This window comes from Treponema sp. OMZ 855 (genome assembly GCF_024181145.1).
Lineage (GTDB): Bacteria > Spirochaetota > Spirochaetia > Treponematales > Treponemataceae > Treponema.
In genome coordinates this window covers 343,707-574,392 of the sequence record NZ_CP051194.1, presented here as the reverse complement: position 1 = coordinate 574,392, position 230,686 = coordinate 343,707, and the positions used below count along the sequence as shown (strand labels likewise).

Annotated in this window: 193 protein-coding genes, 3 tRNA genes and 2 pseudogenes (1 of these 198 running past the window's edge); 106 read left to right on the top strand and 92 right to left on the bottom strand. The window is 43.4% G+C overall.

All coding sequences use genetic code 11. The features are described from left to right. The first annotated feature begins 300 nt into the window (after positions 1-300). The 4 genes from E4N65_RS02705 to E4N65_RS02690 are packed head-to-tail and all read left to right on the top strand — an operon-like array spanning position 301 to position 3,233. Positions 301-1,326 carry a M23 family metallopeptidase gene (locus tag E4N65_RS02705; protein WP_253673960.1) on the top strand — a complete coding sequence of 342 codons (1,026 nt, stop codon included), beginning with the start codon at positions 301-303 and terminating at the stop codon, positions 1,324-1,326. A 2-nt stretch (positions 1,327-1,328) separates the two neighbouring features. Then, positions 1,329-1,754, top strand: coding sequence for a bactofilin family protein (locus E4N65_RS02700; protein WP_044013527.1), 426 nt, complete (start codon positions 1,329-1,331; stop codon positions 1,752-1,754). Positions 1,755-1,763: 9 nt separating this feature from the next. Then, positions 1,764-2,291, top strand: coding sequence for a YaaR family protein (locus tag E4N65_RS02695; RefSeq protein WP_253673959.1), 528 nt, complete (start codon positions 1,764-1,766; stop codon positions 2,289-2,291). Between the two features lie 12 nt (positions 2,292-2,303). Beyond that, entirely contained in the window at positions 2,304-3,233 is a 930-nt protein-coding gene (locus tag E4N65_RS02690) for a PSP1 domain-containing protein (protein WP_253673958.1), read from the top strand. A 203-nt stretch (positions 3,234-3,436) separates the two neighbouring features. Here E4N65_RS02690 and E4N65_RS02685 read toward each other — a convergent pair whose 3' ends face one another. Both E4N65_RS02685 and E4N65_RS02680 read right to left on the bottom strand, forming a co-directional pair. Continuing rightward, the gene (locus tag E4N65_RS02685) at positions 3,437-9,244 is read right to left on the bottom strand and encodes a leucine-rich repeat protein (RefSeq protein ID WP_253673957.1); all 5,808 of its coding nucleotides are present in this window, start codon (positions 9,242-9,244) and stop codon (positions 3,437-3,439) included. A gap of 103 nt (positions 9,245-9,347) precedes the next feature. Further along, positions 9,348-9,797, bottom strand: coding sequence for a metal-dependent transcriptional regulator (locus tag E4N65_RS02680; protein ID WP_044013531.1), 450 nt, complete (start codon positions 9,795-9,797; stop codon positions 9,348-9,350). Positions 9,798-10,091: 294 nt separating this feature from the next. Here E4N65_RS02680 and E4N65_RS02675 point away from each other — a divergent pair, with 294 nt between their 5' ends. The 4 genes from E4N65_RS02675 (at position 10,092) to E4N65_RS02660 (ending at position 14,466) form a co-directional block, all read left to right on the top strand. Then, positions 10,092-11,567, top strand: a complete 1,476-nt coding sequence (locus E4N65_RS02675; protein ID WP_044013533.1) for a type I 3-dehydroquinate dehydratase — start codon at positions 10,092-10,094, stop codon at positions 11,565-11,567. Next, the gene (rpiA, locus tag E4N65_RS02670) at positions 11,560-12,291 is read left to right on the top strand and encodes a ribose-5-phosphate isomerase RpiA (protein WP_044013536.1); all 732 of its coding nucleotides are present in this window, start codon (positions 11,560-11,562) and stop codon (positions 12,289-12,291) included. Before E4N65_RS02675 ends, rpiA begins: the two co-directional genes overlap by 8 nt. Before the next feature lie 344 nt (positions 12,292-12,635). Further along, the gene (locus tag E4N65_RS02665; RefSeq protein ID WP_253673956.1) at positions 12,636-13,352 is read left to right on the top strand and encodes a 5'-methylthioadenosine/adenosylhomocysteine nucleosidase; all 717 of its coding nucleotides are present in this window, start codon (positions 12,636-12,638) and stop codon (positions 13,350-13,352) included. 535 nt (positions 13,353-13,887) lie between these two features. Next, on the top strand, positions 13,888-14,466 hold the full coding sequence (locus E4N65_RS02660; protein ID WP_044013540.1) for a hypothetical protein: 579 nt from the start codon (positions 13,888-13,890) through the stop codon (positions 14,464-14,466). A 110-nt stretch (positions 14,467-14,576) separates the two neighbouring features. Here the strand turns inward: E4N65_RS02660 and E4N65_RS02655 are convergent, their stop codons facing one another. The 6 genes from E4N65_RS02655 to E4N65_RS02630 form a co-directional block, all read right to left on the bottom strand. Continuing rightward, complete coding sequence (locus tag E4N65_RS02655) at positions 14,577-16,334, bottom strand: ATP-binding protein (protein WP_044013542.1); 1,758 nt, start codon at positions 16,332-16,334, stop codon at positions 14,577-14,579. Between the two features lie 85 nt (positions 16,335-16,419). Continuing rightward, positions 16,420-17,010, bottom strand: coding sequence for a YggT family protein (locus E4N65_RS02650; protein ID WP_044013544.1), 591 nt, complete (start codon positions 17,008-17,010; stop codon positions 16,420-16,422). Positions 17,011-17,169: 159 nt separating this feature from the next. Beyond that, positions 17,170-17,994 (bottom strand): EFR1 family ferrodoxin, encoded by an 825-nt coding sequence (locus tag E4N65_RS02645; protein WP_044013546.1) that lies wholly within the window; start codon positions 17,992-17,994, stop codon positions 17,170-17,172. A gap of 111 nt (positions 17,995-18,105) precedes the next feature. Continuing rightward, a complete protein-coding gene (locus E4N65_RS02640) occupies positions 18,106-19,449 on the bottom strand; it encodes a butyryl-CoA:acetate CoA-transferase (protein WP_253673954.1) in 1,344 nt (447 codons plus the stop codon). Between the two features lie 8 nt (positions 19,450-19,457). Then, positions 19,458-20,237, bottom strand: a complete 780-nt coding sequence (locus E4N65_RS02635; protein WP_044013551.1) for a short-chain-enoyl-CoA hydratase — start codon at positions 20,235-20,237, stop codon at positions 19,458-19,460. A gap of 20 nt (positions 20,238-20,257) precedes the next feature. Next, positions 20,258-21,103, bottom strand: coding sequence for a 3-hydroxyacyl-CoA dehydrogenase family protein (locus E4N65_RS02630; RefSeq protein WP_369792418.1), 846 nt, complete (start codon positions 21,101-21,103; stop codon positions 20,258-20,260). A 586-nt stretch (positions 21,104-21,689) separates the two neighbouring features. On the opposite strand from E4N65_RS02630, the gene E4N65_RS02625 reads away from it, so the two are divergent. From E4N65_RS02625 to E4N65_RS02615, 3 genes are all read left to right on the top strand, one after another. After that, positions 21,690-22,286, top strand: a complete 597-nt coding sequence (locus E4N65_RS02625) for a TetR/AcrR family transcriptional regulator (protein ID WP_044013555.1) — start codon at positions 21,690-21,692, stop codon at positions 22,284-22,286. A gap of 34 nt (positions 22,287-22,320) precedes the next feature. After that, on the top strand, positions 22,321-24,822 hold the full coding sequence (locus E4N65_RS02620) for a PEP/pyruvate-binding domain-containing protein (RefSeq protein WP_044013557.1): 2,502 nt from the start codon (positions 22,321-22,323) through the stop codon (positions 24,820-24,822). 224 nt (positions 24,823-25,046) lie between these two features. Next, on the top strand, positions 25,047-26,423 hold the full coding sequence (locus E4N65_RS02615) for an MATE family efflux transporter (protein WP_253673952.1): 1,377 nt from the start codon (positions 25,047-25,049) through the stop codon (positions 26,421-26,423). A gap of 166 nt (positions 26,424-26,589) precedes the next feature. Here E4N65_RS02615 and E4N65_RS02610 read toward each other — a convergent pair whose 3' ends face one another. The 3 genes from E4N65_RS02610 to E4N65_RS02600 all read right to left on the bottom strand — a co-directional run bounded on the left by E4N65_RS02610 (position 26,590) and on the right by E4N65_RS02600 (position 30,653). Then, positions 26,590-29,313: a DEAD/DEAH box helicase gene (locus E4N65_RS02610; RefSeq protein WP_081984379.1), complete on the bottom strand. Its 2,724-nt coding sequence runs from the start codon at positions 29,311-29,313 to the stop codon at positions 26,590-26,592. A gap of 171 nt (positions 29,314-29,484) precedes the next feature. Beyond that, positions 29,485-30,318, bottom strand: coding sequence for an IS3 family transposase (locus E4N65_RS02605; protein WP_253673950.1), 834 nt, complete (start codon positions 30,316-30,318; stop codon positions 29,485-29,487). Between the two features lie 62 nt (positions 30,319-30,380). Beyond that, positions 30,381-30,653 carry a transposase gene (locus E4N65_RS02600; RefSeq protein WP_044013562.1) on the bottom strand — a complete coding sequence of 91 codons (273 nt, stop codon included), beginning with the start codon at positions 30,651-30,653 and terminating at the stop codon, positions 30,381-30,383. A 304-nt stretch (positions 30,654-30,957) separates the two neighbouring features. On the opposite strand from E4N65_RS02600, the gene E4N65_RS02595 reads away from it, so the two are divergent. The 3 genes from E4N65_RS02595 (at position 30,958) to E4N65_RS02585 (ending at position 34,944) form a co-directional block, all read left to right on the top strand. Further along, entirely contained in the window at positions 30,958-31,989 is a 1,032-nt protein-coding gene (locus E4N65_RS02595; RefSeq protein ID WP_253673948.1) for an ABC transporter substrate-binding protein, read from the top strand. Positions 31,990-32,129: 140 nt separating this feature from the next. After that, positions 32,130-33,830, top strand: a complete 1,701-nt coding sequence (locus E4N65_RS02590) for an ABC transporter permease (protein ID WP_253673946.1) — start codon at positions 32,130-32,132, stop codon at positions 33,828-33,830. 22 nt (positions 33,831-33,852) lie between these two features. Further along, the gene (locus E4N65_RS02585) at positions 33,853-34,944 is read left to right on the top strand and encodes an ABC transporter ATP-binding protein (RefSeq protein ID WP_253673944.1); all 1,092 of its coding nucleotides are present in this window, start codon (positions 33,853-33,855) and stop codon (positions 34,942-34,944) included. 55 nt (positions 34,945-34,999) lie between these two features. On the opposite strand, the gene pyrE is transcribed toward E4N65_RS02585, so the two are convergent. The 7 genes from pyrE to pyrB all read right to left on the bottom strand — a co-directional run bounded on the left by pyrE (position 35,000) and on the right by pyrB (position 41,071). Next, positions 35,000-35,659, bottom strand: coding sequence for an orotate phosphoribosyltransferase (gene pyrE / locus E4N65_RS02580; protein ID WP_253673942.1), 660 nt, complete (start codon positions 35,657-35,659; stop codon positions 35,000-35,002). Positions 35,660-35,678: 19 nt separating this feature from the next. After that, positions 35,679-36,974, bottom strand: coding sequence for a dihydroorotase (locus E4N65_RS02575; protein ID WP_253673940.1), 1,296 nt, complete (start codon positions 36,972-36,974; stop codon positions 35,679-35,681). 3 nt (positions 36,975-36,977) lie between these two features. Beyond that, a complete protein-coding gene (gene pyrF / locus E4N65_RS02570) occupies positions 36,978-37,745 on the bottom strand; it encodes an orotidine-5'-phosphate decarboxylase (protein ID WP_253673939.1) in 768 nt (255 codons plus the stop codon). Positions 37,746-37,813: 68 nt separating this feature from the next. Continuing rightward, complete coding sequence (locus tag E4N65_RS02565) at positions 37,814-38,788, bottom strand: dihydroorotate dehydrogenase (protein ID WP_253673938.1); 975 nt, start codon at positions 38,786-38,788, stop codon at positions 37,814-37,816. A 15-nt stretch (positions 38,789-38,803) separates the two neighbouring features. Beyond that, positions 38,804-39,643: a dihydroorotate dehydrogenase electron transfer subunit gene (locus E4N65_RS02560; RefSeq protein WP_253673937.1), complete on the bottom strand. Its 840-nt coding sequence runs from the start codon at positions 39,641-39,643 to the stop codon at positions 38,804-38,806. Between the two features lie 12 nt (positions 39,644-39,655). Beyond that, a complete protein-coding gene (locus E4N65_RS02555) occupies positions 39,656-40,114 on the bottom strand; it encodes an aspartate carbamoyltransferase regulatory subunit (RefSeq protein WP_253673936.1) in 459 nt (152 codons plus the stop codon). Between the two features lie 36 nt (positions 40,115-40,150). Further along, complete coding sequence (gene pyrB, locus E4N65_RS02550; RefSeq protein ID WP_253673935.1) at positions 40,151-41,071, bottom strand: aspartate carbamoyltransferase; 921 nt, start codon at positions 41,069-41,071, stop codon at positions 40,151-40,153. A 329-nt stretch (positions 41,072-41,400) separates the two neighbouring features. Between pyrB and E4N65_RS02545 the strand changes: the two genes are divergently transcribed. Genes E4N65_RS02545 through E4N65_RS02535 form a run of 3 tightly spaced genes read left to right on the top strand, consistent with a single transcriptional unit; the run spans position 41,401 to position 43,206 of the window. Beyond that, complete coding sequence (locus tag E4N65_RS02545) at positions 41,401-42,315, top strand: mechanosensitive ion channel family protein (protein WP_253673934.1); 915 nt, start codon at positions 41,401-41,403, stop codon at positions 42,313-42,315. 33 nt (positions 42,316-42,348) lie between these two features. Next, on the top strand, positions 42,349-42,711 hold the full coding sequence (locus tag E4N65_RS02540; protein WP_253673933.1) for a nitrous oxide-stimulated promoter family protein: 363 nt from the start codon (positions 42,349-42,351) through the stop codon (positions 42,709-42,711). Next, positions 42,712-43,206, top strand: a complete 495-nt coding sequence (locus E4N65_RS02535; protein WP_253673931.1) for a methyltransferase family protein — start codon at positions 42,712-42,714, stop codon at positions 43,204-43,206. A gap of 115 nt (positions 43,207-43,321) precedes the next feature. Here the strand turns inward: E4N65_RS02535 and E4N65_RS02530 are convergent, their stop codons facing one another. Continuing rightward, on the bottom strand, positions 43,322-44,629 hold the full coding sequence (locus E4N65_RS02530; RefSeq protein ID WP_253673929.1) for a right-handed parallel beta-helix repeat-containing protein: 1,308 nt from the start codon (positions 44,627-44,629) through the stop codon (positions 43,322-43,324). Between the two features lie 377 nt (positions 44,630-45,006). Here E4N65_RS02530 and E4N65_RS02525 point away from each other — a divergent pair, with 377 nt between their 5' ends. From E4N65_RS02525 to E4N65_RS02440, 18 genes are all read left to right on the top strand, one after another. Next, entirely contained in the window at positions 45,007-47,046 is a 2,040-nt protein-coding gene (locus E4N65_RS02525; protein ID WP_253673927.1) for an ABC transporter ATP-binding protein, read from the top strand. A 378-nt stretch (positions 47,047-47,424) separates the two neighbouring features. Further along, a complete protein-coding gene (locus tag E4N65_RS02520; RefSeq protein ID WP_371921822.1) occupies positions 47,425-48,252 on the top strand; it encodes an EFR1 family ferrodoxin in 828 nt (275 codons plus the stop codon). Positions 48,253-48,382: 130 nt separating this feature from the next. Continuing rightward, the gene (locus E4N65_RS02515; RefSeq protein ID WP_253673923.1) at positions 48,383-48,994 is read left to right on the top strand and encodes a class I SAM-dependent methyltransferase; all 612 of its coding nucleotides are present in this window, start codon (positions 48,383-48,385) and stop codon (positions 48,992-48,994) included. Positions 48,995-49,099: 105 nt separating this feature from the next. Then, the gene (locus tag E4N65_RS02510) at positions 49,100-49,294 is read left to right on the top strand and encodes a type II toxin-antitoxin system VapB family antitoxin (RefSeq protein ID WP_253673921.1); all 195 of its coding nucleotides are present in this window, start codon (positions 49,100-49,102) and stop codon (positions 49,292-49,294) included. 1 nt (position 49,295) lies between these two features. Continuing rightward, positions 49,296-49,691 (top strand): PIN domain-containing protein, encoded by a 396-nt coding sequence (locus E4N65_RS02505; RefSeq protein ID WP_253673919.1) that lies wholly within the window; start codon positions 49,296-49,298, stop codon positions 49,689-49,691. Positions 49,692-49,755: 64 nt separating this feature from the next. Continuing rightward, positions 49,756-51,570: an ABC transporter ATP-binding protein gene (locus tag E4N65_RS02500; protein WP_253673918.1), complete on the top strand. Its 1,815-nt coding sequence runs from the start codon at positions 49,756-49,758 to the stop codon at positions 51,568-51,570. A 366-nt stretch (positions 51,571-51,936) separates the two neighbouring features. Beyond that, positions 51,937-53,697 carry an aspartate--tRNA ligase gene (gene aspS / locus E4N65_RS02495; protein WP_253673916.1) on the top strand — a complete coding sequence of 587 codons (1,761 nt, stop codon included), beginning with the start codon at positions 51,937-51,939 and terminating at the stop codon, positions 53,695-53,697. Between the two features lie 3 nt (positions 53,698-53,700). Next, positions 53,701-54,738 (top strand): amino acid--tRNA ligase-related protein, encoded by a 1,038-nt coding sequence (locus E4N65_RS02490; protein WP_044013587.1) that lies wholly within the window; start codon positions 53,701-53,703, stop codon positions 54,736-54,738. A gap of 364 nt (positions 54,739-55,102) precedes the next feature. Further along, positions 55,103-55,735: a GyrI-like domain-containing protein gene (locus E4N65_RS02485; protein ID WP_371921848.1), complete on the top strand. Its 633-nt coding sequence runs from the start codon at positions 55,103-55,105 to the stop codon at positions 55,733-55,735. Between the two features lie 51 nt (positions 55,736-55,786). Continuing rightward, positions 55,787-55,984, top strand: coding sequence for a hypothetical protein (locus E4N65_RS02480; RefSeq protein WP_016522332.1), 198 nt, complete (start codon positions 55,787-55,789; stop codon positions 55,982-55,984). Then, a complete protein-coding gene (locus E4N65_RS02475) occupies positions 55,971-56,312 on the top strand; it encodes a type II toxin-antitoxin system PemK/MazF family toxin (protein ID WP_044013590.1) in 342 nt (113 codons plus the stop codon). The genes E4N65_RS02480 and E4N65_RS02475 overlap by 14 nt, the downstream gene beginning before the upstream one ends. A gap of 115 nt (positions 56,313-56,427) precedes the next feature. Next, positions 56,428-57,366: a hypothetical protein gene (locus E4N65_RS02470; RefSeq protein WP_044013592.1), complete on the top strand. Its 939-nt coding sequence runs from the start codon at positions 56,428-56,430 to the stop codon at positions 57,364-57,366. Between the two features lie 157 nt (positions 57,367-57,523). After that, the gene (locus E4N65_RS02465; protein WP_253673914.1) at positions 57,524-58,156 is read left to right on the top strand and encodes a hypothetical protein; all 633 of its coding nucleotides are present in this window, start codon (positions 57,524-57,526) and stop codon (positions 58,154-58,156) included. Positions 58,157-59,053: 897 nt separating this feature from the next. After that, the gene (locus tag E4N65_RS02460; RefSeq protein ID WP_044013597.1) at positions 59,054-59,473 is read left to right on the top strand and encodes a hypothetical protein; all 420 of its coding nucleotides are present in this window, start codon (positions 59,054-59,056) and stop codon (positions 59,471-59,473) included. A 4-nt stretch (positions 59,474-59,477) separates the two neighbouring features. Beyond that, positions 59,478-60,653 (top strand): NADase-type glycan-binding domain-containing protein, encoded by a 1,176-nt coding sequence (locus E4N65_RS02455; protein ID WP_253673913.1) that lies wholly within the window; start codon positions 59,478-59,480, stop codon positions 60,651-60,653. A gap of 85 nt (positions 60,654-60,738) precedes the next feature. Further along, a complete protein-coding gene (locus E4N65_RS02450) occupies positions 60,739-61,368 on the top strand; it encodes an Hcp family type VI secretion system effector (protein WP_144389696.1) in 630 nt (209 codons plus the stop codon). 134 nt (positions 61,369-61,502) lie between these two features. Further along, positions 61,503-62,852, top strand: a complete 1,350-nt coding sequence (locus E4N65_RS02445; RefSeq protein WP_044013605.1) for an acetate kinase — start codon at positions 61,503-61,505, stop codon at positions 62,850-62,852. A gap of 381 nt (positions 62,853-63,233) precedes the next feature. Then, a complete protein-coding gene (locus E4N65_RS02440; RefSeq protein WP_044013607.1) occupies positions 63,234-63,782 on the top strand; it encodes a GNAT family N-acetyltransferase in 549 nt (182 codons plus the stop codon). Between the two features lie 71 nt (positions 63,783-63,853). Here the strand turns inward: E4N65_RS02440 and pflA are convergent, their stop codons facing one another. Together pflA and pflB are read right to left on the bottom strand one after the other, a co-directional pair. Continuing rightward, positions 63,854-64,594, bottom strand: coding sequence for a pyruvate formate-lyase-activating protein (gene pflA, locus E4N65_RS02435; RefSeq protein ID WP_044013609.1), 741 nt, complete (start codon positions 64,592-64,594; stop codon positions 63,854-63,856). Positions 64,595-65,112: 518 nt separating this feature from the next. Continuing rightward, complete coding sequence (gene pflB, locus E4N65_RS02430) at positions 65,113-67,353, bottom strand: formate C-acetyltransferase (RefSeq protein ID WP_044013611.1); 2,241 nt, start codon at positions 67,351-67,353, stop codon at positions 65,113-65,115. A 311-nt stretch (positions 67,354-67,664) separates the two neighbouring features. On the opposite strand from pflB, the gene serS reads away from it, so the two are divergent. The 4 genes from serS to fusA all read left to right on the top strand — a co-directional run bounded on the left by serS (position 67,665) and on the right by fusA (position 74,682). Next, the gene (gene serS, locus E4N65_RS02425; RefSeq protein ID WP_044013613.1) at positions 67,665-68,939 is read left to right on the top strand and encodes a serine--tRNA ligase; all 1,275 of its coding nucleotides are present in this window, start codon (positions 67,665-67,667) and stop codon (positions 68,937-68,939) included. Positions 68,940-69,018: 79 nt separating this feature from the next. Then, entirely contained in the window at positions 69,019-69,417 is a 399-nt protein-coding gene (gene secG / locus E4N65_RS02420; RefSeq protein ID WP_044013615.1) for a preprotein translocase subunit SecG, read from the top strand. 122 nt (positions 69,418-69,539) lie between these two features. After that, positions 69,540-72,557, top strand: coding sequence for a ligand-binding sensor domain-containing protein (locus tag E4N65_RS02415; protein ID WP_044013618.1), 3,018 nt, complete (start codon positions 69,540-69,542; stop codon positions 72,555-72,557). Between the two features lie 61 nt (positions 72,558-72,618). Further along, complete coding sequence (gene fusA, locus E4N65_RS02410; RefSeq protein ID WP_253673912.1) at positions 72,619-74,682, top strand: elongation factor G; 2,064 nt, start codon at positions 72,619-72,621, stop codon at positions 74,680-74,682. Between the two features lie 16 nt (positions 74,683-74,698). Here the strand turns inward: fusA and E4N65_RS02405 are convergent, their stop codons facing one another. Then, entirely contained in the window at positions 74,699-75,778 is a 1,080-nt protein-coding gene (locus E4N65_RS02405; RefSeq protein WP_253673911.1) for a 6-phosphofructokinase, read from the bottom strand. A gap of 174 nt (positions 75,779-75,952) precedes the next feature. Here E4N65_RS02405 and hisS point away from each other — a divergent pair, with 174 nt between their 5' ends. The 6 genes from hisS (at position 75,953) to E4N65_RS02375 (ending at position 84,963) form a co-directional block, all read left to right on the top strand. Continuing rightward, positions 75,953-77,326, top strand: coding sequence for a histidine--tRNA ligase (gene hisS / locus E4N65_RS02400; RefSeq protein ID WP_253673910.1), 1,374 nt, complete (start codon positions 75,953-75,955; stop codon positions 77,324-77,326). After that, positions 77,323-79,728: a 30S ribosomal protein S1 gene (gene rpsA, locus E4N65_RS02395; RefSeq protein WP_253673909.1), complete on the top strand. Its 2,406-nt coding sequence runs from the start codon at positions 77,323-77,325 to the stop codon at positions 79,726-79,728. Before hisS ends, rpsA begins: the two co-directional genes overlap by 4 nt. A gap of 20 nt (positions 79,729-79,748) precedes the next feature. Next, a complete protein-coding gene (locus E4N65_RS02390) occupies positions 79,749-81,233 on the top strand; it encodes a sigma 54-interacting transcriptional regulator (RefSeq protein ID WP_253673908.1) in 1,485 nt (494 codons plus the stop codon). Positions 81,234-81,404: 171 nt separating this feature from the next. Then, positions 81,405-82,076, top strand: a complete 672-nt coding sequence (locus E4N65_RS02385; protein ID WP_253673906.1) for a tetratricopeptide repeat protein — start codon at positions 81,405-81,407, stop codon at positions 82,074-82,076. 88 nt (positions 82,077-82,164) lie between these two features. Next, complete coding sequence (locus E4N65_RS02380) at positions 82,165-82,800, top strand: hypothetical protein (RefSeq protein ID WP_235619756.1); 636 nt, start codon at positions 82,165-82,167, stop codon at positions 82,798-82,800. Positions 82,801-82,869: 69 nt separating this feature from the next. Then, the gene (locus tag E4N65_RS02375; protein ID WP_253673904.1) at positions 82,870-84,963 is read left to right on the top strand and encodes a methyl-accepting chemotaxis protein; all 2,094 of its coding nucleotides are present in this window, start codon (positions 82,870-82,872) and stop codon (positions 84,961-84,963) included. A gap of 97 nt (positions 84,964-85,060) precedes the next feature. Here the strand turns inward: E4N65_RS02375 and E4N65_RS02370 are convergent, their stop codons facing one another. Both E4N65_RS02370 and E4N65_RS02365 read right to left on the bottom strand, forming a co-directional pair. Further along, the gene (locus E4N65_RS02370) at positions 85,061-85,918 is read right to left on the bottom strand and encodes a methyl-accepting chemotaxis protein (protein ID WP_253673902.1); all 858 of its coding nucleotides are present in this window, start codon (positions 85,916-85,918) and stop codon (positions 85,061-85,063) included. Positions 85,919-85,928: 10 nt separating this feature from the next. Beyond that, positions 85,929-86,702: an oxygen-binding di-iron domain-containing protein gene (locus tag E4N65_RS02365; RefSeq protein WP_253673901.1), complete on the bottom strand. Its 774-nt coding sequence runs from the start codon at positions 86,700-86,702 to the stop codon at positions 85,929-85,931. A gap of 245 nt (positions 86,703-86,947) precedes the next feature. Between E4N65_RS02365 and E4N65_RS02360 the strand changes: the two genes are divergently transcribed. The 6 genes from E4N65_RS02360 to csrA all read left to right on the top strand — a co-directional run bounded on the left by E4N65_RS02360 (position 86,948) and on the right by csrA (position 93,310). Next, positions 86,948-88,480, top strand: a complete 1,533-nt coding sequence (locus E4N65_RS02360) for a hypothetical protein (protein ID WP_253673899.1) — start codon at positions 86,948-86,950, stop codon at positions 88,478-88,480. A 477-nt stretch (positions 88,481-88,957) separates the two neighbouring features. After that, entirely contained in the window at positions 88,958-89,452 is a 495-nt protein-coding gene (locus E4N65_RS02355; RefSeq protein ID WP_253673897.1) for a hypothetical protein, read from the top strand. Positions 89,453-89,483: 31 nt separating this feature from the next. Further along, a complete protein-coding gene (gene flgK / locus E4N65_RS02350) occupies positions 89,484-91,361 on the top strand; it encodes a flagellar hook-associated protein FlgK (protein ID WP_253673895.1) in 1,878 nt (625 codons plus the stop codon). 15 nt (positions 91,362-91,376) lie between these two features. Continuing rightward, positions 91,377-92,621, top strand: a complete 1,245-nt coding sequence (locus E4N65_RS02345) for a flagellar hook-associated protein 3 (protein WP_253673893.1) — start codon at positions 91,377-91,379, stop codon at positions 92,619-92,621. Between the two features lie 27 nt (positions 92,622-92,648). After that, positions 92,649-93,095 carry a flagellar assembly protein FliW gene (gene fliW, locus E4N65_RS02340; protein ID WP_253673892.1) on the top strand — a complete coding sequence of 149 codons (447 nt, stop codon included), beginning with the start codon at positions 92,649-92,651 and terminating at the stop codon, positions 93,093-93,095. After that, on the top strand, positions 93,089-93,310 hold the full coding sequence (gene csrA, locus E4N65_RS02335) for a carbon storage regulator CsrA (RefSeq protein WP_006188992.1): 222 nt from the start codon (positions 93,089-93,091) through the stop codon (positions 93,308-93,310). The genes fliW and csrA overlap by 7 nt, the downstream gene beginning before the upstream one ends. A gap of 70 nt (positions 93,311-93,380) precedes the next feature. Here csrA and E4N65_RS02330 read toward each other — a convergent pair whose 3' ends face one another. From E4N65_RS02330 to tsaE, 3 genes are read right to left on the bottom strand one after another with little or no spacing between them, the layout of a single operon-like run. Beyond that, entirely contained in the window at positions 93,381-94,466 is a 1,086-nt protein-coding gene (locus tag E4N65_RS02330; RefSeq protein WP_253673890.1) for an HD-GYP domain-containing protein, read from the bottom strand. Positions 94,467-94,469: 3 nt separating this feature from the next. Then, complete coding sequence (tsaB, locus tag E4N65_RS02325) at positions 94,470-95,135, bottom strand: tRNA (adenosine(37)-N6)-threonylcarbamoyltransferase complex dimerization subunit type 1 TsaB (RefSeq protein ID WP_253673888.1); 666 nt, start codon at positions 95,133-95,135, stop codon at positions 94,470-94,472. After that, positions 95,132-95,587 carry a tRNA (adenosine(37)-N6)-threonylcarbamoyltransferase complex ATPase subunit type 1 TsaE gene (tsaE, locus tag E4N65_RS02320; protein WP_253673887.1) on the bottom strand — a complete coding sequence of 152 codons (456 nt, stop codon included), beginning with the start codon at positions 95,585-95,587 and terminating at the stop codon, positions 95,132-95,134. Before tsaE ends, tsaB begins: the two co-directional genes overlap by 4 nt. 320 nt (positions 95,588-95,907) lie before the next feature. Between tsaE and E4N65_RS02315 the strand changes: the two genes are divergently transcribed. The 9 genes from E4N65_RS02315 (at position 95,908) to E4N65_RS02275 (ending at position 102,625) form a co-directional block, all read left to right on the top strand. Next, positions 95,908-96,735 (top strand): RluA family pseudouridine synthase, encoded by an 828-nt coding sequence (locus E4N65_RS02315; protein WP_253673886.1) that lies wholly within the window; start codon positions 95,908-95,910, stop codon positions 96,733-96,735. Next, the gene (locus E4N65_RS02310; RefSeq protein WP_253673885.1) at positions 96,732-97,574 is read left to right on the top strand and encodes an RsmB/NOP family class I SAM-dependent RNA methyltransferase; all 843 of its coding nucleotides are present in this window, start codon (positions 96,732-96,734) and stop codon (positions 97,572-97,574) included. The genes E4N65_RS02315 and E4N65_RS02310 overlap by 4 nt, the downstream gene beginning before the upstream one ends. A gap of 61 nt (positions 97,575-97,635) precedes the next feature. After that, positions 97,636-98,364, top strand: coding sequence for a tRNA (guanosine(46)-N7)-methyltransferase TrmB (trmB, locus tag E4N65_RS02305; protein WP_081984459.1), 729 nt, complete (start codon positions 97,636-97,638; stop codon positions 98,362-98,364). Between the two features lie 243 nt (positions 98,365-98,607). Next, positions 98,608-98,946, top strand: a complete 339-nt coding sequence (locus E4N65_RS02300; RefSeq protein ID WP_253673884.1) for a hypothetical protein — start codon at positions 98,608-98,610, stop codon at positions 98,944-98,946. A gap of 9 nt (positions 98,947-98,955) precedes the next feature. After that, positions 98,956-99,330 (top strand): chorismate mutase, encoded by a 375-nt coding sequence (locus E4N65_RS02295; protein ID WP_044013662.1) that lies wholly within the window; start codon positions 98,956-98,958, stop codon positions 99,328-99,330. 66 nt (positions 99,331-99,396) lie between these two features. Further along, entirely contained in the window at positions 99,397-101,028 is a 1,632-nt protein-coding gene (locus E4N65_RS02290; protein WP_253673883.1) for a glycogen synthase, read from the top strand. Between the two features lie 76 nt (positions 101,029-101,104). Beyond that, positions 101,105-101,461: a hypothetical protein gene (locus tag E4N65_RS02285; protein WP_253673882.1), complete on the top strand. Its 357-nt coding sequence runs from the start codon at positions 101,105-101,107 to the stop codon at positions 101,459-101,461. Between the two features lie 71 nt (positions 101,462-101,532). Continuing rightward, entirely contained in the window at positions 101,533-102,462 is a 930-nt protein-coding gene (locus tag E4N65_RS02280) for a 2-oxo acid dehydrogenase subunit E2 (RefSeq protein WP_253673880.1), read from the top strand. Between the two features lie 90 nt (positions 102,463-102,552). Next, positions 102,553-102,625 (top strand) — tRNA-Phe (locus E4N65_RS02275). A 273-nt stretch (positions 102,626-102,898) separates the two neighbouring features. On the opposite strand, the gene E4N65_RS02270 is transcribed toward E4N65_RS02275, so the two are convergent. The 5 genes from E4N65_RS02270 to E4N65_RS02250 form a co-directional block, all read right to left on the bottom strand. Beyond that, positions 102,899-102,980: transfer RNA gene (locus tag E4N65_RS02270), tRNA-Tyr, on the bottom strand. 9 nt (positions 102,981-102,989) lie between these two features. Continuing rightward, a tRNA-Thr gene (locus E4N65_RS02265) sits at positions 102,990-103,063 on the bottom strand. 77 nt (positions 103,064-103,140) lie between these two features. Then, positions 103,141-103,683, bottom strand: coding sequence for a hypothetical protein (locus tag E4N65_RS02260; RefSeq protein ID WP_253673878.1), 543 nt, complete (start codon positions 103,681-103,683; stop codon positions 103,141-103,143). A 116-nt stretch (positions 103,684-103,799) separates the two neighbouring features. Beyond that, positions 103,800-105,200, bottom strand: coding sequence for an aspartate ammonia-lyase (gene aspA, locus E4N65_RS02255; protein WP_253673876.1), 1,401 nt, complete (start codon positions 105,198-105,200; stop codon positions 103,800-103,802). A 35-nt stretch (positions 105,201-105,235) separates the two neighbouring features. Next, entirely contained in the window at positions 105,236-105,649 is a 414-nt protein-coding gene (locus E4N65_RS02250) for a cytidine deaminase (RefSeq protein WP_044013675.1), read from the bottom strand. A 23-nt stretch (positions 105,650-105,672) separates the two neighbouring features. On the opposite strand from E4N65_RS02250, the gene E4N65_RS02245 reads away from it, so the two are divergent. The 8 genes from E4N65_RS02245 to E4N65_RS02210 all read left to right on the top strand — a co-directional run bounded on the left by E4N65_RS02245 (position 105,673) and on the right by E4N65_RS02210 (position 114,831). Then, positions 105,673-106,791: a PQQ-like beta-propeller repeat protein gene (locus E4N65_RS02245; protein ID WP_253673874.1), complete on the top strand. Its 1,119-nt coding sequence runs from the start codon at positions 105,673-105,675 to the stop codon at positions 106,789-106,791. 21 nt (positions 106,792-106,812) lie between these two features. Next, positions 106,813-107,676 carry a peptidoglycan DD-metalloendopeptidase family protein gene (locus tag E4N65_RS02240; protein ID WP_044013678.1) on the top strand — a complete coding sequence of 288 codons (864 nt, stop codon included), beginning with the start codon at positions 106,813-106,815 and terminating at the stop codon, positions 107,674-107,676. A 455-nt stretch (positions 107,677-108,131) separates the two neighbouring features. Then, entirely contained in the window at positions 108,132-108,773 is a 642-nt protein-coding gene (locus tag E4N65_RS02235; RefSeq protein ID WP_253673872.1) for a bifunctional 2-keto-4-hydroxyglutarate aldolase/2-keto-3-deoxy-6-phosphogluconate aldolase, read from the top strand. A gap of 22 nt (positions 108,774-108,795) precedes the next feature. Continuing rightward, the gene (locus E4N65_RS02230) at positions 108,796-110,382 is read left to right on the top strand and encodes a ClC family H(+)/Cl(-) exchange transporter (RefSeq protein WP_253673870.1); all 1,587 of its coding nucleotides are present in this window, start codon (positions 108,796-108,798) and stop codon (positions 110,380-110,382) included. Between the two features lie 150 nt (positions 110,383-110,532). Further along, on the top strand, positions 110,533-111,891 hold the full coding sequence (locus tag E4N65_RS02225) for a uracil-xanthine permease family protein (protein ID WP_253673868.1): 1,359 nt from the start codon (positions 110,533-110,535) through the stop codon (positions 111,889-111,891). 134 nt (positions 111,892-112,025) lie between these two features. Next, positions 112,026-113,381 (top strand): uracil-xanthine permease family protein, encoded by a 1,356-nt coding sequence (locus E4N65_RS02220; RefSeq protein ID WP_044013684.1) that lies wholly within the window; start codon positions 112,026-112,028, stop codon positions 113,379-113,381. A gap of 4 nt (positions 113,382-113,385) precedes the next feature. Further along, positions 113,386-114,003 carry a nucleoside-triphosphatase gene (locus E4N65_RS02215; protein ID WP_253673866.1) on the top strand — a complete coding sequence of 206 codons (618 nt, stop codon included), beginning with the start codon at positions 113,386-113,388 and terminating at the stop codon, positions 114,001-114,003. An 18-nt stretch (positions 114,004-114,021) separates the two neighbouring features. Beyond that, a complete protein-coding gene (locus E4N65_RS02210) occupies positions 114,022-114,831 on the top strand; it encodes a nucleotidyltransferase family protein (RefSeq protein WP_253673864.1) in 810 nt (269 codons plus the stop codon). Between the two features lie 22 nt (positions 114,832-114,853). On the opposite strand, the gene E4N65_RS02205 is transcribed toward E4N65_RS02210, so the two are convergent. From E4N65_RS02205 to uvrB, 4 genes are all read right to left on the bottom strand, one after another. Further along, positions 114,854-116,095: a hypothetical protein gene (locus tag E4N65_RS02205; RefSeq protein WP_253673862.1), complete on the bottom strand. Its 1,242-nt coding sequence runs from the start codon at positions 116,093-116,095 to the stop codon at positions 114,854-114,856. A gap of 85 nt (positions 116,096-116,180) precedes the next feature. Continuing rightward, positions 116,181-117,665, bottom strand: a complete 1,485-nt coding sequence (locus E4N65_RS02200) for a hypothetical protein (RefSeq protein WP_253673860.1) — start codon at positions 117,663-117,665, stop codon at positions 116,181-116,183. A gap of 171 nt (positions 117,666-117,836) precedes the next feature. Further along, positions 117,837-118,460, bottom strand: a complete 624-nt coding sequence (locus E4N65_RS02195; RefSeq protein WP_253673858.1) for a hypothetical protein — start codon at positions 118,458-118,460, stop codon at positions 117,837-117,839. Continuing rightward, complete coding sequence (gene uvrB, locus E4N65_RS02190; RefSeq protein WP_253673856.1) at positions 118,457-120,448, bottom strand: excinuclease ABC subunit UvrB; 1,992 nt, start codon at positions 120,446-120,448, stop codon at positions 118,457-118,459. The genes E4N65_RS02195 and uvrB overlap by 4 nt, the downstream gene beginning before the upstream one ends. Before the next feature lie 177 nt (positions 120,449-120,625). Here uvrB and selD point away from each other — a divergent pair, with 177 nt between their 5' ends. The 4 genes from selD to E4N65_RS02170 all read left to right on the top strand — a co-directional run bounded on the left by selD (position 120,626) and on the right by E4N65_RS02170 (position 124,015). Continuing rightward, positions 120,626-121,684 (top strand): selenide, water dikinase SelD, encoded by a 1,059-nt coding sequence (gene selD / locus E4N65_RS02185; RefSeq protein WP_253673854.1) that lies wholly within the window; start codon positions 120,626-120,628, stop codon positions 121,682-121,684. Positions 121,685-121,976: 292 nt separating this feature from the next. Further along, positions 121,977-122,579, top strand: a complete 603-nt coding sequence (gene yedF, locus E4N65_RS02180; protein WP_044013699.1) for a sulfurtransferase-like selenium metabolism protein YedF — start codon at positions 121,977-121,979, stop codon at positions 122,577-122,579. A 3-nt stretch (positions 122,580-122,582) separates the two neighbouring features. Further along, positions 122,583-122,852 (top strand): putative Se/S carrier protein, encoded by a 270-nt coding sequence (locus tag E4N65_RS02175; protein WP_253673852.1) that lies wholly within the window; start codon positions 122,583-122,585, stop codon positions 122,850-122,852. 17 nt (positions 122,853-122,869) lie between these two features. After that, positions 122,870-124,015, top strand: coding sequence for an aminotransferase class V-fold PLP-dependent enzyme (locus E4N65_RS02170; RefSeq protein WP_253673850.1), 1,146 nt, complete (start codon positions 122,870-122,872; stop codon positions 124,013-124,015). A 705-nt stretch (positions 124,016-124,720) separates the two neighbouring features. Here the strand turns inward: E4N65_RS02170 and E4N65_RS02165 are convergent. After that, positions 124,721-126,343 carry an ATP-binding protein gene (locus E4N65_RS02165; protein WP_044013706.1) on the bottom strand — a complete coding sequence of 541 codons (1,623 nt, stop codon included), beginning with the start codon at positions 126,341-126,343 and terminating at the stop codon, positions 124,721-124,723. A gap of 234 nt (positions 126,344-126,577) precedes the next feature. Between E4N65_RS02165 and E4N65_RS02160 the strand changes: the two genes are divergently transcribed. From E4N65_RS02160 to E4N65_RS02100, 13 genes and pseudogenes are all read left to right on the top strand, one after another. Beyond that, a complete protein-coding gene (locus tag E4N65_RS02160) occupies positions 126,578-127,669 on the top strand; it encodes a BMP family lipoprotein (protein ID WP_253673848.1) in 1,092 nt (363 codons plus the stop codon). Positions 127,670-127,845: 176 nt separating this feature from the next. Continuing rightward, positions 127,846-129,351, top strand: a complete 1,506-nt coding sequence (locus E4N65_RS02155; protein WP_253673846.1) for an ABC transporter ATP-binding protein — start codon at positions 127,846-127,848, stop codon at positions 129,349-129,351. Then, on the top strand, positions 129,351-130,451 hold the full coding sequence (locus tag E4N65_RS02150; RefSeq protein WP_253673844.1) for an ABC transporter permease: 1,101 nt from the start codon (positions 129,351-129,353) through the stop codon (positions 130,449-130,451). The genes E4N65_RS02155 and E4N65_RS02150 overlap by 1 nt, the downstream gene beginning before the upstream one ends. A 3-nt stretch (positions 130,452-130,454) precedes the next feature. Next, the gene (locus E4N65_RS02145; protein ID WP_253673842.1) at positions 130,455-131,387 is read left to right on the top strand and encodes an ABC transporter permease; all 933 of its coding nucleotides are present in this window, start codon (positions 130,455-130,457) and stop codon (positions 131,385-131,387) included. A gap of 100 nt (positions 131,388-131,487) precedes the next feature. Beyond that, the gene (locus E4N65_RS02140) at positions 131,488-131,877 is read left to right on the top strand and encodes a hypothetical protein (protein ID WP_253673840.1); all 390 of its coding nucleotides are present in this window, start codon (positions 131,488-131,490) and stop codon (positions 131,875-131,877) included. Between the two features lie 11 nt (positions 131,878-131,888). Continuing rightward, positions 131,889-132,022: pseudogene (locus E4N65_RS02135) on the top strand (integron integrase); the annotation flags it as partial. A gap of 208 nt (positions 132,023-132,230) precedes the next feature. Beyond that, positions 132,231-132,977 (top strand): NYN domain-containing protein, encoded by a 747-nt coding sequence (locus E4N65_RS02130; protein ID WP_253673838.1) that lies wholly within the window; start codon positions 132,231-132,233, stop codon positions 132,975-132,977. A 363-nt stretch (positions 132,978-133,340) separates the two neighbouring features. Further along, positions 133,341-133,997, top strand: a complete 657-nt coding sequence (locus E4N65_RS02125; RefSeq protein WP_253673837.1) for a CPBP family intramembrane glutamic endopeptidase — start codon at positions 133,341-133,343, stop codon at positions 133,995-133,997. Between the two features lie 753 nt (positions 133,998-134,750). Continuing rightward, a complete protein-coding gene (locus E4N65_RS02120) occupies positions 134,751-135,776 on the top strand; it encodes a hypothetical protein (RefSeq protein WP_253673836.1) in 1,026 nt (341 codons plus the stop codon). A gap of 303 nt (positions 135,777-136,079) precedes the next feature. Beyond that, positions 136,080-137,024 carry an SNARE-associated domain-containing protein gene (locus tag E4N65_RS02115; RefSeq protein ID WP_253673835.1) on the top strand — a complete coding sequence of 315 codons (945 nt, stop codon included), beginning with the start codon at positions 136,080-136,082 and terminating at the stop codon, positions 137,022-137,024. Positions 137,025-137,261: 237 nt separating this feature from the next. Then, a complete protein-coding gene (locus tag E4N65_RS02110) occupies positions 137,262-137,867 on the top strand; it encodes a hypothetical protein (RefSeq protein WP_253673834.1) in 606 nt (201 codons plus the stop codon). Positions 137,868-137,953: 86 nt separating this feature from the next. Further along, positions 137,954-138,517 (top strand): hypothetical protein, encoded by a 564-nt coding sequence (locus E4N65_RS02105; RefSeq protein WP_253673833.1) that lies wholly within the window; start codon positions 137,954-137,956, stop codon positions 138,515-138,517. A 182-nt stretch (positions 138,518-138,699) separates the two neighbouring features. Beyond that, positions 138,700-139,323 (top strand): hypothetical protein, encoded by a 624-nt coding sequence (locus E4N65_RS02100; RefSeq protein ID WP_253673832.1) that lies wholly within the window; start codon positions 138,700-138,702, stop codon positions 139,321-139,323. An 85-nt stretch (positions 139,324-139,408) separates the two neighbouring features. Here the strand turns inward: E4N65_RS02100 and rny are convergent, their stop codons facing one another. Continuing rightward, positions 139,409-140,950, bottom strand: a complete 1,542-nt coding sequence (rny, locus tag E4N65_RS02095; protein ID WP_253673831.1) for a ribonuclease Y — start codon at positions 140,948-140,950, stop codon at positions 139,409-139,411. A gap of 200 nt (positions 140,951-141,150) precedes the next feature. Between rny and E4N65_RS02090 the strand changes: the two genes are divergently transcribed. Continuing rightward, positions 141,151-142,587 carry a sodium:solute symporter family protein gene (locus E4N65_RS02090; RefSeq protein WP_253673829.1) on the top strand — a complete coding sequence of 479 codons (1,437 nt, stop codon included), beginning with the start codon at positions 141,151-141,153 and terminating at the stop codon, positions 142,585-142,587. A 187-nt stretch (positions 142,588-142,774) separates the two neighbouring features. Here E4N65_RS02090 and E4N65_RS02085 read toward each other — a convergent pair whose 3' ends face one another. From E4N65_RS02085 to E4N65_RS02075, 3 genes are read right to left on the bottom strand one after another with little or no spacing between them, the layout of a single operon-like run. Continuing rightward, positions 142,775-143,890, bottom strand: coding sequence for an Mbeg1-like protein (locus tag E4N65_RS02085; protein WP_253673827.1), 1,116 nt, complete (start codon positions 143,888-143,890; stop codon positions 142,775-142,777). A gap of 22 nt (positions 143,891-143,912) precedes the next feature. Next, on the bottom strand, positions 143,913-144,920 hold the full coding sequence (locus tag E4N65_RS02080) for a ParB/RepB/Spo0J family partition protein (protein WP_253673826.1): 1,008 nt from the start codon (positions 144,918-144,920) through the stop codon (positions 143,913-143,915). Then, a complete protein-coding gene (locus tag E4N65_RS02075) occupies positions 144,913-145,668 on the bottom strand; it encodes a ParA family protein (RefSeq protein ID WP_162662597.1) in 756 nt (251 codons plus the stop codon). The genes E4N65_RS02080 and E4N65_RS02075 overlap by 8 nt, the downstream gene beginning before the upstream one ends. Before the next feature lie 63 nt (positions 145,669-145,731). On the opposite strand from E4N65_RS02075, the gene lon reads away from it, so the two are divergent. The 4 genes from lon (at position 145,732) to E4N65_RS02055 (ending at position 152,490) form a co-directional block, all read left to right on the top strand. Beyond that, positions 145,732-148,167, top strand: a complete 2,436-nt coding sequence (gene lon, locus E4N65_RS02070; RefSeq protein ID WP_253673824.1) for an endopeptidase La — start codon at positions 145,732-145,734, stop codon at positions 148,165-148,167. A gap of 719 nt (positions 148,168-148,886) precedes the next feature. Beyond that, entirely contained in the window at positions 148,887-149,447 is a 561-nt protein-coding gene (locus tag E4N65_RS02065; RefSeq protein WP_253673823.1) for a hypothetical protein, read from the top strand. Positions 149,448-149,727: 280 nt separating this feature from the next. Continuing rightward, positions 149,728-151,881: an AAA family ATPase gene (locus E4N65_RS02060; protein ID WP_253673822.1), complete on the top strand. Its 2,154-nt coding sequence runs from the start codon at positions 149,728-149,730 to the stop codon at positions 151,879-151,881. A 204-nt stretch (positions 151,882-152,085) separates the two neighbouring features. Beyond that, positions 152,086-152,490 (top strand): DMP19 family protein, encoded by a 405-nt coding sequence (locus tag E4N65_RS02055; RefSeq protein ID WP_253673821.1) that lies wholly within the window; start codon positions 152,086-152,088, stop codon positions 152,488-152,490. A 135-nt stretch (positions 152,491-152,625) separates the two neighbouring features. Here the strand turns inward: E4N65_RS02055 and E4N65_RS02050 are convergent, their stop codons facing one another. The 24 genes from E4N65_RS02050 to E4N65_RS01935 form a co-directional block, all read right to left on the bottom strand. Continuing rightward, positions 152,626-152,976, bottom strand: coding sequence for an arsenate reductase family protein (locus tag E4N65_RS02050; RefSeq protein ID WP_253673820.1), 351 nt, complete (start codon positions 152,974-152,976; stop codon positions 152,626-152,628). 86 nt (positions 152,977-153,062) lie between these two features. After that, positions 153,063-153,281, bottom strand: coding sequence for a hypothetical protein (locus E4N65_RS02045; protein WP_044013740.1), 219 nt, complete (start codon positions 153,279-153,281; stop codon positions 153,063-153,065). A 10-nt stretch (positions 153,282-153,291) separates the two neighbouring features. Further along, entirely contained in the window at positions 153,292-153,909 is a 618-nt protein-coding gene (locus E4N65_RS02040) for a hypothetical protein (RefSeq protein WP_044013743.1), read from the bottom strand. Between the two features lie 130 nt (positions 153,910-154,039). Beyond that, positions 154,040-155,590 carry an SLBB domain-containing protein gene (locus E4N65_RS02035; protein ID WP_044013745.1) on the bottom strand — a complete coding sequence of 517 codons (1,551 nt, stop codon included), beginning with the start codon at positions 155,588-155,590 and terminating at the stop codon, positions 154,040-154,042. Next, positions 155,580-156,596 carry a GNVR domain-containing protein gene (locus E4N65_RS02030; RefSeq protein ID WP_044013747.1) on the bottom strand — a complete coding sequence of 339 codons (1,017 nt, stop codon included), beginning with the start codon at positions 156,594-156,596 and terminating at the stop codon, positions 155,580-155,582. The genes E4N65_RS02035 and E4N65_RS02030 overlap by 11 nt, the downstream gene beginning before the upstream one ends. Before the next feature lie 52 nt (positions 156,597-156,648). After that, positions 156,649-157,638 carry an NAD-dependent epimerase/dehydratase family protein gene (locus E4N65_RS02025; protein WP_044013750.1) on the bottom strand — a complete coding sequence of 330 codons (990 nt, stop codon included), beginning with the start codon at positions 157,636-157,638 and terminating at the stop codon, positions 156,649-156,651. A 37-nt stretch (positions 157,639-157,675) separates the two neighbouring features. Continuing rightward, complete coding sequence (locus E4N65_RS02020) at positions 157,676-158,419, bottom strand: glycosyltransferase (RefSeq protein ID WP_253673819.1); 744 nt, start codon at positions 158,417-158,419, stop codon at positions 157,676-157,678. Positions 158,420-158,505: 86 nt separating this feature from the next. Next, positions 158,506-159,477 (bottom strand): glycosyltransferase family 2 protein, encoded by a 972-nt coding sequence (locus tag E4N65_RS02015; protein ID WP_044016963.1) that lies wholly within the window; start codon positions 159,475-159,477, stop codon positions 158,506-158,508. Between the two features lie 13 nt (positions 159,478-159,490). After that, on the bottom strand, positions 159,491-160,519 hold the full coding sequence (locus E4N65_RS02010) for an EpsG family protein (protein WP_081984385.1): 1,029 nt from the start codon (positions 160,517-160,519) through the stop codon (positions 159,491-159,493). 55 nt (positions 160,520-160,574) lie between these two features. Then, the gene (locus tag E4N65_RS02005) at positions 160,575-161,702 is read right to left on the bottom strand and encodes a glycosyltransferase family protein (RefSeq protein WP_044013754.1); all 1,128 of its coding nucleotides are present in this window, start codon (positions 161,700-161,702) and stop codon (positions 160,575-160,577) included. Next, entirely contained in the window at positions 161,702-163,024 is a 1,323-nt protein-coding gene (locus E4N65_RS02000; protein ID WP_044013756.1) for a nucleotide sugar dehydrogenase, read from the bottom strand. The genes E4N65_RS02005 and E4N65_RS02000 overlap by 1 nt, the downstream gene beginning before the upstream one ends. A gap of 48 nt (positions 163,025-163,072) precedes the next feature. Next, entirely contained in the window at positions 163,073-164,143 is a 1,071-nt protein-coding gene (gene wecB, locus E4N65_RS01995) for a non-hydrolyzing UDP-N-acetylglucosamine 2-epimerase (RefSeq protein WP_044013758.1), read from the bottom strand. A 9-nt stretch (positions 164,144-164,152) separates the two neighbouring features. Continuing rightward, the gene (locus tag E4N65_RS01990; RefSeq protein ID WP_052185461.1) at positions 164,153-165,325 is read right to left on the bottom strand and encodes an N-acetyl sugar amidotransferase; all 1,173 of its coding nucleotides are present in this window, start codon (positions 165,323-165,325) and stop codon (positions 164,153-164,155) included. 53 nt (positions 165,326-165,378) lie between these two features. Continuing rightward, positions 165,379-166,788, bottom strand: coding sequence for a lipopolysaccharide biosynthesis protein (locus E4N65_RS01985; protein ID WP_044013760.1), 1,410 nt, complete (start codon positions 166,786-166,788; stop codon positions 165,379-165,381). A 7-nt stretch (positions 166,789-166,795) separates the two neighbouring features. After that, complete coding sequence (locus E4N65_RS01980; RefSeq protein ID WP_044013762.1) at positions 166,796-168,043, bottom strand: CDP-glycerol glycerophosphotransferase family protein; 1,248 nt, start codon at positions 168,041-168,043, stop codon at positions 166,796-166,798. A gap of 261 nt (positions 168,044-168,304) precedes the next feature. Next, the gene (locus E4N65_RS01975) at positions 168,305-168,799 is read right to left on the bottom strand and encodes an acyltransferase (protein ID WP_044013764.1); all 495 of its coding nucleotides are present in this window, start codon (positions 168,797-168,799) and stop codon (positions 168,305-168,307) included. Next, positions 168,799-170,037: an ATP-binding protein gene (locus tag E4N65_RS01970; protein WP_044013767.1), complete on the bottom strand. Its 1,239-nt coding sequence runs from the start codon at positions 170,035-170,037 to the stop codon at positions 168,799-168,801. Before E4N65_RS01970 ends, E4N65_RS01975 begins: the two co-directional genes overlap by 1 nt. 127 nt (positions 170,038-170,164) lie before the next feature. Further along, a complete protein-coding gene (locus E4N65_RS01965) occupies positions 170,165-171,283 on the bottom strand; it encodes a DegT/DnrJ/EryC1/StrS family aminotransferase (protein ID WP_044013768.1) in 1,119 nt (372 codons plus the stop codon). 33 nt (positions 171,284-171,316) lie between these two features. Further along, positions 171,317-172,414 carry a Gfo/Idh/MocA family protein gene (locus E4N65_RS01960; protein WP_044013771.1) on the bottom strand — a complete coding sequence of 366 codons (1,098 nt, stop codon included), beginning with the start codon at positions 172,412-172,414 and terminating at the stop codon, positions 171,317-171,319. 26 nt (positions 172,415-172,440) lie between these two features. After that, the gene (locus E4N65_RS01955) at positions 172,441-172,869 is read right to left on the bottom strand and encodes a type VII toxin-antitoxin system MntA family adenylyltransferase antitoxin (RefSeq protein WP_052185462.1); all 429 of its coding nucleotides are present in this window, start codon (positions 172,867-172,869) and stop codon (positions 172,441-172,443) included. A gap of 24 nt (positions 172,870-172,893) precedes the next feature. After that, positions 172,894-173,286, bottom strand: a complete 393-nt coding sequence (locus tag E4N65_RS01950) for a VanZ family protein (protein ID WP_044013773.1) — start codon at positions 173,284-173,286, stop codon at positions 172,894-172,896. Positions 173,287-173,589: 303 nt separating this feature from the next. Further along, complete coding sequence (locus E4N65_RS01945; RefSeq protein ID WP_044013776.1) at positions 173,590-173,976, bottom strand: PUR family DNA/RNA-binding protein; 387 nt, start codon at positions 173,974-173,976, stop codon at positions 173,590-173,592. 176 nt (positions 173,977-174,152) lie between these two features. Beyond that, a complete protein-coding gene (locus E4N65_RS01940) occupies positions 174,153-176,102 on the bottom strand; it encodes a phosphoglucomutase (RefSeq protein ID WP_044013779.1) in 1,950 nt (649 codons plus the stop codon). A gap of 74 nt (positions 176,103-176,176) precedes the next feature. Further along, positions 176,177-177,619, bottom strand: a complete 1,443-nt coding sequence (locus E4N65_RS01935; protein ID WP_253673818.1) for an aminopeptidase — start codon at positions 177,617-177,619, stop codon at positions 176,177-176,179. A gap of 206 nt (positions 177,620-177,825) precedes the next feature. On the opposite strand from E4N65_RS01935, the gene E4N65_RS01930 reads away from it, so the two are divergent. Next, positions 177,826-179,013, top strand: coding sequence for a dicarboxylate/amino acid:cation symporter (locus E4N65_RS01930; RefSeq protein ID WP_253673816.1), 1,188 nt, complete (start codon positions 177,826-177,828; stop codon positions 179,011-179,013). Positions 179,014-179,042: 29 nt separating this feature from the next. Beyond that, positions 179,043-180,803 carry a pyruvate kinase gene (gene pyk, locus E4N65_RS01925; RefSeq protein WP_044013785.1) on the top strand — a complete coding sequence of 587 codons (1,761 nt, stop codon included), beginning with the start codon at positions 179,043-179,045 and terminating at the stop codon, positions 180,801-180,803. A gap of 201 nt (positions 180,804-181,004) precedes the next feature. Here the strand turns inward: pyk and E4N65_RS01920 are convergent, their stop codons facing one another. Further along, complete coding sequence (locus E4N65_RS01920; protein ID WP_044013787.1) at positions 181,005-181,910, bottom strand: Rpn family recombination-promoting nuclease/putative transposase; 906 nt, start codon at positions 181,908-181,910, stop codon at positions 181,005-181,007. 204 nt (positions 181,911-182,114) lie between these two features. Between E4N65_RS01920 and E4N65_RS01915 the strand changes: the two genes are divergently transcribed. Next, a complete protein-coding gene (locus E4N65_RS01915) occupies positions 182,115-183,878 on the top strand; it encodes a thiol-activated cytolysin family protein (protein WP_044013789.1) in 1,764 nt (587 codons plus the stop codon). An 88-nt stretch (positions 183,879-183,966) separates the two neighbouring features. Here E4N65_RS01915 and nudC read toward each other — a convergent pair whose 3' ends face one another. Continuing rightward, positions 183,967-184,758 (bottom strand): NAD(+) diphosphatase, encoded by a 792-nt coding sequence (gene nudC / locus E4N65_RS01910; protein WP_253673814.1) that lies wholly within the window; start codon positions 184,756-184,758, stop codon positions 183,967-183,969. 216 nt (positions 184,759-184,974) lie between these two features. On the opposite strand from nudC, the gene grdC reads away from it, so the two are divergent. The 5 genes from grdC to E4N65_RS01885 all read left to right on the top strand — a co-directional run bounded on the left by grdC (position 184,975) and on the right by E4N65_RS01885 (position 191,181). Then, positions 184,975-186,525, top strand: coding sequence for a glycine/sarcosine/betaine reductase complex component C subunit beta (grdC, locus tag E4N65_RS01905; protein WP_253673812.1), 1,551 nt, complete (start codon positions 184,975-184,977; stop codon positions 186,523-186,525). Beyond that, positions 186,522-187,670, top strand: coding sequence for a glycine/sarcosine/betaine reductase complex component C subunit alpha (grdD, locus tag E4N65_RS01900; RefSeq protein ID WP_253673811.1), 1,149 nt, complete (start codon positions 186,522-186,524; stop codon positions 187,668-187,670). Before grdC ends, grdD begins: the two co-directional genes overlap by 4 nt. Positions 187,671-188,044: 374 nt before the next feature. Beyond that, positions 188,045-188,863, top strand: a complete 819-nt coding sequence (locus E4N65_RS01895; protein WP_044013796.1) for a PilZ domain-containing protein — start codon at positions 188,045-188,047, stop codon at positions 188,861-188,863. Positions 188,864-188,912: 49 nt separating this feature from the next. Further along, complete coding sequence (locus E4N65_RS01890) at positions 188,913-190,055, top strand: tetratricopeptide repeat protein (protein ID WP_253673810.1); 1,143 nt, start codon at positions 188,913-188,915, stop codon at positions 190,053-190,055. Positions 190,056-190,077: 22 nt separating this feature from the next. Further along, positions 190,078-191,181, top strand: coding sequence for a D-alanine--D-alanine ligase family protein (locus E4N65_RS01885; RefSeq protein ID WP_253673809.1), 1,104 nt, complete (start codon positions 190,078-190,080; stop codon positions 191,179-191,181). 137 nt (positions 191,182-191,318) lie between these two features. Here E4N65_RS01885 and E4N65_RS01880 read toward each other — a convergent pair. From E4N65_RS01880 to E4N65_RS01830, 11 genes and pseudogenes are all read right to left on the bottom strand, one after another. After that, a pseudogene (locus tag E4N65_RS01880) lies at positions 191,319-192,827 on the bottom strand (carbon starvation protein A). Between the two features lie 233 nt (positions 192,828-193,060). Then, positions 193,061-194,950, bottom strand: coding sequence for a PfkB family carbohydrate kinase (locus tag E4N65_RS01875; RefSeq protein WP_044013804.1), 1,890 nt, complete (start codon positions 194,948-194,950; stop codon positions 193,061-193,063). Beyond that, positions 194,937-195,845: a ribokinase gene (rbsK, locus tag E4N65_RS01870; RefSeq protein ID WP_044013806.1), complete on the bottom strand. Its 909-nt coding sequence runs from the start codon at positions 195,843-195,845 to the stop codon at positions 194,937-194,939. The genes E4N65_RS01875 and rbsK overlap by 14 nt, the downstream gene beginning before the upstream one ends. Positions 195,846-195,864: 19 nt before the next feature. Beyond that, on the bottom strand, positions 195,865-196,800 hold the full coding sequence (locus tag E4N65_RS01865; RefSeq protein ID WP_044013808.1) for a nucleoside hydrolase: 936 nt from the start codon (positions 196,798-196,800) through the stop codon (positions 195,865-195,867). Positions 196,801-196,811: 11 nt separating this feature from the next. Next, entirely contained in the window at positions 196,812-197,735 is a 924-nt protein-coding gene (locus tag E4N65_RS01860) for an ABC transporter permease (RefSeq protein WP_016523145.1), read from the bottom strand. Continuing rightward, positions 197,728-198,804 carry an ABC transporter permease gene (locus E4N65_RS01855; protein WP_044013811.1) on the bottom strand — a complete coding sequence of 359 codons (1,077 nt, stop codon included), beginning with the start codon at positions 198,802-198,804 and terminating at the stop codon, positions 197,728-197,730. Before E4N65_RS01855 ends, E4N65_RS01860 begins: the two co-directional genes overlap by 8 nt. Beyond that, entirely contained in the window at positions 198,801-200,366 is a 1,566-nt protein-coding gene (locus tag E4N65_RS01850) for an ABC transporter ATP-binding protein (RefSeq protein ID WP_044013814.1), read from the bottom strand. Before E4N65_RS01850 ends, E4N65_RS01855 begins: the two co-directional genes overlap by 4 nt. 99 nt (positions 200,367-200,465) lie before the next feature. Continuing rightward, entirely contained in the window at positions 200,466-201,545 is a 1,080-nt protein-coding gene (locus tag E4N65_RS01845; RefSeq protein WP_044013816.1) for a BMP family ABC transporter substrate-binding protein, read from the bottom strand. Next, complete coding sequence (locus E4N65_RS01840; protein WP_253673807.1) at positions 201,542-202,933, bottom strand: ADP-ribosylglycohydrolase family protein; 1,392 nt, start codon at positions 202,931-202,933, stop codon at positions 201,542-201,544. Before E4N65_RS01840 ends, E4N65_RS01845 begins: the two co-directional genes overlap by 4 nt. A gap of 377 nt (positions 202,934-203,310) precedes the next feature. After that, positions 203,311-204,360: a type I glyceraldehyde-3-phosphate dehydrogenase gene (gap, locus tag E4N65_RS01835; protein WP_253673805.1), complete on the bottom strand. Its 1,050-nt coding sequence runs from the start codon at positions 204,358-204,360 to the stop codon at positions 203,311-203,313. A gap of 158 nt (positions 204,361-204,518) precedes the next feature. Continuing rightward, positions 204,519-205,712, bottom strand: a complete 1,194-nt coding sequence (locus E4N65_RS01830) for an exo-beta-N-acetylmuramidase NamZ family protein (RefSeq protein WP_371921847.1) — start codon at positions 205,710-205,712, stop codon at positions 204,519-204,521. Between the two features lie 180 nt (positions 205,713-205,892). On the opposite strand from E4N65_RS01830, the gene E4N65_RS01825 reads away from it, so the two are divergent. From E4N65_RS01825 to E4N65_RS01815, 3 genes are all read left to right on the top strand, one after another. Beyond that, complete coding sequence (locus E4N65_RS01825; protein WP_253673801.1) at positions 205,893-206,663, top strand: leucine-rich repeat protein; 771 nt, start codon at positions 205,893-205,895, stop codon at positions 206,661-206,663. A gap of 159 nt (positions 206,664-206,822) precedes the next feature. Continuing rightward, positions 206,823-208,172 carry a magnesium transporter gene (gene mgtE, locus E4N65_RS01820; RefSeq protein ID WP_253673799.1) on the top strand — a complete coding sequence of 450 codons (1,350 nt, stop codon included), beginning with the start codon at positions 206,823-206,825 and terminating at the stop codon, positions 208,170-208,172. Between the two features lie 22 nt (positions 208,173-208,194). Next, on the top strand, positions 208,195-208,821 hold the full coding sequence (locus E4N65_RS01815) for a diacylglycerol/polyprenol kinase family protein (protein ID WP_253673797.1): 627 nt from the start codon (positions 208,195-208,197) through the stop codon (positions 208,819-208,821). 1 nt (position 208,822) lies between these two features. Here E4N65_RS01815 and E4N65_RS01810 read toward each other — a convergent pair whose 3' ends face one another. Continuing rightward, the gene (locus tag E4N65_RS01810) at positions 208,823-209,650 is read right to left on the bottom strand and encodes a hypothetical protein (protein WP_044013827.1); all 828 of its coding nucleotides are present in this window, start codon (positions 209,648-209,650) and stop codon (positions 208,823-208,825) included. 180 nt (positions 209,651-209,830) lie between these two features. On the opposite strand from E4N65_RS01810, the gene E4N65_RS01805 reads away from it, so the two are divergent. From E4N65_RS01805 to E4N65_RS01795, 3 genes are all read left to right on the top strand, one after another. Continuing rightward, positions 209,831-211,129: an NCS2 family permease gene (locus tag E4N65_RS01805; RefSeq protein WP_253673795.1), complete on the top strand. Its 1,299-nt coding sequence runs from the start codon at positions 209,831-209,833 to the stop codon at positions 211,127-211,129. Positions 211,130-211,227: 98 nt separating this feature from the next. Then, a complete protein-coding gene (locus E4N65_RS01800) occupies positions 211,228-212,163 on the top strand; it encodes an NYN domain-containing protein (protein WP_044016973.1) in 936 nt (311 codons plus the stop codon). A gap of 54 nt (positions 212,164-212,217) precedes the next feature. Continuing rightward, on the top strand, positions 212,218-212,823 hold the full coding sequence (locus E4N65_RS01795; RefSeq protein WP_044013832.1) for an MptD family putative ECF transporter S component: 606 nt from the start codon (positions 212,218-212,220) through the stop codon (positions 212,821-212,823). Positions 212,824-213,139: 316 nt separating this feature from the next. Here E4N65_RS01795 and E4N65_RS01790 read toward each other — a convergent pair whose 3' ends face one another. From E4N65_RS01790 to E4N65_RS01730, 13 genes are all read right to left on the bottom strand, one after another. Further along, the gene (locus E4N65_RS01790) at positions 213,140-213,946 is read right to left on the bottom strand and encodes a hypothetical protein (RefSeq protein WP_044013834.1); all 807 of its coding nucleotides are present in this window, start codon (positions 213,944-213,946) and stop codon (positions 213,140-213,142) included. Positions 213,947-214,013: 67 nt separating this feature from the next. Beyond that, complete coding sequence (locus E4N65_RS01785) at positions 214,014-214,805, bottom strand: hypothetical protein (RefSeq protein WP_253673793.1); 792 nt, start codon at positions 214,803-214,805, stop codon at positions 214,014-214,016. A gap of 78 nt (positions 214,806-214,883) precedes the next feature. Continuing rightward, positions 214,884-215,702 carry a hypothetical protein gene (locus E4N65_RS01780; protein ID WP_253673791.1) on the bottom strand — a complete coding sequence of 273 codons (819 nt, stop codon included), beginning with the start codon at positions 215,700-215,702 and terminating at the stop codon, positions 214,884-214,886. 103 nt (positions 215,703-215,805) lie between these two features. Then, positions 215,806-217,071, bottom strand: coding sequence for a hypothetical protein (locus E4N65_RS01775; RefSeq protein WP_044013842.1), 1,266 nt, complete (start codon positions 217,069-217,071; stop codon positions 215,806-215,808). A 73-nt stretch (positions 217,072-217,144) separates the two neighbouring features. Continuing rightward, positions 217,145-217,486 carry a hypothetical protein gene (locus E4N65_RS01770; RefSeq protein WP_044013844.1) on the bottom strand — a complete coding sequence of 114 codons (342 nt, stop codon included), beginning with the start codon at positions 217,484-217,486 and terminating at the stop codon, positions 217,145-217,147. A 290-nt stretch (positions 217,487-217,776) separates the two neighbouring features. Beyond that, positions 217,777-219,126, bottom strand: coding sequence for a sodium-dependent transporter (locus E4N65_RS01765; RefSeq protein WP_044013846.1), 1,350 nt, complete (start codon positions 219,124-219,126; stop codon positions 217,777-217,779). Then, positions 219,110-219,949, bottom strand: a complete 840-nt coding sequence (locus tag E4N65_RS01760; protein ID WP_081984387.1) for a tetratricopeptide repeat protein — start codon at positions 219,947-219,949, stop codon at positions 219,110-219,112. The genes E4N65_RS01765 and E4N65_RS01760 overlap by 17 nt, the downstream gene beginning before the upstream one ends. Continuing rightward, positions 219,927-221,009 carry a uracil phosphoribosyltransferase gene (locus tag E4N65_RS01755; RefSeq protein WP_369792420.1) on the bottom strand — a complete coding sequence of 361 codons (1,083 nt, stop codon included), beginning with the start codon at positions 221,007-221,009 and terminating at the stop codon, positions 219,927-219,929. The genes E4N65_RS01760 and E4N65_RS01755 overlap by 23 nt, the downstream gene beginning before the upstream one ends. Before the next feature lie 360 nt (positions 221,010-221,369). Further along, positions 221,370-222,971 (bottom strand): lysine--tRNA ligase, encoded by a 1,602-nt coding sequence (lysS, locus tag E4N65_RS01750; protein ID WP_253673790.1) that lies wholly within the window; start codon positions 222,969-222,971, stop codon positions 221,370-221,372. A 124-nt stretch (positions 222,972-223,095) separates the two neighbouring features. After that, positions 223,096-224,100, bottom strand: a complete 1,005-nt coding sequence (gene holA, locus E4N65_RS01745; RefSeq protein ID WP_253673789.1) for a DNA polymerase III subunit delta — start codon at positions 224,098-224,100, stop codon at positions 223,096-223,098. Between the two features lie 9 nt (positions 224,101-224,109). Next, the gene (locus E4N65_RS01740; RefSeq protein WP_253673788.1) at positions 224,110-224,376 is read right to left on the bottom strand and encodes an HPr family phosphocarrier protein; all 267 of its coding nucleotides are present in this window, start codon (positions 224,374-224,376) and stop codon (positions 224,110-224,112) included. A gap of 11 nt (positions 224,377-224,387) precedes the next feature. Continuing rightward, positions 224,388-225,377 carry an HPr(Ser) kinase/phosphatase gene (gene hprK / locus E4N65_RS01735; RefSeq protein WP_253673787.1) on the bottom strand — a complete coding sequence of 330 codons (990 nt, stop codon included), beginning with the start codon at positions 225,375-225,377 and terminating at the stop codon, positions 224,388-224,390. Between the two features lie 36 nt (positions 225,378-225,413). Then, entirely contained in the window at positions 225,414-226,712 is a 1,299-nt protein-coding gene (locus E4N65_RS01730) for a cyclic nucleotide-binding domain-containing protein (RefSeq protein WP_253673786.1), read from the bottom strand. Positions 226,713-227,050: 338 nt separating this feature from the next. Between E4N65_RS01730 and glgX the strand changes: the two genes are divergently transcribed. Continuing rightward, complete coding sequence (gene glgX, locus E4N65_RS01725) at positions 227,051-229,195, top strand: glycogen debranching protein GlgX (protein WP_253673785.1); 2,145 nt, start codon at positions 227,051-227,053, stop codon at positions 229,193-229,195. A gap of 10 nt (positions 229,196-229,205) precedes the next feature. Beyond that, positions 229,206-230,686, top strand: the 5' portion of a protein-coding gene (locus E4N65_RS01720; RefSeq protein WP_253673784.1) for a glycogen/starch/alpha-glucan phosphorylase. 970 nt of this gene lie beyond the right edge of the window; 1,481 of the gene's 2,451 nt are visible here — the first part of the coding sequence; it begins with the start codon at positions 229,206-229,208; its stop codon lies off the right edge, out of view.

Genomic DNA, 230,686 nt, shown 5'->3' with positions numbered 1-230,686 from the left:
TCCTTTTGAAAATAGCGGGGCATCTACTGCGTCAATACCGCCAAGGAGGGCGGGGCATTCACACAACAGCGATGTTTTGCGTGAGCAAAACTCGCCATCAACAAATGTCCACGGATGTACATTTGTTGATGAGGTATCTACCACCGCTATTTTCAAAAGGCTAACGAAAAGATCGGTTTCAAAAATTACGGTCTCCATTATTCTGCTACGTTTTCCATGAATGCGAATGCTGGACAGGTGGGGCGTTAATTGATATACTAAACTATTAGTATTATATAAAGAAGAAAGAGGGTTAAGAAAGTGTCTCGAACACGAGGATATAAGAAAACTGAAAACAATATTGTACGATATATCTCAAAAAAGATAAGGAAAGCAGCTGAAGCGGTTTTGCATTTTTTTCAGCGTATCATTGCCGGCGGTCAGAAAAAACTGACCATTATGATCGTACCCCATTCGCAGAAAAAAGTATTAAACTTTCAAACCAGTATTTTTAGCTTACTTTTTACACTGATTATTGCTATCGGCTTTTTCTCTTCATTCTTTTGGTTTGCACACAAAACAGCGGCATCGGTACAAGATCTTTCCGCTACCAAAGAGGAAGCCCGTAAAGCACAGGCAAGCCTGGATGTATTACGGGATGAAACAAATGAGCTTTTAAAAACGGCGCGGAATTTTCAAACAGCGCTTACCTCAACGTTTTCTTCCCTCGGTTTAAAGACCGCTGCACCGGCAGGACAAACGGCAAACGGCGACTTATCCTTTCTATTTAATATGCATGAGGTTGCGGAAGGCTCTCTAAAAGAAGCGGCGGAGTTGCAGCAACTGACTTCATACCTTAACGATGCCGTTTTACCGGTACAGGAAATGGGAAAACTCCTTAATATGCAGACGACTCTCTTTTCCGATATTCCGAGTCTCTGGCCGATTAAAGGCGGCATCGGGCATATTTCGATGGCGTTCGGTCAAAACCGGCATCCTTTTACCGGTCAGTGGTATATTCATAAAGGTATCGACCTTTCAACTTATCGTTCGGGAGACCCGATCGTGGCGACTGCCGACGGACAGGTTGTTACCGTAGAGTTCGACCCCGGTTGGGGAAATTATATCATTATTAAGCATAAACACGGTTTCTACACCCGCTATGCACATATGCAGTCTTACCGCGTTACCAGAGGCGAGTATGTACAGCAGGGACAAACCATCGGATATATCGGAACAACCGGTATTTCGACCGGGCCGCACTTACATTATGAAGTACATATCGGTTCCGATGTTGTAGACCCGATTAAATATCTTAATATCAAAGCTTCCAATACAAAGCAATAGCTATGGCAAAAAAAAACTTTATCGATGACATTTCGGTCAATACCATTATAGGACCGGGAGCACTGATATCGGGAAACGTAACGGTTTCCGGATTTTTACGGATAGACGGTGATATCGATGGTAATGTGCAGACTCAAGGACGTGTCATTATTGGAGAAGACGCCCGGATACGGGGAAATATTAGGGCAGCTTCGGTTAGCGTCGGAGGAATTGTACAAGGCGATATTATTGCGCCGGATTATGTTGTCATTCTTTCATCGGGTATGGTTATCGGATCGGTTCTAACAAAAAAGTTGCGGGTTGATGATGATGTCATTCTACACGGATTCTGCTCTGCTACCGGCGATCAAACCGGTTTTGAGGAAGCGGAAAAGAAATATTCGAACCGGCAAGCACTCCACTCCTCCACTTTTTCTTACTCAAAATAGAGGAGAAAAATGGGAAATCAAATAGAAAGTTCAAATTATGCAGTGGGAGTAACCGTTCAACCGTCCTTACACCCCCCAACGGCACAATCCGAAAAAGACAAAAAAAAACTGAATAAATTTAAAGAGATGCTGAGAAGCGTCTTACCCCAAACTCAGCCGGGAAATGAAGCCGATATAATCGAGCAGCTGAGCAAATTACCGCCGGAAGAAGCGGTCGCTCTATTGCAAGATGAAGTACGGTCTGCAGGGGATACATTACGGACACGCCAAAATCCTGAAACGATTTTGCAGTACAAGCAGGCTGTTAAAAACTTTATCAGCTATGTCGCACGTGAAGCATATACGGTTACAACACGGACTCATTTACGGCGTGATAAGACCAATCATTTAAGACCGCGTTCTTTTACCCAAATTGTTATTATCAATGAAAAGCTTGACAAATTTGCAGGTGAGTTACTCTGCGACCAAAAAAGCCAACTTTTTATTCTTGAACGGTTAGAGGAAATATACGGCCTAATTATAGATTTGATTACATAATAGGAGTCAGAAATGGATATTGAATTTGTAGAAACATATACCGAATACGAAGAAATAGATGATTTAAGCGCTTTGGAAGATAATGATGAACCACAAGCGGAAGAACCTATACAAGAAGGTGCTTTCCCTCAACCGCTCTATCAGTTAAAGCTCGAATATTCACAAGAGACTTTTTATGCAACAACGACGGAATTAAATCTGCAAAGCGGAGATTATGTCATTAGTCCCACACGTTACGGAGACGACATGGCTCGTGTAATGGGTTTGGTACAGCATCCGATCAGAGTAGCAATTAAGGATATCGTTACCGTCAGTCGGAAAGCAACGGAGGAAGACTTTCGCCGTGCGGAAGAAAATATCGAAAAAGAGAAAACGGCAAGCGCTCTTTTTAAAGAAAAGGTTATCGCCCACAAGCTGGATATGAAGCTGATTAACTGTCACTACTTACTCGAAGATCCTAAAGTTATCTTCTTTTTTACGGCAGACACCCGTATCGATTTTCGTAAGCTGGTTAAAGACTTAGTTGCCATTCTGCGTCTCCGTATTGAGCTTCGGCAAATCGGTGTCCGCGATGAATCGAGAATAGCAGGCGGTATCGGTTGCTGCGGCCGGCCGTTTTGCTGCCATGCCGTAACCGACAAGCTGAGACCGGTATCTATCAAGATGGCAAAGGAACAAAACCTGTCGTTAAATTCACTCAAAATTTCGGGGCAATGCGGACGTCTGCTCTGTTGCCTGTCGTATGAGTATGATTGGTATGTGGAAACTCGAAAAAAGCTGCCCTCAATCGGTACCAGCCTCTACTACGATAATACGCTCTTCCGCATCAGCGAAATAAATCTGATTACCGGTATTATTGCGCTTGCGGGCGAAGACGGACGAGTTATTTCCATGCCTGCTCAGCGTTTTTCTCAGCAGCACGGAAAATGGAAAATTAATTAGCAAAGAGCTTCTACTTCCGCCTGTTCCGAAGCAGTACTGTTGATAATTATTTTTGTAAGAGACGCCTTTTTAGTTGATGATGTTAATAGGGAATTTCACCGCCAAGGCGTAGGGGACGCTGTTGGGCAGTTGTACATCCCTGTACAACTGCCCAACCTTCGGTTGCGTTAATTACCGATTATCCATCGCTTTTACCCGTTTAATTAAGGTGTTATAGCCGAAAACTTCTCCTTCGTTGTTCCCATAGTGCCCGCATTATTCTTATAGATTGCAAGCTGGAGCAAAGGCACCTTTATTCCCCCGTTCGGCAAGGCGTCGCAGCCGCTAAAAGCGCCGTTAAAATTGACGCCGTAAGGGCAATTCATTTTTATGCTTTGTAATTTTTCACAGTATTGAAAACATCTTGTCATATCATAAACCCCTGAAGGAATATTGGGAACTGTAGTTAAACTTCTACAGTAACGAAAACATTCCATCATACTCGTAACGGTTGCAGGAATAGCGGGAACCGTAGTTAAATTTTCACACCCGTAAAAACAAGCTCGCATATCCGTAACGCCGGAAGGAAAGTTTTCCAAAGAGACAAGGTTTTCACACTGAGAAAAACAAGCGCTCATATCGGTAAGACCTGAAATACTGTTAGGCAGTTTAAGCGCAACTTTTTTAGAGGAGTTATTGTTTAGCAGAGCTCCGAGTGGTCCTGGATTCGGGGGTGATGCGTATGTACCCTTTAAGTCCGATGCGGTTATACCGGTTACTTCGATATAATTTACTTCGGTTGACGAAGCATTGGCAAGGAAGGCTGCCAACTTACCGTATGGTACTTCCGTATATCTGCCCTGTTTGAGACAGCCGTTTCCGCCGACCGTCCACGGCTGCGGGGTGCCGCTTACGATTTTCGGCGTTACGGCAAACTTATATGTCTCGTTCGCAAGGGTTACGCCCGTGCCGGCTGTAAGCACTTGTGTGGTCGTATTGTAGGCGGCAGGCGTAATGCGGGCAGCGATGCCGCCCGGCGGGGTTAAGGAGCCTGCAACGGTTATCTTTGCATCGGAGTTTAAATACACATCGTTGAATCTCTTCATGCCCGAGGGTACTTCTGAGGACGGTGTGATAACGGCGCTGTCTTTCATTGTAAATGTTGCGGTCGAGCCGGCTGCATACACGCCGCCGCCATAAAAGGACGGGGATCCGCTAATATCAGAATCGGAACTTTCCGCAGTACAGCCGGTAATGCTGCTGCTGCCGCTCATATTAAACGTTGAGTTCTCCATGTACACGCCGCCGCCTCGAGACTCTGGGGTGCCTGCATTGTGGTTAATTTCCGCTTTACAGCCGGTAATGCTGCCGCCTGTCATATCAAATGTTGCTCGGTTTTTTACGCATACACCACCGCCGAATGGAGAACCGGTGAATCCCCCCGATTCTACTTTACAGCCGGTAATGCTGCCGCCTTTCATTATAAAGTTTGCCGTGCCGGTGCTGCCATGCGCCACTTCAACGCACACACCGCCGCCGTCGACAAAGTAGGCAGAGCTTACCTTACAACCGGAAATGGTTCCGCCTTCCATTGTAAATGAAGCGGTGCCTCCGTCACGGGCACTGATATAAACTCCTCCGCCGGAGACACTTGCTTCGCTGCCTGAAATTTCGGCTCCGGTTTTCATTGTGAGCGTGCCGTTTTCAAGGTAGATACTGCCGCCGAAAGAGGAAGCAATCTCCGTTGTTTTATTGTTTTTAAGCGAACCGTTTAACGTGCAGTTTCCGCCTTCCATGTATACGCCGCCGCCGTTCTTTGCTTTGTTGCCCTCAAGGGTGCAGCCGTTTATGTTGACGGTTGAACCTTTTATAAATACTGCACCGCCGAAGCCGTTGTCGCTGTCGGTACCGGTTGCTTTGTTTGCGTCAGCTCCCGTGCCGCCGATGGTACCCCCGCTGATGGTTACGTTGGACGGGGTGCTGCCGTCCTTTTCTGCACAGATTGCACCGCCTGACTTTGCCTCGTTGCCCTTGAGGGTGCAGCCGTTTATATTGACGGTTGCACCCTTTGCGTAGATGGCACCGCCTGTGCCTGCTTCTCCCGTACCGTCAGCTATTCCGCCGGTAAGCGTCAGGTTTTGGATGGTGAGCGTTTTGCCGATTTCTACCTTAAAGATGCGGTGCTTCGGTTTGCCGCCGGTGTTTTTGTTTGCATCCAGTATGCCTATAGAAGTCTCGCTTTCGCCTTTTATCGTGAGGTTTTTGTTGATGGTGATGTCGCCCGAGTTGCCGGTAACGGTTGAGGTATCGGCTGTCGCTTGCACGGTTCCCCTTATGAAGATAGTTTCGCCTGCTGTCGCATTGTCAACCGCATCTTTCAGCGCCTTCCATGCCGAATTCGGGTATTTTGTGCCGTCTACAATGCCCATCAGCTTACCGGCGGCATCTACTTCCCAATACAGTATCTTACCGTCGCTCAATGTTTGCGGCGTTACCGTAAACTTGGTGTAATTTTGATTAGGTGATGTACCCGCTGTTATGCTGCCAGTCAGCACTTGCGTGGTCGGCAGGTATTTGTCGTTCGGCACCGTAATGCGCGCTACGGGGGGTGTGCCGGTCAAAGCCCCGTTAAGTTTTATCTTTGCAGTGGCGGTTGTATCTGCGGCCAAATAAACGTCGTTTTTATGAGCTTCTGCAGAAGGGGTAACGGTTGCAGAACCTTCCATCTCAAATGTTCCCTTGGCTACATACACGCCGCCGCCTTCGGCCGTTGCCGTATTGGAAGTAAAATCGGTGTTTTTCATAACCAGATTCGACCAGTTTACATAAACACCTCCCCCGTTTTGCGCTTTGTTTTCGGTTACACTGCTGTTTTCCAGTATGAGTTTTCCACAAACATTGCCACTACTCGAAGTGCGAAGTAATATACCGCCGCCGATAGTTGTAGATTCGTTTTTGGTAACAGTACAGTTTTTTAAAGTAATTGCATTGTTTGGGCCGTATGTTGCAAACACCATACCTGCTCCGCCTGCTGCACTGGTGCCGGTCAGTTTGTTTTTATGTAGAGTAACACGCGTTAAAACAACGGAATCGGCGGTTGTTGTTGCATTATGGTTTCCATACAAACAAAGCCCTGCTGCAGAAGATCCTGCGTCATTGTTTTTGATCATGACATCGGTTATCTTCACATTCATAAGGCAGTCCGATCCTTGAATAGACACTCCTCCGCCAAGCCCATAAGTAGTATCTAAGGCTTTACAGCTCGCAACCTCCGTATTTGCTATTACCAGTTTACGCTCATCGGTAGAAGTTGTACCAAACATGTTGCAATAAATGCCTCCGCCGCTATATTTTGCTTCACAGTTCGTAATAAGTACATTGCGTATTTCAAGCTCACCTTTCGAATAAATAGCGCCGCCTTTTCCGTTGGGATTAGAAGAGCCGCCGGGATCTGTTTCGTTATTTTTGCCGTTTTTCAGCGTCAGGTTTTCCAGCGTGAGCGTTTTGCCGTTTGCAACATTAAAGATGCGGTGTTTCGCTGTGGGGGCATTGGGATCGGTCGTAGTACTGTTTGCGTTCAGAATGTCCGAACCCGCTCCGGTTTTGCCCTTTATCGTAAGGTTTTTGTCGATGACGATTTCGCCCCAATTGGCATCTACACCTGCGGTGCCTTCGTTTGTCGCTTTAATTTCGCCGTTGATGGTGATAATACTACCGTTGGGGAAATTCTGCACGGCATTTTTCAGCTTTTGCCATGCAAGTGTATCCGAGCCGTTTATAACGGCGGATATCTTTTGCAATCTTCCGTCGCTCTTTATTGTCCATATATCCGTTGAACCGGCAGGCTGTGTTACGCTGAACCTTTTGTAGTTTTTCAGTGTACCTGATGTTATATCGCCCGTAAGTACTTGCGTACCTTCGCTGTAGGTTTCAGGCGTAATGCGGGCAACAATAGGATCTGTACTTGTCAAAGTACCGTCTACTTTAATCGAAGCACCGTTTGAAAGATACACGTCGTTTTTGCCCGGCGTGTTTGCGTTAGGTGCGATTGACGGGGTAATGACGGTTTTGCCTGTCAGTTTAAGTATTCCTCCGGCTTCGACATAAACCGCCCCGCCTTTTCCGTCGGCGGCATAGCCTCCTTCAAGCTTTATATCTCCAAGCGCAAGCTCCGTGTTGTTGCCGCTTACTTTGAAGATGCGCGCGTTGCCGCCTGCGTTTAAGGTGCGGACGGTAGTGGTCGACGATAGTAGTTCCAGTTTTTTGCCGCCCGTCACGGCTATTTCGGTATCAGCAGCGGAAGCAGCCAGGTCGGAACCGATGAAAATGTACAGGGAGGAGCTATAATCATACTGCTCCGGTCCCGTACCATTCTCGGGAGCGTTTTTTACAACGTTTTTAAGCTCGCTATAGGTGTTTAGGGTGCCAAACCCCTTAATATATACGGTAGTGTGCAGCCCTGGTATTCCGCCTCTTTCAGTCCATACTTCAAGTGGGTATACTGTACCGCCGATTACCGTTATTTCCGCCGGCGCCGATGGCGACTGTTCGGCGCCGCTGCCCAGTTTATACTTTACCGCAGTTCCTGCGGACGCACTCAGTTCAAGCTTGAAGTTTGAGAAGGGGGCGGTGTAAATAAGCAGTGGGTTTTCGGCGGTATACTGTCCGGCATCGGGAATGATGTCTTCCGTAACATAGGCTTTAGTACCTGCACTGATGCAGTGCAAAGAGGGATCGCTGTCGTTAAAATTCTGCTTCAGTTTAAGGACGGGAACTTCCTGCCATAACAATTTAACAAAAAAATCTTTTGAATCGCTGTCATCATAGCCGCTTAACTGCGCTTTCAGACTGATTTTGTAGAGCGCTTCGGTTCCGCTTGCGGCGAGTGCCGGTAAGTTTACTGCAGCGGTTGTTGTGCCGCTTACCGTTCCGCCGCTTCCGCTTAGCTGTTCCCAAGTACCATCGGCCTTTTTCTTATAGACTGTTCCCGTTATGGCGGTTCCGGTGAATGCAGCTTTTGCCGTCAATGTTTTGCCCTTTATGCCGGGGATTCCTTTTGGATTGCTGTCCGATGTTCCCGTTATTTCGGTCGAACCGTCAAACAATTGCACATTAGCAAGCTTATTTTTTTGGGTGCTTGCCCGTATCACTTCGGAACTTAAGCCTTGTTCGTCTTTTATGCACACCTCGTATGCTTTTTCAGGGCCGCCGACTTTTACATCGGTCTTTAAGCGGAGAAGCCCGTTCCCTGTAGGAAGTTCGGGATCGGTCGGTTTAAGTTTTTGTACCGCATCTGCCGCTAAAAGGTTTCCGTCCGGTGTAAAATCAGAACCTGTTACGTTCAAAGTAATAGGAGGACGTGATACGCCGCCTGCCGTAATGTTCATTGTGTTGATGTCTTTATGGACACTCTGACTGTCTATCATTTTATCCATGTCTTTTACGCGGAATATAAGCACATAAAAATGATTGCCGTCCGAATCAGCCGTTGCCGTTTTTCCGATTCCGGCGTACTCCAACGCAGGGGCGGTGTCAACTTTTAAATTTAAGCTAAACTTGCTACGGAATACTCGAGGATCATCAGTGATGAAGGTAATTTCAGGACTAATGTTACCGTTACCCCACTCGTGCGCTTTCAAAAAGGTCGATTTGTATTTAAGTTCCAGTTTATCGTTTGCGGTTTGTGTTAAAGTGTAGTCCGTACCATAGCCCGGCTGTTCATCCGGCTTAAACCCCGGAAAGCGGATAACCTTTCCTGCATAGGAAGAAGAGGAGTCAGGCATAACGAGCTGAAAGTTTTTCGGATTACGCAGGTTAATCGTAACCGTTACATCGCTTGTTGATGGTATACACAGAACACCGTCTTTATTTGTTGGGTACGGCTTTTGAAGCTGATCAATGCTATAGCCTGTTGCAGAAACCTCCGCCGCCCAATAACTCAAATATGTATCTATATTCGAGGTAAACTGCTCACAAGAGGTACATAAAAAAGTGAAAAAAATTCCGGTTAAAAGGGTAAAAACTTTGCGCATACGTTCCTCCGTTTTGAGGATAAGGGATTATTAAAACTGATAATAACCATTAACGAGATTATCTTTAGGGAAATAGCACAAAGTTCTAATATCTCTCTCTCCTCTATTTAATAAGACGGTCGTAAGAGTTTTGAACCCTTTGGGTTTTAGAGACCTTATCTTCCGGAGTCGGAGCCTTATCCAACTTATTCAGATACGCATAAAGCTTATCTGCCGTATCCTGACTGATTGCATGTTCCATTTCGCACGCTTCATGGTCAGCGATTTCTGCGTCCACACCCAATATATCGGTTAAGAACTTATACAGCGTGTTATGCCGTTCGCGAACATTTTTTGCAACGGCACAGCCTTTTTCGGTGAGGCGCACCAACCCATAAGGTTCATGTTCAACAAAGCCGGCCTCTTTTAACAGACCAAGGCGTTTATTTACACTTGCCCTCGAAACCATCAATAAATTAGCGATATCAATTGAACGGACAGCCTCGGTACCGTGTGATAAATCATAAATAACTTCCAAATAATCTTCTTGCGAAGCAGAAACTCTTGCTATCATACACTCATTATATACCCCTTTCACCTCGTTTGCAAGTTTTAATTTTCCCGATACCGACTTTCAGTAGCGGCACGGATGAAAAGATACTCTCCGTAAGCCTTTTGAAATAGACGCAGTAGATGCACCGTATATCTTTGAACCAACGCTTTTGAAAATAGTGATACCGGATACAAGGCGCGAACAAAAATAAAGCGGAGGCGTACTTGTTGTACGTCGAGCATTTATTTTTGTGCAGCAACGCCGTAGACGGTATGCATATTTTCAAAAGAAATCGCTTTGTGCTATACTGTTAACATGGTACCTAAAATATGTCTCGTATTGACGGAAAATACTATCGACAAAAATATTCAGTTAATTGAACGGTACCGTTCATGGATCGACATCGTTGAACTACGGGCAGACTTTCTTGACCCGCAGGAGTTGCTGTATATCCGCAGGTTTCCGAAGCTTGCCCGTATACCGGCTATTTTAACCATCCGCAGGTTTTTGGATGGCGGAGCATTCAAAGGCGGAGAAGGATCCCGTATTACCCTGTTTGCACGCGGGCTCTCCTTTGCGGATACCGAACCGCTGAATAATTTTGCATTTCTCGACCTGGAATCCGATGTGCAGGCATCGAGTTTGGAAGAAGCGGCACAAGCTTTTAATATCGGCATCATACGCAGCGTCCACAGCATCAAAGCACCGATCAAGGATATTGCCGCTAAAATACGGGATATTCGGCGGACGGATGAAGAGATTGTAAAAATTGCATATAAGGCCGATAACCTTGCGGATGTAACGGCGCTTTTCAAACATGCCCCGCAGTTTAACGGACAGAATATACTGATTGCGATGGGCAAATACGGTATCCCATCCCGTATTTTAGCGTCGAAGCTGCATTCTTCAATTGTATATACTATGCCGCGGGAATATATTGCACAGCATCATTTGGAACGGGAATTCATCGATCCTATTACGCTCAACGAGCTATATCACTTCCGCACAATAAACAGCGCAACGAGCATATACGGGGTTGTCGGTACAGATACGACAAGGAGCCTCAGCCCGGCTATTCACAATAAAGGCTTTGAACGAAAAGGAATCAACGCCGTCTATATCCCGATTTCCGCTGTAGACAGCAAGGAAGTTATTGCATTTGCCGATTACACCGGAATAGCAGGACTCTCGGTTACCCATCCATTTAAATTCGATATTATTCCTTTTTTGGATTCGATCGGGCCTGCTTCAACGGCATGCGGCGCAGTGAATACGGTACTATTTGACGGCGGTAAACGGCGGGGCTTTAATACCGATATCGATGGGTTTTCGCGGGCTTTGCAAGCATTTTTACACGTTCGGAGTCTTAGGTTTAAACATATCGCGATTATCGGTACCGGCGGAGCGGCTCATGCAGTTGCCAATGCCGTACATCTGCTGCATGGAAAAGCCTGTATCTTCGGCCGTTCTGCAGAAAAGGCGAAACAGCTGGCAGGGCGGTATAACTTCCGGTGGGCGGTGTCGGACTTGGCTTCCGTCCGTACACTTAAAAAATATTCCGACGTTATCATACAAGCAACCTCCGTCGGTATGCATGAAAATGAAGATCCGCTTGAATTTTACAGTTTCTCAGGCTCCGAAAAGGTATTTGACGTTATCTATACTCCCGAAAAAACCGCACTTTTAAAACGAGCCGAAGCTGCCGGCTGTGATATTTGCAACGGATACGATATGCTTCGGTATCAAGCTTATAAACAATTTGAACTATTTACAGGAGGTTCCTATGAGTAATACTATCAGTGTTGAAGATCAGAAGGTATTGGTAGCCCATACCGCTATCGATAAATTGGTTTCCGAAGGGCTCATCCATTCCGGTATGAAGATCGGTCTTGGAACCGGCTCTACCGCAATGCCTGCCGTAAAGCGTTTGGCCGAATATATTGCAAAAGGGAAGCTAAAAAATATCGCCGCCGTTCCCACCAGTTTTCAGACATCGATAGCGTGTGAAGAATTCAACATTCCGATTTTTTCCCTCAGTTCGGGACGAATCAACGGTTCGCTGGACTTAACAATTGACGGTGCAGATGAAATCGATTCCAAAAAAAATCTTATCAAAGGCGGCGGAGCGGCATTGCTGCGTGAAAAAATTATCGCGTATAACAGCGAACTGTTCGTTGTTATCGGCGATGAAACAAAGAGCGTCAAAACATTGGGCGTCAATTTTCCGCTCCCCATTGAGATTGTACCGGAAGCACGGCTCAGCATTATGAAAAAACTTGAATCTTACGGAGTCTCAATGATTATCCGCGATGGAATCCGGAAAAAAGGGCCGGTTATCACCGACAACGGAAACTTCATCATGGATATAAAATGGCCGGCCAATACAAAAATCAATCCTGCTAAATTGGAAAGTGAACTGAATGCCATACCGGGCATTATCGAAAACGGATTTTTTACCCAAAAACCTCCGCGCGTCTTTTTAAGCCGCTCAAACGGAACCGTCGAAGAATTCTAACGAGTGAGAGGATAAAAATCAGAGCAACCGTCCCGAAAGTTAAGCGGTTGCTTTCCTTTTGCACAAAATTTTGAAAAAATTTTGTGCAGGTTATATTATGAAGAAGGGGAAGCGCATCAGACCGATAGATAAAAATCGCGGAATAATGAGGCTGTGAGACCATTTGAACCTTCTTCAACTGTTGTACATCCGTGTACAACAGTTGAAGGCGAGTTTTGTGCATGCACAAAACATCGCTGCTGTAGGGAACCACTGCCATCCTTGGCAACTCTGGTTGAACAGCCTCATTATTCCGCGGGGATATTCGTAAAAATGTCTGATGCGCTTCCCCAGAAGGAAGAGAGATGAGAATAGGGATTTTTGCGGCGGAACAGCAAGAGATAGAAAATATCCAGCACAGTCTGCAAGGACGGAAAATCGAAAGAGCCAGACTCGCGTTTTATGAAGCGGGCTATGGTAAGCATACGGTTATCAGCGTATGCGGCGGCATCGGTAAAGTGAATGCAGCAATTTGTACGCAAGTGTTGATTTCGGAATTTCACGCGGAAGTGATTATCAACACCGGTACTGCCGGAGGCTTAAACGATTCGCTGCATGTATTCGATTTGGTGGTCTCGATCGATGCAGTACAGCATGATGTGGATGTGTCGGTTTTCGGCTATGCAAAAGGACAGATCGCCGGAACCCCCTCTCCGTTTTGGAAGGCTGACGACGGTCTGCGCGCCGCTTTCATGAAAACCTTTACACAGCTGAAAAATGACCATACGGAAGATTTTGCAAATACCGACAGCATGATTGCCGGACGCATCGCTTCGGGAGACCATTTTATTGTAAACCCCGCGGTAAAGCAAGAAATTATCTCGACGTTTCATGCCGACTGTGTCGAAATGGAAGGCGCTGCGGTTGCTCAAACCTGCGTAATGAACGCTGTCCCCTTTGTGATATTGCGCTGTATTTCCGACAATGCGGGGGAGCCTGCCGCAATCTCATATCAGCAATTTTCAAAAGAGGCCTCACGTATTTCGGCGATGTTGGTGTTGCATACGATTGCCCTCCTATAACTTTTGAAAATATACGGCACATCTACTGCGTCACTCGTTCAGCGAAGCACATCCATGTACTTCGCTGAACACAAGTTTGACCGGTGTCAAACTTGCTTCTGCTTAATACGAGCGGCATCCATGCCGCCGCTCAACGTATCAAAACTGCCAAGGAGGGCAGTGGTTTCAAGCAGAAGCAAGTTTGCTCTTGCAAACTTGTAGCCCAAAAATGAACAGGGATGTTCATTTTTGGGCGTGCCTGCGGTACTTTTTTACCGTATTCCTTGTATCTACATCGTCTATTTTCAAAAGCGCTGGCTATGCAGAACCGCCCACGGATGGCGGTGGTTCTAATCAGCAGCGTGTTTGCCTTGCAAACACGTAGGTAAAAAATGTACAGGGAAGTACATTTTTTACCGTGCCTCCGCTTTATTTTTGTTCGCGCCTTGTATCTGCACCGTATATTTCAAAAGGAAGCGTTGCAGTTTATCAAAAAATGGAATATACTTTTGTAGTATGCTGCATCTACAAGGGCATATAATTTGGAGGAACAGGTATGGCAACAGTTAAAGCGATGGATCTTTTTGAAGCGTATGCAAAACAGAAACTACCGATGGATCAAGGATATATTGTTTCATCGTTCTTTAAAGAAGATTCTGCATACAGTATTTACGAGATCGTTTCCTATGCGACCCTAAAGGATATTTACCTAACCAGCAACGGATTAACTTTTCAAACAAACGGAAAAAAGCTTTTTCTGTTTGTTGAGCCCGAAAACTATCCGCATAAATCTATGGAACCCTATTGCCGTGAACGTGACTTTCAGGTACCGTTGCGATTTAAAGATTCAAATATCATCACTGCAAAGAATCAATCAAAGATTATTTTCAGCAAGGATCCGCAAGAAGCGCTGTCGGCATTTACTGTCGTAAAGCCAACTGGTATAAACTTTGCTTTCCTGTTTTACCCGCTTCCGGATGTATTCCAGTCCATCGAACTGTTCTTTGAACAGACATTGAATAAGGAAGCCGGAATTCCGGTTCGTGATGCAAAAAATGCTGCAAAAGAATTTGCGCTTTTAGGCTCCAAGGTTCTGACATGGCCGAATTTGGAAGAGCAAAACGCAGGTAAATAATCGGTTGTCTCTGAATAATTAGGTATAGAGCCGGAAACGGCTGCGTAATTGAAACCGCATCCCAAACCGCTCTGAGCACGCTATTCGCTATTTGAATAGACCGGAGCGGTTTATTTTTCTCCAAGTAGTTGTTTTAATTCCTGTATCTCTGCAACCAGTTCCGAACGCTGAATTTTCTGATACTTCTTAGGCAACATTTCTTTACTGGTACATTCGAGTACGGCGACCAAATTCTGTAATTCAATATCATAGGGATATGAAGGCGGAATAAAATCGTCGATAGTTTGTTCAATGTCTTCCGTCGTCAGCATCGTGCGGTTGTCGGCGGTTGCGTTCATTTTTGATCTAACCAAAATAGCCTCAATGTCCGCACCCGATACGGGAAATTTCAGTTTTTTATTGACGACATTCGAAAACGAAATATCTTTTGTTTTAATCTTCAACTTCCGTTGCAGCGTTTCAAAAATTTCAACCTTTTCCTCTAACGTTTCGGGATAAAAAAGCGCCAAATGCTCCTCCGCTCTTCCCTGCCGTTTTAAGTCTATCGGCAACAAATCGGGACGGCTCGTAATCAAAAACCAGATGATTTTTCCGCGGTAGTCGGTATTGCCCATAAAATTTGCAATTTGCGCAAAGACGCGGGAGGAACCGGCACCATCCTGCATTTTACGGTTTCCTAAAACAGCGTCGGCTTCGTCGATCATTACGGCAACGGGCGCCATTGCCCGCAGAATATTCAGCACTTTTTCTAAATTAGATTCTGTTGTTCCTTGCCATTGCGTATGAAAATTTTTAAGTCGTACCATCGGAATACCGATCTCTCCGGCAAATGCCGAAACAAGGAAGGACTTACCCGTACCGATCGGCCCGGAAATTAAATACCCCATCGGGAGTACATCGGTTCTTCCCTGTTTAAGCGCCTTGGCCATCGACTTAAAGCGCTTTTTTACAAATTCATGTCCTGCAATAAAGGAGAGGTCATGCTCCGTTTCCAAAAATTCCAGCAAACCTCCCGCTTCGTTTTCGATAATCTCTTGCTTTTTTTTGCGGAGATATTCAAACGTAATCGGTACGTCTTCGTTATACGACTCTTTTGCCAGCTGATTAAGGTTTAATAAATTTAATCCCGACGTCAGTTTTCCCACCCGTTCCGCGTTGAGGAGCCGCTCCAACAACAGTTCTTCCTTATTCTGCAAATACGTTAAAAAATGGATACGAATTGCTTCCGATGGGAGCGGGATGGCAACTTTTACTGTTGAGGGAGAGGCGACAAGCCGTGAGTTCACATCGGCAAGGTTCTCGGTCAGCATGACGATCGAAATATCTTCATTGGTAAACTGAGGATCGTGCGACCAGCGGTTCAGGGTAACCAAGCAGTAACGGTCAACCGCATCGAGGTTTCCAATCTCCTCCGCAGGAATAACCGTTTCAGCATAATCGATAATAAGCACCATTCTGCGGCCGCTGCCCATATTGAGTGTAAAATAGCGTTCAAGATACGCAAAGGCTTTGACGGGATCGCGGGAATAAAAATCTTCGACGGGAACTTCGGGGTACCGGCTGTGCATCGTCGCAATATAGGCTTGCTCCATCTCTTGCATACAAAAAGACACGCCGCTTGATTTATCGTAAAACACGATAATATCTTTATTGCCGAAAATAACTTCCGAAATATAGTCCCATATCTTTACAAAAACAAAATGAGCGCTTGCCCGATGGTTGTGCGGTAAAAAGTCGCGGATATTGCCGTGCACAAAATAAAGGTTGACCGTTTCGGTACAATATTTGGTTGCGAGCTCCTGTGCCCACGGCGGTAAATCGTGGATAAGCTCGCTATTGTATTTTATCAGTTTTTTTCCCGAAGACAATTTCCCATCCCCCCTCTTCTATAATACCATATACAAAAACCGGTAAAAATACAATAGAAAAGGGAGGCTATGCGTATAGGAGTTCTTAGATGATTCTTATCACTTTAAATTGAAATAACAGAGAACCGACAAAAAGGCCAAGTACAATACGGAGTAACAGGATAATAAGAATCGTCAATATGAGCCGAGTACGATACTGCAGCGGTTTTTGCGGGAGAAAACCGGTAACCTTTGCAATAACGGGACTTAAAAATCTATCTAAATTATACCAAAACGGAGAACTGCTTGACGAACCGAAGAGATCGTACATCAACCGGACAGTCAAAAAGATGATCAGCAAGTTCAGCATAAAACCGATAAACGACCATACCAGTTCTATGATACTGACACAGAGCCCCCAAAGCGAAATGGTACCGGTGGTTAGAAGGGATGTGATAAGCTGCGCCGCAATGGACAAGATACCGAGCGACAAAACAGGAGAAAAATCAACCATACCGATGCGGGTAAATCCGAACCGTCTGAACCAATTCAAATAAGGATCACAAATGGATGACAACATCCGCCCGAAAGACGAATAGGCTGCAGAGGGAACCCACGACAGCAAAATCTTAATAAAACATAAAAAGAGATAGACATTGATCAGCTGCCTAACAGTTAATAATAACGAACGCACCATAGCAGGCTCCTCATATTAATCGGCAAATTTTACCGATTGCATTTCCGTATAACATACTGATTAAAATGCAAACCGTAAAGCCCCTCATCATTTTGGTGTTCTTGCTTCTGACCGTTAGACCGATGGATAGTATGATAGCCTTTCAACGGCAGTATGATATTACGCAAAGCATTGCGAAATAGCTGTGCGTGCGTAGTTTTGTTCCAGCATTGCTTTATGCGATAGGAACAGCGGGTCGTCGAATGATTTTGCTTCTGTGTGGCAATGCACAATACAGGCTTGGCATTTTATGCAAATGCCGGGAACTAACGAAACGTCGTTTTTGTCGATGGAGCCCATCGGGCATACGGCCGCGCAAACGCCGCAGTTGTCGCATTTTGCTTTATCGGTAATCGGTTTTGCCTTTAAAAAATTAACCGGCTTTCCATCGGTGCCGAGCGGAACATAATAGGCAGTGAGCGACTCGTTTCTTTTTATCTTGGAATTGGCGAGGGGCTTTCCGGAATTTTGCAGCTTTTTAACCACCTCTTCGGCAAAAACAGTTAGCAGTGCCTCATCGGCATCATCCGGCCGCCCAATGCCTATTTCTGCAAACGCATGTTTGCAGACTATCGCACCGGCTCCGATTACCGAAAAATTATTCTTTTCCAACTCCATGTGAAGCTCGCTCAAAGAATTGTCAAAACTGCGGTTTCCAAAAGTAACCACCGCTATTGCACGTGTTTGATTCCCCTTGAACAGGTTTTGCACAAAGGGCAATACCTTATTCGGAATGCGTCCTGCGTAGGTCGGCACACCGAAGACAACCAAATCCTCAGGTGAATATGTCCTGGTTTCGATATGGGCAGCCGGCAGCGTAAAGTCATCAACTTCAACCGGAATATTCAGCTTTTGTGAAAACTGCGAAGCCAGCTGTTCAACTACCCGCTTGGTATTGCCGGTGGGGCTAAAAAAGACCGCTTTTATATTTTTAATTGATTGCATACTCTTTTCCCTTATAGAGGATATATCGAGAACAAACGCATTGGAGACAAGAGCCTCATGCGTTTGTTCTTCAGTTGAAAAAGCTGTGCGGAATTCCGCGCAGGAGAAAAGCTATCGTTTATTGGAGCGCTTCCAGATATGGAGCTTTTCCGCTTCGGCAATAAGCGAATCTCTAAAATCGGGGTGCGCGACCGAAATCAAGGCTTCTGCCCGCTGCCATGTCGATAAGCCCTTTAAGTTGACCTTTCCGTATTCGGTAACGAACCAATGGACATTAGTTCTTGTGTCCGTAACGACGGACCCCGGCGCAAGCGTCGGGCGGATACGGGAGGTAAGTGCCCCGTTTTTATCCTTAAAGGTGGATGAACAGCAGATAAAGCTTTTTCCACCCTTGGATAAATACGCGCCCAATACGAAGTCGAGCTGTCCGCCCGCGCCTGAAATATGCTTGGTTCCCGACGTTTCGGCATTCACTTGACCGAACAGGTCGATATCTACTGCATTGTTGATGGACATAAAGTTATCGATTTGAGCAATCACCCGCGCGTCGTTTGTGTAAGAGACCGGTGCGCCCATACATACGGGGTTGTTATGCACATAGTCATAGAGCTTTTTTGTCCCTGCGGCAAAGGCGAATACCTGTCGCCCCGTATCGATTGCTTTCTTTGCGCCGGTGATTTTTCCCGCTTTGGCAATATCGACAAAGGCATCGACATACATTTCCGTGTGTACGCCGAGGTCTTTTAAATCGGACTTTGCAATCATCGCGCCGAGCGTATTAGGCATACCGCCGATACCGAGCTGCAAACATGCTCCATTCGGAATTTCTTCGATGATGAGCTTTGCGACAGCCTTATCGACTTCGGTCGGTTCACCTTTATCGACAAGTTCATCTATCGGCGGATTACTGCCTTCGATAATCATATCGACATCGGAAATGTGAATCTTATCATCGACGCCGTTTATGCAGTTCGGCATATTGGTATTGACTTCTACAATGACGATGTCCGCACAATCCGTAACTGCTTTGAGGTGCGAGGCATTCAATCCGAAATTGAAAAAGCCGTCTTTATCCATTGGCGCCGTTTGAAAAACCGATACGTTAAGGTGCTTAATATTTTCGTAATACCAGCGCGGCAATTCCGAATAGCGGAGCGGTATATAAAAACCGAATCCAGCAGCGATGGTTTTACGTTCATACCCCGACATGTGCCAAGAATTCCACGTAAGGTGAGCCGCAGGAGCTTTTATTTTAAAGATTTCCGGTTCCCGCAGTACCACACCACCTCGAATATTGACGTCTTCAAGCTCAGGCAGCCGCGCGGCAAATGCCTTATCGAATGCAACAGGGGTGTTATTGCCCCATCCGTAATCGAGCCAATCGCCCGACTTGACTACCTGTGCAGCTTTTTCTGCTGTAGTCAGCTTTTGTTTGTATAACGAACTGTAATCCATGACCATTCCTAGCGGTTATTGAACTTTTCGATTTTTTCTTTTTTGACAAAAGCGTTCATAGCCATTTTTTGGTCTTCCGTTGTAAAGCATTGAGCAAATTCTTCCGTTTCAACGGCAACTGCTTTGTCGATGCTTACCTGCAAGCCTTTATTGATGGCTGCTTTTGCCTGTTTTATTGCAAAGGGAGCTTTTTGGCAAATAGTTTGCGCCATGGCGAGCGTTTCCTGCATTAAGGCTTCCGGTTTTGTTACTTTATTAACAAGACCGATTGCGAGCGCTTCCTCTGCTTTTATCGTGCGGCAGGTGTAGATCAGCTCTTTTGCGCGTCCGGCGCCAACAAGCCGGGCCAACCGTTGCGTCCCGCCGAATCCCGGTGTAATACCCAAACCTGTTTCAGGTTGGGCAAAACGGGCGGTTTCCGAAGCAATACGGATATCGCATGCCATCGCAAGCTCGCAGCCGCCGCCCAAAGCAAAGCCGTTTACGGCAGCGATGACGGGACAATGGAAGTTTTCTATACGGAAAAACACCTTGTTCCCAAAGGCGCCGTATTCTGCTGCCTGTGCCTTATTTTTATCTTTCATTTCCGAAATATCGGCACCCGCTACAAAGCTTTTTTCGCCCGCTCCGGTAAGAATCACCGCGTAAATATTTTCAGCTTTTTCAACCTCATCCAATGCATGATTAAGGTCGGTCAACACCTCGGTGCTGAGCGCATTTAAAACCTGCGGTTTATTAATGGTAATAGTTGCAATATGTCCATCTATATGAAACAATACCGTATTCATCTGTCACACCTCCTCCGCTTTTACTTTGAATAGTCGTAAAAACCTTTTCCGGTTTTGCGTCCGAGTAATCCGCCGCGTACCATTTTACGGATAAGCGTACAGCAGCGATATTTGCTGTCTCCCGTTTCACGGTACAATACGTCCATAATAGCCAATACAACATCAAGACCGACTAAATCACCGAGCGCAAGCGGCCCCATCGGATGATTTGCACCGAGCTGCATTGCCGTATCGATATGTTCGGCAGTCGCAATACCTTCCTGCAGAATAAAAGCAGCTTCGTTAATCATGGGGATAAGAATCCGGTTGACAACAAAGCCGGGGCCTTCGTGTACCTCAACCGGTGTTTTTCCTAAACTCTTAGCGGTTTCTATAATAGTATTTTTTACTTCATCAGGCGTATTGATTCCTGAAATCACTTCTACCAACTTCATTCTATCGGCAGGGTTAAAGAAGTGCATCCCGATAACGGGGTGTTTAATGCCCTTTGCAATTTCGGTAACGGACAGAGACGAGGTATTTGTTGCAAAAATGGTAGCTTCTTTGCAAATACCGTCCAGTTCGGTAAAAAGCGTTTTTTTCGCTTCGCTGGTTTCCAGTATGGCTTCGATAATTAAATCGCAGTCGGCCAAATCTTTGTATGAACCGGTCTTTAAATTTCCCTTTATGGCAGCGACCGCTTCCGCCGTTATTTTGCCTTTTGCTGCCAATTTATCGTAATTTGCTACGATTTTATCTATTCCCGATTGCGCCCATTCGATTTTTATGTCGCATACCGTAACCTGATACCCATTTGAAGCAAATGATGTGGCAATCCCCTGCCCCATCGTGCCTGCGCCTACAACACCGATTTTCTTCATAACTATGGCTCCTATATAGACCATTTTGTAAAACCTACTGCCCGAAAAGGGATTGACGGACAGTACCCGCCGGCAACGCCGGTGAAAAATGTCTCATAGACATCTCGAAAAACTCAGTCGTTTTTTCAGGAATGCCTGACTTTAAAAACAAAGATAGCATATCACAAAAAACGCCTAGGATAAAGCCCTGAAATGAGATTGTATATTTATCAGATGGGGTATATCAAAAAGGCAAGTCGCTTTTAAGGCAGCACGTTTTCAATACAGGCTTTACCGCTATTGCGGCTGACGCAGCCTTGCGGTTAAATAGATAGGTTCAGTGGGAATCTTTAATTCGGTGCATGAACCTTTGAGCATTACGTAAACATCCATGGATTTTGAACCTTTTTGTCAATCAGAACGTTTTTAGTCAAAATCCCTCCATTGTACTTTTTAGGTGCAATGTTTAAAAATATTCTGTTATTGCATATTTTCCCCACCGTATTACTATCAGTGAATATAAAACAAGATATTCATTGACACAAAGCCTTCATTTTGCTATATTGGCAATGAATATTATACAAGATATTCACACATACAAAAAAGGATTACTATGCCGAAAGCTTTTACCGAAGAAGAACGCATAAAAATAAAAGAAACGCTTATGGAAACCGCGCTCAATTTATTTCACGATAAAGGAACAAAATCCTTGAGCATAGCGGAATTGACCAAACGGGTCGGTATTGCGCAAGGGAGTTTTTATAATTTTTGGAAGGATAAAGACGCTCTCATTATAGAACTCATTGTGTACCGCGCAAATCAAAAACTACGCACTATTGAAAAAAAGTTTTCAACTTCGCTTACCAATCCGGCAGCATTTCTTACGGATATGATATACAAATCTTCGATTGATCTTATGACAAAAATTCAAAGCCAGCCTATTTATCAGGATGCGTTTAAGCTATTTGAAGCAAAGGGGCAAAATGAGGCACATAAAATTGAAATACTGTATCAAGATTTTTTAGCAAAGCTGATACGATATTGGGAACAGCACGGAGCAATTACGCGGGTAGATCAAAAAGGGCTGATGAGCGCATTTATCGGAAGTGCGGTTTTGTGTTCTCAATGCTATCAGTTTGATGCAGCCTATTTTAACGAAATCTTACGAATATTTATATCTGTAATCGTAAATAAATATATAGAAGTATGAATGTAAGCGTTTTCCCTTAAAGGAGTTGAATACAATGCGGATAGCTGATTTTACACAGATACATAAAGATGATGTACTCATTGCAGGCGGCAAAGGATCCAACCTTGGTGAGATGACTGCTGCGGGAATACCGGTTCCTAAGGGATTTGTGATTACCGCAGATGCGTATCGGGAATTCCTTAAAGAAAATAACATAGATGAAATTATCTTGCGTGTTCTTACAGCGGCGCAAACGGATGAACAAGCCTTGTTATCCGCAGTCGGCACATTTCGGAAAAAAATCATAACAGGACATTTTCCTGCTCAATTGGAAAAAGAGATAAGAGCGAAATATGCGGAACTCGGGGAAGCTGCGAGGGTTGCGGTCCGCTCATCGGCAACGGCGGAAGATTTACCCGATGCGAGTTTTGCAGGTCAGCAGGAAACCTATTTGAATGTGCAAGGGATAGAAGATGTCTTAATTCAAATACGCCATTGTTATGCTTCGCTATGGGGGGAGAGAGCGGTACGCTATCGATTTAATCAGGGATATGATCAGAGCGCTGTTGCGATTGCCGTTGTTATTCAAGAAATGGTAGAAAGCGAAAAAGCGGGCGTTCTGTTTACCGTCAATCCGGTAACACAAAACAAAGATGAAATGCAAATCAACGCAAGTTACGGATTGGGAGAAAGTGTAGTAAGCGGCAGGGTAACGGCAGATAGTTATATCGTAAATAAATCAGGCGATATACTGGAAGTTACTATCGGAACCAAAGAAACGCAAATTGTCTACGCGGATAAAAACACCAAAGAAGAATCGGTAAGCGAGGAAAAAAGAACCGCGCGGGCGTTGAATGATAGTGAGATTGCAGCTCTGGTGCGCGCTGCATTAAAAATAGAAAAACACTACGGTATGCCGATGGATATTGAATGGGCAATACAAAAGAACCAAGTATATATTTTGCAGGCACGCGCAATAACAACCTTAAAAAATAATGATGATGAGAAGCTGGTTCAGGAATATATCAAAGGTACTACATTAACACGCATGATGAAACAAAATATGGCTTTTCAGTTTGAAAAAATGCCGTTTGCTTACCGTGCGCTGGACTTTGATTATATGCTAGCAATTAATGACCAAAAAGCCCGGATATTCGCAGAAGGCGGTATTGTTTTTAATTCAAATCCTGTAATTGATGACGATGGTATTCAGACACTTCCTGAAAATAAAAAAGGTCTTACTCTGCGTATTTTTCATATCTTTACAATCATTCGGATGCTCAAAAATTTTGACTATTGCGCGGAAGTATGTAAAGATTTTATGGCGCAATATGAGCAAGAGCTAGCGCATATTAAAACCTTAGATTTTGAGAATATGACATTAGCCGAATGTACTGCATTTATGGAACACAGTTATGCGCTGACAGAAAAACTTGCATACGATAGATTTAAATATGCCTTATTTCCGTCTTTTCTAATGAGCAAAAAATTCTCCAAAATAATAAAACGTGTAGATACAAACTACTCTGCCTTTGATTTCTATTGGGAACTCAATAATAAAACAGCTGTTGTTACAAACGATATTTCTCGCATGGCGGATACGATACGGAAAAACACAACTCTAACGGAAGCAATACTATCCGGCGAAAGATTCAACACACTGTGTGCCGATTTCCCTGTATTTAAGCAGCTTGCGGATGATTTTATTAAATGCAACGGTTTTAAGTCTGATTACAATTGCTATTGCATCGAAGCAAAAACATTTATCGAAGATCCCGATAGACTTGTCAATATTATACGCCCGTTATTAAATACCTCTGATGTATCGGATCAAAATTCTCATAATAACAACAATAAAAATTATACGGATTTAATGCAGCAATTAAAGCATATTTATGGAAATAAATATCCGCGTCTAGAACAAGACATACAGCACTTCCGGTATTTTCATGTTGTTCGAGAAGAATCGCAGTATTTATGGGAAACACTCTTTTATTATGTTAGGCAGTGTGTAAAGCGGATAAATATTCTGCTCTTAAACAGCGGAAATTATAAACACGGAATTACAAATCTTTTTCACTGTGAATTATTGGAAGTGTTGAAAGCCGGATATATCAGTGATGTTTATAAAGAAAAGATCGCAAGGCGGAATGAAAAATTCCCGCTTGCGGAAAAGGTTTGGGAAGCTTCAAAATTACTGGTGTTCGATTCAACTGGTGATGTACTGAAGGGCGTAAGCGGAAGCCCGGGAACTGTTGTAGGAACGGTGCGCATTATTCGTAGTCCTGAAGAGTTTTATAAGATGCAAAAAGGAGATGTGCTGGTGTGTCATCTCACTGATCCCGAATGGACACCGCTTTTTAAACTTGCAAGCGCTGTCGTTGCAGACACCGGCTCTGCGCTCAGCCATGCAGCAATTGTTGCACGGGAATTTACTATCCCAGCAGTATTGGGTGTCGGTTTTGCCACCGTCAAATTCAAGGACGGTGACCTCATCACCGTTGACGGAAACAAAGGAGAAGTGCGGAGCAGTGCAGACGCATCAGCTACTTTTTAGCTACGCCCGCAGAATATGTGAGTCCGTTCAACCAGAATTTCGCCGCTTTGCGACTCAAATGGTTGCCCTGCCTCACATATTCTGCGTTACTTTATATACTCGCCTGATGCGTCTGCACTGGTTTTGAAAAATAGTGGGAAATTTTATTTAAAATTTCCCACAAAAAGAAGGCAACCGCTCAAAAGATTTTCGATACGTTTGCCTTAAATTACGGAGCTGTTGAGATGGATTCAAAAGAGCAAAGACGGTTTAACATTTTAACAAAACCGATTTTTCCGTTGCTCATTAAAACGGCAATTCCGACAATCATCGGTATGTTGATCAGCGTTATATACAATGTAACCGATACCTTTTTTGTCGGACAATTACACAACAGATCAATGATTGCGGCAATCGGTGTGGTATTCAGTTTTGTCAGTGTTATTCAAGCAATCGGTTTTTGGTACGGCTACGGCAGCGGTAATGCAATGTCTAAAAAAATCGGAGCAAAAGACTATGCAGAAGCGGAAATCATTTCTTCGATAGGTATTGTCATTGCAATCGTAACCGGCATCGTAATCGCAATCGCAGCATATATTTTTGTTGTACCGCTTGCAAAACTCATCGGCGGTAGCGCATCGCAGGACGTACTCACCTTTACCGTGCAGTATTTAAAGATCATTATCATCAGCATTCCGTTCAGTTTATATGCAGTAACGGTGTATAATCAGCTGCGTTTGTGCGGAAATGTACGCGATGGAATGATCGGATTACTTTCCGGAATGCTGAGCAATATGGTGCTGGATCCGCTGCTGATGTTTCCGCTTAACATGGGATTTATCGGCGCCGGATATGCAACACTGATCGGTCAAATAATCGGGTGTATTGTGCTGACGCTCTTAGCAAAACGACACGAGAGTATTTCGTCCAATCTAAAAAAAGTACAATGCAGCAAAGCGCGTGTGTATCATATTCTTGCAGGGGGGCTTCCTAATTTTTCGCGGCAGGCAATTACCGGCGCTGCATTGGTGCTGCTCAATGTTACGGCAGCACGCTACGGCGAAAGTATGATCGCTGCTTTAACAATAAGTTCAAAAATTGTTGCAGTGGCTTTTATGATTATGATCGGTTGGGGGCAAGGCTTTCAGCCGATTTGTGCAATGAATTACGGCGCTCAACAATATGCGCGAGTAAAAAAAGCCTTTATTACTACCGTCGCCGTGGGAACACTTTTTTTAACAGCTGCCTCAATAATTTTATATATCTTTGCCGACCACTGGATGCAGCTGATGTCAACCGATGAGGAAGTAGTGTCTACCGGAGTTTCGATACTCAGGATGCAATGTTTTTCGCTTCCGCTGTTAGGCGTTTTTGCCGTCAGCAGTATGTTCATGCAGAATATCGGCAATTATTTTTCAGCGCTCCTGATATCAATTTCACGGCAGGGTTTCTTTTATGTACCGCTCCTATACCTTCTGCCTGCCGTATACGGGAAAACCGGTATCTACCTGCTGCAGCCGGTCTCCGATGTTTTATCGTTCCTGTTTGCCGTTGCGGTGGTGTGTAGGTGGTATGGGAAAAATGCGAACGATTTACAAGTAAAAAAAGGCAGCAAAAGATGAGAATATAATTAAGCGTTTTTTATGACTAATCTGTAAGTAGCTAATGAAAACCTATACTTCAATTATTTGCATAAGTGTATTTATACATAATGAAGGTAAAAGTCCAATTGGGTTTATAGGAAGTATAATAGATCAATCTTAAAAACAATGACAAGAGTTGAAGGTTTTATCTTTCCGCAGCAATCTGTGTACCATGTCCGGGCTCGGGTTTGTAGATATCGGTAGATTCCGTTTCGATAGTATAGGTTTTTGCCAGCCGGGTAAAAGAGGAAGAAGGGCTTATCTGCATTGAGGGAATAAAAAGATGTTTCCATGGTTTGCCTTTATGTGCCGCGATCCATTCGGAAACGGTTTTGCAGTAGCGGACTGCCCTGTTTTTCTTTGCAATGACATCGGGTGTGTCCTGTTTGTCTTCTCCTTTTACTTCAATCAAATAAATGCAAGAAGATGTTTCTGCTACAAAATCGGGTTCGTAATGCTTGCCTCCGTTGTATTGCAGGTTGAATTCTTTTTTTGCAGGACGAAGCCATTTTTGAACCGTCTGATCTTGTTCCATGATACGGGCGAGAATGAGTTCCGGTTTGCTGTCAAACTTTGCTTCCTCGAATACTCCTTTTTTTATACCGGTAAATACAACCGATTGTATGTCTTTGTCATAAGAATCAAAGAAACGGGAAGCGGTCGAGTAGTTGTAGGCTTGTTCAAGATTATAGGGCTGCACTAACGAAACTTTTTCTTCAAGGAAAGCTTCTTCACAATAAAAATGCTTCATAAGCTGTGAGTGAATTTTATCGGCAATATCTTTTTTATTCATCATTGCGATATTTCTCATACCGTTTTCGGAATATTTATTTCTGTAATGAGAACAAACTTGAATAACCAGCTTTTGTAACAGTGCTGCAGAACGCCGATAATCAATTTCAGATTTTTCGCATAGGCAGTTCATAATCTCTGCAAGCGGGTTGTAAGCCTCAAAGTCAATGGCGGAACCTTTGATATGAAGCCTGTCCCCCTGATCTTCCAAATTTTGTATAAGGATATCTTCACCCGTTACCGTATGATTAAAGGGTTCAAGGTCAAGATCAAAATCCGCAAAATGGTATTCCGGTAAGCCCGAATCGGTAATGGTAATATGCGGAATAGGTATGTATTTTGAAGAAAGTGTTTCGCAATAGTCGGAAACGGTTTCGCTAATCCACGAAGCAAGCGGATCGGCATTCTCTGTATAGATTGCACTTAAATCTTTATCCGATGAAAGTTCCTTTTTAATGGTCTGTGTAATTTCCGTTTTTTGGCCACTTGAGAAACTCAACTTTATGTCCGTACCGGTTTGCCGGCGAATATATGTCCCTACCGTTTTTTGTATGAGTGTTCGGGTATCTTTGAACAATGCAGCATGTGCTTCGTTTTTCTGCATTCCGGTTATCCGATAGGCTTTTTCCAATTCCGCATCTTCATCGAATTGAAGGGATACTTGAGTGTACCTAAGATTTTCCTGAGTAATGTCTTCCGCCTTTATGATATTTTCGGCTTTAAATATGGAATCGCCTTTTTGCGCTTCTTCTAAAAGTTCGGCAAATTTATCGTGAGCGGTAAGCATTACCATGTCAATTTCTTTATTGCCTGTCCGCTCGCCGTAGGGAAGGCGTAAACCGCGGCCGACCATTTGTTCCCTTAAGATTTTTGAAGCTGCTTGCCGCAAAGGAACTATTGTATAGAGGTTATTAACGTCCCAGCCTTCTTTGAGCATATTTACATGAATAACAATTTCAATCGGATTTTCGTATTTTTCGACCTCAAGCAAAAGCTTCATGTTCTCTTCGCTTTCGCTGCCTCTTTGATTTGAATGTACTGTAATGATTTTTCCCTTGTAAGCTCCGTCCTTAAAAGAATCCGAACTGAGGTAGTTTTGCACCTTTTCGGCATGGGCTGTATCTTTACAGACAATAAGCATGAAAGGTTTTACTTTCCGCTTACCGGTGTTTTGGGCATACTGTTCAAGTTTCAGTTTTGCCCGTTCATGACAGAGAATACCGTCATTGAGCATAACCTTGTCAATTTCTTCTTCTCCGAAATTGAAAAATTGAATATCCTGACGGGTTACTGCAAAGGGGGTACGAGTGTAGCCGTCTGCAATCGCTTTTGAAAGCGGATATTCATACACAACATTTTTAAAGTTGATCTGCTTTGTTCCCGATTTTGTGTAAGGTGTCACCGTAAGCTCCAAGCCTAAAATCGGCTTAAGTTCATTCAGCGATTGTACACCTCTTTCTGCCCGATAGTGGTGAGACTCGTCCATTATCAATACAAGGTCGTTCATAGAAGCAAGACTTCCAAAAAAAGAGGTACCAAGATATTCGGAAAGGCTCCGCATTTTTGCCCGCTCTTTGTTGAATTTATCTATGTTAAAAATAAAGATGCGGATATCGGAGTCGAAGAGTTCAAGATTTTTATAGCGGTAGTCTTCATCGGCAATGATGACCGGAGTAGAAGAAAAACAGCCGAGTCCTTTTAAAACATATTTTTCGCTATGAGGCATTCCAAGGTCTTGTTTTAATTTTGAGTAGATGGTGGTATTGGGAGCCGTTACAAAAAGGTTTTTGATACCGTAGTTTGTATAAAGATAGGCAATGAAGGCTCCCATCAAACGGGTTTTACCGACTCCCGTTGCAAGAGCAAAGGTAAGCGAAATAAAATCACGCTCAAAATCGCTGCAGGTAGGATAGCTGTTATGTACCGCTTTGAGGGCAGCTTGTTTATTGCTTTGTTTATCGGGTTTTACCGAATCGACTATTTTTGCAAGTATTTCAAGAGATTCTTTTTGAGGTTTTCTGAGGCTCATTATTCCTGCAATGTAGTCAGTCGTGTATTCGGGAAAACGCTTAAGCATAGGTCTGTTCCTTTTCTTCCTCGTTTTCAGTATGTAACGAAATCCATTTTTTGATTTTCTCACGAGTGATATTGCCTGATGCAATTCCTAAGCCTAAATCTACTAATTTGTTTTGAGTATATCTTATGGAATAGTCAATATTAGTGCAGTGCCTAAATACCCCAAATGTATTTAAGCAGCACTTTTTTTAGCTGCTGTTTTCCTGTATACCAGTGGAGGTAAGCCATCGGGATTTACTGTCGTGATACGTTTCGTGTTGTAATAAGCAAACGTGTATCTCCAGACGATCGTCTTGACTTCCTCCACAGTCAGTTTTGTTGTATCAAGCTGATAGATCTTTTCCTTTTTCAGCGTTGCAAACCAGCTTTCCATCCGGGCATTATCCCAGCATTTCCCAACTCCACTCATACTCTGCACCGCATGCAGCTGTCCGAGCGTCTTTTTGTACTCGCCGCTTGTATACTGGCTTCCGCAATCGCTGTGAATTATCGCTCCACTTGGTATATCAAAATTCTTGTATGCCTCCGTTATCGTTTTTATACATAGTTCCTTTTTCATGTTTGTGTCCATTGCAAGAGAAATGATCTCCCCATTATAGCAGTCAAAAAGCGGCGACACATACAGTTTTCCGTCTTTGCACAGTATCTGCGTTATATCCGTCAGCAATTTTCTCAACGGCTCTTGTGCACTAAAGTCTTGCTTGATGATATTCTGCGGCCTCATCGCCTTTTTGTCGGCTTTTGTAAGACCGTCAGGGCTTCTTCTGTCTTCATGCAGCAGATTTCCTCGTGCCATCGCGCGTCTTACCGTTGACAATGAACGCTTAATGCCCCGTTGTTCAAGTGCTATCTGCATACGCCTGTCCCCATAGTTCTTGTTTTCTTCATCCTCATCAAGAATCTGATGCATTTGAGCAAGCAGTTTCTGCCATGCTTTCACCTTTTTCCTGTTTCGCTTCCATTTATAAAAACCGCTTTCACTGACCGGAAGAGTCGCGCACAGCATCCGTGCTGAAAACAGCTTCTCAGCAGTACGGTGGTGGATGTAAGCGAAAAGACCATCCTTTTCTATTTCTTCCGGTCTTGAACGAAAAAACCGAGTGCATCCTTGAGTATCTCATTCGCATTTTTAAGCTCGGCTATTTCTTTTTTGAGCCTGCTGTTCTCTTTGTGAATGTCAGCTTCTGTATTTTTTCCTTCTTTGTTTTTCTTTACCCGCTGCTTTCTCCATCCTGCCAATGTTCCATAGTTCACGTTAAGCTGTTCACACGCTTTCTTCACTCCGATATAGTCCGACAGCTTCAATGCCTCGATTTTAAAGTTCTCATCGTACCGTTTCATTGCCTCTCCTCCTCTCTTTTTCGGCAATTTTGGCACTGTACTTTTATTGTATCACTCCACATACGACTTTTCCGATAAAGTAAAGGAAAAATTGAGGCTTAGCGATGCGGAGTATAACGAGTTGAAAGAAGCCGAATCCAATCCTCAACTGAGGTAAGACTCAATTTTAATGAGCTGGAAAAATATCAGGCGGAAACGACACTCGTTTTTGCATAATTATTAATAGAAAACTTTAAAAAACTTTGCAAACTTGACAACCGGACAAAAATAGCTCACACTGGAACTACTTTTTAGGAGGTTTATTTTGAATAAATCATTATTACAAAAAGCGGCAATGGTATTGTTCTGTGTATGTATTGCATCTACAATCTTTGCCGGAGGTTCTTCAGAGACTGCAAATGCGGAAAACGAACTCAATGTGTATTCTATTATGCCGGAAAAGTATGCGACGCAGATTTTTTCGGAATTTACAAAGGATACCGGTATCAAAGTTAATTTTGTTCGTCTCTCTTCCGGTGAAGCGCTGTCGCGTATCATCGCAGAAAAGGCAAATCCGCAAGTAGATTGTTTATGGGGCGGTCCGTCGGATACGTATGACGCAGGTGTTAAGGAAAATGTTTTCGAACAATATAAACCTGCAGAAGCCGATAAAATTCCCGCAAATTACCGTTCTCCGGATAATTACTGGACGGGTATCGGGATTATTCCGCTATGCTTTCTCACCAATACGAATTTTCTCAAAAAAAATAATCTTTCGGAGCCGACAAGCTGGTACGATTTATTAAATCCTGCATATAAAAACGGCTTACAAATGGCGGATGCCCGAACATCGGGAACCGCAACGGAGCGTATTTATTCGCTCGTAAAAGCTTTCGGTGAAAAAGAAGCATTCGACTATCAAAAAAAGCTTAATGCAAATGTACAACTTTATACAAAAAGCGGTGCAGGCGGCGCTCTGCCGATCGCAAACGGACAAACTGCTAGCGGCGTATTCTATCTTGTCGATGCGCTTGATATTACCCATCAAGGCTATCCGCTCGTCATCTCTTTCCCGAAAGAAGGTGTTACCTACGGCGTCGAGGGATCGGGAATTCTTAAAGGATGCAAACACCCGAATGCTGCGCGCAAACTCATGGATTGGGCGTCAACAAAAAAGCTCGGCGACTTTATGATGGCTCATAAAATTTGCTATATCCCGACACGTTCCGATATAAAAGTTGATGATCCTGCCCTCGATATGTCAAAAATGAATTTAATCGATGCACCATCCGTGTGGAAAGGCGAAAAACGGAAAGCGTATGTCGAAAAATGGATTCAGGAAGTTATCCAGCAGTAGAATAAAAAATCACATCGGATTGAATGCCGGAGTTTTGAACTCGGCATTCCGGTGATACACGAAAACTTCGGCAAACGGTGAATTATCCGGAAAAGTTTTGCGTATTTTTCCCTTCACCGTTGCCGAGTTGAGGATTAGCAATGTATATTAATAAGTCTTCACAAAATGAATGCCGTATACTTTTAATCAAAAAAGATCCGGCTCTTTTTTGTACGCTCGCTGTCATTTGGTTTTGTTTTGCGATATTTATTTTTTATCCTGTCATCACGCTTTTGTATACGGCATTTTTTTCAAATGGCCGTATTTCAGCCGAGTTACTCAGAAAAAATTTTCTTAATGCATATACGCTGAAAGCATTGTGGAATAGCCTCAAACTTGCGGCTGCGGTCAGTATATGCGGTACATTTTTAGGATATGTCTTTGCTCTTGTCGTAAATAGGACGAACCTTCCGAAATTTCTTAAAATAGCTATCAGTGCAATAACGATTCTGCCGCTTATTTCACCGCCGTTTACGAGCAGCATTTCGCTGACACTTGCACTCGGTCCGAACGGGACATTATTAAAATTGCTCGGTATTCCCGATGCAAATATTTACGGATTTACGGGTACGTGGATTTCCGAAACACTTACCTATTTTCCCGTAGCCTATATGGTCATCTCTGCAATTTTAAATACAATGAGCTCAAACCTTGATGACGCCGCATCAAGTTTAGGTGCAAAAAGCGGACGGATATTTCGAACGATTACGGCACCTCTTTCGGTTCCTGCTGTTGCGAACTCCATTCTTTTGCTCTTCGGGTCGAGCCTTGCGGATTTTGCGACGCCGCTCATTTTAGGCGGCCATAAATTTCCCATTTTGCCGACACAGGCATATCTGCAAATCACCGGTATGTTTGATTTGAATGGCGGATCATCCCTTTCGTTTTTATTAATAATCCCTGCGCTGTTCGTATTCTTTTTCCAGCAGATGCTTGTTGGACGAAAAAGCTATGTAACCGTTTCGGGTAAGAGTGCAGCGCAATCGAAATTCATTCCGTTGCCGAAGTGGATGAAAATACTTTGCTATTGTATTGCCTTTATCGTAATTATTTTTGTTATCTACTTGTATTTTATTATCCTTGCCGGATCGTTTGTTAAAGTATGGGGCATCGACAATACGCTGACACTGCAAAATTACCGATACGTTTTCGCAAATGGAAAAAAGGCGCTGTCTGATACGCTGACGATCGCAATTATCTCGACGCTGCTCGGTGCTTTGCTTTCGGTTGTCATCGGCTACATCATTCAGCGGAAGGAATTTCCGGCAAAACGCCTGCTTGATTTTTCTTCGCTGCTCAACTATGCGCTGCCCGGTACGGTCGTCGGTATTGCGTATATTGCAGCGTTCAACAAACGTCCGATTTTATTAACCGGTACAATGACAATCCTCGTTGCCGCGTATATTTTCCGTTACTATGCAACAGGTATTCGATCTGTTATCGCATCGCTGCAGCAGATTGATCCTAGCCTCGAAGAAGCATCTGCAAGTCTCGGTGCGGGCACCGTGCGGACATTTACGCACGTAACGGTTCCGCTTATCATTCCGGCGATACTTACAGGTATGCGCTACCTCTTTATCCATTGTATGACGGCAATCAGTGCAACGATATTCCTTGTTTCGGCGCGGTGGACACTTTTGACGACGCGCATCCTTGAAAGCATGACAGAACTGCAATTTCCACAAGCCTCTGCATTTTCGATCGTGCTCATTATCATCGTCTTTGCTGCCGATGCACTTATAGCACTGTGCATGAAATTATACTCGATGCAGTTTACAAAAGAAGCGAAGCAAAAATTATAAACGGATTTACACGGAGAACACTATGGCAGATATATCACTTGTTTTAAAAGATGTTACAAAAACATTTCCCGAACGGAACGGCGGCATTTTCAATGCAGTTGATAAAGTCAATATCGAAGTCGCGAAAGGAGAGATGGTTACGTTTTTGGGGCCGTCAGGTTGCGGTAAAACGACGACATTGCGCATGATAGCGGGGTTTGTCAGCCCGACAAGCGGCAGCATCACTATTGCAGGCAAAGACATGACGAGTGTACCGGTAAATGAACGCGCGATCGGATTCGTGTTTCAAAACTACGCGCTTTTCCCGCATATGACGATTTACAAAAATGTCGGATACGGATTGAAAGCTCGCGGCGAAAAAGACGCGGACATCCATGATAAAATCATCAATGCATTGAAACTTGTCGGGTTAAGCGGAGACGAAAACCGTTACCCCAATCAACTGTCCGGCGGTGAACAGCAGCGCGTTGCTCTTGCCCGTGTCATCGTTATGGAACCGTCACTCTTGTTGATGGACGAACCGCTTTCGAACCTCGACGCAAAGCTGAGGATTCACATGCGCACGGAAATTCGCAGAATTCAAAAAGCGCTTGGAACAACATGCTTATACGTTACGCACGACCAATCGGAAGCGCTCACCGTTTCCGACAGAATCGTTGTTATGAGCCGTGGTAAAGTCGAACAGATCGGAACACCGCTTGAAATATACGGCAGCCCCGCGTCTACTTTTGTCGCCGATTTTATCGGTCAAGCGAATATCGTTCCTGCAAAAGTGCAAAAAATCGAAGGAGATATGATTACCGCGTCGATTTCTTCCGTCAATGAAGTAACTGCAAGACGGGGCTGTGCAGACTCTCCAGCGGTAAATGCAGACGTATTTTTTGTTGTCCGTCCCGAAAATATTTCCGTACAGGATAAAGATGCCGGTTCCGTCAAAGCCGTTGTGCAGACTTCCGTTTTCGTCGGCAGTCACGTCGAATACGATCTGTTGTTCAATGAAAAAACAGCTATCAAAGCAAGTGTCGATTTTAAGCCGGATATGAAACTCTACCAAAGCGGAGACATCGTATCACTCGGCTTCGACGAAAAAACAACGCTGTTTTTGGATAGGTAAAAGAAAGCTGCTAAAAGTCATTTTTCTGTCACTCGTAAAATGCTTATAGTTCCCCTTACCCGCGCCGTACACGGTCAAACCAAGTTTCGGGTTCCTTGTTCCATTCAAGCGCGATAGCGGCTTCTTCGGGACTTAAATACTTTTCTTTTTGCAAGAGCTCAATTAAAACCGAAAAACGGGAAAGCGATTCAAAGGGACAGTTTTCGTTTTCAAAATTGGCATCAGCTTGCGCAAATTGATAAGAAAAAATCGCTTTTAAACTCACCTCGGCGGCTCCGGCTGCGCGTAAGGACTTCACCGCGCCGATGCTGCTCTTCCCCGTCGAGATTAAATCTTCGATAAGCGCTATCTTCTTACCTGCAACAGCCGCCCCTTCTATTGTGCTGCCCGTTCCGTGATCTTTCGGCGCGGAACGCACATAGGCAAGCGGTTTGTTCAAGGCATTTGCAATGAAGGCCGCCCACGGAACCCCCGCCGTAGCAACACCCGCAATCACATCGGTATCGGCAGGAATTAATTGTTTAAAGGCCTCCGTAATGAGAGTGCGCTGCTGAGGCCAACCTAAAAGAGAGCGGTTATCGCAATAGATAGGGCTGCGTATCCCCGAAGCAAAGGTGAAGGGATCCGCAACGTTAATCTTGACGGCTTTTACCTCAAAGAGCGTGCGAGCGACCGCAATTTCTATTTCTTTTTTGTCACAGTGAACAGCATTCATAATTATTCCTCCTCATTTCCTATGCCTGAAATACGAAACGTCCGGCGGGGCGTTCCTGTAAGTCGGCGGCAAAACGGCCGTCACGGTAGACTATCTTGCCGTTGACAATAGTCATATAATTTTTACCGATAAAGTTCCAGCCCTCAAAAGGAGACCACCCGCATTTCGATACTATGTCCTTTCGGCCGAGCTGCCAGTGTACCGCGGTGTCGGCAACGGTAATATCGGCATCGGCGCCTTTTGCAAGTACGCCCTTGCGCGTTAACCCGAGGATTGCAGCAGGATTTTCACTCATCAGCTTTTGAAGCAGCGGCAGCGTGATATTTCCTTCCGCCGCCGCAGTGAGCATCAGCGCCAGCGAGGTTTCGACGCCGGGGATGCCGAAAGTCAGCTGTGCCAGTTTCTCATCCAGCGTATGAGGCGCGTGATCGGTGCCGATGGTATCGACGTAGCCGTCCCGAATGGCCTGCATCAAAAATGCAGTATCGGATTGCGCTTTCAGTTCGGGCTTCATCCGCAACAGCATATCGGCTTCGGCGCTCACTTCCCACATACCGGTATGTAAAAAAAGATGATGAGGCGTTACTTCCGCATAAATGGGATGCTGCCGGTTATGTAATTCAGGATTTTGCTTCGCCTTGATGACCGTCCGCATCTCTTCTTCGGAAGAAATATGGCAAATATACAAACCGTTCCCATAGCGGGCATTCAGCTCAATCGCCTTGTCGATCATCTCCGCTTCGGCATGTACAAAGACCAAGCCGCCGACCTTAAAAATTTCAGTCAGCAGAGCGGTATCTTCAATCAGCATAAGACCGGTGCTCACATTCATAAACACCTTCGTGCTGCGCGCCCGACCGCTGCCGATAACGCGCCGGATTTCATCAATATTATTGTGTTTTGAAGCGCCGAAGTGGAAGCCGAAATTAACGGCTGAAACCCGCGCCGCCTGTGCAATTTTTTCCGTAAGCGCCTGAGCCGTTACCGTCGGCGGCTGCGTATTCGGCATATCAAAAAAAGTCGTTATGCCGCCTTTTGCACAGGCGCGCGAGCCGGTATAAAAATCTTCTTTATGGGTAAGCCCCGGATCTCTCATGTGGGTGTGCAGGTCGATAATGCCCGGCATAACGAGGCGGCCATCCAAGTCAATCTCTTGTGAGTCCATTCCTTGTGCATCCTGTACGGGGCGAACCTCTTTCGGGCAGTCTTGACCTGACATACCCTGTTTGATAATGATGTCTTCAATTATATCGCCGTTGATGACAAGATCGATAATTTCGTTGCGGACGGTTTTCCCGTTTTTGAGTATGAGCACCGTTTAGCCCTCCGTTGCCTGCCTAATTTCCTCCAAAACCGCGTGCACCGCCTGAACGGGATCGGGATGTTGGGTAATCGGGCGGCCGACCACCAAATAATCGGCTCCGTTTTTTAGCGCTTCGTAGGCAGTCATCACCCGTGCCTGATCTTCTTTGCGGTTTTGGGCGTACGAGCCGCTTTGGGTAAAGGCAGGGCGGACTCCCGGACATACGGTAATAAAATCCTTACCGAAACGCTGTTTAATAGCGGCAGCCTCCTGAGCGGAACAGACAATACCCTGTAAACCGGCATTGCTGACAGCAGCCGCCATCGCTTCGACGGTTGTTTCAACATCGACGGCAGCTCCGTAGAATTGCTGTAAGTCCTGTGCATTTAAATTGGTTAAGACCGTTACGCCGATGCAAATGCTCTGAGAGCCTTTTTCTTTGAGCATCTCGGCGACTGCCCGCATGGTTTTTTCGCTGTTGGAGCAATGCACATTGAACATGAACACGTTTTGCTCCGCCGCAAAAAGGCAGGCCTGTACAACAGTGTTGGTAATATCGTGGAACTTTAAATCCAAAAATACTTTTTTATTTTTTCCGTGCAAGTAATCGACAATGGCTCCCTTCGTCCGTAAGAAAATTTCGAGCCCTGCCTTATACACCGTAACGCTATCGCCGAGCTGCTCCACGAGGGCGGCTGCTTGGTCGAGTGTGTTATAGTCCAACGCAACAATCAATTTTTCGCGGACAGCGCTGCTGATGGTTCCGCATTGTGTTTTTTCCATATTGTAAAACTCCTCCGGGATGAGGGTATCTCAAAGCTGTTTGCTTTCGAGACTCCCCTACTCTCCTCTTATTGAACGGTATTGCGAACAGTACTGCGATGTTTGAGTTTGCTGCGGTATGCAGCGCCTCCGTCGGGATGGCTGCGGCCGACCAAATCCGTAACGGCAGTTTGATGCCTTTCACAATACCGTTCAAGACCGTCAAGTATTTCTACCGCAGCGCAAGGATTGTTAAAAAGACCGCAGCCGACCGCAACTGCCGAAGCGCCTGCAAGTATAAATTCGATTGCGTCTTCCGCAGTCCGTATACCGCCCATCCCGACGATTGGCAGCGACGTAACCTGCGACACCTGATAGACCATCCTGACCGCGATGGGTTTTACCGCCGGGCCGGACAGTCCACCGAAAATATTACCGAGCAGCGGCTTTTGCGTATTGATGTCGATTGCCATACCGGAAACCGTGTTAATCAGCGACAAGGCATCCGCGCCTTGAGCCTCCGCGATGCGGGCAAAAACCGTAATGTCGGTAACGTTCGGCGACAGCTTCACGATGAGCGGTTTCCGGCTTGCCGCCCGTACCAGCGAGACTACCCGCTCCGTTTGCGCCGGATCGGTACCGAAAGCCATCCCCCCGTGCTTTACATTCGGGCAGGAAATATTGAGTTCTACGGCCGCAACTTCCGCGATGCCGTTCAGCCGTGCGGCAAGTTCCGCATATTCTTCTGCAGTTTTGCCGTTAATATTAATAATCAGCGGAATGTGCAGCTGCGGAAGGATTTCCGGTAATACCCGCTGCACAAACTCATCATAGCCGACATTTTCCAAACCGACGCAGTTGAGCATACCGGACGGCGTTTCTGCAATCCGCACTCCTGCATTACCATCCCGCGGCTCAAGCGTTAACCCTTTCAGTACCGCCGCACCGAGGATATTCGGATCAAAGAAATCCGCATAGTCGGTACCGTAGCCGAAGCAGCCGCTCGCCGTCATCAACGGGTTCGCTAAATGTAAACCTAAAAAATCCAATGTAAGTTTGCTCATATCATTCTCTCATTTTTACGGCAATTCGTGCGGGAATAAAAGCGAATCAAAAACAGGGCCGTCGGCGCATACTTTCTTCACCCCCGCAGCCGTTTGAATGGAACATCCCATACAGGCGCGCACACCGCACGCCATCCGGCGTTCAAGGGAAAGCTGACAGGGTAACTGCGCCGACTGCGAAAACGCACGTATTTTATTCAGCATCGCAGTGGGGCCGCAGGAATAGATCATCGCGATGTCCGCAGAGGAAGCCCCGCTGCCGCGGCATTTTTCAATATACGCTGAAAGCACATCCGGTACAAACCCGTGAATACCGAGGCTGCCGTCATCGGTACAAAGGATGAGTTCAATATCCGCAGGCAGGGCAAAAAAATCGATAAGTTCTTGAATATGCCGGTCGCGTCCTCCTGCAAAAAAAATAATGCGCGCTTCCGGCTGTCTGCTCCGAATAGCCCGTATCAGTTCAGGCAGCGGTGCAAGCCCTATACCGCCTCCCGCGATAATATGACAGGAGCCGGCGGAAGGAATCATAAAGCCGTTCCCCAAGGGGCCTTGAATAGCAAGGCTTTCACCGGCACGGTATTGTGTTAATTCTTGTGTGCCGGCGCCTATGGGGCGGTATACAAAGCTCAAGGTACCCTGCTTCTCATCAAATGAATGAAGACTGATGGGGCGGGGTAAAATATGGGATTTATCGTGCAAACTGATCATGTAAAACTGTCCCGCACGGGGAAGCTCGGAGTCTTCCAGCCTCCGCGGCAATCGGACAGTGAGACAGTAACAATCGGCTCCCGCATATTCATGGGAAACAATTTCGGTTTTTTCAAAATGCTTTTTTCCGCACCGGTGTTCCATACCGCTTCTCCGCTAATTTAAATTAAGCTTAATGTCGGCGATCGGAATAACCCGTTCACAGTAAAAACACTTGTAGCAGTCCTGCCCATGAGAATGTACTTTTATAAACCGAGACGGTACCGCTTCATTATTTGAAATACATTTAAAATTTTCGCAGTGCATAAACGCTTCAATTTCATCAGGCAGTTCGAGTGGTATTTTCTGTACAACCTTACTGTCTTTAATGATATTGACCGTCGCATGGGGCGCCAACAGCGAAATTTTTTCCAGCTCAGATTTGGTCAATGTTTTATCGGCAATCTTAATCAGACCTTTTTTACTGTGCGCCTTGCTATGCAAATTAAAACCGACGGTTACCATATCGGTATACTCTTTTAATTTCAGCATTTTGACGATCGCAAAGGTACGCTCCGGCGGTATATGGTCAATCACTATTCCGTTTTCTAATGCAGTTATCTGTAATTCCATCATTCAACTCCTTCTGACTTTAATACACTTCATTCTCTACTACCGTTCTAGGGAGAGCATCATCATTGCTTGTCTAATCGGGATGCCGTTCCGCGCTTGTTCAAAATAACGCGCATATTTTGTCGTGTCCAAATCCACATCGATTTCATTCACACGCGGCAGCGGATGCATGATAATCATATCGTCTTTGCACTTCCCTTCTATGTTGCCTCTATTGATGATATAAATGCCTTTCACCTTTTCGTATTCTTCCGGATCGGGGAAGCGTTCGCGCTGAATGCGGGTCATATAAAATACATCGAGTTTATCCAAGCAGCCGGTAAAGTTTTCTTCTATATAGTAAGTAACTCCTGCATCATTCAAATCGTCAAGAAGATATTGCGGCATGGCGAGGTTTGACGGAGAAACAAAGTAGATAACCGGATGAAAATGCTTGAGGGCTTTAACCAACGAATGAACGGTACGGCCGTATTTTAAATCGCCGGTAAAAGCAATGTGGAGATTTTCCAAAGTGCCTTTTTCTTTCATAATGGTATACAAATCGAGCAGCGTTTGACTTGGGTGCTGGTTTGAACCGTCGCCGCCGTTTAACACCGGCTTATGAGAAACGGAAGCCGCAAGACGCGCCGCTCCGTCCAGCGGATGACGAATCACAATGATGTCGGAATAGGATTCCACCATGCGTATGGTGTCCGAAAAGGATTCTCCTTTTTTAACGGATGAATGTTCCGTATCGAAATAGAGGATATTTGCACCGAGCCGCATTGCAGCCGACTCAAATGATAGTTTGGTTCGCGTGCTCGGTTCATAAAACATGGTTGCAACAATCTTGCCGTGCATCAGCGAAAGTTTTTCCTCATCGGACATTTTTTCTATTGCTTCCGCCTTTTTCAAAATGAGCAGAATTTCTTCTGCGGTAAAATCATTCATTGAAATGATATCCTTCTTCCCGTTTATCATAGAACCTCCTCAAGCAAAAAAAAAGGATACTGTCTTCATTTAGAAAACAGTATCCTTATCGGTTACGGTAATAATGCTTACCGGCAGTTGAAAGGGTAAACCCCTGCGGATTATACCCCCGAATGGTACACAAGGATTATACTGGTGTTGCCGTAAGCGCTTTATCATCATTGCCTCTTTTAATTTAAATCGTGGGTTTATAACATAAAAAAGAAGGATATGTCAAGTATTGCTAATTTGTGTGATTTTAGTCAGATATGTTTTAAGCTGCTGCGCGCTGATGTACCCATGCCTTTATTGTTTTTTATAACTATGGTAAAATCCCTGCCATGAACAGCATAAGCACTTCTATCAAAAATTTCACCGGCTTTTTTACTACAGAAACAAATGAAATACTCACTGCAAAAATATGGAGTATTATACAATTTGTTTTTATTCTTTCTGTTATCTCTCTCTTTTTTAAAATACTGAATTCTATCGTAAAAAAAATCACGGTAAAAAAATGTTCATTGCAAATACAGCATATAATTGATAAAGGTATCAGATACGCAGGTTTTGCCGTTATGGTGCTGACGGTTTTTCATCGGTTGGGGATAGACATCAGGGCCATCCTTGGTGCTGCGGGAATTGCCGGTGTCGCAATAGGCTTTGCAGCTCAAACTTCAATATCGAATATTATTTCCGGATTATTTGTTATAACCGAACGAGCATTTAGAATAAACGACGTCATTGAAGTTGAAGGAACTATCGGCACGGTGCAATCGATTAATTTATTGTCGGTTATCCTAAAAACATTTGACAGTCAATACGTCAGAATTCCAAATGAGACGATAATAAAAGCAAACCTGATAAATTATTCTCAGTTTCCGTATAGACGGGTTAAGACGGAATTGGGTGTCGCTTACGGTACTGATTTAAGAAAGCTGGAGCAAATACTTTTATCCGTTGCAAAAAATAATGCATTTATTATTGATGATCCTGCGCCATCAATTCTTTGGACAAGTTTTTCAACTTCAAGTATTGATTTGACTCTTATGGCATGGACAAAAATCGAAGACTTTGTAAATTTACGTAATTCACTGTTTGTCGAAATAGATGAAAGGCTTAAGCAAGAAAATATTGAGATACCTTTCCAACAGCTCGACATTCATATAAAAGGGAACCAAACGATAACAGTACCCGAATGTGAGCAATCGAATTCCCAAAGGCAGAGCATCGAAGTCGTAAACGCTTCGTGCGAATAAATTGTTCCGATTACGCAACAATGAGGTACCGATATGCATAAGATGACGGTAGAAGATGAAGTGCGCTTAGTTGATTCGATGATCGATCTCTATGCAACGGCGCATCGGTATGATTCTTCAAAGTCTGATATGGAAGTTATTGAGGCAGCGGTACCGGACATAGAGTCATTAAAGGCATATACACATAAACAAATTGAACAATGCCGATACCGTGGCAAGCATGAAAAACCGTTTTGTAACGTTTGTCCGGTACATTGCTACAAGCCGGAGATGCGTCGGCAAATCCGCGCAGTTATGCGTTACAGCGGCCCGCGTATGTTATTCCGACATCCGATTTTGAGCTTACAACATCTGATCGGCACTATTCGTAGTAAAAAGGAGACAAAGGATACTTAAATGAAAACAACTGAACAAGAACATCTCCCTGTAATGGGTATCGGTCCTGTATGTATTGCAATTATGATTGCCTTCACTGCCGCAGGTATTACCGTGGTAAAATTCGATCTACTGACAAACGGAAACGTACGTAGTGCAATCATTACAATCGTTTTTGTCATTGCCGGGATATTGTGTATTGGCGGCGGCATCGCATTGTGGTGCGCTGCAGTATTCGGTTCCCGTATCGATATTAAGATAAAATCAAATCAGCTTGCAACGGATGGTGTTTACGCCCTCGTGCGTAACCCGATTTATTCCGCTTTTTTATTTATCTGCACCGGTGCGTTATTAGTCTGCCGAAATTGGTATATATTGATATTACCGCTGCTCTTTTGGGTATACCTTACCGTGTTTATGAAATTGACGGAAGAGCAATGGCTTACCGAACGTTTCGGCGATGAATACGCAGCGTATTGCAAACGGGTTAACCGCTTTATTCCGTGGAAGAAATAGTAACTATTCACCCGTCGGTTGTCGGCGGACATACGGTTATTCCGAATAGTGCAACAAGCAATTGAATTATCAATTACTTGTTGCACATTGAGCCGAATTACCAATTAAAGTGAACTTACTTAATCGCCTGTGCACCGAAACCTTTGACTGCGCCGAACAGTTTTACCGCATCATCTTGCGGATATTTGTTTGCAAACATCGACACATCGGTTTGAACTTTCATCGTCTGGTTTATTCCCATAGCGCGTCTGAACTCGTTAGCGGCGGAATTCGGGTCATAGTCGGTTTTTTCTTTATAGGTTGCGTTTAAGAAACCTGCCAAATATGCTTGGTTTAAAACTTTTTTAAGCGGAGCTACGTCTTTCAGCTCTTCGTTGCCTTCGGCGCTGTTAAAGCGTTCAACGTCTTCAAAGTCTTTTACCCATACATATTCGAAGGTACCTAAGCCCGGCAGGGTTGCATCCGCTTGTTTATTCATAAAGAACCGGTTGTTGTCTACAAGTACCTTTCGTCCGTTTTCCATGGAAGCAGGGCTGTCGATACGGCAGCGATCGATTGCGGAAAGCGCAGAAAGCCCGATAATATTATGGTGTACGTTTACTTCAACCTTTGTCATAACGCGGAATCCGTATCCCATATCCTCAAAAGAATGAGTGCGCGGCCACGTAAACAAAACCGTATTATATGCGAACTCGAGCGTTATGGCGGTCGGTTTATTTTCCTTTCCCCAAATTTCGCAAGCAGACATCGCATTCGATGTAAAGACATTGTTTAAAATTTTTACATCACCGGTACCGCCGAACTGGATAGCAAAATTGGAAGCATTATTGAATACACAGTTTTGAATAAGCACATCACATTTCATAATACTGCCGCCGAATATTGCCTTTTCTGTTGTAATGGATTTTTCACCGCCATTAACGCCTTCACCCGGCGGCAGGATGAGCATACCGGTTTCTACACCGGCAGGTTTGCCTTTTGTCGGATGGTAACCGTTGGAAGCTCCTTTATCGAAGATGATACCGTCAATAACAAGTTTTTTACCCTGCCCGTCTTTAATATCAAACTCCATAGCCTTATTTGCACGGCCTGTACCGTTTGAAGAGGCAGGCGGCATAACGAGCGTACGGTATTTTAAAACATCCCGCTTGGAAAAATCTTTTGAATAGCCGCCGTAGATCTCGACCGCTTTTTGGATCATGATAAAACCCTTATCCCGAACGCCATAGTAATTACCTTCGGCAACATAGATTTTATCCCCGGCCGCTACTTTCTCAGCAGCCTTTTCAATGTTCTTAAACGGTGCATCTTTCGTACCTGCGTTTCCGTTCTTACCCGTTTCTTTTGAAACGTAATAATCTGCTGCAGTACCCTGCATTAAGACACAGCACACCAGTAAACAAGTTATGAGTGTTTTCTTCATCGTCTAACCTCCTTTCAGTTGCGCCCCTATTGTTTAAAAGTGTAACATGGGGTGAAAACAAGGTCAAGGAATATAAGCAATAGGTCAAACAATGCCCTCCTATTAACTGTGTTTTAATAGGATAACATCGCAAATACGTCTGAAAGGAACCTCTAAAAAACTGATTTGCAATCCGCACTAGCGGAGTCGATAGGCTTGCTATTTTTAGAAGCTTCCTATAGCGTAATCTCATTCGTATACAGGTTTTACCCTTTGCACTCTGTGCCGGTGTCACCAATTGTTAGACATCATTGACAATCTGTTTCTGTTTGGATATATTTTTTCATATCAAACAACTGACGATGTCGTCGATTATTTGATATGGAGGACTATTCTCTATGAATGATACAAAAAAGCCGCAGGAGAAAAGCGCTGCAAAGGAGCGGCAATCCCCGGCAAATGCTACAGAGGAAAATCCGGCACAGGAGAGTGCTGCACCGCAGCAGCAGGAACGAAATCCGGCGAAGCAGCAAGCCGTTAAGCGGCTGTTAAGCTATGCGGGCAACAGCAAAGGGCTTTTGCCACTGTCGCTGGTGCTTTCCGCTTTAAGCGCACTCGTCAGTTTTGTGCCGTACATTATGGTGTTCTTTGTAATGCGCGATGTGATTTCCGCAGTTGCGGCAAAAGAAGCGGTGAATGCAGCAGCTCTTACACGCTACGGGCTGTGGGCGGTCGGTGCTGCTGCGGCGGGCTTTGTGCTGTATTACGCAGCGCTCATGCTTTCGCACGCGACGGCATTTACCATTCAACAAAACCTTTCGATACGAATGGCGGAAGCGCTGGCGGACCTACCCATCGGCTGGCATATTACGCATGTCAGCGGCAAGGTGCGCAAGGTGTTTGAAAAAAATGTTAATCAGCTTGAAACGCTCATTGCTCATAATATGCCCGACACCGCACAGAACATGGTCTCTCCTTTTGCAATACTTGCGCTTACATTGGTATTCGACTGGCGGCTCGGGCTGATTTCCCTTTTACCGCTTGTGCTTGCGTTTGTTCTGCAAGCTGTGTTAATGCGGATTAGTACAAACTCCGGTTTTATGCAAAAGTATGAAGATGCACTTGAGCAGATGAACAACGCGGGTACCGAATATGTACGCGGTATTTCGGTTATCAAAACTTTTAATCAGTCTGTTTACTATTTCAAAAACTTTTACACCTCGATTATGAACTATAAAGAGTTCGTTCTCCAATATTCGATGTCGTGGGAAAACGGCTATTCGATTTTTTTATCGCTTATTAAACTAGGCTTTGTATTCTTGCTGCCTACCGCTTTACTGATGGCTGGGACGGCAACGCTTGATCCGCACTTTTTTTACAGCTTTGTATTTTACCTCGCCTTTGCACCGGTTACCTACACGATGCTGATGAAAGTTATGTATGCAAATACGTTTTATCAGCGTTCAAACGATGCACTCAACCGTATCGAAGATATTTTGCAAGCGCCGCTGACCAAGGAACCGGAAACATCCATACTGCCTAAAAAATATGATATTGCATTTAACAACGTGATATTTTCATATAAGACGGAGACAGCACCGGAAGCAGCGAAAACGACAAAGACCGCCGCAGCGCACAATAATAGCGAGGGAGAAGCTGCGGCATCCGAAGCAGCAGAAAAAGACTGTACCACGGCTACAGAAACAGGAACTACTGACAGTACCAGCCTGCAAACCCAGAGCCGCACTGCGGTAAACGGTATCAGTTTGCACATCCCCGAACATTCGCTCACCGCACTGGTCGGTCCTTCAGGCGGCGGCAAAACCACACTGGTCAATTTGCTCGGCCGTTTTTGGGAAATCGATTCCGGAAGTATCAGTATCGGCGATGTTGACATCCGCGATATAAAAACAAGCGACCTGCTGCACACTGTCGGTTTTGTGTTCCAAGAGAATAAGCTTTTTAAGGAAAGCATTTTAGAAAATATCCGCTACGGCAAAAAAGATGCAAGCCGCGAAGAGGTAATGGAAGCACTCCGCAAAGCCGAGTGTATGGATATTATCGAAAAACTCCCCGCCGGTATCGACACAGTGTACGGCACCAAGGGCACATACGTCTCAGGAGGAGAAGCCCAGCGGTTTGCTATCGCCCGCGCCCTGTTGCAGGATGCCCCCATCATCGTGCTTGATGAAGCAACCGCCTTTGCCGATGCCGAAAACGAATACAAAATCAAAAAGACCTTCGACGTACTGCTCAAAGACAAAACCGTCATCATGATTGCACACCGCCTTTCCTCAGTCGTAAACGCAGATAAAATCTGTGTTATAGACGAAGGCAAAATCGCAGAAGAAGGAACACATAAGGAACTGCTTGCACGGAAGGGCTTGTACGCAAGTATGTGGGACAATTTCCAAAAAGGTATCGAATGGAAAGTGTAAAAATCGGACATCCTGAGTCCAATTTTTAACTCGAGTTTGCTCCGCAAACTCGGGTACGTATGGCGTTTCCGGCGTCCATGCCGGAACGGATAAAAGGCTTATTTTCGGGAGAGAGTACGGGCAGGATACCCGTGCAGGGAAAAGTACGGCGAGTTTTCGGCAGAAAACTCGGGATAAAAAGCATACACGGATGTATGCTTTTTATCGGGTTCTTAAGGAATTGCAAGCAAGGCGTAGCAATTCTGAGCCCTTAAGCATTATTTTGAAGATGGAAGAGGAATGAAACAACGGAAAATGGTTCAAAAGCCTCTGGCGCAAAAAGCGCACATTCCCTGCAATGACTGAAAGTTTTATGCCGATGTGTTATAATCGCCTGCAATGAATATGTCTGCGGATAAAATTAAACTTGCTACCGTTTACTTTTCACCTACGGGAACAACGAAAAAAGTCATTGATTATATTGTTAAAGGAATTGACGGGGACATAATATGTTCTACGGATTTGACTAAACGGGACAATAGAGAAAAAACACAAGATGTAAGTTTTGCAGATGCGGATTTGATAATCGTGGGCGCTCCGACATACGGAGGCTTTTTATATAAGGAATTCAGAAACTGCATAAAGCATTCGGATTTTCAAGGAAAATGTATAATTGCAATCACTCTATACGGTAATGCATCACCGATGTTTGCTACCGGAGAAATGATATCTATAATACAAAAGGGTAACGGAAAGCTGCTCGGGTACGGTGAATTTGTCGGGGAGCATTCATATTCCGGTAAAGATATTCCGGTTGCGAAAGGCAGACCCGATAATGATGATTTACAAAAAGCGGTACTATTCGGAAAGACTGTAAAAAACAGATTATTACATACGGAGACACGACATCTTTATAATAGGGCACCTGTGTTTGATAAAATTATAAGTTTTATCGCAGATAATAAACCGATACATACCGGGAAAAGAATATTTACTGTTCCGTATACGAATAACGAAAAATGTATTCACTGTTCCGAATGTGTAAAAGTATGTCCTAAAAGTTGTATACGTGCGGATATGACAACCGATAAAAATGAATGTATTGTGTGCATGGCATGTGTTAAAATATGCCCGACGGAGGCAAGAGAAGCTTATCCTAAAAATATACTAGTCAAATTAGGTTTACATATTATAAATAAAAGAAAGCATAAATCCCGGTTTTTCTGATCGGAGAGCGGTCGCGACCGTTATTGTCATCGAACTCGATTATCAAAAACAGCGACTACGTGATCGATATTGAAAAGGCCTGCTCTAGCGCAAATTCCCTATAATTATGTAAAGTTCTTCAGGAGTAACTATGAGTTTAGGAGATAATTTTAGAAAACCTGCAGGCTTTATCGGTAAGCTGATTGTCGCGGGAATGAATTCAGGACATACGCGCATGGCGGAATGGGGCTTTTCGCATTTGGATGGAAAAATTTTAGGTAGCGGTCTTGATATCGGATGCGGCGGAGGTGCAAATGTCAAACGATTGCTTGAGCGCGGCTGCGAAGAGGTAACCGGCATTGATTATTCCGATGTCTGTGTTGCGCAATCGACGAAATGCAATAAGGCGTATATCGAACGGGGAACCTGCCGTATACTGCAAGCAAGCGTTTCTTCCATGCCGTTTGAAAACGATTCATTCGATATTGCGACGGCATTCGAAACGGTTTATTTTTGGCCGGAAATAGAAACAGCGTTTAAAGAAGTGTTCCGCGTACTCAAAAAAGGAGCGCACTTTTTTATCTGCAACGAAGTAGACGGGCTTCATAAAGGCGATGAAAAATGGACGAAAAGAATCAGCGGTATGAAAATCTATACCGCTGAACAGTTGAGTGCACTGCTGACTTCGGCAGGTTTTACCGGTATACAAACCGACTCGCTTTTTGCAAAAAGGTATCTGTGTGTAACGGCGCGGAAAGGGTAAATAATTGATAATGGATAATTTCTGAAAAGGCTCCGGAAGCGCATATATAAATTCTTGATCATGCATATAATTCAATGCTATAATATGCTCGTATGGAGGATTTTTATGAGAACGACGCTTGATCTGTCCGCTCCTTTGCTCGAAGAGGCAATGGCGTTGACAAAAACTCGGACAAAAACAGAGGTTATCACACGTGCGCTTGAAAATTTGATCCAAAAAGAGAAAGTGCAGCAGCTGAAAAACTATTACGGAAAAATTGATTTGGATATCGATTTAGATGCGCTGAGAAAAAGGACATAAGATGGTACTGGTGGATACCTCCGTTTGGATAGAATATTTTAAGGGAACCGGACGGGCAGCTGTGCTTAATGAGCTGATCAATAACAACGCGCTTTGTATCAATAACCTTGTGCTAGCAGAACTGATTCCTTCAATTAATCTGAAAAAAGAATCTAAATTGAAGCGGCTCCTGCTTACGGTTAATCAAATAGATATCGAAATAGACTGGGACGAGATTATCGATATGCAAACTAAAAATCTATTAAACGGTATAAATAAAGTCGGTATTCCCGATTTGATAATCGCTCAAAATGCGATTAATAATGATCTTTTTTTGTTTTCATTTGATAAACATTTCAGCCTGATGAGTGATTTGTTTGGGCTTAAAATGTTTACGGACAGGAAGAACTCAACATAATTGGTAATGTTTGAAACTTCACCAATTAACCATTACACATTACCAATTAAATGAAGGAGAAATTATGTTACAAAGATTTTTTGCGTTATCCGATGCGGGGACGCGGAATTTACGTTTGTCGATTACGCTCGCGGTTATTATCAACTTATTTATAATGGTTCCGCTGGGACTTTCGCTGTATGTGCTGCAGTATTTTTTGGCGCGCATTATGCAGCAAGGTTTTCAAGCCCCGAATGTATGGGCGGTAGTAGCAGCCGGAGCGGCGTTTATAGCCGTGCTGTTTATCCTCGAAAAATTAAAGTACGGCAGGACGTATAACGGCGCGTATGAAGAAGCGGCGAACGTGCGTATTTCGCTTGCAGAGTCGCTTCGGAAGCTTCCGCTGTCGTATTTCGGCAGGCAGGATTTATCGTATTTAACCTCAACACTTTTAAACGATGTTACAACGATTGAACAAGCGTTTTCTAATGTCGTACCGGAAATGTTCGGCGGTATTATTTCGATTTTAATTGCGGCGGCTCTTTTAGCGTTTTTGGATTGGCGAATGACTATTGCATTGTTTGTTTGCGCCTTTGCAGGATTTTTTATTGTTGTCGGCTGCCGGAAGCTGTCGGAAAAAAAGATGAAAAGCGTCATCGTACGGAAGGATGCGATATACGATTCGCTACAGCAGATGATAGACAATATCAAGGTGCTAAAATCTTCCGATAAAAAATATTTGTATGTGCAAAAGCTCAAAGACGATATTACCGAAACAACGCACGCTGCGCTCAAATCGGAAGCTGCGATCGGAGCACTTATGTTCGGTGTGGCCGCGTTGATCCGGTTCGGCTTTCCGCTCGTCATTTCGTATGGAGCGTACTTGCTGTCGCAGGGGCAAATCGAACTGTTGACCTATATCGTTTTTTTGTTGGTCTCATGCCGTATCTTCGATCCGTTGACGACAGTGTTTATGCTGCTTGCCGAATTCTTTTATACACTGATTGCCGTCGAGCGGAAGCAGGCGATTGTCAATTATCCCAAGCAAACGGGAAGCGAAGCTTTTAAGCCGAATGGATATGATATCTGTTACGATAATGTGTCGTTTTCGTATAATGAACCGAGCGGCAAAGGTCTGAGTAACATCGGTGGAAACGCTGCCGATAATTCAAATAATGCAGGTAGCACCGCAAACGATACCGGAGAAAACACGGTAAGCGGAATCAGCTTTACTGCAAAGCAGGGCGAAATTACCGCACTCGTGGGGCACTCCGGCTGCGGGAAATCCACCATTGCGCGATTGGCGGCGCACTTTTGGGATACGTCATCGGGTACGGTTAGCATCGGCGGCGTCGATGTTTCCACGGTAGAACCGGAAACCCTGCTCAGCGCATTTTCGATTGTGTTTCAGGATGTTGTGCTCTTTAACGACACGGTGTACAACAATATTTTAATCGGCAACCGGAATGCAACAAAAGAACAGGTGCTCGCCGCCGCAAAAGCCGCGCAGTGCGAATCGTTTATCGAAAAACTGCCGCAGGGCTACGATACGGAAATCGGCGAAAACGGTTATACCCTTTCCGGCGGAGAACGCCAGCGACTTTCCATCGCCCGCGCTCTCCTCAAAGATGCACCGATCATCCTTTTGGATGAAGCGACCGCCGCCCTTGATCCGGAAAACGAAACGCTCATTCAGCACGCCATCGGTACACTTATAAAAGGTAAAACCGTTATCGTCATTGCGCACCGTCTCCGCACCGTAAAAAACGCCGATAAGATTATCGTGCTCAACAAAGGCATCATTGCCGAAACCGGTACCCACACAGAGCTAATGGAAAAAGACGGTATTTACCGTGAGATGTATAGGTTGCAGAGAGAAAGCGACCAGTGGTCGGCGTAAATAGAAGGGCATCTACTTCGTTGCTTAGTAAAAATTAATCCTCAACGTATCAAAGATACGCCTCCGGTTAATTTTTACACGCGCCTCGTATCTGCTCCCTCTATTTACGCCGACGGATATTTCAGAACCGCCACGGACGGCGGTGGTTCTAGTCTGTAGCGTGTTTGCTTTGCAAACACGTAGGTACGAAATGTACATGGATGTATATTTCGTACCGTGCCTGCGGGTGTTTTTTGCACGCTCCTAGCATCTGCTCCACCTATTTGCAAGTTGAGGGGATTGCTCGTTCTTCTCTGTCCAGCATGAATCAGAACACGAATTGCATAAACGCCCCGTTTCAACTATACTTATTTTATTATGATAGAAATGAAACGGACAGTTACCTGCGGAGAGCTGCAAAAAAGCGACGCCGGTAAAACAGTAGTATTAAACGGATGGGTACACCGCAAGCGCGACCACGGCGGTATCTCTTTTATAAACTTACGCGACCGCTACGGGCTGACACAGGTGGTTGTCGATGACGATGCAAGCCCTGAGCTGAAGGAAACCGCAGCCGGTTTGAAGATGGAATATTGTATTGCCGTTGAAGGCTCGGTGCGGGAGCGTCCCGATTCCATGGTCAATACCGAAATGACAACCGGACATATCGAGGTGAAGGCGCAGCGCATTGTCGTGCTGTCGAAGAGTGCTGTGCTGCCCTTCCAGATTGACGAAAAAACCAACGCCAACGAAGACCTCCGGCTCAAGTACCGCTACCTCGACCTGCGTTCTCAGACCATGCAGGATCACCTGATATTGCGCTCAAAGGTTACGTTTGCCGTGCGGGAGTACCTCACAGCGCGGAACTTCTTGGAAATTGAAACGCCGACCTTTATTAAATCGACGCCGGAGGGCGCGCGCGACTATTTGGTGCCGTCCCGCCTCTATCCGGGCAAGTTCTATGCGCTGCCGCAGTCCCCGCAGCTGTACAAGCAGATACTGATGGTCTCCGGCTTTGACCGCTATTTTCAGATTGCCCGCTGCTACCGTGATGAAGACGCACGCGGCGACCGCCAGCCTGAGTTCACCCAGATCGATATTGAAATGAGCTTTGTTTCCCGCGATGACGTGCTCGACGTTACCGAAAATATGTTCCGCACGGTGTTCAAAAAGACGATCGATGCAGATTTGGCGCAATCCTTCCCGCGGATCAGCTACGATGATGCCATCGACCTGTACGGCACCGACAAACCCGATATCCGCTTTGAGATGAAGATGCAGGATGCCGCATGGATGGCTGAATGCACCGAGTTTGCCGTGTTCAAGGATGCGGTCGCCGCCGGAGGAGCCGTCAAGGCGCTTGTAGTGAAAGGACAGGCAGCAAACTACAGCCGCAAAAAGATCGAAGAGCTTGAAGCTGCGGCAAAAATCTACAAAGCAAAGGGGCTTGCATGGGCAAAAGTTGCAGGCGGCGCATTCGAAGGCGGTATTGCCAAATACTGTGCCGGTGCCGAGGCTGAAATATGCAAAAAGCTGAACGCCCAAGACGGCGACCTGCTCCTCTTTGTTGCCGATGCAAAATATAAAACCGCCTGCACCGCGCTCGGCGCTGTCAGAAGCAAGCTCGGTAAGGATTTAAACCTGCTTGATCCAAAAGTGTTCGCCTTTTTGTGGGTTATCGACTTCCCGCTCTTTGAATGGAATGAAGATGAACAAAAATGGGATCCCGCACACCACATGTTCTCCGCGCCGCAGGAACGCTACCTTGATACATTGGAGCAAAACCCCGGCGAGGTAAAGGGAGACCTGTACGACCTTGTACTCAATGGCTACGAAGTCGCTTCCGGCTCAATCAGAATCCACAATCCGGAGCTGCAAAAACGGATATTCAACATTGTCGGCTTTAACCCCGCCGATGCGGAAAAGAAGTTCGGCTTTTTAACGGAAGCGTTCAAATACGGAGCGCCGCCCCACGGAGGTATTGCACCCGGTCTTGACCGCATCGTAATGCTGATGGCAGGCGAAACCTCAATTAAAGAAGTGATCGCCTTCCCCAAAAACACCTTTGCCGTCAGCCCCATGGACGAAAGCCCCAGCGAGGTTGACGAAAAGCAGCTTGCCGAACTGCACTTGAGCATTCGGGAATAAGCAGTGGACATCGAAGCGCTTGAATTCCGTGCGGCTTGTTTGCAGGCCGCGCGGAATTTTTTTATTACACATGGATATCTGGAGCTGGACACTCCGGCGCTTGCTCCGGCGCTCATCCCCGAAAGCTGTCTCGAAGTGTTCCGCACAGAATACCTCAAACCCTTTAAGACCGGCGAAGAAGCGGCAGTCCCGCTCTTTCTTGTCCCCTCCCCGGAAGTATTCATCAAGCCGGTTATTGCCGCGCACGGCCGCTCGGTGTTTCAGCTTTCCAAATGTTACCGCAACTGCGAATCAGTCGGGCATATTCACAACCCCGAATTTACCATGCTGGAATACTACACCATGCAGGCGAATTACCGCGATTCCGTCACGCTTACCGAAGCTTTTCTACAGACTATGGCGCAGGCAGTTGCGGGACTGCCGCTTGCCGCCCCCGAATTGGGTGCGGTGCTTTCCAAACCGTTTTTGCAGCTGACTATGGACGAAGCCTTTAAACGATTCGCCGGTTTTTCCCTTGCCGAAGCGGAAACACCGGAGCTTGCCTTTCATGCGGAACAGCTCGGCCTCGGCGACAGGGCGCAATATGAAGACTGGGCGTGGGATGATTTATACGAGCTGCTCTTGGTGCACTGCATCGAACCGCAGCTTCCGCCCGATGTGCCGGTTGCGCTGCTGGACTATCCCGCCCGGGTACCCTGCCTTGCACAGGAACGGTCGGAACAGCGTACAGCCGCGGACGGACGGACATATATATGGAAGACAAAAGAGCGGTGGGAAGTGTATGTACGCGGAGTAGAGCTCGCAAACTGCTATACCGAAGCGCGGGATGCGGGAGAAATCAACCGCTCTTTTACGGACGAGACTGCGATCAAAAATGCAACGGCGCGGGTTCCGCATCCCGTACCGGAGAACTTCGGCGGGATCTGCGCCCGTATGCCCCCATGTTCGGGCGTCGCGATGGGTTTTGACCGCTTAATCATGCTGCTCGGCGGCAAAAAAACGCTCGAACCGTTTTTATACGATGGATTTTCTCGTCTATGATACACCTACAATACATGGGGCAGCTCTAAAAACTCACTTAGAACTTGTTTAGAGGGATTCCATACTGCTTTTGCAGTTTGTACATACCGATTCCGGATTTGGAACGACATCCACGCCCTCAACCGCGGCGGTCTCGGCGTTCAAAAGCCCTATAAACAGGATGTGATTTTCTTAGGCCTATTTAGTGAAGATAGGCCTAATCTGTCTGCTGATGATGTGTTCAGGCGAGTATTATGGTAGAAAGATACAGTTGTTTGGAGAGGTACAGCTTAGATTGAAAGCGCATAGTTTCTATGATATTATGAGGAAAGATCGAAAAGGTGTTATGTGGACTGCCCAGTGGGCAGCTATTATGGAGAAAAGAATGGCATTTGATTTCAAGAAAGAATATCGGGAATTTTATCTTCCCAAAAATCAACCGGAAATTGTAACAGTTCCAAAAATGAATTATATTGCAGTTAGGGGAAAAGGAAATCCAAATGAAGCAGGCGGCGCTTATCAGCGGGCAGTTGGAGTATTATATGCGGTAGCGTATACTCTAAAAATGAGTTACAAGACTGATTATAAAATTAACGAATTTTTTGAATATGTTGTTCCTCCGTTGGAAGGTTTTTGGTGGCAGGCCGGGATTGACGGCGTAGACTATTCAGACAAATCAAGCTTCAATTGGATTTCGGTAATTCGTATTCCAGATTTTGTTACAAAAAAAGATTTTGATTGGGCTGTAAAGACTGCTGCTGAAAAGAAAAAAATCGATTGCTCCTCTGCGGAATTTCTATCGATTGAAGAAGGCTTGTGCGTTCAGATAATGCATAACGGTTCTTATGACGATGAACCGGCAAGCGTAAAAATTATGGATGATTTCATTCGATCAAATGGATATGAAAACGATATGACGGAAAAACGTTTGCACCATGAAATTTATCTTTCAGACCCCAGAAAAAGTTCTCCGGAAAAATGGAAAACGGTCATCAGACATCCGATAAAAAAAGCATAATTTTGTGAAAAATTGTTTGAAATATGGTATAATGAAAGTTGGAGGTGCGATATGTCAGATACCGCCTACGCAGATTTTACGGAACAAGTGCTTTCTCTTTCCTATGAACAGACAATTATTTTAATGGGGAAAATGCTCGAGTCTTTGAAAACAAAACGGAATGAAGAAAATTATACCGAAATGGAAAATGATATTGCCCGAAGTTCAATGAACACTATGTGGGAGGAATTAAAAAATGACACATGGTGAGATATGGACAATTGATTTTGGGCAACCGGTAGGCAGCTTGCCGTCAAAAATACGTCCTGCCGTCATAATGCAAAATGATTTGCTTGGAATAAAAGATCTGAATACAGTTGTGGTAATTCCTTTTACTTCGAATCTAAACCGAGCAGATTTTGAGCCTAATATTCTTATTGAAAAAGAGGAAACTGGGCTTTCGAAAGATTCGGTCGCAGTAATTCATCTTATTGGTGCGGTAAATAAATTTTGCCTTGAAAAGAAGGTGTCAAGACTTTCCGAAGAAAATTATCAGAAGCTTGTGGAAGCTGTGGTAAAATTGGTTGCAAATGAGTAAAAAATCACATAACAAGTAGCTCAAAGCCGACAAACGGGACAAGCCCGTTTGCGGTTTAGCTACATAGTTAGGTTGATGCCTTCGGCGCAATAAGAAGAAAAGGCAAGGAGTATGTATGCCAAAAGGAAGTAAAAAGGAAATATTGCTGTGTATTGTATTTTGGGCTTCTTTTATATTAGCTTTTATTGTAATGATTGTCATGGGACTACGTGGATCAAAATCATCGAATTATGAAATAATTATAAGTAATGTTTTATTATTTCTTTTTACTACAGTTGGTTCTGTTATTTCTGGTTATTTATTTAATAAAAGTTTATCTACAGAAAAAATAGACACAATTGCTGAAAGATCTTGTGAAAAAATGGTTAATCTTTCTCTAGAACTGCAAAATTTACGAACTTATTTGTTAAGTACAGAAGAGGCACTTGAGGATGAATTGAAGGATTCTGATGTTATTCAAGCTGTTTATCGACAAAGAATATTAGCAGCGGCAGATAGAGTGAATTCATTAAGTTCTTCAAATGACACTTTTAGAAGTGATTGGCTTGGTGTTGTTTCTGATAGTTGTAAACAAAATCTTGAGATTAAATTTAATACTATAAAAGAAGTTGTTTTTGAAACCAATGATAGCCGTCAAACACCTAATACAAAGTATGATATTCATAATGAAAAAAATAATCTGCTTAAGCAACAGATGTTAATGCAAATATTACCTTCAAGTAGAATGTCTGTGATAAGGTCTGTAATAACAAATTATACTATTGACGAAAGAAGTGAAAATTATCAGAAAGGAACTATGGAAATAAGAGTTTTAAGAGAAACAAAAATTGCAACTGGAACATGTAAGTTAATACCTCCGTTTGATGATATACCTCAGACAACTGTAAAACTAATTTCAAGCCCCCATGAATATATTTCCGAGAAAATGCCATATCATATTGGAAATGGAACAACTTATGATTTTCATATAAATTTCACATCGAAAGATAAATCTCTGTCAATTCCAATTGGTCGTTATATCTTTGAATATGAAGTAACCCCAAGAGACTCCTAACACCCGCTTCAACCTGACATTTGTTTTGTCATAAAAATTGCTTTTCGTGCCTTTGCCACACTGCAACTTTTCACGCCAATTTTTGCCGTTGGCAAAAACCACAAATGCGGTTTAAAACAAAGTTATGCTAATACTCAACTTTTGTGTTTTATAAAAAATGAAGAAGACTAGTAATAATGATAAAAATAGCGGTTGGGAAATACTTTGTTATTTACTAATTGTATTTTTTTTATTTTTAGCATGTAAGAATTATTATAATCTTTCACACTTGGAAAAATTTGGAATCATTGAAACCGCAATTATAAAATCATATTCAATAAAAAGCCATATAGAGGGAAGTGGAACATATTATCATGTAAAAATTGAATATAGTTTGCTTGGTGAAAATTTAAAACAAATTTGTTCTTTTGATTTCAAGCCAAGTGAAGAATACTATGAAAATAAAAGAATACAAATTATTCACGATTCTAAAAATGATTTCAAACTTCCAATAGCTGAAAAAGAAGCGTATAAAAGAAATGAAATAAATGGAAATTTTATCCGTGCAATGGGAGGTTTATTTATTATATTATTAGCAAGATGTGTTAATTACATATTCGAAAAAAACCGTAATCGAAACAAAAGAATAAAAAAACTTATAAAAAAGAAACCTGAATTAAAAGAGAAGTATAGAAAAGAAGAATGTATAAAAAATATAATCATTTTAATCTTGTTAGTACCTTTTCTGTTAATTCACTGTCTAATTGAATGGATAAGAGAAAGGTTTGATAGCAAAAAAAGAAATAAATAATGGCAGTCTGCTATACACCGATACGTTTTACAACTTAACTGTATGTTAGATGAACGTACTATCGTACGAATTATCAATTCAGGAGTTATAAAGCATGAATGAAAAAAATGAACTAAAGAAAAAATCGGATATTGATTTATGGATCATTTTTATATCAACAATGCTTGTTATTATTTTATACAATAGTTTTTCATCAATAATTAGAACTATAACAAAGAATGCATGGGGATGTGTATTTATTTTCATTATATTTTGGAATGCTTATTAAACAATTTATTTGATATAACACCCGCTGGGGCGCTGTAATGGGATAATAGATGAGAAAAATCTTTTTTAGCAAGTTTTAGTTGCTGAACATAAGCCGAACTTTAAGATTCAGTTTAAAAAGCTTTTTCACATCACATACTCACCGATTTTTATAAAATATTTTGTGTTGACAAATCGATAAAATAGTATGTATAGTATAGATGTATATAATATGTAAATGGGATGAAAATAAAACTCTGAAACTATAAGGTTAGGTCGACAAGCCAATCACTTGCGGAAAATTTATAGGAGTTCTTAAATGAAAAGGAATACATTTGTTGTGCTACTAGTCTGTCTATTGACAATATCAGTAGCAGTTGGATTTGCAAGTTGTGAAGTAAAAGAAGAACCCTGTCTGCAATGCCGTGGAACTGGAAAATGCTCACACTGCGATGGGACTGGACAAGATTACGATACGCATTATTATAATCATAATTGTGTTGCGTGTAAAGGTTCTGGAAAGTGTCATAGATGTAAAGGAACCGGAATATATAAATATTAGAGATATTTATTTTGACACGAATTTTTTTAACGCTGCTATTTTAGGCAATGTATTATTTATGTCTTTATTACACAATATAGGAACTGATAATGAAGTTAACAGAAAGTTTAAGAAACGATTTTATAGCTTCTCTGAATAGATTATCCAATTCAATAAATAAGATTATTGATGAAGAATATTATGATTACTTTCAAATATCTGAAATCCATAGAACGTATATAGAATATTGTAAAGCCTTAAAATCAGTTGAGCTTTTTTCAGATATTCCCGTGAATTTTGATATAAAATTACCAAAGTTATTTATAAAATTAAATTGGGTAGGAAAAGCCACTATAACAGATTATTTTTTATTTGGAAAATATACACAAAGGAATTATCGATTCGAAAAAAAAGCAAAGGCAATGCTTGAAGATATAAAAATAAATCTGCAATTAATATATGTCTATCTGAAAAATAACAATGTAATTCAAAACCAAAATAACAGTTATATCAATGAATTAAGGGGATAAAATAATGAGAAAAAATATTATTATTTCTATTATATATCTTTGTTTCTTTTCATTTGCATATGCTTCCGAATCTTATGAAAAAGAATATATAAATAAGCCTGTAAATAATAATACCCAGTATACCGGGCGGGTAAAAATAACTCAGGGAAATAAACAATATCATAATATCTGGGAAATAAAATCAAATTCCGTAAAATGTAAAAATCAAACAACCATTATTAAATGTACCGAAAAAACGAAAGTATATACCGATTTTAAAAACACTCAGAAAGATGATTATACACAATACCTTATACATCCTAATTGCGAATTTCTTGCAAGCGGAAAAGTTGATGGTCAATGGGTCTATATAAAACTTTTAGAAGGAGACTGGCGGTGGATTTCGGTAAATAACATACAGTTTATCACAGGTTCACTAAAAGAATTACCTGAGTTGAAATTTCAAAAATCTTATAGCGATGAATTTACGACTATCGTATTTTATGAAAATGCTATTCATATATGTGCGACAGATGATTTTGATACGGATGTATTAAATAATAACATAAGCGGACTTTTTCCTTTAAAGAAAGATGTAGAATATCAATTAGATTATATCAACTTTAATAATAAAAAATATCTAATGCTTGCAAATGATAATCTTATATCATTAATAAATGATTATAACAAAGAAATTTACTATGGCGTTGATGGAATCAGCGTACTAAGAAAGGAATTATTTGGATTTTCTATGCCACATATTTTTTCCGCCTCCAGTGAGTTAAAAGAAAAGAACACTTTATATTCTGCAAAAAATCTTGATAATCAAGATGGCAATGCGCCTTGGGTTGAAGCTGTAAAGGGAGACGGAATCGGTGAGTATATACATATACAGTACGATCAGATCCAGGCGCTTATTATTTCAAATGGATATGTACATTTTAATAAACCGGATCTTTATGAAAATAATAATCGTGTTAAACTTTTTGATGTCTATAATCAGGATGGCAAAAAAATTCAAGAAATTGAACTTAAAGATACGCCGAATCCTCAGATTTTTAAAATTGCAGAAAAATGTCAGTCTATAAAACTGGTAATTAAAGAAGTTTATAAAGGAACCAAATGGGAGGACACCTGTATAAATTACATTAAGATTATTCCTGATTTTTGTTCTTTAGATGGATTTATTTTAAATAATTAAAATACCGGATTCATTTATGATTAACAGAAAGTCTTGGCAAAAAATGAAAAAGATTTTACGAATATGCATAATAGGGGTATCGATCATGAGTTTATTTTCTTGCTTTAACAGTAGAAATAAAGAAGAAGTATTTTGGACTTGGTTTAAGAAAAATTCATCGCGGTTGTTTCATTTTGAAAATGAACAAGAAGAAATATTTAATGAGCTTGCTTTTCAGCTTGGAAAAATAAATCAAGACTTAACTTTTGAATTTGGTCCTATACAAAACGGTAAAAGAGAATTTATAATAAGTGCCGGCGGAATAAAAGCTTCATTTCCGGCGGTTGAAAAACTATACTCGGCAAAACCGGAGATCGCTGAATGGGAGTTTATTAAATTCCGACCCCGACGTGATACAATACATACAGTTCAATTCCATGAAAAGAAGATTGAGCCGAAAGAAATCAGATTCCTTTTATTTAATGATGATGAAAAAGATAAAATTGGAATATTACTTTTTCTGAATGGATATAATGAATCCGAAAGCACAATTTATTATCAAATTGCATATCTATTTCTAGATCACATAATCGGTGAGTATGATGTTGAAACTTATATAGGTTCAATAGAGATACAAGGTTTTGACAGTAAATATTTCAATCAATCTATTCAAATCGATAATCTTGCTATGATGTTTGATGGGGAGAAGATAAAATTACAGCCCACCTCACCATAAGATAGAATAGCTCTTACTTTTTGACATTTCTCCGATTTCGCTATATACTGAAAGCTCATGAATGATAGAGGCTCTTTAAAGAAAGAAAGTCTATCGATATTCTATACTTATTATCAATAAACAGGAGTTTTTTCATGGTTATTTTGACATTGAACTGCGGCAGTTCTTCGGTAAAGTATCAGGTGTATGATTGGGACAACAAAAGTGTCCTTGCATCGGGTGTTGTAGAACGGGTAACTCAGCCCGGCAGCGTTATTACCCACGAGGCAAAGGGAAAAGACAAGTATGTGCTGGAAAGCCCCTGTCCCACCCATACCCATGCGGTTGAACTCATTATCAAGACCCTAACGGATTCGTCCGTAGGTGTTATCACCGACATGAATGTGATTAAGGCTGTCGGCCACCGCGTAACCCACGGCGGAGATAAATTTATCAAGTCGGTTATCGTAACCCCCGAAATCATCAACACATTCCGCGAAGTGCAGGATTTAGGACCGCTGCACAATCCCGCCAATATTATGGGTATCGAAGCTGCTCAGAAAGTACTGCCGAATGTTCCGCACTGTGCGGTTATCGACACGGCGTGGCATCAGACGATGCCCGAAACAAGCTTTATGTACGCCATTCCCCACGAATGGTACGAAAAATATTCCGCCCGCCGTTACGGCTTCCACGGCACCAGCTTTCTCTACACGGCAAAGCGAGCTGCCGTCATCCTCGGGAAAAAGCCGGAGGATACCAATATCGTCATCGCGCATATCGGGAACGGCGCTTCGATGTGCTGCGTCAAGCAGGGCAAGTGCTTCGATACCTCGATGGGACTGACCCCATTGGAAGGCTTGGTCATGGGTACCCGATCCGGCGACTGCGATCCCGCCCTTCCCTTCTATATTATGCGGAAAACCGGCATGACACCGGCGGAAATGGATACTGCCTTGAACAAAAAATCAGGACTTTTCGGCGTTACCGGACAATATGTTGACCGCCGCGATGTTTCTAAGGCGATGGAAGAAGGCGATAAACGGGCACGGCTTGCCTTTAATATGGAAGTATATCGCTTGCAAAAATACTTCGGCGCCTATATCGCCGCGCTTGGTCAAAAACCGGATGCAATTGTCTTCACCGCCGGCGTTGGAGAATTCGGCTTCGACACCCGGCTCGCCGTCTGCGAAGGCTTAACTCACCTCGGTATCAAGATTGACCCCAAGAAGAATGCACTTGCCCGTACCCGCAACGCGGAAACCTGCATCAGCGCTGATGACTCGCCGGTAAAGATATTCGTTATCCCCACCGACGAAGAACTCGTTATGACGGAAGACGCATATGCATTGATGAAGGGAACCTACGACGTGCATACCAAGTTCACCTATTCATTCCAGTCGCCCGACTATGTCAACAAAGCTCGCGCGGAAGGCCTAAAAAAAGACCTCGAAAAGAAACCGGAACTTGCAAACATCGTCGTAAAGATTCCCGGCGCACGGTAAAAATAGACATCCTTGTCCATGTTTAACTACAAGTTCATTGGGCAAACACGCTATTGATTAGAACTACCGGCTGCCATCGTGATTTTGCATAGCCAGCGCTTTTGCAAATAATCTCTCCGTCAGCCTTTTGAAATAGACGGTGTAGATACAAGGCGCGAGCAATTTTTATTCGTGCGGAGGGTTTAATGCCCCGATGCTTTGCGTCGGGGTTATTGATTTCAGAAAAAGCCAACCGCATCAGACAAGTAAATAAACAGCGCAAAATAAGTGAGGCTAGGCGACCATTTGAGCCGCAATGCGGCGAAATTCTGGTTGAATAGCCTCACTTATTTTGCGGGGATACACACAGCAGCCTGATACGGTTGGCTTTTGGAGATTTGTATGTACATAAAAAAATTGATAGGCACTCAATGCTATCTTTCGCCACTCAATATCGAAGATGCCGAACAATATACCGTTTGGCTGAACGATATGGAAGTGACCGAAAATCTGCAATTAGTTTCATCGATTATTCCTGTCGATGGAGAAAGGGAGCTTCTAAAAAAACTCGCTCAAGATCACAATTACGGTATCATCGACAAAAAGACTAATGAGCTGATCGGCAATGTCGGCTTTATCGACATCAATCACCTTCACCGGACGGCGGAAATCGGTATCTTCATCGGCAATAAGAGCTATTGGGGTAAGGGATACGGGCGAGAAGCACTGTCGCTGCTGCTGGATTACGCTTTTAAAAAGCTTAACCTGCATAATATTCTGTTACGAGTATATGACTTTAATCGGCGTGCCGTTGCCTGCTACGAAAAGGTCGGCTTTAAAAAAATCGGAGAAATCCGCGACGGTTTAATCCGAAATATGGAATACCACAATATCATCCTGATGGATATTCTACCCGCAGATTTTTACGAAACAAATCCTCAGTATAAGTAAGCGGTTTTCAGTATGTGCTTCCGTTTTCATGCAAAGACGAGCCGTTTCATTTGTATAAGCAGAGCGCCGCGCTATTTCTCTGCCGCACCCGATGTAAGCGGTAAACCGCGGTCAAGAAAAATCTGCTTTGCAACTGCATACTCTTCAGCCGAAAGCGGCGGCACGCCTTCCAGCGGATAGACCTTGCCGAGTTCTTTCCATTTAAATACACCGAGTGTGTGGTAGGCAAGAAGATCAACTTTTTCCACATTCGGCAGCGGCTTAATAAAGTCGGCTAGCTTTTCTAATAGCGCTGTATTATATGTAATGCCCGGTACAATCACATGCCGCAGCCACACCGGTTTATTAATAGAAGTAAGATAATCCAAAAAGGCTAAAACACGGGAAAGCGGCGCTCCGGTCAGCTCCTGATGCTGCTCTTCATCAATCGATTTTATATCGAGCAGAACAAGATCGGTGTACTCCAAAGCCGCCTTTACTTTATCGTTTAGAAAATAGCCGGATGTATCCACCGCCGTATGCAGTGAATCTTTTTTGCACAGTTCAAAGAGATTTTTTACATATTCAGGCTGTCCGAGCGGCTCCCCGCCGGTTACCGTAACACCGCCTGCAAAAAGGTAGTAGTGCTTGTACCGTCTGATCCGCTCAAACGTCTCCTCAGCAGTATCCAGAATACGAGCATCCTTTCGCTCCCACGTATCGCAATTATGACAATACTTGCAGCGCATCGGACACCCTTGCAGAAATACCACAAACCGCAATCCCGGCCCATCTACCGTCCCAAATGTTTCATACGAATGAATATATGCCATAGAAACTGTTGTATAAAATCCTTTTGCCGTAAGCCTGTTGAACAGTGTACTTCCGTGTACACTGTTCAACGACAAGTTTTTCTAGCGAAAAACTTGCTGCTATTTAGAACCACGCCCATCCTTGGGCGTTCTGATACGTTGCGCATTTATTGCAGAAGCGGCACGGATGCCGCTCGTATTAACCAGCAGCGATGTTTCGGCTTTGCCGAAATTCGCCATTAAAAGTGTACACGGATGTACACTTTTAATGATACGACGCAGTAGATGCTCCCCTATCCGTAAGCCTTTTGAAATAGACGATGCAGATGCTAGGAGCGTACAAAAAACACCCGCAGGCCTACTTGTTGTACGTCGAGGACTGTTTTTTGTTAAGCGACAACGCAGATGCCCCCTATCCGTAAGCCTTTTGAAATAGACGATGCAGATACAAGGAATACGGTAAAAAAGTACCGCAGGCGTATCTTTGATACGTTGAGGACACTTTTTTACCGTATGACGCCGTAGATGCGTCGTATATTTCAAAAGGACTGGTTGATGGTACGCGAAAGCACATCCAACTGCTGCTCTCGCGTCAGCTTCACGAAGTTTACCGCATAACCGGAAACGCGGATGGTCAACTGCGGATATTTTTCGGGATTTTCCATTGCATCTTCCAACAGCGCCCTGTCGAACACGTTGACATTCAGGTGCTGTCCGCCTTCCGGAGTAAAGTAACCCCTCAGCAGATAGGTCAAATTATCTACACGGTTATTTGTTTCTTTACCCAACGCATTCGGCGCGATTGCAAAGGTGTACGAAATACCGTCACCGATATCTTCAAACGGCAGCTTGGCAACTGAAGCAAGCGAAGCAATCGCTCCGTTGGTGTCGCGCCCGTTCATCGGGTTTGCGCCCGGAGAGAACGGTTCATACGCACAGCGTCCGCACGGTGTTGCACCGGTTTTCTTTCCATATACGACGTTCGAGGTAATCGTCAATACCGACTGCGTTGCTTTTGCATGGCGGTAGGTTTCGTGGCGGCGCAGGTAGTTCATAAACTTACGTGCAACCATAACCGCAAGCTGATCCGTCGCATCATTGTCGTTACCGTAGGGAACATATTCGCCTTCACGTTTAAAATCAACCGCGAGCCCGTCCTCATTGCGGATAACCTTTACCTTGGTGTCGCGGATTGCTGCAAGCGAATCTGCAACAATTGCAAGGCCTGCAATACCGGTAGCCTGAATGCGTTCAACATCCGCATCGTGCAAGGCAAGCTCAAACGCTTCGTATGAATATTTGTCGTGCATATAGTGAATGATTTTCAGCGCATTCATATACACACCGGCAAGCCATTTCATCATCTGCTCGAACCGTTCCATCACCTCGTCATAGTCGAGATATTCCGATGTGATCGGGCTGAACATCGGTGCTACTTGTACGCCGGACTTTTCATCACGTCCACCGTTGATGGCATACAGCAAACACTTGGGCAGGTTTGCTCGTGCACCGAACAGCTGCATTTGCTTACCGATCTTCATCGGAGAAACACAACACGCGATACCGTAATCATCACCGAAGTCGGGGCGCATCAGATCATCATTTTCATATTGAATGGAAGAAGTCTGAATTGAAACCTTTGCACAGAATTTATTCCAATTTTCCGGCGCATGGTTAGACCACAGCACGGTCATGTTCGGTTCCGGAGCCGGGCCCAGGTTGTACAGTGTGTGCAGATAGCGGAACGAAGTTTTGGTAACAAGCGGACGTCCGTCAACGCCCATACCGCCGAGCGCTTCGGTAACCCACGTGGGGTCTCCGGAGAACAGCTCATTGTATTCCGGCGTGCGGAGGAAGCGGATAATGCGCAGCTTAATAATAAACTGATCGATAAGCTCTTGTGCTTCCATTTCGGTGAGCTTTCCTTCTGCGATATCCCGTTCGATAAAGATATCCAAGAACGTGGAGGTACGCCCAATCGACATGGCCGCTCCGTCTTGATCTTTTGTAGCGGCAAGGAATGCAAAGTATACCCACTGTACCGCCTCCCGCGCATTTTCAGCAGGACGCTTTACATCAAAGCCGTAGCTTTCGCACATCCGGACAAAGGCCTCCAGCGCTTTTATTTGGTCGCTGATTTCTTCGCGGTAGCGGATATCCGATTCGCTTAATTCATTTACATCAAGCTGCTGCATCGCTTCTTTGCGTTCCTGTATCAAGTTGTCAACGCCGTACAGTGCGACACGGCGGTAGTCTCCGATAATACGTCCCCGTCCGTAGGCATCGGGCAAACCGGTGATAATGCCCGACTTGCGCACTGCACGCATCTCATCGGTATAGACGGAAAAAACGCCGTCGTTATGCGTCTTCCGGTACTTGGTAAAGATTTCTTTGGTGAGCGGGTCAAGTTCATATCCGTAGGCTTTCAGCGCATTCTCGACAACGTGCCAACCACCCTTAACGTAGATACCGCGTTTGAGCGGAACATCCGTCTGCAAACCGACAATAACTTCATCATCTTTTAAGATGTACCCTGCACCGTAAGCATCGATCCCTTGAGGCTTTTTGGTTTCAGCGTCATATACGCCCCGTTTTGTCTCTTCTTTAAACATTTCCGTGAGTTTATTCCACACACGCAATGTTTTCTCCGTAGCAGGAGTCAAAAAGCCGTCATCTCCCGTATAGGGAGTATAGTTATTTTGGATGAAGTCGCGTACATCGATACCGGTGCGCCAACAATCACCCTTAAATGAAGAAAAATAGTCAGACCACTTATTCATGGTGTAACTCCTTATGTTGTGATATCCCTTACTTCAAACTATGAGTTTTGTTGCAAGGAGCTTACATATTAGAGAAAAAAATATATTAAAGCAAGCACTTTATAGCAAAAAATAATAAAACGCTTGCAAAAAGTACCGGAACTGCATAGAATACCGGAGTAACTTCAGCAGCCACAATAAGGCTGCCTCGTTATCCGTCGAGTTTCGGCAAAGCTGAAACATCGCTTATTAAACATGTGCGCTTTCCGCGCACTAATTCAACAGTTTCCAAAATGCACATTTTATTCAACTGTTGAATTTTAAGGAATGCTATGCTTGACTATCGATTTATCAAAAATAATTTGGAAGCGGTTAAACAAAATATTATTAACCGCGCTATGCATGCCGATGCAGAGGCTGCCGTCCGCCTCTTTGACGAACGGACTGAGATGGTAACTGCGCTGCAAGGGTTACAGGCAAAACGGAATGAAAACTCTCTTGCAATGAAAAAAGCAAAGGATGCTGCAGAGCGTAACGCGCTTATCGAAACCGGTAAGGCGATTAAAGCTGAAATTGCGGCTGCAGAAACAGCATTAAAAGAAAAAGAAGCGGCACTTGATGCTGCAATGATGCAGATTCCGAACATGGCGCACCCTGATGCTCCTGTCGGCAAAGAAGATACGGAAAACTGCGAAGTAAAACAGGTTGGTACCGTTCCTCAGTTTGATTTTGAGCCGAAAGACCATGTCCAGCTTGCGGAAGCACTCGATTTAATCGACTTTGATGCCGCAACAAAGGTTTCCGGCGTAAAATTCTACTATCTTAAAAATGAAGCGGTATTCCTGGAGCAAGCGCTGGTATTGTACGGTCTGAATATCCTTCGCAAACACGGCTTTACTCCGTTTATTACCCCGGATGTCGCAAAAGAAGAAATTCTCCGTGGTATCGGCTTTAATCCGCGCGGAAGCGAATCAAATGTCTATACTATAGAAGATGAAGGCACCTGCCTTGTCGCCACGGCGGAAATTACCCTCGGCGGATATCACTCGGACGAAATACTTGAAAAAGCAAAGCTCCCGTTGATGTATTGCGGCCTTTCGCACTGCTTCCGGCGCGAAGCGGGAGCGGCAGGTCAGTTCTCTAAGGGACTGTACCGTGTGCATCAGTTCACCAAGTTGGAGATGTTCGTATACTGCACCCCCGAAGAATCCGATGCAATCCACGAAAAACTCCGCCTTATCGAAGAGGAAATCTTCACCGGTTTAGGCATTGCGTTCCGCGTTGTCGATACCTGCACCGGCGACCTCGGTGCTCCCGCCTACCGTAAATGGGACCTGGAAGCATGGATGCCCGGACGCAACGGCGGGGAATGGGGAGAAGTTACCTCTACCTCGAACTGTACCGACTATCAGGCACGCCGCCTCAATGTACGGTTTAAAGACGATGACGGAAAAAATAAATACGTGCACATGCTGAACGGTACGGCAATTGCCGTATCCCGCGCGCTTGTCGCTATTATCGAAAACTACCAGCAGAAGGACGGCAGTATCAAAATCCCTGAAGCGCTGGTTCCCTATTGCGGTTTTGATGTCATCAAAAAGAGATAAGGCTGTCAAAAATAATGCTTGCATAACCCTGTAAATATTTATATAATAGAGGGCAATTTACTAAATTTCTGGAGTATTTATGAGCGGAGTAAGTATCGCGTTATTGGTATTTTTCATTATAGTTGCATTTTTGATTGTCGGACTGGTATTATTACAGAATGAAGAAGGCGACAGCTTAGGTGGCCTTTTTTCAGGCGGATCGAATTCGGCGTTTGGTTCGCGTTCCGGTAACGTACTGACAAGAGCAACCTATACACTGATAACGCTCTTTTTTGTTGTTACGTTTTTCCTTGCATGGCTGAATAAAAGCCCCGGTGACTCCGGTTTGCAGCAGGATGCTCAAATTCAGCAAGCGGAAACGGCAACCGAATGGTGGAAAGAGACATCATCCGATGCTAATGGAGCCGGCAATACGGAGAATACCGAAACGGCGCCTCAATCTTCCGAGGAAACTGCTGCCGAAAATACATCTCATTAAGCAGTACCCTCGTATTTAATAACTGTTGCTTGAAATATGCATTCAAATAAGTTGCAGCGAGATGAATATATCGCTATTTCATTCTAGGATTATTCCTCTATAGAAGGGGTGTACGAGCAGGCATGAAATATTTTATTACATTCGTTAGCATACTTTTTTTAATGGCCGGTCTGGTATTTTGTACGGATTTAACACCGCTCTCATTTTATACCGAACCGGCTTTATTCCCCTTTAATGCAGTAGTAGGTATTGTAGAAGACAGTCATGAGTGTCTGTACTTTGCTACCCATTCGGGACTCATTAAATATAACGGAATTACCACCCAAAAATATGAGCATCTCCCTTTTGATAATACGACCATGCGTTCAAGTCAGATTCAAACCATGTATATGGACACTGATGATGTGCTGTGGCTCGGTACCTATAACGGATTAGAGCGTTTCGATATCAAAAGCGGCACGATCAATCATTTTCCTGTCAGCGATGATGTGATTACAGCGATTTTCCGCGATTCAAAACGGCACCTATGGGTAGGAACGATCAATGGATTATACTTTTGCCGTGACGGAAGCTGTAAAAACTTTATTCCTTTTAATAACCATCAATATAATTCTTTTATCGGGAACAATACCATCAGATCAATCAGCGAAGATTCCCGCGGCATCATCTACGCCTCAACGTATGACGGGGTATGGCAATACAATGAATCGGAAGGGTCTTTTGAACCGTGCAGTCTTATACCTGAAGGATGCCCCGGAAAAAACGGTGTTGTATACCACTTTATAGAAGATACCAACGGCGTATACTGGCTTTCCGTCTGGGGTGTAGGGCTTGTCCGTATTACGCCCGGCAAAAACAGTTATGAAGTATATTCGCTGCCGGATGCACGGATATATACGCTCTATAATAATTTTATCACCAATGAGTACATTGCCGCAGGAACGTGGGGCGGCGGTATATACATCATCAATAAAAGAACAAAGGAAGTCATTCCATATAAAGCCAATCCGAATATGGTGGGGTCTTTAACCAATAATGTCATATATTCATTCTTTATCAATAAATATAATATGTTGTTTGTCGGAACGGCGGATGCGCTAAACATAGCAGATTTAAGCCGCCAGTCGGGCGACATCGCAGTACCGCTCTATACCGAAACTGCCGGAAACAACAAGAAATTATCGCATCTTGATGACACTATTGCCTGTTTAGCCTCCAGTGATAACTGCATTTGGGCGGCTTCAAATAATATCCTTGTACGCTATAACTTTAATGAGCGTGAGCCGGAAGAGTTTCCGGTCACAATGGGGAAAAATGAGGTGAACGGCGCGATCATTTATTCCATCAGCGTTGTAAACGATACGAAAGCCTGGATCGGTACCAACAAAGGTTTATTTTTCTTTGATTCAACTACTGCTTCATTTACGCCTATTTCATTATATAACAACAGAATATCCGATACCTCAAGTTTTTTAGTACACTCTCTCTATCAAGATTCAGATGATACTCTCTGGATAGGCACGTATGGTGCAGGTCTTATCCATTTTTCCCCAGAAAACGGTATTCTAGAGCAGTATCGTCATTCCGATGCCCCGCGCTCGTTAAGTAACGACATTGTCTTTTTTATCAATCGGGACAGCCGCGGTACACTGTGGATTGGAACAAATAAAGGCTTATGCCGGTACATTCCCGAAACAGAGGATTTTACTTCATATTTATATAATGTAAATAAACCGACGGGAATTTCCTCCAACCGTGTCGATTCTTTTTGCGAAGATTTGGAGGGGACACTATGGTTTGGTACAAACGATGGCGGTATCTGCCGCTTTGACCCCAAAACAGAACTCTTCCATACCTATACAAAGGATGTCGGCCTCTCCTCCAATCAGATCATCGGCATAACCGATGCGGATGACGGCTTTTTATGGATAGCGGGACTCAAATATTTAAATTTATTCGATATAGCACACGAAACAGCCCAAGCATATAATATCGCCAACATACGCCAATATGGTTATTTTTCCTGCCCCCCTATCGCTTTAAAAAATAAAGGATTATTTTTCTTTGGTACCGATAAGGGAATATTAAAGATATCTCAAGAAAAGCTCTATGCCTTCCGGCTTCAATTTGTACCTATTAAAATACGGGCACTTACCGCAGACGGACAACCGGTTAATCTTTATACAAAAAAACAGCCGCTCACATTCGACTACAAAACCAATGATATTAAAATTTCATTTGCAGCGCCCTACTCTTCCCGGCACAAAAAGCCGGTTTACGCATATAAATTAACCGGTATTGATAAAGACTGGATCGTTTCATCAGACCGAAACTATGTACGATATACACACTTACCACCCGGATCGTATACGTTCTCAGTAAAAAATGCAGCCGAGGGGAAGAATATCGTACACGACAGTATCTCGTTCACGATACGGCAAAGTTTCCTTATCTCCCCCGTTATGATTTGGTTTTATATCGTAGTAGTCTCGATTATGGTTTTCTTAGCCTACAAAATCCATAAGCTCTATTGGTTGCAGCGGTATGCAGATCTGCTTGAAGAAAAACAGCTGGTATTGATACAAGACAACTTTACTCTTAAAGAGCTTTCCCTGCTCGATCACTTAACCGGAATAGGCAACCGTCGGTATATCGATATGCTCGGCTTAAAAATATGGCAAATGGCGATGGAGCATAAGACATCGATAGCAGTCATGATGTTCGATATCGACTTCTTTAAAAATTATAACGACCGCTTCGGTCATCAGGCAGGTGATGAACTGCTGCATTTAATCGGCGCTGATTTAAAAAAGCGCATTAGAACGGAAACAGACTTAATAGGTCGATACGGCGGTGAAGAATTTTTGATTGTAATGTATAATTTGCTTCCCGAAAAAGCGATGCATATTGCGGAAGGAATCCGAAAAACGATAGCAACAATGCATGAGCGGCACGCTAAAGAGATGGTAGGAGAAGCAACTATCAGTATCGGAGTTTTTGCAGGAGAACCTACCGAAAAAGACACCTTTGAACACATGATCCATAAAGCGGACTGTGCGCTCTACCGTGCAAAACAGACCGGAAGAAATAAAGTGGTATTTTACGACACAACAATGGAACAGCTAATCAGCTGTAACTAATGTACCGGTTAATTTTAAAATAGATTTATCGGCACTTCTCAATAGTAACAAGGAGCAGCGCGTGCTTAACACTATGCGAAATATCGGCATTATGGCGCATATCGATGCCGGAAAAACAACAACAACCGAACGTATTCTTTTTTATACCGGAAAAATTCACCGTATCGGAGAAATTGATGACGGAGCGGCGGCAATGGACTGGATGCAGCAGGAACAAGATCGGGGTATCACCATTCAAAGTGCTGCAACGACAACCTATTGGCGTGATCATCAAATCAATATTATCGACACACCCGGACACGTTGACTTTACCGCCGAGGTAGAACGCTCACTGCGCGTACTCGACGGCGCGGTTGCCGTACTCTGTGCGGTAGGCTGGGTGCAACCGCAGACGGAAACGGTGTGGCGGCAGGCGGATCACTACCACGTACCGCGCATCTGTTTTGTAAACAAGATGGATAGAATCGGCGCCGATTTTTTTGCGGCGATGGAGGATGTCAAAGAGAAATTCGGCTGCACGGTAATGCCGCTTGAAATTCCCATCGGCAGTGCAGAAAGTTTTGAAGGCGTTATCGACCTTATAACAATGGAAGAAATCCGCTGGGATGCGGAAACCGAAGGGGAAAAATTCACCCGCAGCCCGCTTTCCGACCAATACCGTGCGGAGGCGGAAAAATACCGCGAAAAAATGCTGGATGTTGTTTCCGCCTACTCCGATACGGTAACGGAGTTGATGCTTGAAGGAGAACCCATTCCGGCAGACTTGATTAAAAAAGAAATCCGTACCGCGGTACTCAAACGGCAGTATATTCCGTTTTTGTGCGGATCTTCACGGCGCAATACCGGTATTCAGCCGCTCATCGATGCTATCGTAGACTATCTCCCTGCTCCCGATGAAGTTGCACCTGCCGAAGGAATTCAGCTGAAAAAAGAAACGCCTGTTTCCGTTCCCTGCAAAAGCGACGGCGTGCCGCTCGGCTTGGTCTTTAAGATTCAATATGACCGAGAAGCGGGCGCGCTCTGTTATGTCCGCATGTATTCGGGAAAAATAAAGGCAGGCGATCAGGTATATAATGTTGGCAAGAAAAAACGTGAGCGGATCGGCCGTATCCTGCGGATGCACTCCAATAAGTCCGAACCGATGGACAGCGTGGAAGCGGGCGATATTGCCGTATTTGTCGGGCTCAAATTGGCGCAAACGGGCGACACACTCGGCAGCGAGGGAATGCCGATACTCCTTGAATCAATGCAGTTCCCCGAACCCGTTATCTCCGTAGCCATCGAGCCGAAAAGTCTTTCGGAAAGCGATAAACTAAAAGAAACCCTCGCGATTCTATCACGGGAAGATCCTACCTTTATAAGCCGTGAAGATGCGGAAACAGGGCAGCTGATTATCTCAGGTATGGGTGAGCTGCACTTAGATGTTCTTACAACCCGTATGCTGCAGGACTTTAAGGTGGAAGCCCGTATCGGCAAGCCTCAGGTAACCTACCGTGAATCCGTCACTCAAACGGTAGAACACACCGAACGGTTCAGCAAGGTGCTCGCCGGCAAAGAACAGACAGCACAGCTCACACTCCGTGTAGAGCCGCTTGAACGAGGTTCGGGGAATAGCTTTAAGAACACGGTTAAGGTTTCTACGGGAGGCACTCCGCAGGCGCATGCCCTCCCTGAAGATATTATCGAGGCGGTGGAACACGCGATTCGCGGCGCCTTTAATTCCGGTATTCAATACGGCTATCCGTGCGTAGACATCGGCGTAACCCTCATCGATGCCGAATACGACGAGCTGACTGCAACAACCTTTGCGTTTGAAGCCGCCGCTGCGATGGGCTTTGACGAGGCGTGCCGAAAAGCCGCCCCCGAACTGCTTGAGCCGGTAATGAATGTCGATATCCTCTGTCCTAAGGAATTTGTCGGAGATGCGATGAGTCAGATGACACAGCGGGGCGGCATGGTACTCGGCATGGATTCAAAACCGAATATCGATGTTGTACATGCACAGGCGCCGATGGCAAAACTCTTCGGCTTTTCCACCGATTTACGCTCCGTTACGCAGGGCCGCGCCTCTTTTACGATGAGCTTTAGCCATTTTGAAATTAAAAAAGGCGGTCTCGGCGGTTAATCGCATAGCCGGTCAGTTAACCGGCAAAACAGGTGCCGACATCCCACGCAGCACGGATCATCGGGTGGTCTTCCGGTACTTTTTTAACCTTATCGGCGACCTTACTGAGCGGTACGGCAGTGATAACACCCTGTTGCAGAGCTGTCATAACACCGTACCGTTCCTCCGCGGCGAACTCCGCCGCAACGGCGCCGAAGCGCGTTGCCAATATACGGTCATAACCTGAAGGAGTACCGCCGCGCTGTAAATAGCCGAGCACCGTCACCCGTGCATCGGCGCCGGTCGCCGCTTCTATCTCCCCTGCAACCCGATAGCCGATTGAACCGACCATAGCTTTACGTGATTCTTTTAACGCTTTTTTGTTCATATCCTTTTCGCTAAACGATACGGCGCCTTCGGCAACTGCAACAACTGAAAAGTTTTTTCCTTTTCTACGGCGTTCCTGTAAGTGCTCGGCTATTGCTTCAATCCGGTAGGGGATTTCCGGGATGATAATGACATCACTGCCTCCGGCAATACCCGCGTAGAGCGCAAGCCACCCCGCCTTATGCCCCATAATTTCTATCACCATAATACGGTTATGGCTTGCCGCCGTTGTATGCAGCCGGTCGATCGCATCCGTTGCAATATCAAGCGCGGTGTGGAAGCCGAAGCTCATATCATTATGCACAATATCGTTGTCGATGGTTTTCGGAATACCGATGATGTTCAGCCCTTCATCTACGAGCATATCGGCAGTAGTCTGCGACCCATTACCGCCAAGAACGGCAAGACAGTCTAAATGTAAGTCTTTGTAATTTTTTTTAATACAATCAACCGCCCCGCTGCCGTCCGCATTACGCCAACCGCGGTCTTTAAACGGTTTTTCACGGGAAGCCCCCAAAATAGTCCCGCCGCGCGCGAGAATGCCGGAAAGATCTTGCTCCGTCAATATATGGTATTTATTTTCGATGAGGCCGCGGTATCCTTGCTCAATACCGACCACTTCCATTCCGTAACGGTTCATCGCTGTCCGAGCTAAAGCTCTGATCGCGGCGTTTAAGCCGGGAGCATCGCCCCCCGATGTTAAAATGCCGAGGCGTTTATGTGTAGTCATGTTAAAAGAATACCCTGCTTTCTCCGCTTATGCAAGCGAAAAAATCCGGGCAAACGCATCAGATTGTTTTTTAATAGCCCGCAGAATAATTGGGGCTGCTCAACCTTTCCTTTTGAAAACAGGCGGTGTGGAATTACACTGGTAACAAACGGAAAGTTTGAGTATACTGAAAAAATGAGTGAATTGATACAACCGAAAGTTCTTAAAGGATTTAGAGATTTTTTGCCGCATGACGAAATACGGCGGGCTCTTTTAATCGAAACCGTTACCAATGTATTTAGAAATGCAGGGTTTGTGCCCATCGACACCCCCGCTTTGGAATATTCCGAAGTGCTGTTGCGCAAAAGCAATGGGGAAACCGAAAAGCAAGTGTTCCGTTTTAACGATAACGGCGGACGCGACATTGCGCTCCGTTTTGACCTGACAGTCCCCTTTGCCCGCTTTATTGCGGAGCACTACAGTGAATTATATTTTCCATTTAAGCGATATCATATTGCAAAAGTCTGGCGCGGCGAAAAACCGCAGGCGGGACGTTACCGCGAATTTATTCAATGTGATTTTGACAGCGTCGGTTCGGACTGCGCCTATACCGATTTTGAAATCCTGAAAGTTATGTATAGCGCTCTCAGAGCGCTCGACGTTACAAACTTCCGTATTCATATTTCGCACCGCGGCATATTCAACCGGTTTTTGGACAGGCTGGAGCTAAAGGATAAAAGCGAAGACATCCTCCGCATTGTCGATAAATTAGCAAAAATCGGCAAAGAAGCAGTAATCGAACAACTCGCAGAAATTGCCGGAGCTGAAAAAGCTGAAAAAATCGTGCAATACAGCAGCGGCCTTGCGGCAGGCAGCGATTTTGAAACAATCCTTGCGCACATAGAAGCGCTTGCAGGAGGGGCAGCCCCCGATACCGGCCGCTTACGGGACGTATATCAGCTCCTATGCGACGCAGGTATCGCGGACAGCTTTGTGCTTGACCCCTCCATTACTCGCGGCCTTGACTACTACACCGGCATTGTGTACGAAACCTTTTTAACCGACCTTCCGCAGCTCGGCTCAGTTTGTTCCGGCGGCCGCTACGACAATTTAACGGGACTCTACATGAAGGATACGGTGAGCGGGGTCGGCGCTTCGATCGGACTTGACCGTCTCCTCGCAGGATTGGAGCAGCTCGGTATCGGATCCAAAGAGGCCGGTTTTATCGACGCAATCGTATTTTACGAGAAAGGTAACGCCATCCGCCTGAACAGTGCAGCGGCGACTTATCTGGAACAATGCGGCTGCCGTGTAGAAGTATTCCCCGAACCTAAAAAGATACAGCAGCAGTACGGCTATGCCGAAAAGAAAGGCATCGACTGGGGGCTTTTTATCGAGCCGCTGCCGGAAGGTTCCGATAGCAACAGCGAAGCTGACAGCGTCTCCGTTTCTTCGGCATCGCAGAACTGCGCCGAAATGCCGGTGCGCCTTAAACACCTGCCGACCCGGACGGAAACCACCCTATTATTAAAAGATGTTCCGGCAGCTCTGAAAGGCGGTAAAAAATGATTATTGCGATAGACGGCCCTGCAGGTTCGGGCAAAAGTACCGTTGCTAAGATGATTGCGGCGGATTTGGGCTTCACCTTTATGAACACCGGCAGCTTTTACCGTGCGCTTACCCTCGCGGTGCTCCGCTCATTAGGCGGGGATGAAAGCGGCGCCGGCGCAGAAAAACCGGATTTGGAAAACGAAGTAAAGTGGACGGATTTTGCAAAAACCGTATCGCTTGAATACAAGCAGGACGGAATGTATTTAGACGGATCCTGTGTGGAAGCATATCTCCGCAGCGATGCCGTGGAATCGGTTGTTGCAGCTCTCTCCGCGATTGTGCCTATTCGGCACCTCATCAACAACAAGATTCGCGCCGCTGCAGCAAAACTGAACATCGTCTGCGAAGGCCGGGATATGACCACCGTGGTATTTCCTGATGCCAAATGCAAGGTCTACCTCGATGCTTCCGCCGAGGCACGGGCACGGCGACGATTCGGACAAGGTACCAGCAATCTCTCGGAAGCCGAAATACTCAAGAGCATTGAAGAGCGGGATACTATCGACCGGAATAAAAAAGAAGGCAGTCTAAAAATTGCTGAAGATGCCTTCTATTTAGATACATCGGACTTGACCATAATGCAGGTTTGTGAGAAAATAAAAGACAAAATACACGATAAAGGGTTATTTATGGAACAAAAGGAAGTGGCAATGGATGCAGTTACAAATTCCGATCAGAGCATCCAAACACAATTACCAGAGGAGTATTTGAATTTTGAATCTCCTGAAGTCGGAACATTAAAAGAAGGCCGTATTATCGCGATAACCGATGATTCGGTTTTTATTGACGTTGGCGGTAAATCGGAAGGACGTGTCGCACGCGAAGAATTTACTGAAGAACCTCAGATCGGCGATACCGTACAGGTATACATCGAAAAGACCGAGGCAACTGACGGTAAGCTGATTATTTCCAAAGAAAAAGCAGACCGTAATATTTTACGCAAAGATTTGCAAAATGCATATCGGAATAAAACTCCGGTAACAGGCGTCATCAAAAAGCTTGTAAACAAAAGCGGATATGATGTCGATCTCGGTGCAAACATGATTGCATTTCTGCCGATCAGTCAGGCTGCTGCACAGAAAGTAGACAAGCCGGAATCCCTGTTAGGCGAAAAGGGATCTTTCTATATTGAAAAGATGGTCTTTGACCGCAAGGGAAACAGAGACAATATTGTAGTTAATAGAAGAAAATATCTTGAAGATACGTTGGAAAAAAATCGCGAGGCATTTTTTGAAAATACCAATATCGGTGACGTTGTAAAAGGTAGCGTAAAAAGCTTTACCAGCTTTGGAGCATTTATCGATCTCGGCGGCTTTGACGGTTTGCTCCATATCAACGATATGAGCTGGGGCCATGTTACCCGGCCGAAAGATTTCGTTAAAAAAGGTCAAGAAATCGATCTAAAAGTTATCAGACTTGATCCGGCTGAAAAGCGCATCAATCTTTCATTAAAGCATTTTACACCTGATCCGTGGCTTGAATTTGAAGATAAATTCCAAGTAAACGATATCGTAAAAGGTCATGTTACAAAGATTACCGATTTCGGCGCTTTTGTAGAATTATCGGAAGGTATCGAAGGCCTTGTACACATCAGCGAATTCAGCTGGGTAAAAAAGGTAAGCAAGCCGAGCGATATGGTTAAAATCGGCGATGAAGTTGAATGTATGATCCTCGGCTATGATATTCAAGCTGGACGGGTCTCGCTCGGCTTAAAGCAGGTAACGGCAAATCCGTGGGACAATATCGGCGAGCGGTATCCTGTGGGCACCCGCTTAACCCGTAAAGTAGTTAAACTGACCAACGCCGGTGCGTTTATTGAGCTTGAAGAAGGAATCGACGGATTCTTGCATGTCGATGATCTTTCGTGGACAAAACGGGTACGCCATCCGAACAGCGAGCTTGAAGCAGGTCAAGACCTTGAAGTAATCGTTATCGAATGCAATCCGGCAGAACACCGCGTCCGCCTCGGCGTAAAGCAGTTAAGCGATGATCCGTGGAAGACCTTTGCAGAGGCATATAAACCCGGTTCGACCGTCGAAGGCGAAGTTACCTCGGTAACGGACTTTGGTATATTCGTAAAAGTACCCGGTGATATCGAAGGCCTTATTCACAAGCAAAATCTTGTAGAAAACCGCGAAGATAATCCCGACGAAGTATTAAAGAAATACGCTGTCGGCGATAAAGTAAAAGCAGCTGTTCTTGACGTTAACGTTAAGGATAAGAAAACGGCTTTTTCAATTCGCGACTATAAGAAGCGCCTTCAACAAGAAGAACTCTCACGCTATATGTCCACCAAACAAGAAGACGGCGAGGGAGCCTTTACGTTGGGCGATCTTATGAAGAATAAAGCATCGGAATAGTTTTGCTGTGAGAGCAGCGTATGTATATCTCAGGCCGTATTTTACCCGAAAGATTAGCTGCTCTCATCAACACCCCCTTATTCACCCGCGGAGCTTCGGCTTCGGGTGATACCTTGCTCGAAATAATTCTCCGTTCGAGTATGCAAGCAGTGGATAGTACCGCTGCTTCTCTTTTTTTAGCGGACAAAACGCTGGAAAAGACTCAAACGGTTGCGTATATATGCGATGATACCTTTTATTGCTTGCACGCAAAAAAAGAGTTACCGGCAGCAGCGGCGTGGGTGTTACGGCAAAATGAACCGTTAAGAATGAATGCTCCCGATGCGGAAAGCCGTTTTACCTCCAACGGTATGGACGGAACACCTTATTCGGCATCGGGGTTTATCGCAGTACCGCTGTGTGTAGAGGATTCACGTATCGGTGTCCTTCAAGCAGTGGGAAAAAAAGACGGAGGGAATTTTTCAGAGTCCGATCTTTCGTTATTGAACCTTGTAGCCGGATACGCTGCACCGGTTTACCGTACTTCATGCGCATATCAGGTTTACGAGGATGCTGTAAAGCAGAGGGAGCAAAGAGCAGAATATATAACGAAAGAAACACCTTTTATAGCGTCCAGTCCGGTAATGCGGGAGAAATTTGAGCTCTGCAAACAGCTTGCATTCTCCGACATACCGGTACTCATTATAGGTGAAAACGGGGTAGGAAAAGCATCGGTTGCAAAGCAGCTGCATATTCACAGCCGCCGTGCGGATCATCCCTTTATTCGTGTGAACTGTACCGAACCGGCAGAACAGCTGCTTGCGCACCGCTTATTCGGCGGTGCTGCGGACGGTACGTCCGTTACCGATGCCTCCGATAAAAGCTGTTTTCAACAAGCCGAAGGCGGTACCTTGTTCCTTGATGAGGCGGCGGCCATTCCGCTTTCACTGCAAAAGAGGCTTTTAGACAGGATTTTACAGCTTGAACAAAGCGGCGGGAACATACGGTTGATAGCCTCAACCTCCCGCGACCTTGAACGCTTAACCCGCGAAGGAGATTTTCTGTCGGAACTGTACGGTAAATTAAACGTACTGCCCCTGTATATACCGCCATTACGGCAGCGCAAAGAAGACATCGAAGCGCTTGCGCAGTTTTTTTTGCGTCAGGCAGCACAGGAAATGCGCAAACCCTTTACCGGTTTTTCGGCGGATGCTCAAGAGGCGTTACAGCAAGCGGAATGGAAGGAAAATATACGGGAACTAAAAAACAGCGTAGAATACGGATGCTTAAACGGATGTCCGCCGCTCGTTACCGCTGAATATTTATTTCCCCCTTCTGCGGCTGCGGTACTAACCGGAGAGACCGGTGGACTTAAAACCGCGACAGATGTATTTAAACGGACATATATCCGAACAGTACTGGAGAAAACCGGCGGCAATCAAACGGCAGCAGCTTCGATACTGAAAATTCAAAGGACATATCTTTCACGGTTGATGAAAGAGCTAAACATAAAGGAGAACCTCTAAAAACTTCAGTTTTTTAGAGGTTTACCTTAGATTTATTTTGCGATGTTTCAATTTAAGTCATTACAGTAAAAAGACTTAAATTGAAACTCATTATCAGCTTTGCTGATGAGGCATCTTCTAAAAATCTAACCAAGTTTTTAGAGATGCCCAAAGGATTAATGGGAGACCTATATGGCAGAACAAAACGACCAGACGCTTTCTTTTTCGGAACGCTGCGGACAATTTTTAACTCAGAATCGGAAACTGATTGTCATTATACTGGGAGCAATCTGTGCGGTTGCCGCAATCGCTTTGATTGCATCATCACTCACTACACGCGCGGCGAAAAAGGCATCCGTAGAAACGGAGACAATAATCTCCGAATGGACGGATTTACGGGATAAAAACGCCGAAGATATGACGGCTAAAGAAGATGCACTTGCCGAAAAACTTGAAAAGCAAGCCGCAGCAAACGGCCACTCATACTCCGCATTTAGAGCCTACACAACCCTCGGCGAAATCTACGTACTGCGCAAGGATTGGGAAAAAGCACTCGCCTCTTACCAAAAGGCAGGAGAGGCTCTTCCGAAAGCGTATACTGCCGGTATCGCCTATTTTAATGCAGCAGTCTGCGCCGATGAATTGCAGCAGCATGATAAAGCTTTGGAACTGTATACCTTGTCGGCAGCCTCAGACGACTTTCCGCTGAAGCCGCGAGCATTGTTTAACATCGGACGGCTTGAAGAAACCCTCGCTCATCCGGACAAAGCGATTGAAGCATATACCAAACTTACGGAATCATATCCCGATAATGATTGGACACTGCTTGCAAAATCGCGGATTATTGCACTTTCCATCAATTAGCGGGAAAACACTATAAGGGGCTATGCAGCTGTTGCGGCTTTTATACCAACGATATACTTTTCTTTTTTGTTGTCTCTGCAGTCTGTTTATGACAACCTGCGGTATTCCGAACTTGACCTATCTTGAAAAGCCGCATTCAGTACGTGAGAACAGTAATAGTGAAGATTTAAGTCAGCGGTACTGTCAATTCAAGACCGCTGATACGGCAAATAGTGCTGTGACAGGCTTTCAAGGAACCGAAATTTACTATCGAATCTATGCACGGAAGGATGACTGCGAAAACGACCGCAGTCAAATCGACAAGTATAATGATGATAACCCGTTCGAAGCGGCAAGGTATTTGGAAGAAACAAAGAAATACTATCGCTTAGAGACAAATCTGATATCAACACGTCCATTGATTGATAAACATTCTGCAGATGTTACTGTCCGCTTCCGCTTACAAGACTACGGTTCATCTCCTAGCGATCCAGCAAAGCTTATTGTAAACTCAGTTCAAAAAGGAATCCCACAGAGAAATACTAGAATCTCTCCTACCAGACGTGCATTTAATAAAGACAATATCGCCGTAGGCGATAACGATGTACAGGCCGCCAGCTCGAGCGGAACGGAAATATACTGGTGCGTGAACTTTTATGCTGTCAGCTATGGATACACACCAGCACTTACTCCGCTCTACAGTGAATTAAAATCCCTCGGATATATTTTAATAGAAAAAAATTAGTAAAACACTCAATAAGCGGCTCTATTTTAACGATATATAAAATATACGATTAAAGTAGAAGGGATAGTTATGCTCAAAAGATTTCCGCTCAAAGCACGTTTATCAATTACTTTCGGTTTATTATTTGCCGTTTCAATGACAGTCATTAATGTTATTTCTATCAGCAGCTCCCGTATCGCACTTATGCAGCAAGCGGCATCGCATCTAGTAACAGTAGCACAAAATCAAGCGGCAATATTTGAGCAAACATATATTGAAAAATTTAGAACACAAATGGAAACATTAGCACGAGGCTCCGTAATTTCAAATACGGATATTCCTCTGTCTGAAAAAATAGAAATTTTAAAAAATGAGGCGGAAATAGCGAAGAAAGACGGATGCTTACGTATGCTCGTAACCGACACCCAAGGAAATGCGTATAGGACAGATGGTACAATGGCAAACGTTAAAAGCCTTGAATGGTTCCAAAAGAGCATACAAGGGGAATTTTTCATTAGTACGCCGTACTCTTCCTTTAAAGACGGCTCGTTGGTCTGTACGGTAGCAGCGCCCATCTACGGAAAACACAAAACGATCATAGGCACAATCGCAACCGTATATGACGGCTTAAAAATATATGAAACAATACGGAATGTAAAAATCGGAGAAACCGGCGAGGTTTATATCCTTGATAAAGACGGCACTACTGTTGCCGACCATGACCTCGAGCTCATTTATTCGCAAGAAAATTCCTACGTAAAATCTCAATCGGATAAAAGCCTTGAAAGTGTCGGAAATTTTGAACATACCGCCGTTCAATCGACAACTTCCGGTTCCGGCTCTTATGAATATAAAGGCGCGGTAAAAGATGCTGCATACGCAAAGATCCCGACAACGGGCTGGACACTTATTGCAACGGATTATCGTCAAAAATACATGGGCGCCATTAGACTTATCATTATTATCGATACGATATTGGTCATCTTGGTGGTTTGTATTATTTATGCAGTCTCACTCGGACTTTCACGATCGCTGCAGAAGACAGCGGATGCGCTCAAAGAAATAGCACAGGGAACGGGAGACTTAACGGTCTCGCTGCCTGTTAAGGGAAAAGACGAGCTTACCGATATAGCACAGTACTTTAACGAAACAATCGGAAAGATAGCCGGAGCTATCCGTTCCATAGAAGCAAATACAGCTGATATGGAGGTCACGGGTACCAATCTTGCAGATAATATGCTTGAAACCGCAAGTGCAATACGGCAAATTACGGCAACAACAGAAACGGTAAAAGAGAAGATGATCAACCAAGCGGCAAGTGTTACCGAAACGGCGGCAACCGTTGAAGAGATTATCAGAACAATCAAGCAATTGAATAGCAGCATCGAAACGCAAGCAGGCAGCGTCGCACAATCTTCGTCTTCAATAGAGCAGATGGTTGCAAATATTGCTTCGATCGGGCAAACACTCGGAAAAACCGATCAAATTATTAAAAACTTTGTTTCCGCCACGGGTGACGGAAAGGCAGCCTTGGTAACTTCCAATACGGTAACACAGAAGATTTCCGAAGAATCCGGTTCTTTAATGGAAGCCTCTAACGTTATTCAGCATATTGCCTCACAAACCAACCTGCTTGCAATGAACGCAGCTATCGAGGCGGCTCATGCGGGAGAAGCAGGAAAAGGCTTTGCCGTTGTCGCCGATGAAATCCGTAAACTTTCCGAAGACTCTGCAATACAAGGAAAGACAATTACGGTAACGCTTAAATCTTTAACTGCGGAAATTGAAACACTGTCAGCTTCATCTAAAATCGTAGAAGAAAAATTCAACTTAATTTTTGGATTGGCGGAACAAGTAAAATCGATGAGTGATCTTTTAACCGCTGCAATAAGAGAACAGGAACACGGCAGCAAAGAGATATTATCGGCTATTAAAAACATCAATACCGTAACAATGGAAGTGCAATCCGGCTCTGAAGAAATGTTGAAAGGCGGAGAAGGTGCAGCACACGAAATGCATACACTTGACGAATTAACGCGCACTATCACCGACAGCATGAACGAGATGGCATCGGGCGCCATACAGATCAATAATGCCGTACAAGAAGTCAATATGATGACGCAGAAGAACCGAGAAAGTATCGAAAAACTGGCAAATGAAGTGGGAAAATTTAAGATCAATTAGGGGTTTAACCTAAGAATCCGCCGTGGCTCAAAAGTGTAGTTCTGAAAACATTTTTGGACGAGGACGGCAATGGTTTAGAACCGCAACAACGTTTCCTCTATTCTTTTTTCTGCAATAAGGTACCCAAATGCCGGTGGCTGGTCTGTACTACTTCCAATACGGCGCTTGTCTCTTTTAAGAATGCTTCAATATCTTTAAGCGAGCTAAAACCGCCGTGGATAGTAGTATCCTGCTCTTTAATCGAAGAGGATATTTCTGCCAACGCAAGACCGGCTGCATCCAAAGTCTCTGAATTTTTATCATAGGTGGAAAGAATACCGGTGAATGATTCTTGAAACTTTGAAAAGAGTGAAATAAAAAGGGTCATACTTTCACTGATGCTTTTTACCGATGACTGTAACTCAGCCATTTTTGTCTCAATCATTTTAGCAAAGGTGCCGGTTTTGGTAGAAAGGTTTCGTACCTCATTTGCAATAATTCTAAAACCGTCGCCCGCCTTGCCTGCATGAGCGGCTTCAATTGAAGCATTAATAGCCAAAATACCGGTTTTTATCGAAATGTTTTGGATATCTGAGACCATCGCTTTAACTTCACCGGTGTGTTCTTTGAGCGTTTCAAATGAGGCTGCTGTGGTTCGTGCAGTGGCTGCCGCTTCATCGATTTCACCAAGCCGATTATGGATTTCTTTTTGCAGTGTTTTTCGTCCGCTAAGCACCGCATCTAATAAATCATCTACATGGTTCGCATTCGCAGCAGAAGAGCTACTCTCTTTTTGGATTTCTTCAAATACTGAAAGGATTGTTTCAAACCGTTGCTCCAGCTGCTCCATGGAGCTATTGATAATTTGAAACGAATGTCGCGTTACATAGTCTAATACAACACCTTTATTGTACTTAACAACAATTTTATCTACTAAATCGGCAAAATTCTGCAGAGCTGCTTGTTCATCTACCATATATTATTCCCTAAAATAACCTATCAAGATAATCGACTCCGCATTGCAAATGAGAAAGCCAATTTAAGAAGAGCTCTACCTTGTCGTCTGTATAAATAGCCCCGTGCTGCGGCGCAATAATGATAGGATTTAATAGCCGTACAGCTTCAACCCAGCGCTTGACAATCTTATTGGCTGCCATATATCGGACATGGAACGGTTCGATCAACGGGATATGCTTTTGGAAATCATCGATAAAGAGCGTTTCATCTTCCTCTTTCTCAAACACCGCAGCACCGATATCGCCGCTGAACAAAATACGGGAACATTCATCAAAGAGTGAAAACTGCCCCGGAGAATGCATAAAGTGGGAGGGAATATAACGTATTTTGTTGCCGGAAGGTAAAGAAACGCTCATCCCTTTATCGGGGATACCGGTCATACGTGAAACGTCAACAATACCGAAGTGAGGCATAAAACGGAGCCAAAGAGAAGAAATATAAATCTGTGCCTGTGTAACACCAAGCCACAGAGCGATGCCCGAAGATACATCGGGATCTTGATGAGAGAAAAAGATGATGTCTATTTTATCTACTGATATAAATCTACTGACGGCGGTTACTACCTGTGAAAAAAGATGTACCCCACCCGGATCCAGCAGAATACCGCGGCCGTTATCAATGATGAGATACTGCATGGTCTGTACGGCACCCTTTCGGTATTTTGTTTCGCCGCCCAGCCAGATAAATTTATGATTTTCATCTTCGTAAAGGATCTTACCTTGTATATTTGTATCGCGTGTCATTATTTTTCTATCACCTCGTATTCAAAGACTGTATTTAGGGCATCTCTAAAAAACCGGGTTTTTTAGAGGTTTCCCTTAACAATATACAAACGCAGTATACCGATAAATTAGGCGATAGACAAGCACACGATATGCATAGTGTACGTCCATTCAGCTTTTAAGAGATGCTGACAAATATCAAAAAAAAGTATATAGTACGGCTGGATTTCGAGCAAAAAGCCCGTTTCTGCAAAGGAGTATATAATATGAAATACGTCAAATTATGTGTCTTTACCCTTATGATGCTTATTTTTACGGTATCATGCGGTAATAAAGATACAAAGAATATCATAAGCATTAAAAAGGCATCGACCGAAAAGCTTATCAGTGCATTCGAAAAATTTGAAAATAATTTTATGCTGCGCAGTGATGTTTTTGATAACGGCTCTGCAAAAGCAGAATTTTTCCTTACCGACTATGATCTGCAAGGGCCTAAAGCGCAAGACATATTACAAACAAAAACGATTGCCGATACGATGATCGCAAATAAAATCGGTATAACAGGGCTTTGGATCAACGATAAAAAGGCTCAAGCATTTAAGTATTCGTATGCATTGAATAATATTTTAATAAACGAAGAAAAAACCGACCTGATAAATATTGTTATGGGGCAAAAAAATATTGAAGCGGCGAGTCCTTCGATATTCAATAAAACATTTTCCATTCCTGCACAAGACCTCGGAAAAGCCCTTTCGCTTATCGACTCTAAGGAATTTCCCGCAAATCTCAATATCGATTTAACCTACAATACATTGAAAACACTGAGTTCCATCCGGCCGAATAAAGCCTCGCAAAAACGCTATGATAAAGCGCAAGATATTCTCTATAAGAACGCAGTTATCACACGGAACGGCGATACGTATTCCATCGTATTCAATAATGATGATGTCATTAAATTTATCCCTGCGCTGATAGATGCGGTAAAAAACGATAACCGTTTAACATTCCTCTGGAAGTTTTATGAAAAACTCTTAGAAAAAGAATTTAAAGAGATTGAAGAAAAATTCAATACGGAAATAAAAGATAACATAAAAGACTGTACTTTTACGGAAGAGCTGACCGTTAAAGATAACCTTGTCGAAAAAGCTCAGTATACGGTTGCTGTCAGCGGAAAAGAGATAGTCACATTCGGCTGCGGCATCAAAAATTATGAAAACCCGATCGACGGCATGACATACACGCTCAATATTACAGGGTCTAATACCGCAGATAAAGACTCGAAGGCGAGTATAGTATCCTGTGTGTTTGCTTCTAAGGGCTCTGTAACCGACACGGCAGCCGATATCGATTGTTCCGTCTCCGTATCTTTTACGGATAATCCCGATACTCCGCTGCTTCCGGTTTTTGATATGCATGGTTCATTTTATGCCGATACCGCAAAACAGAACGAAAACTTTAAAATCGGTATGGACATGGATATAACACCCTCGCGTAATGACAACATGAACGAAAGCATAGCGGCCTCAATGCAGGCATCAGGGAGTGTTATAAAAGCGCCGGATATGATTACGTATAACATCGATACCATCAACATTGAGATGGAGGAACTCGAGAAGGAAAAGTATACTCTTAAGCTCGGAACCGATGCATCGGTTATATTCAGCAAAAACATCCTTGAGGATATCAGTATGCCTAAAGAAACGGTCAATGTTCTCGAAACAAAAGTCAATGAGTGGCAAGCTATTAAAGACGAAATCACGGCAAACTTGAAAGCACTTTCAACTTTGCTAAATCTATAAAACAAAACACACCGCATACCGCATGCACGAAATTTTCCTCAAAATTTCGTGCATTTTTTTTCTTCTATAAAGAAAGCGGGGAATATTCATAAAACGTCTGATGCGTTTCCTTCCTTCTGCGTGAAATTTTATCCAAAATTCCACGCACTTTATTCTAAAAGAGGGAAACGCATCAGATGAATAAATTAAATTCCGCAAAATAGAAGTTACAGCTTTGGCAAAAACCTTTCCGTTAGCCTTTTGAAAATAGGGGTGCCGGATACAAGGCGCAGAGTGAATAACACCCGCAGGCGTGCTTTTTGCATGTCGAGGACTGTTATTCACTCTGCAACGCTGTAGACGGTATGCATATTTTCAAAAGGAAAGGTTGAATAGCCCTTTTATTCTGCGGGCAATGCACCAAGAAATCTGATGCGTTTCCCGATTGTCCTCAAGGTTTTCCGCTAAATTCCGACACTGTAGCAGAAGGGGTATAAAATGGACAAAATATCGGCTGCAGAGAAAATCGAACAGGTCTTGCAGCAGCAAATTACCGTGATGAAAGAAGTATATGCATATCAAAAAGAGCTTTCGGACTCCGTGCGCAACCGTTCATGGGAGGGGATTGAACGCTGCGTACTGAAAAGTACGGAGGCTTCCAATGAATTTTTACGGCTCGATAAGCAGTGTTTTTTGCTTCTCAATCAGCTTGATCCGTATAACGAAGATGGACGTGATTTTTACGGCTACATTGCATTGCTGCCTGCGGAAAATCAAAAAAAGCTCAGTTATTTATATCGTAGTCTGCAACAGCAAGCACAGCTTGCAAAAACGGCAAACGATACGCTTGATGCCTACGTTACACACGTACAGACATTGGTACAAGATATGATGGATGCCGCAGAAATCGGTACAAGAACTTCATTTTATACCCGCACTGGTGCGCCGAGCCAATCGAATTACAGCAGTTTGGTTATCGATACGGTATTTTAACGGATAGTATTCAAGGAGGAAGGTGATAAAAATGTCTACATTTGCTTCGATTGAATTAGGAAAACGCAGTTTATTTGCACACCAGCAGTCCATTCAAACTGCCGGTCATAACATATCGAACTCATCCACGGAAGGATATACCCGTCAGCGTGTTCAGCTCGATTCTTACGAGCCGCTGTATCGTCCCGATCTTTCACGGGCGGAAACTCCCGGACAAATCGGACAGGGTGTTGCCGTCAGCTCCATTACCCGCCTGCGCGACGAGCTGTTGGATCAGCGGATTGTCGCCCAAACCGATAAGCAGGGGTACTGGGAAACACGCGATTCCTACATCTATATGCTGGAACAGCTGTATAACGAACCGGAGGATACTTCCGTTCGGACACGGCTCGATCAGTTTTGGGATTCATGGCAGGAGCTGTCAGTCTATCCCGAATCGACGGCAGCGCGCAGTGCGGTTGCTACCCGCGCAAAAACGCTGACCGATGCCGTGCACCATCAGTATCGGGACTTGCAGGGCATCCGCGATATGATCAACGGCGACATTGAAGCGCGGGTTAAGCAGGTAAACTCCTTTACCCGGCAGATTGCGGCGCTCAATGAAGAAATCGTAAAAGTTAAAGCGATGGGCGACAATCCCAACGACTTGATGGATAAGCGCGATGTATTAACCGAAAAACTAGCCGACCTTATCTCCATCTCTGTAGAGAAGGTGGATGCCGACGAATCCTACATCATTTATTCGGACGGTATGGAGTTGGTACAAGGGCGGACATTCCGCACCTTCGGACTTAAAAGCGGTACTGGAAACGAAGGGTATGCCAATGTCGTATGGGAAGATTCCGGCAATCTTGCGCACTTCGGCGGCGGCAGGCTGGCTGCCCTTATCGAACTGCGCGACGGAGATGTCCGCGACGAAATCAATAAACTCGATACGATGGCAATGAACTTTGTCGACCTTGTTAACGACATTCACCGCAATGCGATGGGCTTAAACGGAAAAACCGGTATCGATTTTTTCAAAGAACAATATTTTATCAACAATACGGTCGGTAATTTCGACCGGAACGGCGACGGTGAATACGATTCTTCATATATCTTCCGTTTGACCGGCGCATATAGCCTTGATCCGCGCGAACAAATCGGATTGGAAGGGACGATCACCCTTTCCGCAGGAACGGGAACAGTTCAAGTACCCTACGCTTCCACTGATATGGTCGCCGACCTTGTAGACCGCATCAACCGTTCCGGTGCGGAAGTCGTCGCATATCTCGACCAAAACAATAAGCTCGTGCTCAAGGGGACAGCGGCGCAGGATACCGAAAATCCCGACTTTGTTATCAGACACGTCGAAGATTCAGGGCGCTTTTTAGCGGGATACGCCGGCGTGCTTACCGGAAGCGGTGCGGAAAACGCCTACGACTGGCAGCAACCCGATGCGGTGAACGTACTGTCGCAGGAAGGTGCACAGTATGCAGTTTCCCCCATTGCGCACCCCTCCGGTTGGATGGAAATCAATCCGGTTGTCGTAAGCGATTTACAGAATATCGCCGCCGGTTACCCCAGTCTTGAAGGTATCCCCTACCCCGGAGACAACCGTGCCGCCGTCGCTATCGCAAAGATACGGAATACGCCGGTTATGGTCGGCAACACCCGCACCTTTGACGAATTCTTCGCCGAGGCTGTTACCAATATGGGCTTAAAGGGCGAACAATCCGAGCTTGCGTTGAATACACAAACCGCTATCGGCAAGGAACTCCGCGATATGCGCGACTCGATTTCCGGTGTCAATATCGACGAAGAATTGGCGGATATTATTAAATTCCAGCACGGCTACAATGCGACTGCTCGTTTTGTCGCTACCGTCAACGAGATGCTCGATACTATCATCAACCGCCTTGGTGTCTAGTTTTGAGGAGTAAGTATGCAACGGATTAGTTCAAATATGCAGCATTCGGACAGCAGCTATTCGGTGCGGAGGCAGGAAAGCAGGCTGCACAAGGTAAACAGTCAACTCAGTACTCAGCGGCGCATCCAGCAGCTCCGCGATGATCCTATCGCTGCAGGACATTCGGTACGCTATAAATCGCTTTTGGCACGGCTTGACCGCTTTGAAAAAAATGCCAAGACGCTCAACGACCAATATAAGGTTGCAGAGGCGCCGATGCAGAGTGCGCTCAACATTATGCAGCGGCTCCGCGAACTTTCCGTAGCGGGTGCAACCGGTACCTATACCGCTTCTGATCTTAAAAAGATGGCGCCCGAAGTAGACGAACTGTTGTACGAGCTTGTTCAAACGGCAAACAGTTTTAGCGCAGACGGCACCCGCCTCTTTGCCGGTACGAAAAGTTTTACCGAACCTTTTGAGATTGTGATGGGCGATATCGACGGCGCAGGTTCCGCCGTTATTACCAATGTACGGTACAACGGTTCCATCGACACTAAACAGGTGGAAAGCGATGAGCTTTCGTTTATGGAGGCAAATCAGGCAGGGAACCGTATCTTCTGGGCGGAACGGCAAACGCTCTTTTCCGCAACCGATGCACGGAACTTTATCGTACAGCAGGACAGTGTCATCGAGATAGACGGCGTTACTATCCCGCTCATCGCAGGCGATAACGTCTATGCAATTATGTCTAAGATCAACAGCTCAGGCGCAGCGGTTAAGGCTTCGCTCGACCCCGTTACCAACGGTATGAATATCGAAACGACCGATGCACGGCAGCTCTGGCTACGCGATGCCGGAGAGGGAAACGTACTCGCCTCTCTCGGTATTGTCAAACCTCAGCAGCGGCCGCCGTACAACCTTGCCGATTCGGTGCGCGTATCGGGAGGTTCGCTTTTTGATGCGGTCATCGCGATGCGCAACGCGATGTATGCAGGCGACCATGAATCGCTCGGCGGCAAAGTACTCGGTAGTGTGGACGGAGCTATCGACAACCTCGCAGCGCGGCTTGCAGAAAACGGCTCCCGCTATGAACGCGCGGAAGCGGCGCTCGCCCGTTTGAATATGCAGATACCGAATGTAACGGGAGCAGAATCCCGCGAAGCCGATTTGGATTTGACACAAGCTATTTCCGATCTTAAAATGTATGAGTATACGCATCAAGCATCGTTAAGCACGGTCGGCAATTTATATAAAAACACGCTGCTCAATTATTTAAGATAACGATGACAAAAGAAAGGGAGTTTTAGTATGGAAATAAAAACGAAGGCGCTGGGTACGGTTACGATTGAAGAAGATCAAATCATCACCCTGTCTGAAGGTTTTTACGGATTTAAAAAGTATCACCGCTTTGCCTTGCTCGATGCAAAGCAAAAGCCGTTTATATGGATTCAGTCGCTTGACGATGCAGAGCTTGCGTTTATCGCCATCGATCCTTTTATCTTCCGGCCTGACTATGAACTGGACATCGATGATAGTTTGCTCGAACCGCTCGGCATTGAATCTCCGTCGGACGTACTGGTGTTTGCATTGGTTACCGTTCCGTCGGACGGCTCGGCAATTACGGCAAATCTGCAAGGCCCGCTCATCATCAATAAAAAGAATAAAAAGGCAATGCAGCTGGTCATCGGCGGGGAAAAATGGAAGACTAAGCATGATATCGTCGCTGAAATGAAACGCGGAGGTTCGTCATGTTAATCCTTTCCCGAAAAACAAACCAAAAAATCCGCGTCGGCGATTCAATTGAAATTACCGTTATCGAAGTACGGGGAGATCAGGTTAAAATCGGCGTTGAAGCCCCCCGCTCCGTCAAAGTATTCCGCGAAGAAATTTACGACGAAATTCAGCGTGAAAATAAAGCGGCGCTCGCGACCGGCAATATCGATTCGCTTGCTCAACTGGGATTAAAGTAAAAAACGGTAATACAATACGGGAGCATTGCATTACTGCGATGCCTTCCCGATCACGTGCCGCAGTCGCCGATTATACTACAGCCCGATCCTCGGGTACGCGTGACTGTTCCGTCTCATCATCTTTGAGAGTGTGCCATACTTTATCAAATGCGTGGTGAATCTCTTTAAAATATGCTACGAGCTGCGGATCAAAATGCTTCCCTGCGTTCTCAAAAATATATTGGACAGCTTCATCATGTGAAAGCTCGCTTTTATACGATCGTTTCATACGCAGTGCATCATATACATCAGCTATTGCGACAATCCTTGCCGAAAGCGGTATCATCTCACCTTCAAGCTTAAACGGATATCCGCTGCCGTCCCACCGTTCATGATGGCTTAATGTTATTTCCTTTGCCATTGCAATAGGATAAGATGACACAATAAGAGCGCCATTGATTGTATGTTCTTTCATCACTTCCCATTCAATGCCGGTTAATTTGCTCTGTTTTTGCAAAATATAATCCGGTGTACCGATTTTCCCTACATCATGGATAGCGGCCAAAACGGAAATATTATCAACAAAGTCTTGATTAATTTGGGGATACCGGTTAAGTCCAAACAAGTATTCGGAAAACTCTCGGCAATAAAAATTGAGCCGTTGTGCATGATTTCCCGTATCATTGTCTTTCAGCATTGACGCTTCTAACAACCCATTGAGCATCATTTTGTACATTCCGGTCTGCTCTGCTGTTACATCTTCAATAATTACCCAATATCCAAGCAGATAACGATTATCCCTATCAAAAATAGGATGAACCCGCACTCTCGTATACAGGGTTTTTAATGTGTGCGATTTATGCACCATATTACCGATCCATGACCAGCCTTTTTCCGGTGACCGTATACTTTCAAAAAAGTCTTTTATCTCCGCTTGAGTAAAAACTCTGCCGAAAACATTAAAAAGAGGCTTCTTCTCCAATGCGTAATAACCCGCAAGTAATGTATACACGCTCTTGGTCATGTAGCGTATAACTAAATTACTGTCAATAATCATAGTAGGAATGCTTCTCGCATTTGTCAATTCAGCAAGTTCGTCAAAATACGCCTCTTGTTCTTCCGATGACATCGCTCCCGTAATCGGCTGTTCCTGTTTCGAGGATATACTTTTTTCCATAATTTAGTCCTTCTCTGCATCGCTCTTTCGAATATACTGAGGCCCTGCATAGTCTGCAGCATTCTTCAGTACATTACCGTGCTTTTGCATATACTTAATCATCGAATACGCAAAAGAGAGAGAGTCCGCTTCAATAAAATGAAAGCGGATACTACTTTGCACAATTGCAGCAGTGTTTTTAAACACTGCCGTGCCGTAGCCGGTAACCAGCCATTCTTCGTTTTCCGAAAAGTGCGGGAGTAAATCAGCCGCCGGTTTGTCAAAAGCTTCTGTTACCGCTTTTCCATTTTTAAAAAGCTGCGCATAAAAGCGTTCCCGTTTTGCATCTATTATTACGGCAATATTTCCATTCCACGCCTCATACTGCGATGCTATGCATGGGAGCGTAGGAATAGGAATAAAACAGCTGTTACTGCTCAGCTGCAATGCTTTCGCCGCTGCAAATCCGAGTCTTAGGCCGGTAAAAGAACCGGGACCTTCCGGCGCCAATACCGTTTCCGTATCGGCGGCAGTAAATCCCGCGGCTGATACGGCTGCATCGATAAGGGGGAGCAACCGTTCTGCGTGGGACGGACCGTTACCGGCGAAGGATTGCGTAACTAATCCGTTAGGACCGTATGCCGCAACTGAAAGGGTTGAAGTGAGGGTATCTATTGCAAGTATATTCATGGTGCTACCTCATATTCGATTAAGCTGTCCGTTTCATACGGCCAGTTCGTGATGGTAATAGTTCTGCTCGTATCTTCTTCCGGCTTGATATGAATAAGTACGGTACGTGCCGGTAATTCCGACATAATTTTTTCACTCCACTCGATAATACACACGCCCTGACCGTACAGCATATCCTCAACACCGAGATCTAAAAAATCTTCCGGTGAGCTGAGCCGATACACATCCATGTGATAAAGCGGCAAGCGTCCGTAATATTCCGATATGATGGTGAAGGTGGGACTGGTAACAGCTTCGGATATATCAAGCCCTTGCGCAACGCCTTTTGTCAGCTGCGTTTTTCCTGCTGCGAGCGTCCCTTGCAGAGCAAGCACATCGCCTGCATTGAGTAAGCGGCCTAAAGCCCGACCAAAGTTGATAGTATCTTCTACTGTTTTTGTTCTGTATACCATATCAGCCCTAACTTTTTTCTTAGTTGAAGAAAGCATCCTTCGTAATAGTTACAAGCATAATATACTATTCCGAAATCCGCTGTTTGTATAGGTCATCAACAGAAGCAAAAGAACGAATACTCTTTCCTAACGGATAATTTACTATCAATAAATCCACACCCAATGGGGGGGGGGGGGGGGGGGGGGTAATCCTATAAAAAATACACTTTTTCATAATATCTTCTCCTCTGAAATCACCATAGCACTCGTATAATGGTTTGTCAAGCATATTGTCTCGGTAGAAAAAAACAACTATAATGCGTTTCTGTTATCCTTGAATTATGTGTAAAGAAACTACCCGTATTTATTTTGAAGATGATTACTGTGCGGTTGCCTATAAAGCAAGCGGTGAAAATTCCCAGACGTTTTTCGCGCCGCTTTTTCCGCATAAACCGTTTGTAGCTCCGGTTAACCGGCTTGATACTCCCGTATCAGGTATCGTATTGCTGGCTTTTTCTGCCCAGATACAAACGCTGTTTTCCCGTGCATTTGAAGCCGAAGCTGTGCAAAAAGAATATTGGGCAATATGTGAACGGTCTACAGAACATCCCGCAGAAGTATCGGAGCCGCAGCGGCTGGAGCATTGGCTCGGCTTTCATACCAAAACACAAAAAGCCTTTATCGGCGCAGCTCCTATCGATATAACTCCTGCAAAGGCAACGTCTACCGATATCACAAAACCTAAAAAGCATAAGAAGCCGGCGCTTAAAAAAGCCGTTTTATATTGGACGCTGTGCGGAGAAGGAGACCGGTACGACTTTATCCGTATTAGGCCGGAAACAGGGCGCACGCATCAGATTAGGGTACAGATGGCAGCCGCCGGACATCCCATCAAGGGAGACTTAAAATACGGAGCGCGGCGCAGTGAATCGAACGGCGGCATACGCTTGCATTCCTACAAGCTCTCGTTTATCCATCCGATTACGCACCAAAACATTACCGTTGAAGCGCCGCCTATGCAGCCCGACACCCTTTGGCATGCCTGCATGGCGGCATGCACAAACAGTACAATGGCCACAAATAAAGGAGAAGCGGACGCAGGTGCGGATACAACCGCTCCAGCTACATTACCTACAAGCCATCAAATAGACGCGGAGCGGCACCCGTGAAGCGGTCGAAGCAGGTAAGTGGGGCAGCCGCGTTTGAAGCTTACTACAGCGCTCTTTTCGGCGACCGTTGGCCGACGCTTCGGGAAGCGCTTCTCAAAGAGACGCAGCCGGTGGCGTTTTCGGTGTGCGGCGGAAGGCCGTATTATCTTGACCAAGCGAGTATCTATGCGGCACAGGCGCTTCCGTCGATTGATGAGGGCAGCTATTTAGATATGTGCGCCGCTCCGGGCGGCAAAACGCTGGTGCTTGCCTCCGGTATGGGACAGGAAGCCCAGATACAGGCAAACGAGTTGTCGCGGGCACGCCGAGCGCGGCTGCTCACCGTACTTGATGAGCACCTGCCGCCGGACATAAGCGCCCGCATCGAAGTTACCGGCTATGACGCCGCTACCCTCCCCCGCTATCGGCAAGCGTATTACGACCGCATTTTACTGGATGCGCCTTGTTCTTCGGAGCGCCATGTGCTTACCGATGCGAAATACCTTGCCTGCTGGACACCTGCACGGATTAAAATGCTGGTGCAGCGGCAATGGGCGCTCCTTTCGGCAGCTTTCTTACTATTAAAACCGGGCGGCTTTTTAGTATACGCAACCTGTGCGCTTGCCGATGCAGAAAACGACGGCGTCGTACAAAAGTTGTTAAAAAAATACGGAACCGAAGCCGCCATTCACAGCGGTACCGCAGCAATGGAATTTGCCGCAACCAATACCAAAACAGCCGGCAAAAACAGCACACCGCTGATGCTCGGCGAAAAAACGCTGTTCGGCAGCCGTTTTTTGCCCGATACCTGCGGGGGAGCAGGCCCCTTGTATTTTTCGCTTATCGAAAAAACGAATTAAGAGAAGGAATACCATGATAACAGAACAGACAGACCATAGTGAACAAACCGGCGTAGCCGATATGCCGCCGCAGGGACGACCCATTAGAACCTTTGTACTGCGGAAAGGGCGGATTACCGAGGCTCAAAAAAAAGCGTATGCGGAATATGCGCCGCGCTGGTGCATCCCCTACAAAGCGCAACAGCTTTCTTTTAAAGAAATCTTTGCGAATGATCATCCGGTCATCATCGAAATAGGATTCGGCATGGGGGTCGCAACAGCTGAAATCGCAGCGCAGCATCCCGAAATCAACTATATCGGCATTGAGGTTTTTCAAGCAGGGGTCGGAAAGCTCTTAAACGAAATTGAGCAGCGCGGGCTTAAAAATATCCGCATTATCGAACACGACGCTATTGAAGTATTGGAAAAGATGATCCCCGACGCCTCAATCGCAGGCTTCCATATCTTTTTCCCCGACCCATGGCAAAAGAAAAAACACCATAAACGGAGGCTGCTCCATCGCCCAAGAACCGACCTGCTGGCTCAAAAACTGCAAGAAAACGGCTACCTCTATATGGTAACCGATTGGTACGACTATGCAGAGGATGCCTTTGCCGAACTTTCGGCCACTGAAGGGCTCCGGTCAAAATACGAAGGGTTCGCCCCTCCGCAGCCATGGCGTCCCAAAACCAAGTTTGAACAAAAAGGCCTCAATAAAGCGCACCCCATCACCGAACTGATGTTTATCCGACCTGCACACGACAGGGTAAATGCATCAGGCCGTTTTTTAGTAGCCCCGCAGAATAAGTGAGTCTATTCAACCAGAGTTGAACCGCTCTGCAGTTCAAATGGTCTCATAGCCTCACTTATTCTGCGCTTTTTATTTACTCTGCCTGATGCGTTTACCCGTCTGCTAGGAAAAGGTGCGAAATTTTAGGAAAAATTTCGCACTAAAAAGGTCCATATTCATTCACGTAAAAATCTAACCGAAATGCGAGGGCTTGCATGTTCCAATCGGACAAGTTATACTCGGTCAGTGATGGCATCTCCGATAATGAGAAAACAAGTTACTATTCGTTTTTTACATAGAACCGTACTCTTCCTCTTTACCGTTCTGATTGCCTTATCCGTTTTATTTGTGTTAGGGAACATTCAAAACTTTTTGGATTCAAGCCAGATCATTATTTTGCAATTTCTTATCGCAGGCGGCATTTTACTGTTCTTAATTGCCGTTTTTGCTTTATTGTTTGAAATCAACTACAATATCTATTTACGGAAGCCCTACTACCTCGGACGCTGTATTATCAGCGGTATTGCTTGTATATTCGGACTCGTAATTGCAATTGCAGCCTCCGCTATTCTTTTACTTTCGAGCGGTCTTAATCTGGTATAAGGACATACAATGATGTTTTGGAAAAAACTGTACGCAGGAAGAGCAGCCGTATGTACTCAAAATACGCAGGAGCAGATCAAAACAGCCGTCGTTACGGCGTACACACGCTTTTTGGAACTCAACAGATTGCATGAAAAAGATATCGTTTCCCTACAATTTTCGATTACATCCGATATAACAGCGGCAAATCCTGCAACTTTATTGCGCTCCGCCGGTTATGCTTCTGCGGTCGCCCTTTTTTGCAGTACGGAACCGGATATCGACGGCAGTCCTCACGGTATCATTCGCTTCCTTTTCTATTACTATGGAAAAAAGAAAGCGATACCGGTTTATTTGGGCGGGGCGGAAAAACTCAGGCCGGATCTGTTTCATCGCACAACATAGCGGATATTTCTGAAAACTTCGGTTTTAAGAGGTACCCTTTACTTTCTTTAAGGATATTCCAGTTTTATGAGCACCAAGGAAAATAATGGATTGATATGGGTTGTAAGCCGTGAATATGCCGGCTTTGCAGAAGCCGGAGGCGTAAAAAACGTCGTAAAGTCATTGGCAGAAGCAGCGGCAGCTTACGGTCTTACGGTTACGGTATTTTTGCCCCGTTACGGAAACAATAGCGAAGATCTCGATAACTGCATCGGAGAAGCACAGATACGTGTCGGTGATACCCCGCATTTGGTGAGATATTTTGAACTTTTCAGGAAAAACATCCGTTTCATCTTTATCGACTCCGGTATTTTCACGGAAAAAAAAGATATTTATACCTACTGCGCCGAAGAACTCGATTATTTTCGGGAAAAGCTGCACCGGCCTGATCTTAAAAAAGGAGACGGTTACATCGACAACCACGAAATGAACGTATTATTTCAAAAAGCGGTCTATTGTTACGGATTACGCAACCATACTGCTCCGCAGGTATTGCACTGCCATGATGCCCACACCGCTTTGCTTCCTGCGTTCATCTCTGCCCGATGTACGGGCAGGCGGCTATTTCGGCATACCCGTACACTTATCACCATCCATAACGCAGGGGACGGCTACCGCCAAACCTTTTATTCGTTCGAATATGCGGCACATTTAACCGATCTTCCTCACAGAGTATTGGAATATGGCAGAGTCGATTATACGGTCGAACCCTTTCTTGTCGGTTCCGCCTTTGCTGATTTAACGACGGTGTCTCCGTGGTATGCAAAGCAGCTGATTTCACCCGAACATTCGCCGTATTCTTATCTTTTTTCAAAAACCCTCGCCCAAAAGCATATTCATATTACCGGTATTACCAACGGAATTGATTTCGCGACATATAATCCTCTCGATATGGAATGCTCAGGACTCCCTTTCGCGTTTGACATACAAAAAGAGCAGTTTGAAGGAAAATATGCCTGCCGTTCATTTTTACTGGACAAACTACAATCGCAGACCTGCACAGCGCCGCTGTATGATGGCATACAACAATACGGCAGCATGAGTACACAAGAAGAGAAGAGAACACTCTACCTGATGTACCACGGCCGGTTGGTTCGGCAAAAAGGCGTCGATGTATTACTCAAAGCAATTCCCCGCATACTGGAACGCTTTCCTAACCTACGGTTTATTGTAATGGGACAGGGAAATCCTGAACTTGAAGCTGAAGCGATCGCCCTCGCTGCCGCGCTGCCCGGAAAATTTGTGTATTGTAAGGGATATAACCGAAAGGCTGCTCGGCTCATCACCGCAGCAGCGGACTTTATTGTTTTACCGAGCTTATTTGAACCGTGTGGCTTGGAAGATCTTATCGCACAAGTTTACGGTACCATCCCGATTGCGAACGCACAAGGAGGCTTGCAAAAAATCATAAACGGGAAAACAGGCTTTTTATATACGCTTCCGAATGGCGAAGAACAAAACACCGACATACATATCAGTGCATTGACGGAAGCCGTATTGAACCAAGCAGAATCTTTTTTTGCAACCGATAAAGCAAGGCTCACCGATATTCCGTATTTTAAAAATATTATTTTACAAGCATGCACAGCGCTCCATACGGAATTTTCATGGAAGCATATTTTTACCCAACAGTATCTAAAACTCTATTTTCCTAATTGATGATTTTTTTTCTTATTATTGAAAGCCCCTCATTTTATGCCGATATAAAAAGAGAGCGCCTATAGCAAGGGAAAAAATGGAAAAAGAGATTATTATACATTTTCTGAATGAGCATTGGGATGAGTTTGCTGATTTGTTATCCGAAACAGCTAATGCGGATGCCGGCCGCACACTTATGGAGAAATTTCCCGATGACTTTTTCGAATTTGCGAATTTACTTTCAAAAATGATGACTGTGCAACAAAGGCAAGCAATTGATAAACAAACAGGGCTTTTAGAAAAAGCACAGCAATTCCGGAAAAACGATTCTCTCAATGACGAAGAAGAACATACTGCAATTATCGTTAAAAACGGCCTTTTTATGGTGCAGCCTCAACGATACAACGAAGCATTGAATAGCTCTTTTAAAACACTGGTCGATTCAGTTCTCTAGTACAAAACGGGAATTTATGAATAATAAAGCATCTCTAATAAGAAATATAAAATCTAATGGAAATAGGAAATATGGAAGACAAACAAACTGAATCGGAACTAAAAAAAACAACTATGGACATTCCAACCAAACGGCGATTCGGCGATAGAAAAGAAGGACGGCGTATCCGTTCGATAGAACCCATGGCGGTAGTAGCTCCCTTTATTATGCCGTCAAGAATAGGAGCACAAAATTTATTTCAAGACAGCATCAATGTCGCTGCGATAGAACATTTCGTACATAAAAAAAGAGCCGATGGCCTTATCGGTTTCGGCATCATGCATGTATTGGTTGCAGCCTATGTGCGGACAATATCACAGCGGCCGGGTATTAATCGATTTTTAAGTGGATTGAGACTTTATGCCCGCCATAACATAGAAGTGGTCATGGCCGTTAAGAAAGAGATGTCGCTGGAAGCCGAAGAAACAATGATGAAATTTTTCTTTGACCGAAGCGCAACCGTCACCGATGTGTATCACCAGATGACTCAGAAAATAGAAGAGTATCGAAATAAACGTGAAGAAAAAGAAAGTGCCTTTGATAAAATTGCGCGTAAACTCGGATTTATGCCGAATTTTCAATTACGTGCGGCAATCGCATTTCTGAACTGGCTTGACTTCCATAACTTGTTGCCGGAAAGCCTGCGACTGCTCAGCCCTTTTCACTGTTCCGTTGTCTTTTCCTCGATGGGCTCGTTAGGTATCCGCCCTATATTTCATCATTTGTACGACTTCGGTAATGCACCCGTATTTATCACTTTTAGCGCGATGCGGAGATCACAAGAAATTGCACGGGACGGTACAGTTACCAATATACGAAACCTTGACCTTGCCGTTACCACCGATGAACGGATTTGTGACGGCTTCTATTATGCCTCCGCTTTCCATGAATTGCATAAATATCTGGAAAATCCCGAACTGCTTGAACAACCGCCGGAAAAAATTATCTACGATATAGAGTAACAAGTTCACCTATTCCGAGTGTCAAGTATAAACTGCAAGCAGGTACTTGACACATATAAAAAAATCGGATATAAATTTTCTATTGTTTTTGCCGTTGTAGCTCAGTCGGTAGAGCAAAGGACTGAAAATCCTTGTGTCGACAGTTCGATTCTGTCCGACGGCATTATTTAATCTTTTCAGTGTTTTAAACCTTTTTTTCAATATTTCCACTATTATCTATTATTATGTATTTTATAGCTGCTGTTGATTTTATATTATATGCTCCAATATAAGTGAGAAGAACGGCGGGTATTAAACCCTCGTACAAATAAACTTGACATATTTTAAAATTAAAAAACTTTAAGTATTTAAATGATTGATGATATGAAAAAATGGAAAATGAAAACCGGCGAACCTCAGCTGGTACATTCGCCTGTATTTATTTTGAAATAAAAAATGGGGAGACAAGGATTCGAACCTTGGAAGGCGGAGCCAACAGATTTACAGTCTGCCCCCTTTGACCGCTCGGGAATCTCCCCATATTGATGAGCCAACTTAGGGATTCGAACCCTAGACCCCGAGATTACAAATCACGTGCTCTGGCCAGCTGAGCTAAGTTGGCATAAATATGGAATATATCATATCGGTTTTCTTTTTGTCTGTCAAGTGTAAAACAAACAAAAAGCTGAAGCATTATCGCTAACTATTCTTTGTAAATCTTTTTATATACTCAAGCAGTTCTTCATATTGTTCTTTAGTCTCAAATGCATCTTTTTTGAAATACAAGAAACGTCCGTTTGTAAATTCTAAAATATAAAAGGCTTCATTATCGATATCAAATAAAAAATCTTTTAATAAAAATTTCGTCGATGTTCCTAACTTTATTGCCTCAACATAACCATCTGTTATTTCTGTAATGACCTCAATTTTGTCTTTTGGCAAATTAAATTTTTCGGCAGCCAGAGCATACTGCTTCCGCAGATTCTTTTTCAATTTCCGTAAATATATTTGTTTTGCAAAAATAATTTCCGCGAGAACCCATAAAATATAGGAGACACCGATAATACTTTGGAATAAGTAGCCTTTAATTAGTATGAGTACCAGCACAAGAAAGCTGATAATGAGACAGGTTAAAAGTATCCTGCGCTTTTTAATATTTTTACTTAGGATACCTGTTTGCTTCCACATATCTATTGTAATATTTATTTGATCTTCTACAGAGACGCTCTCTTTTATAATCATTTATAGTTACCCTTTCGGCTTTAAGCAGCGATACATGGGCAATGCCTGCACCGCTGCTCTTTTGCGCGTTAGTATAGGTTTATTTAAAACCTGAGTTTTTTGGACAGCCCCGTGCCTTACAGCTTGTGCATTTTCTTAGGCTGCGTCATATTCTCCGGCTTCAGGATTTCGTCGAGCGCTTCCTTCGATAATAAACCGCGTTCCAGTACAAGGTCGTAGACGCTGCGGTCATCTTTGAGGGCAGTCTTGGCAATATCGCTTGAGATTTCGTAACCGAGTACCGGATTAAGCGCCGTCACCAAGCCGATACTCCGATAGGTTAGCTCCTTGCACCGCTCGACATTTGCTTCGATACCGTCGATACAGCGCTGCCGAAGCGTAGACATACCGTTATTTAAAATCGAAATCGATTCCAAAATACTGTAAATGATAACCGGTTCAAAGACGTTCAGCTCCAACTGCCCCGCTTCGGATGCCATCATTACAGCCGTATCATTTCCGATAACGCGGAAGCATACCTGATTCATCACTTCGGGGATAACCGGATTGACCTTACCGGGCATAATCGATGAACCGGGCTGCATTGCCGGGAGATGTATTTCGTTCAAACCGGCGCGCGGTCCCGAGCCGAGCAGACGAAGGTCATTACATATCTTTGAAATTTTTACCGCAAGGCGTTTCAGCTGCCCCGAATAGGAAACAAAACAGGTGGTGTCATTCGTTGCGGCAATCAAATTCTTCGCCTTCGTAACAGGATAACCGGAAATTTCTGCGAGCCGTTTTGTTACCAAATCCGCATAGGCAGGGTCGCTGTTGATACCGGTACCGATGGCGGTTGCTCCCATATTGATTTCGAGTAAGCCGGAAACAGCATGCCGGATATGCGGCACCTCTCCCTCTAAACTCGCTGCATACGATTCAAATTCCTGACCGAGTGTCATCGGCACCGCATCCTGCAGCTGGGTACGCCCCATCTTGATATGCCCGCCGAATTCTTTTCCTTTTTGGCGGAAAGAAGCAATCAACTCTTCAAGCTCGGTAATCAGGCTTTCCGTGTGTAAGCAGATACCGAGCTTCGCTGCCGTCGGATACGCATCGTTGGTAGACTGTGCAAGGTTGATGTGGTTATTCGGATGGCAGAATTGGTATTCGCCTTTTTTATGCCCCAGCAATTCAAGTGCACGGTTCGCAATCACCTCATTTGCGTTCATATTGGTAGACGTTCCCGCACCGCCTTGAATCATATCCGCAGGGAATTGATTATGCAGTTTACCGGCAATAATTTCTTTACAAGCACCGATAATAGCTTCTGCTGTCGGTTTTTCCAGCAAACCTAATTCATAGTTTGCCTGTGCCGCCGCCTGTTTAACCATCGCAAGGGCTTTTATAAAGCCCGGATAGGCGGAAAGATGCACGCCGGTAATATTAAAGTTTTCCATACAACGAAGCGTTTGTACGCCGTAATACGCCTCATCGGGAACATCCCGATACCCTAAAAGATCATGTTCTTGCCGCATTGTTTCCTCCTAATCTTTTTGGCAGTTGAATTTTCTTATTTTTGTTGCAGCTCGTGGAGTGAATCGAAAGGATAGACACCGCTTACGGTTGTTTCGATTCGATTACCGGCGGATGATCCGAATATAACCGGAGCATCCGGCTGCATAAACTCGGAAATAACCTGCCGGCAAGCACCGCACGGCCCGACCGGATAATCCGCATCGGGGGTTGCGATTGCAATAGCCGTAAAGTTTCTTTTGCCCATTGCAACGGCACGGAAAATAGCAGTGCGTTCGGCGCAGTTGGTCAATCCGTAAGAACGGTTTTCAACATTCACGCCGGTAACAACACTCCCGTCATCAAGCAGTAATGCAGCGCCTACTCTAAAATGAGAATAAGGGGCGTATGCATTTTCCGCTGCCTTCATAGCTTGTTCAAAGAGATGGTCATACTTACTTGAATCTTTCATACTACTATTATACCATATAGACTATGAAAATTACAGCTTTCGATAATCGTTTTATTATTTTTCCTATTCTTTTTTTATTCATATATATCTTTGCAGCAGCGGTACCGCTCGGATCGGATCTTTATCTAAAGCCTGTGTGGGTACGCACCATAACACCGGATAGTGCGCAAGCCGAGTTGGAAGGCATGGGGAGTGAAACCGAAAATGCAGTCTCGCAGGCGGCGCCGGAACAATTTGCCGATAAAACACCGAAAGTATTTTTGACGGAAAGCCGCTTCGGTTACTTTACTGCCGACGGTGAATTACTCCGCTCATCTCCCGTAACCCAGCGCATTTCAGCTTCTTCCGCAGCGTGGACGGAATACGGAAGCGATGCCGCTAAAACACCGATTTATCGCCCCGACGGTTCGCTGATAACCGTCATCGAAGAGCAAGGATTTGTATACATCGACGAAGACCGTTTCTACTTATTTGAGCCGGGAGGAAGCGCCGTTAAGCAATACGGTGCCGACGGGAAACCGCGCTGGCGTTATCTGCACACCGCGCCGATTACCGCCTTTCATAGCACAAAAAGCGGAGCTATTATCGGATTCTCTGATGGAAAACTTGTCGTTCTTGATTCCGAAGGTAATGTACGGTCGGACTTTTATCCGGGCGGCAGTGACTATCAGGTTATACTGGGAGCAGCAATCTCCACCGACGGAAAACTTGCCGCCTGTGTGTGCGGCATTAACAGTCAACGCGCATTGCTTATACGGATAGACGGTAATAAATATAAAATCATACATCACCGGAAATTGGAAGGAAATCTTCACAGGCAGGTCTTTGTTGATTTCGATATAAAAGGCTATAACGCCGTGTTTGAATGTGCCGAAGGTATCGGCTTTATCGACTGCGATCGGTTGATATCGGGTATTATGCCGCAGCGCGGTATGGTCATTTCCGGCGGTCAAAATCCGTATAAGAATATGATGGCGATTATCAGCAGACAAGAACAAAGCTCAACATTGTCGTTTATCGAAGCGCCTTTTTATGTCGTTGGACACACCTCCTTTCCTTCAAAAAATACGTTCCTTGTACAAGAGCGGGAAACGATATTCCTTGCGACCGACACGAAGTTAGCCCGTATCGATATAAAATAAAGTGAAAAATAGGATACTGATATGAAACGATTTTTCTTTTGCCTCTTAGCAGCAACGGTATTTTTTGCGGAATTATTCGCATTGGAATGGCCTGCCGATACACAAAATTTCTTACGGCTTTTCGGGCAACGTATCGGTGAAAATACTTTTGAACAAGGTTTGACCTTTGAAGATGCGGCGACGGTACGCGCTGCGGATGACGGAATTCTCTTAATTGTCATAGATAAAAAATACGGCTCCGGAGCTTTCCCTTCTACACTTGGAAATGCATTGATATTTTTACACGATGACGGACTCCAAACGGTTTATGGAAACCTTGACGATACCACGGTATTCCGCAACAGGGTAACCGCTGAATCAACAGCTGTTATCGGGAAAACTGGAAACAGCGGATGGGGAAATCCTAATGAGCTGATCTTTCAAGTGAGCGATAATCAAAAAAAAGTATATATCAATCCGTTATTACTACTTCCGTCGGTTAACGATAAAATAGCGCCGCAGATACAAGACATCATTTTGATAAATGAGCAAAATACCGTATTTCAAATGAGCGGGCAAAAAAATGTGCGGCAGGGAAGCTATGAACTATACGCGGATATTTCCGATACGGCTGTACCGGGCGGGCGGAGTTTTAATCCTTTCCGTATTACGATTTTTGTAAACGGCACTAATATTCGAACACTGCCCTTTGAAACGATTACCCAAAAAGACGGTGAATCGTATCTGGGGAATACCGCCTTTACCGATACGCTGCTATACCGGCGAAAGAATGGACTCTATTTAGGCAAGATTATCTTAAACCGCGGAAAATCCGATATATTAATTACAGCCCGGGATATTACCGGCAATGAAAAATCGGAACGGTTTACCATCCAAGTAGACTAGCGGCTCAGGGTAAGCACATCAGATGGCCTTTTCAATGGCCCCGCAGAATAATGGGAACCGCCCAAGCAGAGTTTCGCCGCTTTGCGGCTCAAATGCTTGCCCGGTTCCCATTATTCTGCGATTTTTATCTAGCAGTCTGATGCGTTTATCCTTCTCGTGAAAAAATGCGCAAAATTTAAAAAATTTTGCGCAAACGAAAAGGTAAGCGCTTGCAATATTTTCGGTGTGGTTACCTTTTCCTTGGAAGAACTGTGCGAAATTTTAGGTAAAATTTTGCACAGTTTATTTTAGAAGAAGGTCAATCTCATCAGAGAATATAGATAAGAATCGCAGAATAATGGAGGTTGGACGACCATTTGAACCGCGAAGAGGTTCAACTCTGGTTGGCCAGCCTCCATTATTCTGCGGGAATATTCTCGCGACTGTCTGATGAGATTGACCGAGCGGAGGAAATAGTGAAAAAATACGAACTGATACAGGCGTTGATTGAGGCGGGGGCGGTTTCCGTTATTCGGGCGGAAAATAAAGCGCAGGGGCTTAAAATCGTGGAGGCGGTGCGTGCCGGAGGGATCACGGCAATCGAAATTACCATGACCGTACCGCACGCCGACGAAATTATCCGTGAGCTAAGCGAAGTATTCGGTGCGGATGTATTGCTGGGAGCCGGTACGGTACTCGATGCGGAAACAGCGCGTGCCTGTATCCTTGCCGGTGCACAATATATCGTCGGGCCGTCTTTTGACGAAGGTTGCGCTCACCTTTGCAATCGGTATGCGGTGCCGTACATTCCCGGTGTGATGACCCCGCAGGAAGCGGTGCGGGCGCTTGAATTCGGTGCTGACATCCTCAAGCTGTTTCCGGCAGAGCTTTTCGGGCCGAAAATTATCAGCGCCTTTAAGGGACCGCTTCCGCAGGGAACCTATATGCCGACCGGAGGCATCACTGCCGAAAATGCAGCCGAGTGGATTAAAGCGGGAGCTGCAGTGCTCGGTATCGGTGGAGCATTGACAAAAGGCGCTAAAACCGGTGATTTTGAATCGGTTACCCGTACCGCCCGTCAATTAAAAGAAGCGGTTACCGCAGCTCGCAGGATCTAGATCCAGTGATAATAAAATTATTATGAATCAATATTCAAAAACAGGTACATTGCTTAAAAGCAGACAAGAAAATAAGTGGCTTTTGGTATTTGAAAGCCTATTAACGGGCCTATTGACGGGACTGGTTATTACGGGTTTCAGGCTGTCGATCTCTTATATTAAAAATATCCGTGTTGCACTATACGGGGTCATACAGTCAACAGGTGCGCTTGGCGTTGTTCTTGCGCTGGTTAGTTTGGCGCTGATAGGCTTATTTGCCGGTTTTATTATCACAAAGTGGCCGATGATTAAAGGCGGCGGAGTTGCACAGATAGAAGGCGTGTTTATGCAAAAATTGCAGTTTTCGCCGCTGTGTGAACTCCCGCTCAAGTTTATCGGAGGTGTGTTGAATATCGGCTTGGGGCTTTCGATGGGACGCGAGGGGCCTTCCGTGCAACTTGGCGCCTATGTCGGAGATGCCGTTGAGCGGCTGGGGAAACGATCGTTTACCGAACGAGTATGCCTTATCACTGCGGGTGCCGCCGCCGGACTTTCGGCAACCTTTAATGCCCCTTTCGCCGCAATTGTTTTTGCTCTGGAAGATATTCATCATCATTTAACGCCGTTACTCTTAGCTTGCGTTATGGCAGGGTCTTTTGCCGGCGATTTTGCCGGAAGTATCTTTTTAGGTTCCGGCCCGATTTTTCGATTCTTTACGACCGTAGAATTCCCGCTTTCGCAATTCGCATGGCTGATAGGACTCGGGATGTTTGTAACGCTTGTCGGGCACGGTTTTAAACAGTCAATCTATTTTTTTCAGCGATGCTATAAAACGCTCCATATTCCGCCGATTCTGCGGCCGATGATTCCGTTTTTGCTGTCTCTGCCGATAGGTTTGTGGCACAGTTATGCATCCGGCGGTGGAGACGGGCTGATAAAAGCACTGACTGAACAGCAGTCCTTTCCGCTTACAATGCTGCTGATGTTCTTAATCGTCAAATTGCTTTTTACCGGTATTTCCGCAGGATCAGGGGCAATCGGAGGAATCTTTGTACCGCTTCTTGCCTGTGGCGCAGTGAGCGGTGCGTTGTACGCAACCGTGCTTGTGCATTTCGGCCTATTGGCGCAGGAACACGTAACTACCATGATTCTTTTCGGTATGGCTGCCTGTTTTACCACCGTTATTAAAGCACCGCTTACCGCCTGTGTTATTGTGTTTGAAACAAGCGGGGCGTTCCATCAGCTGAGCGGTTTGGTACTCACTTGTTTTACCGCTTATCTGACGGCAAGTTTTATCGGTTCGCAGGCGCATGACCATATCTTATTAGCGCAAATATTTGAAGCCGAACAAGGTAACACGCATTCTTTGAGCGGTAAACACGGAACATATCACCCGCAGCTTTATGAATTACCTATCGGGCTCCAATCGATTGTGGCTTTAAAGAAAATCAGAGAAACGGACTGGCCTCAAAAATGCCGTATTGTCGGCGTTATACACGGTGAAGAGGAAACCATTCCCGACGGAAATACCGTATTGTACCCCGGAGATAAACTGGTTGTCCTCGTTGAAGATGATACCGGTTTTCTTCTAGAACAACTTACCGGTTTAACCGGTGAACAGGTTCACTAAATAATTTTTAGGTAATCTTACAATTTTTTCTTGCTATTTACCATATTCGCAGTTATACTGATAGAATGAGTAAACATTCGCATCTCTATCAGTATATACTCATAGAGTAAAAATACGCGGGTGATATGTATTATAGTTAAGGAGGAGATTATGAGTATTTCAAAAGAAAATATTTATAAGCTCGAAGGCTGTGTTCCGTTAAAGACGGCAATCCCTCTCGGTATGCAGCATGTTTTGGCTATGTATGCCGGAAACCTTGCCCCGATTTTAGTTATATCGGGTGTTCTTAATATCCCGGCGGATATTAAAGTTTCGCTGCTGCAAAGCGCTATGTTTGTTGCCGGCGCCGTTACATTCGTCCAGTTGCGGCCTATCTGGAAAATCGGTTCGGGGCTCCCCACCGTTATGGGAACCAGTTCAGGATTTATCCCCGTTGCTATCGGCGTAGGACTGCAATATGCCGCAATGGGAGACTGGTCAAACGGATATGCTGCTATTCTTGGGGCATCCCTTATCGGCGGTTTAATGGAGTTTATGCTCGGGTTTATTGTAAAACCGCTCCGCAAGTTCTTACCGCACGTTGTTACCGGCACCGTTGTTACCACTTTGGGAATTTCGCTTATCCCGGTCGGTATTAAATTTGTCGGCGGTGGAGTCGGTCTTGAAAAAACACCCGGATTCGGCTCGATAAAGAATCTGTTAGTTGCACTTTTCGTCTTTTTAACAATTATCTTTATCCGGCAAATGTTTACCGGTTTTTTGAGCATCTCTTCCATTCTAATCGGGCTTATTGCAGGTTACGTTGTTGCAATCTTTGCCGGTATGGTCGATTTTACACCGGTAAGAAATGCCGCATGGATTTCCGCTCCGCTCCCGTTCTTTGCAGTAGGGCACCTGAACCTCACCTTCTATTGGGATGCTATTGTCCCATTCCTGCTCGTCTATCTTGCGACAACTGTAGAGACAATCGGTGATAACACCGGTATCGCAGTCGGCGGTCTCGGACGTGACATAACAGACAAAGAATTGCAGGGGGCGGTTCATGCAGACGGTTTCGGCAGTATGTTTGCGGCAATCTTCGGCGTTATGCCGAACACCTCATTCAGCCAGAACGTCGGGCTTATCGGTATGACAAAAGTTGTCAACCGCTTTACAATCGGAATCGGTGCAGGCTTCTTGGTATTGTGCGGATTCTTCCCCAAACTTGGAGCAATCGTTTCGACTATCCCGAACCCGGTATTGGGCGGCGGTGTATTGCTGATGTTCAGTATGATCACCATGAGCGGTTTAAACTTGATTTACCAAAACGGAAAGATTACGGAACGTGATATTGTCATTATCGCAGCATCGCTCGGTGTTGCTTTCGGTTTAAGCAACGTACAGGAAGTCATGCAGCATATGCCGATGTGGTTCCAGAACATCTTTAAACAGGCCATCGTCGGTGCCTTTGTTACCGCACTTATTTTGAACCTCCTGCTGCCGAAGTCAAAAAAAGATGAGACAACATGATGAGGAGCGCTAAGCTAAGGTTTAATACACCGATACCCCATATCGGATAGCACACATACAGTGCAAAAGATTGAATCTATACCCCGAGGCTTCCTTTGCATCGGGGGTATAAAAAGTAGTTCTAGGAGGAAACGATGGACGTCTCGAAAGAGAATATTTATAGACTTGAAGGACGTGTTCCATTAAGAACGGCGATTCCCTTAGGTATGCAGCATGTTCTAGCCATGTATGCAGGAAACCTTGCACCGATTTTAGTAGTTACCGGAATTTTAAATATTCCACCGCATATTAAAGTATCGCTGCTGCAAAATGCGATGTTTGCAGCGGGTGCCATTACTTTTATACAGCTGCATCCGATTTGGAAAATCGGTTCAGGATTACCGACTGTTATGGGTACCGGTTCGGCATTTATTCCTGTTATCATCGGAGTCGGCACTCAATTTGCTGCGATAGGCGGGGATTGGATGAGCGGTTATGCTGCCATTCTCGGAGCCACACTGATTGGCGGATTTATGGAATTTTTGCTCGGATTTATTGTTAAGCCGCTCCATAAATTTTTACCGCATGTTGTAACCGGAACCGTTGTTACAACCTTGGGGATTTCACTTATTCCGGTCGGTATCCGGTTTGTAGGCGGCGGCGTCGATATTGAACGGACATCAGCCTTTGGTTCGATGAAAAACTTATTGATCGCACTGTTCGTATTTTTAGCCATTATTTTTATCCGTCAGCTATTTACCGGTTTTTTAAGTGTATCATCCATCCTTATCGGTTTAGTCGCAGGGTATATCGTTGCAGTCTTTGCCGGTATGGTTGACTTCTCTCCGGTAAGAAATGCGGCATGGATTTCCGCTCCGCTGCCGTTCTTTGCCACAGGACATCTCCGTTTTGCATTCTATTGGGAAGCAATAGTACCCTTTATGCTTGTGTATCTCGCGACAATGGTAGAAACAATCGGCGATAATACCGGTATCGCGGTAGGGGGACTTGGAAGAGATATAACCGATAAAGAATTAGAAGGTGCGGTTCATGCGGATGGAATCGGTAGTATGATTGCTGCCCTTTTCGGCGTTTTACCGACAACTTCATTTAGTCAAAATGTCGGGCTTATCGGCATGACGAAAGTAGTCAATCGTTTTACAATCGGAATGGGCGCAGGTTTCCTGGTACTGTGCAGTTTCTTTCCTAAACTTGGCGCAGTCGTATCAACTATTCCCAATCCCGTATTAGGCGGCGGTATGTTGTTGATGTTTAGTATGATTACCATAAGCGGTTTAAATCTGATATACCAAGATGGAAAGATCACAGAACGTGATATTATCATTATTGCGGCATCGCTAGGTATTGCGTTCGGTTTAAGTCACGTCCCTCACGTTATGCAACATTTACCGAATTGGTTCCAAAATATTTTTAAACAGGCAATAGTCGGAGCTTTTATCACCTCAGTTCTGTTAAATATAGTGCTGCCCAAAGAAAAAGAAGGCGCGTAAAACTTTGCAACGGATTACTACAAAGCGGATATTCTTTGTTACCGGCGAACAGGGCTGCGGGAAGTCTACATTTCTTGCAGCCCTTATGCAAAAATATGCTCTTCAGCCGTCAGGCTTTATTACAAAAAAAGAAGAAGCGGTAAAGGAACCTGCGTTATATATGCATCCGGTTGTCGCCGGTACCGCAATATATCGATACACAACCGGCAACTGCGTCGGAATATGCCGTCCGCCGAAGCCGGTCGGATTTCCCCCGGTATTTGATATGTATGGGGTTATGTGTTTGGATCAAGCGGAAAGGACCGTCCTTGGCGCAGCTCATGCCGATTGTGAAGCAATGCCGCAACACCTCTCCCTACCGGTAATCTTAATGGACGAACTCGGCATTATGGAGGCGGAAGCTAAACTCTTTTTCCGTGCCGTATGCACTCTCTTTTCCAATCCGCGTTATTATATCATCGGAGCCGTTAAACCGCATGGAACACGCTTTTTACCGGTCTTGGAACAAATGCCGGAAGCCATAATATACCGGCTAACGCTGCAAAATAGAACAGAACTATATGAACGGCTTGAACAGGCGCAAAATTTTACATCGTTTTTAGATGCCATCGGTGCCGAATGAATCTTCAAACGCTAAAAAATGATACCGACTGCTAAGAATACTATCACAAGAGAAAACGTTTCCTACACTATCGGAAGCACTACCCAACTCCCCACTGCAATTCTCCTTGCAGGAGGGCTTTCTACCCGTATGGGCTGCTGCAAACAGCTGCTCCCGCTTTGCGGAAAACCTTTAATCAAATACGTTATTGAAACACTGCTTGAGGCGGGGCTTACACATCTGGTGATTACGGTAAATGCCGAAACACAGCAGCCCATAACAGAAATGACAGAACACCTCGCACAAAACCAATGTGGGCAAAACAAGTCTCTAAAAGAACCGGCTGCCGGAAGCGAAACCTTCCGTCCATTCCACTGTGATATTGTCTTTAATCCGGAACCGGAGCGGGGACAGGGACATTCGGCGGCTCTTGCAGTACAAGCCGCTTGCCGCGGCTATGCCGAAGGTTTTGCCGCAACCGCAAATACCTCCTCTGCCTATACCCCAAGCGGCTTCTTATTTTGCACTGCCGACCAACCTTTTTTGCAAGCCGATAGCATTCGCGACCTCTGCTCTGTATTCCGCCGCAATTCCGGCAGCATCGTCTCGGCAGCCTTTAACGGCAGGCATTGCTCTCCGGTTATATTCCCGGCAGTACTAGCTAATGAACTCAGCTGTTTAGACGGAAGCATCGGCGGCAGAACCGTGATGAACGCTCACCCAGACTTGATTCTGTACTCCCCGCTCCGTTCCGAAATGGAAGCCTTCGACATCGATACGCCTGAAGACTTTAAACGGGCGGAAGAGTATGTGCAGCAGCACACACAGGACAACTGCACCGAAATATAGAAGATATACCTTCGGCGTTCTTTTACCGCCCTAACCGGAACATGAGTGTTTTGCCCCGGATCATAACCAGTGAAATACTTTCCATACCGGGAACACCTTCTGCTGCCGAATAGACAATAGTTTCCATGTCTTCAACTCTGCCGAAATATTGTACCGCATACTTTGTTTGAGCGGTAGATTGATACATAACCCGTATTGTTTCGACTTTAGTGTTCAATACATTTCGGAATTTGTTCATCAGTTTACTGTCGGAACTATTGTTAATAGTAATTTCATACCGAATACCTTGTGCATAATCCCGCACCAATGCTTTTTTCGCTTGATCAACGGCAACACTCATTGCTTTAAAGACCGTTGACTTTATCGCGTTCTGTGCCGCAGCTTCGGTACTTCCGCGGTCGAATGTCTTAGGACTGCTATAGGGTACAGCGCCGAGTAATTCTCCCGTAGACGGATTGTACATTTTCAAGTTAACTTCAGCTTGAGCATAGTAACCGCCTGTTTCTCGGCCGCCCTGCACAAAACCGTCTACTTCAATATAGACATCAGCACCAAGTTTTTGTGCAATCCACTGTACAACCGAAAGATCAGCCGTATCAGGTTCTTGAGTAAACAGCGTAGCACTATCTGATTTTAATGCTTCTACCGCAGCATAATCAACGGCACGGTACCCGTTGTCAAGCAGGTATTTATTCGCCATGTTGACGGCAGACTTGGAAAATATACTTCCGTCTTTTGCCTTTTGATTTGGCACAACCATATACAGCATACCATCGACATACTGTGTGATAAATCCGACATTATTTCCTTGCAATTCACTCTTAATTTTTGCCTCACGTACTTCAGGACTCGATAGAATATTGCCGCCCTTTGCAGAATAGGTACCGATCATATCGAGTGTACGGCGTAATTCATCCATTTTTACCGGTACGGTGATCTCACAATAGTATCCGCGATACGTTTGAGCACGTCGCAAAATACGCATATAGTCGGTTTCAAGGTAAGCATTCGGTCTTGTCCCGGCGTAAAAAGCGGAATGTAACTTACTGCGGTTCTGCATTTCTTCCGTCTCCCCGATAAGGTCGATAACGGCAAGCCGCAGGGTATTCGCTTTTGCCTGAGTCAGTGCTTCCAAAAACGTATATCCCTCTCCGGAACCGGCATAATAAGGGTTGTTGCCTGTGTACTGCGGAATCCGCGGCATAACGGTACATGATGTCAAAAGCACTGACAGCAGTGCATATAATACAATGTTTCTTTTCATAGTTTTCTCCCTATCGTGTGAGTTATATCAGACCGCTGTCTAAAAACTTCAGTTTTGGACAGTTTCCTTAGATTGAGATACGTGCCTAGAACCTGCGGGTTATTCCTATAAAAACATGAAAGTTCATGTGTGATGATAGGACATCCCATACATAATTATTAACCTTATCGAGTTCCGGCTGGGGAAATAGGCTTTCTTTTTTCAATTTTTCAGCCGCCTGCGCGGGACTCAGTAAATTATGCATATAGCCGAATCCGGCACTCCCGCCTATCGTCCAATTCCGCGAAATAAAGTAATCTGCTGATACAAGCACCCTCCCACCGAGTTGAGTTGAAGTAACGGTATAAGTCTTTGCTGAATTTGATTGCGCGGCAACGGATGTACCCGAAAAGCAAAATTGTAATTCCGGTGTAATCTTAAAACGGGATGTATAGAAATTATAAACCCCGATACCTAAATATCCTGTTCCGAAAGGAGTAAGCCGCATCGGTTTTGCACTCAATACAGCGGAGGATCCAATCGGTTGTTGTATGGCATACTCATATCCGACCGATATACTGAGATGAAAATTTGCCTTGTATACAGCCCGTATACCGAAAGTCGGCTGAACACGCAAAAACTCCTTTGAGTCTTTTGTCATTACGCCGGTAATGGGAACCGTTATACCTGCATATTCTTGCAGTAGAATACCGGACTTTAAAAGCTCTTTAACCCCATCCCCTTCGACAATCGGCTGGTCTGCATAAATCACTTTTGCAACTGAAAAAGTATCGTGTACTTCCGAAATAATTAACAAACCGGTTTCTTTTACGGACTGCTTCCCCGCAACTGAGATAGATTTTTGAAGGATATATTCATCTCCTGCATTTATACCGATATCCTTTCCCAGCTCGATTGTAACGGTATTATTTTCATGGTCAACGGCAAGTACTCCGCTTGCCAATGCAAACTCCGGTTCAAATTTGATTGCCGTATAAACCGAACTTATTAAAGAATCGATTGCTTCGTCAACCGCATCGGAACGCCGTTTTGCAACTTTTCTAACGGACAGCGGTATAACCCGCTCACTCGCGGAACCGGAAACATCAAGGATAGATATAGCCCCTTCTATTCTGACTATCCAGTACTTTTTTATAACTTTTTTGCCCTCAACTACAGTTTCTTCAAACATAAGACGTTCATCATAGTCGGTAATACGGGGAGCAAATACCAAAAAAGCTCCGGTAAGCCGTTCCCAATCGGCACGGGTAAAAGCCTCTTCTCCCGATAACACGGTTTCCGAGATATCCGATTGACGCTCTTTCATCCTTTTGATTTGATCGATAAAGGACACAATATTGTTTGAGTTGAGGCGATACTCCATACCAATCACATTAAACCGTTTAAAAGAAGTAACAACATCGATAATCCGTTGATCTATTCTTGCGGCAACTTCGGAAGGGATATATCTTGAATGAGAAAGTCTAAAAACTGCAATATCTTTTTTACCGCTTACCGTTTGAGCAGAAAGCAGCGTTGCTAAGAGTACATATACTAGAGCGAATATGTATCTTTTAGGATATTTAAACATGGCCGTATACTAGCATAATCGATAATTTCGACGCAAGAGGAATTCAAGGCGACCGCATAAGATATTACCGGATATTCCCCACCCAAAAATATACATCCTTGTACATTGTTTGACTACGTGTTTGCGATGCAAACACGCTACTGCGGAGAGCCACCGCCATCCGTGGCAAGTTCAAAAATTGACCTCCTTGTCAATTTTTGAACGCGAGTTTTTGCTAGGCAAAAACGTCGCAACTGCATGGAACCACGGACATCCCTGTCCGTTCTGAAATGCCTTTTGGAAATAGACGGCGTAGATCCGAGGCGCAGCAACGCAGTAATACACACACTTCCAGCGCTTTTGAAAATAGTGATACCGGATACAAGGCGCGAACAAAAATAAAGCGGAGGCACGCCCAAAAATGTACGTCCTGTACATTTTTGGGCTACGTGTTTGCGATACAAACACGCTACTGCGTAGAACCACCGCCATCCGTGGCGGTTCTGAAATACCATTTGCCGTTAGCCTTTTGAAATAGACGATGCAGATACAAGGAATACGGTAAAAAAGTACCGCAGGCACGCCCAAAAATGAACATCCCTGTTCATTTTTAGGCTGCCAGTTTGCGTTAACAAACTGGCTTCTGCTTGAAACTACCGCCGTCCATGGCGGTTCTGAAATACCATTTGCCGTTAGCCTTTTGAAATAGACGATGCAGATACAAGGAATACGGTAAAAAAGTACCGCAGGCGTATCTTTGATACGTTGAGGACACTTTTGTGCCGTATGACGCAGTAGATGCGTCGTATATTTCAAAAGGAGCCCAATCTTTTAATCTCTTCAATCTTATCCCTCACCACCGCCGCTTCTTCAAACAACAGCATATCTGCATATTCTGCCATCTGTGATTCGAGCTTTTTGATAAGCTTTTTGCGGTCGGCGGGGTTCAAAATATTGAAGCTGTTGACGAGTGGCTCGGTTTCGGCGCGGGCGGCTTCTTTTTTGATTTCCGTTTCGCGTACCAAAATATCCTCGATGGATTTTTTGATGGTCTTGGGCGTAATGCCGTGCTCATCGTTGTATGCTTGCTGAATTGAACGGCGGCGGGTTGTTTCTTCTATTGTTTCCTTCATCGCGTCGCTGATACGGTCGGCATACATCACCACGCTGCCGTTGGCATTACGCGCCGCCCGTCCGACAATCTGTACCAGGCTGGTGGTTGACCGCAAAAAGCCGATTTTATCCGCGTCGAGGATGCCGATAAACGACACTTCCGGCAGGTCGATACCTTCCCGCAGGAGGTTAATTCCGATGAGCACATCGAACTCACCCGCCCTCAAGCCCTTGAGGATTTCTACCCGCTCGATGGTTTCCACCTCGCTGTGAATGTACTTTACCTTTAAGCCCAGACCGGTGAGGTAGTCGGTAAGGTCTTCCGCCATCTTCTTGGTGAGGGTGAGGATAAGGCTCCGCTCATCCTTTGCGATACGCTTTTTCACCTCGCCGTAGATATGCTCCATCTGACCCTCACTCGGATGAATTTCGATGAGCGGGTCTAAAAGACCGGTCGGGCGAATGAGCTGCTCAACAACGCGGGTAGAATATTGCAATTCTTTCGGACCGGGCGTTGCGGAAACAAAGACTGCCTGATTGAGCATCGATTCAAATTCATTGATTTTGAGCGGGCGGTTATCCAGCGCGCAGGGAAGCCGGAAGCCGAAATCGACGAGGTTTTGCTTGCGGCTGCGGTCGCCTTCGTACATCGCGCCGATCTGCGGAAATGTTACGTGACTTTCGTCCATAAACAGGAGAAAATCTTTTGGAAAATAGTGAAAGAGAGTTGCAGGCGGTTCCCCCGGCTGCCGGTTCGCAATCGGTGCGGAGTAGTTTTCTATACCCGGGCAATGCCCCATCTCGGAGAGCATTTCGATATCGTATTCGGTACGGGTTTTCAGCCGTTCAGCCTCAAAGAGCTTTCCCTGCGCCTTGAGCGTTTCCAAACGTGCATCAAGCTCCTGCTTAATCCGCTCGATAGCATTGGGGATAGCATTTTCCGGTAGGACAAAGTGCTTTGCAGGATAGATCGAAAGCTCTTCGTATTCTTGGCTCACTTCGCCGGTCAGCGGGCTAAAGCGGCGGATACGCACAATCTCTTCCCAGTCAAACTCGATGCGGTAGGCTTCTTCCATATAAGCAGGGAATATTTCCATCACATCGCCCTTCACACGGAACCTGCCGCGCTCTAGCACTGCATCGTTGCGCTCATATTGCAGACTGATCAGCTGTTTTTTGAGTTTACCGGGATCAACGGTCTGCCCTTTTTCTATGGTGATGCGTAAATCGCGCCATGATTCGGGCAAGCCTAAGCCGTAAATACACGACACCGTTGACACAACGATAACATCCCGCCGCTCCATCAAACTGAATGTTGCCGAAAGCCGCAGCCGGTCTATCTCATCGTTAATCGCAGCGTCTTTTTCGATATAGAGGTCTCGCGCCGGGACATAAGCTTCCGGCTGGTAGTAATCATAGTATGAAACAAAGTATTCGACGGCGTTTTCGGGAAAAAAGCCTTTGAACTCGCGGTACAGCTGCGCCGCAAGGGTCTTGTTATGGCTGATAATCAGCGTCGGCTTCTGCACCGCCTGAATGATGTTTGCCATCGTAAAGGTTTTGCCCGAACCGGTAACGCCTTTCAACGTTTGGAACCGATCGCCTGCAAGTATGCCGTCCGCAAGCTGCCTGATCGCATCTCCTTGATCGCCTGCAGGCTGGTAGTCCGCCATCAATTTAAAGTGCTTCATAACGGATGAGATTGTACTGTATTCTGTAGTTTATTTCTATGATTTTGGTACGGGTACACGAAAATACGCAGTAAAGAATGTAATATCACCGACGTCTGTTGTGGTGCTGATGCGTTTATCCTGGGTGTAGTCGGAAATTTGCTTGTAAAAAGCACCCCCATATATTATAATAAATACATGAAAAATGATAATAAATCCGCGAGCGGACAGGGCGAGGCGCTTTTTGTCTGCGGCGGATGCAATGCAAAAATCGGCGCCGGTGTTTTGAGCGCCTTACTGAAAGCACTCCCCAAGACTTCACACGAAGGATTATTGGTCGGCTTTGACAGCTCCGATGATGCGGCTGTTATTCAGCTGACACCCGATATAGCGGTCATCCAGACCCTTGATTTTTTCCCGCCGATGGTAACCGATCCTACCCTTTTCGGACAGATTGCAGCAGCAAATGCCCTCAGCGATATATATGCGATGGGAGGTGAGCCGGTATGTGCAATGAACATTGTCTGTTATCCTGAGGAAGCAACCCGCGATAATGCATACGCGGCGCTGCAAAGCATTTTAACCGGCGGAGCAGAAAAGGTAAAAGAAGCAGGGGCTGCGCTGGTAGGCGGACACTCCATCCATGACCCCAAAATAAAATACGGACTTTCCGTGATGGGGACGATACACCCTGAGCGTATTTGGCGGAACAACACTCCGCAGGCAGGAGATGTGTTATTTTTGACTAAAAAACTGGGGATCGGGATTATCGCCACCGCGTACAGCGCAGGAGAAGTTCCCCGCTCCGCCTTTGACGAAGTCGCTGCCTCGATGACCTACCTCAATAAATACGCAGCCGAGGTTCTCCGGAACTTTACCGTTCATGCTTGCACGGATGTAACCGGTTTCGGCTTGAGCGGACATCTTTCTGAAATGACCGGCACGGATTTTACCGCCCGCCTTGACGCAAACCGTATTCCCTATATTGAGGCAGCGTATCAGGCAGCCGGTGAATTTTTGCTTACCGCCGGCGGACAGCGGAACCGGAACTTTGCCCAAGGAAAAATTCAATTCGGCATAAAAGATTTTGCACTCGAAGAAATCATCTTTGACCCGCAAACCTCAGGCGGTTTACTTTTTGCCGTCAGCCCTGCCGAAGCGGAAAAAATCAAACCGGCCTTTGCCGAGGCAGGAATCAGCCTATTCCAAATCGGCGCCATCGAACCTCGCGCGAATTATCCGATTGTGGTGAGTTGATGGTATGAATTTCGAGTTTTCCCGCGGCAAGGATTGTAGGGGCCGCCCCGTCGATTTCCGTACATCCGTGTACAAAAATCGACTGCGAGTTTTACAAAAACTCGCTAATGTTCAAATCACCGCCATCCGTGGCGGGGCTGTTCCGAAGCGTAGCGGAGGAATGAAGCGAAAGCGGAACCCCGAAAAGCCTGGTTTTTGCGATTGTATCGCAAAAAGCCGCCCAAATTATTAAAAAGAAAAACTCGGGCATTCAACCTAATAGTTATCTGAATGCTCTATATGGAGGAAAATGATGATTGAAGTAAATGCGATGGGCAAAGTGTGTCCCATTCCCGTCATTATGACGAAAAAAGTATTGCGCGAAAATACTGCAGGAGAAAACATCCTGATACGGGTGGATAACGAAATTGCGACCCAGAACCTGACCAAGATGGCAGGACAGCTGAATATCAAAGCAAGCGTTACCAAGCTGAACGATGCGGAATACACCGTACTCTATGACTTTCAAGGTTGCGAGGCTTGTGCCATTTTGAACGACACAAGCGTGTTGGAACAAGGCGCTGACGAATATGTTGTGGTGATCAATTCCGATAAGATGGGCACCGGTGATGAAGGCTTCGGCACAAAGCTGTTGGAGAACTTTGTATATGCGCTGACCGAACAGGATCGTATTCCTAAAATGGTGGTGATGTATAACTCCGGTGTCCGCCTTGCAACCGAGAACGAAAAAACCGTCAACGATTTAAAAACCTTGCAGGAAAAGGGGACGGAAGTGCTTGCGTGCGGGCTGTGTTTGGATTTCTACGGCTTAAAAGAGAAACTGCAAGTCGGTTCGGCTACCAATATGTACCGTATTACGGAAATTATGCGTACCAATAAAGTCGTAAAGCCCTAAGCTATGCAGAACGAAGTATTTTGCGTTATTTCATTTGATAGTACTCATCAGGCAATCGCAGCGGAAATGGCAGTAACCGGTCTCTCCGGCGCCCGCTTGATCCCGCTCCCTCCGGAAATCTCAGAAGGCTGCGGGATGGCGCTGCGGGTCAACCGTGAAGATGCGGAAAAGGCGGTTGACTTATTAAAAACAAGCGGAGCCGCGTATCAGGATGTGTATACGCTCACCGTCCAAGGCTCGGACAGAACCGCAGTAAAGATGTCTGGGAAATAGTCAGAAGGGTAAGCAGTATGATTTATTTTGATAACAGTGCGACAACGCTCCATAAGCCCGACAGTGTTGCAGATGCAGTGTATGATGCGATAGTCTCGCAGCAGTTTGCAAATCCGGGGCGTGCTGCGCATAAAACCGCCCATGCGGCGCTCGCCTCTTTGTATAAAACCCGTGTTGCCGTTGCCCGTATCTTCCATATAACAGATCCGCTGCAGGTTGCACTGTGCCAAAATGCAACAGCAGCCTTGAACCTCGTACTCAAAAGTTTGTTCGGAGCAGGCGATCACCTCATTACCACTGCACTCGAACATAACTCGGTGTTGCGTCCGCTCTATCAGCTGGAAAGTCAGGGGGCGGAGCTTTCGATTATCGGCTTTGATCTTGAAACAGGCGAACTTGACTATACGGCAATGGAAGCGCAGATACGGAGCAATACCAAGGCGATTATTGTTACCGCTTGCTCCAACGTTATCGGTGCTGTGCCGGATATGCAGCGAATTTACGGCTTATGCAGAAAGAACAATCTGACATTGATTATCGATGCATCCCAAAGCGCCGGTACCATGCCGATGGATATTTCGCAATATGAACAAACTATTGTCTGCTTTACCGGGCACAAGGGATTGTACGGTCCGCAAGGTACCGGCGGTATCGTCGTGAACGGCGACTTTGCTTTTAAGCCGGTATTTTCCGGCGGCAGCGGCATTCATTCTTTTGACAAAACACACCCCGCGACAATGCCTGATGTCTTTGAAGCCGGTACCATGAATGTGCCTTCCTTTGCAGGACTGGCTGCAGGATGTGCATATATCGAACAGCTTGGACAAGAGAACGCCGCTGCGTACTTAGCGAAGCTGCGCGCATACTTTTTCAAACTCGCCGCAGACCTTCCGTTTATCACGCTCTATGCGCCGAACGTGCAAAATGCCGGTCCCGTTATCGGGCTGAACATTGGAACAGTGCCGTCTTCTGAAGTGAGCCGCCTCCTTGATGAACGGTACGGCATTGCAACCCGTCCCGGCGCCCACTGCGCTCCGCTTGTACACCAGACCTATAAAACCGAGGCGCAAGGGATTGTCCGCTTCAGCTTTTCTACGTTTAATACGACGGAAGAGATAGAGGCGGCCGTGGACGCTCTTGGGGCCATCAGCGAGTCCTTTTGAAATATACGGTGCATCTGCGTTGTCGCTTCACAAAAAACAGTCCTCGACGTACAACAAGTACGCCTGCGGGTGTTTTTTGTGCGCTCCTAGCATCTACACCGTCTATTTCAAAAGGCTTACGGAAGAGCTTTTTTCAGAACGGACAGGGATGTCCGTGGTTTCAAGCAGTAGCAATGTTTTTGTGCAGCAAAAACTCGCGTCCAGAAGTGTACACGGATGTACACTTCTGGACAGGCTATTTCAAAAGGCTTACGGAAAATGTGTTTTCAAAAGCGGTAGAGGTGTGTGCATCTACTTCGTGCTGCACAAAAATAAATACTTGACGTTTCAAAACGGACAGGGATGTCCGTGGTTCTACGCAGTAGCGATGTTTTTGCGCAGCAAAAACTCGCGTTCAAAAATTGACAAGGAGGTCAATTTTTGAACTTGGCACGGATGCCACTGGTTCCACTCAGAAGCGAGTTTGTTTACAAACTCGTAGCCCAAAATGAACATCCGTGTTCATTTTGGGCGAGGATGTCCGTGGTTCCACTCAGAAGCGACGTTTTTGCTTCGCAAAAACTCGCGTCCAGAAGTGTACACGGATGTACACTTCTGGACAGGCTATTTCAAAAGGCTTACGGAGAGTATGTTTTCAAAAGCGGTAGCGGTGTGTGCATCTACTTCGTGCTGCACAAAAAGGATCGGTACGGGATTTAGCTTGTATCACCGCAGCTCTACTTTCCACTCTTTGATGGTACGCTTTTCTTCATCAAATCCTGCACCGATGAGCACAATCTTTTTCCCGTCTGCCTTGTGCTGTGCAGCATAACCGTTCTTTTTTATCTGCACGAGGGCATCTTCTGCGCTACCGTTACCGGAGAGCTTAAACTCAAAGACATAGATGCTATCAGCAGTCGTAACTATACAATCGGCCCGACCAGTTGAACAATGCACCTCTGTCTGTACAAACTGCCCCATCAGCGCAAAGACGAGATACACTGCTGTTTGGTAGTTCTGCTCCCGCAGTTTCAGGTTTTCTGCGGTGAAGTTGTCATATGGAATACTTGAGATAATCGCTTGCATCCGCTCCATAAACTCATCCACTTTGCCATTACGGATGTCCTGTACAAAGCGTCCTATCCATACCCCTGTTTGACCGAACGGTATATCGGAGTATGCCGGTAACAGGTTTTGTAAAAAACCGTACCGTACCTCATCATTCGGAAACCCCAGCTGATACAGCCTCAAATCGTTGATATATCTCTTGATAGTTAAATACCCTGCTTGAAACAGGATAGGCAACGTATCTTGTGCTACTGCCCGGTAGGTTTGCAAGCCATCCTCATCAAGTTCAACTTTTCCGTCCAGATCGGGGATATAATAATGCGCTTCTTTTAAAAAGTTGACTAAGAAAGTCGGCGTTCCCGTACCGAACCAGTAACTTTTTAGCTCTTTATCATCAAAAGCATTGAGAATGCTATAGGGATTATACATTCCTTCCCCTGCCGGATGGAACAGATAGCCGTCATACCATTGCTTTAGGGCTGCAAGTGCCTGCGGATAGTCGAGCTTTTGTTTTTCTGCAAGTGCTTGTATCTCCGGTTGAAAATTTGTTTCAAGCTCTGTTTGACTCATACCGCAAATGCCAGCATAGGTTTCATTGAGGCTGATATCTTTGAGATTATTCAAATCGCTAAAAATACTGATCTTGCTAAACTTGGTAACACCAGTGAGAAAGGCAAAGCGGATATATTCATCACAGGTTTTAATCACCGAGTAAAATGCTTTGAGCGTATTACGGTAGTGTTCATTCAGCTCTTCATTTATTCCCATCGTTTGTAAAAGCGGTTTATCGTATTCGTCTACAAGAATAACTACCTGCTTGCCGGTTTGTTGATAGGCAGCCTTTATCAGCCGTTCAAAACGTGAGGCAAAAAACGGCTTTTCCTCTTTTGCAACGAGTATACCGTATAGGCTTTCCTGCTCCTTTAATAAAGAATCGAGCCGTTCGCTCAAAGCTTCGCTTTCAAGATACTGTCCAATATTAAAGTCAAAATACAGCACCGAATATGCTTGCCACGGGGTTCGGTTTTCTTGTGCAGCCTGCTCCTCTTCTGCTTTTTCAAGATACAAACCTTTAAACAGCTCTTTTTGCCCGCGGAAATATGCCGCTAAGGTTGAAAGAAAGAGGCTCTTACCAAATCGCCGCGGACGGCTGAGGAAATACACCTTACTGCTGTTTGCTAACCGAAAAAGGTATTCCGTTTTATCCACATAAAGGAAACCCTTTTCCCGTAAATCTTTAAAGCTCTGCACGCCGAGCGGCAGTTTGCGGGTAATGTTCATAGCAATAGTATAGCAGGGTTATCATCTTTTGCAAATATACGGCACATCTACCGTCAAAACTATACATCCGTGTATAGTTTTGACTACGAGATGGCGGTAGTTCCCAGCAGCGACATACGGTCTGAGATATTCAAAAAACTCTGATGCGGTTATCCTATAAAAGAATATATTAACGATTTGACACGGTATTTTTATTGGGGTATACTTAATAAACTTATTTGAGGAGGCGCAAATATGCGAAAAATAAGCTTTAAAACAGTAATGGGAACAGCCATGCTGGTATTCAGTGCCTTTGTCATTTGCTCATGTACAAAGAGCGAAGAACCGGCAAAGAAAGCTATGAAAGTCGGTATGGTTACCGATGCGGGAACGATTGATGATAAATCATTCAATCAGGGGACATGGGAAGGCATTATCCGTGCAAAAGAAGAACTCGGCGTTGAAATTAAATACTTAAAGCCGGTCGGAACAACTGAAGCGGACTATGTAAAAGAAATTTCCAACCTTTATGATTCAGGGTATAAATTCATCGTTTGCCCCGGATTCAAGTTTGAAACTGCAATTTTCAAGGCTCAGACAAAATATCCTGATGCAAAGCTCGTTATCATCGACGGTAACGCTCACCCCGCCGATTCGTATGACGCTCAAAACGGCCCGAACACCATCGGTATTCTTTTTGCCGAACAGGAAGCAGGCTTCACAGCAGGTCTTGCCGCCGCACTTCAATTAAAAGAAGGCCGCTTCGGATTTATCGGCGGTATGGAAATTCCGGCTGTCCAGAAGTTTAACTGGGGATGGCAACAGGGTATCAAATACGCCAATGAAAATCTCGGAACAAACATCGAAATGCATCCGGAAGATTTCGTATATCAGGGAACATTCAGCGACATTGCGGCAGGCCAGCAGATCGCAGCTTCTATGTTTGACCGCGGTGTTACCTGTATCCACGCAGCAGCAGGCGGTGTCGGCGTTGGTGTTATCAACGAAGCGAAAGCACGCCGTCAGGTCGGAAAAGACGTATGGGTTGTCGGCGTTGACGTTAATCAGTATAACGAAGGCTTACTCCCCGATGGAAAGTCGATTATTCTAACCTCTGCAATGAAGTATGTAGACCGTGCATCCTATGATATGATCAAAGATGAACTCAACGGCAAATTCCAGGGAGGAACGACACTTGTTTTAACTGCAAAAGAAGATGCGGTCGGTATTCCTGCTGAAAATCCCAACCTTTCCGATGATGTACAAAAGAAAGTAGATGAAATTTATCAGCAGATTAAATCGGATGCTATCGTTGTTGCCGACAAGCAAGGCGATTTATTCCGTTAATCGATAAGCATTTCTTTTTGCGAATCCGAGGCTGTATGAATGTATACACCTCGGATTTTTCTTTAATTGTTTATAAGGAACCTCTGAAAACAGAGGTTTTTAACACCAATAATTAGATAAAAGTTTACAGTGTAAATAAAGGAAGGCCTGATCTGTCTGAACAATATGCTATCGAAATGCGCCACATCCGCAAGGAATTCCCCGGTATTGTTGCAAATGATGATATAACATTGCAGGTAAAAAAAGGGGAAATCCACGCAATTCTCGGGGAAAACGGCGCAGGTAAATCCACTCTTATGAGTATTTTATTCGGTTTATATCACCCTGATGCGGGAGAAATCCTCGTCAACGGTAAACACGCGGTTATCAATAATCCGAATGATGCCAATGAACTCGGTATCGGTATGGTACACCAGCATTTCCAGCTTGTACATAACTTTACCGTTACCGAAAATATTATACTCGGAAAAGAAGGCGGTTTTTTTCTTGACCTGCATAAGGCCGAGACAAAAATAAAAGATTTAAGCACCCGATACGGATTACAAATCGATCCTAATGCACGCATTATGGATATAACGGTTGGTATGCAACAGCGTGTAGAAATTTTAAAAATGCTGTACCGCGATGCGGAAGTGCTCATCTTTGACGAACCGACCGCCGTTTTAACGCCGCAAGAAATCGAAGAACTTATCCAAATAATGAGGAATCTGGTAAAAGAAGGAAAATCCATTATCCTCATTACCCATAAATTACAGGAAATTAAGGACGTTGCAGACCGCTGCACCATTATACGGAGAGGAAAGTTTATCGATGTGATAGACGTTGCAACCACTTCAAAAAATGAGATGGCGGCAAAGATGGTCGGACGTCCGGTTGAATTTAAGGTGCAAAAAGCCCCTGCCCAACCCGGTGAAGTAGTGCTTGATATACAAAATCTTAAAGTTATCGGTTCCAAAAAGGTACCTGCCGTCAACGATTTCTCGCTGCAAGTACGCAAGGGTGAAATTGTCGGTATCGCAGGTGTAGACGGGAACGGACAAAGCGAGCTTGTTCATGCACTTTCGGGCTTAATGCCGGTTGCGGAAGGATCTGTTCTGCTTTGCGGTAAGGATATCACAAAAACATCAATCCGCGAACGCAACGAATCGGGTATGGGCTTGGTTCCCGAAGACCGTCAAAAGCACGGTTTGGTTATGCAGTATTCCATTGCGGAAAACACCATCATTAAATCGTACTACAAAGAACCTTTCCAAAAGCACGGCTTCCTGCATAAAAACAAGATGTTCTCATTTGCAGGCGATATCACCAAACAATTCGACGTCCGTTCGGGCGAAGGCGTTTATTCCGCAGCACGGAACTTGAGCGGCGGTAATCAGCAAAAGGCTATCCTCGGACGCGAAATAGCCCTCGATCCCGAATTACTGATCGCCGTGCAGCCTACCCGCGGTTTGGACGTCGGCGCTATCGAAGCAATTCATAAAGAACTGGTAAAGCACCGCGACAGAGGACGGGCTGTTTTACTCATTTCTTTTGAATTGGACGAAATCTTCAACTTGTCGGATCGAATTGCGGTTATGCACCGCGGCGCTTTAACCGGTATCGTCCGCCCTGAAGAAACGACCGTTGAAGAAGTAGGCTTGATGATGGCCGGAGATAAGCACAAACATGGAGGCCAACAGTGATGATAAAAAAACACACGGCTCTTGCGGATAATACCCTTGTAATCAGCCTTTCTGCCGTATTGCTCGGTTTAATTGCAGGGGCAATTCTCATCCTTTTTATCGGAGAAAATCCTGTTATTGCCTTTACCTACCTTTTCCGCGGCGGTTTGATGAACATCGAACGTATCGGAAATACGCTTGCAACTGCAACGACACTTTTATTAGTAGGTCTTTCCGTCTCATTTGCATTTAAAACCGGTCTCTTTAATATCGGAGGTTCGGGGCAGATGCTGATCGGCGGATTGCTCGGCAGTATGTTTGCCTTATCGGCAACCTCTATGCCTCGACCGCTCTTTTTTATTTTACTGATTCTTATCGGTGTCGTGAGCGGTGCTCTTTGGGGTGTCATTCCCGGTTTATTAAAAGCGCTGTTCAACGTACACGAAGTTGTTTCAACTATTATGATGAACTGGATTGCCTATTGGCTGGTATTTTATATCGTACCGGGTTACTTAAAAGCGGAATATCTTGAAACGGAAAGTAAATCCATTGCCGTTACCCGCTCGCTTCGTACCCCATGGCTTACCAACTTGTTCAGCAGCGAATACGTAAACTACGGTATCTTTCTCGGCATTCTTGCAATGATTCTCCTTAAAATTATCTTGGATAAGACAACCCTCGGCTTTGAATTAAAAGCAGTCGGATATAACCGCAACTGTGCGGAATATGCAGGGATTAAAGTAAACCGGAATATCGTTATTTCGATGATGATAGCGGGAGCGCTTTCGGGCTTGGCAGGTCTCACCTACTACACCGGCTATGCACTGAATATGCAGATCGGCGTAATGCCCTCGCAAGGGTTCGATGGTATCGCTGTTTCATTGCTTGGTGCAGGGACACCGATCGGAGTTGCACTCAGTTCAATTTTCTTCGGAGTGCTGCACGTCGGTAAAGGCTTTATGAGCGCGAACACTATTGTTCCGCCGGAAATTGCAGACACTATCATTGCGGTTATTATCTATTTTACTGCAACCAGTCTGCTCTTTAAACGCTTCTGGGGAACTATTTCCAAAAAGATACGTACACGCCAAACAGCCGGGCTTTCTGCAGAGGAGGTATAACGTATGTGGCATATTTTAACCTTAATTTTTCCCTATGTAATTGCATATACGATTCCTCTTTTGATTACTTCTCTCGGCGGATTATACAGTGAGCGAAGCGGTGTTACGAACCTCGGTCTTGAAGGACTTATGCTTATCGGCAGTTTCTCTGCAGCGGTAACTATCAATTTACTGCAGCAATCCCTTCCTGCAGGGATCGTTATTCCTATCGGATTGCTGGTTGCGGCTATAGCCGGTATTCTCTTTTCGCTGTTGCATGCCTTTGCGTCGATTACGCTGAAAGCGGATCAGGTTATCAGCGGTACCGCCATCAACATGCTCGCCGCCGCATTGACCATCTATATGGCTCGCACGATAACCGGTTCGGGAAACGTACGTGTTGCAGGCATTATCCGGCAGGACATACCCGGTCTTTCAAAAATTCCCGTATTGGGGCCGCTTTTCTTTTCGCAAGTGTATTGGAGTACGTGGATGGTATTACTGATACTCATTCTGTCGTGGATACTGCTGTATAAGACCTCATTCGGATTACGGTTGCGTGCCTGCGGCGAGCATCCGTCCGCCGTTGCGAGCGCCGGCATTAACGTACATCGAATGCGATACTTTGCGGTATGCGCGAGCGGTGCACTTTCCGCATTGGGCGGCGCTATTATCCTCGTAACCTATTCGGGAGAGTTTAACGGAAGTGTAGACGGTCTCGGCTTTTTGGCTATCGCTGCTTTGATCTTCGGCCAATGGAAACCGTTCGGCATTTTGGGTGCAACCTTCTTCTTCGGCTTTGCCCGTACCGTCGCGAACGTTTCGCAGGTGATCCCCGCTTTAAGCGGCATACCGCCGGTGTGGCTCAAGATATTCCCCTATCTTGTTACGCTGATAGCCCTCGTACTGTTCAGTAAAAACTCTGCCGCTCCCAAAGCAAACGGCGAACCGTATTAAAAAATCACCCCTTACACCCCGGCGCTCTGCGTCGGGGTATGTTATTGATACTGTGATATTATCCTTGAGATTATAATAGCCTGCAAAAGCAAAGAACTAAATGACCGAAGAGAAGTTTACTTCACTAATATTTTTATATGCATTAGTAAATTTCATTTTATTTATTTTATATAGATTTACACAGAGATTCAAAATAGTACATCGATTTCTTTCACTTATTGACAACCTCATTTTCAGCCTCTTGCTCGGTTATGGTTTTTATCAGGCAAATCGATTGTTTGTACTTTTGGTACCGAGCGTATTATTAATTGTGTATCCTATTGCTTGGGGACTGAATAGAGAATTATCAGATGAAGAGCTGGATTCTGTAGTAATATTGAAATCGCCATTTCCAATAAAACAAGAAAATAGAATAAAATTAAAAATTGTATTTATCCATTTTGCAACATTCCCATTTTATTATTTATTGGATAGTTGGAGTGCAAAATAACATCGCTATGAGCAACACATCTACTGGAATCAGATTACGATATCCGCACCATCCAAGAGTTTTTCGATCCTAACGATATTAAGACAGCTATGGTACCCGCGTTCTCAACCGTAGTGAGCTTGGTGTTCAAAGCCCTATAGATTGAATGCGATTTGTCTTTATCCTATTTAGCAAAGATAGGCCTAATCTGGCTGTTGATGATGTGTTCCGGTGGATACTATGGAAGAAAGATTTAATTTCTTATCTTGTAACAGTTTAGATTGCAAACGAGTAGTTTTTATGATATTATGGGGAAGGGTCGGAACAATGTTATGTGGACTGCTCTACTAGAGCAGATGAGGATGAACCGAAGAATGATAAATAGTGAACAAATAATTGCTTTATTAATCGATGCTGATAATACGCAAGAAAAAAAAATGAAATCTGTAATAATGGAAATTTCAGCATACGGTAGAATTGTTGTAAAAAGAGCCTATGGTAATTGGACAAAAGAAGTGTTAAAGAAATGGGAAGATGATTTTAGAAATCTCGCTATTAAACCAATCCAACAGATTGATTATGTAAAAGGTAAAAATGCAACTGACATGGCATTAGTAATAGATGCCTTAGATTTTCTATATACTTCCAATTATGATACATATGCAATTGTTTCAAGTGATAGCGATTTTACTCCTTTAGCTATTAAACTGCGTGAATCAGGCAAATTCGTGATAGGTGTAGGTAAAGAGTCTGCCTCAGAAGCTTTTAAACAATCTTGTGATCTATATCTTTGTTTAGAAAAACTTAACATGGATTCTGATGAAGTTATTGAGGAAGTTGAAAATAATGCAAATAACAAAGAAACAGAAATAGACGAATTAGATAGATTGTTACAAATTGCTGCAAATTCTTATCAAGATGACGAAACTGGATATACAAATGTAAGTTCCGCAGGAACATATATAAAAAGGGTAAAACCTGATTTTGACATATCAAAATACGGTGTTAAAAAATTACCTGAATATATTGAACGAAAATCTGATTTATATGAAATGACTAAATATAAAGGAAAAGGAACTGTTAATATTATAGCTTATAAACTTAAAGAAAATAACACATAACACAGTTTTCAAAGCCGACAAACGGGACTGTGCCCGTTTTCGGTTTAAAACAATGTTATGTGGACGCCTAGTAGAGCGCGGGGTAGAAAAAAATGGAATATATTTTAAAAGGTAAATCAAGTTTGGAAGATTATATAGATTTTAATAGAGCAGCCATTCTGCATAAAAAAAATTATTTTTTATAATGTTTATTTATTTTTTTATAGTCAGCAAGCACTTTGTTTTTTTAAATATAATTTAGATACAAAGACTAAGTCAAAACAAGGATTTGCATATCTTTTCGAAAATTGAAAGGATTATCAATTTATGCTAAAATAAAAAAGAGAAAATTTAAGTTAGAGATTATTGAGGAGAAACGATTATATGAGTAATGGAATATCTATTGGAAAAGGAATTCTATGGATGCTTGTTTGGTTTGGCTTTATGATTCTGTATACGATTCTTGATATTTCAATATGGAGAAAGATTGCCCCTGAACAAAGTAGGGTTTTAAACTTAATTACTGTTGCTTTATGTATAACAATATTTCTTAATCTACTAATGACAAAAACAAATTTCAAACTACATTTGTTTTCAAATATTTCTTTTCAAGGAATAATATTAGCATTAGGGTGTTCCATATTATTTTATTTTCTTTTAGATAAGGGATTAGATCCCATATTTGAAAATTTATTTCCATCAAGTAAAGAAAACTATCAACAAACTATCTGCTTAATAAAGATATCGCCGATTGCCACTTTTTTTGATTTTTGTATCCTTGCGCCTATTCTTGAGGAAGTTTTAATGAGAGGATTTTTGCTTAACGGTTTTTGCACAAACTACGGGAAAATTGTTGCCTTGCTCATATCTGCTGCACTTTTTTCAATACTCCATTTTAATATCGTTCAAATGGTACCTTCATTTATATGCGGCATAATTTTAGGTTTGCTTTATTTTTATACTGATTCTATATTTTCTTGTATCCTTGCTCATATAGGGTATAATACGATTTCATATATGATGATAATGTTACCTATATGAGCATCATCTCAAATAACTTAGTTTAATTACAATCGAACTATTAAGATATAAAAATTTTGCTTATAATTTTATTTAAAGAGGGAGAAAATTGAAAACTATACTTAATATTTTTTCTAGAGGATTTATCGGATTTTATGCAATTCTGACTCTTATTGCAGTGATTGCAGAAATTAAGGGGATAGGTTTTAAAACTGTTCACTTGCTGTATTTTGTCGGATCTATTTTGTTGATTTCGGCTGCGGTTACGAATCTACCATGGCTTGTATATCTTTCTTTAGTGTTAATGATTCCATTAGTAATTTTTACCGGTTATGTGGTTGGGAATTTAGAATGGTCTCATATTATAGTTCGCATATTGATTACATTACTATTGTCTTTACTATACAGTTACTCAATTTGCTGAGTAAGTAGAAAAAAATGTAAAATATTTTTTTTAATATGTATGATGATAATCAAGTTTTTGATATTTAGCTAAAAGAGTGGGGGCAAGAATTTAATCGAACTATTAAGATATAAAAGTTTTGCTTATAATTTTATTTAAAAGGGAAATTGAAAATTAACACATAACACCCGCTTCAACCTGACATTTGTTTTGTCACGAAAGTTGCTGGAATCGGTCGCTGCTAGTGCAGCTCCCTTTTTAATGCAACTTTCGCGCCAACTTTGCCTTACGCTTTGCGTCGATAAAGGCGCAAATGCAGGTTAAGCGAACGTTAGACTGCCCCCGTGGGGTGCTTGGTATGAGGGAAAGAAATGAAATTAAAGGATATATTTCTAGTATTACTTTTTATATTAATAGCCTCATTAAATCTATTTGCATCAAATTCTCGGAAATCTGAAATTGATAATATTTTATATTACGCAAATTGGATAAAAAATCATGAATATACAACTTATGAGAATTATGAAAATGAATTAAACTATACCACAATAGAAGTTTCTGATCGTGAAAAGTGTGGTTTCCTTCCAAATGAAATATCTTATACTAAGAATGCTAATCTTTACTGCACAGAAATATATCTTGATGATGTAAAAGACAGATTAATTGCGATGATGCAGATTGAAGGAAGCGGCAGATTCCCCTATCTTACGATTTTTCGCTTTGACAGTAAAAAACAAAAATGGATTATATATTATTACGGTGACGGCTCAGCTGGAAATTGCGGGTTAGTCTATCCTGTTCAAAATCCCATTACAGGAAAAACTTTATTTTTTGAAGAGGAACGTAATTTTGATAATAGACGTCTTGTAGCATATAATCTTCTTTCATTTAAAAATAAAAAATGGAAAAAAGAATCAACGGCAAGAGCCTGTTATGTTTATAATCTTACAAATGATGAAAAGAAATGGATTTCTTCTGGCATAATTGAAAAAATGGCTACGTTTGATTATTCATTCATGGGACTCAAAGGCGACCATCCTGAAATAATTGAGCGTGAAGTTTTAGATAAAAAAATCATCGCGAAACCTTATTATACTTCGATTGGTTACATGGCTTCTAATTTTGAGATAATTATTTATAAGCGAGGGGGTGAAGTCCTTAAAAACGAAGGAAAAGTATTTGAAGACGAAAGAGAAATTTTAAAAATCAATGAAGGACAATGGGGATTCAATCTAGTTGAAAAAGGTAATAAATTTTATCTGGTATATATAGGAATGGGAAATTCCAGAGAACAACGAGTTTCAATAATAGAATCTTTTATGCTAAATGTTTTAGATTTATCCACCCTAGAAATTGTATACAGCAGTTATATAAACTGTGATATAGAATTTAAATAAAGAATATTTTTTAATCGACTCAATCTCGATTAAAAAATGGAATAGAACTTTAAGGCGAGTCAATATGAAAGCGTCGCGTAACTATGCAAAAGAGAAAGGGCTTCCTATTTCTTCGTTAACAGATTCTGAAAAAGAGCAATTTACAAAAAGGAAATCTTGCAAATAGTAAGGTTTCAAATTCGTAGAGAGATAGAACCTAACACAGTTTTCAAAGCCGACAAACCGGACGTGCCGGTTTGCAGTTTAAAACCATGTTATGCTCACACGCTATAGGGCATGGTTTTTAGAAAAAGGGGGAATAGGATGGTTTTTCCAGGTTTAAAAAAATTGGGCAAAGAATTTGGGTTCAAAAATAACGGAACATATTTTTATGGATTTATAAATAATACATATATTATGTTTGCAGATGGGGCGAATCAGAAAAATGTGAATTTCATATTTCCAATTGAATTAAATGAAGATGATAAAAAGAAAATTTTATCTTGGAAAAGGAAAGGATATGCAAAAACTATAGATTTTTTTCACGATCAGTCTTCTAATGTTTGTATTATATTTGCAGAATATTTTTTACCTTTCAAAATTTCAAAAATAAAAGAAGTAATTGAAGACATAACTGGGTATATTAAACAAAAATACCCACAAGAAAAATCAAAATGCAGTGGAGATAACTGTACAGCAACAGATGGACTTAATCTATTTGATGTTGATGGTATTCCGGTTCCAATGTGTTCTTCTTGTGCAAAAAGATTAGAAACTAAAATTAACAATGCGTATGAAGATTTTAGGCTCCAACCAAATAATTATCTTCAAGGTTCAATAGCAGCAATAGTTTTTTCTATTCCTGGAATATTAGTAACATTCATTTTATTTTTATTAGGTAGAATCGCAGGTGCGTCAGGTTTAATATATTTTTATCTTTCACAAAAAGGCTATGTTTGGGCAAAAGGCAAAATGAACAAGATAGGTGTACTTATAATTTCTTTAATAAGTTTGGTATATACGGCTGTTGGAGTATATTTAAGTTATATTGCTGTTATTATAAAAGAAGTATTAAGGCTTCCAGAAATAAAAGGGTATCCAATATTTGAAATTGTAAAGCTTTCTTTTGAATCAGTAAGAGAACCTGAAGTCAAAAGAGAATTACTTACAAATATATATTTATCGTTGTTTTTGTGTGGTATTTGTATTTTAATAAATATGATTCAGTTATTAAAATCAACTGGCAAGGTAAAAATAAAAAAAGCATAACAAGGTTTTCAAAGCCGACAAAACCTTTGTCACAAAAGTTGCTTTCCGCATCTTTGCGCCGCTGCAACCTGACATTGCAGACAGACCGCAAGTGCAGATTAAGCGAATGTTATACGCACAGTGCGCTGCGCTGGAAGTTAAGGGGTAAAAATGTATTATTTTATTAAAGATCATAATTTGTTATCCTCAATAAATTACCTATTGATTTCGTTTGCTTTAATATGTGTTGGATTATGTGTGACAATATTGTGCAATAAAGTGAGTAAAAAAAAATTAGATGCAAGAAAAAAATCTAATATTCAAAAGACTGATGAATTCGTGCACGAAAATATTGAAATTTATGAAATGCTTTTAAATAATTTATGGAAAAATAAGAAAAGAGAATATTTTAGTTATAAAGTCTCTATATATCTAATTGTAATTTATGTTATTCTTAACATAATTTCTTTTATTTTAAAGGGTCAATTATTTAGCAACAAAGCAATTTGCATCTTATATAATCTTTATTGGATGGTTTTGCTGATTCTATTAATTAATACATATAATTTCATTATCGATAAAAAAGAATGGAAGTTTTTACAAGCAAAAAGTTCGATAACTTTTACAGATAAATATGTTCTCGAAAATAATGAAAAAATAAAATTAGTAGTATATTCTAATGAAGATGACTCTTGGCAATTTTTATCTGGCAGACAATTGAATACTGAAGATGCTAGAGTTGTGTCATTAGAAGAAATAATTATTAAATATCCATTGTATGAAGCAATGTATATATTGCCAAAAGGATATGTTGCTTCAAAAACAAAAAATAAATGGATTATTACTAAAGAACAAAACGGCTAACGCCGTTTTTAAAGCCGATATTGTACTTTCATGCAATATGGTTTAAAATAATATTAGGTTGACACCTACGGCGCGGAGGAGAAAAAATGAGAAAATTTTTTTTATTATTAGTATTGGTAGTTATCGGAAACTATGGTTTTTCCAATGAGTATGAACCTGAAAAAATGCTTACGGAAGTGAATGATGATGTCGCAATGTATTTGGGAGGGGTGGTTGCAAAAGGAACAGGGGTAACAGCATTGCAGACCAATATCGTACCTCAAGGAAAAGCTGATATTGTAATAACATCTGCGGCAGGAAAAAAATTTGAAATAACAGGAATGAAATGTACTTCTATGGTACAGGCCTTGGATGCGAGTAATAATGAAGTAGCTTATATGGTTACATTATTTACCGTAAAAGAATCTTCACTCAAAAAACTGAATAAACAAATTAAGAAGAATCAAGTGAAGTTCTCCACCTTGCTTAATACACTTGGCGAAAAGGATTTAGATTCAGAAATGGCAGGAACTGCAGAAGAACCGGATACGAATACTTTTACTAAACTTAGAAATTTGCAGGCATATGATATCTTTGTGAAAACATCCGAAGGCAAAGAGATACATCTTCAAATTTATGTAGAAAATTTCCATGACGCTCAGGATTTGTAATTATTTGAAGCAAAAAATGAGTGCTCAAGCATAATTTACTGGGTATATGGTCCGAACAACTCTAACATCACTATAATCGGACTTAAACCCCATACAACTAAACAACCCCGAGCATGGAGTTACTATTGGAAGTTTTTATATTTGAGGTGTAAGTGACTTTGTGACTTATAATAGGTAAGTATATGAAAAAAGTATTTGAAACGAATGATAAAAGAGAAAGTAGCTTCTTAAAAAATCATTTAAATGATAAATATTATGAAAGTGAAATCCGAAATACTTCAGGAAAGTACGAATTATTTGTAAATGAAAATATTTACGATGAAGTCTTGATTGAAATAAATAAAATCGGAAAGAAATTATCAGGTGATATTGTTTTAGATAAAAAAGAAAGTTTAAAAGAAAATAAATATAAAAAAGGTTCCTTTTTATATTTCGTTGAAAAATACTTCCAATTGAAATATATACATTTATTTACATTTTCTATAATTTATTCTTTGATAATAAATATACCTTTCATCATAGTCTCAATTAATAGGATAATAGTAGAAAAAAGTTTCAATACTGAATATTTAGTGATTTCACTTCTGCCGTTTTGCATAATGATATTTCTTAGCCAGTTAATACTGATTTGTACCAGATACTATCAGACATTAAAAATGGTGAATGAGATTTTTGTAATCAGAATCGGTAAAAAAAATGACTATTCGAGCTTAAATTACAAAATAATTAATTTTATTATTGCACTTATTAGTCATATAGTTATTACGGGTTTTATTATTAAAATTTATATAGAACTTATGTACTAAATAAAAAAGCCGCCCTATTAAGGACGGCCTTTTACTGCTCATTACCAATTATCGGTAAATGGAATTGCTTTACCGAACATTTCCGTTATCGTGCGTATTCGATAATACGCGTTTCGCGGATGAGCGTTACCCGAATACGGCCGGGATACTTCAGATCGTTTTCAATCTTTTTCGCAATATCCCTGCCTAAGGCCTTCACTTCTTGGTCGGGTATCTTTTCATTGTTTACCAATACCCGCAGCTCGCGGCCTGCTTGGATTGCATACGCTTTTTCAACGCCTTGGAACCCTTCTGCAATTGCTTCAAGGTTTTCCAGCCGTCTGACGTAATTGTCCATCGTTTCGCGGCGAGCGCCCGGCCGTGCGGCGGAAATAGCATCGGCAATCTGCACCAGTATGGATTCCACACAAGACGGTTCAATGTCGTTATGGTGCGAACCGACCGCATTGACGATACGCGGATCGAGGCTCATCTTCCGCGTCATTTCCATACCAACTTCGGCGTGGTTCTTGTCGGAATCGGCTTCGGCACCCTTACCGATATCATGCAGTAAACCGCCGCGTTTTGCGATTTCCACATTCGCGCCGATTTCTGCAGCAAGCGTACCAGCCAAAATGGCAACTTCTTTGGAATGCTGCAATACGTTCTGTCCGTAGCTCGTTCTAAAATGCAAGCGTCCGAGTGCACGCACCATTTCCTGTCCCATATCGTGAATACCGAGGTCAAAGAGCACTTTTTCCCCTTCTTCATACACGGTTTGCGAAATTTCGCGCGTAACCTTCTGCACAATTTCTTCAATCCGCGCAGGGTGGATTCGGCCATCCAGAATAAGCCGTTCCAATGCGATACGAGCAATTTCTTTCCGCACCGGATCGAAACAGGAAATAACCACAGCCTCGGGCGTATCATCGATAATAATATCGACACCGGTCAAGGTTTCCAGCGCACGTATATTGCGCCCCTCACGCCCGATAATCCGTCCCTTCATTTCATCACTCGGCAAGCTCACCGTAGAAACGGTTATATCGCTCGTTGTCTCCGTCGTCAGCCGCTGAATGGTCGTAACCAAGATATCACGCGCTTTTTTTTCAGCGGTAAGGTTCGCTTCCTCTTCTATTCTATTAATAAGAACCTGCGCATCCTTTTTCGCCTCATTCGCAAGACTCTGGATAATTAAATCTTTTGCCTGAGCCTGTGTCAAACCGGAAATACGTTCCAGTTCTTCCTTGTACCGTTCTTCCTCCCCATCCAAGACTTTTTCACGTTCGTCAAGCGCATCCTTCCGCTCAACGAGTTGCTTTTCATTTTTTTCTGCCAATTCCAGCCGTTTATCCAGCTGTTCTTCTTTTTGGGTTAAGCGGCGTTCCATCCGTTGAAGGTCGCTTCTCCGTTCGCGGTTCTCTCGTTCTTGTTGATTTCTTTCCCGAATAAGTTGTTCTTTTGCCTCAAGAAGAATATCCTTCTTTTGAGCTTCAGCCTCTTTTATAGCCTCCTGTAAAACCCGCTCTGCACGCTGTTCAGAAGCAGATAGTTGAAATCTGGCATACAGCCAGCGAATCGTCCATCCAAGAATTAAACCGATAATTACGAGAGCAATACACACGATCACCATCATGATTCCAGACATGTTTGCTCCTTATAACAGTAGATAACTGTCATCTTAAACTTTATACTGAATACCTCAAAATGTCAATAATTTTCAATTTTCCGAACAGGTTTAATATGTAAAAAACCGGAAGTAGCAAATTATAAGAAACTATAGTAATATAGTTATGGCATTTCTAAAATTTTAATCACCTGTAGAGATGCCCATAAACAGGAGGAGCTATGAATACGATAGTATTGGTCATTGTTGTCGCATATCTTTTATTGATGCTTTTCATCGGCTGGGCATCTTCAAAAAAGATTAAAACGAACGAAGATTTTATGGTAGCCGGAAGGCGGCTGGGACCGATTTTAATGGCAGGAACATTGACTGCTACGGAAATCGGAGGAGGAAGCTCGCTCGGTGTCGCAGAAAAATCCTTTACGAATTGGGGATTGAGCGCATTTTGGTATGTTGCAACGATGGGTATTGCCTATATCGTACTTGCCGTATTTGCCCCCCGTCTACGCCGGACAATGGTTAAAACCGTACCCGAATACTTTAGACGCCGATACAGCGGCTCGGCAGGGTTGATTACCGCAATTATTATGATTTTACCGCTGATCGGTTTGACGGCCTCTCAGTTTATCGCTTCTGCGACAATCGTATCTTTTATGCTGAACATAAACTACTCCGTAGCGGTTATCATCGTTGCGATTGTTGTTACCGTATATTCGATTATGGGCGGTTTATGGAGCGTTACCATTACAGACTTTGTACAGGTATTCTTGATTATCATCGGTATGGCACTTGCGTTGCCGTTCTCTCTCAATCTTGCAGGCGGTATGCAAGCCGTCGTAGCAAATGTTCCGCCCGACACATTCAGTCCGTTTAAGGGCATTGGCGTCGGCGTGATTATTTCGATGACGATTATGTATGTTGCATCTTTTTCGGTAGGGCAAGAGGCAGTTTCGCGCTATTATGCCGCCCGTGATGAAAAAGCTGCCGTACAGGGTTCAATCATTTCCGCAATACTGAACTTTGTATATGCCTTCATTCCGACGCTTCTCGGTATTATTACGTTGGCGCTTATCAATATGAAAAAAATAGACGGAGATATCATACTGAGCCAAGGACCGAAATACGCGCTGCCGCATTTGGCGATGGCAACAATGCCTGCATTGATTGTCGGACTTCTCTTTTCCGGTATTATTTCTGCAACGATGTCGAGCGCCGACTCTGACTTACTGGGCGCCGGTTCCATATTCGGAAACGATATCTACAAAATTTACATCAAACCGAATGCGACAAACAAAGAAGTTATGCGCGTTACGCAAATCACTATGCTGATAGTCGGCATATTCGGTATGCTCATTGCACTGTTTAACACCGGCAGCATCATTAAACTGCTGCTATTCTCGTTTACACTGCGAGCGGCAGGCGCCTTTTTCCCGTATGTTATGGGACACTATTGGAAGCAGGCGTCAAACATCGGCGCTATTGCCTCGCTCATTGCCGGAAGTATTGTCGTCATCATCCTTGAGCAAACAAAGACCTCACTTTTCGGCCTTGACCCCATCATTCCGGGATTGGCACTCAGCTTTATCTGCTTTATTATCTGCAGTAAGATATTCAAACCGAATACTGAAAGCCTTGATTTAGCGGAAGAAAACGGCTAGGACATCCGAAAAAACTCGGTTAGATTTGCTTTGCATCCTTCAGGATAGAAGATGCCGCATCAGCAAAGCATCTCAGCTCCTCGCAGTTTGAGGTAAAAATCCGGACTGCGAGCGCTGTTCCTAACTTTTACAATCAACAACCCCGACGCAAAGCATCGGGGTATTAACCCCTCGCACGAATAAAGGCTTACGGATAGGGAAAATGTGTATAAACCGCCCCGAAGAATGCTTTAATGACGGCAAACAGCTCTCTCCGTCGCTCGGAATCTACCGTATGCAGCTCTTTTAAAATATGCAGCGAATGAGCAAGTCCGTTAGCCGTTAATTCACTGAGCGTTTCCGCACCGGTACCGAACAGAACGGCAAACAACGTTTCGATAAATTCTTTCCGCTCGGTATCGTTAAGATGAGAAAGCCATTCCCGCATGGTTTTTTCCGCAAAATAGCTTTCCTTTGTCCGCCCTTGCTGATATAGTACAAACCCATCCCGTTTAATTTGCCAAGAAAATACATCATGCTGCCACAAGGTGTTGGTTTCGGCGCTTTCAATAACGGTATAATGCGGCAGATAGGATAAAAGCACGCCAACAACGGACGACTGCGGAATAAAAGAAGCGGTTTTAGGGATAATCGCTTGAAATCCGCTCCGCTGTTCAATATCAAAGGCAAAGCCGGGGCTGTCAAAACAGAACACCCGCTCAATCCGCTCCCGTATCGAAGCGGCGGCAGTCCCGGCCGCATAAAGCGCAAGGTTTCCGCCCTTGGAATGCCCTGCAATGTAAAGCTTTTCAGTGCCGCACACAACGGCAGCTTCCGCAGCCGCCGAAAGATAATCCGCCGCTGCAGTATGAGAGGGGATGGGGGCGGAAAGGCTCAAAAGGCAGTCTTCTTTCCATCCGATTATACTATCGTCCGTACCCCGATAGACAACACAGGCAGACCCCGTTGAAAGCAGGGCAGTAATTGCGGCAAACTGCTTATCCGCACTGCGGTCAATCTCATTCACAAAGCCTTTTAAAAGAATAGAACCGAAGCGCTCCGTTTCCCCAGCAGTTTTGAGCAAATCGGCGGTGAGCGGGTTGATTAACACACCAAACTCTTCAGGAGTTCCACGCGTAGAATCGGTGGCGTAGATACGGGCAGCTTCCCGCAGCGTAATACCATCGGTAAATTGGGCTGGGACAATATCGGAAAAGTTAAGGTAAGAAAGTTGACACAGAACCAGCGCATCTACCGCATTGAACGGGCGCACTTCAAAGGGAAGATCGCCCCGCCAAACTAGATAATCGGAAAGGTTTGCCATCGAAGGTTATGTTCCTGCAATGCTATTTTGCGGCAATTTTATTATATAGCGCATCAAGATCTGCCTGCGAAAAGTACGAAATATGCACGATGCCTTTTTCAAGGTCGCCTTTAATTTCCACTTTTGTACCCAGCGCATCAATAAATTGCTGCTCAATATCTTTAACAGCAAGCTGCGCATCATCCGCTTCCGGCCGGCTTACCGGCTGCGGTGCCGTATTTTTCCGTCCGGCGCGGCTGCCGTTTTTCAACTGAGCTGCCTGCATTTCCGCTTCACGCACCGAAAGCGCCTGCTCCGTAATGCGGGTAAACAGCAGCGTTTGATCTGCCGGATTGATAAGCGAGAGGATTGCCCGCGCATGACCTGCGGTGATGAAGCCTTTTTCCAGCGCTGTCTGCATTTCGTCGGGCAGCTGTAAAAGCCGCATCGCATTGGCAACCGCCGATCGGCTCTTCCCTACCCGCTTAGCGGTCTCCTCCTGATTGAGGTTGGACAGCTGCATAATCTCTTGATATGCCTTCGCCTCTTCAATCGGATTGAGGTTTTCCCGCTGGATATTTTCGATAAGCGCAATTTCAAGTTTTTTGCTATTTTCAAATTCACGGAAGATGACCGGCACCCGCGTAAGCCCCGCTAAAAGCGCCGCTCTCGTTCTCCGCTCTCCCGCAATAATATAGTATTCATCGCCGTTTTTTTCCGCGATAATTGGCTGAATAATCCCGTGTTCTTTTATGGAAGCGGCAAGTTCCTGCAAACTCTCTTCGTTAAAGGTTCGGCGGGGCTGAAACGGATTGGGTTTTAACAGCGCGGGGTCAAGTTCAACCGAAGCAGAACCGACCGTATCAGCGCGATTTTGAGTACCGGCTTGTTGCGCCGCTTCTCCTCGCATCACATTCTGCTGCAGCATTACAGACAAACCGCTACCCGATTGTACATCCGAAGATTGTGCAGCAGCATCATTTGAATACAAATCCGTGATATCGGAAGGAAGCAAGGAGTCGAGCCCTTTACCCAGTGCAGATTTAGGCACGGTCAAGCACCTCCTGAGCGAGTTTTGCATAGCTGCGGGCACCGATACAAGAATCATCATACTTGCAGATGGGCAGCCCGTGGGAGGGCGCTTCGGAGAGGCGGACGTTACGCGGAATAATCGTGCTGCATACGCGGTCTTTAAAATAAGCGGTAACCTGCTGCACCACTTCCTGCGCGAGCTTTGTGCGGGAATCGTACATCGTGAAAAAGATACCGCCGATTTTAAGGCGGGGATTGATTTTTTCCTGTACTCTTTTAACGGTTTGCAAAAGGAGCGTTAAGCCCTCAAGCGCAAAATACTCACACTGCAACGGAATAAACACCTCATCCGCAGCGGCGAGTCCGTTCAGCGTTAAAATCCCCAATGACGGAGGGCAATCAATTAAAATATATTCGTATTCTTCTTTAAGGAGGGCAAGATTGTCGCGGAGAAAAAATTCTCGAGATTGCTGATCAACCAATTCGATGGTCGCACCCGATAGATTAATATCGGCGGGGATTGCATACAAGTCCTTAACCGCCGTCGGTCTGACCGTTTTTTGGATAGGAATTTTTCCGGCAATTGCATCATAAATACTCGGCTGTTTTTTGGAAATACCGACGCCCGACGACATATTTCCCTGCGGATCAAAATCTACAAGCAGCGTTTTCTTCCCTGCCTGTGCAAAGTATGCGCCGATATTGACGGCTGAAGTGGTTTTCCCTACCCCGCCTTTTTGATTAACAAAAACGATACTTTTCCCCATACGGGGCAGTATACCGCATTTTCTAAAGAGATAAAAGGCCATTTATTGACTTTTCGTTGAATAATGACGATATTTAGAGCTATGGATTCAGATACTTCAAAGACTTTAGATACGCCGAACGCGGCAGATACGTCAACTCAACAAGACGCAAAGGCGGTTATTCCAATCGAAGAACTTTTGCCTAAAAAAATCAATCTTATTCCGCTGAACGGCCGGCCTATTTATCCGGGGATTTTTACCCCGCTTTTGATAAACGACGCCGATGATATCCGCTCTGTCGAAGAAGCGTACGGCAGCACCGGTTTTATCGGTCTTTCGCTGTTAAAAAACGAGACGGAAGATCCGGGCGCCTCTGATGTATACCAAATCGGAGCTGCTGCGCGAATTATCAAAAAAATCAACCTACCTGACGGCGGTATCAATATTCTTATTTCAACCTTAAAGCGGTTCAAAATCCGCAAAGTTGTCAACGAGAAAAAACCGATTGTCGTAGCGGTTCAGTATCTTGAAGATGAGGAAGAGAATACGGTTGAGGTAAAGGCGATGCTGCGCGGGCTTATCGGAGAGATGAAAGAACTTTCCGAAAACAACCCGCTTTTTACGGAAGAGATGCGGCTCAACATCGTCAATATCGATCATCCCGGAAAGATTGCGGATTTTACCGCCAGCATTTTGAATATTCCGAAAGAGGATCAGCAAAAAATACTGGAAACTATCAACGTCCGTGAACGGATGGAAAAAGTTTTTGTTCATATCAAAAAAGAAAAAGAGCTGCTCGATGTTCAGCGGAAAATTCAGGCCGATCTGAATACGCGGATTGAAAAAAATCAGCGGGAATACTTCCTGCATGAAGAGCTCAAAAGTATCAAAAAAGAACTGGGCTTGAGTTCCGATCCGAAGGATGCCGATGAAGAGAAATTCCGCAAGCTGATCGACTCATTCCATTTTGAAGGTGAAGTAAAAGAGACGATAGAAGCTGAGTTTGAAAAATTCAAGTTCCTCGAGCCGAATTCGCCTGAGTACATTGTCGGACGGAATTATCTTGAAACCGCGCTGACACTCCCGTGGAATCCTCCCGAACCGGAAGCGTATAATATAGAAGAAGCGAAAAAAGTTTTGGACGCGGATCACTACGGGCTGGAGGATGTAAAGAAGAGAATTATCGAATACCTTGCGGTACGGAAGCTGAAAAACGATACGAAGGGCTCGATTGTTTTGCTGGTGGGGCCGCCCGGTGTCGGTAAAACGAGCGTCGGCAAGTCGATTGCCCGTGCAATGAATAAACCGTTTTTCCGGTTCTCGGTGGGCGGTATGCGGGATGAGGCTGAAATTAAAGGACACCGCAGAACGTACATCGGCGCGATGCCCGGTAAGATTTTGCAGGGATTAAAAATCGTAAAAACAAAGGCGCCGGTCTTTATGATTGACGAAATCGATAAAATGGGACAAAGCTATCAAGGCGACCCTTCCAGCGCCTTGCTTGAAGTACTCGACCCCGAACAGAATGTTTCGTTCCGCGACCACTACCTCGATCTGCCGTTTGACCTGTCGCATATCGTATTTATTCTGACGGCGAACACGCTTGACGGTATTCCGCGCCCGCTGCTCGACCGCGCCGAAGTTATTCAACTCGCAGGCTATATCGATTCGGAAAAAGTAGAAATCGCAAAGAACTACCTGCTGCCGAAAAGCCTTGAGAAAAACGGCTTAAAGAAAGCGCAGGTGAAATATTCCAAGCAGATACTGCTGCATATTGCGAACGGCTATGCGCGGGAGGCGGGGGTACGCAACTTTGAAAAGAACCTCGATAAGCTCCACCGGAAAATCGCCGTTGAACTGGTTACCGGCGAGCGCGGCGAAAAAGACGTGTTCGCGCCCGATACCGCCGAAATCGAAAAGATGCTCGGCAAACCCATTTTCCGCGACGACGATATCAAATACGCAAAGGTTCCCGGCACGGCAATCGGGCTTGCATGGACGAGTATGGGCGGCGATACCCTGTTGATAGAAGCCTTGCCGAATAAGGGCAAGGGACAATTCCGCCTGACCGGTCAGATGGGTAATGTGATGAAGGAGTCCGCCTCGATTGCATGGACATGGGTGCGCCACTTTGCCGACGCACATGGTATTGCAAGCGTTAAGTGGTTTGAAAGCCACGTTATCCACCTGCACATTCCGGAAGGCGCAACTCCCAAAGACGGCCCCTCCGCCGGCATCACGATGACTGTTGCACTGCTTTCGCTGTTGTCCGGCAAAGTCATTAAACCGAAACTCGCCATGACCGGCGAACTCTCACTGACCGGTCAGGTACTCCCGATCGGCGGTTTAAAGGAAAAAACCATCGCCGCCCGCCGCAACGGCATCAAGGAGATTATCATCCCCGCCGCAAATATCCGCGACCTCGAAAAAATCCCCGAGCACATAAAGAAAGGCATTCAGTTCCACCCTGTTACTAGGATGGAGGAGGTTATTCAGAAGGCCTTCCCTCATACCTTTTGAAATATACGGCACATCTGCGTTGTCGCTACGCCGAAATAAATGCTCAACGTATACCCGATACGTCTCCGCTTTATTTCGGCTAGGCTCCTAGCATCTGTGGCGTCTATTTCAAAAAGCTTACGGAAGGGGTGCATCTACTTCGTGCTGCACAAAAATAAATATTAAACGTATCATTTCCAACAAGAATGCCGATGGTTCCAAGCAGAAGTGATGTTTTTGTGGAACAAAAACTCGCCGTCAGGAATGTGCATGGATGCACATTCGCCGAACAATGGCATCCATGCCAAAAAGTCTGAGCAACTGCTTGGTATACTGAGTCGTGAGGAAACCGTAAAGATATTTTCTCTTTTGCTCAGGAATGACTGAGGTCTTTTTATCCGCATGTTGGAGTGTTGTTCTTACAAAGTGGTTGCAGTCGATTTTCATGCCCTATCAACCGAAAATGTATCCTATTTAGTGAAGATAGGCCTAATCTAGCTGTTGATGATATGTTCTTGGGAATATTATAGAAGAAAGATGTTATTGGTTTAATCCGCGATAGTTTAGATTGCAAATGGGGCGTTCGTATGATATTATGAGGAAGGGGCGAAAAGAAGTTAGGCACACGCCTCCGGCGGAGGGAAATATTTCTGCATTGATTATTGAAAAGAAAAATACGACGGGGTATTCTGAGAATGATATTAGGAATATAAATTATTACTATTAAAAGGAGTTCAAGAATGACTACAAATGATTGGGTGGATCCAAAAGTTATGGTGGCAATTTATGCTGCTGTTGTATCAACAGTTTCGCTAAGTTGGAATATTATTTCTTCTGTTAATAACAATAGGAGAAAAATAAAAATTAAAACAAAATTTAACATAGTATTCACAAAAGATGTTTTTGGAAACTTCTCACCAGTTGTTGCTGTATTATCAACAGAAGTTACAAACTTTGGCAAAGAAGAAATTCATATTAAAACAATTGCTCTTAATTTTTGTGGAAAAAAGATAGAACTAATGGGAGTTCAAGCAGATTCAGTTGCTTGTATTGATATGTCAGGAAAAACAAAATTACCTCACATATTACGAAAAAACGAGATATTTAAGGATGACATGGGTACAGATAGCTTACTTGATAGTATTGGCAATAAACTAGAGGCAAATGATAAGGTAAGAATTGAAATAGATGATACCTTAGGAAATAAATATTTCTCATCCACAATGAAGTATGGAGATATTATCAACCATTCAAAAAGTGCAAAAGAAATAAACAGAAAAAGTGCAAAACAAAAGCATTAAAGCTAATGACCGATAATATTTTTTGCCTAACACCCGCTTCAACCTGACATTGCGGACAGCCGCAAATGCAGGTTAAGCGTTAGTTGAACGGCCGCTGCGCGCCCGTTCAACGGAGCGGCGGAACCTCCGCCTGTCGTCCGGCGCACAGCGCCGTCCAACACGCGAATTAAGCTGACGGCAAAGCTCAAAAGCCTTTCGGCTTTCTCGCTTCTTGCAGCTTATCCGCCGCCCCGTTAGGCGGACGGTTCGCTGCGCTATTATTATGGAGGAATATAATATCATGATGAAAATATTCAAATTAAAAAGGGAACGTATATTTTGTGCAGAATATGAAAAACTTACCCAAAATAATGAAATAGAATTCAGCACTAATAAAATTGCTGTAATATATGGTCCAAATGGAACTGGAAAAACAAGTTTATCTTCAATTTTAGAAAAAGCTGCAAATTCTGAGTTTGATATTGAATTTAACAACATAAGATATACAAATAATGGAGAACCTTTCGCTCATATAATTCATGACCAAAACGGAAGAAATATAATAGAAGGCTCAACTGAAGATTTTATACTTGGAGATAACATAAAAAAAGAATATCAACTGAAAGAACAATTAGATAAAGGATTTCGAAATTTATATGACTCATTAATAAATGTATTAAAAGTTAGATTTGGTATTACAACAAAGAACTCTGTATTTTTATCTTTGTTGGATGATGATAAGTTAAAAGACTATATTTCTGATTTAGCGAATAATAAGCAAAAAGGAAATAATATCGATAAGGAAGATTTTTTAAATTATTTTAACGAAAAAAATGCTCTTGACGTATCATCTTATGATGATGAGAAATTTTATTTTTTTGTTGATAATAAAAAAGACAAAACCTCATACTTAAATGCTTTACGACAACTTAAAAAAGATACATTCTGTAAAGAAGAGCAATATATAAAAATTGAACAGACGAACGATGCTATATCAATATTAAAAAAATATCAAAATATACATAATTGCATCGTATGCGATAACGATATAAATCAAGAAGCTCTATTAGCAAAAAAATCAAACGAAAATAAAAATGCTTATAATACGCTATCAGATAATTCAAAAAAAATAATAGATGGGATTATTATGAAAGTCCCTGCAGATGACAAATTTGAAATAAAAAAAGCTTTGGAAGAAATTTTTTTTACAGGTAATTTGGATATTTTAGATAAGTTGTTAGCAGAAATTGAAACGTATGAAGTTTTATACAAAAATCTTTTGACGAATGAATTTATCAATGCTATAAAAGACGCAAATCTATTAAATATTTATAATGAATACAAGAAAATAGTATCTGAAAAACCTGAATTCGAGGATGAAGATGTTATTTTTATAGAAAGCTTCTTAAACAGTTGCTTAGAAAAAAAGATAACATTGTCTCGTGATGAAAACAAGAATATACGTTTATTATTAGATAATAAAGAATTCTTAAACCAGGAAAGAACAAGCTTGAAGCTTAGTAATGGCGAACAGAATTTTTTGTCATTATCATTTGAACTACTGAAAGCAAAAAAAGTCAACGAACAATTAGTCGTTTTAGATGACCCTATTTCAAGCTTTGATTCTATTTATAAAAATAAAATTGCATATGCCATAATCAAATTTTTAAGTGATAAATATTCTTTAATTCTTACACATAATACTGACTTAATAAAATTGTTAGAGCATCAATTAAATAATTCTTTTATCTTATACTATATGAACAATACTGAAGGTGAAAATAACGGTTTCTTAAAAATAAATGATCATGAAAAACGTATATTATTATATATTCCATCATTGATTAAACTTTTTTGTTCAGACATTGCACCTGAAATATTGAATGAAAAGGCATTTCTTATATCAATCGTCCCCTTTCTTCGAGGTTATTGCTATTTAATCCAAAATAATGAAAAAAAAGACAAATTGACAAAAATAATGCATGGATATGAGACAGAAAGCGTAAATTTATCTTTATTATATAATGAATTATTCCAAACAAATATTATAGAAAATGAACACGTTATATCAGTACATGATATTTTATCTTATGATATTGATGATTTAAATATTTTAAAAAAGGATAAATTCCCATTGTTGGCAAAAACGCTAATGCACAGCTTTACCTACCTTTATCTGCGAATGACTGTCGAAAAAAAACTTGTTGATAAATATGGGGTAGATACAAAAAATAATTGTATGCTAAATCAAATAATAAATAAAGCTTTCCCAAGTAGCAAAAAAGACCTGGAAAATACAAAGAATAGAATTTTCTTCTTATCAAAGAAAACTCTATTAAATGAATTTAATCATTTTGAAATGGACATGAATATTTTTCAACCAGCCATAGATATCACAGATAAAGCTCTTGAAAAGGAAAAAGAGGAAATATTAAAAAAGTTAGGTTCTTTATAGAATTCGCCTAACACCGTTTTCAAAGCCGACAAACGGGACTAAACCCGTTTGCGGTTTAAAACAATGTTAGAATGCACCTTCCGGCAGAGAGGAAAAAATGAAAAATAAAGAAATATCTCACTCATTTATACATGAAGTACCTTTTACTTGTCAAATGCTAAGTTCTAGTGCCCTCAAAATACGAAAATCAATCTATTCCAAAAGATGAAATTATTAAATTTATTTAACAAAGAGAAGAGCTCTTATATATTAACTGAAAAAGATCAACGTTGGAATAATTTTATTGACAATGTATGTTCTAGAAATTTATCAACATTATCCGCAATACAACGAAAAGCAGTAATTTGTTTTAACTATGATGCATCAATGAATAATGGGGGATTTAGTTTATACAAAGATCACTATCCACTTATAAATCCGACAGAATTAAAAGAAGCATTAATTGAAATCAGTAACGAAGAAATTGCCAATAATTATATAAAGGCTCTTGAAGAAGGGGGAAAAGATGATTTTGTAGAAACAGACATGAAATATGGAGCTTTTTATCCATCTTTGTGTGAATATTTACAAGAATATGTCGAAAAGAATAAAGATTGTATATTTGACTAAATTGGAATATTTTCAGCAAATCAAGCCAGCGAAATGAGGTGAGATAAAAATGGAATAAATTGAGATAATTAAATTCCTAAAAGACAATATTTCTCCATACATTTGCTTTGTCACAAAAATTAATAACACATCTTCTTATAACAAACTTTCTTCCCATTCTTTTTCTTTAAAGCCGATAAGAATTTTATTTTGCGTAATAATAAGCGGTCTTTTTACAAGCATACCGTCCGATGCCAAGATACTATACATTTCATCATCGGTCATACTGGGAAGTTTATCTTTAAGTTGTAAACTTTTATACAGTAATCCGCTTGTGTTAAAAAATTTTTTCAGCGGTACTCCACTCTGCCGATGCCAGGTCTGTAATTCAATTGCAGACGGATTTTCTTCTTTGATGTGTCGTTCAATATAATCAATATGATGATCATCAAGCCATTTTTTTGCTTTCATGCATGTCGTGCATTTAGGATAATAGATAAAAGTCATATATCTTCCTTCGAATTGAAATCTGGACATCTGCTATACGCTATTGCTTACCCTATGAGAAAAAAAACTTAAAACACAGACGCTTATTACCTTTGTGCTAAAAATATATCCAATTCCTCTTCCATACTTATAAGCAGAGCTTCTGATCTTTTAATTTTTTCCAGTATCGCTTGCTTTTGTATTTTTTCCAACTTGGCAAATACCGTATCAAAGAGCTCTTTTTCCGTCACTTTTGGTTCTTCATCAAGATATTCTATTTTATAATATCCGGTCCACGCCTCGAACGGCTGCTCGTTTTCCTGCATGTAAATCTCCTTATGCTAACCTTAACATATCACGTAGATGACCTTGAAACTCACCGGATGTTGTCTCTCCGTTCAAAAAAGCTTTTATTTCTTGTTTTATTCCGGTCGGGAAGCGCCGCCAATAAGAGCCCGTCCAATCATGCATTGCAGCAGTAAGGTTGCGCTGTGTTTCAACCGGCATTTCTCCCAAACTATAGGAAACAAACTGTATAACCATTTCGTACAAAAGATCGGCAGGAATACCCTGCACCGAACCGTTCTTTACCAAGGAAGCACGGCGGTTTTTACCGCCTGTCCCGCTCGATTGCGGAATCCATGAATCGACCAGACCGGCAATCTGTTCCTTAGAAAGTTCCGGTGCTTCTTTTTGCAAGATATCGGCGGCATAATCCCGAAAAGTATGCCGGACACCATCCATACTCGCATCAATAGAAGCGTAGATCGATTCCGACATTTTCTTGGCTGCTTCTTCCGGAGTAAATGGGATGCTGCCGTTTATCGCTCCCTGAAGCTGACCTTGCCGGCGTTCAACCGCTGCGGCAAATGCGTCAATCTCGCGTAGATTCGCTTTATTCAATATATAATCAAGCGCAAAGAGAAAATCTCCGTCGGTTTTTGCATTGTTCATGAAGAAAGCATATACTATTTTGTGGGATTTTTAAAGAGGAGGGATAATAGAAATCCGGGCAACCGCACGGGATATGTTTAATGCGGCTGCCTCAAAAAAGATGAAACACTCTAAAGAAATAATAAAAAATTTATCGCCTCGTTAGGGTAATGATAGAAGTAATTATCGTTAAAATCGTTGCTGTTACCGTAATCAGCGGTACATAGATATTGAAATTATACATAAAGGCATTGCTTTTTGCCGTAATAATCGTATTCGGCCCGATAATCGCATCCTTGTCAAGTTTTTTACCATACACATCTCTAATCACGACAGCTCCGCCGGAATTCCGCTGATAGTCAAAACCTCCCGCTAACGCAATATAAAAGTCAACTTTACGGCCGGGGGTATACGGATATGCGCCAGGACTTGTTACAGCACCGTTCACTGTTACGGTTTGTTTAATCTCCGGAACAATCAGCCGGTCTTCTGCCTCAATTGGAATAACTGCATGATAGGATTGATCGAATAACAGCGGACTTAAATTTATCGGTATCTGTTTTCCTTGCCGAAAGATATATGCTCCTGTAACATCAACCCACGGTTTAGTGAATATCGGCAACCGCTCGCGAACGATTGAAATAAGATCGTCACCTTCATTAAAAGGAATAGGAATAGTCGTAGCAACAATTTTAAGATCACCATCTTTATTTATTGTACTTGCATCAGTTTGGCTTGAAGGAATACCAATTGTATTACTTTTTTGACCATCTGCTAAAATTGTACGTCGAGTTTCAACATCGAGCGGAATGTCAAGATACACAAACGGACGAAGCGTTTTTTGAGTATCAATATATACTTTGTCTAAATGCCGTAGAGGTTCACTTCCACCTGATTGCTCACTGAGCGCAACAAAAAAAGAATCAAACTTTGTACTTCCGTCTTCTGTGTTTGTTGTACGGGTTATTTTAACCTGTGTTCTATTGGCTCCGGCGGTATATCCACTGCCGTAAACGGTAATAAGATCGGTAATTGTTTCTGTTTCAGCCAATTCATACGTTCCGGGACGCTCGACAGCTCCGGAAAGAGTAACACGCCGCTTTATACGCGGAATCGTAATAACATCACCGGGTGATAAATATGGGTCTTGGGAAAGATCGCCAAATCGTATTGCCTGGAAAAGATCATACTCAATTGTTTTTCCTGAACGTCCCGTAATAGAGAGATAACGACTTGAAGCAAAATCCGTTAATAAGCCGGTAATAGCTTGAGATGCCCGCATCAGCCCCCATGCTTTTACTTCTGTTGTTTTACTCACTTCTCCCCTCACCGTTACAGTAAAAGTACTGGGAGCAGTAAGTACAAACTGAACAACACTGAGCGGATAGTTTTGTGAAACAAGTGTTTCAACCTGCTTTTTAACAGTTATAAAGGTCTTGCCGTTTGTATTTACCGAACCTAAATTAGAAACACGGATAATGCCGCTTGAATCCACAACAATCTGATAACTCACAGGCGTTTGCCCAATCGTATATCCAAGTTGATATATATCCCCCGGCAAAACCCGATAATCGGGATTCGCCATTGCTTGTTGAGCAAGTCGTTTTGCCTCTACTTCTGCATCAGAATTTGAAGCTGCGCACAATAAGGATACGGTAGCTGTAAAGAATAGAATTATCGTTAGAAATAGCTTATGCTTCATGATGCTTGTCCTTTTTCCGTAAGAACTTTGTCTGCACTTTAGGGTCGCGATATATCTCCTGCACAGCATTCAAAAGGAAAGCAAGAAAGATTGATAAGAAGAGGCCTGCGGCAAAGGCAATGATGCATATTTTTGCTCGCGACGGACCAGATTTTTTTTCAGGTACTTCAGGCATATCCAATATTTGAAAAACCGGAGTTTCAGCCTCAATTTCTATTTTCAAAAGTTCATATTGAGCTTTTAACTGCCCGTATACTCTTTCTTGAACAGAAATTTCACGCTTAATTTGTTCTATTGCAAGAGCCGAACCTCGCATACCACCCGATTGAGCTATTTTATTTTCCAAATCGCCGGCTTTCTGCTCTAAACGTTTTATTTCATCAAATGATTGCTTCAAACTTTTCTCTAAATTCTCTTTCGTGCGCACTTTTGTATCAAGTCCCAGCTCTGTGAAGCGTTTTTCATAATAGTCAACAGCAGCCAAGACCGCTTGTTGTGCAAACTCAGGATCGATGTGGGTAGCAGCTAATGAGAATATTCTGCTTTTATCGTCCAGTTTTGCCTTGAGTAAACCTTTTACGATCTTCCGAGTTTCGGTTTTGATGAACTTGTTAACTTTATATTTTTCGGCAATATGCAATTCTTGGGCAATAGTATCGAGGAACGCATTACTGCCGGCAATATAGAGCGCCAACTGCTGTGTAGTATTTCCACTGCTGCCCCCCAACCCCGCTAAATTGCCTAAATTACTTTGTTGTAAGAAAGAAGCTAAAGCACCACCGGAAGCACTACTGTTGTTTTCTATTCGCATAAAGGCTATGCTTGTATATACATCCGGCATAAAGGATTTTTCCGGCTCCATTTTTTTACCAATAAGAACATAGGTAAAAACAGCCACCGAAATCATGCAGGTTAAACCAATAATCAGCCATTTCCATCGCCACAATACAACGGCTAAATCCAGCAAAGATATTTCATCACTATCGTTATTTATATCATGTTCCACTACGATCTCCTTAGTCCTTTTTTGAATGACGTTAGTTACGGGGGTATTGAAGTTATTCACTATAAAAATAATGTCCTTGAACCTTATCAATAAATTCGTATTTAACCGTATTATATAAACCATCTTTCAATGAAACCGGAGGTTTAAAACCAGTCTTTTGAATACTAATTGAATCAAAAAGCGTATTTGCACAAAATTTTTTTACCCGGATAGAACTAATTGCTAATTTCTTTCCGGTTATTTTGGCAAGAAGATCAAAACAAAGTCCCCCAAAATACCCTAACCAATACGGCCAATGAAAAATTTTATGATGCGACTTCCCCAGTATACTATACACCTCTTTGGTAAGAGTATTCATATTAAAATCCGGCTTATCTATATAGTTAAATAAGTGTTCCCCGGAAGCATTAGCAAGAGAAAATTCAATAAAAGCAGCAATATTTTCAACATACGCCATAGATTTTCTGTTATTTCCATCACCGATAAAGGGAAAAAAACCGGAACTAATTTGCCGTAGAAGATTATATACATTGCCTCTGTTCTGTTCACCAAAAACAACAGTAGGGCGAATAATCGTAAGCGAATTATTCGTATCGGAATTCAACCATGCACGATACTTTCCCTCCGCCAACCATTTTGTTCTTCCGTAATCATTAAAATAATTTATCTCCCCCGTCTCATTTGTATTTAAAGGCGCAAAACCATATACGGCAACAGAACTTGTAAAGATAATTTTTTTGATACCATGTTCCGAACACACTTTACATACATTTTCGGCACCATCAACATTGACTTCATCATATAAACTTTTAGGCTGAACATCATCGCGATGTTCAGCCGCCAAATTGATGACACACTCGATATTGGAGTTTAACCCTTGCTTTAGGGAATCAATATCTCTAACATCTGCAAAAGTCTGCAATTCAGGATAATACTTGCTATCCTGCTTATCAAGTATTTTAATTGTATGTCCGCCAGCTAAGAGCCGCCGAGCCAATCTTGTTCCGATAAAGCCGGAACCGCCTATTATTGCTATAATCATTATTAACCTCTCCCATAAATAAAACATTGCTCATATTTTATTTACGTAATATTTTATAAATATATGTAAAGATTTTTTTCGGCAACACTCTAGGGAAAACTCTAACAACAAGTAATTTCAAATACTCACATTTTGAAAAGAAACCACTATTTAAATGTTTTTTTAGAAAAAGCAGCTCATCCCTTGCATAGTACAATCCATGCCGCCGCCCTATCATATCATTACCAATCCTTGCATATACAAGTACTTCCGGAATATTATCTACAGCATATCCATGTTGCAGAATACGAATCCATAAATCATAATCTTCAAAAAAATGAATATCTGCATATCCTTGCAGACCAATGACTATTTTCTTTCTGAAACAAACAGCCATATGATTAAATGGATTACGGAAATGAGCATAGCGCCTTATATTTGTATAACCGGTAGGTACTTTTTTAATGCGGCCATTCTCATTAGGATCATCATAAAATTCTTTAACATACCCTGAAGACAGCACAACATTCGGATTTTTTCCCATGAAAATCATCTGTCGATAAAACCTATCAGTGCAAGCTATATCATCTGAGTCCATTCTAGCAATCAACTCACCGGCACAGTGTTGCAGTCCAAAGTTTAAAGCATATGCAAGTCCTTTATTTTGCTCATATCCGATAATTTTAAGTGGCAATCTTTCTTTCCATTTTTCTAAAATGGCATCCAACTCAGGCGTAAGACTCCCGTCTTTCACACATACAATCTCTTCTGCTGGACGAGTCTGCATAGATAAACTTTTCATACATTCATCAAGATACTGCGTTTTTTCTTTATAATAAACGGACATTAAAACAGATAAGAACATAACTAATAATCCTATCAAAAATACTAAGAATATTTAAAAACTTTAAACAAAAGTTTTAATGGAACACACCGCACAAGATAAATAGCAATTAAATTTAAAATTCTCCCTTGCACAGGATAATATATATATTTTTTATTTAAAAGAAAAAATGTTTCAATCTCACTATTTTTATCTCCGGAACTAAACAAATATGCAACAAGATTAGAAACATACAGATTTGCAATAAAAAAATTTAACAGAGGGGTAAGCTTATTATCAGCAATACTAGTAGAAAGAACAGCATTCCGAATAATTTCAAAAGATTTCATACGATCCGGCGTATATATTTTATATCCCTGCATAGCAGAATTATCGCGTAATTGATATATAAAACAGATTCTTTTCGAATAATAAAATGAATCTGTCTTATTTATAGTTTTTATAATAAATTCCACATCCTCACCGATTTTGACACCTTTAGTAAATGAGATCGCATGGCTTTCCAAAAAAAACCTGTCATATATACAACTGCATATATTACAGGAAAGTTTTTTCGAAAAAAAACTTTCCTGTAATATCACAGGTGTAAGCAGAACATCATCAAACTCATTAGAAATATATTTTTTAACAAGAACATCTCCTCTTTTCATTATATACCCAAATGAGAACATTTTTGTAGTCGGATGTTGTAAAATAATATGTTTAAAAAAAGAAAGGGTTCCTTCTGTAAGGATATCATCAGAATCTAGAAAATAGATATATTGACCTTTAGCTAATCCCATCCCCCTATTTCTGGCAACAGAAACGCCTTCGTTATTTTGAGTAATATATGAGATTCCTGTATATTTGCTCACAAATTCTTTACAAATAAATTCAGTATTATCAGTAGAGCCATCATTTATAATAATAACTTCACAGTCCTCAAGATTCTGTTCAACTAGCATAGTCAAAGTTGCGTCAAGAAACTTTGCAGCATTAAATGCAGGTATCACAATTGACAATAAAACATTATGCATATTCACAACGACCTCAGACAAAAAAAATTGATCGATAAGGAACTACGCCTTGAGCTCCTTGTATCACAACAGTAAAAACATAAAATAAAACAAAATATCCAAAGAATAACCATGTTACAACCGGCTTTTCAATTTTTTGAACTTTATAAATAAACAGAGGATAAAATATTATTTCAGTAATCTGAAAAACATAATTCAATCTTATCAAAACATTAACACCGTGTGCAATATTTGCAAATGCGGTCGAAAAAACAAATAAGTGCAGCCAAAATTTTTCTGTCGCGTTATTAAAAGCCGAGATATAATAAAAGGCTAATACAACGAATACATTAGGAACAATAAGTTTAAAAACAGCAGCGCTAGATGTTTCGGTAAAAAAAGAAGAAGTAAAATAGCTAGCGTAATGAAATGATGCTGGTATTAATTTTGTGACAACACCTTGAATTGGTAAAATAATAAAGGGAATAGAAGCAAGCCATATCATTATATACATTCTTTTTTTATTGATTTGAAATATTGGATATAATACGCCAATAAATACACTATAATGAAACAGTGCCGCAAAAGCAGTTATAAAAAAAAAGCGTACATATTTTTTTCTCAGCGCAAATTGAATACCTATAAAAAAAATAGCAATACCAAGCATTTGCCGAACAGCATTAAACGATATAAAATAGTAGTTAAAAGCAACATATAAAACAACTGAAAACACAAAATCGATTGAATATTGTTTTATAAAATATAGTAACAGTAAATTAGTGATCAGCGCAAAGAATAAAACACTTAGTTCATACGAACAGCCAAGATATTTCAATACAATATTTACATATCTATAACCAGGTTCTATATACGAGGTGTTCTCTATATTATTATATATATATTCATACGTATAATAATCGGTTCCTATTCCATATCGGAAGCCTGCAATCACAACTAATAGTACACCTAAACATAAGACAGATAATTTTAATATTTTCTTATCAACTCGTGAAAATAAAAAGAAAAAAAGTAATCCTATTAAGAAAAAACCATAGAATAGCATACTATCTATTTAAACCCGTCAATTCATTATTAATATATCAATCTAATTATTCAAACTATTTAGCTAAAAATGCTTGTAAAATTTCCATATCATTTTCCCATAAAAATGGACAGCCTTGTTTTATTATATGATTAACTTTTTTATTTACCAGTTCTCTATCTGACACTAAGCTAACAAAATCTTGAATAATTTGATTCCTATCAATAGTGAAATCATAGATATTTCCATTATACATCGTTAAATCATCTGAAGGAGTATATCGGGCAAACGGTATGACTCCATAATAAATATATTCAAAAATTTTATTTGGAGAACAAGGGAGGATACATGAATTATTAAAAAAATAAAAGCCAATATGGGACTTAGCAGTCACTTTGACTGCAACATCACGTGAAACAGTTCCTAAATATTGGAATCGATTGTTAGTCGACTCCTGCAAAGTACGTAGTATTTTTATAAGTCTGTCATCGGATGTAGTCCCCGCAAATACACAAGCATATTTTATATTTGCGGCTTCAAGCGCTTTGACACAATCAATCATGAGTTCAACATCTCTGTCAGCATGCCAATTCAAAGATCCAACATAAGAAATGAAAGGAATCTGGCCTTTTAGCTCCAGCAAATCAGATGCAGAAATATAGGCTCCTGAAGTAGGATAATTATGAACTATACAGGAATTGTTTATATCAATTTTTCTAAATATAGAACAAGTTTTCAATCTATGTTCTTTATTCACGCATATTAAAAAATCAATAGAATTGATAAAAAGTTTTTCATATAAAAAAAATTCAGGAAAAATTCGGAGTGTTTTTAGTGTTTCATAATATTCATGACGATCATAAATAACTTTTATCGCTTTTCCCCATTTCAATTTAAGTTTTGCGACAAGAATCAATAAAATTGGATCATGAATCATAAAGATAGGCTCAATGTCTTCTGGTATCAACTTTCCAAGATCATTAATTATCTTACCTCGCCGACATAAAATATCCATCCGTTTTCTTAATTTATTTCCACTAATTGAAAATACTATCTCTTTATCTGTATTTTTGTAGGTTTTATTTAAAAAATGTATATTTAATACTTTACATACACCATGTTCTAGAAAAAAATCCTGGTATTTTGTTATTCGATTATCTCCCAACACATGAGTACTCAACATAACTAAAATTTTTTCTTTCATTACAGTTTAAATACCTTTCCATCTTCAATGTGGACAGTTTTTACCGCATTGCGTAAATCGACTATCAAACTTGATTTCTCTACAATGTGTTCAATATCAAAACATGAATGATTCGTTGTAAATACAACACAGTCTACCTTAGACAATAATTCATCAGTTAGATCGGTACCAACCCATTGTTTTCCATGATCGTCAATGCATTCGGGAATATACGGATCATGATACAGAACATTCGCCCGCTTTTTAGCACATTCTTCCATAACAAGCAAGGCAGGACTTTCGCGCGGATCATCGATATCCGGCTTATAGGCAACACCAAGAAATAAAATCGTTGCCCCGTTCATTGCTTTTTGTTTACGATTAAGAGCATACATAATCTTATTCATCATTTTATGCGGCATTTGATTATTAATATTACCGGCAGTATTTATCATCGTTAGATCGAAGTTAAACCCTTTTGCTATATGTTCAAGGTAGAACGGATCAAGCGGAATACAGTGACCGCCGATTCCAGGACCGGGATAAAAGGCTTGGAAACCATAGGGCTTGGACTTTGCGGCATCGATGACTTCCCAAATATTGATATCCATTTTACCAGCCAAAAGAGCCAGTTCATTGATGAGCGAAATATTGATAAGCCGATAGGTATTTTCCAATATTTTTACCATTTCGGCTACACGGGGGCTTGATACAGGATAGAGATGTTGAATTGCTTTGCTGTAGAGCGCAATAGCTATTTTCTGCGCATCTTCACCTAAAGCACCGACTACTTTCGGAGTATTATCGGTCTTATAATCTTTATTGCCCGGATCAACCCGTTCGGGGCTAAAACAAAGCCAAAAATCTTTTCCTTCTTTCAATCCCGATTCCCTTTCTATAATTGGCTTCATAAAATCTTCAGTTGTCGTCGGATAGGTAGTGCTTTCAAGCGAAATAAAAGTACCTGCTTTCATATTTTTACCGATATCGATACAAGATTGTTCAATAAACTTCATATCGGGCTTTTTAAAATGGTCGAGCGGTGTTGGCACACAGATAATAACCGCATCACATTCTTTAATGCGGGAAAAATCGGTTGTTGCAGAAAGTTTTTTTGTGTCTTTTACTACGCGGCTTAAATCTTCATCTTTTATATCACCGATGTAATTTTTTCCGGCATTCACTGCTTCTACTTTTTTAGGACTTTTTTCAAAACCTAAAACCAGTACATCTTTTTTTGCAAAAGACACAGCAAGCGGCAAACCAACATACCCAAGTCCTATAATTCCGACAACTTCAGTATTATTTTCAATTTTTTTTATGATTGTTTCAAAGTTTGACATAATATATCTCCTATAAACTCTGTATTCTTATACTATCTACCCATATTATCAGCGTAAAGCTTCTACAATTTGTTCTGCAGTATGTCCGTCACCATAAAGTTGTGGATAGTCCTTTGGAGTGTGAACATTCCGAATCGCCGCTACGATTTTTCCCGCATCGGCACCGGTCAGCGTATTCCAGCCGGAAGAAACAAGCTCGACCCACTCGGTAGTATCACGCATGGTGATACACGGCTTTTGAAAGAAAAAAGCTTCTTTTTGAACCCCTCCTGAATCTGTCAGTACTGCAGAACAAGCTTCTTCGTATTTAAGCATTTCTAAATAACCAACAGGTTCTATCAGTATAACATGCTTGCCAAATTGCAATCCATGCTCCGCTAGTATTTTCTTTGTACGAGGATGCACAGGAAAAATAAAGAGCCGTTCCGAAAGCGAATTGACGGCATCTACAATGTTTTTTAACCGTACCGGATCATCGGTATTTTCTGCCCTATGAATAGTTAGCAGAATAAAATTGTCAGGCGTTTGTAATGAAATCTTTTTCTGACGGTAATAAAGTGAAGCGTCATACATAATATCACCGGTTTTACAAACAAGCTTATTATCTGGCGAAGGTGCACCATCCTTAGACATAATTCCCTCTTTCTTGAGGTTTCCTATAGCCGTCTCCGTCGGGCAAAAAAGCCATGTTGAAAGATGGTCAGTAAGACGACGATTTTGTTCTTCCGGCATTGCCATCATATAGGAACGCAATCCAGCTTCAACATGAGCTACCGGAATACGAAGCTTGCTTGCAGCTAGGGCTCCAGCCAACGTAGAATTCGTATCGCCGTATACAAGCACAGAATCAGGCTTTAACTCTAACAGCAATTCTTCAAGCTTCTCAAGCATAAGACCGGTCATTTTACCGTGAGAACCGGAACCGATATGCAAATTATAATCAGGTTGCGGAATATCCATCTCGGTAAAAAATATATCGCTCATATTTTGATCATAGTGCTGACCGGTATGAGCAATTGTTTCCGTTACACCAAGATTAGGATTGCTTTTAATATAACGACTTAATACTGCCGCTTTGACAAATTGCGGACGGGCACCGATAATTGTAAGAATATGCATAAAATTTTTCTACTTTGAGGAAAAAAATTTTCGTAAAAAACGTTTCAACTTCTTTAATAAAATCAATTTACTAGGGTTTGTCCAAACATCTAAGAAATAAGAGGTCTTATAATCTGCATGCTGTTTAGGTGGATTTTTCAAAATCCTATCGAACTCTTCTCGCGAAATCTGTAATTTATCCAATACAAACGCAATATCTTTTTCCATCTTATCTTTATCATAAGCAGGTTGCTCATATAATCGTAAGGCTTCATCACGAGTCAATTGTTCGGAAATAATTAGGCTTGATAAATGAGATGTGCGCTTATCTACTTTAAATTTTTCTTTAAACCAAACCAGCTGAATAACTTTTGTCAATATGTTCTCAAGATGTTTTGCTTCATAATACGTGAAACCGGAAAAATCATGCAATTCTTTAATAGCTCGCGCTTTATTATAATCTATATAATCAAGGGGAGTAATTGTCTTTAAATGCAATATCCGGTTATCGATCATACGGCGCTGCCAAGAAATTAACGGTAATTTATTCATCGGTTTGGTTCCAAATAATTTGTGGATAGCCTTAATATGAACAAAATCATACGCCGAATGAGTATTCCCCGACTGTAAAATGGATTCCAGCGAAAAATTTTGCCCCGATAAAAAATATTTTATTTTCTTTTTCCGCGCAAAATCATAAAGAGCAGCGAATAACACATTATCTTGCGGAATTGCCAAATTAGGAACTTCTGCATAGAAAAAAGCTCGATTTAAATCTAAAAATTGTTCTTCATCAGGCTTAATAGTAACAAGAGTGATATTTGCTTTTTCTACAAGATCTTTAACGTTTTTTTTTGCTAGCTCAGTATCAAACCCATCATCAATATGCACAGCAAGAATACGCAAGCCCCACTTAGCTGCCCCTAAATAAGCAAGATATGCAGAATCAAGACCACCGGATATACCCATAATGCAGTCGAATTCTTTATCTTTACCTTCATTTTTTAAGACAGTTAATAATTGTTGAAGCTTCATTTTCCCTTCTTTATTGGGAAAATATCGATACGGTTTTACTGCAAGCGCAGCAGTACAATAATTGCAATTACCGTCTTGATCAAACCGTATATTATCATCCGATACATTATCCATAATACATCTATTACAGCGTTGGAATTTAATCATATATTTATCCTCTTCCTTCATAATAAGTAAGTAATCTCATCCACCGATAATTTATCTATCGACTCATAAGCCCTCTATCCGGAATGTATATACGTTAGACATTTCTCAATCCACATTTTTAACAATCTTCTATCGACAATCAAAATCATTACTAAAGCAGCACTTGCAGATAAAATTTCAAAAACTTTAAAATCGACAAAGGTATTAACAAAGGCAACAAGCCATAAAATAAAAAAATAAACAGTTGCTTTTACAAGTTTAAATTTCATCGGATACAATCTTATTGAAAAAAATGTACGGACATAAAAATAGCAAAGATATACAATAGAGATGACCATGGCAGCGCCTTTTGCACCGAATTTCGAAAGAAAAACAAAATTTAAACCGACCGCAATCAAATCCAAAATAATAAACGTATATGTTTCATACATCATTTTTTTCTTAAAATATATTCCAAGATTAGAAACTTCGGTTATCGTATACATGACAGGTAAAAATACTAAAAAAGGCATAATATGTGCAGAAGCCGAATACTGCCGGCTAAGAATAAGTACAATAATATCTTTAAACATAATCAGTAATAACGCAGCAATTACCAGAAAAAATAATAAATTTTCAAAAACAGTCTCATATAAAAAGGTGTCATCTTTATGTTTTTCATAATGTTCAAAAGCAGCTGGGGTCCAATACATAGAAAACCCTGACTGTATAAGACGTAAAGCTGCTATAATTTTAAAACTGACACTATACAAGCCGAGTTCATAGAAAGTAGAAAACTGCTTTAAACAATATTTATCAATTCCGTCAAACAAGGTGGACAAGAAATGCGCTGCGACAAGCGGCACCGAATAAAGTAAAACTTCTTTTATATTGACACCTGTAATTTTAAATTTTGAAAACCAGAATTTACGCTCAATAAGAATCGCAATAACCGATACTACCAGGTTGGAAACTATTCCTCCGTATATTATTGCAAGATATGATTTTTCAAAAAACAACGAATAAACAATTATCGTCGCGGTATTGGTTATGGAAAGAAAAAAATTCAGCAGAGAAAACAACAATGCTTTTTGCTGCATTCGTATCGATAAAATTGAATAGCGCTGAATTAATCTAAAGAATAAATCGACACATAACAAAACCACTAAATATGGAATATCTTTATCAAAAAAATACAAAGATACCCGATGTGAAAAAATCAATAATCCTGCACATAAAAAAATAAAAATACAAAAACACGGAAACAGACAACTCCACAGCAATGCGTACCGATCGGCACCTTTTTTCTCATAAAAAAAACGCATAAACGCCTGATCAGTTCCGAAATTAACTATAGGGAAAAGAAAAACTGCGACGGTCGAAAAGAGAGTTGCAACACCAAAATACTCTGGTATGATAAAATACGTAACAATGGGTGTTGTAAAGAATGATACGGCAGCAGCAGCAAAAGAGCCGACAGAAAATTGTAATAATTTTTTTAACATATATCAGTCATTCTGCTATTTTTTTGCAAATAAAATCGTACACTCTTTTACACGTTTTTCCGTCGGTATACTTAATAAAAAGATTTTTAACATCATTATAATGCTTGTCATTCTTATGCGTTTCTCCGCTTAATTCATCCTCAATAGCGGCATACAATTCTTCTTCGGTATAAGTAATTTTCCCTGCACAAAACAGCTCTGCCGGTTTATAAGACAATCCTCTATTTTTCTCATATTCTTCACGGTCGGAAAAATTAAAAATAACAGGCTTACCTGTAACCAAAAAATCAAAATAGGTAGATGTATAATCAGTTATCAACAAATCTGCGTGGGGTAAAATATCATATAAAGTATATTCAGAAGATGATTGATAAATAATAATATTGGGACAACTATCCACACCATTTAAAACATCATCCAACATACCAACATGAGATTTAACAAGCAAAACAGTCGAGTTATCATTCAATAAATTATTTAATTTAGTATAATTATCACAACCGATAATAGCCTGATGTTGCTTTGCCATTTTACCGTCTCTATGTGTAGGAGTATATAGAATAATATTTTTAATTTTCTCATCAACTCCTATCATTTTTTTTATTGTTGGTTTATCAAAACGTGGATTTACAATATTATCATGACGGATAAACCCTAATATTTTATAGTCAAAATATGGCACATTTGATGCACACATATCCATACGAGCTGCAAAATCGGAAGAAGCAACTACATATTTTTTTGTTTGTACTCTTGTTTTTTCATTATGCTTAGCAACATCAGATTTAAATGGCCCAGCATAATAATTCAAACATATATCAATTTGAAATTTCTTTTTTATTAAAAGAGGAGACATCACATCAGGAGTAATAATTATTCTACATTTAAAAAAAGCAAAATAATATTTTATATAGTTTAAAATACATCTATGCATTTTAGGTGAAATAACCGGCACCAATTCTATATATTTTAATTGTTTTTGAAGTTCACAACAATCTCTATAAGTAACATCATTCAATATACTAACATATATTTTTTTAAACGAGCTATCAACAGTATCATGATACTTCAAGAGATATTGCAAAAAAAATAAAACGTTATCACCTGTATAATTTTTTATACTAAACTTTTCACGCAATGAAGAATCTTCAGGAATTACAAATAAAAAACTATTCCAACATGGAAGCCATAACAAAATTATTTTACATACTAAGTAATACAATTGCTTTATGTAGTATTTTAATTTTAAAATCATAACCGCTCCTTTTAAGGGGGTAAATAACAGAACATTCATATAATATAATCTTTTATTGTTTCGCTTTGCAACATAAATCATTCTTTTGAACATCGGAAGTAGAAAAAGCTATAAATTTTTGCAGATAACATGGACTCCGTTTTTAAGGCGGAGAGCGACTATATCCTTATGCTTACCAAATTCGATTCTAATTGTTACTACATCCGTTTTATGTTCTTCAAACATCGTTCCCCATACATCAAACGCCCCCTTTCATCCCCCCTACGCCTTCTCTCCCGCCTCATTCACCTTGCCGTGCACCCGTGCAGGGTTGCCGTAAACGAGCGCATACGCCGGCACATCCTTTGTTACCACGCTCCCGGCGCCGATTAAAGCATATTCGCCGACGGTTACACCACATACGATTGTTGCATTTGCACCGATGGATGCACCTTTTTTAATCATCGTTTGTTTGTATTCATGTTTGCGTTCAATAAAGGCGCGAGGGTTTATCACGTTGGTAAATACGCAGGATGGTCCGCAAAACACATTATCTTCTATTATAACATCATCGTATAACGAAACATTGTTTTGAATTTTCACACCGTTGCCGATAACCGCCTTACCGCCGATGTTGACGTTCTGCCCTATAGAGCATTTTTTACCAACTTTAGCACCGCTCATAATATGGGTAAAATGCCAAACCTTTGTTCCTTCGCCTATTTCAGCACCTTCATCCACGTAACTTGATTCGTGTACAAAATAATTTTTTTCCATTAATATTCCTTGCTCAATAAAAAGTCGGCGATGTAAAAATGCTTCACGCCCTCTACATTTTCCTGCCAAAATTCATCCATTGTTACAACAAATTTAGGATATTGATCGCGGATTTCCAAAAGTGGGGAAAACTCACGACTAACGGTCTCTTGACTTTCCAATTTATAGGCAACTTGAATATAAATCTTAGCTCCGTGTTTTTCTGCAATAAAATCAATCTCTTTTGCACCGAACTTACCGATGTACACATTATATCGCCTACGTTTTAATTCCAAAAAAACAATATTTTCCAATATGCCGGAAATTTTCTGATCGGTATATCCTAAAGCGGCATATAAAAGCGAGACATCGCTTAAATAAAACTTTTCTTGTGTTTTAAGCAGCTCCTTCCCTTTTATATCATAACGATGCGTACGATACAAAACAAACGCCGCTTCAAGTGCATTCAAATAATTGTATATTGTATTTACATCCAATTTACGTTTTTGATTTTTAAAATAGTCGGCAACATTTTTGCCGGAAAAGCTATTACCGATATTGTCAAAAGTATATTTTACTACCCGTTCAAGAAGTTCAATATCACGAATATTAAAGCGTTGAATAGTATCGCGGAGCAGTACCGAAGCGTAAATGTCTGCTACAATTTTATAAGCCTCCTGTTCTCCGTAATCCGCTGTATGGATAACAGGGAAGCCGCCTTTCCGCAAGTACGCGGTAAAAGATTCCCGCTGAGTCATATCCCGCTGTGGAAAATACCGATTTTGAAACTGCAAATATTCTGCAAATGACAGTGTATATATCGGAATTTCAATATAGCGACCGGCAAGATAGGTCGCCAATTCCGAGGATAAAAGCCGCGCATTGGAACCGGTAATATAAATATCCGCATTAAAGTCAACAAGGCAAGAATTGATACACTTTTCCCAATCCGCAACTTCTTGAATTTCATCAAACAGCAAATAGACACGTTGTTTCGGTTGAACTCGTTCGGCAATATATCGATATAAATTCTCGGCGGTTTTAAGCGCGAAAAAGGCAAAACTTTCAAAATTGATAAAAATAATACATGTCTCTTCGACGCCTTGCGCAATAAGCTCATCACGCAACAAAGATAAAATGCTTGACTTCCCGCATCGGCGAACCCCCGATAATACCTTTATAAAAGGTTTACCAATAAAAGGGAACACCTCTTGCAGATAATCAAATCTTCTAACCGTATTTTTTATACTTACACTCATAAATAAACCTAATATCAGGATTATTTTATGGGAATAGCCATAAAAAGTCAACAAATATATAAAGTTTTTATAGATACATCTTTAAAACTTCATCATGCAGTATCGAATCTTCTTTTAAAGAACCGTTCTACCGTTTATAAAATTCCTTTATTGCATCACAGGTGTATGTAATTTCGTCTTGAGTCAGTTCAGGATACATCGGCAAAGCGAGAACGGAAGCGCAGAGTTTTTCTGCAACAGGGAAATCGCCTTTTTTGTAACCGAGGTACTTAAAGCACTCCTGTTCATGCAAGCATTTAGGATAATACACCGTCGTACCTATTCCCTTTTCGGTAAGATATGCCTGCAGCTCGTCTCGTTTTTCGGCAAGGATATTAAACACGTAGTATACTTCTTTCCCTTTCGTTTTTACGACAGGAAGTTTTACCTGTCCTATATCTTTTAACAAAGCCCGATACTGAGCGGCGTGTTCAGCCCGTTTTGCAATCGCATTATCAATATGCTTTAGCTTAACGTTCAAAACGGCAGCCTGCAAGCTGTCAAGCCGGGAGTTATAGCCGATGTAATCATGATGATATTTTTTTGTTGCCCCATGAACACGCAAGCTCTTAGCTTTTAGGTAATATTCTTCGGTGTTCGTAACGATCATACCGCCATCGCCGTAACCACCGAGCGTTTTAGTCGGGAAAAATGAATAAATTCCCATATCGCCGATAGTCCCGGACTGATGCAACGCGCCGTTATACATATCCTGCATACCGAACGCTTCCGCAGCATCCTCCAAAACGCGAAGATTATGTTTTTTTGCAAGCGCCATACAGGCGGTCATATCCGCCGTTTGCAAGAACAAATGTACCGGCAATATTCCAACCGTTTTGTTTGTTATACGATTCTCGGCATCTTTCATATCCATACAGAAGGTATCTTCGTCAATATCGCAAAAAACAGGTTTACCGCCTAAGCGGGCAATGCAGGAAGTTGATGCAAAAAACGTAAAAGCGGGCGTTACCACCTCTGCTCCGTCTTTAAAGCCGAGAATATCGGAGGCAATCACCAGTGCATCGCTGCCGTTCGCTACACCAACTGCGTATTTTGCGCTGGTGTATTGCTTTATTCCTGCCTCTAAATCTGCCACAGCTTTTCCCAATATAAAGTCGCCCGTTTCAAGCACGGATGACAAAGCCGTATCGAATTCGTTTTTCCAATTTTTATATTCGCGTGTTGCCGTATAAAAAGGTACTTTCATTATCGTTCTCCTCTTAGCTTTTATCTTCTTGTCCTATTTAAAAATACCCTTCATTTCCATTGTTGAAAAATCACACGGCAACGTTACCGGCAGTCCGGTTTTTTGGGATTTATAAATAGCCAAAATAATCTCTAACGCTTTTTTCCCTTTTTCACCCGAAACAAGCGGCTCCCGATTATGCTCGATCGCATCGACGACATTTTTAAACAAAGCCGTATGTCCAAAGCCGTATACCGTCGGCGGGTCTTTTTCATTAGGATTCAATACTTTTTCTTCCGTATCGCCGACTTGGTCGGCATCCGCAAAACGCCAAGTTTCCATCTTATTAACAGCAAGCCCGCCGATAACAACCGAACCGTCCGTACCGAATAAACTTAGCGTCTCGTTCAGATTTTTCGGATACACATCGGCAGTTCCTTCTATTATACCGACAGCTCTGGAGGCAAATTCTACGATAGCACAGCCGAAGTCTTCGGCATCGATCGGGCGAATAAATCGCCGGGTCTGAGCCTGCACGCGGACGGCGTCTTCGCCCATCATCCACTGCAAAAGGTCAATCCCGTGCGTACACTGATTCATCAAGGTACCGCCGTCTTGTTCCCATGTACCTCGCCACTTTGCCTGATCGTAGTAGCTCTTATTCCGATTCCACCGCACCTGAATCATACCGTGCAGCATCTTACCGAAACGCCCTTTTTGATACGCTTCGCGTGCCCGTACCACCGGTGCATTAAAGCGGTTTTGAAAGCAGACTGCCAATGTTTTACCGTACTGCTTTGCAGTGTCGATCATAGCTTGTGCATCGGCGGTGGAAAGCGCCATCGGTTTTTCGCAGATGACATGGGCACCATGCTGCAAACAATACACGGCAATATCTTTATGCTTGCCGGACTCGGTTGCAATCGTTACTATATCGGGCTTACAAACCGAAAGCATTTCTTTATAGTCGGCAAAAACTTGCACTGAAGCATTCGGTACTGTTTTACCGTATTCGGCTTTCTTTTCTTCCGCACGTTCCAATAAAGGATCGCACACAGCCACTAAATCAACCTTATCCTGCATCGCAGCGAAGGCCTCAATATGCTTAAAACTTATTCGACCGCAGCCGATTAACCCAATCTTATATTTCATTTTACACACCTCTCATTTATCAATACTCATTGTACATTACCGACAAGATTTCGTTTAAAAGCATGCTCAAGAATATACGTTTGCCCGCGCTTATAGATGGGATAATAATCTTCATACCAATAAAGAGCAGTCATAGTATGCCTATGCAGCAAAGTGCTTGCTTCACCTTGCTTCTTTTTTACACATACCCCTTCGGTAAACACCTTATAATGCAGCAATCCCGCTATCTTCCGTATATCGACCAGATCAACCTCTCGCTGCAAAAGCAAGGAAAGCTCCAACTGTAACGATAACCGATCATCGAGATGCAAAGCTCCAGGCATCGCAACAGCAATATCTACATCACTTTTATCAGTTTCAGTTCCGCGAGCGCATGAACCGTACAGCATTGCAAGGATAATTTCGGGCTTAGCGTCAAAAAAGGCAGTAAGCTTTTCTATAATTGCGGTATTCATTCACGCTCTTTTTTTTCCTAAAAATCAAGTCTTTGCGCAGAATTTTACTATCCCCAGACGTACAAATACCGCTAAAACCGCACCGGTACAGTCGGCAAACCAGTCGTAAAGAGAAGCATCACGCCCGGGAACAAAGATTTGGTGTATTTCGTCGGAAATACCATAGCAAGCAACAATACAGCAGACAATCGTACAGTATTTGAGCGGTTTCCCAAGCCACTTATCGGTAGAAAACCAATAAGAAAGCGTAAAAGCGAAGCTCTCGAAAGCACATGCATGTAAGAACTTATCCAATCCGGGAAAAGAAACAGTCTCCGGAATAGGCAGCTTTGACTGCGCAGAAAGGAGAAAGATAACAACAGCGATACAAATCGACATACAGCGCATACCGCAAGCAATACATTTCTTCAGTATCATTATTACAACCTCTGAAAGACAATGAGAGCACACCTCACCCGTTAACACAACAGCCATGTCTTTTCAACAGGTAGTATGCCGCACTATATTAAATGACCGCCGCTGCTTTCTGTGCCGCCGAAACAGGCTCCATTCCGCATAAGGCTGATAAGCAAACGATAAAAATATACACCAAGTCTAGGCTAAATGCAAGCTATAGTTTTTAGGGCTTCCCTACCCTTTTCTGTTAAACATACCGCTTGTGAAATAACAGGAAAGAACACCGAAAGATTTTTGCTAAAAACTGAGATTTTTAGAACTTTCCTATTCTGCATCGTCTTTCTTGACAATGCGCACCTTTCGCGCGGATTTCGGTTTTGTGTTTGGGCTGCGTTTATTGATGATTTTCTTTTTTTCTATGTCAGCAGTCTCTGCGGAAATAGTCCGCTGTTTTTTCTCCCGTTTTGCTTTGAGCTGTTCTTTCCGCTTCTTTTCGATAAATTCAAGGCTTTCGTTAAGCCCCTGCAAAAAGGTTTGCATTTCATCCTGAAATACGACAATTGCATGACGGTCAAAACCGGCGCCGTCGGTGTTTTTGCTTTCAACAATCTGCAAGAAAACATCGCCCAGCCGATTTTCTTTCACATTAAAAAAATATGTCCGGTTCTCTACCGGAATTTGAGTGGTAAATAATTCTCCTCGAATTCCCATTCTGTTATCCTTCCCATAAATTCGACAGCCGAACAAAATATCAATTTTGGAGGCAGACGAATTCGTGCGCGAAAAGCGCACATGTTTAATAAGCGACGTTTGCGTAAGCAAACTCGCAGTGTTTTTCAGCGGTACCTATCTGTACCGCTGAAAATAAACCTTCCCTTAACCTTCCCTTAATTTTTTGCCGATACCGCCGCATCGGCTTTGCGTACCATATCGCCCTGCCACTGAACCAGATATTCTTCCACTGCCTGATCATAGCCTTTGATGTCCGCCATAATGCGGAATACCGGTTCGGTACCGGAACCGCGCATCCAGATAAAGGCAATCGGCGTATGGCTTGCATTATAGAACTGCACCTTGAGGCCGCCCTTTGCGGAAACCCCAAAATCCCTGAGGTTTTCTGTACAAACCGTCCCATTATACGCAAATACTTTACAGGCTGCTATACCGAACCGGTCTTTCAGCAGCTGTTTTTTATCCGCCCATTCCTGCATAAAAATCTTCTGATACGCCGATTTCAGTGCGGTATGGTCGGTTGTGTGAATATGCATCAGCGCCCGGGCTTCCTGCGTCGGGGTAGTCCAATAGCAGGGGAGTGTTGCAATAATATCCGCAAAGGTAAAGTCTTTCCGGTATTTTGCCGTTTGCCCCGACCGCTCGCACCAGATACGGAACGGGCAGGAGCGGTCAGGCATATCCTTTATGAGCAGGAGCTTGCTGATTGCAAAGAGCGTATTCAGCGGATCACGCACGGCGGCAGGGTACGTAATATTCCCCCCGTTGGAACCTTCGCCGAGTATCCGCACTTTATAACCGTACCGGCGCGCATCTTCCGCTCGATTTACTACATTGGCTTCGCCTACCTCCGCATAAAACACTTCCGCATCCAAGGCTTTTGCGATTTCGTTAATGCGGAGCGATGTCGGCCCGTTGACGGTAACCGCGAGCGGCGCGCTGATGTTACCGCTGTAGTGCAGATAACTCAGTTCCGCGATAACCGAAAGCGCGAAGACTTCCTGCGCTTCAAGAATCAGCGCTTTTTGCTGTCCCTCATCCCAGTAGATGATATTTCCGCGGTCTCCGTCGCAGTCGGGCATATAGCCGAACAATGTGTTCTCTGCCTGTGCGGGATTGCTCCGGTGCAATTCTTCGATCTTGGCTGCACAGGTTGCAAGGTTTCCCCCTTCGGGAATAATACCGTGGACGATATTTCCGGCCTGTTCCGCAATGCCGACAAGCTGCATACCGAGCTTTTCAAAGAAAGCTCGGTCTACCGAAGCGGCGCGGGCACTGCCGTTAAAATCTGCAACCAGCGTAAAGGGCTTCCCTGCTGCTGCAAGCTCGGTGCATTGAGCGCGGATGCCGTCAAAGAACCGCGCTTGTTCCGCGCTGTCTTTTGAATCGGCAATCACTTCCTGTAAGAAGTTTTGATAGGCGGTAAGCGCCGCTTGTTTGTGCGCCGCTTCTGCCTCAAATACTGCCTGCACCGGTGCCGGGGCGGCCTGTTTGCGCAGGGCAGCTGCGGTATCTTGGCGGACCGCGGCGCATTTTTGTGTGAATAAAGCTATCAGCCGCGCGGATTGAGTTCCGTCCAGTACGCCCCCGGTATCCAACCCGAACTTAAAGCCGTTATGCCCGATAGGGTTATGGCTTGCGGAAATATACATAAAAGCCGCCCCCGCGGAACGTGCATACGCCATAATCTCCGGCGCCGCGGCTATCCCAACCGATTGTACCGCTAAAGCCGCCGAACCTGTTACTGCGGAACTATTCCCAGCGGCTGTTACCACGGACACATCTGAACTTGTTATCGCGGAGGCGACTGTAGTAGCTGTTGCCGCGGAAGCCGCTGCAAACGCAGTTACCGCCTCTTTTAAAAGCGCTGCTCCGGTGGGGCGGCTGTCGCGGGCGATAATTACCGTGCGGATTGCCGGAAACTCCGCTTGTAAGAATTCCGCAAATGATTGAGCGGCAAAGAAAACAATATCGCGGTCGGCGGCGGAAATTTCCGGCGCTCCGTCGTTTTCGCTTCCGGATTGAGCAAACACTTTGCGCCAGCCCGACGCCGATAGAATCATCTTTTCAAATGCATGCTGTAATTCAGGGTATGCTGTATTCATTGATATTCTCTCGTATCGAAATCGATTAACCGGGAACCTCTAAAAACTACAGCTTTTAGAGGTTCCGCTTAGCTTTAATGTGCTTTTAAAAACGCCTTGTAGGCACGGTACGCCATTAAAAGGTCGACTTTGCTGATCAATTCGATGGGAGCATGCATCGACAATACCGGCACTCCGCAGTCTACGACTTCCGTTCCGTATTTAGCGAGGATGTAGGCAATCGTGCCTCCCCCGCCGGCGTCGGTCATACCGAGTTCCGCCGTTTGCCAGACAACATTGTTGGTATCGAATAAATGCCTGATCTTTTGGAGATATTCGGCATTTGCATCATTTGAGCCGCCCTTGCCGCCGGAGCCGGTGTATTTGTTGATGCAGATACCGTTGCCGATAAACGCTGAATTGAGCTTTTCAAATACGGACGTAAACGCGGGGTCATAACCGGCGGATACATCGGCAGACAGCATACAGGAATTGGCAAATGCGCGGCGCACACCTAAATCGCAGGGAGCTTTTTGCAGGGCGGCAATCTCTGCGACCATGTTTTCAAAGTAGAGCGCTGTCATGCCGGTATTACCGACCGAGCCGATCTCTTCTTTATCGGCAAAGAGGGCGACGGCAGTCTTTGCAGGAGTGCCCGAAACTTCGAGCATCGCTTTCAGTGTGGTATATGCGCATACGCGGTCATCATGGCCGTGCCCTGCAATCATCGAGTTATCAAGCCCGACATTCCGCGCCTTTCCTGCAGGGACAATTTCAAGCTCCGCAACGCGGAAATCTTCTTCCGTGATACCGTATTTTTGATTCAAGATTTTTAAGATATTTTCCTTAACCGGAGATGCCTTATCTCCTTTTTTATCCTCTTTAGATTTGTCTTTTTTCTTATCATCCGATTCATCCGGCGTTGCCGGTTTCATATTACCGACCAGCACGTTAAGCTGTTCGGCGGTAATACCTTCCGCTAAGGTTTCCTGCAGCTGCTTTTTTGAAAGGTGGATGAGCAGGTCATTGATAAAGAGCACCGGATCGTTTTCATCTTCACCGATGCATATTTCAACCTTCTTGCCTTCTTTTGTAAAAATGACCCCGTGAATAGCGAGCGGAATTGCAGTCCACTGATACTTTTTGATGCCGCCGTAATAGTGGGTCTTTAAAAACACGAGATTGGAATCTTCATAGAGCGGCATCTGTTTGACGTCAAGGCGCGGGCTGTCGATATGAGCACCGACAATATTCATCCCCTGCATGATATCCTCGCCGAGTACCATCATCACAACGGACTTATCCTTATTGTTGAGATATACCTTTGTACCCGCCGGCGCTTTTCCGCTCTTTATGACCTCTTCAAGCGGTTTAAAACCGGCTTCCTTTGCCTGCCGTATGATATGAGCGGCGCATTCGCGTTCGGTCTTTCCGGTGTTTAAAAACGAAATGTAGTGTTGAGAAAGTGTTTGCATTTCGGCAAGTTCACTTTCGGTGAGATTCTCCCATGCTGTTTTGGCTTTATACGTGAGTTCCATAGTGTACCTTCTTATTGAATTTTCATCGGATGGGGCAGTATATACTATTGAAGAAGATTGTAAAAGAGGCGCACTCGGTTTCGGAATATTAAAACAAACTGGACAACCGCCGGAAAGTCAGTTACACTATAAAAAGATAGATGGGCATCTCTAAAAAACCGGTCAGCTTTTGGAGATGCCCGGATACTTTCTAAAAGGAGTTAATTGTGAGTACAAAAAAATTAGGTCTATTGCCGCGTCTTATTATTGCAATCGTTGCCGGTATTTTAATCGGTAACTTGACGCGCTCCATCCATTTGCCGTTGCCTGTTCAGATTTTAGCAACCTTTAACGGAGTATTCGGCAACTTTCTCAGCTTTATCATCCCGCTGATCATCCTTGGATTTGTTATTCCGGGTATTGCAGATCTTGGAGCTGATGCAGGAAAGCTGCTCGCCATCACCGCGGGTATTGCGTACGGTTCAACGCTGCTTGCCGGTACCTTAGCCTTTGTAACCGACTCGGTGTTCTTCCCGTTCTTTTTAAGTTCTCATGCGGATATTTTCTCCCATGCGAATCCCGAAGACGCGCTGTTGCCCGGTTTATTCGGTATCGATATGCCGCCGCTGATGGGTGTTATGACCGCTTTAATTTTGAGCTTTGTACTCGGTATCGGTATTGCGGTAACCCGCTCGGAAACCTTAAAAAATGCAACTCGCGAATTCCAGAATATCGTTACGAAAGTAATCGAAGTTATCATCATCCCCCTGTTGCCGATCCATATTTTAGGTGTATTTACCAACATGACCCATGCCGGACAGGTAGGACTGATTCTCAGAATATTCGTTAAAGTATTTGCAATCGTTATTGCACTGCACGTCATCATGATACTTATTCAGTACATCATTGCCTGTGCCATTGCAAAACGGAATCCCTTTACGTCGATTAAGACAATGCTGCCGGCGTATGTTACCGCATTGGGGACTCAGTCATCCGCAGCAACCATACCGGTAACGCTTGCTTCCGCAAAGAAAATCGGTATTCAGGAAAAAATTGCAGACTTTGTTATCCCGCTTTGTGCAACCATCCACCTTGCCGGAAGCACCATCACCCTTACCAGTTGTTCGATGGCTATTCTCATCCTCCACGGACAAACGGCAAACGCCGGCGTTATGCTTCCGTTTATCGCGATCTTGGGTGTCGCAATGGTTGCCGCGCCCGGTATCCCCGGCGGTGCAGTTATGGCAGCGCTTGGCTTTGTCCAGTCCATTCTCGGCTTTAACGACACAATGAGTTCATTGATTATTGCGCTCTATATTGCACAGGACAGCTTCGGAACTGCATGTAACGTAACCGGAGACGGCGCAATTGCCATTCTAGTGGATGCCATCTCGAAGGATAAGAAGAAAGCGTAAAGACATACTTTTATTCGATAGGAGAAAAGATGAAAAAGACAAAGATTGTCTGTACTATCGGTCCCGCTTCCGACTCGGAAGAAATACTGCGCGAATTATTTAAGGCAGGGCTCAACGTATGCCGCCTTAATTTTTCGCACGGTACGCATGAAGAGCACCAGATCCGTATCGACCGTATCAAGAAGATTCGGCAGGAACTCAACTTGCCGATTGCGATTATGCTGGACACCAAGGGGCCGGAAATACGGCTGAAAAACTTCGGCGTTAATTCCGTACAGCTGAGCAAGGGACAGCAATTTACGCTTACCGTACGCGATGTTGTCGGCGATGAAAAAATATGCAGCGTAACCTATAAGAACCTTGCGCAGGAAGTACAGCCTAATAATCGCATCCTTATAGATGACGGCTTAATCGAACTGAAGGTCGAGCGGATCGATAACGGCACCGATATTATCTGTACCGTCATGAGCGACGGCCCCGTATCGAATCATAAGGGCATCAATATTCCCGGAGCAAAAATCAACCTCCCCTTCCTGAGCGAACAGGATATTTCCGACTTAAAGTTCGGCGCTCAAAATGAGGTTGATTTTGTAGCAGCCTCGTTTACCCGCGGTCCTGCGGATATCTTAAGCATCCGCAAGGTCTTGGAGGAAGCGAATGGGAACAATATCCATATTATTGCGAAAATCGAAAACCAAGAAGGCGTCGACTCCATCGACAAAATTATTGAAGTTTCCGACGGCATCATGGTTGCTCGCGGCGATTTAGGTATCGAAATTCCGCCGGAAGAAATTCCGCTTGTGCAAAAGATGATTATCCGTAAAACGTTGCGGGCAAGTAAACCGGCAATTACGGCAACCCAAATGCTTGAGTCGATGACGCATAATCCTCGCCCGACGCGGGCGGAGGTTACCGATGTTGCAAACGCCATCTTTGACGGAACGAGCGCCATTATGCTTTCAGGAGAAACGGCTGCGGGAAAATATCCGGTAGAAACCGTTAAGATGATGCACCGCATTGCCGTTACAACCGAAAACTCGTTGAACTACGACAAGATTATGGGGGCGGTTGCACGGGAGCATTCTTTGACCATTACGAATGCCATCGCACACGCAACCTGTTCTATGGCGTTGGAAATGAATGCGCAGGTTATCGTTACCGCGACCTCTTCGGGAGAAACGCCGCGGGCGCTTTCAAAATACAAGCCCAAGGCGCCGATTGTTGCGGTAACCCCCTTTGAAGCAACTGCACGCCGGTTATCGCTTAACTGGGGCGTGTACCCGATTGTAACATCCTATTTTAAATCGACGGACGAGATGTTCGAACAGTGCATTAACGTCGCAAAAGAGCATGGGTTTGTACAAGAGGGCGAACTTGCCGTACTGACCGCCGGAGTTCCGATCGGACTGGTCGGTTCGACAAACTTGTTGAAGGTTGAAACCGTCGGAAAGATACTGCTGAAGGGTAAGGGCACCGGCGTTGAATCGGTTGTAACCGGCCGAGTAAAGGTTATCCGCACCGAGCAAGACTTGCTGACCGACTTTGCGGACGGAGACATTATCGTAACCCAAGCAACCAACGATTTAATGAATTCCTTTATCGAGCGGGCAGGCGCCGTCATTACCGAAAACGGAAATTTAAGCGGACACGCTGCCTTGATGGGAATGAACCTGTCGAAACCTACAATCGTCGGAGCCGCCGAAGCAACGGCCGTATTAAAAACAGGCGATATTATCACGCTGAACGGAAAAACCGGCGTCGTGATAAAAGGAACCGCCGCTATTTATTAAATCATCTCCGATGCAACATGACCAATGGGGATGTTTCAAAAGTTTGTTACTTTTTCAACATTTCCAGTGGTCTGTTCATTCAGCGCTGCCAAATTTCCGGTACAATTTTTTCTGCCAGTGTTTTACCTCATAACGGGAAGCAGCTATTTTGAAGATAGAAAGGGACGAAGCGGAAGAAAGACGCTTTTATCACCTTATCCATTAGTTAAGTGCTTCTACTTCCTGCACGGTTAGACCGGTAACTTGTACGATCTTCTGTATGGAGTCACCGAATTGTTTTAGTATCCGTGCCGTTTCAAGCGCTTTTTGACGGGAGCCGCGTTCAAGGCCTCTTGCTTCCCCTTCGGCAAGACCGAGCGATTTACCTTCAGCTCTTCCGCGCTCAAGGCCTTTACGCTCAGACTCGCTTATCATCGAGAGCCGGTCGCTTTCATATTCCCATGCTGCCTCATACCGCTTCCGTTCTTGCTCATCCAGATAAAAGATGTCCATCACCTTATTTGCCTTCGCCATTACAGGATTCCCTTGTGCGAGCATAGACCGCTCCTCCTTACTGTCTGTTTTGATAAACATAAGCCATTTTTCTAGGCTTGTCAAATTATCTTTTTGCAGCTTTGTTAAGTCTAAAAAGTGAATCTCCAAAAGCTCATCCAAAAGTGTTTGTTCTTCCGTTTCACGTATCTGATAGATTGAATGTATCTTTTCGCTCAGCTTAAACGGACTATTCAGCACATTGATTGCAATACACTTTTTCAACTGCGCATACTGGAAACCGCTCATAAAATGTTCATGGATCAGTTTAGAACAGTAAAAGATACTGCGTTTAGGATAATAATCAAAATAGGTATTCTGCATCTCTACATCGATTTTACGGCCGTCGCGTAAGCGGATTTTAATGTCGAGCCGCCCGGTTTTATCGTTGTAGAATCGGGGAATCTGTTCACTGTTTTCGATACGAACATCGTCAAAATCATCTGTGCTCAAAAGGGTAACCAAAGAGAGGAATTCAATCATGATGTCTTTGTTTTCCTCGGTACCAAAAAGCTTTTTGAATGCGTAGTCGTTTCGAGCGGTGAACAGCATTGGACTGCTGTGGGATTTGCTCATTTTCACTCCTCCTACAGTCCTTATGCGACTTTTGGAGGAAAATGGCTGGAAAAACCGGCATAACTCATCTAAATAATTCATAGTTTTAGCAAATTCTCTCGGTATCACATTTTTTTAAAAATTTTTATTTTTTTCCCAAAATTTCAAGCCATTTTGAGGCGCGTGCTTTATAAGACAGACAGCATCAACCGCAAGGAGGTTTTTATGCAACAACAAAAACGGGCAAAGCCCACAACACGTATGAAATGGGGATCGCTGTTGATCTGTCTTGTACTGCTCGGTATAACGGGATGCCAGCAGCCGACAAAACCGTTAGTAAAAGAGATCAAAACGGACAAGTCGGTACAAAGGCCGTCTAAACCCGATAAACCGAATAACGGAAACGGTGAAAATACAAATAATGGAACCGGTGCCCATTCCGGCAACGGTCAAAGTAATGAGCAAGAGGAACTTACCTATAAAGGACTTGATATTCCTAAAACCCTTGCACGGTCGCCGCAGCGATTGCGTGAGTTAATTTTCCAAGGACAACAGCTCAGTGAAACGGGTCCGCAGCTCAATACTCAAGGGATGGTGGTAAAGTACATCGAAAAAGAAGTCGAGTATGATGTTTCGGCTGCTTTTGACGATACGCTTTTGCTTGACCCTTCCCAGAACTCAATTTATCCCGGCTCTGTTCTGCGAGGCGATAGTCTTGATAAAGACAGCTATCAGGAAATCATTGAAGGCAATAAACGAAAAGCGGTCATTTCTTTCGATTTACAGGGAGTAAAAGATAAAGAAGGAAAAGACGGAAAAGCAGGTATTACGTCCGGCGAAATCTTCCCGAATTTAGCTTCATATAGAGAGCTGCGTAATAAAATACTCAGTCAAAGTATTACCTACCATGCCTCTGCCAATTTAAGCTATGAAGAACTGGAAATTACGAACGAAAAAAGCCTCGAAGCTCAGCTTAAAATAGGAGTGGGTTTCGGTGCAGCTGGGATTAAAAGCAAAATCGCAGCGGGCTTTAAATTTAAAGATGGAAAACATAAGGAACGGCGGCTTATCAAATTTGTCGAAACGTTTTACACCGTGGATGTGAATCAAGAAGCAGCTCCGCTTATGATTAATATACCGCGCGAGAAGGTGGGAGATACAATGCCAGTGTATGTATCATCGGTTTCTTACGGACGCATTGCCTACCTTACCATTGAATCAGAGCAGGAAAAGTCCGAGCTTAAAGCCAATCTCGACACGATATTTAAAGTTACGACAACAAACCATGCCGAAGCAGACATCGATCTGGCTATCAAAAAATTGGAAAAGGGAACAACGATTACAATCAATATTATCGGAGGGGGCAGCGAGGCGGTTACCGATCTTAAACAGTTTCAAAAGTATATTGTAAAAGAAGGATTTTCCGCAAAGAACCCTGGGCAGATTATTAAGTATCAATTACGATTCTTGGATGACAATGCCACTGCATATATCAAATACGGCGAAAAATACAAGACGGTAGAACGTGTTGAGGTACCGGCAAAAGGATACAAGGTAACCGCAGTGATAGAAAATATCAAAGGCGTCGGATTCGACTCCGCGGATATTACGGGTACCATTGATATGCAGCCGCGTGATAAAGATAAGCTTCAGAAGCCAATCTTTACCTACAGTAATACCAAGCCACTGCCAAAATTAACGGTTAAGCGCAATGATAATGCAAAACCTCAACCGCAGCCGAACAGTATTATGCTTCCGGACGAATCTTCCGTTATTCAGCTTTCCTTCGATATAAAGGGAACTATAAACGGTGAAGAACACGTTTTTGTAAGCAATAAACAAGGAGGCAATCCCAAGCTGCCTACGCCTACGGTCAACTTACTCGTAGACACAGAAAGCCCCTTACAATCCTTTACACTGTATCGAAAAGGGAATCCGGCTGAAAAACTGGTGTTCGATGTCCGGTTTACAGTTGAAAAAGAGAGTTAACAGGAAAAGGACGATGTGCTGATTTTAACCCCCGTGCAAAGTTTTACCTAAAATTTTGCACAGGTTTTGAGCCGCAAGCAGAACAACCTTAATACCAGTCGCCGCAGATAAGCCGATGCGCGGCGGAACCGGGGAGCGGTATCGGCGGTAATGCATCGCGTGTAAACCATGCGGCCTCCGATAGCTCTTCCTTTTGTACGGTAATATCGCCCGAAACGTATTCGGCACGGAAGGCAAGCATCAGCTGGTTGGGATACGGCCAGCCTTGGCTTCCGCGATACCGGATATCTTTGACGGTTAAGCCCACTTCTTCGCGTATTTCGCGAGCAACGGCTTCTTCTACGGATTCGCCCGCTTCGATAAAGCCCGCAATGCAGGTATAAATGTCGGAGGTATGCTGTACATGCCGTGCCAGCAGGATTTGCTCACCATTACTGATAAGCACAATAATACACGGTGCAAGAACCGGATACCATATTCTGCGGCATTGCGGACATTCCAGCGCTGTTTCGCTTACGCTTAAATGCAAACGGCTGCCGCAAGAAGAACAATACTTTGTATGATGCAGCCAATCGAGCAAAAGTGCTGCACGGGCAACAACCGCCGCATACTCGGCAGGTTCCGTTATGAATAGGCTTCGATACGGTATCCGTTTAAGCCCGTCAGGTTCCGCCGCTTCGGGCGATAAGGCTGCCGCAAACGTACGGTATGCCTGTTCACCGTAAGAACCGAGAATATCACTATCATTATATTTTTTAAGAACTTTAGATACTTCGCTACCGTTCGGCAACCGGCCGTTTTCTAAAATAAAAATATTTTTCTTTTGTATCAAAATACCAAATTCAAAATCAGCCCCATCGGGACAATCTATAAGCGCCATATTTTCAGTATATCATTTTCTCATGCTTTTTGCACATCCTCTAAAAAGTGCTTGCTTGACAAGAGCATTTTCAAAGTGTAGGCTATGGAAGTATCGGCGTAATCTAAAGATCTTACTTTTTAGAAATGGCTCGGTTAATGCTACCACTCTATGGAAAGATACCGTTTGATTGATATAAGCGGTTCTTTCCTCGATTTTTATCAATAAGGATGTATTATGAAAAACGCAGTAATTAAAGGGGCAAGTTATACGTTAGCATACAGCCCCGATCTGTTAAAACGGAACGGTTCAACTCAGACCGCAGCGATTGCAAAAGATCCTGCTGATCCCTATATTGCCGCAATTCCGTCTCATTTAAGAACCTTTGAACAGGCTGTTCAATATCCGCCCAATCAGGTGTATATCGGAAATAAAAGACCTGAAGATTTGCCCGGTATCCCCGAGCCGTGGTTTAAGTGTACCGAAAAAGCCGACCGCTTCGGGCCGTTCGGTGAAATTGCAACACAAAAAGAACTCTACATCTTGATGAAGTATGCCGACGTCTTTGAACTGGTATACTTAACCGAAGAATTTACTGCCGAAGCGGCAACGATTATTCAAAATCATCCGTTAATGAAGGTTAAGGCGATTACGTTGGGAGAAGCTCATTCCAAGGCCGATATCGAAAAGTTGGTACAGTCGCACACGGCAGAAGGTTTATACGACAATGACGTGTTGGTTGGCTGTGTCAAACAAGCGCATGATACCGACCCGAACTTGAGCGCCCATACGATGCTCGAAAACCTTGTTACCAAGGGAAGCGGTATTTTAACCGCGTGGCACCTCGCAGAGCTTGAAGGCATCAATGCGGCGGACATCGATTATATTATCGAGTGTTCCGAAGAAGCTGCGGGCGATGTGAACCAGCGCGGAGGCGGAAATATCGCAAAATCCGTCGGCGAAAAAGCGGGATGCGTGCATGCAACCGGCTGTGATATCCGCGGTTTCTGTGCAGCGCCGGTACATGCATTGGCAAATGCCGCTGCGCTCGTGCGGTCGGGTATCTTTAAGAACGTGATGGTTGTCGCAGGCGGTTCCGTACCAAAGCTCGGTATGAACGGTAAAGATCATGTTAAAAAAGAGATGCCGCTCCTTGAGGATATGGTGGGCGGTTTCGCTGTTTTAATTACGGAAGACGACGGTGTAAACCCCGTTATCAATACCGACGTAATCGGTAAACATACGATTTCTTCCGGTTCTTCTCCGCAGGCGGTTATGACAGCGCTTATCTACGATCCGCTCAACGTCGCAGGGATGAAGATTACCGATGTCGAAAAATTTGCTGCGGAGTTGCAGAATCACGAGATTACCGCTCCTGCAGGAGCCGGTAATGTGCCGGAAGCGAACACGAAGATGATCGCCGCGCTTGCGGTTATGAAAGGTCAGCTTGAACGCACAAAAATCGCGGAATTTGTAAAGCAATACGGCGTGGAAGGGTTTGCACCTACGCAGGGACACATTCCCTCCGGTGTTCCCTTTATCGGCCATGCGCGGCGGGATATGCTTGTAGGAAAGCTGCACCGCGCAATGATTATCGGAAAAGGCAGCTTGTTCCTCGGCCGTTTAACAAACCTCTTTGATGGTTTAAGCTTTTTAATTGAGGCGAACAACGGCAAGGGAAGTTCCGGTGCTGCGGGCGGTGCCGGTGAAGCAGAAATTAAGAAGATTGTAGCCGATGCTATGCGCGATGTCGCTGCCCGTATCTTAGCGGAGGGCGGAGCAAAATGAGCAGTACAAAACAACAACTGGCCGATGCCTTCAGCCTGATGGCGAAGGGACTGGAAACCGGCGCCTTTGCGGAAGCCTTTCCGGTCGGCTTAACCGTCCCCGGCAGCGAGCACGGAGAAGCGGAGCTTATCCGCGCAGCAAAACTTGCAGCCCATGCCAATCCCGGATTGGATATTGTGCTAATCGGCGGCCCGAAAACCGAGGGGTTCCGCTGGTATGAAGCGCCGACGCTGGAAGACGCCCATCATAAAATGGAAGAATTGTTTAAAACGGGCGAAATAAAAGCCGTGGTAACAATGCACTACACCTTCCCTCTCGGCGTTACAACAATCGGAAAGGTAGTAACGCCCGGCTTCGGCAAAGAAATGTTTATTGCGTCCACTACCGGCGCCTCCGATGCCGACCGGTATAAGGCAATGCTGTTAAACACCTTTGCCGGGATTGCCGTTGCAAAGGCAAACGGCGTTGAAAACCCGACGGTCGGGCTTTTAAACATCGACGGTGTTGCGACGATTGAAAAAGCGCTGTTAAAGCTGCAAAAAGCGGGTTATCCGATACGCTTTACCGAATCGCACCGCGCCGATGGCGGGGTACGCATGCGCGGAAACGATTTGCTGCAAGGGACGCCCGATGTGATGGTCTGCGATACCTTAACCGGCAATGTGTTGATGAAGCTTTTTAGCTCCTTCTTAACGGGCGGCAGCTACGAAGCCTCCGGTTCCGGTTACGGCCCCTGCGCCGGTAAAGATATGACCGATGTTGTCGCGATTGTTTCCCGTGCATCGGGCGCTCCGGTTATCGCCGCAGCTTTGGCGTATTCTGCGCGCAGCGCTCAGGCAAACCTACAAGCGCTGTGCCGTGCCGAAATACAAGCCGCCGAAAAAGCGGGGCTGCAAGCCATACTCGACTCGTTCGGCTCCGCAAAAGAAGCAAGCGCGGAGACAGTCGCGGTACCGCCTAAGAAGGTTGTTACGGAAGAAATCCACGGTATCGATGTTATCGACATAGAAAATGCCTGCAAGACGCTCTGGAAAGAGAACATCTATGCGGAAGCGGGCATGGGCTGTACCGGCCCAGTCATCCTGCTTGCCGGTGAAGACGCCGAAAAAGCGCGTAAGATTTTAACCGCAGCGAACTATATATAAAAAGAATCGGGTAAACGCATCAGACTTCCTTTACAAATATACGGCGCATCTACTGCGTTGCCTTGCCAAAAGTGTACATCCTTGTACACTTTTGGCAGCGAGTTTCAGCAAAGCTGAAACATCGCTTCTGATATAACCAGCGGCATCCGTGCCGCTACTGAAAATACTCAACGTATCAAAGATACGCCTGCGGTTAATTTTTTCGTGCGCCTTGTATCTGCACCGTCTCTTTGCAAAGGCTTATGGGGAGCTTTTTTCTCCGAACCAGCCGGGTAAACGCATCAGACAGCTAAAAACATATCGCAAAAGTCTGATGCGTTTACCTTGTTGAAGCTCGCTTGACCTTTTAATAAAATAAATTTATTATCATTAATATGGGTTTCCTGACAAGTCAACAGCTTAATAGGTATTACGATTTTTTCCAAAAAGCAGAAATAACTTTTACAAAAGAAGTCATTCAAGCAATGAGTCTTAATGCACAGCAATCATCAATACGCTGCGTCGGCTCCGAAGGAGGACCTTGGCCGTGTGTCATTAACTCTTCTTCGATGATAGGCGCAAAGGTCATCGTACCGCAGCATTGCGGAATATACGAAAAGATATGTGCAGGCTCCACAGCGATTTCTTTGTGGTTCTCATTTTCACAAACGAATGGAAAAAGCGACCTCTCTTTTTTCGTCTCCGGAAAAGTGGTAAGCTGCACACCATATACGGTGACGCCCGATTTACTCCTGCTTAATATTGAATACACACAACGTGCTCCCGATGACTTAATTGAAAAGCTGGGGCTTCTTGTGGATGCAAAAGCGAATACCACCAAGCGCGGTGACGAACGTATTGAACTGAATGCGGAAGCAATGCGCAAACTCTCACTCAGCAAAAAAGAAACGATTGTCTATATCGAAAATATTCCCCGCCGTTGTATCGTGCGGGATATTTCGTTTTCCGGCGCAAAGTTTATTATGGCAGGGATTGCTCCGTTTTTACTCAATAAAGACTGCGTGTTGAAGTTCGACTTCGATGACCCCACTGTTATTGTCGGCTTGCGCGGAAAGATTATCAGAGCAGAGCTGGTAGAAAAACGGAAAGATCTGATTGCCGTTGCGATGGCATATAACCCATCATCCGTACCGCTTGCTTATAAAATACGCTTAACTCAATACTTTAATCAGCAGCGTAAAATCTACCCCTAGTGAGGTTTATTAACACGCGCACACTTCCGTAAGGCAATAGGACATACAAATGGAAAACTCCGATAAGCAGCTTGTTTATATCAAAGTACCCGATGAATATACATTAGCGACAAAAATTCCCGGATTTGATTCATCCATACCTCTCCCGCTTCTTCTAACGGACGAAGGGAAAAATTTTACGGCGGACAGTATTTCCGAAGAGATGATTTTAGCCGGTATGCTGAATGTATTCGCCTACGAAAGAGATAATCAGCACATTGCATACTATCGGGATATTTTTAAGGAATTACGTCCGAATATCCTTGAAGAAATGACCAATGCTGCAATTTTAAAAATAAAAAATGCTGATTTTGACTTAGCCGAACAGTTGCTGTTTGCACTTGAAGGTCTATTCCCCGAACACATCCAAACAAAACTGAATGTTGCATTACTGATGGATGAACGCTCTCGATTCTACGAACAAGCGGGAGCAGAGGATTATGCAGAATATTATACCGATAAAGCATTTCAGGCCTATAAAGAAACACTCGCAGCTGAACCGCCGCTACCCGAAGCCTTCTTTAATGCCGGTTTTTTCTTTATCCGTCAAAAAAACTTTCCCAAAGCAAAGAGCGTATTTGAAACATATTTACATATTGAAACGGCACAAGATGAATTAACGGCACACCGTAAGCAAAAGGCTTCCAAACTCATTGCGTGGATAGAAACTCAGGCACTTGACGACGAGCTTTTCAAAGGTGCTTTTGATTTTATCCAGATGGGCGAAGAAGAAAAAGCGCTTGAAAAAATACGGGAATTTTTGGAACTGCACCCTAAGGTATGGAACGGGTGGTTCTTGCTCGGCTGGGCGCTGCGCCGACAGGCACGATGGAAGGATGCTTCGGAAGCATTCCTTCATTGTCTGGAGCTTGGAAAAAAGACTCCGAAAGAACTGGCTATTGCCTATTGCGATATTTGTAATGAGCTTGCCATCTGTTTAATGGAGCTTGACCGGTTTGACGAAAGCCGCCGTTGGTTGATGAGTGCGCTTGAACAAGAACCCGAAAATATCAAGATTATTTCCAATTTAGGAACTATTTCGTTAAAAGAAGGAAAGACGGAAGAAGCCAAAGCCTTTTTTAGAACGGTTCTTGATATTTATCCCGAAGATACACTCGCCGTTGAAATTTTAAAAAGACTGGAAAATCAATAAAGAATACGATACGGAGTATACTATGAATATAGCTATTATTTATGGCGGAAGATCGGGTGAGCATGAGGTATCGCTAGTCTCCGCTTCTTTTGTTGTCCGTGCTATCGGCAGCGAACATACCGTACATTTAATCGGCATTACCAAAAACGGCGAATGGTATTTGCAGCCGGAGTCCCTTTTGGAACATATCCGCAAGGATACGGACGCGGTACTAACAATAGAACGCAATAAAACCGCCCGGGTTGCTGTCATTCCGGGCGGAGGCACTGCATCCGGTTTATCCGTAAATGGCAAACCGATTACAGCGGATGTTGTTTTTCCGGTGCTGCACGGCAGCTTCGGAGAAGACGGCACCATCCAAGGTTTATTTGAAATGGCTGACCTTCCGTATGTCGGCGGCGGCGTGCTTGCAAGCAGCGCAGCGATGGATAAAGAAAAAACAAAGATAATCTGGCAGCATGAGCAGTTACCGATTGTGCCGTTTCTCTGTGTAAGAAAATTCCAATGGGATAACCCGAAAGAACGCGAACGTTTCATCACTCAGGCGGAAAAAGAATTGGAATACCCGCTGTTTATAAAACCTTGTAGGGTCGGCAGTTCCGTCGGCGCCGGTAAAGCGGCAAATCGCACCGAGCTGTTGCAAAAGATGCAGGAAGCCTTTCTCTGGGATAGCAAAGTACTGATCGAAGCGTGTATTGCCGCGCGCGAAATCGAATGCTCCGTAACCGGCAATGACGAATGCGTGGTCTATACGCCGGGAGAAATTATCCCCTCTCACGAATTTTACGATTATGATGCAAAATATACTGATCCTAACGGCGCGCAGCTGAAAATTCCTGCCGATATCGACGACGAACAGCGCCGAGAAATCCGTAGCATTGCAGGCAAAGCCTACCGAGCGCTGGATTTAAGCGGCTTATCACGGGTTGACTTCTTTATAGATAAAAAAACAAAGAAAATCTATTTGAACGAAGTAAACACTATTCCGGGCTTTACCGCTATTTCGATGTTTCCCAAGATGTGCGAAGCGTCGGGGATGCCGTACCGGGAACTGATCATGCATTTGTTCGATCTTGCGATAGAGCGGTTTAATTCTTCGCGGCAAATTAGAACGGATTGGAAGTAAAAGCGGACGTGTACTCGCCGGAAAAAAGCGTGTGAAAGGTTACTGCCCTGTAGAGAAGCCGCACGAAAACAATGGGCGGCTTCTCCTAAGTAAAATTGTTGATTAAACCTGTTCGGAAACGCAGTTATTGGACAGGTCTATTTACTATGAACGCGTCCGATAATAATCTTCTTTTGACTTTCAAGACTCTGTTGAGGCCGCAGGTAAATTCTTGTCATAAAGATGACAAAGAACAGCGCCGCAACAACAATACCGACCGCATACGAAATCGTAATTCCCTGCATACCAAGCCGAACCAGATTGAAACACTCCGGTGCATACATCAGATAGGTAACGGAAACAGCCGACATAAAGGTTGCGGGAATAACCGCGATCCAGCAGCGGTTCCGGTTAGGATAGTTTGTCGCAAGATAAGCGCCGCCCGTCCATAAGACAATCATCGCAAGTGTTTGGTTCGACCACGAGAAATAGCGCCATACAACATTGTAGTTGATGAGCGAAATACAGTATCCGACCAGCAGCAGCGGCACCGCGATTGAAAGCCGTGTTTTCAGATTCTTTTCGTCGAGTTTAAACCAGTCGAAGATAATCATACGAGCACTGCGGAACGCGGTATCGCCCGACGTGATCGGACACGCGATAACGCCGACCATTGCGATTGCACCACCGACTGTTCCGAGAAGACCGGTACAGATGGTGTATACCGACTTTGAATTTCCGCCGCCGATCTCGAGGAGGGCTTTAAGACCGGTACCCGATCCGTCTTTGTTCCAAAAGAAAGCGATTGCTGCCGACGCCCATACCATTGCGATGATACCTTCGGCAACCATTGCGCCGTAGAAAACCCAACGGCCTTCTTTCTCATTTTTTAACGTACGTGAAACAATCGGGGACTGCGTTGCGTGGAAACCGGAAATAGCACCGCACGCTACCGTAATAAACATCAACGGCCAAATGGGGCGCTGAGTCGCGCTTGGATACAGGTTTTCGAATGTCAGCTCCATCATAGGACGGGTACCGCTGTTCAGTATTGTTGCAACCGAAACACCGACAGCCATTAAAATCAGGAAAATACCGAAAATCGGATAAAGGCGTGCAATAACCTTATCAACCGGAAGAAGGGTCGCAAGGAAATAGTATACAAGAATGATAATTGTCCATACTTTTACATTGAGCCACTCCGGAGTTAACAGCGCAAGAAGCCCCGCCGGTCCTACCATAAATACGACACCGACCATAACGAGCAACACCAAACCGAATACACGCATGATGTTCTGCATCGTATGACCTAAGTATTTACCGGTGATTTCGGTAATACTGGCGCCATCGTTCCGCACCGAAAGCATACCGGAAAGATAATCGTGTACACCTCCGGCAAGCAGCGTACCGGCAACGATCCAAAGGTAAACGCTCGGCCCCCACAAAGCGCCGGAAATTGCGCCGAAGATCGGCCCTAAACCGGCAATATTCAAAAGCTAGATTAAAAAAGCTTTCGGCTTTGAAATCGGCACATAGTCTATCCCGTCAGGATTAGCCATAGCCGGAGTCCGATTGGCTTCATTCGGACTAAACACTTTTTCTACAAACGTTCCGTACACCAAGTAACCGACAATGAGTGCTGCAATACACAGCAAAAACGTTACCATAAAGAGTATCCTCCTGTGAATTGGATTTATGAATGACCCTTGAGCTTGCATTACCATTGAGTCATTACATATAAAGTATAAATCTGTTTTTCCCGCTTGTAAATAAAAAAACGGAATTTTATTGCACGCGCAAAGATATTAAAAAATCGGCGCGGATAGCCAAATATAAATCCCACACCGATCCGTTTTCATCCACCTTAATTCCTACACAACTTCCACCATAATCCGCCGGACTATATGCAGCATTGTTCCAGTGTCGCTCTGTCGATTAAAGAAGGAACAACCCCTACTCGCGTTGTCGAAAATCCGGCGGCATAAAGTGCATACGGCAATGCGTCAGACAAGCTTTTTTGTTCGGATAAAAAGACGGCCAGTGCCGCAATAAAGGCATCGGCAGCTCCGGTTGTATCGATGGGTTTGAATATATCGACAGCTGGGAACCATCGCTCGTATTCGGAAGTTCGTACATAACAGCCATCGCTGTCAAGCGTTACGATAACCGTCTTGACGCCTTTTTCCAAAAACCATGCGGCTTTTTCTTCCAATGTTCCGGCAATGGGACACAGTCTGTATAATTCTTTACGGTTCGGAATAAAATAATCCAGTTCCGGTAAAAGTTCTTCCGCTATTTCTTTTACGGCGGAAGGTTTCAGCATAATTGCAACGTTATATTTTCGTGCGGTTTCAATCGTCTTTTTAACTGCTTCCATAGGTATTTCGGTTTGCAACAAACAAAAAACTGCATCGGTAAAGAGCTGTTCACTGCGGTATATTGAATCTGCAGAAATCGTTTCATTAGCACCGCCGTATAACACGATACCGCTTTCTCCATCACCTTGGATATGAATATAGGCTTTACCGGTAGAATGCTCTTCGTCCACATGCACAGCCGTTGCATCAACGCTGTTATCATGTAAGAGGTTCAAAATCATATCACCATCAAAGTCCCTTCCGACATTGCCCACCAGCGACACCTTGGCACCGAGCTTCGCCGCACCGACCGCTTGATTTATCCCCTTGCCGCCCGGTATTATCGAAACACTTTCAGCAGAAATGCTTTCTCCTGTCTGAGGATAATTGTTTACGGTAAGTAAGATATCCATATTGATACTGCCTACAACGATGATTCGTTTTTTGCGCAAGGGTGCAGGCAGATCAATGCTTTTGTAATGATTACAAGTAAATGCTTCGGTATATGCCGGTATATCCGTTGCTTTCTTTTCGATTTTATCTATTAAATACCGGCATACAAAGACTCCGAAATGAAATAAGGAAAGCGGAATCGCCGATATGGGCGGAAAGGGTTTGATATACTCCGCATCGTCGATACAGATGATAGAAAGATCCTGCGGTATCCGGAATTTATGTACCGTTGCATACTCATACGCCGTTACCGCCGTATCCCAATCACAGCAAATAAGCGCAGAACAATTATGTACCGAAAGCGCTTCCTGAACATTTTTACATTCAACATATAAACAATGGTGATCGAATAGACACCGTTCAACGCCTTGCCGTATGGCATATTCTTGCATATCGGTTCCGTCATACACACAGCGTATTTTCGTATGTCCCAACCGTAGCAATATATCTGCTGCGGTATATCCCGCTTTTTGGTAGTCATAGAGCACACCGTTGAAACCGGCGGCATCAGTATTCAGTGCTGCAAACGGAATACCGCTTTTATGCAGCACCGCTGCCGTTCCGGAACTATCGCATTCTGCAACAATACCGGCACTATCATTTTCTGCAGCAACTTCGACGGGTTCCCATAAAACCGCTTCTGCCCTATTCTTACATAAGGCGGCAATGTGTTTTGATTCGCTTTCCGCAGAAGTAGAAAGACATACCTGTACTTGGTACCCTTGCCGTTCAGCTTCATGCAAAAAACCGTTTGAGATCGATTGCCGTTTTTTTATACCCGACAGTACAAGCCCCAATAAAAAGCTTTTTGAATTCGTATTATTTTTAATAAAATCATAGGGAGCGTACCGGTATTCCTTAACGATTTTAAGCACTCGTTCGCGCGTTTCAAACTTTATCCCCTTATCCTTTCCGTTGATAATTTTTGAAACCGTCGAAACGGAAACACCGGCAAGCTCGGCTATATCATTTATCGTCAAAGGGTACCTCTGCCGCCGAGGGGATTGAGGTTTGCGCTCCCTTACGGGTAACAACAATTGCCGCGACCTCAGTTGCATAACGGACAGCCTGCAGTAGCGAAGAACCGGACGCAAGCCGAACCGCAAGCGCAGCCGTAAAAGAATCACCGGCGGCTGTCGTATCGACAACGGGAACGGAACGAGCAGGTACAAGATGCTTCCCCTCCGATTCGGAATTTACAAAAGCACCTTTTTCGCCGAGTGTAACAATGACATTCTTTACACCTTTTGTACGCAGCATATCGGAAGCGCTTTGATAGTCCGAAACATCTTTGCCCGTCAGTAATGAAAGTTCCGTTTCGTTCGGTTTGATAATATCAATGTATGCATAAAGTTCGGAAGGAAATACCCTCGGTGCAGGAGCGGGATCAAGAATAAATGTCTTGCCTAATTCTTTTGCCCTGCGGGCGGCGTACAGTACCGTTTGTATCGGTATTTCCAGCTGACACAATATGATATCACAGCTGTGCAGCAAATCGTCGTTATCGGCGATATCTTTTTCTGACAGTGTTTTATTAGCACCGGGAACAACAACAATACTGTTATTGCCCGCATCGTTTACCGTTATCCATGCAAGCCCTGTTGCGCAATCGGTGCGTACTAAAAGACGGGAAACATCCACGCCTACAGACTGTAAGCTCTTCTTTTCGATTTCAGCATAGCGGTCTGCGCCGACCGCTCCGAACATAACCGTTTCCGCACCTAATGAACCAGCCGCGTATGCTTGGTTTGCTCCTTTTCCACCCGGTATCATATCGGCAGTTTCCGCTAAAATCGTTTCGCCTGCTACCGGTATATGCGGAACACGAACTACCATATCGGCATTTAAACTGCCGATAACCAATATCTTTTTCATCTTCATGCTTCCTGTTATTTTATGTATACGCCATACAGCATTGCTCAAGCAGCCGGACAAAGCCTTCTCGATCGATATCCATACAAGCTGTAACATTCGGTTTTGGTCTGTTATTATTTACCCGCTTATCTGCAAGCGTCATACCGGCGGTATACTTTCCTTGCGTTTCGATAACGACATGGTAATCACATACTTTAAACAACTCAGGTTTGATCAAATACGCAATAGTACACGCATCGTGGATAGGGGCGCCTTGGAATCCCAAATCAGAGTGAAAGCGGCCGAAGAAATCGAGCAACTCTGCAACCAGCACGGCAACCCGTTTTTCGGATTTACGCAGCCTTTCTATTTCTTCCGAAAAGATCATCGCTTTTTCGGTTACATCCAGTCCGCACATCACAATGGGAATACCGCACGAAAATACAATGTGTGCCGCTTCGGGATCGACAAGAATATTAAATTCCGCTGCAGATGACCAATTACCGTGATCGATACCGCCGCCCATTAAACATATCTGCTTGAGATTTTTTTTCACATCGGGATATGCTAACAGCAAAATTGCAAGATTCGTTAAGGGGCCTGTTACGACAAACGTTACCGGTTCGGGACTTTCAGAGATAAGCCGGCGGTGCAGTTCCCATGCGGATTCAGGCACACCGGTATAATCCGTCTCCGGCAGAACCGGCCCATCCAACCCTGATTCACCGTGCACACTCGGTGCTACTTCCAATCTTCTGACGAGCGGATACGATGCCCCTTTTGCAAGCGGCGGAGCTTTCCCTAAAAACGAAATAATCTTGCGTGCATTAGTATATGTTTTTTCAATGGTTTGATTACCGGCGCTGACACTGACCCCCAACACTTTAAGCTTTTCGGATGCAAACGCCATGATCAATGCTATTGCATCATCATGACCGGGATCACAGTCAATTATAATCGGTATTTTATTGTCCATAGTTTTCTCCTTCAAGCGATTTGCGCTTTCCTACCGCGCTTCCGCCATGCTGAAAATACAATCAGTCCGATAACGGTTGAAATATAGGGAACGGTTTTTATGAATTCATCTGGGATGCTCATCGCCGCTAATACATTCGACAAGGCATCGGCAAAGCCGAAAAACAAGGCTGCAAACATCGTCGGCACCGGAGCCAACCGTCCCATTGCCGCAGCAGCCAACGCGATAAAACCGCGCCCCGCTACCATGCCTTTTGTAAAGGTACTCATGTATGCCATCGAAAGGAATACACCGCCTAACGATGCCAAAAATCCGCTGATAAGCAATGCGATAACTCTGGTCTTACGAATGGGTATCCCGACGGATTCCGCTGCATCGGGATTTTCGCCTACGCAGCGAATGTGCATACCAAGCTTTGTTTTATACAGCAAAAACCAGACGGCAAATACCGTAAAGAACGCAATGTATGTCAACACGTTTTGCCCCGACAGAATGCTGCCTAACACGGGAATAGCGGCGATACCCGGTATAACCACTTTAGGAAACACCAATGAAACTAAGGAGGATGTACTGCCTTTATCGTGAATCAGTACATACATAATAAATACCGTTCCGCCTGCGGCCAATGTGTTTAACGCAATACCGGATAAAATGATGTCTGTTTTTAGATACAGCGCAAAGTAAGCCAGTAAGACAGCAATTAATAAACCGCCGCCTAACGCAATTAAAAAGCCTATAAACAAACTGCCGGTTAAGCCGGTACCCAACGCGCCGAATGCCGCGGCAAAAAGCATAATGCCTTCCAATGCTATATTTGATGCACCTGAATTTTCCGCAACAACCGAAGCTTGTGCAGCAAACAATAGCGGAGTCGTAACACGCAAAACGGAATAAGCAAACTCCGCAGTTAAAATATAACTCAAAAAGTTATCCATCTAAGCCGCTCTCCTGTTGCATTTTAATGAGTGCTTTTTGCCGCCATTTACTTAAAAAGGCCTGAGCTGCGGCAAGCATTATAATAATACCTTGAATGATTGAAACCATTTCTGCAGTAACGTCCGTAGATGTCGCCATCTTATCGGCACCGATTTTTAAATACGCCAAAAAGAAAGCGGCAATCGGAATATAGTGCGGTTTATTTTTTGCAAGAATAGCGACAACGATACCGTCAAACCCGTACCCCGGCAAGCTTTGCCATTGGAACCGGTCATACATTCCCAATACTTCAACCGAACCGCCGACACCCGCAATAAAACCGCCGATAAGCTGTGAGTACGCGATAATTGCCGTCGTGTTTAAGCCGGCATAACGGGCAAAGCGGATATTCCTTCCGGTTTGTATCAGACGATATCCCCATGCCGTACGGCGGATAAACAATACGGTCAGCACTACTACGGCGCACAATATCAACAGTCCGAAGTGCAACCGCATTCCGGGAATAAGACGTGCCAATTTTGCATTGGCAGGAATCAGGTACGTTGCCATAAATCCTGCCGACGGATCTTTAAAGGTCGTATTGGCAAAATATTTGGTTATGTAAAAGAATACATAATTCAACATTAAAGACGAAACCAACTCATTTGCATTCCATCGCTGCTTTAAAAAAGCCGGAACCCAGCAAACGACAGCACCGCATAACCCGCCGATAATAATCGATACAAGCGGCGCAATAACAGGAGGCAGCGGTATAAGCAATGCGGTAAATACCCCAACGGCGCCGCTCACATAAAACGCCCCTTCCGCACCCATATTAAACATATCTGCGCTGAACATAACGGCAACTGCAAGACCGGTAAAACTGAGCGGAATACATAGCTCAAGTACGTTACCGAAACGGCGTGCCGATTCAAGCGGCCCTAAAAAGAGCTTCGAAAAAGCGAGCAGCGGTTCTTTACTGACACATAAAATAATAAGAAACGATAAGAGCACCGCAATGCCGATCGCTGCAGCAAACCGTATCAATTCAAATCTTTTTTCAAATGAAAGGCGTCCTATTAATTTCATCGTAAACATCCTGCAAGTTCATGTGCACCTTGCTTTTTTAAGCCGAGCATATACTCTCCCAACTCAGTTTCACTCACCATACCGGCATCCGGAAAATATGCGGTAATTTCACCGCCGTACATTACAACCAAACTGTCGCTGATTTCCAGAATCTCCGCCAAATCTGCCGAATTCACCAAAATAGCAGCACCGTTATCGCGCATTTCAATAATCTTTTGATGAATAAACTTTGCAGCGCCGATATCAACACCTCTTGTCGGCTGATCTGCGATAATACATCCTGCCGAGGTTGAAAATTCGCGTGCAATAATAACCTTTTGCATATTTCCACCGCTCAGCATTTTTACCGGCACATCGGCACTTTTTGTTTTAATCATAAATTGGTTGATAAGCGTATCAGCCCATTGTTTTATTTCATTCTTCTTTAGAATGCCCTTATGTACAAAGCGCTCATCTTCCGTAAAGACGGCAAATAAATTTTCTTGAATGGAAGCAGTTACCGCCGTTCCTACTTTTATTCTATCCTGCGGTATATAGGAGATACCTTCTTTTCTGATTGCAGCAATACTGCGCGATGTTATATCTTTACCGTTTAACATTACGCTTCCTTCAGTACAGTGCTGCAATCCGGTTATGGTATCGATCAACTCTTTTTGCCCGTTTCCTTCAACACCGACAATACCGAGAATTTTCCCCGCAGGTAAATCAAAACTCACATGCTTGAGTATGGGACGTCCGGTATCATCGTGCATACATACATCCCGCAATTTTAAGACGGTCTGTCCGGGAACGCTCGGTTGTTTTTCTATTTCCCAATGTATATTTTTACCGACCATAAGGTTCGATATTTCTTTTTCAGAAATTTCTCCGGCGGAATACACGCCGACGGAAGTACCGTTACGCAATACGGTTATCCTTTCGCATATTTCTTTAACTTCATTTAATTTATGACTGATAAATATAATCGTACATCCCGAATTCCGCAGCTCTTTTAATTCAACAAATAATTCTTCCGTTTCTTGCGGAGTTAATACAGCGGTCGGTTCATCCAAAATTAAAATGCGCGCACCTTTATATAACGCCTTCAGAATTTCTACTTTCTGGCGCGTCCCTATGGGCAAATTTTTAATCTTTTCTTTCGGGTCAATAACAAAATGATATTGATTGATAATTTTTTGAGCCTGTTCGTTCATGAGTTTTTTATGAATCAACGGGCCTTTTCCGGGTTCCATTCCAAGGCAGATATTTTCTGCAACACTCATCGATTCGACAAGCATAAAATGCTGATGTACCATACCGAATCCGTGACGAATAGCGTCAAGCGGGGATTTGATATGCAATTCGTTTCCATTATATAAAATCGTACCTTCAGTCGGTTGCTCAATACCGAATAATATTTTCATCAAGGTACTTTTACCGGCGCCGTTCTCACCGACAAGGGCATGAATTTCTCCGGCACGAACCGAAAAATTGACACGCCTATTAGCCGTAACACCGTTAGGATATATTTTTGAAATATCCTTCATTACTAAAATATCATCTGCCGTACTTTCAACATTCATTCGGATAGTCTCCGCATAAGCACGGAAAGTGAGGCCGGGGATTCCCAAAAAGTTAGTTATGTTCGAGACATCCCCAGCTTCCGTGCAATGCTTTTTTAATTATGGGCGAGCGGAATCAATATATGCTGTTATATCGGCTTGCTTCATACCGAATGCTGTCTTAACTGCAATCTTTCCATTTCTGATTTGGGTTTCATACTCGGAAATATGCTTGCGAACTTCGGCAGGAACTTTCGCCTGATACACTTCATTATCTGCAAGACCGACGCAACCTTCATTTATTCCCAATGCTACACGTTTCCCCCATACCAGTGTATTGCTTTGTATTTCTTTCATTGCAAGATACATGGACTTATCAACGCGTTTCAGCATGGAAGAGATAATGAGGTTTGATAAAACAGGATCGGTCTGCTTATACAGCATAGCCTGATCACTATCCACACCGATAATGAATTTATTCTTTTCCTTTGCAGCCTGCAGCGCACCTTCTCCGGCATTCGATGCGCACACAAAGATAATGTCGGCACCCATCTGATACTGTGTCAACGCAAGTTCTTTTGCTTTTGCAGAATCGCTGAAATTTCCGACAAAAGAAGAAATGATTTTAATATCGGGAGAAACGGTTTTTGCACCTTGTATAAAACCGACTAAGAAATCGAGGATAACGGTATTATCCATACCGCCGATAAACCCGATTTTCTTCCCCTTTGTCATTTCCGCGGCAAGTACGCCTGCAAGGAATGAGCCTTCATTCTGCTTGTATTCTATCGAATAGGTATTTTTAAACAGCCCTGCAGAATCGGAAGCATAATCCATTGCGGTATCGTAGACGATGATTTTTTGATTCGGATAATCTTTTGTTATCTTTGATACAAGCGCCTGCATTTGCCATGTTCCGCAAAAAATAATATCGTGCTTTTCATCACAAAGATCACGCAATGCAGGTTCCCATTTTGAGTCATCATACCCGACTTCAACTACCTTGGTTTTGCAATGCAGTTCATTTGCGATCATCTTCATACCGTTGTTTGCGGAATCATGGAAAGACTTATCTCCAAGGTTTCCATTGATGATCAGCGCGACACTCGGTTCCTTTGAACCGCTGTTCTCTTTTGCACCGAAAGCAAACATAGACATGCCTAACAGTACAAACAGACCGACAGAAAGAATCTTTTTCATACATCCTCCAATTGTTTTACGACCGATACGGTCTTGTTAATAAGTTCTTGCAAACTTACCGTTTTATTTCCTCGTAAATAGGTTATAATTTCATCGCCAAAAGGATCCGTCCAGTGATCTTCGATTCCCTTTGTACCTAACTTTGCACCGAGCGCAGCGCCCAGCTGTGCGGCATTACAATCGACATCTTGACCGCACATCGCGATATAGTGCATGACATCGTTAAAATTATCTTTGCCGAAATACAACGCAACTACTTCTGCCGCGGCATTCGGATACGCATGGATCCAGTTATACCGCTTGTATTTTTCTTCGCATGCCGCCCATGCCTCATAAAAATCCTGCTTCTTCATACACTGCGCTAATGCAAAGTGAAGCACGGAGGCATATTCAGAATCCTTAGGAATATAGGAAACGGCTTTTTCCAAACATCTCCGCATAGGATCTTCCCCGTATGCAAGGCTGACCAAAACGGCGTTAAACACCTCTCCGAGAATTCCATTCCCGTGGTGCGAAATTTCCGCATCGCGCCATGCAAGCAGTGCAGCCTTACGCGGATTTAACGGAGCTACCTGACCGCACACGGCACCCCGCATTTGTGCACCGATCCATTCACGGTAGGGATTCCTAAACAGACCGCTTTCCGGAGGATACATCCCTCTACGTAAATTATCCAATGCAACCTGTTCGGCAGACCAACCGCAGGGTATTAACTCCAGCCATTGGTCGGCAATATCGGCGCTTGTCGGCATCCCCTGTACTTTGCAGCACGCCTCCAGAAATGCAATTTCGTATGTTATATCATCGTTGTAGGTATTCGGGTTACGCACATAAGTACGGATTTCGCCGAATTTTTTCTTCAGCTGTGCCGTTGTATACCCTTCAAGCGCCGTTCCCAAGCCTCCGCCGCATAAACGGCCGAGCCACGCGGCCTTTGTTTTATCGTACAACACGGCATTCGGCAGTGTTTCCGCGGTTGATTCGGGAAACTCGATTGCTTTTTCATATTCATTGAAGCTTTGATACAACTTACTTTTCCAATAGTCACTTGAGGTATCGCTCGGGCACATAAAAAGGATATTAAATATGCGGGCAGTGATCCTTTGCAGTGCCTTCATATCATTCCGTTTTAGCGCATCAAGCCCTTCAGGAATCAACTCCTCTGCGGCACTGACATCGCACCCCAGCGCTTCTATGGACTGGACAGCGGCGATCACCACACTTTCAGGGGCATGAGAACCGGGCACATGACTTGCCCAGTACACACGAAGCATATTGTCCACCTGCTTTTCAGCGGCATTCGACGCCTCCCATGTTTGCTCGTCTTCCGATAGCACCACCGGAACGGCATTTTTTGTTAAATCATAAATATATTCCCACGCTTTCATATCATCCTCGCATCGAATCTAACTTTATGAAAACATTTTTAGAAAACATTTTCATAACTTTACATACAGGATACACCCCAAAATTCCATCTGTCAAATGTTTTTTTACAAAGTATCGAATTATCGGACAGTATTTTATTCGTGCGGAGGATTTAATACTCACCTTTTCTCGGCAACGCTCTGCGTCGGGGTTGTTGATTTACGGCGTTTCATAATTTAAAATCATTGGCGCCTGTTTTATCGCTGAGTTCATAAGAGTAGGTTTTGGACGAACATCTCTCAAAGCTCATCGAGTTTTGAGAGATGCCCAGCAATAGTGAGGAAGGATAGACCGGCGCTGCAGAAACACGCATTCATTTCTACCGCGCCGCAGAAAAATTATTTATTCATAAATTTGAGTAGGTCGATAACGCGGTTGGAATATCCCCATTCGTTATCATACCATGACACTACTTTAAAGAAGCGCTTTTCGCCCGGAAGGTTATTCTGGAGCGTTGCCTTGCTGTCGTAGATGGAAGAACGCTTGTCGTGAATAATATCGGTGGAAACGATTTCTTCGTTGCAATAGCCTAAAATTCCTTTCATATAGGTTTCGGAGGCTTTCTTGAATGCTGCATCGAGTTCTTCGATCGAAGTATCTTTTGTTGCACGGAAGGTTAAATCGACAACCGAACCGGTGGGGGTCGGTACGCGGAATGACATACCGGTCAGCTTGCCCTTTGTTGAAGGCAATACTTCGCCGACAGCTTTAGCAGCGCCGGTCGTAGACGGGATAATATTGATAGCAGCAGCCCGTCCGCCGCGCCAATCTTTCATCGAGACACCGTCAACGGTCTTTTGTGTTGCGGTATAAGAGTGGATCGTTGTCATCAATCCCGTTTCAATTCCGAAACCTTCTTTTAAGATGACATGGACGATGGGAGCCAAACAGTTGGTGGTGCAGCTCGCATTGGAAACAACGTGATGCTTTGCGGGGTCGTATTCGTTTTCGTTGACACCCATAACGATTGTCTTAATGGGCTTTGCGGCATCGGCACTCTTGCCGGGTGCGGAAATAATAACCTTCTTTGCACCTGCTTCCAAATGCCCGTACGCTTTTTCGTTCGTATAAAGACCGGTACTTTCGATAACGACATCGATACCCAATTCCTTCCACGGGAGCTGTGCAGGAGTTAAGCCTTTACCGGAGACGCATTTAATTTCATGTCCGTTGATAACGAGTACATCTTCGCCTTTTGTACCGATTTCGGCATTCATCTTGCCTTGTACGGAATCATACTTGAGCTGATATGCAAAATACTTTGCATCGGTTGAAAGATCGACAACCGCAACGACATCAAATTTATCCTTTCCAAGCAAATTCTGTTCAACCAGAGCCTGGAACACGAGCCGGCCAATTCTGCCGAATCCGTTAATAGCTACTTTCATATTTATCTCCTTAGCAAGAATTTCGAACACACTGAGCACGACCTATTAGACAATGCTGCGGCTGCGCTTTGTGTTCTATAAATCTTTTTTTAACTGTAAATAAAAAGAGTACGGTTGTCAATATCGTATAATTCAGGACAGCCGCACCGGATTCTTCTTTAATATAAAAGATATTTCTTGCGTATGTCGCTGAACTGCTTTGTCTCTTTTTCGATACGGGTGAAATAATCCTGTGCGGTTTGCGAAGGATTGGTGAGCTGTGTACAACCTGTTAATAAATGCAAACCGCAGTATTTTTTACCTGCATTGTTTATCGTAAACTTGTCGGGATAGAGGCGCTTGATTTCGTAGAACATGGCGATTGCCGTTTTAACAGGGGCAAAACTGCGGCGGTCGGTAACGGCGATCTGTACTCCTCCGCAGAGCTGCCCCGTATAGAGCGAAAGCGATGGGGTAAAAAACGCGGGCAAAAAGCGCACTCCTTCCAAGCCTAATCGGTTCAGTGAATCGGCTAAACGGTACGCATCGATGTAGGGCGCCCCGAGGTACTGAAACGGCATTGTCGTTCCCCGCCCCACCGAAAGATTGGTTCCTTCAAATAAACAGACGCCCGCATACACGAGTGCTGTCTGCGGCGATGGAATATTGGGAGACGGCGGTACCCATATTAGAGGCAGCTCGTCAAAGTAGGTTGTTCTGTTCCAACCTTCCATCGGGATTACCGTTAAATCACAGCGAATACCGTATTCGGTGTTGAAGAGCCGGGCAAGCTCCCCAACCGTCATACCGTGCCGCTGTACGATGGGGAAATATCCCGTAAAGGAACGGTATTCAAGTTCCAGCATATTTCCTTCGACAGTATCGCCGATTGGGTTCGGGCGGTCGAATACGACAAATTGTTTTTTATGGCGCGCACATTCTTCCATCGCGTATGCCATGGTGGAAATATAGGTGTAGAAACGAGCACCGACATCTTGAATATCAAAGCAGAGGATGTCGATATCTTTCAACATCTCCGGCGTCGGCCGCTTGGTATTTCCGTAAAGGCTGTATACCGGAAGTCCCGTCCGCGGATCGGCGCTGTGCCCGATGGACGCCCCCTCCCGTTCGTTGCCCTGTATACCGTGTTCAGGTGAAAAAAGCGCCGTAAGCTGCACCGACCGGCTTAACAGCACCGCGGAGGGCGTTCCGTCGGAATCGATACCGGTTTGGTTGGTAATCAACCCTACCCGCTTCCCAGCAAAAACGGCGCGGTACTCCGGCAGCCGCTCAATCCCCAATTTCAGCCGATTCTCTGCCGTAGCTTCTTGGCATACAATACAAAATAAAAAGAAGAATACCGCCGTCTTCAGTTGGCGTAAATGGCATACAGACGTTTTCATAAGGGGATACAACTCAAATATATTTCTCATTGGGAGTATTATAGAATACCTTCACGCTTTGTTAAACCGGTATGGAAATTTTCAATGAGATGCAGTATATTTAGCAACAAAACACCCAAATATGGGTGAAACATATATCAGGAGGAAAAGATGAATACTGATACCATAAGAATGCGAAAGTTCTTTAACCGGATTACGGTAGCGGTGCTGGCCGTTATCGTATCGTTACTATGTACTGCGTGTCCCCAAAATGGTGGGGCTTCCGGCAACAACACGGGAAGCTACACACAGGTACCCTTTGCACAGTTAGACGACTATCTTAAAACAAAAGCCTCTGCCAGCACAGTAAACTACATCGAAGTAACAGGGCTTAAAAAAGAAGACTTAGGAGGACTTATGGAAGCAAGTCCTCTCGGCAAAACTCTTAAAGCGTCACCTTCTAAAAAAGTTGCGCTTAAATTCGGTGGTAAAATAGAAGGTCTTACAAGTATGGGTTCTTGTTTTGACGGCTGCGAGACCCTTGTACAAGTTTCCGGAATACCTGAAGGGGTTACGAACATGGGAAGTTGCTTTTATGGCTGTACAAACCTCAGACAGGCTCCGGTAATCCCTGAAAGTGTTGAGGCCATATATTTTTGCTTTTCCCACTGTACAAATCTCAAGCAGGCTCCGGTTATTCCGGCAAATGTTACGGATATGTATAAATGCTTTTTGGATTGCGAAAACCTTCAAAATGTTGTTCTTAAATGCAATTATAATCCCGCAAGAGATAGCTCGAATAAGCCCTATTTCAAAGATACCTTTGATGGCTGCACGGCTTTAACGGCAGGCGGTATTAAGGTTCCTGCAGGACAGCTGGAAACGTACAAAACTAATGCAGACGTTATGGGCGTTACGGAGGATAAGTTTGCCGCCGAATAAGGTAAAACTTTTCGATATTTAAGAAAATAATCATACCCCCGACGCAGAACATCGGGGTATTAAAACCTCTGCACGAATCAAAAAATACTTTTGCCCGTGTTATTCGCGGGCAAAAGCTATAGCAGAAACCATCCGTTTTAAGTATACTAGCGCTTAATTATGGAAGATAAAACGCAGGAAATGGAGCGGATTCAAGAACTGCTCGACAATAGGCACTACGTAGCTTTAATTGCAGAACTCGCTGAGATGAATGCGGTCGATGTAGCGGAAATATTGGATAAAGAAAATGCGGCAAATGCGGTGTTTCTTTTCAGAATGCTTCCGAAAGACCTTGCTGCCGAGGTATTCGCACTCCTTTCGAGTGAGCAGCAAAGCGCATTTATTTCATCGATTACAGATAAAGAACTCGGTCCTATTCTGGACGAACTTGCGTTTGACGATGTCGTAGACCTTGTGGAAGAGATGCCTGCGAATGCCGTCAGAAAGATTTTAGCAAACTCCGGCGAAGAAGAACGTAAGCTCATCAATCAATTCCTCAAATATCCTCCCGACTCTGCCGGAAGCCTAATGACGATTGAGTACGTCAGCCTTAAAAAGACCATGACGGTAAAACAGGCTCTGGATTACATCAGAGAGACGGGGCTAAAAAAAGAAACGATTTATACCTGTTATGTGACCGATGCCAACAGAGTGCTTGAGGGCATCGTTTCATTAAAAGAGCTTGTGTTGGCTCCTGAAGACGAGCTAATCGAAAATATTTTTGAAAGCGAATGTATCTATGTGAACACCCACGATGACCAAGAAAGCGTTATTGCGGTTTTTAAGAAGTACGCATTCCTCGCCCTGCCTGTTGTCGATGCGGAAAAACGGCTGATCGGTATTATCACCGTTGACGACGTCATGGATGCTATGGAACAGGAAGCTACAGAAGACTTCCAGATCATGGCCGCTATGCAGCCGTCCGAAGACGCTTACCTGAACACCGGTGTTTTTAAACTTGCCAAGCACCGCATCGGCTGGCTGATGCTCCTAATGGTGTCGGAAACCTTTACCGGCAAGATTATCGAACACTACACTGAACTGCTGGCAACGCTTACCATACTCACTTCATTTATCCCCATGCTGATGGATACCGGCGGAAATTCGGGCAGTCAGTCATCGACGTTGATTATCCGCGGTCTTGCTACCGGTGAAATTCAGCTGCGTGACTGGGCAAAAGTTTTGTGGAAGGAACTCCGTATCGCAATCATGGTCGGAGCGCTGCTCGGACTGACCATTTTTATAAAATCTTATTTTTTAGACGGTAAACCGATTCTTGTCTCTGCCAGCGTCGGTTTAACGCTTGTGGTAACCGTTACGATTGCAAAACTTACCGGCGGTCTTTTGCCGATTCTTGCAAAAAAGCTCCATATGGATCCCGCTATTATGGCAGGCCCGCTCATCACCACAATTGTAGATGCGGTCAGCCTTATCGTCTATTTTAAGATCGCAGGTTTCCTGTTATTTTAAAAGGTAATATGATCGGGATTGTATGAAATGGTTTGAACGCTTCCGATACCGTACATTTTCTCAGACTGCATCCGTAGAGGAACTGTTGGTTGAAGTTTTTAGAAAAACCATTCATCTGTCTTCTGCGTTAACCGTTGTCTTTGCAGAACACTGGTATACACTTACGATTGCCGGTATTGCCGCTATGAGTACGCTCTACTGTATTTCCGAATTTCTCCGTATACGCGGCTATGAGCTTGGTATCATTGCGCATATCACCCGTTACGCATCACGGAAACGTGATAAAGGGCGGTTCGTCTTAGGGCCGCTGACACTTGCCGGCGGGATACTCCTTGCACTGCTGCTCTTTCCCATGCATACGGCAAAGATTGCCATATTTGCACTTGCTTTTGGGGATGGGCTTGCGAGCCTTGTCGGAAAGCGTTTCGGTAGAATCCGATTAACTTTTTTTAAAGACAAAACCGTTGCCGGAAGTTTAACTTGTTTTGTAGCCGTGTTCCTTTCATCCTTTGCCGTCAGCGGGAATTTTTGGAAAAGCCTTATACTCGGTATTGCCGGAGCCGGTATCGAAATGCTGCCGCTTAAAGATTATGACAACCTTTTGATACCGGTTGCTATCGGTTTTCTTGCCTTACTTCTCCATGCGTAAGCTATTGCCACAAATAAAATTGATGAATTGCTTTCAGAAAAAAGAAGCCTGCTGCCAGCAGCGCCCCGATACCAAGCACGGTGAAAAACCATGAGCCGGTATACAGCAAGAGCGTATATGCAATTAACATTATCAATAGCCGAATTGCCGCCTTCCGGTACTCGGTAATGCTGCGGTAGATACCGACCAGCAAAAACGATACGACCGCCAATGCGCAGACAATCCCGCTAAAGGAATAAAGAAGATAGCGATAGGAGCGGGAAAACGAAAAAAACGAGACCGTATGAATGGTATCGATCGGGATAACATGGGACAATGCAAACGCGATAAAACTCAGCAAGAAAATAATAGATCCCGTTTCCCGCGTAAAAGTCTTATGAGCAAAGAGACTTGAGGTTAAAAGTGCCAAACATGCCCCAAACCGGAAAAAGAAAATAATTCGCGCAACGGAAGCCGTAAAAACAGCTAAGAGCGGATACCGCACTTGCAACGGAAAAAGAAGCTGTAACGCTTCAACGGATAACGCGAAAATAAACAAACTGAAAAACGAAATCTCCAGCGCATGGGTTTTTTCAAAAAGAAAGAAAACACAAATAAGCAGTACTAACGCTATCAGCGGAAACGCAGTGATACCGATCATAACTGCATAATTATTATAGGCAAAAAACGGAAGCCTTAATAATCGAAAAGTACTTTCCGAAGCTGTCGGCAGTTCTGCGAGTAAATTGTGCGCGGCAATAACAATACAGCAGCTTATGCTTCCGACTACCATGAGCGCAGCAATACAAATACCGAAAATTAAGATTCTATTACGTCCGGCTATTGTCATAGAAGTTAGTATAGTTTGAAAACCGCTTCTCTGTCAAATATGCGTTCAGCTATCTCCTAATGATAAGATTCCTAAAAAAAAGTCAACGAGCAAAAAAATTTTATTGCGGAAACAAATGTTTCGTGGTACACTGGTAATATCGCTGATTGGTACTCATTTATTCTAAAAGGAGGATACTTTATGGAAAAACTCTTTCAGCTTCAAGCGCACAAAACAAATGTGCGTACTGAAATCATTGCAGGTTTAACCACATTCCTTGCAATGGCGTATATCCTTGCCGTTAACCCGCTCATTTTAAGTGATGCAGGCTTAAATCCCGGCAGCGTATTTACGGCTACCGCATTATCTGCGGCAGTCGCAACCTTGATGATGGCAGTACTTGCCAATCTGCCTGTTGCTCTCGCCCCTGGTATGGGCTTAAATGCTTTCTTCACGTATACCGTTGTTATCGGAATGAAGTATTCGCCCGCAATGGCATTGACAGCAGTATTCCTCGAAGGTTTGCTGTTTATTCTGCTTTCTTTTTTCAATGTACGGGAAGCGATCGTCGAATCGATCCCGATCAATCTGAAAAAAGCAGTTGCAGCAGGTATCGGTCTTTTCATCACCTTAATCGGTATGAAAAATGCGGAAATTATCGTTGATAACCCCGCAACATTAGTCGGTCTCGGCACCGTTACATCGGGTCCCGCCCTATTAGGAATTATCGGCTTGGTGATTACTGCAGTATTGTATGTTCTGCACATCCCCGGCTCAATTCTTCTTGGAATTTTGATTACTACCGTAATCGGTATTCCGATGGGCGTTACCGTACCGTTCGGCGGTTGGGAAAATTGGTCAATCGTAAGTGCTCCTGCAGCTCCTATTTTCTGGAATTTTGATTTCAGCAATATTCTCAGCTTCCAGTTCTTTACGGTATTCTTCTCATTCTTGTTTGTTGATATTTTTGATACGGTCGGCACTTTAGTCGGTGTCAGCAACCGGGCAGGACTCACCGACAAGAATGGCAACATTCCGCGTGTAAAACAGGCATTGCTTTCCGATGCTGTCGGAACCGTCTTCGGCGCTATGCTGGGTACTTCTACGGTTACCAGCTTTGTCGAAAGTACTTCCGGTGTAGCAGCCGGCGGACGCACCGGTTTAACAGCGCTGACAACCGGTGTATTCTTCTTAATTGCACTGGTATTTTCACCGCTCTTCCTGCTTATTCCGTCAGCGGCAACAGCTCCGGCTTTGATTATCGTCGGATTCCTTATGTTGAGTGCGGCAGCCGAAATCGATTTCACAGATCCTACGGAAGGTATTCCGGCGTTCTTAACAATCGTTATGATGCCGTTTGCATACAGCATCGCCGAAGGTATCGTTTACGGTATCCTTTCCTACGTTATTTTGAAGGCAGCAACCGGCAAGTTTAAGCAAATCCCAATTGTTACATGGGTATTGTTTATTATCTTCATCTTGAGAATTGTTCTCCATTAAGCTATCCCACAATTAAAAATATAACGGGCATTCATACGAGGTATGCGTGCCCGTTTTTTTTACTTGCAAAAGATGCAAATAAGGATACAATATCTATTATGGATAAGAAATATGTATTGCTGATCGACGGTGATAACATCCCGCCGAGTTTTTTGGAAGCTATCATCACCGAAGTCTCTAAAGAAGGTGAATTACTGATAAAGCGTTTATACGGCGACTGGACAACACCAAATATGAATGGGTGGAAAAATTGGCTTGAAAAAATCCCCATTCGTCCGGTACAGCAATTCCGCAACGGCCCCAATGCAACCGATAATACCATTATCATGGATGCTATCGAGTTGGCCAATACCAATAAAAGCATTAACGCTGTTTGCATCGTTTCGACAGATTCAGACTACTACAGTCTTGCCCTTAAATTGCGGGAATACGGCCTCTATGTACTTGGTATCGGAAAGCAAAATGCTAAGGCACTTTGGGTAAATGCCTGCAATGAATTTAAGTATCTGGAAAACCTCGATAGTACAACAACTCCGGAAGAAGAGAGTCAAGGCTCCCCCTTTGATTCTCTGGAAAAATTGCTCAACCATGCCTATAAGAACTCACGGATGACGGAAGACGGATGGGTCAGTCTTTCCGATTTAGGAAAATCCATTAGGCGGAGTATGCCGGAATTTGACCCCCGATCATATAACCATAATACCTTACGGGAAATTCTTGAAGCTTTTCCCGATCAATATGAAATGACAACCGACAAACTGGTTCCCCCCAATCATTGGATTAAAGCGACGGAGCGACAAAAGAGCGATACATTGAGCGGTACCATTAAGCGCTTTAAGGGCAACTGGGGCTTTATCGAAACTGCCGACCACGGCGATTTCTATTTCGGCCTTACAAACCTCACCAAATCATCCCGCCGCAAAAAGATTACGGAAGGAATGCCGGTACGCTTCAAAGTATTTAAGGAACCGAACGCAAACGGAGAGAACCTTGCTGAAAGGAACGGCAAAGCAACGGATGTGGAACTCCGATAGAAAGGTTTGTTATATACTGCCATTACACATTCAAATATAAGGAGTTACAAAACGATGACTGCAACGACATCCTTATCAGATAAAAAAATGGGCATTAAGGATTTTATCTATGCGGGGGTATTCGGTGCAATATACATTGTGCTGATGATGATTATTATGATGGGATCTGCCGCAATCTCACCTATCCTCTATTTTATAGCCCCGCTGATCGTTGGATTGGTGTGCAGCACGGTGTATATGTACTGTATGCTGAAAGTACATAAGTTCGGTACGGCATTGATATTCGGCGTGCTTTTTACGGTTACGGCCTGTTATCAAAGTTTATATGCGATATTTTTTTCATTAGCAGCAGCACTTACGGCAGAATTGATTCTTTTCTTGGGTAACTATAAATCGCAGAAGATGTATCTGCTGTCCTTTGTATTTTTTAATCTGAATATGTCTGCGCCGACCATATTATTGCTCTTTAACTACGGACGGTTTATGAATCTTGCAGAAAAACACAGAGGCTTTGCCTATGCACAGTTGATCGCAAAATTAGCATTCAATGGGAAAATATGGTATGCCATTTTATGCTGCGCTGTTATCGGTGGAATAGGCGGAGCTTTTATTACAAAGAACCTCGTTAAAAAATATTTCGAAAAAAACGAAGCCGTATAAATAGCGGAAAAAGATATATTAGCAAGCGCAATTAGCTCTTCTACCGATATTTTCTATAGCACAGCAATGTTAGGTTGAATCGGATTCTATACCGATTTTTCAACAATGTATTCTATTTGCGGGAACTTTTGTTTAATTTGATTAATTAGAAAGCCGCTACTACCACGAACCATGGAACACCGAGAAAACCTTTGTACAATCGTATTTCAACCATATCATATATTTCTTTTTCCCCTTTCTTTTTTCAATTAAGCCGCCCGTATAATTTACGTTTAACCAGAATTGATGCAAAGGCAATGTCAACTTAACGTGAGTGTTAGAAGTTTTTCTTTACATAATTCAAATAAAAATTTATAAAATCATCTTTATTATAATTTTCAGTTTTATTCATAAACATTATATTACTAAATTCTAACCTACCATTTCCTAGAATATATTTTTTTGTATCTATTTGTTTCTTATAATTTCTAATAATCATATTTTTTTTCATTTTTTTAGCGAATAATTTTACACATCTATTTTGACTTCTTGCTAGTTTTAATAAAATTTTGTATTTTAATAATCCACCGCTACTAAAAAGAGGTGTGGATAAATCATCTAAAGTTTCTAATAATATAAGATTAGCATATTCGTTATTTAGTTTCAAGATTTTTGAATAGAGATTTCTCTTAATTCTAATTTCATAAGCATACAACCATGTAAATTCCATTATATAATCATATAAAAGTAGTGGATCATTTTCTATTACAAAAATAAAATAATCTTCCAGTATTTTTTTACATTTTATTCTATGAATATTTAAGGTATCACAGATTATAATTAAGGCTTCTCGTCGTCTGATATATGAAGAATCAAATAGCATTTTTTCACAAAATTTATAAATACAATCATTTTCATATTTTTTTAATATTAATTCTCGATATTTATGCGAATGAGTTACTGAATCACAAATAAATGAACAAGGACTTTCCGATGTATAAACAGCATCATTTTCATAACATTTTTCGAAGAAAAGATTTGTATCTTTAATTTGCAATAAGTCTTTGCATACTTCTTCCAAATACTCATCTGTAAGATAATAGGTATATTCTTTCACCTTTTGCATTAATTCATCTTTTTCCAATATTTTACCCTATTTTTACCCATCTAATAACTGGCTGGACTGCACACGCAGACTAAACGCGCGTCGGCTATAGTCCTGTGTTATGTGATATTTCCATCTCCTGTAAAGCTTTTTTATAAAAAGAATAAAAATCATCTATTTTATAGGAACCATATATTTTTTCAAAATAATTAATACTTTTAATATATTCATCTCTTGTGAAATCTTTAATCTTGTTTGCACCTTGAACATTTGTTATAAATATTTCAAAATTCATAGTAAAATTTTGAATACTGTCAGCTCTTATTTTTTGTAAGTATTTTTCATTTTTATTTAAGCCTAATACTTTCTTAGTAAGTTCTTCATCATCAAACAGAAGTATAGAAATGAAATTTATTAAATCAAAATCTTCAACAAGTAATTTCTTGAATTCCTTTGCTTTTTTACTTTTTAAATAAAATAATTCTGTTAGACATCTGGCAGTTAGTATAGGATTCTTTTTGTAATATTCACTAATAAAAGCTGCCTCCAAATATTTGCAATTACTTGCGCTTCGTTTTTTTGCAAATGTTAAAATTGCAACTTCTTTTTTATATAGAAAATCAGAGTATAAATATTCTGAAAATTTTTCCCAAAAATTTATTTCCTCCAATTTTGAATCTATATATTTATAATCTTTGTCCCTAACATTCAGAGTTACATATAAATCAGTTAGAAATTCTATAATATTTGGGAAAATAAATTCATTCTCAGTTTTTTGATCCATATCGATTAAATTATATAAATCAAACGGTATATTGAGAATTTCATCCTCAGAAAAATAATTATAGATTTCCTTGCTGTTGTATAATCTGCTGGAAAAAATTTTGATAAAATTCATTTATTCTATTATTCCTAAATACCCCAGTCGAGTATCCATATAACAAAGTAAGTATTTTTTTATTCATTATTCATCTCTCTATCCGCTTATAGTATATATCGCTTTAATCTTTTTATTAGGCCAATATGTATACTTTACTTTTTGAATGGATTGCTCTATAAGTTCTTCAGTTTCAGCCTGATAATTTTTATAACATTTTGTATAAATCAAACTTCCTTTATAAATTATCTCTATTGTTTTTTGTCCATCAAAAATTATTTCTCTAGATAACCTTCCAGGATTTGCTTCATCATAAAACCATTCATGGGTTTTATTGTCCTCACATTCCTTCACCAATCTACCGGAATCATCATAATTCCGTCTTACGATAGTTGAACCAAAAGAATATTCAACCATAAGAGCTTCTTTCTTAATATCATTATATTCATATTTATAAAAGCCACCACTACTTGAACTTACAGATTTCTTATGTCCTTTATCATCATATGCATAAATCCACTCAGTTCCATCTGATGCAACCTCTTTTACAAGCTGCTTTCTTTCATTATAAAAGTATTCTGTTTCATCAATTTTGATAACTTTATTATTTACGGTAGTTGTATAAACTTCCTTTATCAGCAGTCCGTCTTCATCATAAACATATTTCCCTGTTATTAATCGATGACTTACCGTAGTATCCAAAACAACTTTTGTCGCAAGAATTTGATTATTAGAATTATATTCCCAATATTGTTTTGTGCCGCCTTTTTCTTTTCCTGCACACATATAAATCATATTTCCATTTTCATCAAATTTATAAACTTCACATTCAGACTCAATCATTATAAAATACAGAAACAAACAAATTATAATAAGTGGGACAAAGCATACGGAAAGTATTAATACTCTTTTTTTCATTCTTTTTCCTTAGTAGTGGCTCAATAAGCCGCCGGTATAGCTACCGCTTAACCTGCATTGCCGCAAAGGTAATGATAGGTTGAAGCGGGTGTTATGTGTCAAATCAATTATAATCATAATATAATTCAACAATATTCATTAAATTCTCTATCCTTTTTTGATAAATCCATTTACTTATATTCCGGCTTGCTTCTACGCCAAACTGATTTTTAACAAATTCAATCATGTTATTTTTGTAAGACTGCCACAAAAATTCTGTTTTCTTAATATCTGCTAAAGTAATTGTAAACTTCGGACCTTCAATTTGACCATCACCTATCAATGCATCTATTTTTTCTTTTATTTCAGTATACCTAGAAATTAAATCATTAATATCTTCAGTAGAGTTACGACTTATGGTATCCTGCATTTGTTCAATGATATCCAAAAATTCTTCTTTCTGTTTGTTTGATGATTCTATTGCCCATGCGATATAGCCTGAACCATCATGACCTTCTTCTGTCCAGATTTTTTGATCAACAAAATTAAAATATGAAGTTACTGCTTCATGAAATTTTCCCCGATTTTCATTTTTTATTTTTTCCTGAAATGAACTTACTCTTTTCTTTAAATATTCATTATTTTTATTTTCTTCTCTTATAGCACAGAAATTAAGTCCGTATCCGCTTGTAACATAGTTATCTATTCTAAATTCATGTATCTCATTTTTTTTATAATAACCATAGAAATCTTCTACTGCAAGTGTAAATTCTGCAGGAACAATTCCTCCACAAATTATCAACTGTAAAATCAGCTGAGGATTAGACTCTTCAAAACGGCTGTTTTCTCTAGATGCTTCTTCTGCAAGCTGCCAAATATAATAAGGATTTTTTTCTATATCTTCATCGTTATAAAACAAATCATATTTTTTACAGAATTTTTTTGAATCTAATGCCGGAAGCTCTGCGCATTTAGCAAGAAAATCAAGTGTATCAATAGCATGCTTATTGTTTTCCAAGCCTGTTTTTTTCAAATATTTTTTATAAACGTTTAACGCTTCTTTGGGGTTAGCTCTTTTAAAAGTTTCTGCACGGTAAACAGTTCTATCAAGGAAATAGTCCATTGCTTTCTCGTGTCCATTAACAGCTGCATTCCGTAAATATTTATAGGAAGCTTCCGGAGTATTTATATAGCGGTAAAATAATTCAAAGTCAGCATTAAAATTCCCCTTTTTTGAAAGTGTCAAAAACATTTGCAGAGCCTGCTCTTCATTGCCGGACTCGTATACTTCAATGGTCTTTTCAACAGTTATTTGATTTTGCTGTACTGATTGTGAATAGCATGATGCTACAATTATAACTAGAAATATTATAAAAACTTTCCTTTCCATTTTTTATTCCAAGTGCTCCAGTGTGGGTGTTAGGCATATTTTCATTGTAAAATTTCTCTATCTTTCTCAAATTTTAAGTCATATAAACTAATGTAGGATAATCAATATAGATAATTAAAATGAATATCAAGCATAAAAAAGCTAATAACACTATATCTACTAAAAATATTTTGTATTCTTTATCTTTCGCTCGAAAAATAATGCCTACAAGAAGAAATATTAATATAGATAATATATAAATCAAAAAAACAGAAAAAACGATTCCAATCCATTTCTGATCAGTATATGAAATTGAATCTATTTGGAGCCGATGAGCAATTGAAACAAAAATACTAATAAGCCCCAAAAAAAGACATATAAAAAATAATGTCAAATCTTTTTTCAGAATTTTAAAAACACTATTCTTTTTATCCATTCAAGCTCCATATCTTTATCACATAGGTTTAAATATAAAGTCCAAAATCCAAATAAGACAAAAAATATATTAAAAATTCTTACAAATAAATTATGACAAAAAACTTTTTTCATTCTTTCTTCCTAAAAAGCAGGCCAGTAGCCTGTCGCCATAACACCCTTTAGCCCTTTTCCATAATATCATAGAAACTACACGCCTTCAATCTAAACTGACACCTCTCCAAGCAGCTATATCCTTCTACCATAACACCCGCCGGAACACATCATCAACAGCCGGATTAGGCCTATGCTCTAGAATCCCTCGCCGCGCACCAATGCGACAACGCACAGAAACAGTGCGAAAAGCGTGTACACGTATTTACCGAGGTAGTACCAGCCGTTGCCGTAGCGTTTCTTTGCTCCGGTGTTGATTTCGTCCAATAGCTCATCTTTTTTCATTACCCAGAACCACGAAACAGCGCCGAGCACTGCACCGATCGGGATAATATATGTGGAGACCAAATCCATCCATGCGCCCCAGCCGCCGAGAATTGCGCCCTTGGTTTCTGCGATGGGTTCCATAAATACACCGATGCCGAAGGTGATGACGCCGAGAACGATAATCACTGCAGTTCGCTTTAAGCCTTTAAACGTATGCATCAGCGATTCGGCGACCACTTCAAGCATATTCTGCAAAGATGAAACTCCTCCGAACACGACGACGAGGTAGAGGATGATACCGAATATTCTGCCGCCGGGCATTTTTTGAAGAATGGAAGGGAGGACAACGAACAGCAAACCGGGACCGCCTGCAGGATCCATCCGATAAGCGAAACACGCGGGGATCATCACAAGGGCTGCAACAACCGCCGCGATGGTATCGAACAATGCGGTATTTTTTGCTCCCGCTACGCAGTCATGATCTTTACTTAAATAAGCGCCGTATACAATCATCCCCGATCCGGTAATAGATAATGAGAAAAAGGCCTGCCCCATCGCAGTTATCCACACGGACGGATTTTTTAAATGATTCCAATCGGGGGTAAATAAAAACGTATACCCTGCAAAAGCGCCGGGCAAAAATGCCATACGAACAGCCAATGCCGCAAACAAGATGAAAAAAAGCGGCATCATTATTTTATTTGTTTTTTCTATCGTATGTGCGCCGAGCACAATGGTCAGCAGCGTTACAATAATAATAACCGCGTGATAGGGTACAACGCTGAACTGCTGAAAGGCAAAGGATTCAAACCACTGTCCGGGTTCTACCGTCATAATACTGCCCAGTACGGACTGCATAAAAGCCTTGAGTACATACGCGATGATAACAGCATACCCGATAGCGATTGTGATTGAACCCGCCAAGGGCAGCCATCCGATTATCTTACCGATGCCCTCAAGGTCTTTGCGGCCGTGCTTCCATGCATAGGCATAGGAGCCGAGCGTCCCCGTACCGCTGCGACGGCCGATTGCGTATTCTGCGGAAAGTCCGACATATCCGAAAAGGATAACAAATAAGATATAGATGAGCAAAAAGGCACCGCCGCCGTTGCTCCCAAGCTTGTAGGGAAAACCCCACACATTTGCCATACCGACAGCCGAACCGACGCAGGCAAGAATAAACCCTATGTTGCTGACAAACCGATTATTTTTTCTTTCCATCTTTTACCTTTACCTCCGCGGCTTCGGCGTCAGCCGCTGTTTTCGCAGCAGCCGGTTCGGTTCTAGAATCGGACGCGCCTTTTTCCATCCGGCTTTCGGTACTGTCTGCCGTATCAGTCTTGTTCTGCACTTTACCGTCTTTATTCGGCTCTTCCTGCGCTTTCTTGATTTTTTCTTCAAGTTCGGCGAAAGCTTTGTTTTCAGTGCTTTCGGTAAAACGGGTTTTCATCTCTTCAATAAAAGAAAGCGCTTGGTCATACCGTTTGGAAAGAATCAGTATACGAACATAATTGAGTGCCGCTTCGGGGTTTTCCGAATCCTCATCGTACAGTTTTTTGTACATTTCACAGGCGCGTGCTTCATCGCCGGTTGCCGCAAGGCTGTAGGCATACGCTTTTGCAATCAGCACATTGCCGGGCGCATCTTTATATTGCCGTTCAAGGATGTTCTTCGCCTTTCCCCAATCGCCTTGCAGCCCGTACACTCGTGCCAAATTATACTCCGCCGCATTTTTATGCGCAGGATCCTTTGCCGCCTTTAGATAAAACTCCGCCGCTTTGTCGTACTTAGTCACCTCGGTATAGGCTTGAGCAATCTCAAAATAGGCTTTCGCCGTTTCGGAATCGACATTACCCTTTGCAAACAAACCGGCAGCGGTTATAAAAAAAACCAGTAAAAACAGTATGCTGTTTTTAGGCACCCGATCAGCAATATTGCGAATACCCTCGGCAGAATTAACAGCTGGAATCTGTTGAACCGTCGCTACTGCTGTCGATTGAACCGCTGTCTCATCGATACGCTTATTTATTTTGAAGCACCACATTCTCAATCGCTCTCAACTGATGCCGGTAAAGCCCCGCGATAGTCGCGCCGTAATCCGCAATAAGCTGAATCATATTCCGCGGATGCTCTGCTTCATCGACACCGTTGATTCTATCGCCCGCGTCTCCCAGCCCGGGAAGAATATAGGCCGCAGAATTCAGTGCGGGATCCATCCACAACGTGTATACCGTACAATTCTTTAAGGCCCGGGCTGCACACAAAGCGCCTTTGAGTGACGAAATGACATGGAAACAACTGATCGATTTCGGTTTCACTCCTTGCCGTTCAAGGTATTTGACAACGGTAATCAAACTGCCGCCGGTTGCATTCATCGGATCTGCAAAGATCAGGTCTTTTCCGTTCAAGTCTTCCAAATTGAAATACGACATATCCAAATTAAGGACATACTGCATATCATCGACTTTTTTTGTATCATCCCGTTTGATCTTAAACAATGCGAACGGGGTTACATAGCCGTGTGAAGAATATTCTTCAATCTCCTTGGACATAATCATCGACGGAAGGAGCGCACCGCGCAACATCACACACATGACGGTGTTTTCTATTTTATGATCGATGTCGCTGATCTTATGCACGGCGTAGTTCTGTACGGGAACGGTAACCGGCGTTTTGGAAATAAGATAGTTTTTGCTATCCTCGTGGCTCCCGCTATACGCAAGTTTGAAGAGCATTTCAAAGGCGCGTTGAGTATAATAGATGAATTCGTTATGACCGGTTTCACTGCTGCGCAGTTTTGCCATAACGCGGGAGGCTTCCGCATGGCTTGCAAAATCGGTATTGAATGAATAGACCTTGAGCTGGGGTACTTCTTTGCAGATTTCCTGCAAAATCTTTCCCATTTTATCATACAATGCGATAATCTCAGTTTCAGCTGCATCTTTTTCTTTTTTATCTGCGGCAGCATCAAGCAACGTAAATTGCTGCATTGTCTGATTATACAATTCATCCAATTTTTTAAGGTATGCATTATCCTTCGATGTTAAATACCCTTGTAGCGATTCCGCTTCCATAATAACTTGTTTCATATCAAACTCCTCTATTAAATTACATACATAAACGCGGTCAGCTTTTTAAAGCATCCGAGAACCTCTAAAAACTTCAGTTTTTTAGAGGTTCTCCTTAAACTTTTTGCGATGTATTTTTATAAATTATTACAGTATAACAATTTATAAAAATACTCGTCGGGCATCTCTAAAAATCTAACCGAGTTTTTAGAGATGCCCATCCGTGTTCACAAAAAAAAACGCCCTTAAAAAAGAGCGTTTAAAAAGATTCATTAAAATGAAACAATGGCTGCAAAGGGAAAGGCAACAACAGCGGAATACCTTCCCCATTTTTTCGAGTACAGAATTTACATCCAATGCCGAAGTGCAACCATGTTTTGCCATTTGCGCAGTATTCTAATAGAATGAAAGCAATTGTGCAAGCCGTTCCTTTCCGATTATCTTTATAAAACCGGCAAGGCGCGGTCCTTGGTCTTTCCCAATCAACGCCTGATAAACAGCGGTAAACAGCGCTTTCGGTTCGATTTCGCACGCATGAGCTACATCATACAGCGCAGTTGAAAAAGCCTTTTCATCAAGCGCGTCCATCTGGGGTAACAGCTCATCGCGGATTTTGCAGAGTGCAGCAGTTTCGGCTGCGGAAAGTTCCGCCTTGCCGCCGTCGGTACGCAGGGCAAACCGGAAATCCTCCGGCGCACATTCGGTAATCCAATACCATGCGCACTTTGCCCGTGCTTCAAAACGCTCCCGCTGTTCTTCCTTCATATCCGGCAAAAGATTCATGACCGCCGCGATGTCTCCGGCATTGATTTGTAAAAGGTTACAAAGGTGTCTGAACGGAATTTGATACGATATACAGGACGGCATCCCTTCAACCTGCGAGAGTTCATAGATGCGGCGTTCCTTCGCATACACTTCATCGTTTTTAGCCTTATCGACACCCCATGCGATACGCTCGGTTTTATCGTAATCCTCATAGGTTTTGATAACGTCCAAGTCGAAGCTGATGGAAAACTCCGTGTTCGGCCTCGTTCCGGCAAACAGGTACCGCGCAATTTCAGGCTGATACACGTTTAAAACATCGGACAGACTGATGACCTTTCCCTTTGACGAGGACATTTTACCCGGCAAGCCCTTGATACCGATAAAATCGTAGCGGAAGCTGACGGGAGCAGGCCAATCATATACTTCATCCGCGACAAGCCGCGCCGTGTCGAAAGAACCGCCTTGGCTGTGATGGTCTTTTCCGGCAGGTTCAAAAACCGTTTTTTCAAACTGCCAGCGCATCGGCCAGTCAACTCTCCATCCGAGTTTTAATTCCTTTGAGGTACGTAAGTCGGCCTTTTCCTGATGGCCGCAGCTTGTGCAGCGGTATTCCAATCCGTATTCGCCGTCGTAAGAAACAATTTCGGTAGTGTCTTTATTGCAATTGCAGCAAAACGCCGCAACCGGCCAATATTCTTCCGTTGCGGGAATTTTATGCTCATCGTCGCGATAGCGGTTTAAGCAATCCTTTATTTTGCCGCGGTTTTGCAGCGCTTTTTTCATACCTTCGGCATACATGCCGCTGCGGTACCGTTCAGCCTGATATAAAAATTCCGGATGAATACCGACTTTCGGCAATACCTGCTCTACATCCACTTCGTGATGACGCGCGTAAGACGTGTCGCGGCCCGTTGTGTCGGGTACCATTGTAATAGGATACCGCAGATAGTTTTGCAGCGTTTCTTTTCCGGGCATATTCTCAGGCACTTTGCGGAACACATCGTAATCATCCCACGAATAAATAAAGCGTACCTTTTTGCCGCGGTCGCGTAGGGCGCGTACAACTAAATCAACCGAGATAATTTCTCGGAAGTTGCCGATGTGAACGGTTCCCGACGGCGTAATTCCCGAAGCGCAGGTATAAGATTCCAAATCGCCGCGCTCGCGTATAATCTTCTCCGCGGTTTGATCCGCCCAATGTACTAATTTCTGATTGTTTTGTTCTTTACTCATATCATTCCTGTGTTGAACTCAAACGTCCCTGTCAATTAGGCTCGAAAGGTTCTGTTTTGCTGATTGTTTGAAAAATATTGCGGAATTGTATACTGCGCGGTCGATTGTGTCAATTGAAAATACACTACCGTGCAGCGTTGCTGTACGCCGCCAATTCACGCCCTTGATTATAAATAATGCTGTAAAGGCAGGCGTCGAGCAACACTCCCGACAGTTCTTGCCCCATCGTGCGGATTTGCATATCGGTTTTATTTAAGAGCGATATAATACGGTACACGGTTTGCTCACTCCACTGTTTACTCGCCCGGCGATATTGGTCGATTGCTTTTTTCGAGGTAAAGCCTGCTTTTTTTAAGCTGAAATCGTCAAGCCCGCCGGTTTGCGCAAGATTGTGCCAGTCACGCAGCCGCCGAAAGCAGTAAGTAAGTCCTGCAATCAGCTGTACCGGCGAAGATTCTTTGGAAAGGGTCAGCTTTTGACGGATATTCAGCGCATATTCCAGATTGGCATTACTCAGCGCATCGAAAAGCGTAAACGGCGTTTCTTCTTTGTTATGAGCAAGCAGACGTTCAACAGTCTCCGCCGTCAGCGTTGTTCCCGGTTCAAAAAAGAGACTGATATGTGCACAAGTCGTTTTTAACGCTTCGGTGTTATTTTCTACCAGTTCCAGCAGAACCTCGATCGCATCCTGTTCAATACCGATTTTCGACTGCGCAAAAAAACGGCGGATCCAATCCTGTTTTTTATTTTCAAACAGTTCCCAGAATATTTTTTTATGATCTTTAGGTACCAGCCCCTCAATTTTTTTATCGATACCGATTTCATCGGAGATCAACACTAAAAACGCCCCGTCTTCATTGGGTGTCTGTTCAGCCCACTGTGTAAGCGCCTGTATATCTTCCTTTTTCTTGATTGCTTCCGCGTTTCTGACAACGGCAAACCGAGCTTCCGCGAACAAAGAACCGTTTTGAACGGCATCCAACACAACCGCTATTGAAGTATCCGCTGCATAAAAGAGATGATTGTCGAGCTGCCCATATTTTTTTTCCGCACTTTTCCGGAGCGCTTCAAGCGCATCGTTCCGTTCCCCCAATTCGGGGCCGGTAAAAAGCCATAAAGGAACACTCATCTTTTCGCGTTATTCCTCTTCAAATTTCGCGGCAAAAAGCTGTTCAAGCGCGGCAACTGCTTCGACTTCGTCGGCGCCGTCGGCAGAAACGGTCAGTTCGGTTTTATACCCCGCTGCCATTGTCATTACACCCATAATGGATTTTGCATTGACGGTAATATTTTCTTTTTCAAACATAATATTCGACTGGAACTTATTTGCCGTTTGTACAATCAACGATGAGGGACGCGCATGGATGCCGGCGCGATTTTGCACAACAATCTTCTTTGTTACCATAGATATTTTCCTTAATAGGTATCATCCGCCGAATAATACGGTACCCGGCTTGTATCACTTTCCATCCAGCGCAGAATATTTTGATTAAATTCTTTCGCAGAATAAACGCCCATACTTTTAAGCCGCTCGTTCATTGCGGCTGTTTCTAAAATAATCGGAATATTCCGTCCTGATTTTACCGGTATTTCCAAGAGAGGCAGCTTTACATCCAATATCTCGGTGGTAAGTTCCTCAGTACCGATGCGGTCATATACTTTATGTGAATCCCATTCTTCCAACTTAGCCACCAGCTGTATCTGCTTTTGTTCCCGCACGGAGCGGACGCCGTAAAGCTGCATGATATTGATAATGCCGAGTCCGCGTATTTCCATGTGATGCCCGATTGTCTTATGAGCGCCCCGCCCGATCAAACTGTTTCCATTGATACAGGTAATTTCGACAACATCGTCAACCACCAAGCGGTGCCCCCGCTCTACAAGCTCAAGTGCCGTTTCGCTCTTACCCACCCCCGAATCACCTAAAATGAGGATACCGAGGCCATACACTTCTACCAGAACGCCATGTATCGCTACAGTCGGAGCGAATACATTGGAAAGAACACGCATCAGCCGCACGGAAAGTGCACTGGAGGAAAGATCCGTTTGCAGCACGGGGCACCCCGTTTCCTGTGCCAGCTCTAAGAACACGGGAGGAGGAGGAATATTGTGAGAAAAGATACAGCAGGGAATATCGTAGGTCATCATTTTTTTTATATTTTCTACGGTATTGCTTTCGATAAGTGTTTGTAAATAGGCGCACTCCCCCCTACCGAACAACTGAACACGCTGATAAGCAAAAGAATCAAAGAAACCTGAAAGCGCAAGGCCGGGACGGTTTAAATCCGCAACGGTAATGCTGCGCGTCAACCCGTTTTGTCCGCACACGCAATGCAGGTGAAGGGCATCGTGCTCCGTTAAGTCGAGATCGAGTAATTCAAGTACCGTTAAACCCTTAGAAATCATGTATAAGCCTTTGTAAACGCGCCGATTACCCTAACCTCAATCTTTCAAGGCTTTGAGTTCGGCTTTGAGCGATGCGCTTTCGCGTGATTGACGCGCAAGGCGGTCGGCAAGAAGGCGCGACAAAAAGATACCGTAATGGGGATAAGATTCTATCAGCTTCATAAATTTCATCTTAGGCACTTTCACCAACGTTCCCTTTCCGATTGAGACAATCGTTGCCGACCGCGTATCATTAGTAAGAAATGCCATCTCTCCGATAAAGATATCTGCCGGCGTCAGCACCGTTAACAGCGTATTATTGACATAAACGGCATAGCGGCCGGATCGGATATAAAAGAGATTATTCGATTCGTCGTTTTGACGGCATACTACTTGCAAGTGATTAAAATGAAAGGTTTCCTGATCCCGCAAAATCGCCGGTGTGAGATTTGCACTGTTTTTCTGGTTCGGCACCTCGAATGAGACCTCGTTTCCCGCATCATTATAATACAGTTCTTTTACAAAACTCTGACTCATCTTAATACCCATCCCGTGCAAACCTGCCTCAAAAGGAGCATCAAGCGCAGAACGCCAGTCAAATCCCGGTCCATCGTCTTTGATGGTAATCCGTGTGCGTTCAGGCGAAATATCATACGTAATGAGCACTTTTTTCGTTCCGACAACAGGATCCATCCGCTTGATTTTAATCAACTCAAGTACATCCTTTCCCTGTTTGAGCCATTCGGTTTTTTCATCATAACTGATATTGCAATTCCCGTGTTCTACAGCGTTCAAGAGCAGCTCCATCATCGCACCCTGAAATGCACTCCGTTCAGCCTCGTTAACGCGGTCGGTATTATAAAGATAAGTGGAAATAAGATTCGCATAGAACATAACTTCAAACGGGTCTGTATCGCTGGTAAAACTGCCGTGTTCAAGCTCATTCGCCGGATGACTCATACCGCGGTTAACTAAAAAATGTTCATGATGATTTAAAATTTTAATAATTTGCGCAACATACTGTTCAAATTCCTTGCGCGTTAAAACGAATAAAAAGTTAGGCTCTTTCCGCTGTGTCAGTGTTGCTTTTTGCTCCTGCGAATCGGTAATTGCAATAACGCCTCCGAACAGCAGCCACGGATCATCTTTTACGATCTTAAGGCATTTCTCTGCATGAACAGACGGGTCGCCGAAATCAATAATCTTGATTTCCGGCATCTCATATCGAAAAGCAGCAAGCGCTTCAGTATAACTTTGCAATTGCTGCGAAATAATACTAAAGTTTGACTGCTTACATGCCTGCTGCATCGCCTCTACAGTGCTTACAACACTACTGACAATCGGAATCTTCTTCATAACTTTTACCTTTTTATGCGAAATTTTATCTAAAATTTCGCACAACTTTTGTAGAAAGACGGGCAAACGCATCAGAAATAGTTTAAGCGCTGCCTTTCATGCAAAATTTTGCTAAAAATTTTGCACATTTTATTTGATAAGCGGAGCAAACACATCAGGTTATTAATCAAATATCGAAAAATAAAGAGGCTGTGAGACCATTTGAACCGCGAAGAGGTTCAACTCTGGTTGAACAGCCTCTTTATTTTTCGGGGTACTATAAAAAAGCTGATGTGTTTGCCCAGACTTGGAGAGAGTATAGCATAATTTTATTTTTCGTGCTACATTTCGTTTCGTTCATGGAAAACCTATCATTTTTGCCGGGTAGTCCGCTTCCTGCCGGTGCTGCCGTCTATAGCGACGGTGTGAATTTCAGTATCTTTTCCCGTCATGCCTTTTCGGTAACGCTGGATATCTTTGAAAAAGCCGAAGATCCCACGCCGTGTTGTTCATACACTTTTGACTCTCGTACGAATAAAACAGGCGACATCTGGCACGTTTTTGTAAAAGGACTAACGAAGAACGCCTTGTATCTTTATCGTGTGGACGGCCCCTTTGCTCCGTACGAAGGAATGCGCTTTAATGCGGGCAATTATTTACTCGATCCATACTCGCGGGGGCTTGCCAACACGGAATCCTTTAACGGAAATTTTTCCACGCAAACACCGCCCCCTCATATAGACGGCGACTTGGCTTTCTTAACCGAACAGTCAGCTGCTCATTTTCCTAAATGCATCGCGATAGCTCACGATGATTTTGACTGGCAGGGCGACCATCCGCTCAATTATCCGCTAAAGGATTGCATTATCTACGAAGCTCATGTAAAAGGGCTTTCGTGCCATCCCAACGCACCGCAGCAGCACAAGGGAACCTATCAGGGTATTATCGATACCATCCCTTATTTGAAAGAACTCGGTATTACCAGTATTGAATTGCTGCCCATTCAGGAATTTAACGAGCATGAACTCACCAGAATAAACCCGCGGACAGGCACCGTGTTAAAAAATTATTGGGGATACAGCACCATCGCCTTCTTTGCACCTAAATCGTCTTATGCTTCCGACCGTGAAGGTGTTGGGGCGGTATTCGAGTTTAAACGGATGGTACGCGAACTGCATAAAAACGGCATCGAAGTCATCCTCGACATCGTATTTAATCATACGGCGGAGGGGAGCGAATTCGGCCCGACCCTTTCGTTCCGCGGTTTGGACAATACCATCTATTATATACTGGAAGATAACGCTCGCTATTACCGCAACTACTCAGGCTGCGGCAACACCTTCAACTGTAATCACCCGATTGTGCAGACCTTTATCTTAGACTGTCTGCGGTACTGGGTTATCGAAATGCACGTCGACGGCTTCCGATTCGACCTCGGCTCCATTTTAGGCAGAGATCAAAAAGGAAAGCTTATGGATAATCCGCCGACCATCGAGCATATTGCCGAAGATCCAATATTAAGAAAGACAAAGATTATCGCAGAGGCATGGGATGCAGGCGGCGCCTATCAGGTTGGAAATTTCCCCGGCGGCAGGTGGGCTGAATGGAATGACCGTTTCCGTGATGATGTGCGGCTCTTTTGGCGCGGTGATTCTTTCCATGCCAAGGAACTTGCGACGCGCGTAACCGGTTCCGCCGATTTGTACTCCGGCAACGGACGCAAGCCCTTCCATTCCATCAACTTTGTTACCAGCCACGATGGATTTACCCTCTACGATTTATTAAGCTACGATAAAAAACACAACGAAGAGAACGGAGAAAACAATCGGGACGGTACCGATTTTAATTGCAGCTATAACAACGGCTTTGAAGGGAAAACCGAAAACACCCGCATCGAAACCTTACGGAAGCAAAAAGCAAAAAACATCCTGCTAACGCTCATTTTATCGCTGGGAACTCCGATGTTGACCGCCGGAGATGAGGTACTGCGAACTCAGAAGGGAAACAACAATCCTTACTGCCAAGATAACGAGATAAGCTGGTTCGATTGGTCGCTGACAAAAAGCAACGCCGACATACTGACCTTTGTAAAAAAATTGATCCGTCTGCGCAAACAGCATCCGGCGTTCCTGCGTTCGGAATTTTTAACGGGTACACAATCAGACGGGCGACGTAAGAAGGATATCAGCTGGTATGATGCACAGGGCAATACCCCCGATTGGAACCAGCCTTCGTCTTTTTTGGCATATTTTCTTGACGGTTCTACCGCGGAAACAAGAGCTGAACGCGATGATAACAGCTTTTACATCATATTAAACGGCGGCAGTTTAGACGTTACTGCAACAATCTGCCCACCGCCGGAAGGAAAGCATTGGTACCGGCTGATAGATACGTCCTATCCGGCAGGGGAAGATTTTACCGATCCCGAACAGGCGCCGCTTTTGGAAAATCAGCAAAAATATGTCGCGCTGGCGGCAACTGCCGTCGTGTTAATTCTGAAATAAGAGGTAATTTATGTCTCAGTTAAAAGAAACCTTACGGGCAAGCATTTTAGGCAAGCTGAAACGGAATTTCAGCAAGGACATATCCGAGGCAACAATACGTGAACTCTATGATGCCGCGGCAAGCAGCGTTATGGATAGCATTCAGCCCAACATATCCGCAACCCGAACCGCGCAGGAGCAGCCCGATGTACGGCAGATGTATTATTTCTCCGCCGAATTTTTGATGGGGCGGGCACTTTCCAATAACTTGAACAACACCGGTATGCGTGCTGTGATGGAAGAACTTTTAACGGAGCTTTCCGCCTCGTATCGGGACATCGAGGATGAAGAACCCGATGCAGGGCTTGGAAACGGAGGTCTCGGTAGGCTCGCCGCCTGTTTCTTGGATTCGCTTGCAACACTCGACTATCCCGGACACGGCTACGGTATCCGCTATCAGTATGGTATGTTTGAACAGCGGATAGAAAACGGCTATCAGGTGGAATATCCCGACAATTGGCGGCGTTACCGTGATCCGTGGGAAGTACGCCGAGACGATTTGGCGGTAACGGTACACTTCGGCGGCACCCCGATATGCACCCAGCAAGCAGACGGCACCCTACTCTACCGCTTAGAAAATGCCGAGGAGGTTATCGCCACCCCTTATGATATGGCGATCATCGGCTACGGCACCAAAACCGTCAACCGCTTGCGCCTCTGGGAAGCATCCTCTCCCGACGGCTTCGATCTCCAGCTCTTTAACAATATGGAATATACCGCTGCAGTTGCAAAGCAGAACTCCGCAGAAAATATTTCGCGTGTGCTATACCCGAACGACACCGGTCCGTCGGGAAAAGCGCTCCGTTTAAAGCAGCAATACTTTTTCACCTCTGCAAGTTTACAGGATTTAGTGCGTTCGTTTATCCATAAACACGGTACGAATTTCGCCGACTTCCCGCGCTATAATGTTATCCAGCTGAACGACACGCACCCCGTCGTAGCAATCCCCGAACTGATGCGCCTTTTGATGGACGAACACCACCTCGGCTGGGATGCGGCATGGACGATTGTTACTCAAACATTTGCATACACAAACCATACGATTTTAGCGGAAGCGTTGGAAAAATGGCCGATAGAGATATTCCAAGGGTTGCTGCCGCGCGTGTATCAAATTGTAGAAGAGATAAACCGCCGCTTCCTACTAGAGCTGCGGGAAAAATATCCGAACGATTGGAAAAAACACAACAAGATGTCCATTATCGGCGAAGGGAAAATCCGTATGGCATGGCTCGCGATTGCCGGTTCGTTTTCGGTCAACGGTGTCGCGGCGCTGCACACCGAAATTCTTAAAACCAAAGAGCTTGCCGATTGGTATAATCTGTATCCGCAGAAGTTTAACAATAAGACAAACGGCGTTACCCAGCGCCGCTGGCTTTTAACTGCGAACCCCGCGCTTTCGGCCTTTATCACAAAGCATATCGGCGACGGCTGGATTAAAGATCTTACGCAGCT

Excerpts from the sequence above, each read along its gene's own strand:
- E4N65_RS02700 (WP_044013527.1), top strand. The coding sequence starts at position 1,329 with ATGGCAAAAAAAAACTTTATCGATGACATTTCGGTCAATACCATTATA.
- E4N65_RS02695 (WP_253673959.1), top strand. The coding sequence starts at position 1,764 with ATGGGAAATCAAATAGAAAGTTCAAATTATGCAGTGGGAGTAACCGTT.
- E4N65_RS02690 (WP_253673958.1), top strand. The coding sequence starts at position 2,304 with ATGGATATTGAATTTGTAGAAACATATACCGAATACGAAGAAATAGAT.
- E4N65_RS02685 (WP_253673957.1), bottom strand. The coding sequence starts at position 9,244 with ATGCGCAAAGTTTTTACCCTTTTAACCGGAATTTTTTTCACTTTTTTA.
- E4N65_RS02680 (WP_044013531.1), bottom strand. The coding sequence starts at position 9,797 with ATGATAGCAAGAGTTTCTGCTTCGCAAGAAGATTATTTGGAAGTTATT.
- E4N65_RS02675 (WP_044013533.1), top strand. The coding sequence starts at position 10,092 with ATGGTACCTAAAATATGTCTCGTATTGACGGAAAATACTATCGACAAA.
- rpiA (WP_044013536.1), top strand. The coding sequence starts at position 11,560 with ATGAGTAATACTATCAGTGTTGAAGATCAGAAGGTATTGGTAGCCCAT.
- E4N65_RS02665 (WP_253673956.1), top strand. The coding sequence starts at position 12,636 with ATGAGAATAGGGATTTTTGCGGCGGAACAGCAAGAGATAGAAAATATC.
- E4N65_RS02660 (WP_044013540.1), top strand. The coding sequence starts at position 13,888 with ATGGCAACAGTTAAAGCGATGGATCTTTTTGAAGCGTATGCAAAACAG.
- E4N65_RS02650 (WP_044013544.1), bottom strand. The coding sequence starts at position 17,010 with ATGGTGCGTTCGTTATTATTAACTGTTAGGCAGCTGATCAATGTCTAT.
- E4N65_RS02645 (WP_044013546.1), bottom strand. The coding sequence starts at position 17,994 with ATGCAATCAATTAAAAATATAAAAGCGGTCTTTTTTAGCCCCACCGGC.
- E4N65_RS02640 (WP_253673954.1), bottom strand. The coding sequence starts at position 19,449 with ATGGATTACAGTTCGTTATACAAACAAAAGCTGACTACAGCAGAAAAA.
- E4N65_RS02635 (WP_044013551.1), bottom strand. The coding sequence starts at position 20,237 with ATGAATACGGTATTGTTTCATATAGATGGACATATTGCAACTATTACC.
- E4N65_RS02625 (WP_044013555.1), top strand. The coding sequence starts at position 21,690 with ATGCCGAAAGCTTTTACCGAAGAAGAACGCATAAAAATAAAAGAAACG.
- E4N65_RS02620 (WP_044013557.1), top strand. The coding sequence starts at position 22,321 with ATGCGGATAGCTGATTTTACACAGATACATAAAGATGATGTACTCATT.
- E4N65_RS02615 (WP_253673952.1), top strand. The coding sequence starts at position 25,047 with ATGGATTCAAAAGAGCAAAGACGGTTTAACATTTTAACAAAACCGATT.
- E4N65_RS02610 (WP_081984379.1), bottom strand. The coding sequence starts at position 29,313 with ATGCTTAAGCGTTTTCCCGAATACACGACTGACTACATTGCAGGAATA.
- E4N65_RS02605 (WP_253673950.1), bottom strand. The coding sequence starts at position 30,318 with ATGCTGTGCGCGACTCTTCCGGTCAGTGAAAGCGGTTTTTATAAATGG.
- E4N65_RS02600 (WP_044013562.1), bottom strand. The coding sequence starts at position 30,653 with ATGAAACGGTACGATGAGAACTTTAAAATCGAGGCATTGAAGCTGTCG.
- E4N65_RS02590 (WP_253673946.1), top strand. The coding sequence starts at position 32,130 with ATGTATATTAATAAGTCTTCACAAAATGAATGCCGTATACTTTTAATC.
- E4N65_RS02585 (WP_253673944.1), top strand. The coding sequence starts at position 33,853 with ATGGCAGATATATCACTTGTTTTAAAAGATGTTACAAAAACATTTCCC.
- pyrE (WP_253673942.1), bottom strand. The coding sequence starts at position 35,659 with ATGAATGCTGTTCACTGTGACAAAAAAGAAATAGAAATTGCGGTCGCT.
- pyrF (WP_253673939.1), bottom strand. The coding sequence starts at position 37,745 with ATGGAAAAAACACAATGCGGAACCATCAGCAGCGCTGTCCGCGAAAAA.
- E4N65_RS02565 (WP_253673938.1), bottom strand. The coding sequence starts at position 38,788 with ATGAGCAAACTTACATTGGATTTTTTAGGTTTACATTTAGCGAACCCG.
- E4N65_RS02560 (WP_253673937.1), bottom strand. The coding sequence starts at position 39,643 with ATGGAACACCGGTGCGGAAAAAAGCATTTTGAAAAAACCGAAATTGTT.
- E4N65_RS02555 (WP_253673936.1), bottom strand. The coding sequence starts at position 40,114 with ATGATGGAATTACAGATAACTGCATTAGAAAACGGAATAGTGATTGAC.
- pyrB (WP_253673935.1), bottom strand. The coding sequence starts at position 41,071 with ATGATAAACGGGAAGAAGGATATCATTTCAATGAATGATTTTACCGCA.
- E4N65_RS02545 (WP_253673934.1), top strand. The coding sequence starts at position 41,401 with ATGAACAGCATAAGCACTTCTATCAAAAATTTCACCGGCTTTTTTACT.
- E4N65_RS02540 (WP_253673933.1), top strand. The coding sequence starts at position 42,349 with ATGCATAAGATGACGGTAGAAGATGAAGTGCGCTTAGTTGATTCGATG.
- E4N65_RS02535 (WP_253673931.1), top strand. The coding sequence starts at position 42,712 with ATGAAAACAACTGAACAAGAACATCTCCCTGTAATGGGTATCGGTCCT.
- E4N65_RS02530 (WP_253673929.1), bottom strand. The coding sequence starts at position 44,629 with ATGAAGAAAACACTCATAACTTGTTTACTGGTGTGCTGTGTCTTAATG.
- E4N65_RS02525 (WP_253673927.1), top strand. The coding sequence starts at position 45,007 with ATGAATGATACAAAAAAGCCGCAGGAGAAAAGCGCTGCAAAGGAGCGG.
- E4N65_RS02520 (WP_371921822.1), top strand. The coding sequence starts at position 47,425 with ATGAATATGTCTGCGGATAAAATTAAACTTGCTACCGTTTACTTTTCA.
- E4N65_RS02515 (WP_253673923.1), top strand. The coding sequence starts at position 48,383 with ATGAGTTTAGGAGATAATTTTAGAAAACCTGCAGGCTTTATCGGTAAG.
- E4N65_RS02510 (WP_253673921.1), top strand. The coding sequence starts at position 49,100 with ATGAGAACGACGCTTGATCTGTCCGCTCCTTTGCTCGAAGAGGCAATG.
- E4N65_RS02505 (WP_253673919.1), top strand. The coding sequence starts at position 49,296 with ATGGTACTGGTGGATACCTCCGTTTGGATAGAATATTTTAAGGGAACC.
- E4N65_RS02500 (WP_253673918.1), top strand. The coding sequence starts at position 49,756 with ATGTTACAAAGATTTTTTGCGTTATCCGATGCGGGGACGCGGAATTTA.
- aspS (WP_253673916.1), top strand. The coding sequence starts at position 51,937 with ATGAAACGGACAGTTACCTGCGGAGAGCTGCAAAAAAGCGACGCCGGT.
- E4N65_RS02485 (WP_371921848.1), top strand. The coding sequence starts at position 55,103 with ATGGCATTTGATTTCAAGAAAGAATATCGGGAATTTTATCTTCCCAAA.
- E4N65_RS02480 (WP_016522332.1), top strand. The coding sequence starts at position 55,787 with ATGTCAGATACCGCCTACGCAGATTTTACGGAACAAGTGCTTTCTCTT.
- E4N65_RS02475 (WP_044013590.1), top strand. The coding sequence starts at position 55,971 with ATGACACATGGTGAGATATGGACAATTGATTTTGGGCAACCGGTAGGC.
- E4N65_RS02470 (WP_044013592.1), top strand. The coding sequence starts at position 56,428 with ATGCCAAAAGGAAGTAAAAAGGAAATATTGCTGTGTATTGTATTTTGG.
- E4N65_RS02465 (WP_253673914.1), top strand. The coding sequence starts at position 57,524 with ATGAAGAAGACTAGTAATAATGATAAAAATAGCGGTTGGGAAATACTT.
- E4N65_RS02460 (WP_044013597.1), top strand. The coding sequence starts at position 59,054 with ATGAAGTTAACAGAAAGTTTAAGAAACGATTTTATAGCTTCTCTGAAT.
- E4N65_RS02455 (WP_253673913.1), top strand. The coding sequence starts at position 59,478 with ATGAGAAAAAATATTATTATTTCTATTATATATCTTTGTTTCTTTTCA.
- E4N65_RS02450 (WP_144389696.1), top strand. The coding sequence starts at position 60,739 with ATGAGTTTATTTTCTTGCTTTAACAGTAGAAATAAAGAAGAAGTATTT.
- E4N65_RS02445 (WP_044013605.1), top strand. The coding sequence starts at position 61,503 with ATGGTTATTTTGACATTGAACTGCGGCAGTTCTTCGGTAAAGTATCAG.
- E4N65_RS02440 (WP_044013607.1), top strand. The coding sequence starts at position 63,234 with ATGTACATAAAAAAATTGATAGGCACTCAATGCTATCTTTCGCCACTC.
- pflA (WP_044013609.1), bottom strand. The coding sequence starts at position 64,594 with ATGGCATATATTCATTCGTATGAAACATTTGGGACGGTAGATGGGCCG.
- pflB (WP_044013611.1), bottom strand. The coding sequence starts at position 67,353 with ATGAATAAGTGGTCTGACTATTTTTCTTCATTTAAGGGTGATTGTTGG.
- serS (WP_044013613.1), top strand. The coding sequence starts at position 67,665 with ATGCTTGACTATCGATTTATCAAAAATAATTTGGAAGCGGTTAAACAA.
- secG (WP_044013615.1), top strand. The coding sequence starts at position 69,019 with ATGAGCGGAGTAAGTATCGCGTTATTGGTATTTTTCATTATAGTTGCA.
- E4N65_RS02415 (WP_044013618.1), top strand. The coding sequence starts at position 69,540 with ATGAAATATTTTATTACATTCGTTAGCATACTTTTTTTAATGGCCGGT.
- E4N65_RS02405 (WP_253673911.1), bottom strand. The coding sequence starts at position 75,778 with ATGACTACACATAAACGCCTCGGCATTTTAACATCGGGGGGCGATGCT.
- hisS (WP_253673910.1), top strand. The coding sequence starts at position 75,953 with ATGAGTGAATTGATACAACCGAAAGTTCTTAAAGGATTTAGAGATTTT.
- rpsA (WP_253673909.1), top strand. The coding sequence starts at position 77,323 with ATGATTATTGCGATAGACGGCCCTGCAGGTTCGGGCAAAAGTACCGTT.
- E4N65_RS02390 (WP_253673908.1), top strand. The coding sequence starts at position 79,749 with ATGTATATCTCAGGCCGTATTTTACCCGAAAGATTAGCTGCTCTCATC.
- E4N65_RS02385 (WP_253673906.1), top strand. The coding sequence starts at position 81,405 with ATGGCAGAACAAAACGACCAGACGCTTTCTTTTTCGGAACGCTGCGGA.
- E4N65_RS02380 (WP_235619756.1), top strand. The coding sequence starts at position 82,165 with ATGACAACCTGCGGTATTCCGAACTTGACCTATCTTGAAAAGCCGCAT.
- E4N65_RS02375 (WP_253673904.1), top strand. The coding sequence starts at position 82,870 with ATGCTCAAAAGATTTCCGCTCAAAGCACGTTTATCAATTACTTTCGGT.
- E4N65_RS02370 (WP_253673902.1), bottom strand. The coding sequence starts at position 85,918 with ATGGTAGATGAACAAGCAGCTCTGCAGAATTTTGCCGATTTAGTAGAT.
- E4N65_RS02365 (WP_253673901.1), bottom strand. The coding sequence starts at position 86,702 with ATGACACGCGATACAAATATACAAGGTAAGATCCTTTACGAAGATGAA.
- E4N65_RS02360 (WP_253673899.1), top strand. The coding sequence starts at position 86,948 with ATGAAATACGTCAAATTATGTGTCTTTACCCTTATGATGCTTATTTTT.
- E4N65_RS02355 (WP_253673897.1), top strand. The coding sequence starts at position 88,958 with ATGGACAAAATATCGGCTGCAGAGAAAATCGAACAGGTCTTGCAGCAG.
- flgK (WP_253673895.1), top strand. The coding sequence starts at position 89,484 with ATGTCTACATTTGCTTCGATTGAATTAGGAAAACGCAGTTTATTTGCA.
- E4N65_RS02345 (WP_253673893.1), top strand. The coding sequence starts at position 91,377 with ATGCAACGGATTAGTTCAAATATGCAGCATTCGGACAGCAGCTATTCG.
- fliW (WP_253673892.1), top strand. The coding sequence starts at position 92,649 with ATGGAAATAAAAACGAAGGCGCTGGGTACGGTTACGATTGAAGAAGAT.
- csrA (WP_006188992.1), top strand. The coding sequence starts at position 93,089 with ATGTTAATCCTTTCCCGAAAAACAAACCAAAAAATCCGCGTCGGCGAT.
- E4N65_RS02330 (WP_253673890.1), bottom strand. The coding sequence starts at position 94,466 with ATGGAAAAAAGTATATCCTCGAAACAGGAACAGCCGATTACGGGAGCG.
- tsaB (WP_253673888.1), bottom strand. The coding sequence starts at position 95,135 with ATGAATATACTTGCAATAGATACCCTCACTTCAACCCTTTCAGTTGCG.
- tsaE (WP_253673887.1), bottom strand. The coding sequence starts at position 95,587 with ATGGTATACAGAACAAAAACAGTAGAAGATACTATCAACTTTGGTCGG.
- E4N65_RS02315 (WP_253673886.1), top strand. The coding sequence starts at position 95,908 with ATGTGTAAAGAAACTACCCGTATTTATTTTGAAGATGATTACTGTGCG.
- trmB (WP_081984459.1), top strand. The coding sequence starts at position 97,636 with ATGCCGCCGCAGGGACGACCCATTAGAACCTTTGTACTGCGGAAAGGG.
- E4N65_RS02300 (WP_253673884.1), top strand. The coding sequence starts at position 98,608 with ATGAGAAAACAAGTTACTATTCGTTTTTTACATAGAACCGTACTCTTC.
- E4N65_RS02295 (WP_044013662.1), top strand. The coding sequence starts at position 98,956 with ATGATGTTTTGGAAAAAACTGTACGCAGGAAGAGCAGCCGTATGTACT.
- E4N65_RS02290 (WP_253673883.1), top strand. The coding sequence starts at position 99,397 with ATGAGCACCAAGGAAAATAATGGATTGATATGGGTTGTAAGCCGTGAA.
- E4N65_RS02285 (WP_253673882.1), top strand. The coding sequence starts at position 101,105 with ATGGAAAAAGAGATTATTATACATTTTCTGAATGAGCATTGGGATGAG.
- E4N65_RS02280 (WP_253673880.1), top strand. The coding sequence starts at position 101,533 with ATGGAAGACAAACAAACTGAATCGGAACTAAAAAAAACAACTATGGAC.
- E4N65_RS02260 (WP_253673878.1), bottom strand. The coding sequence starts at position 103,683 with ATGATTATAAAAGAGAGCGTCTCTGTAGAAGATCAAATAAATATTACA.
- aspA (WP_253673876.1), bottom strand. The coding sequence starts at position 105,200 with ATGCGGCAAGAACATGATCTTTTAGGGTATCGGGATGTTCCCGATGAG.
- E4N65_RS02250 (WP_044013675.1), bottom strand. The coding sequence starts at position 105,649 with ATGAAAGATTCAAGTAAGTATGACCATCTCTTTGAACAAGCTATGAAG.
- E4N65_RS02245 (WP_253673874.1), top strand. The coding sequence starts at position 105,673 with ATGAAAATTACAGCTTTCGATAATCGTTTTATTATTTTTCCTATTCTT.
- E4N65_RS02240 (WP_044013678.1), top strand. The coding sequence starts at position 106,813 with ATGAAACGATTTTTCTTTTGCCTCTTAGCAGCAACGGTATTTTTTGCG.
- E4N65_RS02230 (WP_253673870.1), top strand. The coding sequence starts at position 108,796 with ATGAATCAATATTCAAAAACAGGTACATTGCTTAAAAGCAGACAAGAA.
- E4N65_RS02225 (WP_253673868.1), top strand. The coding sequence starts at position 110,533 with ATGAGTATTTCAAAAGAAAATATTTATAAGCTCGAAGGCTGTGTTCCG.
- E4N65_RS02220 (WP_044013684.1), top strand. The coding sequence starts at position 112,026 with ATGGACGTCTCGAAAGAGAATATTTATAGACTTGAAGGACGTGTTCCA.
- E4N65_RS02210 (WP_253673864.1), top strand. The coding sequence starts at position 114,022 with ATGATACCGACTGCTAAGAATACTATCACAAGAGAAAACGTTTCCTAC.
- E4N65_RS02205 (WP_253673862.1), bottom strand. The coding sequence starts at position 116,095 with ATGAAAAGAAACATTGTATTATATGCACTGCTGTCAGTGCTTTTGACA.
- E4N65_RS02200 (WP_253673860.1), bottom strand. The coding sequence starts at position 117,665 with ATGTTTAAATATCCTAAAAGATACATATTCGCTCTAGTATATGTACTC.
- uvrB (WP_253673856.1), bottom strand. The coding sequence starts at position 120,448 with ATGAAGCACTTTAAATTGATGGCGGACTACCAGCCTGCAGGCGATCAA.
- selD (WP_253673854.1), top strand. The coding sequence starts at position 120,626 with ATGAAAAATGATAATAAATCCGCGAGCGGACAGGGCGAGGCGCTTTTT.
- yedF (WP_044013699.1), top strand. The coding sequence starts at position 121,977 with ATGATTGAAGTAAATGCGATGGGCAAAGTGTGTCCCATTCCCGTCATT.
- E4N65_RS02175 (WP_253673852.1), top strand. The coding sequence starts at position 122,583 with ATGCAGAACGAAGTATTTTGCGTTATTTCATTTGATAGTACTCATCAG.
- E4N65_RS02170 (WP_253673850.1), top strand. The coding sequence starts at position 122,870 with ATGATTTATTTTGATAACAGTGCGACAACGCTCCATAAGCCCGACAGT.
- E4N65_RS02165 (WP_044013706.1), bottom strand. The coding sequence starts at position 126,343 with ATGAACATTACCCGCAAACTGCCGCTCGGCGTGCAGAGCTTTAAAGAT.
- E4N65_RS02160 (WP_253673848.1), top strand. The coding sequence starts at position 126,578 with ATGCGAAAAATAAGCTTTAAAACAGTAATGGGAACAGCCATGCTGGTA.
- E4N65_RS02155 (WP_253673846.1), top strand. The coding sequence starts at position 127,846 with ATGCGCCACATCCGCAAGGAATTCCCCGGTATTGTTGCAAATGATGAT.
- E4N65_RS02150 (WP_253673844.1), top strand. The coding sequence starts at position 129,351 with ATGATAAAAAAACACACGGCTCTTGCGGATAATACCCTTGTAATCAGC.
- E4N65_RS02145 (WP_253673842.1), top strand. The coding sequence starts at position 130,455 with ATGTGGCATATTTTAACCTTAATTTTTCCCTATGTAATTGCATATACG.
- E4N65_RS02140 (WP_253673840.1), top strand. The coding sequence starts at position 131,488 with ATGACCGAAGAGAAGTTTACTTCACTAATATTTTTATATGCATTAGTA.
- E4N65_RS02130 (WP_253673838.1), top strand. The coding sequence starts at position 132,231 with ATGATAAATAGTGAACAAATAATTGCTTTATTAATCGATGCTGATAAT.
- E4N65_RS02125 (WP_253673837.1), top strand. The coding sequence starts at position 133,341 with ATGAGTAATGGAATATCTATTGGAAAAGGAATTCTATGGATGCTTGTT.
- E4N65_RS02120 (WP_253673836.1), top strand. The coding sequence starts at position 134,751 with ATGAAATTAAAGGATATATTTCTAGTATTACTTTTTATATTAATAGCC.
- E4N65_RS02115 (WP_253673835.1), top strand. The coding sequence starts at position 136,080 with ATGGTTTTTCCAGGTTTAAAAAAATTGGGCAAAGAATTTGGGTTCAAA.
- E4N65_RS02105 (WP_253673833.1), top strand. The coding sequence starts at position 137,954 with ATGAGAAAATTTTTTTTATTATTAGTATTGGTAGTTATCGGAAACTAT.
- E4N65_RS02100 (WP_253673832.1), top strand. The coding sequence starts at position 138,700 with ATGAAAAAAGTATTTGAAACGAATGATAAAAGAGAAAGTAGCTTCTTA.
- rny (WP_253673831.1), bottom strand. The coding sequence starts at position 140,950 with ATGTCTGGAATCATGATGGTGATCGTGTGTATTGCTCTCGTAATTATC.
- E4N65_RS02090 (WP_253673829.1), top strand. The coding sequence starts at position 141,151 with ATGAATACGATAGTATTGGTCATTGTTGTCGCATATCTTTTATTGATG.
- E4N65_RS02085 (WP_253673827.1), bottom strand. The coding sequence starts at position 143,890 with ATGGCAAACCTTTCCGATTATCTAGTTTGGCGGGGCGATCTTCCCTTT.
- E4N65_RS02075 (WP_162662597.1), bottom strand. The coding sequence starts at position 145,668 with ATGGGGAAAAGTATCGTTTTTGTTAATCAAAAAGGCGGGGTAGGGAAA.
- lon (WP_253673824.1), top strand. The coding sequence starts at position 145,732 with ATGACGATATTTAGAGCTATGGATTCAGATACTTCAAAGACTTTAGAT.
- E4N65_RS02065 (WP_253673823.1), top strand. The coding sequence starts at position 148,887 with ATGACTACAAATGATTGGGTGGATCCAAAAGTTATGGTGGCAATTTAT.
- E4N65_RS02060 (WP_253673822.1), top strand. The coding sequence starts at position 149,728 with ATGATGAAAATATTCAAATTAAAAAGGGAACGTATATTTTGTGCAGAA.
- E4N65_RS02055 (WP_253673821.1), top strand. The coding sequence starts at position 152,086 with ATGAAATTATTAAATTTATTTAACAAAGAGAAGAGCTCTTATATATTA.
- E4N65_RS02050 (WP_253673820.1), bottom strand. The coding sequence starts at position 152,976 with ATGACTTTTATCTATTATCCTAAATGCACGACATGCATGAAAGCAAAA.
- E4N65_RS02045 (WP_044013740.1), bottom strand. The coding sequence starts at position 153,281 with ATGCAGGAAAACGAGCAGCCGTTCGAGGCGTGGACCGGATATTATAAA.
- E4N65_RS02040 (WP_044013743.1), bottom strand. The coding sequence starts at position 153,909 with ATGAACAATGCAAAAACCGACGGAGATTTTCTCTTTGCGCTTGATTAT.
- E4N65_RS02035 (WP_044013745.1), bottom strand. The coding sequence starts at position 155,590 with ATGAAGCATAAGCTATTTCTAACGATAATTCTATTCTTTACAGCTACC.
- E4N65_RS02025 (WP_044013750.1), bottom strand. The coding sequence starts at position 157,638 with ATGATTATAGCAATAATAGGCGGTTCCGGCTTTATCGGAACAAGATTG.
- E4N65_RS02020 (WP_253673819.1), bottom strand. The coding sequence starts at position 158,419 with ATGAAAAGTTTATCTATGCAGACTCGTCCAGCAGAAGAGATTGTATGT.
- E4N65_RS02015 (WP_044016963.1), bottom strand. The coding sequence starts at position 159,477 with ATGCATAATGTTTTATTGTCAATTGTGATACCTGCATTTAATGCTGCA.
- E4N65_RS02010 (WP_081984385.1), bottom strand. The coding sequence starts at position 160,519 with ATGCTATTCTATGGTTTTTTCTTAATAGGATTACTTTTTTTCTTTTTA.
- E4N65_RS02005 (WP_044013754.1), bottom strand. The coding sequence starts at position 161,702 with ATGAAAGAAAAAATTTTAGTTATGTTGAGTACTCATGTGTTGGGAGAT.
- E4N65_RS02000 (WP_044013756.1), bottom strand. The coding sequence starts at position 163,024 with ATGTCAAACTTTGAAACAATCATAAAAAAAATTGAAAATAATACTGAA.
- wecB (WP_044013758.1), bottom strand. The coding sequence starts at position 164,143 with ATGCATATTCTTACAATTATCGGTGCCCGTCCGCAATTTGTCAAAGCG.
- E4N65_RS01990 (WP_052185461.1), bottom strand. The coding sequence starts at position 165,325 with ATGAAGGAAGAGGATAAATATATGATTAAATTCCAACGCTGTAATAGA.
- E4N65_RS01985 (WP_044013760.1), bottom strand. The coding sequence starts at position 166,788 with ATGTTAAAAAAATTATTACAATTTTCTGTCGGCTCTTTTGCTGCTGCT.
- E4N65_RS01980 (WP_044013762.1), bottom strand. The coding sequence starts at position 168,043 with ATGATTTTAAAATTAAAATACTACATAAAGCAATTGTATTACTTAGTA.
- E4N65_RS01975 (WP_044013764.1), bottom strand. The coding sequence starts at position 168,799 with ATGGAAAAAAATTATTTTGTACACGAATCAAGTTACGTGGATGAAGGT.
- E4N65_RS01970 (WP_044013767.1), bottom strand. The coding sequence starts at position 170,037 with ATGAGTGTAAGTATAAAAAATACGGTTAGAAGATTTGATTATCTGCAA.
- E4N65_RS01965 (WP_044013768.1), bottom strand. The coding sequence starts at position 171,283 with ATGAAAGTACCTTTTTATACGGCAACACGCGAATATAAAAATTGGAAA.
- E4N65_RS01960 (WP_044013771.1), bottom strand. The coding sequence starts at position 172,414 with ATGAAATATAAGATTGGGTTAATCGGCTGCGGTCGAATAAGTTTTAAG.
- E4N65_RS01955 (WP_052185462.1), bottom strand. The coding sequence starts at position 172,869 with ATGAATACCGCAATTATAGAAAAGCTTACTGCCTTTTTTGACGCTAAG.
- E4N65_RS01950 (WP_044013773.1), bottom strand. The coding sequence starts at position 173,286 with ATGATACTGAAGAAATGTATTGCTTGCGGTATGCGCTGTATGTCGATT.
- E4N65_RS01945 (WP_044013776.1), bottom strand. The coding sequence starts at position 173,976 with ATGGGAATTCGAGGAGAATTATTTACCACTCAAATTCCGGTAGAGAAC.
- E4N65_RS01940 (WP_044013779.1), bottom strand. The coding sequence starts at position 176,102 with ATGAATACAGCATACCCTGAATTACAGCATGCATTTGAAAAGATGATT.
- E4N65_RS01935 (WP_253673818.1), bottom strand. The coding sequence starts at position 177,619 with ATGGAACTCACGTATAAAGCCAAAACAGCATGGGAGAATCTCACCGAA.
- pyk (WP_044013785.1), top strand. The coding sequence starts at position 179,043 with ATGAAAAAGACAAAGATTGTCTGTACTATCGGTCCCGCTTCCGACTCG.
- E4N65_RS01920 (WP_044013787.1), bottom strand. The coding sequence starts at position 181,910 with ATGAGCAAATCCCACAGCAGTCCAATGCTGTTCACCGCTCGAAACGAC.
- E4N65_RS01915 (WP_044013789.1), top strand. The coding sequence starts at position 182,115 with ATGCAACAACAAAAACGGGCAAAGCCCACAACACGTATGAAATGGGGA.
- nudC (WP_253673814.1), bottom strand. The coding sequence starts at position 184,758 with ATGGCGCTTATAGATTGTCCCGATGGGGCTGATTTTGAATTTGGTATT.
- grdC (WP_253673812.1), top strand. The coding sequence starts at position 184,975 with ATGAAAAACGCAGTAATTAAAGGGGCAAGTTATACGTTAGCATACAGC.
- grdD (WP_253673811.1), top strand. The coding sequence starts at position 186,522 with ATGAGCAGTACAAAACAACAACTGGCCGATGCCTTCAGCCTGATGGCG.
- E4N65_RS01895 (WP_044013796.1), top strand. The coding sequence starts at position 188,045 with ATGGGTTTCCTGACAAGTCAACAGCTTAATAGGTATTACGATTTTTTC.
- E4N65_RS01890 (WP_253673810.1), top strand. The coding sequence starts at position 188,913 with ATGGAAAACTCCGATAAGCAGCTTGTTTATATCAAAGTACCCGATGAA.
- E4N65_RS01885 (WP_253673809.1), top strand. The coding sequence starts at position 190,078 with ATGAATATAGCTATTATTTATGGCGGAAGATCGGGTGAGCATGAGGTA.
- rbsK (WP_044013806.1), bottom strand. The coding sequence starts at position 195,845 with ATGAAAAAGATATTGGTTATCGGCAGTTTAAATGCCGATATGGTAGTT.
- E4N65_RS01865 (WP_044013808.1), bottom strand. The coding sequence starts at position 196,800 with ATGGACAATAAAATACCGATTATAATTGACTGTGATCCCGGTCATGAT.
- E4N65_RS01860 (WP_016523145.1), bottom strand. The coding sequence starts at position 197,735 with ATGGATAACTTTTTGAGTTATATTTTAACTGCGGAGTTTGCTTATTCC.
- E4N65_RS01855 (WP_044013811.1), bottom strand. The coding sequence starts at position 198,804 with ATGAAATTAATAGGACGCCTTTCATTTGAAAAAAGATTTGAATTGATA.
- E4N65_RS01850 (WP_044013814.1), bottom strand. The coding sequence starts at position 200,366 with ATGAATGTTGAAAGTACGGCAGATGATATTTTAGTAATGAAGGATATT.
- E4N65_RS01845 (WP_044013816.1), bottom strand. The coding sequence starts at position 201,545 with ATGAAAAAGATTCTTTCTGTCGGTCTGTTTGTACTGTTAGGCATGTCT.
- E4N65_RS01840 (WP_253673807.1), bottom strand. The coding sequence starts at position 202,933 with ATGAAAGCGTGGGAATATATTTATGATTTAACAAAAAATGCCGTTCCG.
- gap (WP_253673805.1), bottom strand. The coding sequence starts at position 204,360 with ATGAAAGTAGCTATTAACGGATTCGGCAGAATTGGCCGGCTCGTGTTC.
- E4N65_RS01825 (WP_253673801.1), top strand. The coding sequence starts at position 205,893 with ATGAATACTGATACCATAAGAATGCGAAAGTTCTTTAACCGGATTACG.
- mgtE (WP_253673799.1), top strand. The coding sequence starts at position 206,823 with ATGGAAGATAAAACGCAGGAAATGGAGCGGATTCAAGAACTGCTCGAC.
- E4N65_RS01815 (WP_253673797.1), top strand. The coding sequence starts at position 208,195 with ATGAAATGGTTTGAACGCTTCCGATACCGTACATTTTCTCAGACTGCA.
- E4N65_RS01810 (WP_044013827.1), bottom strand. The coding sequence starts at position 209,650 with ATGACAATAGCCGGACGTAATAGAATCTTAATTTTCGGTATTTGTATT.
- E4N65_RS01805 (WP_253673795.1), top strand. The coding sequence starts at position 209,831 with ATGGAAAAACTCTTTCAGCTTCAAGCGCACAAAACAAATGTGCGTACT.
- E4N65_RS01800 (WP_044016973.1), top strand. The coding sequence starts at position 211,228 with ATGGATAAGAAATATGTATTGCTGATCGACGGTGATAACATCCCGCCG.
- E4N65_RS01795 (WP_044013832.1), top strand. The coding sequence starts at position 212,218 with ATGACTGCAACGACATCCTTATCAGATAAAAAAATGGGCATTAAGGAT.
- E4N65_RS01785 (WP_253673793.1), bottom strand. The coding sequence starts at position 214,805 with ATGAATTTTATCAAAATTTTTTCCAGCAGATTATACAACAGCAAGGAA.
- E4N65_RS01780 (WP_253673791.1), bottom strand. The coding sequence starts at position 215,702 with ATGAAAAAAAGAGTATTAATACTTTCCGTATGCTTTGTCCCACTTATT.
- E4N65_RS01775 (WP_044013842.1), bottom strand. The coding sequence starts at position 217,071 with ATGGAAAGGAAAGTTTTTATAATATTTCTAGTTATAATTGTAGCATCA.
- E4N65_RS01770 (WP_044013844.1), bottom strand. The coding sequence starts at position 217,486 with ATGGATAAAAAGAATAGTGTTTTTAAAATTCTGAAAAAAGATTTGACA.
- E4N65_RS01765 (WP_044013846.1), bottom strand. The coding sequence starts at position 219,126 with ATGGAAAGAAAAAATAATCGGTTTGTCAGCAACATAGGGTTTATTCTT.
- E4N65_RS01760 (WP_081984387.1), bottom strand. The coding sequence starts at position 219,949 with ATGTGGTGCTTCAAAATAAATAAGCGTATCGATGAGACAGCGGTTCAA.
- lysS (WP_253673790.1), bottom strand. The coding sequence starts at position 222,971 with ATGAGTAAAGAACAAAACAATCAGAAATTAGTACATTGGGCGGATCAA.
- holA (WP_253673789.1), bottom strand. The coding sequence starts at position 224,100 with ATGAGTGTTCCTTTATGGCTTTTTACCGGCCCCGAATTGGGGGAACGG.
- E4N65_RS01740 (WP_253673788.1), bottom strand. The coding sequence starts at position 224,376 with ATGGTAACAAAGAAGATTGTTGTGCAAAATCGCGCCGGCATCCATGCG.
- hprK (WP_253673787.1), bottom strand. The coding sequence starts at position 225,377 with ATGATTTCTAAGGGTTTAACGGTACTTGAATTACTCGATCTCGACTTA.
- E4N65_RS01730 (WP_253673786.1), bottom strand. The coding sequence starts at position 226,712 with ATGAAGAAGATTCCGATTGTCAGTAGTGTTGTAAGCACTGTAGAGGCG.
- glgX (WP_253673785.1), top strand. The coding sequence starts at position 227,051 with ATGGAAAACCTATCATTTTTGCCGGGTAGTCCGCTTCCTGCCGGTGCT.